Annotated in this window: 208 protein-coding genes, 5 tRNA genes, 4 rRNA genes and 9 pseudogenes (2 of these 226 running past the window's edge); 73 read left to right on the plus strand and 153 right to left on the minus strand. The window is 39.7% G+C overall.

Going from position 1 to position 230,686, the window contains the following annotated elements; all coding sequences use genetic code 11:
• From tatC to EL215_RS00920, 12 genes and pseudogenes are all read right to left on the minus strand, one after another.
• A protein-coding gene (gene tatC / locus EL215_RS00865) for a twin-arginine translocase subunit TatC (RefSeq protein ID WP_049358029.1) crosses the window boundary here: on the minus strand, window positions 1-133 show its 5' end (the start). Its footprint begins 662 nt before the window's first position; 133 of the gene's 795 nt are visible here — the first part of the coding sequence; it begins with the start codon at window positions 131-133; its stop codon lies off the left edge, out of view.
• A 9-nt stretch (window positions 134-142) separates the two neighbouring features.
• Window positions 143-748 carry a Sec-independent protein translocase protein TatB gene (gene tatB, locus EL215_RS00870; RefSeq protein WP_126469580.1) on the minus strand — a complete coding sequence of 202 codons (606 nt, stop codon included), beginning with the start codon at window positions 746-748 and terminating at the stop codon, window positions 143-145.
• 2 nt (window positions 749-750) lie between these two features.
• Complete coding sequence (gene tatA / locus EL215_RS00875; protein ID WP_126469582.1) at window positions 751-990, minus strand: twin-arginine translocase TatA/TatE family subunit; 240 nt, start codon at window positions 988-990, stop codon at window positions 751-753.
• 127 nt (window positions 991-1,117) lie between these two features.
• On the minus strand, window positions 1,118-3,145 hold the full coding sequence (locus EL215_RS00880) for a BCCT family transporter (protein WP_164757044.1): 2,028 nt from the start codon (window positions 3,143-3,145) through the stop codon (window positions 1,118-1,120).
• Window positions 3,146-3,420: 275 nt separating this feature from the next.
• A complete protein-coding gene (mnmA, locus tag EL215_RS00885; RefSeq protein WP_126469584.1) occupies window positions 3,421-4,569 on the minus strand; it encodes a tRNA 2-thiouridine(34) synthase MnmA in 1,149 nt (382 codons plus the stop codon).
• 120 nt (window positions 4,570-4,689) lie between these two features.
• Window positions 4,690-4,950: a (Na+)-NQR maturation NqrM gene (gene nqrM / locus EL215_RS00890; protein WP_126469586.1), complete on the minus strand. Its 261-nt coding sequence runs from the start codon at window positions 4,948-4,950 to the stop codon at window positions 4,690-4,692.
• 2 nt (window positions 4,951-4,952) lie between these two features.
• The gene (locus EL215_RS00895; protein ID WP_126469588.1) at window positions 4,953-5,993 is read right to left on the minus strand and encodes an FAD:protein FMN transferase; all 1,041 of its coding nucleotides are present in this window, start codon (window positions 5,991-5,993) and stop codon (window positions 4,953-4,955) included.
• A 132-nt stretch (window positions 5,994-6,125) separates the two neighbouring features.
• On the minus strand, window positions 6,126-7,361 hold the full coding sequence (gene nqrF / locus EL215_RS00900; RefSeq protein ID WP_126469590.1) for an NADH:ubiquinone reductase (Na(+)-transporting) subunit F: 1,236 nt from the start codon (window positions 7,359-7,361) through the stop codon (window positions 6,126-6,128).
• A gap of 10 nt (window positions 7,362-7,371) precedes the next feature.
• Window positions 7,372-7,968, minus strand: a complete 597-nt coding sequence (gene nqrE, locus EL215_RS00905) for an NADH:ubiquinone reductase (Na(+)-transporting) subunit E (protein ID WP_049367352.1) — start codon at window positions 7,966-7,968, stop codon at window positions 7,372-7,374.
• Window positions 7,969-7,971: 3 nt separating this feature from the next.
• Complete coding sequence (locus EL215_RS00910) at window positions 7,972-8,601, minus strand: NADH:ubiquinone reductase (Na(+)-transporting) subunit D (protein WP_005695375.1); 630 nt, start codon at window positions 8,599-8,601, stop codon at window positions 7,972-7,974.
• A complete protein-coding gene (locus tag EL215_RS00915; protein WP_126469592.1) occupies window positions 8,601-9,392 on the minus strand; it encodes a Na(+)-translocating NADH-quinone reductase subunit C in 792 nt (263 codons plus the stop codon). Before EL215_RS00915 ends, EL215_RS00910 begins: the two co-directional genes overlap by 1 nt.
• Window positions 9,385-9,906 (minus strand): annotated as a pseudogene (locus EL215_RS00920) (RnfABCDGE type electron transport complex subunit D); the annotation flags it as partial. The pseudogene EL215_RS00920 and the gene EL215_RS00915, both read right to left, overlap by 8 nt.
• Before the next feature lie 30 nt (window positions 9,907-9,936).
• Between EL215_RS00920 and EL215_RS10345 the strand changes: the two are divergent.
• Window positions 9,937-10,263, plus strand: a pseudogene (locus EL215_RS10345) (transposase); the annotation flags it as partial.
• Window positions 10,264-10,489: 226 nt separating this feature from the next.
• On the opposite strand, the gene nadN reads toward EL215_RS10345, so the two are convergent.
• Both nadN and EL215_RS00930 read right to left on the minus strand, forming a co-directional pair.
• Window positions 10,490-12,301, minus strand: coding sequence for an NAD nucleotidase (gene nadN / locus EL215_RS00925; protein WP_049357781.1), 1,812 nt, complete (start codon window positions 12,299-12,301; stop codon window positions 10,490-10,492).
• Between the two features lie 24 nt (window positions 12,302-12,325).
• Window positions 12,326-13,105, minus strand: coding sequence for a hypothetical protein (locus tag EL215_RS00930; RefSeq protein WP_032827502.1), 780 nt, complete (start codon window positions 13,103-13,105; stop codon window positions 12,326-12,328).
• Window positions 13,106-13,415: 310 nt separating this feature from the next.
• On the opposite strand from EL215_RS00930, the gene rpsP reads away from it, so the two are divergent.
• From rpsP to rplS, 4 genes and pseudogenes are all read left to right on the plus strand, one after another.
• Window positions 13,416-13,661, plus strand: coding sequence for a 30S ribosomal protein S16 (gene rpsP, locus EL215_RS00935; protein ID WP_126469596.1), 246 nt, complete (start codon window positions 13,416-13,418; stop codon window positions 13,659-13,661).
• A gap of 43 nt (window positions 13,662-13,704) precedes the next feature.
• Window positions 13,705-14,232 (plus strand): ribosome maturation factor RimM, encoded by a 528-nt coding sequence (gene rimM, locus EL215_RS00940; protein WP_126469574.1) that lies wholly within the window; start codon window positions 13,705-13,707, stop codon window positions 14,230-14,232.
• A 37-nt stretch (window positions 14,233-14,269) separates the two neighbouring features.
• A pseudogene (gene trmD / locus EL215_RS00945) lies at window positions 14,270-15,010 on the plus strand (tRNA (guanosine(37)-N1)-methyltransferase TrmD).
• Window positions 15,011-15,046: 36 nt separating this feature from the next.
• Complete coding sequence (gene rplS, locus EL215_RS00950; protein WP_049358025.1) at window positions 15,047-15,397, plus strand: 50S ribosomal protein L19; 351 nt, start codon at window positions 15,047-15,049, stop codon at window positions 15,395-15,397.
• A 45-nt stretch (window positions 15,398-15,442) separates the two neighbouring features.
• On the opposite strand, the gene mnmA (EL215_RS00955) is transcribed toward rplS, so the two are convergent.
• The 10 genes from mnmA (EL215_RS00955) to EL215_RS01000 form a co-directional block, all read right to left on the minus strand.
• Window positions 15,443-16,597, minus strand: a complete 1,155-nt coding sequence (mnmA, locus tag EL215_RS00955; protein WP_005695381.1) for a tRNA 2-thiouridine(34) synthase MnmA — start codon at window positions 16,595-16,597, stop codon at window positions 15,443-15,445.
• 100 nt (window positions 16,598-16,697) lie between these two features.
• The gene (nqrM, locus tag EL215_RS00960; protein WP_049362637.1) at window positions 16,698-16,958 is read right to left on the minus strand and encodes a (Na+)-NQR maturation NqrM; all 261 of its coding nucleotides are present in this window, start codon (window positions 16,956-16,958) and stop codon (window positions 16,698-16,700) included.
• Window positions 16,959-16,960: 2 nt separating this feature from the next.
• Window positions 16,961-18,001 carry an FAD:protein FMN transferase gene (locus EL215_RS00965; RefSeq protein ID WP_005695379.1) on the minus strand — a complete coding sequence of 347 codons (1,041 nt, stop codon included), beginning with the start codon at window positions 17,999-18,001 and terminating at the stop codon, window positions 16,961-16,963.
• Between the two features lie 144 nt (window positions 18,002-18,145).
• Window positions 18,146-19,381, minus strand: a complete 1,236-nt coding sequence (gene nqrF, locus EL215_RS00970) for an NADH:ubiquinone reductase (Na(+)-transporting) subunit F (protein WP_126469590.1) — start codon at window positions 19,379-19,381, stop codon at window positions 18,146-18,148.
• A 10-nt stretch (window positions 19,382-19,391) separates the two neighbouring features.
• Window positions 19,392-19,988 carry an NADH:ubiquinone reductase (Na(+)-transporting) subunit E gene (gene nqrE / locus EL215_RS00975; protein ID WP_049358021.1) on the minus strand — a complete coding sequence of 199 codons (597 nt, stop codon included), beginning with the start codon at window positions 19,986-19,988 and terminating at the stop codon, window positions 19,392-19,394.
• A 3-nt stretch (window positions 19,989-19,991) separates the two neighbouring features.
• Entirely contained in the window at window positions 19,992-20,621 is a 630-nt protein-coding gene (locus EL215_RS00980; protein WP_005695375.1) for an NADH:ubiquinone reductase (Na(+)-transporting) subunit D, read from the minus strand.
• Window positions 20,621-21,412: a Na(+)-translocating NADH-quinone reductase subunit C gene (locus EL215_RS00985; RefSeq protein WP_005695373.1), complete on the minus strand. Its 792-nt coding sequence runs from the start codon at window positions 21,410-21,412 to the stop codon at window positions 20,621-20,623. The genes EL215_RS00980 and EL215_RS00985 overlap by 1 nt, the downstream gene beginning before the upstream one ends.
• Complete coding sequence (locus EL215_RS00990; RefSeq protein WP_049358020.1) at window positions 21,405-22,640, minus strand: NADH:ubiquinone reductase (Na(+)-transporting) subunit B; 1,236 nt, start codon at window positions 22,638-22,640, stop codon at window positions 21,405-21,407. Before EL215_RS00990 ends, EL215_RS00985 begins: the two co-directional genes overlap by 8 nt.
• Window positions 22,641-22,642: 2 nt before the next feature.
• Window positions 22,643-23,986 (minus strand): Na(+)-translocating NADH-quinone reductase subunit A, encoded by a 1,344-nt coding sequence (locus tag EL215_RS00995; protein ID WP_126469598.1) that lies wholly within the window; start codon window positions 23,984-23,986, stop codon window positions 22,643-22,645.
• A 352-nt stretch (window positions 23,987-24,338) separates the two neighbouring features.
• Window positions 24,339-24,650 (minus strand): BolA family protein, encoded by a 312-nt coding sequence (locus EL215_RS01000; protein WP_049358018.1) that lies wholly within the window; start codon window positions 24,648-24,650, stop codon window positions 24,339-24,341.
• Between the two features lie 84 nt (window positions 24,651-24,734).
• On the opposite strand from EL215_RS01000, the gene EL215_RS01005 reads away from it, so the two are divergent.
• The 7 genes from EL215_RS01005 (at window position 24,735) to holA (ending at window position 31,837) form a co-directional block, all read left to right on the plus strand.
• Entirely contained in the window at window positions 24,735-25,334 is a 600-nt protein-coding gene (locus EL215_RS01005) for a YajG family lipoprotein (protein ID WP_126469600.1), read from the plus strand.
• 310 nt (window positions 25,335-25,644) lie between these two features.
• Window positions 25,645-26,592, plus strand: a complete 948-nt coding sequence (corA, locus tag EL215_RS01010) for a magnesium/cobalt transporter CorA (RefSeq protein ID WP_126469602.1) — start codon at window positions 25,645-25,647, stop codon at window positions 26,590-26,592.
• Window positions 26,592-27,137, plus strand: a complete 546-nt coding sequence (locus EL215_RS01015; protein ID WP_126469604.1) for a YggT family protein — start codon at window positions 26,592-26,594, stop codon at window positions 27,135-27,137. Before corA ends, EL215_RS01015 begins: the two co-directional genes overlap by 1 nt.
• Before the next feature lie 77 nt (window positions 27,138-27,214).
• Window positions 27,215-27,502, plus strand: a complete 288-nt coding sequence (gene yggU, locus EL215_RS01020; RefSeq protein ID WP_014064163.1) for a DUF167 family protein YggU — start codon at window positions 27,215-27,217, stop codon at window positions 27,500-27,502.
• Window positions 27,503-27,620: 118 nt separating this feature from the next.
• Window positions 27,621-30,209 (plus strand): leucine--tRNA ligase, encoded by a 2,589-nt coding sequence (gene leuS, locus EL215_RS01025; protein WP_126469606.1) that lies wholly within the window; start codon window positions 27,621-27,623, stop codon window positions 30,207-30,209.
• 87 nt (window positions 30,210-30,296) lie between these two features.
• Window positions 30,297-30,800 (plus strand): LPS-assembly lipoprotein LptE, encoded by a 504-nt coding sequence (lptE, locus tag EL215_RS01030; protein ID WP_126469608.1) that lies wholly within the window; start codon window positions 30,297-30,299, stop codon window positions 30,798-30,800.
• Window positions 30,800-31,837, plus strand: coding sequence for a DNA polymerase III subunit delta (gene holA / locus EL215_RS01035; protein ID WP_126469610.1), 1,038 nt, complete (start codon window positions 30,800-30,802; stop codon window positions 31,835-31,837). The genes lptE and holA overlap by 1 nt, the downstream gene beginning before the upstream one ends.
• Window positions 31,838-31,867: 30 nt before the next feature.
• Here holA and EL215_RS01040 read toward each other — a convergent pair whose 3' ends face one another.
• The 4 genes from EL215_RS01040 to secM all read right to left on the minus strand — a co-directional run bounded on the left by EL215_RS01040 (window position 31,868) and on the right by secM (window position 37,149).
• Window positions 31,868-33,547 (minus strand): sulfatase-like hydrolase/transferase, encoded by a 1,680-nt coding sequence (locus tag EL215_RS01040; RefSeq protein ID WP_126469612.1) that lies wholly within the window; start codon window positions 33,545-33,547, stop codon window positions 31,868-31,870.
• Window positions 33,548-33,569: 22 nt separating this feature from the next.
• Complete coding sequence (mutT, locus tag EL215_RS01045; RefSeq protein WP_049367341.1) at window positions 33,570-33,974, minus strand: 8-oxo-dGTP diphosphatase MutT; 405 nt, start codon at window positions 33,972-33,974, stop codon at window positions 33,570-33,572.
• 87 nt (window positions 33,975-34,061) lie between these two features.
• Window positions 34,062-36,758, minus strand: coding sequence for a preprotein translocase subunit SecA (gene secA / locus EL215_RS01050; protein ID WP_126469614.1), 2,697 nt, complete (start codon window positions 36,756-36,758; stop codon window positions 34,062-34,064).
• A 73-nt stretch (window positions 36,759-36,831) separates the two neighbouring features.
• Window positions 36,832-37,149: a secA translation cis-regulator SecM gene (secM, locus tag EL215_RS01055; protein ID WP_126469616.1), complete on the minus strand. Its 318-nt coding sequence runs from the start codon at window positions 37,147-37,149 to the stop codon at window positions 36,832-36,834.
• 72 nt (window positions 37,150-37,221) lie between these two features.
• On the opposite strand from secM, the gene EL215_RS01060 reads away from it, so the two are divergent.
• Window positions 37,222-37,542, plus strand: a complete 321-nt coding sequence (locus tag EL215_RS01060; protein ID WP_126469618.1) for a DciA family protein — start codon at window positions 37,222-37,224, stop codon at window positions 37,540-37,542.
• A 1-nt stretch (window position 37,543) separates the two neighbouring features.
• On the opposite strand, the gene EL215_RS01065 is transcribed toward EL215_RS01060, so the two are convergent.
• The 13 genes from EL215_RS01065 to EL215_RS01125 all read right to left on the minus strand — a co-directional run bounded on the left by EL215_RS01065 (window position 37,544) and on the right by EL215_RS01125 (window position 50,257).
• The gene (locus tag EL215_RS01065; protein WP_126469619.1) at window positions 37,544-38,398 is read right to left on the minus strand and encodes a Dam family site-specific DNA-(adenine-N6)-methyltransferase; all 855 of its coding nucleotides are present in this window, start codon (window positions 38,396-38,398) and stop codon (window positions 37,544-37,546) included.
• A 14-nt stretch (window positions 38,399-38,412) separates the two neighbouring features.
• The gene (gene aroB, locus EL215_RS01070) at window positions 38,413-39,501 is read right to left on the minus strand and encodes a 3-dehydroquinate synthase (protein WP_126469620.1); all 1,089 of its coding nucleotides are present in this window, start codon (window positions 39,499-39,501) and stop codon (window positions 38,413-38,415) included.
• A 9-nt stretch (window positions 39,502-39,510) separates the two neighbouring features.
• Window positions 39,511-40,053 carry a shikimate kinase AroK gene (gene aroK, locus EL215_RS01075; protein WP_126469622.1) on the minus strand — a complete coding sequence of 181 codons (543 nt, stop codon included), beginning with the start codon at window positions 40,051-40,053 and terminating at the stop codon, window positions 39,511-39,513.
• 368 nt (window positions 40,054-40,421) lie between these two features.
• On the minus strand, window positions 40,422-42,089 hold the full coding sequence (locus tag EL215_RS01080) for an anaerobic C4-dicarboxylate transporter (protein WP_126469624.1): 1,668 nt from the start codon (window positions 42,087-42,089) through the stop codon (window positions 40,422-40,424).
• A 274-nt stretch (window positions 42,090-42,363) separates the two neighbouring features.
• Entirely contained in the window at window positions 42,364-42,594 is a 231-nt protein-coding gene (acpP, locus tag EL215_RS01085; protein ID WP_005544465.1) for an acyl carrier protein, read from the minus strand.
• Between the two features lie 217 nt (window positions 42,595-42,811).
• The gene (gene fabG, locus EL215_RS01090; protein ID WP_005695317.1) at window positions 42,812-43,540 is read right to left on the minus strand and encodes a 3-oxoacyl-ACP reductase FabG; all 729 of its coding nucleotides are present in this window, start codon (window positions 43,538-43,540) and stop codon (window positions 42,812-42,814) included.
• A 13-nt stretch (window positions 43,541-43,553) separates the two neighbouring features.
• Complete coding sequence (gene fabD, locus EL215_RS01095) at window positions 43,554-44,492, minus strand: ACP S-malonyltransferase (protein WP_126469626.1); 939 nt, start codon at window positions 44,490-44,492, stop codon at window positions 43,554-43,556.
• Window positions 44,493-44,584: 92 nt separating this feature from the next.
• Window positions 44,585-45,535, minus strand: a complete 951-nt coding sequence (locus EL215_RS01100) for a beta-ketoacyl-ACP synthase III (protein ID WP_126469628.1) — start codon at window positions 45,533-45,535, stop codon at window positions 44,585-44,587.
• Between the two features lie 18 nt (window positions 45,536-45,553).
• Window positions 45,554-46,573, minus strand: coding sequence for a phosphate acyltransferase PlsX (plsX, locus tag EL215_RS01105; protein WP_126469630.1), 1,020 nt, complete (start codon window positions 46,571-46,573; stop codon window positions 45,554-45,556).
• A gap of 21 nt (window positions 46,574-46,594) precedes the next feature.
• Window positions 46,595-46,765 carry a 50S ribosomal protein L32 gene (rpmF, locus tag EL215_RS01110; protein WP_005544470.1) on the minus strand — a complete coding sequence of 57 codons (171 nt, stop codon included), beginning with the start codon at window positions 46,763-46,765 and terminating at the stop codon, window positions 46,595-46,597.
• Between the two features lie 22 nt (window positions 46,766-46,787).
• Window positions 46,788-47,312 (minus strand): 23S rRNA accumulation protein YceD, encoded by a 525-nt coding sequence (yceD, locus tag EL215_RS01115; RefSeq protein WP_126469632.1) that lies wholly within the window; start codon window positions 47,310-47,312, stop codon window positions 46,788-46,790.
• Between the two features lie 133 nt (window positions 47,313-47,445).
• Window positions 47,446-49,290, minus strand: a complete 1,845-nt coding sequence (locus EL215_RS01120) for an ABC transporter ATP-binding protein (protein ID WP_126469634.1) — start codon at window positions 49,288-49,290, stop codon at window positions 47,446-47,448.
• Window positions 49,291-49,366: 76 nt separating this feature from the next.
• A complete protein-coding gene (locus tag EL215_RS01125; protein ID WP_126469636.1) occupies window positions 49,367-50,257 on the minus strand; it encodes a cupin domain-containing protein in 891 nt (296 codons plus the stop codon).
• Window positions 50,258-50,360: 103 nt separating this feature from the next.
• Between EL215_RS01125 and EL215_RS01130 the strand changes: the two genes are divergently transcribed.
• Window positions 50,361-50,705: a carboxymuconolactone decarboxylase family protein gene (locus tag EL215_RS01130; protein WP_049357996.1), complete on the plus strand. Its 345-nt coding sequence runs from the start codon at window positions 50,361-50,363 to the stop codon at window positions 50,703-50,705.
• Between the two features lie 72 nt (window positions 50,706-50,777).
• Here EL215_RS01130 and EL215_RS01135 read toward each other — a convergent pair whose 3' ends face one another.
• Window positions 50,778-51,833: a glycosyltransferase family 9 protein gene (locus EL215_RS01135; RefSeq protein ID WP_126469638.1), complete on the minus strand. Its 1,056-nt coding sequence runs from the start codon at window positions 51,831-51,833 to the stop codon at window positions 50,778-50,780.
• Window positions 51,834-51,910: 77 nt separating this feature from the next.
• Between EL215_RS01135 and EL215_RS01140 the strand changes: the two genes are divergently transcribed.
• On the plus strand, window positions 51,911-52,636 hold the full coding sequence (locus tag EL215_RS01140) for a 3-deoxy-D-manno-octulosonic acid kinase (protein WP_126469640.1): 726 nt from the start codon (window positions 51,911-51,913) through the stop codon (window positions 52,634-52,636).
• 53 nt (window positions 52,637-52,689) lie between these two features.
• Here the strand turns inward: EL215_RS01140 and EL215_RS01145 are convergent.
• The 9 genes from EL215_RS01145 to glyQ form a co-directional block, all read right to left on the minus strand.
• A tRNA-Ile gene (locus EL215_RS01145) sits at window positions 52,690-52,766 on the minus strand.
• A gap of 86 nt (window positions 52,767-52,852) precedes the next feature.
• Complete coding sequence (gene glyS / locus EL215_RS01150) at window positions 52,853-54,919, minus strand: glycine--tRNA ligase subunit beta (protein WP_126469642.1); 2,067 nt, start codon at window positions 54,917-54,919, stop codon at window positions 52,853-52,855.
• 46 nt (window positions 54,920-54,965) lie between these two features.
• Window positions 54,966-55,436 (minus strand): OsmC family protein, encoded by a 471-nt coding sequence (locus EL215_RS01155; protein WP_126469643.1) that lies wholly within the window; start codon window positions 55,434-55,436, stop codon window positions 54,966-54,968.
• Window positions 55,437-55,677: 241 nt separating this feature from the next.
• Window positions 55,678-56,043: an endonuclease domain-containing protein gene (locus EL215_RS01160; RefSeq protein WP_126469645.1), complete on the minus strand. Its 366-nt coding sequence runs from the start codon at window positions 56,041-56,043 to the stop codon at window positions 55,678-55,680.
• Window positions 56,044-56,048: 5 nt separating this feature from the next.
• The gene (locus tag EL215_RS01165) at window positions 56,049-57,314 is read right to left on the minus strand and encodes a histidine-type phosphatase (RefSeq protein WP_126469647.1); all 1,266 of its coding nucleotides are present in this window, start codon (window positions 57,312-57,314) and stop codon (window positions 56,049-56,051) included.
• A 9-nt stretch (window positions 57,315-57,323) separates the two neighbouring features.
• Window positions 57,324-57,770: a hypothetical protein gene (locus tag EL215_RS01170; protein ID WP_049357989.1), complete on the minus strand. Its 447-nt coding sequence runs from the start codon at window positions 57,768-57,770 to the stop codon at window positions 57,324-57,326.
• Window positions 57,771-57,774: 4 nt separating this feature from the next.
• The gene (locus EL215_RS01175) at window positions 57,775-58,032 is read right to left on the minus strand and encodes a hypothetical protein (RefSeq protein ID WP_126469649.1); all 258 of its coding nucleotides are present in this window, start codon (window positions 58,030-58,032) and stop codon (window positions 57,775-57,777) included.
• Window positions 58,032-58,682 carry an FABP family protein gene (locus EL215_RS01180; protein ID WP_049357987.1) on the minus strand — a complete coding sequence of 217 codons (651 nt, stop codon included), beginning with the start codon at window positions 58,680-58,682 and terminating at the stop codon, window positions 58,032-58,034. The genes EL215_RS01175 and EL215_RS01180 overlap by 1 nt, the downstream gene beginning before the upstream one ends.
• Before the next feature lie 53 nt (window positions 58,683-58,735).
• Window positions 58,736-59,644: a glycine--tRNA ligase subunit alpha gene (gene glyQ, locus EL215_RS01185; protein ID WP_005695296.1), complete on the minus strand. Its 909-nt coding sequence runs from the start codon at window positions 59,642-59,644 to the stop codon at window positions 58,736-58,738.
• Window positions 59,645-59,871: 227 nt separating this feature from the next.
• Here glyQ and EL215_RS01190 point away from each other — a divergent pair, with 227 nt between their 5' ends.
• From EL215_RS01190 to EL215_RS01205, 4 genes are all read left to right on the plus strand, one after another.
• Window positions 59,872-61,794 (plus strand): TonB-dependent receptor plug domain-containing protein, encoded by a 1,923-nt coding sequence (locus EL215_RS01190; protein WP_126469651.1) that lies wholly within the window; start codon window positions 59,872-59,874, stop codon window positions 61,792-61,794.
• A gap of 74 nt (window positions 61,795-61,868) precedes the next feature.
• Complete coding sequence (locus EL215_RS01195; protein WP_126469653.1) at window positions 61,869-62,654, plus strand: substrate-binding domain-containing protein; 786 nt, start codon at window positions 61,869-61,871, stop codon at window positions 62,652-62,654.
• 229 nt (window positions 62,655-62,883) lie between these two features.
• Window positions 62,884-63,861 carry a FecCD family ABC transporter permease gene (locus tag EL215_RS01200; protein ID WP_126469655.1) on the plus strand — a complete coding sequence of 326 codons (978 nt, stop codon included), beginning with the start codon at window positions 62,884-62,886 and terminating at the stop codon, window positions 63,859-63,861.
• A complete protein-coding gene (locus tag EL215_RS01205; RefSeq protein WP_126469657.1) occupies window positions 63,854-64,585 on the plus strand; it encodes an ABC transporter ATP-binding protein in 732 nt (243 codons plus the stop codon). Before EL215_RS01200 ends, EL215_RS01205 begins: the two co-directional genes overlap by 8 nt.
• Before the next feature lie 47 nt (window positions 64,586-64,632).
• Here EL215_RS01205 and ndk read toward each other — a convergent pair whose 3' ends face one another.
• The 16 genes from ndk to glnA form a co-directional block, all read right to left on the minus strand.
• A complete protein-coding gene (gene ndk / locus EL215_RS01210) occupies window positions 64,633-65,052 on the minus strand; it encodes a nucleoside-diphosphate kinase (RefSeq protein ID WP_126469660.1) in 420 nt (139 codons plus the stop codon).
• Between the two features lie 10 nt (window positions 65,053-65,062).
• The gene (gene pepB / locus EL215_RS01215; RefSeq protein ID WP_126469662.1) at window positions 65,063-66,364 is read right to left on the minus strand and encodes an aminopeptidase PepB; all 1,302 of its coding nucleotides are present in this window, start codon (window positions 66,362-66,364) and stop codon (window positions 65,063-65,065) included.
• 18 nt (window positions 66,365-66,382) lie between these two features.
• Window positions 66,383-67,393 carry a dTDP-glucose 4,6-dehydratase gene (rfbB, locus tag EL215_RS01220; RefSeq protein ID WP_126469664.1) on the minus strand — a complete coding sequence of 337 codons (1,011 nt, stop codon included), beginning with the start codon at window positions 67,391-67,393 and terminating at the stop codon, window positions 66,383-66,385.
• 99 nt (window positions 67,394-67,492) lie between these two features.
• Window positions 67,493-68,116, minus strand: a complete 624-nt coding sequence (locus tag EL215_RS10350) for an acyltransferase family protein (RefSeq protein WP_331852639.1) — start codon at window positions 68,114-68,116, stop codon at window positions 67,493-67,495.
• A 457-nt stretch (window positions 68,117-68,573) separates the two neighbouring features.
• Entirely contained in the window at window positions 68,574-69,578 is a 1,005-nt protein-coding gene (locus EL215_RS01230) for an acyltransferase (protein ID WP_126469666.1), read from the minus strand.
• Between the two features lie 45 nt (window positions 69,579-69,623).
• On the minus strand, window positions 69,624-70,499 hold the full coding sequence (locus tag EL215_RS01235) for a beta-1,6-N-acetylglucosaminyltransferase (protein WP_126469668.1): 876 nt from the start codon (window positions 70,497-70,499) through the stop codon (window positions 69,624-69,626).
• Window positions 70,500-70,518: 19 nt separating this feature from the next.
• Window positions 70,519-71,799, minus strand: coding sequence for a sugar transferase (locus tag EL215_RS01240; RefSeq protein ID WP_126469670.1), 1,281 nt, complete (start codon window positions 71,797-71,799; stop codon window positions 70,519-70,521).
• A 51-nt stretch (window positions 71,800-71,850) separates the two neighbouring features.
• Complete coding sequence (glf, locus tag EL215_RS01245) at window positions 71,851-72,951, minus strand: UDP-galactopyranose mutase (protein ID WP_126469672.1); 1,101 nt, start codon at window positions 72,949-72,951, stop codon at window positions 71,851-71,853.
• 18 nt (window positions 72,952-72,969) lie between these two features.
• Window positions 72,970-74,436 carry a flippase gene (locus EL215_RS01250; RefSeq protein ID WP_126469674.1) on the minus strand — a complete coding sequence of 489 codons (1,467 nt, stop codon included), beginning with the start codon at window positions 74,434-74,436 and terminating at the stop codon, window positions 72,970-72,972.
• Between the two features lie 8 nt (window positions 74,437-74,444).
• Window positions 74,445-75,503 (minus strand): sugar transferase, encoded by a 1,059-nt coding sequence (locus EL215_RS01255; RefSeq protein WP_126469676.1) that lies wholly within the window; start codon window positions 75,501-75,503, stop codon window positions 74,445-74,447.
• A gap of 22 nt (window positions 75,504-75,525) precedes the next feature.
• Window positions 75,526-76,569 carry a glycosyltransferase family 2 protein gene (locus EL215_RS01260; protein ID WP_126469678.1) on the minus strand — a complete coding sequence of 348 codons (1,044 nt, stop codon included), beginning with the start codon at window positions 76,567-76,569 and terminating at the stop codon, window positions 75,526-75,528.
• Window positions 76,570-76,573: 4 nt separating this feature from the next.
• Entirely contained in the window at window positions 76,574-77,641 is a 1,068-nt protein-coding gene (locus tag EL215_RS01265; protein WP_126469680.1) for a glycosyltransferase, read from the minus strand.
• Window positions 77,642-77,655: 14 nt separating this feature from the next.
• Window positions 77,656-78,459, minus strand: coding sequence for a DUF4422 domain-containing protein (locus EL215_RS01270; protein WP_126469682.1), 804 nt, complete (start codon window positions 78,457-78,459; stop codon window positions 77,656-77,658).
• Window positions 78,460-78,472: 13 nt separating this feature from the next.
• Complete coding sequence (locus EL215_RS01275; RefSeq protein WP_126469684.1) at window positions 78,473-79,666, minus strand: hypothetical protein; 1,194 nt, start codon at window positions 79,664-79,666, stop codon at window positions 78,473-78,475.
• Window positions 79,667-79,685: 19 nt separating this feature from the next.
• Window positions 79,686-80,807: an LPS O-antigen chain length determinant protein WzzB gene (locus tag EL215_RS01280; protein ID WP_126469686.1), complete on the minus strand. Its 1,122-nt coding sequence runs from the start codon at window positions 80,805-80,807 to the stop codon at window positions 79,686-79,688.
• Between the two features lie 202 nt (window positions 80,808-81,009).
• Entirely contained in the window at window positions 81,010-82,428 is a 1,419-nt protein-coding gene (glnA, locus tag EL215_RS01285) for a type I glutamate--ammonia ligase (RefSeq protein WP_126469688.1), read from the minus strand.
• A 249-nt stretch (window positions 82,429-82,677) separates the two neighbouring features.
• Here glnA and typA point away from each other — a divergent pair, with 249 nt between their 5' ends.
• Window positions 82,678-84,528 (plus strand): translational GTPase TypA, encoded by a 1,851-nt coding sequence (typA, locus tag EL215_RS01290; protein WP_126469690.1) that lies wholly within the window; start codon window positions 82,678-82,680, stop codon window positions 84,526-84,528.
• Between the two features lie 86 nt (window positions 84,529-84,614).
• Here the strand turns inward: typA and rdgC are convergent, their stop codons facing one another.
• Window positions 84,615-85,526 carry a recombination-associated protein RdgC gene (rdgC, locus tag EL215_RS01295; RefSeq protein ID WP_126469692.1) on the minus strand — a complete coding sequence of 304 codons (912 nt, stop codon included), beginning with the start codon at window positions 85,524-85,526 and terminating at the stop codon, window positions 84,615-84,617.
• 68 nt (window positions 85,527-85,594) lie between these two features.
• Between rdgC and proC the strand changes: the two genes are divergently transcribed.
• From proC to xerD, 3 genes are read left to right on the plus strand one after another with little or no spacing between them, the layout of a single operon-like run.
• Window positions 85,595-86,410 (plus strand): pyrroline-5-carboxylate reductase, encoded by an 816-nt coding sequence (proC, locus tag EL215_RS01300; protein WP_126471971.1) that lies wholly within the window; start codon window positions 85,595-85,597, stop codon window positions 86,408-86,410.
• Complete coding sequence (locus EL215_RS01305) at window positions 86,410-87,570, plus strand: 3-phenylpropionate MFS transporter (RefSeq protein ID WP_126469694.1); 1,161 nt, start codon at window positions 86,410-86,412, stop codon at window positions 87,568-87,570. Before proC ends, EL215_RS01305 begins: the two co-directional genes overlap by 1 nt.
• 2 nt (window positions 87,571-87,572) lie before the next feature.
• Window positions 87,573-88,466 (plus strand): site-specific tyrosine recombinase XerD, encoded by an 894-nt coding sequence (gene xerD / locus EL215_RS01310; protein WP_126469696.1) that lies wholly within the window; start codon window positions 87,573-87,575, stop codon window positions 88,464-88,466.
• Between the two features lie 58 nt (window positions 88,467-88,524).
• On the opposite strand, the gene EL215_RS01315 is transcribed toward xerD, so the two are convergent.
• The 9 genes from EL215_RS01315 to epmB all read right to left on the minus strand — a co-directional run bounded on the left by EL215_RS01315 (window position 88,525) and on the right by epmB (window position 98,813).
• On the minus strand, window positions 88,525-89,655 hold the full coding sequence (locus EL215_RS01315; protein WP_126469698.1) for a glycerate kinase: 1,131 nt from the start codon (window positions 89,653-89,655) through the stop codon (window positions 88,525-88,527).
• A 14-nt stretch (window positions 89,656-89,669) separates the two neighbouring features.
• The gene (locus tag EL215_RS01320) at window positions 89,670-90,926 is read right to left on the minus strand and encodes a GntP family permease (RefSeq protein WP_126469700.1); all 1,257 of its coding nucleotides are present in this window, start codon (window positions 90,924-90,926) and stop codon (window positions 89,670-89,672) included.
• Between the two features lie 114 nt (window positions 90,927-91,040).
• A complete protein-coding gene (locus EL215_RS01325; protein WP_126469702.1) occupies window positions 91,041-91,397 on the minus strand; it encodes a diacylglycerol kinase in 357 nt (118 codons plus the stop codon).
• Window positions 91,398-91,417: 20 nt separating this feature from the next.
• Complete coding sequence (gene relA / locus EL215_RS01330; RefSeq protein ID WP_126469704.1) at window positions 91,418-93,667, minus strand: GTP diphosphokinase; 2,250 nt, start codon at window positions 93,665-93,667, stop codon at window positions 91,418-91,420.
• A gap of 102 nt (window positions 93,668-93,769) precedes the next feature.
• Window positions 93,770-95,080, minus strand: a complete 1,311-nt coding sequence (gene rlmD, locus EL215_RS01335; protein ID WP_126469706.1) for a 23S rRNA (uracil(1939)-C(5))-methyltransferase RlmD — start codon at window positions 95,078-95,080, stop codon at window positions 93,770-93,772.
• Between the two features lie 36 nt (window positions 95,081-95,116).
• Window positions 95,117-95,821 carry a DNA repair protein RecO gene (recO, locus tag EL215_RS01340; RefSeq protein ID WP_126469708.1) on the minus strand — a complete coding sequence of 235 codons (705 nt, stop codon included), beginning with the start codon at window positions 95,819-95,821 and terminating at the stop codon, window positions 95,117-95,119.
• A 32-nt stretch (window positions 95,822-95,853) separates the two neighbouring features.
• On the minus strand, window positions 95,854-96,234 hold the full coding sequence (locus EL215_RS01345; RefSeq protein ID WP_049357942.1) for an MliC family protein: 381 nt from the start codon (window positions 96,232-96,234) through the stop codon (window positions 95,854-95,856).
• Between the two features lie 103 nt (window positions 96,235-96,337).
• A complete protein-coding gene (oapA, locus tag EL215_RS01350; RefSeq protein WP_126469710.1) occupies window positions 96,338-97,723 on the minus strand; it encodes an opacity-associated protein OapA in 1,386 nt (461 codons plus the stop codon).
• Between the two features lie 73 nt (window positions 97,724-97,796).
• Window positions 97,797-98,813 (minus strand): EF-P beta-lysylation protein EpmB, encoded by a 1,017-nt coding sequence (epmB, locus tag EL215_RS01355; protein ID WP_126471973.1) that lies wholly within the window; start codon window positions 98,811-98,813, stop codon window positions 97,797-97,799.
• Between the two features lie 36 nt (window positions 98,814-98,849).
• Between epmB and efp the strand changes: the two genes are divergently transcribed.
• Window positions 98,850-99,416, plus strand: a complete 567-nt coding sequence (gene efp / locus EL215_RS01360) for an elongation factor P (protein WP_049357938.1) — start codon at window positions 98,850-98,852, stop codon at window positions 99,414-99,416.
• 121 nt (window positions 99,417-99,537) lie between these two features.
• On the opposite strand, the gene EL215_RS01365 is transcribed toward efp, so the two are convergent.
• The 8 genes from EL215_RS01365 to rdgB all read right to left on the minus strand — a co-directional run bounded on the left by EL215_RS01365 (window position 99,538) and on the right by rdgB (window position 106,211).
• The gene (locus tag EL215_RS01365; protein WP_126469712.1) at window positions 99,538-100,041 is read right to left on the minus strand and encodes a surface-adhesin E family protein; all 504 of its coding nucleotides are present in this window, start codon (window positions 100,039-100,041) and stop codon (window positions 99,538-99,540) included.
• A gap of 54 nt (window positions 100,042-100,095) precedes the next feature.
• Window positions 100,096-100,836 (minus strand): pyruvate formate lyase 1-activating protein, encoded by a 741-nt coding sequence (pflA, locus tag EL215_RS01370; RefSeq protein ID WP_126469714.1) that lies wholly within the window; start codon window positions 100,834-100,836, stop codon window positions 100,096-100,098.
• A gap of 116 nt (window positions 100,837-100,952) precedes the next feature.
• Entirely contained in the window at window positions 100,953-101,243 is a 291-nt protein-coding gene (locus EL215_RS01375) for a putative quinol monooxygenase (RefSeq protein ID WP_005636456.1), read from the minus strand.
• 82 nt (window positions 101,244-101,325) lie between these two features.
• On the minus strand, window positions 101,326-103,638 hold the full coding sequence (gene pflB / locus EL215_RS01380) for a formate C-acetyltransferase (RefSeq protein ID WP_164757046.1): 2,313 nt from the start codon (window positions 103,636-103,638) through the stop codon (window positions 101,326-101,328).
• A 53-nt stretch (window positions 103,639-103,691) separates the two neighbouring features.
• Window positions 103,692-104,546 (minus strand): formate transporter FocA, encoded by an 855-nt coding sequence (gene focA, locus EL215_RS01385; RefSeq protein ID WP_049357930.1) that lies wholly within the window; start codon window positions 104,544-104,546, stop codon window positions 103,692-103,694.
• 214 nt (window positions 104,547-104,760) lie between these two features.
• On the minus strand, window positions 104,761-105,111 hold the full coding sequence (locus EL215_RS01390; RefSeq protein ID WP_126469718.1) for a helix-hairpin-helix domain-containing protein: 351 nt from the start codon (window positions 105,109-105,111) through the stop codon (window positions 104,761-104,763).
• Between the two features lie 144 nt (window positions 105,112-105,255).
• A complete protein-coding gene (locus EL215_RS01395; protein ID WP_049357927.1) occupies window positions 105,256-105,573 on the minus strand; it encodes a heavy metal-binding domain-containing protein in 318 nt (105 codons plus the stop codon).
• 38 nt (window positions 105,574-105,611) lie between these two features.
• Window positions 105,612-106,211 (minus strand): RdgB/HAM1 family non-canonical purine NTP pyrophosphatase, encoded by a 600-nt coding sequence (gene rdgB, locus EL215_RS01400; RefSeq protein WP_049357925.1) that lies wholly within the window; start codon window positions 106,209-106,211, stop codon window positions 105,612-105,614.
• Window positions 106,212-106,342: 131 nt separating this feature from the next.
• Between rdgB and EL215_RS01405 the strand changes: the two genes are divergently transcribed.
• Window positions 106,343-106,714 carry a CopM family metallochaperone gene (locus EL215_RS01405; RefSeq protein ID WP_049357924.1) on the plus strand — a complete coding sequence of 124 codons (372 nt, stop codon included), beginning with the start codon at window positions 106,343-106,345 and terminating at the stop codon, window positions 106,712-106,714.
• A 48-nt stretch (window positions 106,715-106,762) separates the two neighbouring features.
• On the opposite strand, the gene ispH is transcribed toward EL215_RS01405, so the two are convergent.
• From ispH to glmU, 3 genes are all read right to left on the minus strand, one after another.
• The gene (gene ispH / locus EL215_RS01410; protein ID WP_049372702.1) at window positions 106,763-107,707 is read right to left on the minus strand and encodes a 4-hydroxy-3-methylbut-2-enyl diphosphate reductase; all 945 of its coding nucleotides are present in this window, start codon (window positions 107,705-107,707) and stop codon (window positions 106,763-106,765) included.
• The gene (gene lspA, locus EL215_RS01415; RefSeq protein WP_126469720.1) at window positions 107,704-108,195 is read right to left on the minus strand and encodes a signal peptidase II; all 492 of its coding nucleotides are present in this window, start codon (window positions 108,193-108,195) and stop codon (window positions 107,704-107,706) included. Before lspA ends, ispH begins: the two co-directional genes overlap by 4 nt.
• A gap of 116 nt (window positions 108,196-108,311) precedes the next feature.
• Window positions 108,312-109,682, minus strand: a complete 1,371-nt coding sequence (glmU, locus tag EL215_RS01420) for a bifunctional UDP-N-acetylglucosamine diphosphorylase/glucosamine-1-phosphate N-acetyltransferase GlmU (protein WP_126469722.1) — start codon at window positions 109,680-109,682, stop codon at window positions 108,312-108,314.
• Window positions 109,683-109,809: 127 nt separating this feature from the next.
• On the opposite strand from glmU, the gene EL215_RS01425 reads away from it, so the two are divergent.
• From EL215_RS01425 to EL215_RS01500, 16 genes are all read left to right on the plus strand, one after another.
• Window positions 109,810-110,559, plus strand: coding sequence for a DeoR/GlpR family DNA-binding transcription regulator (locus EL215_RS01425; protein WP_065242721.1), 750 nt, complete (start codon window positions 109,810-109,812; stop codon window positions 110,557-110,559).
• Between the two features lie 224 nt (window positions 110,560-110,783).
• Window positions 110,784-112,553, plus strand: a complete 1,770-nt coding sequence (gene fucI, locus EL215_RS01430) for an L-fucose isomerase (protein WP_126469724.1) — start codon at window positions 110,784-110,786, stop codon at window positions 112,551-112,553.
• A 109-nt stretch (window positions 112,554-112,662) separates the two neighbouring features.
• Complete coding sequence (fucK, locus tag EL215_RS01435; RefSeq protein WP_126469726.1) at window positions 112,663-114,087, plus strand: L-fuculokinase; 1,425 nt, start codon at window positions 112,663-112,665, stop codon at window positions 114,085-114,087.
• 57 nt (window positions 114,088-114,144) lie between these two features.
• The gene (gene fucU / locus EL215_RS01440; protein WP_049357914.1) at window positions 114,145-114,579 is read left to right on the plus strand and encodes an L-fucose mutarotase; all 435 of its coding nucleotides are present in this window, start codon (window positions 114,145-114,147) and stop codon (window positions 114,577-114,579) included.
• A gap of 20 nt (window positions 114,580-114,599) precedes the next feature.
• Window positions 114,600-115,247, plus strand: coding sequence for an L-fuculose-phosphate aldolase (gene fucA / locus EL215_RS01445; protein ID WP_049357912.1), 648 nt, complete (start codon window positions 114,600-114,602; stop codon window positions 115,245-115,247).
• 42 nt (window positions 115,248-115,289) lie between these two features.
• Entirely contained in the window at window positions 115,290-116,579 is a 1,290-nt protein-coding gene (fucP, locus tag EL215_RS01450; RefSeq protein WP_126469728.1) for an L-fucose:H+ symporter permease, read from the plus strand.
• Window positions 116,580-116,660: 81 nt separating this feature from the next.
• Window positions 116,661-117,815 (plus strand): lactaldehyde reductase, encoded by a 1,155-nt coding sequence (fucO, locus tag EL215_RS01455; RefSeq protein ID WP_126469730.1) that lies wholly within the window; start codon window positions 116,661-116,663, stop codon window positions 117,813-117,815.
• 193 nt (window positions 117,816-118,008) lie between these two features.
• Window positions 118,009-119,646: a glutamine hydrolyzing CTP synthase gene (gene pyrG, locus EL215_RS01460; protein ID WP_126469732.1), complete on the plus strand. Its 1,638-nt coding sequence runs from the start codon at window positions 118,009-118,011 to the stop codon at window positions 119,644-119,646.
• A gap of 91 nt (window positions 119,647-119,737) precedes the next feature.
• Window positions 119,738-120,091 carry a helix-turn-helix domain-containing protein gene (locus EL215_RS01465; protein ID WP_126469735.1) on the plus strand — a complete coding sequence of 118 codons (354 nt, stop codon included), beginning with the start codon at window positions 119,738-119,740 and terminating at the stop codon, window positions 120,089-120,091.
• Window positions 120,079-120,897 carry an IS3 family transposase gene (locus EL215_RS01470; RefSeq protein ID WP_232013322.1) on the plus strand — a complete coding sequence of 273 codons (819 nt, stop codon included), beginning with the start codon at window positions 120,079-120,081 and terminating at the stop codon, window positions 120,895-120,897. The genes EL215_RS01465 and EL215_RS01470 overlap by 13 nt, the downstream gene beginning before the upstream one ends.
• 186 nt (window positions 120,898-121,083) lie before the next feature.
• A complete protein-coding gene (gene eno / locus EL215_RS01475) occupies window positions 121,084-122,385 on the plus strand; it encodes a phosphopyruvate hydratase (RefSeq protein ID WP_126469739.1) in 1,302 nt (433 codons plus the stop codon).
• An 83-nt stretch (window positions 122,386-122,468) separates the two neighbouring features.
• A complete protein-coding gene (locus EL215_RS01480) occupies window positions 122,469-122,888 on the plus strand; it encodes a DUF2251 domain-containing protein (RefSeq protein ID WP_049357900.1) in 420 nt (139 codons plus the stop codon).
• An 8-nt stretch (window positions 122,889-122,896) separates the two neighbouring features.
• Entirely contained in the window at window positions 122,897-123,604 is a 708-nt protein-coding gene (locus EL215_RS01485; RefSeq protein ID WP_126469741.1) for an HAD-IA family hydrolase, read from the plus strand.
• 7 nt (window positions 123,605-123,611) lie between these two features.
• A complete protein-coding gene (locus tag EL215_RS01490) occupies window positions 123,612-124,238 on the plus strand; it encodes a hypothetical protein (RefSeq protein ID WP_049357897.1) in 627 nt (208 codons plus the stop codon).
• 2 nt (window positions 124,239-124,240) lie between these two features.
• Window positions 124,241-125,422 carry a glutathionylspermidine synthase family protein gene (locus tag EL215_RS01495; RefSeq protein WP_126469743.1) on the plus strand — a complete coding sequence of 394 codons (1,182 nt, stop codon included), beginning with the start codon at window positions 124,241-124,243 and terminating at the stop codon, window positions 125,420-125,422.
• A 48-nt stretch (window positions 125,423-125,470) separates the two neighbouring features.
• Window positions 125,471-126,616 (plus strand): iron-containing alcohol dehydrogenase, encoded by a 1,146-nt coding sequence (locus EL215_RS01500; protein ID WP_126469745.1) that lies wholly within the window; start codon window positions 125,471-125,473, stop codon window positions 126,614-126,616.
• 155 nt (window positions 126,617-126,771) lie between these two features.
• On the opposite strand, the gene rplA is transcribed toward EL215_RS01500, so the two are convergent.
• The 8 genes from rplA to lysM all read right to left on the minus strand — a co-directional run bounded on the left by rplA (window position 126,772) and on the right by lysM (window position 133,086).
• Window positions 126,772-127,461, minus strand: coding sequence for a 50S ribosomal protein L1 (gene rplA, locus EL215_RS01505; protein WP_005695230.1), 690 nt, complete (start codon window positions 127,459-127,461; stop codon window positions 126,772-126,774).
• 4 nt (window positions 127,462-127,465) lie between these two features.
• The gene (gene rplK, locus EL215_RS01510; RefSeq protein WP_014064251.1) at window positions 127,466-127,894 is read right to left on the minus strand and encodes a 50S ribosomal protein L11; all 429 of its coding nucleotides are present in this window, start codon (window positions 127,892-127,894) and stop codon (window positions 127,466-127,468) included.
• Window positions 127,895-128,065: 171 nt separating this feature from the next.
• Window positions 128,066-128,623, minus strand: coding sequence for a transcription termination/antitermination protein NusG (gene nusG / locus EL215_RS01515; protein ID WP_049367260.1), 558 nt, complete (start codon window positions 128,621-128,623; stop codon window positions 128,066-128,068).
• Between the two features lies 1 nt (window position 128,624).
• Window positions 128,625-129,041, minus strand: coding sequence for a preprotein translocase subunit SecE (gene secE / locus EL215_RS01520; RefSeq protein WP_049357890.1), 417 nt, complete (start codon window positions 129,039-129,041; stop codon window positions 128,625-128,627).
• 121 nt (window positions 129,042-129,162) lie between these two features.
• Window positions 129,163-130,401 (minus strand): ATP-dependent protease ATP-binding subunit ClpX, encoded by a 1,239-nt coding sequence (gene clpX, locus EL215_RS01525; RefSeq protein ID WP_126469747.1) that lies wholly within the window; start codon window positions 130,399-130,401, stop codon window positions 129,163-129,165.
• Between the two features lie 9 nt (window positions 130,402-130,410).
• Window positions 130,411-130,992, minus strand: coding sequence for an ATP-dependent Clp endopeptidase proteolytic subunit ClpP (gene clpP, locus EL215_RS01530; RefSeq protein ID WP_049357886.1), 582 nt, complete (start codon window positions 130,990-130,992; stop codon window positions 130,411-130,413).
• A 144-nt stretch (window positions 130,993-131,136) separates the two neighbouring features.
• Window positions 131,137-132,435: a trigger factor gene (gene tig, locus EL215_RS01535; protein ID WP_126469749.1), complete on the minus strand. Its 1,299-nt coding sequence runs from the start codon at window positions 132,433-132,435 to the stop codon at window positions 131,137-131,139.
• A gap of 210 nt (window positions 132,436-132,645) precedes the next feature.
• Window positions 132,646-133,086, minus strand: coding sequence for a peptidoglycan-binding protein LysM (gene lysM / locus EL215_RS01540; protein WP_126469751.1), 441 nt, complete (start codon window positions 133,084-133,086; stop codon window positions 132,646-132,648).
• Between the two features lie 177 nt (window positions 133,087-133,263).
• Between lysM and EL215_RS01545 the strand changes: the two genes are divergently transcribed.
• Window positions 133,264-134,100 (plus strand): KPN_02809 family neutral zinc metallopeptidase, encoded by an 837-nt coding sequence (locus tag EL215_RS01545; RefSeq protein WP_126469753.1) that lies wholly within the window; start codon window positions 133,264-133,266, stop codon window positions 134,098-134,100.
• Window positions 134,101-134,199: 99 nt separating this feature from the next.
• Here EL215_RS01545 and EL215_RS01550 read toward each other — a convergent pair whose 3' ends face one another.
• From EL215_RS01550 to EL215_RS01565, 4 genes and pseudogenes are all read right to left on the minus strand, one after another.
• The gene (locus EL215_RS01550; RefSeq protein WP_049357880.1) at window positions 134,200-134,745 is read right to left on the minus strand and encodes a carboxymuconolactone decarboxylase family protein; all 546 of its coding nucleotides are present in this window, start codon (window positions 134,743-134,745) and stop codon (window positions 134,200-134,202) included.
• Between the two features lie 121 nt (window positions 134,746-134,866).
• Window positions 134,867-135,235 (minus strand): annotated as a pseudogene (locus EL215_RS01555) (hypothetical protein); the annotation flags it as partial.
• A gap of 102 nt (window positions 135,236-135,337) precedes the next feature.
• A pseudogene (locus tag EL215_RS01560) lies at window positions 135,338-135,691 on the minus strand (PTS system mannose/fructose/sorbose family transporter subunit IID); the annotation flags it as partial.
• Window positions 135,651-135,863: pseudogene (locus tag EL215_RS01565) on the minus strand (PTS sugar transporter subunit IIA); the annotation flags it as partial. The pseudogenes EL215_RS01560 and EL215_RS01565, both read right to left, overlap by 41 nt.
• Before the next feature lie 280 nt (window positions 135,864-136,143).
• Between EL215_RS01565 and EL215_RS01570 the strand changes: the two are divergent.
• The 4 genes from EL215_RS01570 to EL215_RS01585 all read left to right on the plus strand — a co-directional run bounded on the left by EL215_RS01570 (window position 136,144) and on the right by EL215_RS01585 (window position 140,187).
• Window positions 136,144-136,620 (plus strand): DMT family transporter, encoded by a 477-nt coding sequence (locus EL215_RS01570; RefSeq protein ID WP_126469757.1) that lies wholly within the window; start codon window positions 136,144-136,146, stop codon window positions 136,618-136,620.
• 48 nt (window positions 136,621-136,668) lie between these two features.
• Window positions 136,669-139,404, plus strand: a complete 2,736-nt coding sequence (locus tag EL215_RS01575) for a YdbH family protein (RefSeq protein WP_126469759.1) — start codon at window positions 136,669-136,671, stop codon at window positions 139,402-139,404.
• Complete coding sequence (locus tag EL215_RS01580) at window positions 139,401-139,607, plus strand: YnbE family lipoprotein (protein WP_049357875.1); 207 nt, start codon at window positions 139,401-139,403, stop codon at window positions 139,605-139,607. Before EL215_RS01575 ends, EL215_RS01580 begins: the two co-directional genes overlap by 4 nt.
• A gap of 211 nt (window positions 139,608-139,818) precedes the next feature.
• Window positions 139,819-140,187, plus strand: coding sequence for a rhodanese-like domain-containing protein (locus EL215_RS01585; protein WP_014064271.1), 369 nt, complete (start codon window positions 139,819-139,821; stop codon window positions 140,185-140,187).
• Window positions 140,188-140,346: 159 nt separating this feature from the next.
• Here EL215_RS01585 and EL215_RS01590 read toward each other — a convergent pair whose 3' ends face one another.
• The 4 genes and pseudogenes from EL215_RS01590 to EL215_RS01605 all read right to left on the minus strand — a co-directional run bounded on the left by EL215_RS01590 (window position 140,347) and on the right by EL215_RS01605 (window position 141,999).
• Window positions 140,347-140,682 (minus strand): thioredoxin family protein, encoded by a 336-nt coding sequence (locus tag EL215_RS01590; protein WP_049357864.1) that lies wholly within the window; start codon window positions 140,680-140,682, stop codon window positions 140,347-140,349.
• A 121-nt stretch (window positions 140,683-140,803) separates the two neighbouring features.
• Window positions 140,804-140,956, minus strand: a complete 153-nt coding sequence (locus tag EL215_RS01595; RefSeq protein ID WP_197721747.1) for a hypothetical protein — start codon at window positions 140,954-140,956, stop codon at window positions 140,804-140,806.
• Window positions 140,956-141,385 (minus strand): annotated as a pseudogene (locus tag EL215_RS01600) (NAD(P)H-dependent oxidoreductase). The gene EL215_RS01595 and the pseudogene EL215_RS01600 overlap by 1 nt, the downstream one beginning before the upstream one ends.
• Before the next feature lie 161 nt (window positions 141,386-141,546).
• Window positions 141,547-141,999: a nuclear transport factor 2 family protein gene (locus EL215_RS01605; RefSeq protein WP_049357859.1), complete on the minus strand. Its 453-nt coding sequence runs from the start codon at window positions 141,997-141,999 to the stop codon at window positions 141,547-141,549.
• 200 nt (window positions 142,000-142,199) lie between these two features.
• Here EL215_RS01605 and EL215_RS01610 point away from each other — a divergent pair, with 200 nt between their 5' ends.
• Together EL215_RS01610 and EL215_RS01615 are read left to right on the plus strand one after the other, a co-directional pair.
• The gene (locus tag EL215_RS01610) at window positions 142,200-142,649 is read left to right on the plus strand and encodes a CopY/TcrY family copper transport repressor (RefSeq protein WP_049357858.1); all 450 of its coding nucleotides are present in this window, start codon (window positions 142,200-142,202) and stop codon (window positions 142,647-142,649) included.
• 19 nt (window positions 142,650-142,668) lie between these two features.
• Entirely contained in the window at window positions 142,669-144,795 is a 2,127-nt protein-coding gene (locus EL215_RS01615; RefSeq protein ID WP_126469761.1) for a heavy metal translocating P-type ATPase, read from the plus strand.
• Between the two features lie 292 nt (window positions 144,796-145,087).
• On the opposite strand, the pseudogene EL215_RS01620 reads toward EL215_RS01615, so the two are convergent.
• Window positions 145,088-145,452 (minus strand): annotated as a pseudogene (locus EL215_RS01620) (helix-turn-helix domain-containing protein); the annotation flags it as partial.
• Here EL215_RS01620 and EL215_RS01625 point away from each other — a divergent pair.
• Window positions 145,444-145,662 (plus strand): annotated as a pseudogene (locus EL215_RS01625) (LysR substrate-binding domain-containing protein); the annotation flags it as partial. The pseudogenes EL215_RS01620 and EL215_RS01625 overlap by 9 nt on opposite strands.
• A 94-nt stretch (window positions 145,663-145,756) precedes the next feature.
• Here EL215_RS01625 and EL215_RS01630 read toward each other — a convergent pair.
• The 3 genes from EL215_RS01630 to EL215_RS01640 all read right to left on the minus strand — a co-directional run bounded on the left by EL215_RS01630 (window position 145,757) and on the right by EL215_RS01640 (window position 147,638).
• Window positions 145,757-146,740 carry a carboxylesterase family protein gene (locus EL215_RS01630; RefSeq protein ID WP_232013311.1) on the minus strand — a complete coding sequence of 328 codons (984 nt, stop codon included), beginning with the start codon at window positions 146,738-146,740 and terminating at the stop codon, window positions 145,757-145,759.
• A 29-nt stretch (window positions 146,741-146,769) separates the two neighbouring features.
• A complete protein-coding gene (locus tag EL215_RS01635; protein ID WP_049357852.1) occupies window positions 146,770-147,216 on the minus strand; it encodes a tetratricopeptide repeat protein in 447 nt (148 codons plus the stop codon).
• 224 nt (window positions 147,217-147,440) lie between these two features.
• Window positions 147,441-147,638, minus strand: a complete 198-nt coding sequence (locus EL215_RS01640) for a LysR family transcriptional regulator (protein WP_080969794.1) — start codon at window positions 147,636-147,638, stop codon at window positions 147,441-147,443.
• A gap of 32 nt (window positions 147,639-147,670) precedes the next feature.
• Between EL215_RS01640 and EL215_RS01645 the strand changes: the two genes are divergently transcribed.
• On the plus strand, window positions 147,671-148,372 hold the full coding sequence (locus EL215_RS01645) for a glutathione S-transferase family protein (protein WP_049357851.1): 702 nt from the start codon (window positions 147,671-147,673) through the stop codon (window positions 148,370-148,372).
• A gap of 72 nt (window positions 148,373-148,444) precedes the next feature.
• Here the strand turns inward: EL215_RS01645 and EL215_RS01650 are convergent, their stop codons facing one another.
• Together EL215_RS01650 and EL215_RS01655 are read right to left on the minus strand one after the other, a co-directional pair.
• Window positions 148,445-149,239 (minus strand): formate/nitrite transporter family protein, encoded by a 795-nt coding sequence (locus EL215_RS01650; protein ID WP_126469765.1) that lies wholly within the window; start codon window positions 149,237-149,239, stop codon window positions 148,445-148,447.
• A 220-nt stretch (window positions 149,240-149,459) separates the two neighbouring features.
• Entirely contained in the window at window positions 149,460-150,050 is a 591-nt protein-coding gene (locus EL215_RS01655; RefSeq protein WP_126469767.1) for a hypothetical protein, read from the minus strand.
• Between the two features lie 869 nt (window positions 150,051-150,919).
• Here EL215_RS01655 and EL215_RS01665 point away from each other — a divergent pair.
• Both EL215_RS01665 and EL215_RS01670 read left to right on the plus strand, forming a co-directional pair.
• On the plus strand, window positions 150,920-151,375 hold the full coding sequence (locus EL215_RS01665) for a DUF411 domain-containing protein (protein WP_005612095.1): 456 nt from the start codon (window positions 150,920-150,922) through the stop codon (window positions 151,373-151,375).
• A gap of 12 nt (window positions 151,376-151,387) precedes the next feature.
• Entirely contained in the window at window positions 151,388-152,935 is a 1,548-nt protein-coding gene (locus EL215_RS01670) for a multicopper oxidase family protein (protein ID WP_003783725.1), read from the plus strand.
• A gap of 93 nt (window positions 152,936-153,028) precedes the next feature.
• Here EL215_RS01670 and EL215_RS01675 read toward each other — a convergent pair whose 3' ends face one another.
• A complete protein-coding gene (locus tag EL215_RS01675; RefSeq protein WP_049357843.1) occupies window positions 153,029-153,496 on the minus strand; it encodes a single-stranded DNA-binding protein in 468 nt (155 codons plus the stop codon).
• Window positions 153,497-153,656: 160 nt separating this feature from the next.
• Between EL215_RS01675 and uvrA the strand changes: the two genes are divergently transcribed.
• On the plus strand, window positions 153,657-156,488 hold the full coding sequence (gene uvrA / locus EL215_RS01680) for an excinuclease ABC subunit UvrA (protein ID WP_126469769.1): 2,832 nt from the start codon (window positions 153,657-153,659) through the stop codon (window positions 156,486-156,488).
• A gap of 56 nt (window positions 156,489-156,544) precedes the next feature.
• Here uvrA and EL215_RS01685 read toward each other — a convergent pair whose 3' ends face one another.
• The 3 genes from EL215_RS01685 to rarD form a co-directional block, all read right to left on the minus strand.
• Entirely contained in the window at window positions 156,545-158,071 is a 1,527-nt protein-coding gene (locus tag EL215_RS01685; protein WP_126469771.1) for a DHA2 family efflux MFS transporter permease subunit, read from the minus strand.
• Between the two features lie 8 nt (window positions 158,072-158,079).
• Window positions 158,080-159,249 (minus strand): EmrA/EmrK family multidrug efflux transporter periplasmic adaptor subunit, encoded by a 1,170-nt coding sequence (locus tag EL215_RS01690; protein ID WP_126469773.1) that lies wholly within the window; start codon window positions 159,247-159,249, stop codon window positions 158,080-158,082.
• Window positions 159,250-159,383: 134 nt separating this feature from the next.
• Window positions 159,384-160,268, minus strand: a complete 885-nt coding sequence (gene rarD, locus EL215_RS01695) for an EamA family transporter RarD (RefSeq protein ID WP_164757088.1) — start codon at window positions 160,266-160,268, stop codon at window positions 159,384-159,386.
• Between the two features lie 123 nt (window positions 160,269-160,391).
• Here rarD and EL215_RS01700 point away from each other — a divergent pair, with 123 nt between their 5' ends.
• Window positions 160,392-160,850, plus strand: coding sequence for an Lrp/AsnC family transcriptional regulator (locus tag EL215_RS01700; protein WP_126469775.1), 459 nt, complete (start codon window positions 160,392-160,394; stop codon window positions 160,848-160,850).
• Between the two features lie 59 nt (window positions 160,851-160,909).
• Here EL215_RS01700 and nhaA read toward each other — a convergent pair whose 3' ends face one another.
• A complete protein-coding gene (nhaA, locus tag EL215_RS01705; protein ID WP_049357834.1) occupies window positions 160,910-162,094 on the minus strand; it encodes a Na+/H+ antiporter NhaA in 1,185 nt (394 codons plus the stop codon).
• Window positions 162,095-162,305: 211 nt separating this feature from the next.
• Between nhaA and brnQ the strand changes: the two genes are divergently transcribed.
• Window positions 162,306-163,607 (plus strand): branched-chain amino acid transport system II carrier protein, encoded by a 1,302-nt coding sequence (gene brnQ, locus EL215_RS01710; protein ID WP_126469777.1) that lies wholly within the window; start codon window positions 162,306-162,308, stop codon window positions 163,605-163,607.
• Window positions 163,608-163,672: 65 nt separating this feature from the next.
• Here brnQ and rlmB read toward each other — a convergent pair whose 3' ends face one another.
• The 3 genes from rlmB to rpsT form a co-directional block, all read right to left on the minus strand.
• On the minus strand, window positions 163,673-164,413 hold the full coding sequence (rlmB, locus tag EL215_RS01715) for a 23S rRNA (guanosine(2251)-2'-O)-methyltransferase RlmB (protein ID WP_126469779.1): 741 nt from the start codon (window positions 164,411-164,413) through the stop codon (window positions 163,673-163,675).
• Window positions 164,414-164,429: 16 nt separating this feature from the next.
• On the minus strand, window positions 164,430-166,775 hold the full coding sequence (gene rnr / locus EL215_RS01720; protein WP_126469781.1) for a ribonuclease R: 2,346 nt from the start codon (window positions 166,773-166,775) through the stop codon (window positions 164,430-164,432).
• A gap of 163 nt (window positions 166,776-166,938) precedes the next feature.
• Complete coding sequence (gene rpsT, locus EL215_RS01725; protein WP_005695217.1) at window positions 166,939-167,202, minus strand: 30S ribosomal protein S20; 264 nt, start codon at window positions 167,200-167,202, stop codon at window positions 166,939-166,941.
• 266 nt (window positions 167,203-167,468) lie between these two features.
• Between rpsT and murJ the strand changes: the two genes are divergently transcribed.
• From murJ to ileS, 3 genes are read left to right on the plus strand one after another with little or no spacing between them, the layout of a single operon-like run.
• Complete coding sequence (gene murJ, locus EL215_RS01735) at window positions 167,469-169,043, plus strand: murein biosynthesis integral membrane protein MurJ (RefSeq protein ID WP_126469783.1); 1,575 nt, start codon at window positions 167,469-167,471, stop codon at window positions 169,041-169,043.
• Between the two features lie 50 nt (window positions 169,044-169,093).
• Complete coding sequence (gene ribF, locus EL215_RS01740; RefSeq protein WP_126469785.1) at window positions 169,094-170,020, plus strand: bifunctional riboflavin kinase/FAD synthetase; 927 nt, start codon at window positions 169,094-169,096, stop codon at window positions 170,018-170,020.
• A gap of 32 nt (window positions 170,021-170,052) precedes the next feature.
• Complete coding sequence (gene ileS / locus EL215_RS01745; protein ID WP_126469787.1) at window positions 170,053-172,878, plus strand: isoleucine--tRNA ligase; 2,826 nt, start codon at window positions 170,053-170,055, stop codon at window positions 172,876-172,878.
• 118 nt (window positions 172,879-172,996) lie between these two features.
• Here the strand turns inward: ileS and purB are convergent, their stop codons facing one another.
• Together purB and hflD are read right to left on the minus strand one after the other, a co-directional pair.
• Window positions 172,997-174,364, minus strand: coding sequence for an adenylosuccinate lyase (purB, locus tag EL215_RS01750; protein ID WP_126469789.1), 1,368 nt, complete (start codon window positions 174,362-174,364; stop codon window positions 172,997-172,999).
• A 16-nt stretch (window positions 174,365-174,380) separates the two neighbouring features.
• Entirely contained in the window at window positions 174,381-175,004 is a 624-nt protein-coding gene (gene hflD / locus EL215_RS01755) for a high frequency lysogenization protein HflD (RefSeq protein ID WP_111315812.1), read from the minus strand.
• A gap of 140 nt (window positions 175,005-175,144) precedes the next feature.
• On the opposite strand from hflD, the gene trpS reads away from it, so the two are divergent.
• The 5 genes from trpS (at window position 175,145) to deoD (ending at window position 179,513) form a co-directional block, all read left to right on the plus strand.
• A complete protein-coding gene (gene trpS / locus EL215_RS01760; protein WP_126469791.1) occupies window positions 175,145-176,149 on the plus strand; it encodes a tryptophan--tRNA ligase in 1,005 nt (334 codons plus the stop codon).
• 55 nt (window positions 176,150-176,204) lie between these two features.
• Window positions 176,205-176,495, plus strand: a complete 291-nt coding sequence (locus EL215_RS01765; RefSeq protein WP_049357819.1) for a YfcZ/YiiS family protein — start codon at window positions 176,205-176,207, stop codon at window positions 176,493-176,495.
• A 32-nt stretch (window positions 176,496-176,527) separates the two neighbouring features.
• Window positions 176,528-177,316: a 4Fe-4S cluster-binding domain-containing protein gene (locus EL215_RS01770; protein WP_126469793.1), complete on the plus strand. Its 789-nt coding sequence runs from the start codon at window positions 176,528-176,530 to the stop codon at window positions 177,314-177,316.
• A 105-nt stretch (window positions 177,317-177,421) separates the two neighbouring features.
• A complete protein-coding gene (locus tag EL215_RS01775; protein WP_126469795.1) occupies window positions 177,422-178,669 on the plus strand; it encodes a NupC/NupG family nucleoside CNT transporter in 1,248 nt (415 codons plus the stop codon).
• A 127-nt stretch (window positions 178,670-178,796) separates the two neighbouring features.
• The gene (gene deoD, locus EL215_RS01780) at window positions 178,797-179,513 is read left to right on the plus strand and encodes a purine-nucleoside phosphorylase (protein WP_126469797.1); all 717 of its coding nucleotides are present in this window, start codon (window positions 178,797-178,799) and stop codon (window positions 179,511-179,513) included.
• A gap of 70 nt (window positions 179,514-179,583) precedes the next feature.
• Here the strand turns inward: deoD and greB are convergent, their stop codons facing one another.
• A complete protein-coding gene (gene greB, locus EL215_RS01785; RefSeq protein WP_126469799.1) occupies window positions 179,584-180,060 on the minus strand; it encodes a transcription elongation factor GreB in 477 nt (158 codons plus the stop codon).
• Window positions 180,061-180,165: 105 nt separating this feature from the next.
• Here greB and EL215_RS01790 point away from each other — a divergent pair, with 105 nt between their 5' ends.
• Both EL215_RS01790 and EL215_RS01795 read left to right on the plus strand, forming a co-directional pair.
• Window positions 180,166-182,478, plus strand: a complete 2,313-nt coding sequence (locus tag EL215_RS01790) for a Tex family protein (protein WP_126469801.1) — start codon at window positions 180,166-180,168, stop codon at window positions 182,476-182,478.
• 102 nt (window positions 182,479-182,580) lie between these two features.
• Window positions 182,581-182,961: a hypothetical protein gene (locus EL215_RS01795; protein WP_049357812.1), complete on the plus strand. Its 381-nt coding sequence runs from the start codon at window positions 182,581-182,583 to the stop codon at window positions 182,959-182,961.
• Window positions 182,962-183,098: 137 nt separating this feature from the next.
• On the opposite strand, the gene EL215_RS01800 is transcribed toward EL215_RS01795, so the two are convergent.
• The 4 genes from EL215_RS01800 to glpA form a co-directional block, all read right to left on the minus strand.
• A complete protein-coding gene (locus EL215_RS01800) occupies window positions 183,099-184,190 on the minus strand; it encodes an ElyC/SanA/YdcF family protein (RefSeq protein ID WP_126469803.1) in 1,092 nt (363 codons plus the stop codon).
• Window positions 184,191-184,260: 70 nt separating this feature from the next.
• Window positions 184,261-185,538, minus strand: a complete 1,278-nt coding sequence (gene glpC / locus EL215_RS01805) for an anaerobic glycerol-3-phosphate dehydrogenase subunit GlpC (RefSeq protein ID WP_049357807.1) — start codon at window positions 185,536-185,538, stop codon at window positions 184,261-184,263.
• Window positions 185,539-185,547: 9 nt separating this feature from the next.
• Window positions 185,548-186,837, minus strand: coding sequence for a glycerol-3-phosphate dehydrogenase subunit GlpB (gene glpB / locus EL215_RS01810; protein ID WP_126469805.1), 1,290 nt, complete (start codon window positions 186,835-186,837; stop codon window positions 185,548-185,550).
• Window positions 186,827-188,518 (minus strand): anaerobic glycerol-3-phosphate dehydrogenase subunit A, encoded by a 1,692-nt coding sequence (gene glpA / locus EL215_RS01815; RefSeq protein WP_126469807.1) that lies wholly within the window; start codon window positions 188,516-188,518, stop codon window positions 186,827-186,829. The genes glpB and glpA overlap by 11 nt, the downstream gene beginning before the upstream one ends.
• 297 nt (window positions 188,519-188,815) lie before the next feature.
• Here glpA and glpT point away from each other — a divergent pair, with 297 nt between their 5' ends.
• The 4 genes from glpT (at window position 188,816) to EL215_RS01835 (ending at window position 192,687) form a co-directional block, all read left to right on the plus strand.
• Complete coding sequence (gene glpT / locus EL215_RS01820) at window positions 188,816-190,255, plus strand: glycerol-3-phosphate transporter (protein WP_126469809.1); 1,440 nt, start codon at window positions 188,816-188,818, stop codon at window positions 190,253-190,255.
• Window positions 190,256-190,349: 94 nt separating this feature from the next.
• Window positions 190,350-191,435 carry a glycerophosphodiester phosphodiesterase gene (gene glpQ / locus EL215_RS01825; protein ID WP_126469811.1) on the plus strand — a complete coding sequence of 362 codons (1,086 nt, stop codon included), beginning with the start codon at window positions 190,350-190,352 and terminating at the stop codon, window positions 191,433-191,435.
• Between the two features lie 92 nt (window positions 191,436-191,527).
• On the plus strand, window positions 191,528-191,881 hold the full coding sequence (locus tag EL215_RS01830; RefSeq protein WP_126469813.1) for a helix-turn-helix domain-containing protein: 354 nt from the start codon (window positions 191,528-191,530) through the stop codon (window positions 191,879-191,881).
• Window positions 191,869-192,687: an IS3 family transposase gene (locus EL215_RS01835; RefSeq protein WP_232013324.1), complete on the plus strand. Its 819-nt coding sequence runs from the start codon at window positions 191,869-191,871 to the stop codon at window positions 192,685-192,687. The genes EL215_RS01830 and EL215_RS01835 overlap by 13 nt, the downstream gene beginning before the upstream one ends.
• Before the next feature lie 71 nt (window positions 192,688-192,758).
• On the opposite strand, the gene EL215_RS01840 is transcribed toward EL215_RS01835, so the two are convergent.
• From EL215_RS01840 to purL, 3 genes are all read right to left on the minus strand, one after another.
• The gene (locus tag EL215_RS01840; RefSeq protein WP_126469818.1) at window positions 192,759-193,718 is read right to left on the minus strand and encodes a cold shock domain-containing protein; all 960 of its coding nucleotides are present in this window, start codon (window positions 193,716-193,718) and stop codon (window positions 192,759-192,761) included.
• 238 nt (window positions 193,719-193,956) lie between these two features.
• Window positions 193,957-194,586 (minus strand): YkgB family protein, encoded by a 630-nt coding sequence (locus EL215_RS01845; protein WP_126469820.1) that lies wholly within the window; start codon window positions 194,584-194,586, stop codon window positions 193,957-193,959.
• A 187-nt stretch (window positions 194,587-194,773) separates the two neighbouring features.
• Complete coding sequence (gene purL, locus EL215_RS01850; protein WP_126469822.1) at window positions 194,774-198,667, minus strand: phosphoribosylformylglycinamidine synthase; 3,894 nt, start codon at window positions 198,665-198,667, stop codon at window positions 194,774-194,776.
• Window positions 198,668-198,843: 176 nt separating this feature from the next.
• On the opposite strand from purL, the gene EL215_RS01855 reads away from it, so the two are divergent.
• A complete protein-coding gene (locus EL215_RS01855) occupies window positions 198,844-199,641 on the plus strand; it encodes an SAM-dependent methyltransferase (RefSeq protein WP_126469824.1) in 798 nt (265 codons plus the stop codon).
• A gap of 47 nt (window positions 199,642-199,688) precedes the next feature.
• Here the strand turns inward: EL215_RS01855 and EL215_RS01860 are convergent, their stop codons facing one another.
• The 8 genes from EL215_RS01860 to EL215_RS01895 all read right to left on the minus strand — a co-directional run bounded on the left by EL215_RS01860 (window position 199,689) and on the right by EL215_RS01895 (window position 208,372).
• Window positions 199,689-200,363: a phosphoglycolate phosphatase gene (locus EL215_RS01860; RefSeq protein WP_126469826.1), complete on the minus strand. Its 675-nt coding sequence runs from the start codon at window positions 200,361-200,363 to the stop codon at window positions 199,689-199,691.
• Window positions 200,364-200,375: 12 nt separating this feature from the next.
• Window positions 200,376-201,047: a ribulose-phosphate 3-epimerase gene (rpe, locus tag EL215_RS01865; protein ID WP_049357791.1), complete on the minus strand. Its 672-nt coding sequence runs from the start codon at window positions 201,045-201,047 to the stop codon at window positions 200,376-200,378.
• Between the two features lie 163 nt (window positions 201,048-201,210).
• Complete coding sequence (locus tag EL215_RS01870; protein WP_126469828.1) at window positions 201,211-202,875, minus strand: bifunctional metallophosphatase/5'-nucleotidase; 1,665 nt, start codon at window positions 202,873-202,875, stop codon at window positions 201,211-201,213.
• 131 nt (window positions 202,876-203,006) lie between these two features.
• The gene (locus EL215_RS01875) at window positions 203,007-203,336 is read right to left on the minus strand and encodes a DMT family transporter (protein WP_014064309.1); all 330 of its coding nucleotides are present in this window, start codon (window positions 203,334-203,336) and stop codon (window positions 203,007-203,009) included.
• Window positions 203,337-203,373: 37 nt separating this feature from the next.
• A complete protein-coding gene (locus EL215_RS01880; RefSeq protein ID WP_126469830.1) occupies window positions 203,374-204,519 on the minus strand; it encodes an anaerobic sulfatase maturase in 1,146 nt (381 codons plus the stop codon).
• 21 nt (window positions 204,520-204,540) lie between these two features.
• Window positions 204,541-205,128: a Crp/Fnr family transcriptional regulator gene (locus tag EL215_RS01885; RefSeq protein WP_126469832.1), complete on the minus strand. Its 588-nt coding sequence runs from the start codon at window positions 205,126-205,128 to the stop codon at window positions 204,541-204,543.
• 38 nt (window positions 205,129-205,166) lie between these two features.
• Complete coding sequence (locus EL215_RS01890; RefSeq protein WP_126469834.1) at window positions 205,167-206,612, minus strand: sulfatase family protein; 1,446 nt, start codon at window positions 206,610-206,612, stop codon at window positions 205,167-205,169.
• A gap of 71 nt (window positions 206,613-206,683) precedes the next feature.
• Window positions 206,684-208,372: a solute:sodium symporter family transporter gene (locus tag EL215_RS01895; RefSeq protein WP_126469836.1), complete on the minus strand. Its 1,689-nt coding sequence runs from the start codon at window positions 208,370-208,372 to the stop codon at window positions 206,684-206,686.
• A 213-nt stretch (window positions 208,373-208,585) separates the two neighbouring features.
• On the opposite strand from EL215_RS01895, the gene EL215_RS01900 reads away from it, so the two are divergent.
• The gene (locus EL215_RS01900; protein ID WP_126469837.1) at window positions 208,586-209,380 is read left to right on the plus strand and encodes a sulfite exporter TauE/SafE family protein; all 795 of its coding nucleotides are present in this window, start codon (window positions 208,586-208,588) and stop codon (window positions 209,378-209,380) included.
• A gap of 49 nt (window positions 209,381-209,429) precedes the next feature.
• Here the strand turns inward: EL215_RS01900 and EL215_RS01905 are convergent, their stop codons facing one another.
• The 13 genes from EL215_RS01905 to EL215_RS01965 all read right to left on the minus strand — a co-directional run bounded on the left by EL215_RS01905 (window position 209,430) and on the right by EL215_RS01965 (window position 225,365).
• Entirely contained in the window at window positions 209,430-214,931 is a 5,502-nt protein-coding gene (locus EL215_RS01905) for an Ig-like domain-containing protein (RefSeq protein WP_126469839.1), read from the minus strand.
• 21 nt (window positions 214,932-214,952) lie between these two features.
• The gene (locus EL215_RS01910; RefSeq protein WP_126469841.1) at window positions 214,953-215,843 is read right to left on the minus strand and encodes an OmpA family protein; all 891 of its coding nucleotides are present in this window, start codon (window positions 215,841-215,843) and stop codon (window positions 214,953-214,955) included.
• A 288-nt stretch (window positions 215,844-216,131) separates the two neighbouring features.
• Window positions 216,132-216,920: a nucleoside triphosphate pyrophosphohydrolase gene (mazG, locus tag EL215_RS01915; protein WP_126469843.1), complete on the minus strand. Its 789-nt coding sequence runs from the start codon at window positions 216,918-216,920 to the stop codon at window positions 216,132-216,134.
• A 99-nt stretch (window positions 216,921-217,019) separates the two neighbouring features.
• Window positions 217,020-217,095: transfer RNA gene (locus tag EL215_RS01920), tRNA-Trp, on the minus strand.
• Between the two features lie 15 nt (window positions 217,096-217,110).
• A tRNA-Asp gene (locus EL215_RS01925) sits at window positions 217,111-217,187 on the minus strand.
• 14 nt (window positions 217,188-217,201) lie between these two features.
• Window positions 217,202-217,317, minus strand: a 5S ribosomal RNA gene (rrf, locus tag EL215_RS01930).
• A 51-nt stretch (window positions 217,318-217,368) separates the two neighbouring features.
• Window positions 217,369-217,484: ribosomal RNA gene (gene rrf / locus EL215_RS01935) — 5S ribosomal RNA — on the minus strand.
• A gap of 144 nt (window positions 217,485-217,628) precedes the next feature.
• Window positions 217,629-220,525: ribosomal RNA gene (locus EL215_RS01940) — 23S ribosomal RNA — on the minus strand.
• Window positions 220,526-220,705: 180 nt separating this feature from the next.
• Window positions 220,706-220,781, minus strand: a tRNA-Glu gene (locus EL215_RS01945).
• Between the two features lie 112 nt (window positions 220,782-220,893).
• Window positions 220,894-222,433, minus strand: a 16S ribosomal RNA gene (locus tag EL215_RS01950).
• The 16S, 23S and 5S rRNA genes sit together here with 3 tRNA genes alongside, the layout of an rRNA operon.
• 340 nt (window positions 222,434-222,773) lie before the next feature.
• A complete protein-coding gene (gene hemG / locus EL215_RS01955; protein ID WP_126469845.1) occupies window positions 222,774-223,280 on the minus strand; it encodes a menaquinone-dependent protoporphyrinogen IX dehydrogenase in 507 nt (168 codons plus the stop codon).
• Window positions 223,280-224,743, minus strand: coding sequence for a TrkH family potassium uptake protein (locus EL215_RS01960; protein WP_126469847.1), 1,464 nt, complete (start codon window positions 224,741-224,743; stop codon window positions 223,280-223,282). The genes hemG and EL215_RS01960 overlap by 1 nt, the downstream gene beginning before the upstream one ends.
• Before the next feature lie 10 nt (window positions 224,744-224,753).
• Window positions 224,754-225,365, minus strand: coding sequence for a YigZ family protein (locus EL215_RS01965; protein WP_049356230.1), 612 nt, complete (start codon window positions 225,363-225,365; stop codon window positions 224,754-224,756).
• Window positions 225,366-225,481: 116 nt separating this feature from the next.
• Here EL215_RS01965 and tusA point away from each other — a divergent pair, with 116 nt between their 5' ends.
• Window positions 225,482-225,721: a sulfurtransferase TusA gene (tusA, locus tag EL215_RS01970; RefSeq protein WP_049356232.1), complete on the plus strand. Its 240-nt coding sequence runs from the start codon at window positions 225,482-225,484 to the stop codon at window positions 225,719-225,721.
• 28 nt (window positions 225,722-225,749) lie between these two features.
• On the opposite strand, the gene EL215_RS01975 is transcribed toward tusA, so the two are convergent.
• Genes EL215_RS01975 through selA form a run of 3 tightly spaced genes read right to left on the minus strand, consistent with a single transcriptional unit; the run spans window position 225,750 to window position 229,898 of the window.
• Entirely contained in the window at window positions 225,750-226,652 is a 903-nt protein-coding gene (locus tag EL215_RS01975; RefSeq protein ID WP_126469849.1) for an RsiV family protein, read from the minus strand.
• 7 nt (window positions 226,653-226,659) lie between these two features.
• Window positions 226,660-228,519, minus strand: a complete 1,860-nt coding sequence (gene selB / locus EL215_RS01980; protein ID WP_126469851.1) for a selenocysteine-specific translation elongation factor — start codon at window positions 228,517-228,519, stop codon at window positions 226,660-226,662.
• On the minus strand, window positions 228,516-229,898 hold the full coding sequence (selA, locus tag EL215_RS01985) for an L-seryl-tRNA(Sec) selenium transferase (RefSeq protein ID WP_126469853.1): 1,383 nt from the start codon (window positions 229,896-229,898) through the stop codon (window positions 228,516-228,518). The genes selB and selA overlap by 4 nt, the downstream gene beginning before the upstream one ends.
• Before the next feature lie 72 nt (window positions 229,899-229,970).
• Here selA and EL215_RS01990 point away from each other — a divergent pair.
• A tRNA-Sec gene (locus EL215_RS01990) sits at window positions 229,971-230,065 on the plus strand.
• Between the two features lie 148 nt (window positions 230,066-230,213).
• Here the strand turns inward: EL215_RS01990 and tuf are convergent.
• A protein-coding gene (tuf, locus tag EL215_RS01995) for an elongation factor Tu (RefSeq protein ID WP_005635637.1) crosses the window boundary here: on the minus strand, window positions 230,214-230,686 show its final stretch. Its footprint extends 712 nt past the window's final position; 473 of the gene's 1,185 nt are visible here — the last part of the coding sequence; its start codon lies off the right edge, out of view; its stop codon occupies window positions 230,214-230,216.

Consider the following 230,686-nt stretch of genomic DNA (forward strand, 5'->3'; position numbering starts at 1 on the left):
GATAAATATCATTAGAAAAATAAACCAACGCCACAAAAACCACTAAAATACAAATTACACAACGTAATAAGCGATTTCTGAGTTCAACAAGATGGGTAATTAACGGTTGGGAATCGTCCGTCGTATTGCTCATAATTATTCTCTAGGACTTAACTTCAGATTTAGGTGCTGGTTGCAGCTCCACATCATCCGGCGAATAGTAATCAGATAAACGCTCGGTTAATTCAGCTTGTTCATGGGCTTCAAGTGCGGTCAAATCTACTTCTGTTTTTTCAGGTTCTGAAACTTCAACAAGTTCATTCTCTACATACTCTGTCGATGTTGTTTCAGCCTGTTTTTCTGTTGTTTCTTGTGAATTCACCACGAGTTTTTCAGCAGAATCAGCCGAATTTTCAGCCGCACTTTTAATTTCTTTAATTTGCTCTTCTACCGTTGTGCCCGCAGCAGCCGCTTTTTCTTCTAGCTCTGCACGCATTTTTTGAGCTTGCTCTTTTAGCTCTTCAACGGTTTTACTTAAGTCTGGAGAAAGCTGCTTGAGATTAAGCTGCTCAGCTTTCTTAATACTATCCTGCAACTCTTGCAATTTAAGTTCTTGTTTTAATTCATTTTGAACATTAGCAGCTAGCCCTCGAATTGTTTTCACCCATCCCATTACCGTACGAATAGCGACAGGTAAACGCTGAGGACCAAGTACAACTAAGCCGATAAACATCAATAAAATAAGTTCGGAAAAACCAATATCAAACACAGCTATGCCTGTTCTTTCTCTTTCACTGTTTCAGTTTTTTCAGTTTTTTCAGTTGTTGCTGTACCATTTTTAATTTGAGTAAAGTCAGCATCTTTTTTAGGTTCATCGTCAGACATCGCCTTTTTAAAGCCTTTTACTGCTGCACCGAGATCAGATCCCGCATTACGTAATTTTTTCGTCCCAAATACTAATAAAATCACAATTAATAAAATAATCATTTGTGCTGGGGATAAACCAAACATAGAAAAACTCCATTAGAACTAAATTGAAAATTTGCTCTGAATATACTCTTTTTATGAACTTGTCTCAAGAGGTAATTTTAAAAGTGCAGCCAAAAATAAAATCATTTTTGACCACACTTTAATCTTATTATTCCGCTAACTCTGTTTGTTCGTGAGCCATCAATTCTTGACCAACATTATCTAATAAACTTAGATATCGATCATAATGTTTCAACATATCGGCAATCAATTCATCTTGATTCATATATTGCACATCGTATCCCACTCGTCCATCAAAGAAATAGGTATACGGTTCATAGGTCATACTATGCTGAATATGTGGTAAGTTATCATCATTAATTAGCTGTTTAGAGACATCTCTACCAACAGATTTCACACCATACATAAAATCACGCATGGATTCTTTTTGAATAACCAATTCCACGGCTGGCTCATCCTGTTCAAATAATGTGTGAATTTGTACGCTCAACTCATATTTACTAATCAATTCTTGGCGTAACTCACGCATAGCTGGTAAAACCGTATGTTTGAGGAAACGTAATGTATCCTTTTCTTGAGTTTGATTCATCATCTGCTCCAAACGATCTTGCCAGTTATCTCCTGTCCAGAAAATACTGGTTGGGTTGACCTTAGTATCAAAATATTTTTTATCCGCATTCAAGCCTTTCCATAAACTAAAGCACATAATCAACATCAACATCGCAAAAGGTAATGCCACTAACAACGTCATTGTCTGTAGATTTCCTAAGCCACCTGATTGCATTAAAACAATGGCGACAACTGACATTAATACACCCCACATCACCGCTTGCCAACGAGGTGATGTAAGACTTTTATCGCGAGATGCAATATTATTTAGCACATAAATACCGGAGTCTGCCGAAGTAATAAAGAATAAAGAAATTACCACTAAACTCACTAAACCAGTTAAACCAGAAAGCGGTAAATAATCCAAAAACTTAAAGAGTAACGTTTCTGGTGAGGAAATCATTTGTCCCAATGCACCAGCCGCCTCACCATCATTTAGCCAAATAGCGGTGTTTCCAAATACAGTAAACCACAATATGCCAAACATACTAGGAACGACTAATACACCGAAAATAAATTCTCGAATTGTCCGTCCTCTGGAAATTCTAGCAATAAATAGGCCTACAAATGGCGCCCAAGAACACCACCATGCCCAATAGAGAATTGTCCAACCACTAAACCAATCAGTATGTTCCTGTTCATAAACGTAAGTTTTGAAGCTTAATTGTACTAAATTGCCAAAATAAGTGCCGATATTGTCGCTAAAAGCCGATAGCAAGTATAATGTCGGACCAGCCACCAACACAAAAATTAATAAGCTGAAAGCTAATGTTAAATTTAGTTCACTTAAGATTTTTACCCCTTTTCCTACGCCAGAAATAGCAGAAAATGTAGCCAGGCTTATCACGACAGCAATAATGACAATTTGCAAACTAAAACTATTTTCACCAACCCAACCTAATTGATGTAAACCGGCTCCTAGTTGAGAAGCTCCAAAGCCGAGTGTGGTGATAATTCCGAATAAGGTTGCAATCAATGCCATAATATCGATAAGATCACCCAATCGCCCGTTAATACGTTCTTTTAATAACGGATAAAAACAAGAGCGTAATGCCAGTGGCAATTTATAGCGAAACCCAAAGTAGGCTAACGCTAAGGCTATGGTTCCATACACGGCCCAAGCATGAATCCCCCAGTGAAATAGGGTATGTAATAATGCTTCTTGTTGCTTATGCTCTGCTGCACCAGATGTAATATCAGATAAATAATGCGTCAATGGCTCTGCAACACCAAAAAACATCAATCCAACACCCATGCCTGCAGCAAATAACATCGCTAACCAAGATAGAAAACCAAATTCGGGTTCCTCTTCATCATTTCCCAGTTTAATATTGCCTAGGCTACTCACCGATAAAATGACTAAAAAACACAAAAATACTGAAAATACTAATACATAAAACCAACTAAAATTGGCAAAAATACCTGATTTAACAACATTTAATAACGTTTGTGTTTGTTCAGGTAAAATTAAAATCATTGAGACTAGTAATACAACAAAAAATAACGTTACGCCAATCACTAAAGGATTGAATGACGTCTGTTTTTCCATAAATTTAGATAAAGACAAACTTTCCCCTTAGACGTTAAGTGATCTCTAATAAAATTAAACAAAACAGGGCTTAAGCCCCAAATGGTGCAATGGAACCATCACAAATGACAGCACGGAGAAGTGCGATTTTAAAGGAAACACTCAGAAGGACTTAAGGAATTGTTCCCATATACAGGTGTTATAATATCAAAATATCATCATTTTTTCAAATTGACGAAAATTGAAATACGATAAAAGAAAAAGTGCGGTCAGAAAAACCGTTAAATTTCTGACCGTACTTTGTTAAATGTTGATTAAATTCGTTCTTCGATAATGCCTCCACCCAAGTACACTTCATCTAGGTAAAATACCGCTGATTGACCTGGTGTGACCGCGGCTTGCGGTTCATCAAAAATCACTCGAATGCAATCGTCATCAATTGGCTCAACCAAACAAGCTATGTCCGTTTGGCGATAACGAGTTTTCACTGTGCAACGAAACGCCTCACGTACAGGTTCGCGATTTATCCAATGTAACTGAGCAATTAAGCCTTTGGAGAACAAACGTGGATGATCATGGCCTTGTGCCACAATCAATTCATTGTTTTCGACATCTTTATCCACTACATACCAGGCTTCATCACCAGCATTTTTTAATCCACCGATCCCTAACCCTTTACGCTGCCCGAGAGTGTGATACATCAAACCTTCATGGCGACCAATAATCTCGCCATCTACGGTACGGATGTCACCCGGTTGAGCGGGCAAATAACGTGCTAAGAAATCCTTAAACTTACGCTCACCAATAAAACAGATACCAGTAGAGTCTTTTTTCTTCGCAGTAATTAAACCTAAATCTTCAGCAATAGCACGTACGATTGGCTTTTCAATTTCACCAACAGGGAAAAGGCTTTGGCCTACCTGATTTTTACTCAACGTGTAAAGGAAATAACTTTGGTCTTTGTTGCTATCTAAACCGCGCAATAACTCTGCTTGATTATCTTCACCACGACGACGCACGTAATGGCCGGTAGCAATATAGTTAGCGCCTAAATCTTCCGCTGCATATTCCAAGAAAGCTTTAAATTTAATTTCTTTGTTACAAAGAATGTCTGGATTTGGCGTACGGCCGGCTTTATATTCTGTTAAGAAATGTTCAAACACGTTATCCCAATATTCCGCCGCAAAATTGATTTTATGTAGCTTAATGCCTAGCTTGTCGCATACTGCCTGCGCATCAGCAAGATCCGCTGCGGCTGTACAATAATCGGTATCGTCATCTTCTTCCCAGTTTTTCATAAACAGACCTTCCACTTGGTAGCCTTGTTGTTGAAGAATAAATGCGGAAACGGAGGAATCTACCCCACCAGACATACCGCAAATGACTTTTTTAGTGGCATTTTGGGCAAGTTGTTCTGCACTCAATGGTGCGAAATGTTGATTATAAGTATTTGAAGTTAACATAAGTCTCCCGTAACTTCGGTTAAGGCGAAGCACATTGGTGATAATGATTGAAACATAGCGGAATGACTTCCGCCCCATAAATTAAGGTTATTGCACAAAGTGCGGTTGATTTTACGTGAATTATTTCACCTCATAAAATTGCGAATTATCGTCTTTCTTCGCAAATTTTTGTTTGTATTCAGCTTTGGCATTTTCATCGCCAGCATCTAATTTTTCTTGCAAAGTGTCACAAGGTTTATCGCAATCACAGGCTTTGGCAATACCGAGTGAGGAAAGACCTCCACAGCTACCTTTTAAAGCTTGCTTTTTAAAGATAAAGCCAACAGACATCAATACGATAATTGCCACAAAAGCTAATAGGGTAAAAAATAACGTTTGCATGATTATTCCTTATTTGCGAGTAATTTTTGGAAGGCTGACGACATTTTTGTTTCAAAGCCTTTTTCTGTTTTCATAATTAAATACACTGGAATATTTTCTTTCTCGGCCACTTCAAGTGCCTTATTTTCACCGAGTACAAATAAACCTGTAGATAAGCCATCAGCAGTCATCGAACTTGGTGCAAGCACGGTAATTGAGGCTAAATGATGCTGAATTGGATAACCTGTTTTCGGATCGATTTCATGAGCAAAGCGTTGACCGTTTTCCTCAAAATAAATACGGTAATCTCCTGAGGTCGCCATCGCCATATTATTTAACCCAATCACTTCTTGGACTGCTCTTTCACCCGTATTATTAGGTTTTTCAATAGCGATTTGCCAGGCTTTATTCTCAGGATTTTTACCTTTAGTGCGAATTTCTCCGCCAATTTCCACCATATAATTTTGCACGTGGCGTTGCTCTAATACATCTGCCACTTGATCCACGCCAAAGCCCTTAGCAATAGATGACAAATCAATATAAACCTGCGGTACTGCTTTACTTAATGTTGGGGTTTTACCGCTCATATCAAGGTGAATTTTATCAATTCCTACCCAACTTTGACGTTCAGCAAGTTGCTCTGGGGTTGGTTTACGTTCTGGACGTTTTTCTGGGCCAAATCCCCATAAATTCACTACAGGCCCTACAGTCACATCCAACGAACCTTCAGTAACCTGATTTAAACGGATCGCTTCTTGTAATACTTTGGCAAAATCAGCGGAAATCTCAATCGGCGTATTCACTTGTGTATTTTGATTAAAGCGACTTAGTTCGGGATCGTTAATGTAAGTAGACATTTTCTGATTCACGTCTTTTAAAACCACTTCAATCTGTTCATGTGTTTTTTGTGCGTTTTCGCTAACAGAATTATCCTCAATATAGCGGATATGGTAAGTCGTCCCCATGGTTTTACCGCTAAGTGAAATAATTTCGGGATCTTTCTTACATGCACTTAATGAACAAGCTAAGACAACCGCAATCAATCCGATTAATACCTTTTTCATCTATTCCTTCCTAAATATATGAATTACAGGCAAACCGATCCTAACATCAGCTTGCCTGTAATCCATCTTAAATATTGACCGCACTTCATCACAAAGTGCGGTCAGTTTTGATGATGTTTTGATTAACTAAAATCAACCACCGAAGTCATCTAGTAAGATGTTTTCATCTTCAACACCGAGGTCTTTCAACATTTTGATTACCGCAGCGTTCATCACCGGAGGTCCACACATGTAGTATTCACAATCTTCTGGTGCTTCATGATTTTTCAAGTAGTTTTCATAAAGTACGTTGTGAATAAAGCCGGTGTAACCTGTCCAGTTATCTTCTGGCAATGCATCGGAAAGTGCTACATGCCATACGAAGTTTGGATTTTCGGCTTGTAATTGGTCAAAGTCTTCTTGATAGAAGATTTCGCGTTTAGAACGTGCACCATACCAGAATGACATTTTACGTTTAGAGTGTAAACGTTTTAATTGGTCAAAGATATGAGAACGCATTGGTGCCATACCCGCACCACCACCGATGAAGACCATTTCATTATCGGTTTCTTTCGCAAAGAATTCACCGAATGGACCAGAAATTGTCACTTTATCACCTGGTTTTAATGACCAAATGTAAGAAGACATTTGACCTGGAGGTGCATCAGGTTGACGTGGTGGAGGCGTTGCAATACGCACGTTAAGCATAATGATGCCTTTTTCTTCTGGGTATGAAGCCATAGAATAAGCACGGATAATATGCTCATCCACTTTAGACACATAACGCCATAAATCGTATTTATCCCAGTCTTCGTGGTATTCTTCTGGAATATCGAAATCTTTATAGTAAACCGTATGTGGATTAGCTTCGATTTGGATATAACCACCCGCACGGAAAGGAACTTCTTCACCTTCAGGAATCGCTAATTTAAGCTCTTTAATAAAGGTTGCTTTGTTATCATTAGAAATAACCGTACATTCCCATTTTTTCACACCGAAGATTTCTTCTGGCAATTCAACATCCATACTGCCTTTTACATTGACTTGGCAAGCTAAACGATAACCTTCTTTCGCTTCACGTTTGCTGATATGAGAAAGTTCGGTTGGTAAAATTTCACCACCACCGCTTTTTACTTTGACGACACATTGGCCACAAGAACCGCCGCCACCACACGCAGAAGAAACGAAGATACCTTTACTTGCTAAAGCACCAAGTAATTTGCCACCAGCTGGTAAAGTGATCGCTTTTTCAGGATCGTCATTAATAGAAATGGTGATATCACCAGAATCCACTAATTTTGATTTAGCGAATAAAATAATCGCAACGAGCACTAAAAGGATAACCGTAAATGCCGCAACACCTAATAATAAAATTGAAGATTCGCTCATTTATGCCTCCTTATAACTGAATACCAGAGAATGACATAAAGCCAAGCGCCATCAAGCCTGCAGTGATAAAGGTAATCCCTAATCCTTTTAAGCCTGCCGGTACATCGGCATATTTCATTTTCTCAGTTAAACCTGCAAGCGCAACGATTGCTAACATCCAACCTAACCCTGCACCCACACCATAAACTGCAGATTCTGCAAAAGTGTATTCACGTTGTACAGCAAAAGATACACCACCGAAGATCGCACAGTTTACAGCGATAAGTGGAAGGAAAATACCTAATGCGTTATAAAGTGCTGGGAAGAATTTATCTAAAGTCATTTCAAGTAATTGAACAAGACCCGCGATAATCCCGATAAAGGTAATAAAGTTTAAAAACTCAAGGCTTACACCTTCTACCAATGCGCCATCTTTTAATACATGTTCGTATACAAATTGGTTAGCCGGTACCGCAATACCAAGTACGACAACTACTGCAACGCCAAGGCCAAAAGCCGTAGAAACTTTCTTAGAAACAGCAAGGAAAGTACACATCCCTAAGAAGAAAGAGAGCGCCATGTTTTCAATGAAGATCGCCTTCACGAATAGGCTAATATAATGTTCCATTGATTATTTCTCCTGCTGCTCAGGTTTCCACGTTCTTAAACCCCAAATAACGAAGCCGATAATAAAGAACGCACTTGGTGCAAGAAGGAATAAACCGTTTGGTTGATACCAACCACCGTCTTGAATAGTTTGGAATACAGGGAAACCAAATAAACGACCAGAACCGATTAGTTCACGTAATGTGGCAACAATTAATAAGATCGCACCATAACCTAAACCGTTACCGATACCATCAACAAAGCTTTCTAGCGGAGGTGATTTCATCGCGAACGCCTCTGCACGGCCCATTACGATACAGTTTGTAATGATAAGACCGACGAATACAGAGAGCTGTTTAGATAAACCATAAGCATAAGCTTTTAATACTTGGTCAACCAAGATTACTAAAGACGCGATAATCGCCAGTTGCACAATAATACGGATACTATTTGGAATATAGTTACGAATCAATGAAATGAACAAGCTGGAAAAACCGGTTACCAAACTTACCGCAATCGCCATAACGATCGCTGTTTGTAATTGGGTTGTTACCGCTAATGCAGAACAGATACCCAAAATTTGCAAGGCAATCGGGTTATTTTTAACAATAGGATCGAATAAAAGACCTTTTAAATTTACTTTTGCATCAGCCATTATTTGATTTCTCCTGCTTTAAATTTCGCTAAGAATGGACCAAAGCCATTTTGGCTGAACCAATAATCAAATGAACCTTGAACACCGTTACTGGTTAAAGTTGCACCTGATAAACCATCTACACCGTGCTCTTTATCTGCAGCAGAGCTACCTTTGTAGATTTTGAATTTTTGGTTACCTTGTTCATCGAATAATTTTTTATCCACGAATTGAGCTTGCCAACGAGGATTCGCAATTTCACCACCAAGACCGGCTGTTTCACCTTGATCATAGTAAGTAATACCTTTGATGGTATTCACATCTGGTGCAACAGAAACAAAACCATACATGGTTGACCATAAACCACGGCCATACATTGGTAATACAACTTGGGTTACATTGCCTTGTTCATCTTTTACAAGATAAACACGCGCTTGGTTTGCACGAACCTTAATTCCTGCTTTATCAGCCTCAGCTGGGATAGCTTGGCTTTTAGCTGGATCTTTAACGGCATCTTTAGGTTCAAATTTATTAATTTCTTCTGCTGAAGCTTGAACGTAATCACCACTTTGCAAATCCACTAAACGTGGTTCAATAAATTTGCTGTAAGTGTCTTTAATTACTGATGCATTATCTTCTTTCATTAAGCCAGCAACAGTTAAAATGTTACGTTGAACGTCGAGTGCTTTTTGTTCATCTTGTTTGGATTTTAATGCTACTGCAGCACCAGAAACCACAATAGAACACACTAAACTTAGCAACACAACAACGGTAACTGTACCGCTAACGCTATCTTTATTAAATTTAGCCATTTGTTCTTGCTCTCCGACGTTTGATATTTGCTTGAACCACGATGTAGTCGAAAATTGGTGCAAATAAGTTTGCAAATAAAATCGCTAACATCATCCCTTCTGGATAAGCTGGGTTCACTGTACGAATTAATACAGCCATCACGCCAATTAACGCACCGTACCACCATTTACCCGTGTTGGTAAATGAAGCTGATACAGGATCTGTAGCCATGAAGATCATACCAAGTGCAAAACCACCTAATACAAAGTGCCAATGCCAAGGCATTGAGAACATTTGGTTAGAATCAGAACCGATTAAGTTGAATAAGGTTGCTGTACCAATCATACCAATCATGACACCAGCCATAATGCGCCAAGAAGCAATACGGGTGAATACAATTAATGCACCACCGATTAATAACGCAAGCGTTGAAACCTCACCCATTGAACCAGGAATATTACCGATGAATGCATCCATCCAAGTAATAGGTTGACCGGTTACAGTGTGTTGTAATGCTGCTTGACCACCTTGATTCCTCGACATAACGCTTTCAGCCCCCCCAAAAAAGCCGTCGGGCTTGATGCTGGCTATTTTACCGTCCCTATCACAGAAAGCTTGGCTCGCCGAGAGGTTATTAGTGTATTTGATTATCGTCGCCCGACAAAAATAAAAAGCCGAAAGGCTGATTACCTGACACACTTATCAAGCTACGATAGAAAACGCCAATGCAGTTAAGTCATCGGAGCAAGGGAAAAACTCTACAAACGTCTAGCAAAAATGGTTGAGCATAACTTTACGGAAGCAGAACAACACCATAGACATAGTTATGCCCATTACAGAGGTTCGTCGAAAGTACACATGCAAGCACAAAATATCAAGAAAATGCCCTTGTGCTAGGGCTTTTTACGCTTTTTATAATTCAGACTTTATTAATATGAGGTAATGGTAAAAACTCTACGAAACTGACTGCTTGAATGGCAATCTAAAGTGAAATGTAATAGAAAGAGATAAAACGACAAAAAATAAACCCACCTTTACCAGATGGTCTATAAAGTGGGTTTGCCTGAGGTATAAAATCGAGTGTTAAATACGCGCTATTTTCAATATATTTTAGCTTTTATTTTTTAGGTAACGCATCACTAGAAGCATTAAATTTCACATTTGATGAAGTGTAAGCCTCAAAGTGCGGATGTTTTTTCATAAATTTAATGAAACTTTCCGCATCAGGCAAGTAAGTATCAACGCCTTCATATTTCGGATCGTTAAATAATTTACCAAAAGTTTTGTAACCATCTTTACCGCTAGCTACATAAGCATTAGTACCAACGAGATAACGTTTATTATCATCAATTGGTTCCCATTGTTGGGTTTGTTTATTCAATACTTCCACGCTGACTAAACGTTTACCTTCCGCATTTGGTATTTCATTCGCTTCGTAACGAATGCCCGCGCCATAAGGGAATGCCCCTGTAGAACCATCAACTAAAGCAAATTGCATCGCATCTTCAAGCACTTGTTTCACTAACGAACCTTCCATTTTATAGGTATATAACGTATTCCCGAAAGGTAAGAAAGTATAAGCATCATTAAAGGTTACATTGCCTGGTAAAATATCCGCACGAACACCGCCTGCATTTTGAATGGTTAAATCCACTGTTTTGAGTTCGTTATACATTGTTTCTGCAATAAAACGCGTTGCAATAGAACCTTCTGGATTTGAGCCTGCTTTATTTGGGATACGATTTGCTGAACCACCCGGCATTGCAGAACCGGTGATGACGCCAACAATTTCTTGTGCTAAACGATCTTTTTCACTTTTATATTTTGAAATAAGCATGTCTGTTTTTGCATCATGATCATCAAGTGAAATACTCTTCATTGATTTTAAAGTATCAAGCGCTTTTTTACGTTCATCGCCTGTTAATTCAGTCCATTTACCTTCCGCATTTTTCACTTGAAGTTTATGAGAACTCATTAACACATGAGGAATTTTACGAGTAATAGACGCAATACCTTCAGGGCTGAATTTAACACCTAAGTCACCCACCACAGCAGAATAAGCCCAACCTTCCATTACAAATACAGGTTCACCATTCGGATTTTTAAATTCAAGTGGATATTCATAGATTACTGGCAATTTTAAACCACGTAATTCATCATTTCCGTATAAATAATGTGAATCGCCAGTAACGATCACATCAATATCATTTACTTTTTGAGCGATTTCGATATTTTTTTCACTTCCTGCATGTGAAAGTAAGATGATTTTATTAATACCTTGTTGTTTTAGCGCATTTGCCATAATTTGCGCAGTAGCAATTTCATCATAGAACTTCACATCTTTACCTGGTGAAGAGGAATTAACCGTTTTATTCACGGTATCTAAACCGATAATAGCAATTTTTTCTCCATCCACAGTGAAAATATCGTAAGGTTTCCATTTGTTATATAAAATTGAATTTTTATCAGGAATAACATTGGCTGAAAGTACTGGGATTTTTAATGGCTCGAGTAGTTTTAATAAACCTTCATTACCCGCATCAAATTCATGGTTACCCAAAGTAAAATAATGGAAATTACCAGCATTCATGACAGCCGCATCAGCAGAACCACCAAAAAGGGTGAAATACAGCGTACCGGTAATCGCATCACCTGCATGTAGCACTAATGGATTTTTATACTTTTTACGTAACTCATAAAGTTTCCCATTCACAGCAGAAAAACCACCAATATCAACCTTTGTTTGTTGACCATTTAAATTAATTCTCGCTTCGTGCGGTTCCAAGTAAGAATGGTGGTCGTTAATATGTAAGATACTTAACTCCACAGCTTTATGTGCTTGCGGCGCTTCTTTAGCAAAGGCTGCACCTGAGCAAAGCATTGCTAACGCACTAACTGCAAAGGTAACTGATTTTTTAGATAAAAACATAATGGCTCCTTGTGAGTAAACGGATTAATTTAAGCCTTCAAGCATTGCTTGGAAAGTCTTATAACGAATAGCATAGTTATTGTGTTGAAGATTTTCACGTGCTTGATCCAAATACGAAAAATCATCAACCTCCACCCCTTTAAATTGGCGAGCAAACATCATATTGGCTAGAGCGAGGCGGGGCTTAATTTCAGAAGAAGGGGTTATCAAACTCACTCGATTCTCAGTAATAGAAAAAGTTGTTTGATTAGGAAAATCTTGACGCATCTGTTCAATAATTTTTTGAAATATGCCTTTAGCATCCAAAGACAATAATATAATTTGATCTGGTTTGGCTCCCCGTTCTATTAAAGCCTGAACAAATTGCTCCGAATTATCTGTTTGACGAATATAAATTTTTGCCTGCTCATTCGCTAAAAAAGACACCAGTAAGTTTTTCTTCATTTCCTGAATTAAATTAGCATCGCCAGTATTTATCGGTTCAAAGTATAAATAATCAAGAAATTTAGGGGTGAGATTTTTATCTGTTTTAAAAATGCGAGTGAGGATTTTTTCGCTTATTTGGATCTGATTATCAAGAAATTGGGGAGGTAAAGAAAAAAGTGCGGTGAGTTTTTTCTGTAAAATAGAAATTTGTTGCTTTTCTTGTTTAGCTAAAGCGATTGAAAATTGTTGCTTTAAAGCCTCAGCGGACTCAGTAGATATTGATTGGTGAGAAGACGAAGGAGGACTCGCTATCACAGATTGTTGAATGCCAATACATGACGCTAATCCAAGTAACACAGAATGAAAACTGATTTTCATAATAAACCTCATTTAACTGATATTTTATCAATATAAAATACCGCTTAACGCGTAAACTTGACCTAAAACTATTTGAGAGTTTCTTAGATTATACGTAAAACAAAATTGCATGTGAATGATAATGTTTACTTTTTCAAGAGAATATAACGTACTTATTAGAATGCTCATCCAAAACTTGCAATTTTGCTCAAAAAGTATAAAACTCGCAGGCTTTTTGTCTATATATACAGAGAAAAAAGTAAGCTATATTCTTAAATCGCTTTCGAGTTTAGGAATATTCTTTTAGTCATTAAACATTTAGAGGAAGGTTATGGTAACCATTCGTTTATCTCGTGGCGGAGCTAAAAAATGCCCATTTTATCAAATCGTAGTAACTGACAGCCGTTCACCACGTGACGGTCGTTTCATTGAGCGTGTAGGTTTCTTCAATCCAATCGCACAAGGTAACGCAGAGCGTCTTCGTGTTGATCTTGAGCGTGTAAACCACTGGGTTGCTCAAGGTGCTTCACTTTCAGACCGTGTTGCAACTTTGGTAAAAGAAGCTCAAAAAGCATAATCTCGCTTTTTGATTTAGTTCTTAAACTAAGATAGGTGAAAATATGGAACAACAACGTATTGAAGTTGTGGGCAAATTAGGCTCAACCTACGGTATTCGTGGGTGGTTACGTATTTATTCATCAACAGAACAAGCTGAAAGTATTTTTGATTATCAACCTTGGTTTTTAAAAATCAAAGGTGAATGGCAGCCTGCAGAATTAGAAAATTGGCGTCATCATAATCACGAAATCATCGTTAAATTAAAAGGCGTTGATGACCGTGAAGCCGCACAAATTTTAGCAAATGTTGAAATTGGTGTGGATTTATCTATATTCCCAGAACTGGAAGAAGGGGATTATTACTGGCACGATTTAATTGGTTGTTCAGTCGTAAACTTAGAAGGTTATACAATGGGAACGGTAACAGAGATGATGGAAACCGGTTCTAATGATGTGTTAGTGGTGAAAGCCAATACCAAAGATGCTTTTGGAAAACAAGAGCGGTTAATTCCGTTCTTGTATGAACAAGTAGTTAAAAGAGTCGATCTCACCACGAAAACAATTGAAGTGGATTGGGACGCTGGTTTCTAATCTCAAGTATGCACAAACGTAATGTAGTAGGCTTTTTATGTGGATAGGGGTGATTTCATTATTCCCCGAAATGTTTAAAGCGATTACGGAATTTGGGGTTACAGGTAGAGCTGTAAAACATAATCTTCTGCAAGTGGAATGTTGGAATCCAAGAGATTTTACATTCGACAAGCATAAAACTGTGGATGACCGTCCTTATGGTGGTGGCCCGGGAATGCTGATGATGGTGCAACCTTTACGGGATGCGATTCATGCTGCGAAAGCAGCGGCAGGAGAAGGCGCAAAGGTGATTTACCTTTCGCCACAAGGACGTAAACTCGATCAAGGTGGCGTAACCGAGCTTGCTCAAAATCAGAAATTGATTTTGGTATGTGGACGTTACGAAGGTATTGATGAACGGTTGATTCAAACTGAAATTGATGAAGAATGGTCAATTGGTGATTACGTTCTAACAGGTGGGGAATTGCCGGCAATGACATTAATTGATGCTGTTGCGCGTTTTATTCCCGGTGTATTAGGCAAACAAGCCTCCGCAGAAGAAGATTCTTTTGCAGACGGTTTATTAGATTGCCCGCATTACACCAGACCGGAAGTGTTAGAAGGATTAACTGTGCCATCCGTGCTGATGTCGGGACATCACGAAGAAATTCGGAAATAGCGATTAAAACAATCGCTACAAAGAACGTGGCTCCGACGCCCTGAGCTCTTAGAAGGCCTAGCTCTGACTGACGAACAACGTAAACTGTTAAAAGAGGCGCAAGCCGAGCATAACAGTTAGTTTCAGTTACATCTAGGATCAATAAAGGATCAAACAATGTCTAACATTATCAAACAACTTGAACAAGAACAATTAAAACAAAACGTACCTAGCTTCCGCCCAGGTGATACTTTAGAAGTTAAAGTATGGGTAGTTGAAGGTAGCAAACGTCGTTTGCAAGCATTCGAAGGCGTGGTTATTGCAATTCGTAACCGTGGCTTGCACTCAGCATTTACTTTACGTAAAGTATCTAACGGTGTAGGTGTTGAGCGTGTATTCCAAACTCACTCACCAGTTGTAGATTCAATCACTGTTAAACGTAAAGGTGCAGTACGTAAAGCTAAACTTTACTACTTACGTGAACGTTCAGGTAAATCTGCTCGTATTAAAGAGCGTTTGGGCGAATAATTTCGCAAAGAAAAAGGCTTGGGATCCCAAGCCTTTTTTGTTAGGTTATTTAATCCGTTCTTCGATAATCCCACCGCCCAAACAAATTTCACCAAGGTAAAATACGGCAGATTGTCCTGGTGTGACGGCTGATTGAGGTTCATCGAAAATCACTCGAATAGTTTCATCATCAATCGGTTCAATCACACAAGGAATATCTTGTTGGCGATAACGTGTTTTAACCGTGCAACGTACTAATTCACGAATTGGCTCGCGATCAACCCAATGTAATTGGCTAGCAATCAAACCTTTTGAAAATAAACGAGGATGGTCATGCCCCTGAGCGACAATAAGCTCATTATTTTCAACATCCTTATCTACCACATACCAAGCCTCATCACCCGCATTTTTTAAACCACCAATGCCTAACCCTTTACGCTGTCCCAACGTGTGATACATCAAACCATCATGGCGACCAATAATTTCACCATCAACAGTACGAATATCACCAGGTTGAGCCGGTAAGTAACGAGCTAAGAAATCCTTAAATTTACGCTCACCAATAAAACAAATACCGGTAGAGTCTTTTTTCTTCGCCGTAATTAAGCCAAGCTCTTCAGCAATAGCGCGAACAATGGGCTTCTCAATTTCACCAACGGGGAATAAACTTTGTCCCACTTGTTTATGGCTTAAGGTATAAAGAAAATAACTTTGATCTTTATTAGCATCTAAACCACGTAATAATTTTGCATTTTCATCATCACCAGCCCTACGTACATAATGCCCTGTTGCAATGTAATGAGCACCAAGATCTTCAGCTGCATATTCTAAAAATGCTTTAAATTTAATTTCTTTATTACACAAAATATCTGGGTTCGGCGTGCGCCCTGCTTTATATTCAGTTAAAAAATGCTCAAATACATTATCCCAATATTCTGCAGCAAAATTAATTTTATGTAGTTTAATCCCCAACTTATCACATACAGCCTGAGCATCTGCAAGATCAGCTGCTGCAGTGCAGTAATCCGTATCATCATCTTCTTCCCAGTTTTTCATAAACAGGCCTTCCACCTGATAGCCTTGCTGTTGAAGAATAAAAGCTGACACAGAAGAATCCACTCCGCCAGACATACCACAAATGACTTTTTTTGTCGCATTTCTCGCAAGCTGTTCTTGCGTCAATTGAGGAAAGTATTGATTATAAGTATTTGAAATTAACATAGTTCTCCCGTAACTTCGGTTAAGACGAAGCACATTGGTCATTGAATGAGAAAACGGCAAAATAATTTTGCACATAAAGTGCGGTCATTTTTGATGCAAGTTATTTCACTTCATAAAATTGCGAATCATCGTCTTTCTTCGCAAATTTTTGCTCATATTCGGCTTTTGCTTGTTTATCGCCCGCATCTAATTTTGATTGAAGCGTGTCGCAAGGTTTATCACAATCACAAGCTTTGGCAATACCAAGGGTAGATAAACCACCGCAGCTGCCTTTTAAACTTTGTTTTTTGATAATAAATCCGATAGACATCAACAATATAATTGCGACGAAAGCGATTAAAGTAAAAAATAAAGTTTGCATAACTATTCTTTTGTTTCTGTTAATTTTTTGAAAGCAGAGGATGATTTTGTCACAAAACCATTATCTGTTTTAATGATTAAATAAACGGCAAGATTATTTTTCTCAGCCACTTCTAACGCCTTGTCTTCACCAAGCACAAATAACCCTGTTGATAAGCCATCTGCAGTCATTGAAGTTGGTGCAAGTACCGTAATTGAGGCTAAATGATGCTGAATTGGATAACCTGTTTTCGGATCAATTTCATGAGCAAAGCGTTTACCATTTTCTTCAAAGTAAATTCGATAATCGCCAGAACTTGCCATTCCCATATTGTCTAATCCAATGACAGCTTCAACCGCTCTTTCACCTGTTGTAGTTGGTTTTTCAATTGCGATCTGCCAAGGTTTGCCTTCAATATTTTTTCCTTTCGCACGAATTTCTCCGCCGATTTCAACCATGTAATTCTGAGCATTTAATTGTTCTAACTTTTCAGCGACCAGATCAACGCCAAAGCCTTTAGCAATCGAGGACAAATCGACATAAACTTGAGGAAGTGCTTTGCTTAATGTCGGTTTGGCAGCACTCATATCGAGGGCAATTTTATCAATACCAACCCAAGCTTGGCGTTCAGCTAATTGTTCTGGTGTAGGTTGTTTTTCTGGACGTTTTTCCGGGCCAAATCCCCATAAATTAACGACAGGGCCAACAGTTACATCCAATGCACCTTCAGTCACTTTATTTAAACGAATCGCTTCGGCCAATACTTTGGCAAAATCTGCTGAAATCTCAATCGGTGTATTCACTTGGGTATTTTGATTGAAACGACTCAATTCCGAATCTTTTTTGTAAGTGGACATTTTAGCGTTCACATCTTTTAAGATAGCTTCAATTTCTTCATGCGTCTTTTCAGATGTTGCTTTCATTGAGCCTTCATCAAGGTATTTAACATGATAAGTTGTTCCCATTGTTTTACCACTTAATGAGATAACTTTTGTTTCTTTTTCACAGGCTGCAAGACTTAATGCCATTGCCACCGCCACGATACCGCTTATTAATTTTTTCATCTGGATTTCCTAAATCTGTGAACTACTAGCAAACTAAACAAAATTTACCTGTAATCATAGAAAATTTTCTAAAAACACCTTAAATATTGACCGCACTTCATCACAAAGTGCGGTCAGTTTTGATGATGTTTTGATTAACTAAAATCAACCACCGAAGTCATCTAGTAAGATGTTTTCATCTTCAACACCGAGGTCTTTCAACATTTTGATTACCGCAGCGTTCATCACCGGAGGTCCACACATGTAGTATTCACAATCTTCTGGTGCTTCATGATTTTTCAAGTAGTTTTCATAAAGTACGTTGTGAATAAAGCCGGTGTAACCTGTCCAGTTATCTTCTGGCAATGCATCGGAAAGTGCTACATGCCATACGAAGTTTGGATTTTCGGCTTGTAATTGGTCAAAGTCTTCTTGATAGAAGATTTCGCGTTTAGAACGTGCACCATACCAGAATGACATTTTACGTTTAGAGTGTAAACGTTTTAATTGGTCAAAGATATGAGAACGCATTGGTGCCATACCCGCACCACCACCGATGAAGACCATTTCATTATCGGTTTCTTTCGCAAAGAATTCACCGAATGGACCAGAAATTGTCACTTTATCACCTGGTTTTAATGACCAAATGTAAGAAGACATTTGACCTGGAGGTGCATCAGGTTGACGTGGTGGAGGCGTTGCAATACGCACGTTAAGCATAATGATGCCTTTTTCTTCTGGGTATGAAGCCATAGAATAAGCACGGATAATATGCTCATCCACTTTAGACACATAACGCCATAAATCGTATTTATCCCAGTCTTCGTGGTATTCTTCTGGAATATCGAAATCTTTATAGTAAACCGTATGTGGATTAGCTTCGATTTGGATATAACCACCCGCACGGAAAGGAACTTCTTCACCTTCAGGAATCGCTAATTTAAGCTCTTTAATAAAGGTTGCTTTGTTATCATTAGAAATAACCGTACATTCCCATTTTTTCACACCGAAGATTTCTTCTGGCAATTCAACATCCATACTGCCTTTTACATTGACTTGGCAAGCTAAACGATAACCTTCTTTCGCTTCACGTTTGCTGATATGAGAAAGTTCGGTTGGTAAAATTTCACCACCACCGCTTTTTACTTTGACGACACATTGGCCACAAGAACCGCCGCCACCACACGCAGAAGAAACGAAGATACCTTTACTTGCTAAAGCACCAAGTAATTTACCACCAGCTGGTAAAGTAATCGCTTTTTCAGGATCGTCATTAATAGAAATGGTGATATCACCAGAATCTACTAATTTTGATTTAGCGAATAAAATAATCGCAACGAGCACTAAAAGGATAACCGTAAATGCCGCAACACCTAATAATAAAATTGAAGATTCGCTCATTTATGCCTCCTTATAACTGAATACCAGAGAATGACATAAAGCCAAGCGCCATCAAGCCTGCAGTGATAAAGGTAATCCCTAATCCTTTTAAGCCTGCCGGTACATCGGCATATTTCATTTTCTCAGTTAAGCCTGCAAGCGCAACGATTGCTAACATCCAACCTACACCCGCACCGATACCATAAACTGCCGCTTCAGCGAAGTTGTATTCACGTTGCACGGCAAAAGATACACCACCGAAGATCGCACAGTTTACGGCGATAAGTGGAAGGAAGATACCTAATGCGTTATAAAGTGCAGGGAAGAATTTATCTAAAGTCATTTCAAGTAATTGAACAAGACCTGCGATAATCCCGATAAAGGTAATGAAGTTTAAGAACTCAAGGCTCACACCTTCTACCAATGCGCCATCTTTTAATACGTGTTCGTATACAAATTGGTTAGCCGGTACCGCAATACCAAGTACGACAACTACTGCAACGCCAAGGCCAAAAGCCGTGGAAACTTTCTTAGAAACCGCAAGGAAAGTACACATTCCTAAAAAGAAAGAGAGCGCCATGTTTTCAATGAAGATCGCCTTCACGAATAGGCTAATATAATGTTCCATTGATTATTTCTCCTGTTGCTCAGGTTTCCACGTTCTTAAACCCCAAATAACGAAGCCGATAATAAAGAACGCACTTGGTGCAAGAAGGAATAAACCGTTTGGTTGATACCAACCACCGTCTTGAATTGTTTGGAATACAGGGAAACCAAATAAACGACCAGAACCGATTAGTTCACGTAATGTGGCAACAATTAATAAGATCGCACCATAACCTAAACCGTTACCGATACCATCAACAAAGCTTTCTAGCGGAGGTGATTTCATCGCGAATGCCTCTGCACGACCCATTACGATACAGTTTGTAATGATAAGACCGACGAATACAGAGAGCTGTTTAGATAAACCATAAGCATAAGCTTTTAATACTTGGTCAACCAAGATTACTAAAGACGCGATAATCGCCAGTTGCACAATAATACGGATACTATTTGGAATATAGTTACGAATCAATGAAATGAACAAACTGGAAAAACCGGTTACCAAACTTACCGCAATCGCCATAACGATCGCTGTTTGTAATTGGGTTGTTACCGCTAATGCAGAACAGATACCCAAAATTTGCAAGGCAATCGGGTTATTTTTAACAATAGGATCGAATAAAAGACCTTTTAAATTTACTTTTGCATCAGCCATTATTTGATTTCTCCTGCTTTAAATTTCGCTAAGAATGGACCAAAGCCATTTTGGCTGAACCAATAATCAAATGAACCTTGAACACCGTTACTGGTTAAAGTTGCACCTGATAAACCATCTACACCGTGCTCTTTATCTGCAGCAGAGCTACCTTTGTAGATTTTGAATTTTTGGTTACCTTGTTCATCGAATAATTTTTTATCCACGAATTGAGCTTGCCAACGAGGATTCGCAATTTCACCACCAAGACCGGCTGTTTCACCTTGATCATAGTAAGTAATACCTTTGATGGTATTCGCATCTGGTGCAACAGAAACAAAACCATACATGGTTGACCATAAACCACGGCCATACATTGGTAATACAACTTGGGTTACATTGCCTTGTTCATCTTTTACAAGATAAACACGCGCTTGGTTTGCACGAACCTTAATTCCTGCTTTATCAGCCTCAGCTGGGATAGCTTGGCTTTTAGCTGGATCTTTAACGGCATCTTTAGGTTCAAATTTATTAATTTCTTCTGCTGAAGCTTGAACGTAATCACCACTTTGCAAATCCACTAAACGTGGTTCAATAAATTTGCTGTAAGTGTCTTTAATTACTGATGCATTATCTTCTTTCATTAAGCCAGCAACAGTTAAAATGTTACGTTGAACGTCGAGTGCTTTTTGTTCATCTTGTTTGGATTTTAATGCTACTGCAGCACCAGAAACCACAATAGAACACACTAAACTTAGCAACACAACAACGGTAACTGTACCGCTAACGCTATCTTTATTAAATTTAGCCATTTGTTCTTGCTCTCCGACGTTTGATATTTGCTTGAACCACGATGTAGTCGAAAATTGGTGCAAATAAGTTTGCAAATAAAATCGCTAACATCATCCCTTCTGGATAAGCTGGGTTCACTGTACGAATTAATACAGCCATCACGCCAATTAACGCACCGTACCACCATTTACCTGTGTTAGTAAATGAAGCTGATACAGGATCTGTAGCCATGAAGATCATACCAAGTGCAAAACCACCTAATACAAAGTGCCAATGCCAAGGCATTGAGAACATTTGGTTAGAATCAGAACCGATTAAGTTGAATAAGGTTGCTGTACCAATCATACCAATCATGACACCAGCCATAATGCGCCAAGAAGCAATACGGGTGAATACAATTAATGCACCACCGATTAATAACGCAAGCGTTGAAACCTCACCCATTGAACCAGGAATATTACCGATGAATGCATCCATCCAAGTAATTGGTTGACCGGTCACGGTGTGTTGTAATGCCGCTTGACCACCTTGAGACCATTGTGAAAGTGCGGTTGCACCAGAGAAACCATCTGCCGCAGTCCATACTAAGTCACCCGAAATTTGAGCTGGGTAAGCGAAGAATAAGAATGCACGACCAGCAAGCGCAGGGTTCATAAAGTTACGACCTACACCACCGAAGATTTCTTTCGCTACCACGATACCAAAACTGATACCAAGTGCCGCTTGCCATAATGGCAATGTTGGTGGAACGATTAACGCAAATAAAATGGTTGAAACGAACATCCCTTCATTTACTTCATGACCACGCACCACTGAGAATAATAATTCCCAAATTGTACAGACGGTGAATACTACTAAGTAAATTGGTAAGAAGAAGATAGCCCCTAACGCCATTTTTGAACCCCAAGTTGCATTATTGGTTAAATCTAAACCTAATGAACTTGCAAGTGCATAATGCCAATCGTTAGCAATTAATTGATCTAAATTGCCTAATTGATTTAAGGCAGGGATCGCTTGGTTACCCACATTGTACATCCCGTAGAAAATCGCAGGGAACAACGCAAGGAAAACCGTAATCATCATACGTTTTGAGTCTAACGCATCACGAACGTGTGTGTTTTTGTGCGTTACCGTACCCGGTGTATAAAGCAAGGTATAAATCGATTCAAAGATCGGATAAAGCTTGCTGTATTTACCGCCTGGTAAAAACGCGGGTTCCATTTTTTCAAAAAGATTTTTTAAACCCATTTTTAACCTTCCTTCTCAATCTTATCTAATACTTGACGCAAGATTGAACCGTATTCATATTTACCCGGGCAAACGAAAGAACATAACGCTAAGTCTTCTTCATCTAATTCAAGACAACCTAACGCTTGCGCACCATCGGTATCGCCCACGATTAAATCACGTAATAATAATGTCGGTAAAATATCCAACGGCATCACGCGCTCATAGCTACCGATTGGTACCATTGCACGCTCACCACCATTTTCTGCGGTAGTGAAGTTGAATAGTTTTTTACCAAAGTGACCCAATACGGTACGGGTAATCGAGTATTTGTTCGATTGTGGTGTGATCCAACCTAAGAACTCTTTCTCATTACCTTCTGCTATCACAGAAACTTGTAATGCATAACGACCTAAATAATCGTGAGCATCTTTTGCAGTTTGACCACAAAGCACAGAACCAGAAATCACACGGTTATTACCGTCTTTCAATTCACCTGTCGTTAATTGAGAAAGGTTAGCACCGATTACTGTACGAACTAAACGAGGCTCTTTCACTTGCGGACCCGCAAGAGAAACAACACGTTCTACATAAAGTTCGCCCGTAGTGAATAATTTACCTACAGCAATCACATCTTGGTAATTGATGTGCCATACGCTTTTATGAACACCAACCGGATCGATAAAGTGAATATGTGTACCCACTAAACCAGCAGGATGAACACCACCAAAATCATGTACTTTTAGATTAGCTAAATCCACGGTTGGAATATTACTATCACCCGCTTTACATAGATTTAATGGTTTATTTGGAAATAGACGACTTAATACGGTTAAACCATCAATAAAATCTTGATGATGAGCACTCAACACTACTTCTGGATTGACCGCCAAAGGATTAGTATCCATGGCATTAATAAATAAGGAGGATGGTTCTGCATCCACTGCTGGTACTTTGCTAAATGGACGAGTACGCAATGCTGTCCATAAACCAGAGTCAATAAGATTTTGTTTAACTTGCTCGGAAGAAAGCGTATTGAGTTGATCTGCGTTATATTTGGCAAAAGTAACAGACTCATTACCTTGCACATCAATAACCACAGATTGTAATACACGTTTTTCGCCACGATTAATGGCAGTGATAGTACCACTGGCTGGGGCTGTAAAAACCACACCTGGTTTTTTCTTGTCTTCAAAAAGTACTTGGCCTTTTTTCACGACATCGCCTTCACGTACCTTCATAGAAGGACGCATACCTACATACTCTTCACCAAGAATCGCAACTTGATTCACAGCGTTACCGCTGTGGATTACTTGTGCTGGCTTTCCCGCAATAGGAAGATCCAAGCCTTTTTTGATTGTAATCATACTGTTTGCACTACTTTTCTAGGTTAAAAACACGACTGCAATCAAAGCCTACGCCTTAAAAGCAATCTCACGATTGAGCGTGACAAAAATACTTTTAAAACAAAGCATTATCAACTGCCACATAAATAAAAACTCAAATCTGTTTTAATATCTCGACAAGTTAAACAACTATTAACTTGCCCAAAATTAAAATTTAAAAGCACACTATTCTAGCGGAAAATAAGGGGTTATTCCACTTTAACCCGCACTTTTTGTAAAATATTTGTGAACTGATTTTCACAATACTCTTTAATTAGGTGGTAATGTTACAGTTAACCAAAAGACCATTCTACATTACCCGATAGTAATTTCCCTATTGACCAATCCCAAGACAATTTGGTGATTTTGGAAATGCTTCACCTTGTTTTTCCCATTCACTTTTTGTATAAAGATGAAGCGCTAATGCGTGAATGCCATTTTTTAAATCATCGGCAAAAAGTTGGTACAGTTTTTGGTGACGTTGCACCTTGCGCATACCTTCAAAAGCATCGCTGACAATTACTAATTTAAAATGAGAATCAGCTCCGCGACCGGAACTGTGCATATGGCTTTCATTTTCCACGGTGGCAAAGTGCGGTTGCAATTCGGCCTGAATTCTCTCTAATAATTCTTGCTGTTTTGACATAAATAAACTCCCTAACTTTTTGCTATACATTCAGCGTTAAGTTTGTAAGAATAACACAAATTAACCTAATTCAATGAGGAAATTATGAAAGTAACAAACAAAATCAAAGCATTATCAACAATGACGTTGGCCGCTGCGACATTATTTTTAGCAGGTTGCCAAGCGCAATCTAATACCTTAACGTTTACCCCTCAATCACCGACTGCATCAATGAATATCAACCAATCAGCAGTGGTAACAGTCAATACTCGCGATTCTCGTCCACAACAAGAAATTGCAACTTATACTAAATCAGGTGAACTGATTAAATTAAACGCCTCACCAAGCGTGACTCAACTTTTCCAACAAGTGATGCAACAAAATTTAGTTAGCAAAGGTTTCCGTATCGGACAAGCAAATAATGCGAATGCGGGTGTAACCGTTGAAGTGAAAGAATTCAACACTCAAGTTGAGCAAGGCAATTTACGTTACACCTTGAACAGTAAAATTCAAGCGGTTGTTTATGTACAAGGTCCACGCGGACAATACAACAAAACCTTTAATGCGACCCGTTCACAATCTGGTGCATTTAATGCGAGCAATGATGAAATTCAAAAAGTGTTAGGCGAAACATTCAAAGATATTGTTAATAATATTTATCAAGATCAAGAGGTTACTAACGCAATTAATCAATATACCAATTAATTAAAAGTATCGTGTCCTTTTCAATAATACTTGACGAAAGCGCCTTTCAAGCGTAACATTCGCCCGATTTTTTAACGAGAAGGACACACACTTTGGACAGTCATGGTCGATACCGAATATCGCTCTAGACTCTCGCCTCTTATCAGCGAGAGTTCGCTGGTAATCAACTTACCTTTCTTCGGCATCTTTTATCGAACGAAACCTATTTTTAAAACATGAAAATTTGACCGCACTTTTCCCTAGTGTTAATTTCGTTTGATCTTTTTTTGTTCACAGTTAGATCTTCATAATCCCCAAAGGAGTATGACCAATGATTAACGCTTTTGCCATTAACGATTCCCGCTTGCTTCGTATTGATGACGAGCCGGCCGACCTCAGTTCTGCCATTTGGTTAGATTTGCTTGAGCCATCAGGGGAAGAGCGTGAAATGTTGCAAGAAGGCCTAGGCCAAAGTCTCGCCTCATTCCTTGAATTGGAAGATATCGAAGCATCGGCTCGTTTCTTTGAAGACGAAGATGGTTTACACTTGCACTCATTCTTCTATTGTGAAGACGAAGACAATTACGCCGACCTCGCAAGCGTAGCGTTTACTATTCGTGATGGGCGCTTATTTACCCTACGTGATCGTGAATTACCGGCATTCCGTTTATATCGTATGCGTTCCCGTAGCCAGCGTTTATTAGAATGTAATGCATATGAAGTTTTGCTCGACTTATTTGAAACTAAAATTGAGCAATTAGCGGATGTTATTGAAAACGTCTATGCAGATTTAGAAAAATTAAGTCGTGTGATTTTAAACGGCACACAAGATGAAGCTTTCGATGAAGCCTTAAATACGCTAACAGAACAAGAAGATACCAGTTCTAAAGTGCGTTTGTGTTTGATGGATACACAACGCGCATTGGGTTTTTTGGTGCGTAAAACTCGCTTGCCTCCAAATCAATTGGAACAAGCACGTGAAATCTTACGAGATATCGAATCCTTGCAACCGCACAATGAGTCTTTATTCCAAAAAGTAAACTTTTTAATGCAGGCGGCGATGGGTTATATTAATATCGAGCAGAATAAAATCATGAAATTCTTCTCGGTAGTGTCGGTCATGTTCCTACCGGCAACCCTTGTGGCATCCACTTACGGGATGAACTTTGACTTTATGCCGGAGCTACATTTTAAATATGGCTATCCAATGGCTATCGGCTTAATGATTGGTGCGGCAATTACGCCTTATATCTATTTTAAACGGAAAGGTTGGTTATAATGGAGATTTCCCAAACTGCGTTATTTTTAGGATCGATTATCGATCTGTACTGTTTAGTGTTAATTTTACGCACATGGCTGCCTTTAGCGAACGTGGATTATTACAATCCCATTTCTCAATTTACGCTGAAATTAACCCAGCCGGTTATTGCGCCATTGCGTAAAGTTTTTCCTGTGGTAAGAAAAGTGGAAACCGCTGCACTGGTTTTAGTCTTCTTGCTTTGCGGATTAAAATCAGTTCTATTTGGCGGATTAAATCTCAACTACTTCCTACTATTGGGCATATTAGGGCTAATTAAAAATATCGGTATAGCCATTTTCTATGTGTTAATCGCAGGTGCAATTTTAAGTTGGTTTAATCGTGGCAATAACCCTGCATTCTATGCGTTATATCAGCTGACTGAGCCAGTATTAAAACCAATTAAACGCATTTTACCCACAGTAGGCATGATTGATTTTTCACCGATGGTTATCGCCATTGTTCTGTTATTTTTGAATAATCTCTTTTACGACTACTTCCAGGGTTTATGGGTAATCGCCGCTTAAAGTGCGGTCAAAAATAACATTATTTTTCGGGCTGGATTTTCCAGCCCTCATTATAAATGTGGTGAGTAAATTTAGTTATGTCTGCAATCGAACAAACGCCTGAAGGGCTACGTCTTAAAATCATTTTGCAACCCAAAGCTAGCAAAGATCAAATCGTGGGATTACATGATGACGAACTCAAAATAACGATCACCGCGCCACCTGTTGATGGTCAAGCAAATGCTCATTTGCTGAAATTTTTGAGTAAAGCATTCAAAGTACCTAAGAGCTCAATAGTTCTTGAAAAAGGTGAATTAAACCGACATAAACAAGTTTGGATTCCTTCGCCCAAATTAATTCCATCTGAAATTCAAAATCTCTTATAAAATCAGCAAAAAAATCACCGCACTTTCTACCAATTTTCCCTGTTTTACGCTATCCTATATCACATTTTACAAAGCAAAATATGCCGCAAAGTGCGGTCAAAATTTAAGGTGATTTTCTATGCAACAACATTACCGTCCTGATTTGATTGAACCCGCAGTTCAACAATATTGGGCTGAAAATAAAGTCTTCAAAGCAATCAAAGATACGTCTAAAGAAAAATATTACTGCCTTTCAATGTTCCCTTACCCATCTGGTCGTTTACACATGGGCCACGTGCGTAACTACACGATCGGTGATGTGGTTTCTCGTTATCAACGTATGAATGGCAAAAATGTGTTACAGCCAATTGGTTGGGATGCATTTGGTTTACCGGCCGAAGGTGCCGCAATTAAAAATAAAACTGCACCCGCTAAATGGACTTACGAAAATATCGAATACATGAAAAACCAGCTCAAAATGTTGGGCTTTGGTTATGACTGGGATCGCGAAATTGCGACCTGCCGTCCAGAATACTACAAATGGGAACAATGGTTCTTCACTGAGCTTTACAAAAAAGGCTTAGTGTACAAAAAAAACTCAACCGTAAACTGGTGTCCGAACGATGTAACTGTGTTGGCGAATGAACAAGTGCACGACGGTTGTTGTTGGCGTTGTGATACTCCAGTAGAACAAAAAGAGATCCCACAATGGTTTATTAAAATCACTGATTATGCAGAACAATTATTAGGTGGATTAGACCAACTACCACAATGGCCAGATATGGTTAAAACCATGCAACGCAACTGGATCGGTCGTTCTGAAGGGGTAGAAATTACTTTTGATGTAGCAGATACCGCAGAAAAAGTTGCGGTTTATACGACCCGTCCAGATACCTTCTATGGTGTAAGTTATTTAGGTATTGCGGCAGCGCATCCATTAGCCGAATTAGCGGCAGAAAAAAATCCTCAATTAGCCGAATTCATCCGTGAAGCGAAAAATGCCAAAGTGGCCGAAGCAGACCTTGCCACTATGGAGAAAAAAGGGATGGCAACCGGCTTATTCGCTATTCATCCATTAACCGGTGAAAAATTACCGATTTGGGTCGCTAACTTCGTGTTAATGCATTATGGGACTGGCGCAGTAATGGCGGTTCCAGCTCACGACCAACGCGACTTTGAATTTGCTCAAAAATACAATTTGCCAATTAAACAGGTAATCGCACCGCTTGCAGATGAAGAAATTGATTTAACCAAACAAGCTTTCGTTGAACATGGCAAGTTAGTGAATTCTGCTGAGTTTGACGGTTTGGATTTTGATGGTGCATTTAACGGTATTGCGGACAAATTAGAAAAATTAGGCGTAGGTAAACGCCAAGTAAATTACCGTTTACGTGACTGGGGCGTTTCCCGTCAACGTTATTGGGGCGCACCAATTCCAATGCTGACCTTGCCAAACGGTGAAACCGTACCGGCGCCAATCGAAGATTTACCGATTATCCTACCAGAAGACGTGGTCATGGACGGCGTGAAAAGCCCAATTAAAGCGGATCCAAACTGGGCGAAAACCACCTTCAATGGTGAACCTGCGTTAAAAGAAACGGATACTTTTGACACCTTTATGGAATCGTCTTGGTACTACGCACGCTACACTTCACCAAGCTATGCTGAAGGCATGTTGGATAAAGATGAAGCTAATTACTGGTTACCGGTGGATCAATATATCGGCGGTATTGAGCACGCAACCATGCACTTGCTCTACTTCCGCTTCTTCCACAAGTTATTGCGTGATGCAGGTTTCGTAACGAGTGATGAGCCAGCACAAAAATTATTATGCCAAGGCATGGTATTAGCCGATGCATTCTACTACACCAGCCCGACTAACGAGCGTATTTGGGTAAGCCCTACGCAAGTGACTCTTGAGCGTGATGAAAAAGGTCGTATCATCAAAGCAACCGATCCGGAAGGCCGTGAGTTGGTGCATACCGGTATGACCAAAATGTCGAAATCGAAAAACAACGGTATCGACCCACAAGAAATGGTGGAAAAATACGGTGCAGATACCGTGCGTCTCTTCATGATGTTCGCGTCTCCTGCAGAAATGACGCTTGAATGGCAAGAATCTGGCGTAGAAGGGGCAAAACGTTTCTTAGGTCGTGTATGGAATTTAGTGTATGAATACAGCCAAAATCCAGCAAAAACTGCTTTAGATGTGAGCGCACTTTCTGCAGATCAAAAAGCACTTCGCCGTGATGTGCATAAAACGATCGCGAAAGTGAGTGATGATATTGGTCGCCGTCAAACATTCAATACCGCTATCGCAGCAGTGATGGAGTTAATGAATAAATTAACTCGTGCACCATTAGAAAGCGAACAAGATCGCGCTGTTATGGCAGAAGCATTAAGCGCAGTCGTGCGTATGCTTTACCCAATCACACCACATATCTGCTTTGAGTTATGGAAAGCTTTAGGCAACGAAAGCAACATCGACCATGCAGAATGGGTGAAAGCTGATGAAGCGGCGATGGTAGAAGATGAAAAACTTATCGTGGTGCAAGTCAACGGTAAAGTACGTGGTAAAGTGACTGTTGCAGCTGATGCGGATGAAGAAACCGTGAAAACTGTTGCATTTGCAGATGAAAATGTGAAGAAATTTACTGACAATACACAAATCGTGAAAGTGATTTATGTACCAGGTAAATTGTTAAATATGGTGGTTAAACCACAATAATCCATAAAATAACCGCATTTTATTCCAAGCGTTGCATAAACGGCTCTTAAACAAAATAAAGTGCGGTGAATTTTACAGGTAATTTTTATGATGAAATCAATCAAAGCAATCTGCTTAGTTGGGGCAACTGCCTTTTTAACTGCTTGTGGTTGGCACTTCGATAATGGTGCTGCGGTTCCTGCGGAATTAAAAACAATGGCCCTTGAAAGTAGCGACCCATACAGTGAAATGTCTATGGCAATGCGTAAGCAACTGCTTAGCAACAACGTAAACCTTGTTCCTGCAAAACAAGGTGTGCCAGTGTTGCGTTTAAATAAACAGACCTCAAGTGATAAGGTCGCCTCTGTCTTTAAACAGGGTCTTGAAGCAGAAAAAGTGCTAACCCTTGATGTCGAAGCAAGTTTACGCCTGGCTAACGGAGAAACCTATCCAATCTCTGCAAAAATCAACCGCACTTTCTTTGATAACTCACGTGCTGCATTAGCAAAATCAGCTGAGCGCGATGTAATTTGGAATGATATGCGTGAACAAGCGGCTCGCCAATTAATTAATAAAATGGCCGCCTTGCAACACCAAGTTCAAGGAAAATAATGAACCGCATTTTTCCTGAGCAACTGGCCTCTAACCTGAACAGCCATTTAGCGAAAGTCTATTTTTTGGTTGGGACAGATCCCCTGTTGCTCAGTGAAAGTGAAGATCTCATTCATCAAGCAGCCCTTCTTCAAGGTTTTGATGAAAAAAATCAAATCACCATAGACTCTAATACTGACTGGTCTGCATTAATTGAGACCAGCCAATCTATGGGGCTCTTCTTTAATAAGCAAATTTTCATTCTCAATTTACCCGAAAATTTGACCGCACTTTTGCAAAAAAACCTTCAGCACTTTATCAGTGGATTAAACGAGGATAGCTTGCTTGTTCTCGCCTTGTCTAAATTGTCTAAAGCAGCCGAAAAACAAGAGTGGTTTATTCAGGCAAATCAACTTGATCCGCAAGCTGTTATTGTTAACTGCCAAACACCAAACTCAGAACAGCTTTCTCGTTGGGTGAAGCATCGTACAAAAAACATGGGATTATCAGCTGATGAGGAAGCCATTCAACTATTTTGTTACAGCTATGAAAATAATCTACTGGCATTAAAACAAGCATTACAGCTTTTAGATTTGCTTTATCCTGATCACAAACTCACGTATAACCGCGTTAAATCCGTCGTAGAGCAATCTTCTGTCTTTACCCCTTTCCAATGGATTGATGCTTTGTTGTCAGGCAAGGCAAATCGCTCAAAGCGAATTTTGCGAGGTTTACAAGCTGAAGATGTGCAGCCAGTTATTTTATTGCGTACTTTACAGCGTGAACTGCTCACGTTGTTAGAATTAACAAAACCACAGCTACGTAATCCCTCTCTTAACACGAGTTTGCCAACACAGACACTCAAAGCGGATTTTGACCGTCTCAAAATTTGGCAGAATCGTCGTCATCTTTATATGGCAGCGATACAACGACTCACCTATCAAAAGCTCTTTGAAATATTGCAAGAATTGGCAGATATTGAGCGCACAACCAAGCAAGAATACGGTCAAGACGTGTGGGTAAAATTGGCAGACTTATCGGTTAAATTTTGCTTATAAAAAAATCTCGGCGTTAACCGAGATTTTTTATTATTGCGCAATTTTTAAATCTTGATACAGATAATTTCGATAGCTATTCACTAAATCCATATCCTCTGCATCTTCGAGCTTACCTTGGCTTAGCTGACGCATAGCGATATTCGCTCGCATAAAGTCATCTTTCGGTGATAAATCTGCCACATCAAGTAATACGCCACCAACAAAGGCTAAATCTAAGAAATCTTGCTGTTGAACAAAGTCAGTTTTACGATTAGTTCTAACCACAAATTGAGTCACATAATCTGGATTTACAAAATTACCTTTTTTCGGTGGAAGCTGATTATCAAAAGCGACTTGGTGATCACCAAAATAACCGAATACATAAGGTGTTTCACGCGATTTTAAATAATCATTTAAACCTTCAATTGCCTCATTAAGGCTATCAATACGATCAATATAATCGTTCAAGCAAGAAATCGCTTTTCCTCCTAAACGCTTACTCGCCAAATTAAAATGGTTTGGCATATTCGTGTTGTAAGGGCCGTGCTCTTTCATCGTGAGCACATAAACAAACATTGGCTGTTGTACATTTTCCAATGATGGATGCTGTTTCTGCAAAATCAGTTTGGTGTAATACATCATCTCTTCACTGCTAATATGCCAGAGATTTTTGCTGATTGATGCGGGATAGCCTAAATCTTGTGGTTGCAGCATCAAATCAAAACCAAAGTGGTCATAGGCAGGTTTTGCGTTGTAGTTACCTTTCGTAAAAGGCGATAACGCCACGCAAAAATAGCCTTGCTCACGGAGATTTTTAATAAACCCTGTCTGTAAGTGTGGGACAACGGAATAAAACACCCCACTTGCTAAAGCACCAAAATCGGTTGAAGGCACCCCTGCAAGGAAAGCAAATTCAGATTTCCACGTTGCACCGCCCACCGTATGTACACGCAATGGACTCACAAATGCGGTATCTTCCTGCTTATTAAACATTGAAAATGGTGGGATGGTTTCTGCATCAAAATCAAATTGATGAGGATTCAAGGTTGATTCTTGTAGACACACCACTATGTCTGTTTTTTCTGCGTCTGGCTTTTCTGCACTTTCAGTTTTACTCTCAGCCTTTTCACTTAAAAGTGCGGTCATTTTTTCTTTAAATTTTTGGCTATTACCTTCAAATTCTGGCACTTTAAAGAATACGCCACGACAAGACATAGGCAGGTTTAAGAAAACATCTCGACCATCATCTGGCAATGAGTCTAACCATACTTTTGTTGCATCTGGATCTTTAGAATAATGCCACATTAAACCAAAGCTCGTTGCAGCGAGTATTGCTGCAAATACGCGAAATCCAGTAGAGGCAGTTTCCACATCTGACCAACCAAAGATAGCATAACCCAATAGGCCTAATAGCCCTAATACACCGAAAATCGCCCCTTTATAATGCAATAAGGTTTCCCAATTCCGCCAGTCTGTCACGAGCCAAAAATCTGAAATGAGTAAAGGTTGTTTGTAGTAATGAATTTTCATTCGATGGAATAACATCAACACCACAAAAAGTACGGACGCAAAATTCAATCCGCGTTGCCATTGACCAGTTATCGCAAACATTGCGCTAAACAATAAGACGAATAATGCAATCGCAAAAAAATATGTCCAGCGATAGTGCGAATTGACGATAAAAATCACCGTCGCAATAAAAAATAAACTCAGAAAAATACTTGAAATCATAATAAATAAAGTTGATTAAATGTTATTTGACACTTTCAGCCACTAAACGCTGAATCAGCTTTAAATTGGCTGGTGGGAATTGCCCTGCATCAAGCTCCCCTTGTTCAAGCCAGAAGCCTTCCTGGCCTTCGCGTCCAAAAGGCTCGCCGATCCATTCTGTGACCAAGTAAAAACTAAAATCTAAAATTTTGGTTGGATATTCAAATTGAAAACGTTCGTACAGTTCAGCATTTAAAATATGAATGCCAATCTCTTCTTCCAATTCTCTTTTTAAGGCTTCTTCAGGGGTTTCACCTGCATCAACTTTACCACCTGGAAATTCTAATGCCTGTGCAAAATCTTGCCCTTCTAAACGCTGGGTCAAATATAGCTGCCCAAATTCATTACGAATAATCCCTGCCGCAACTTGAATGATAGGCTTACTCATCATTTTTCCTTATCTCAAAAGTAGAAAGAGCGGTTATTTTTAGCGGTGTTTTAAAACACGCAAAAATTTAACCGCTCTTTTCCTTAACTAAGCATATCGGGCTTTATTGCCGTGACAATGCTTGTATTTTTTACCTGACCCACAAGGACAAGGTTCATTACGTCCAATATGGCGATCTGAATAATCCTCGCTTTGAGCTTGCTCTGTGTTTTCACCTACAGGATGATGCGTTTGAGCTTCACGCTCAGCCATTGCTTGACGTGCACGTTCTGCTTCTTCCATCTCTTCCTGCGTACGTACTTTCACACGAGTGAGTGTCGTAATCACATGATGTTTTAAAGAATCTAACATTTCAGTAAACATACGGAAAGATTCTTTTTTGTACTCTTGTTTTGGATCTTTTTGCGCATAACCACGTAAATGAATACCTTGACGTAAATAATCCATTGCAGCCAAGTGCTCTTTCCAGAGTTCATCAAGGGTTTGTAACATCACGCCTTTTTCGAAATGACGAATGGTTTCTTCACCCGCAAGCGCTTCTTTCGCTTTGTATTCATCTTCCGCTTCTTGAATAATGCGTTCACGCAAGTTTTCTTCGTGAAGATTATTATTTTCTTCTAACCAATGTTCAATTGGTAACTCAAGGCCAAACTCTTGCGCTAAACGCTCTTCTAAGCCTTTAATATCCCATTGTTCTTCCAAAGATTGCGGTGGAATATACTGGTCAATCACATCGTTAAATACATCGCTGCGGATTGCTTTAATAGTCTCTGAAATATCATCATTATCGAGCAAGTAATTACGTTGTTCGTAAATCGCATGACGTTGGTCGTTCGCTACATCATCATATTCAAGCAAGTTTTTACGACCATCAAAATGGAACGCTTCTACTTTCGCTTGCGCTGATGCGATCACTTTAGCAAGAAGCTTGGACTCCATCGCTTCGCCTGGTTGAGAGAAGGCTTTACGCATCATATTTAATTTACCTTCATTTAGATAAATGCGCATTAAGCCATCTTCTAAAGAAAGGTAGAAACGTGAAGAACCAGGGTCACCTTGACGACCTGAACGACCACGCAACTGGTTATCAATACGACGGGATTCATGACGTTCTGTCCCAATAATATGTAAACCACCGGCTTGCATCACGATCTCGTGATTTTTCTCCCACTCAGCTTTAAGTGCCTCGATTTGCTCTGGGGTTGGATTATCCAATTTTGCAGCTTTTGCTTTCCAGTTACCACCCAGGATAATATCGGTACCACGACCTGCCATATTGGTTGCAATAGTTACTGCACCTGGTGCCCCGGCTTCAGCAACAATTTCCGCTTCTTGTGCGTGGAATTTTGCATTCAATACGTTGTGTTTGATGCCCGCTTTATCTAAAGCTTGAGAAAGCATTTCAGATTTTTCAACTGATACCGTACCGACAAGAACAGGTTGATTGCGAGCGACGCAGTCTTTGATATCTTCAATAATTGCATTGAATTTGTATTCTTCATTCTCAAACATAACGTCCGTACGATCATCACGAATCATTGGACGATTGGTTGGGATAACGACAGTTTCCAAACCATAAATTTGTTGGAATTCAAAGGCTTCGGTATCTGCTGTACCAGTCATACCCGCTAATTTGTCATAAAGACGGAAGTAGTTTTGGTAAGAAATAGAGGCAACAGTTTGGTTTTCGCTCTTAATCTCTACCCCTTCTTTCGCTTCGATCGCTTGGTGTAAACCATCAGACCAACGACGACCCGCCATAGTTCGACCAGTGTGTTCATCGACGATCACGATCTCACCATCTTTCACGATATAGTCTACATCGCGCTCAAATAAGGTGTTTGCACGTAATGCCGCCATAACGTGGTGTAACAACACAATACGCGCTGGTGAATAAAGGGAATCACCTTCTGGCATTAAACCTTGTGCGATTAACCACTCTTCTACTTTTTCTTGACCGCGTTCAGTTAAATACGCTTGTTTAGTTTTAAGATCTAAGGTGTAATCGCCTTCACCGGTATATTCTTCCGTATCTTCTTTTTCTTGCTTAATTAAATTCGGAATTAATTTATTTACCGCAATATAAAGCTCAGAACTGTCTTCCGCTTGACCTGAAATAATCAACGGCGTACGTGCTTCGTCGATTAAGATCGAGTCCACCTCATCCACTAAGGCATAGCCTAAATGACGTTGGAAACGCTCTTCTTTAGAATGCGCTAAGTTATCACGAAGGTAATCGAAACCTAATTCGCTGTTTGTCGCGTATGTAATATCAGCCGCATAAGCTTCACGTTTTGCTTCAGGCGGTAAACCAGGGATATTCACCCCAACAGTCATACCTAAGAATTCAAATAACGGACGGTTGGTATCCGCGTCACGACGTGCCAAGTAATCATTCACTGTCACAACATGTACGCCTTTACCTTCCAATGCCATTAAATAACAAGGCAAGGTTGCGGTTAAGGTTTTACCTTCACCGGTACGCATCTCTGCGATACAACGATTTGTTAGCACCATACCACCAATTAATTGCACATCGAAATGGCGCATGCCGAGTACACGTTTACCCGCTTCACGCACGGTAGCAAACGCTTCTGGTAAAAGTTGTTGTAAAGTTTCACCGTTAGCTAAACGGCTACGGAACTCGTCAGTTTTCGCTCTTAATTCATCATCACTTAATGCTTCAAAAGCCGGTTCCATTTTGTTGATTTTCGCAACTTGTTTTCTTAATCTGCGTAAAATACGTTCGTTACGGCTGCCAAAAATTTTTGTTAAAAAACTCATAATTTCTCTTTCAAATAAAAAATAAAAAGGATCATCCGATAAAAAAATCGGTTCGTTCAAAGATAAAAGAAAATTAAATGATGGCTGGGCCGGCACGAATAGGGGCAAAAACAGGGAATTCTGCCGCAATAAAGTGCGGTTGAATTTTTTCGTGTTTTTGATTGGAATGGGTTTTGTGATTTGTTGGCTGAGGTTGAACCTGCAATGCTTGACGAATTTCACGCACCGCAATCAACATATGTTGTTCAGATGATGTTTGATAATTTTCGCCACTCATATTTGATGAAGGTGGCACCTCCAATCCCTGAGCAGCAGGTAAAGCAAAAATCGCAATCATGCTTAACAGCAACTGCGACCAGAAATTTGTTTTACCTTTGTTTGATTTCATCATCTTATTGTCTCTGACAAAATTTGTGTGTATTGTATCGGAAATTCAACGTAAAGTCATTATTGGGGTATTTTTGTGGAAAACAAGCATGAGCGTTATCAAAAGGCCATGAATATTATTGATGTGCTAGAGGGATCACAATTTGTCAAAATCATGCAGAAAGGCTTAATGTTGAATGAACTGAACCAAAATATCAGTCGCCTTTTCCCACAAGAATTCAAAGGACTTTTTCGGTTAGGCTCCATCACAGATGGGAAACTCTTTATCGAAGTCAAAAGTGCGGTCGTTCGACAAGGAATTTTATTTCGCCAACGAGAATTACTCACTGCAATTCAACCAACTTATCCCGAAGTAAAAGGATTTGAGATTAAAATCAACCCAGAATTAACCTGCTAAACTAACCTTTAAAAATAGCGATTAATTCTTTTACCTTAACTCGTTTCTCTGAAGATTGGCTAATTGAGCGCTGTACTTTAACGCGTTTAAATTTTGCCTCTTTGTAAATCTCACGTGTGAATTTTGTATCGTGGTTAGAAATCACGACGGAAATTTGCTTTTCTTTTTGCGCTTTTTTTGCACATTCTGCTAAATTCTTTTGATGCTCAAGACCAAAAGCATTCCCCGCATATCCAGTAAAATTAGTATCTTGCGGAAGCGGTGCATAAGGCGGATCACAGTAGATCACGCTATGCTTATCCGCTAATTCAAACGTTTGTTGAAAATCGGCACATAAAAAGACCGCACTTTGTGCCTTATGAGCAAAATAGCGTAATTCATCTTCTGGGAAATAATGGGTTTTATAAGCCCCAAAGGGTACATTGAACTCATTTTTACTGTTATAACGGCACAATCCATTAAACCCAAAGCGGTTCAAATAAAGGAACAACACCGAACGTACAAAAGGATCGGTGGATTGATTAAAAGCTTCACGCTGAGCGTAATAATAGTCGGCGGTATTGGCATTTTCTGCAAAGAAAACTGGCTTACAAGCCTCAATATAGGCATCCACATTGTCTTTGACGATATTAAACAAGTTAATCAAATCAGGATTAATATCTGCCAAAATATAACGTTCAAAATGGGAATTCAAAAAAACAGAACCCGCGCCAACAAAGGGCTCAATCAAACACTGTTTTCTTTTTGGAAAGACTCGGTTGAGATCGTCCGTTAAACGAAATTTACCGCCCGCCCATTTCAAAAACGGACGGTGTTTAATTCGAGGTTTCGTTTTGTTATTTTTCGGACGCAACATGAGAGCAATGACAGTTAGTCATGTTGTGTGCAACGCTCAATCGCGTTTAGCACAAGAGATTTGTCAGTATCAGTTGCCACGTAGGCTTGACCAAGAGCTTTTAGCAACACAAGACGTAATTTACCTGCCAGCACTTTTTTATCTCGCATCATGTGCGGTAAATAATCGTCTGGTTGCATAGTATCAGGCGAAACGGTCGGCAAATTAGCGCGTGCTAAAAGCTTTTCTAAACGAGCAACATCTTCAAAAGAAAGATCGCCTAATTGTTCAGATAATACCGCAGCCATCATAGCTCCTACTGCAACAGCTTCACCATGTAACCAGTTTCCGTAGCCTAAATGTGTTTCGATCGCATGCCCAAAAGTATGCCCGAGATTTAGTAATGCACGATCACCTTTTTCGGTTTCATCACGCGCAACAACATCCGCTTTAATTTGGCAACAACGTGCAATGCAATATTGAAGTGACTGTTGATTTAACGCGACTAATTCATCAATATGTGCTTCAAGCCATTCAAAAAAGGCATAATCTAAAATCGCCCCATATTTAATGACTTCCGCAAGTCCCGCATTCACTTCACGTTTTGGCAAGGTATTGAGTGTAAGGGTGTCAATGATCACCGTAGAAGGTTGATAAAACGCCCCAATCATATTTTTACCCAACTCATGATTAACGGCTGTTTTGCCACCAACAGAAGAATCCACTTGGGCTAATAATGTGGTAGGAATTTGAATAAAACGCACGCCACGTTGATAACTTGCTGCAGCAAAACCAGCTACATCACCAATCACACCACCACCTAATGCAATGATGGTGGTATCTCGCCCATGATTATGCTTTAAAAGTGCGGTAAAAATGAGATTTAAAGAATCGAGCGTTTTATATTTTTCACCATCAGGCAATAATACCGATTCAACCTGACAGCCGATTTTTTCTAAGGTTTGTGTAACGGTTTCAAGATAATATTGTGCGACGGTTGGATTAGTCGCGATCATCACTTTATCCCCTTTCTTCAGCGGATAACAGGTTTCATCTTTTAATAAACCTTCGCCAATATAAATGGGATAACGACGTTCTTTTAATTCAACATTTACGCACAACATTTTTAATCCTTAGAGTGAACCGTTTAATCCGTTTAGATTATCAATTAAATCAACAATTTGATTAACCATTACTTTGGCATTTTGCTCATCTGTTGGCAAAGTAATATCCGCAATTTCTTCGTATAACGGATTACGCACTTTCGCTAAATCTTCAAGCACTTGGCGTGGGTCATTAGCCCCTTGTAATAATGGGCGCTTTTTATCACGTTGCGTACGTTGATATTGCTTATCTACCGTGGTTTCTAAATAAATGACAATACCACGAGCAGAAAGATAATTTCGACTCTCTTTTGACATCACTGCACCACCACCAGTAGAAAGCACAATACCCTGCAATTGAGTTAATTCATTAATTATACGCTCTTCACGCTTACGAAAGCCTTCTTCGCCCTCTAAATCAAAAATCCAGCTAATATCTGCCCCTGCACGGTCTTCAATTACAGAATCTGAATCAATAAAATCCATATTTAATTGTTGCGCAAGTTGACGTCCAATCGTACTTTTACCCGCACCCATGGGACCTATTAAAAAAATATTACGTTTTTCAGCCATTGTTATTCTTCTAACTTAAATAATGTTCAAATTAATCTTTCCTAATAAAAACTGACTACCACTCAAAAAGCAATTACAGTCCGAAAGATCACCCAAAAAATAATAAAGATTATCGCAATAAACTCCCCCATGTTTCAACCTTTAGCAGGAATTTATTTTAAGGAGAGTAATAGTGCGGTTAATTTTTGAGACATTTTTAACTTTTACTTAGTTTAAGTATTTTTATTATTAACGCCAATTGTTCAATATCTGATGCTCATCAATAATACGTCGATGCAATGCAAAGAGAAAACATTATAAAAGCGCACTTCTATTCACAAACAAAAAAGGCTATTCAAAGAATAGCCTTTCATTTTATCAGCAGTTAATTAGAGATAACCAAACAAGCTTGTGAAAATGTAACCAAAGATACATGAAGTGATTACACCGATTAAGCCCGGTAAAATAAAGCTATGGTTAATTACAAATTTACCAATGTGGGTTGTACCTGAACGGTCAAATTGGATTGCCGCAAGATCGCTTGGGTAAGTTGGTAAAATGTAGTAACCGTAACAAGCTGAAGCAAAGGCTAAAATAACAGCTGGATCAACACCGATACCTAAAGCGAGTGGAACGAATGCAACCAATGCTGCCGCTTGTGAATTGACGAATTTAGAAATTAATAACAACATCACGGCGTAAGTCCAAGGATGCGCTTTTACCACATCACCAAGTGCTGCTTTCATCATTGGTGTATGAACGGTAAACATGGTTTCCGCCATCCAAGAAATCCCGAATACAGCGACTAACGCAATCATACCTGAACGGAAAATTTCATTTTTACTGATTTTGCCTGCATCAGTTTTTGTAAAGATAACAATTAATGCACCCGCTAATAACATGAAGATTTGAATAACGTGAACCATACTTAAATTCACTTTTTTCTTCGCGGTATCTTTTAATACAATTGCAGCATTATCGATAGTTTCAGTTTTATCTCCCGCTGTAATCACAACACTGTTATCTTGAGCAGTAATTGTTTGAGCGACTTCACCTTTATCATTATAAATCGCTACGTTGTTATAGGCTGTTTTGGCTTTTGCTTTGCTGTCTTTAACATCAAGTACTAATGTACCGTCTTTTGCTAACGCAACGATTTTACCGTCTTTAACATTAAAGGTTTTCACAGCTTTATCAGCAGAAACAATTTCAACCACTTGAGCTGGTGCTGATTTTTCAAAGGCTGGGCGTAAATCTTTAAAGTAACCTAATAGTGCTACCACTAAAATCGCACCAAAGAAGATCCACATCGCATTCCAACTAGATTGTGGCAATTTTTTGTCTAACAATGATGTGCTATCACCATAAACATATTTTTTGAATTCGGGATCTTTTAATTTCTCTTGGAATTCTGGATCTTTATCTAAATCTTTACCACGGAACCAGCTGAAAATACCGATAGCTAATACACCACAAAGCGTTGAAGGCACAGTAATTTTTAATAAATCTAAATAACCATCAAAACCTGCTAATGGGGTTTTAGCATTTACTAAGAATGTGGTTAAAGTCACGACTGCTACAGAAACTGGTGATGCGATGATACCCATTTGAGAGGCAATTGAACTTGCCGCCATTGGACGTTCAGGACGAATATCATTTTTGATCGCAATATCATAGATGATTGGTAACATAGTATAAACCACGTGGCCTGTACCACATAAAATGGTCAAAAAACAGGTGACAAACGGAGCCAAAATACTGACATATTTCGGGTTACGACGAAGCATTTTCTCCGCAATTTGCAACATGACATCCAAACCACCACTGGCTTGTAATGTTGCCGATGTCACCACCACCGCAAGGATAGTTAACATAACATCGATAGCTGGCTTACCTGGTTCAATACCAAAGCCGAAAACAAGAACTATTAAGCCTACCCCACCGAGCATGCCCAGTGCGATACCTCCTTTTTTTGCCCCGTAAAATAAACAAATAAGAACAATCACCAGCTGGATAGCAAATTGGCTACCCTCACCTAAGTTCATTAAAAAATCCATAAGATACTCCGAATCATTTTATGATTAATTAGAAAAATTTAGGTTGAATACTAGCATTAAAGTTAACTCATAATAAGTATTTTTAAGATAAATCTTGTTTTAAATCAAAAAACAAAGACGCTAAAAAATAGAAGTGAATTGACATCAGATTAAATAAAGAAAAATATGGTCAGAAATTTAAAAGATTTAAATATATGTTGTTTATTTGAGAATGATTAGAAAAGAAATTTAAAGAAAAAAATTAGGCGACCTAAAAGATCGCCCAACTTAAAAATTACTGATTGTTTTGCACGTAATCAATCGCAGATTGAACAGTTGTGATTTTTTCAGCTTCTTCATCAGGAATTTCGATATCGAATTCTTCTTCTAAAGCCATAACTAGTTCAACTGTATCTAAAGAGTCCGCACCTAAATCTTCAACAAAAGAAGCTTCTGGTTTTACGTCTTCTTCTTTAACACCTAATTGTTCAACGATGATTTTCTTCACGCGTTCTTCAATACTCATTTGTTTTTCCTATTGTTGTTTTAACTCATTTAAGAGTGGTTAGTGTATGCATTTTTGATAAAGTTGCAACTATTTCTTAAACGGTCACCCCGCAAAAAACAGGCAATGTAAAAACACATACAGAGAAAAAGTTACATTGCAGTTGGGATTTTATCATTAACCAAACGGCTTTGCTATATTTTATAGGCAAAATCCCTAATATATCTCCCCTAAAGGGTTAGCTCATATATAAGCCGCCATTCACATGCAATGTAGTACCCGTAATATAAGCTGCATCGTCAGAAGCTAAAAATGCCACTGCTTTTGCGATATCTTTTGGCTCACCTAAACGGCCAGCAGGAACATTACCAAGAATACCGGCTTTTTGTTCTTCTGTAAGCACTTCGGTCATATCCGTTGCAATAAAGCCGGGAGCGACAACGTTTACAGTAATGCCACGTGATGCTACTTCTTTCGCTAAGCCTTTAGAGAAACCAATCAAACCTGCTTTTGCGGCACAATAGTTAGATTGACCTGGATTACCCATTGAGCCTACAACTGAGCCAATAGTAATGATACGACCGAAACGTTTTTTCATCATGGAGCGTAACATTGCTTTAGAAAGATGAAACACAGAGGTTAAGTTGGTTTGCATAATATCGAACCATTCTTCATCTTTCATACGCATTAATAAGTTATCACGTGTGATACCTGCGTTATTCACGAGAATATCAATATCACCGAATTGTTCTTTAATTTGTTCTAATACGGCATCAATACTTTCTTTGTCTGCCACATTTAATACTAAACCTTTACCTTTATCACCAAGATAAGCTGAAATTGTATCTGCACCTTTTTCAGAGGTTGCGGTACCAATTACAAAAGCACCTTTTGATGCTAATTCTTCTGCAATTGCGCGACCAATACCACGTGTTGCACCTGTCACTAATGCGATTTTATTTTGCATTCTTAATCCCCTTTTATGCTAATAATGCTTCAACAGCATCCAATGATGTCACATCGTTTACTGATGTTGCTTGTAATTCTGCCACGATACGTTTTGTTAAACCGTTTAATACTTTACCAGGACCAATTTCAACTAAAACCTCTACGCCATCTTGCGCCATTTTCTCAACAGTTTCAGTCCAACGAACAGGACTATATAATTGACGAATAAGTGCGGTACGAATTTCTGCACTTTCTGTTTCCGCTTTGACATCCACGTTGTTTAATACTGGTGTTGCTGGCGCATTAAGCGTAATGCTTTCAAGTGTTACGGCTAATTGTTCTGCTGCTGGTTTCATTAATGCGCAATGTGAAGGAACACTTACCGCTAATGGTAAAGCTCGTTTTGCGCCCGCTTCTTTACATAATGCAGCCGCACGTTCTACCGCTTCTTTCGCTCCCGCAATGACTACTTGGCCTGGTGAGTTAAAGTTTACTGCAGAAACCACTTCGCCTTGCTCGGCTTGTTTACATGCATTGATAATCGCATCATTGTCTAAACCAATAATCGCATACATTACACCTGTACCTTCTGGTACGGCCTGTTGCATTAATTTACCCCGTAATTCCACTAATTTAATGGCATCTTTAAAATCAATTACACCTGCACAAACTAATGCTGAATATTCACCTAAACTGTGACCAGCCATCACACTTGGTTGTAATTGTGGGTATTTTTCTTGCCATACACGGAAGATCGCAACGGATGCCGCTAATAATGCCGGCTGAGTTTGCCAAGTTTTATTTAATTCTTCTGCTGGACCTTGTTGAACCAAGTTCCATAAATCATAGCCAAGCGCTTCAGATGCTTGTTTAAAAGTCTCAGTGACTACCGGATATTCATTAGCAAGATCAGCTAACATGCCAACAGCTTGAGAACCTTGTCCTGGAAAAACCATTGCGAATTTTTTCATGTTTTCTTCCTATTTCTTCATTGTTTAAATGTTGAAAGTGCGGTCAAATTTAACCGCACTTTTAAAATTCTGTTGGGATTCTAACAAATTAATTAGAATCGCACCAATGCTGAACCCCAAGTCCAACCACCGCCAAAAGCTTCGAGTAAAAGCAATTGACCACGTTGAATTCGGCCATCTCGGACTGCTTCATCTAAAGCCGTTGGCACAGTTGCCGCACTGGTATTGGCTGTACGATCAAGCGTTACCACGACTTGCGACATATCCATCTCTAATTTTTTCGCTGTCGCCGTGATAATACGTAAATTCGCTTGATGTGGCACAAGCCAGTCGATATCTGTTTTTTGGAGATTATTGGCAGAAAGGGTTTCTTCCACGACATTGGAAAGCTCGCGCACCGCTAATTTAAAGGTTTCATTACCTTGCATTTCAATATAACCAGATTTCTCCACGCCACGCTCAGCTTGTGGAAGTAGTAATGCCGCATTGTTATCTGGCGATGCATGTAAATGCGTTGAAATAATGCCTTCTTGCTCTGATGCTTCTAAAATCACCGCACCTGCACCATCACCAAATAGCACGACAGTGCTACGATCGGTTTCATCTAATTTACGCGAGTTAAGATCTGCACCAATCACAAGGGCTTTTTTCACGCTACCTGAACGAATAAATTTATCCGCTACGCCTAAAGCATAAACAAAACCGGTACAAGCCGCCGCTAAATCAAAAGAAATCGCATCTTCGATGCCTAATAAGCCTTGAACTTGGCAAGCTGAACTTGGATAAGCGTGAGAACCACTGGTTGTCGCAACGATGATCAACTCGATTTCTTGAGGAGCAAGATTAGCCATTTCAAGTGCTTTTTTGGCTGCTTCACATCCCATTGTTGCAACAGTTTCATCTGCTGCAGCAATACGACGTTCACGAATACCTGAACGTGTCACGATCCATTCATCTGAAGTATCAACCATTTTTTCCAAATCCGCATTGGTACGAATATGGCTCGGCAAATAACTACCGGTGGATAAAATTCTACTATTCATAATATCAAAACTTATTAATTAATAACGTTGTAAACCCGCCAAGATTTTTTGTGGAATTTGCAAACGAGCTTGTAAAGCTGCATCCGCAATTGCACGAGCAAATGCATCCACATTTGCGCTGCCATGGCTTTTCACCACAACAGCCGTTAATCCGAGTAAAGACGCCCCATTATATTCATCTGGGTTAATGCGTTTCAAGCGGTGATAAGCATCCTTAAAGAAAAAACGCAGAATAAATTTGGCAAATGATTTAAAAATAGGCTGTTTTTCTTTTCCTTTCAGAAGAGACAACAGATTCTTAGCTGCCCCTTCAAGGGTTTTTAATGCAATATTTCCCGAAAACCCATCACTCACGATCACATCAGCCACACCATTTAATAAAAGGTTACCTTCAATAAAGCCGGTATAATTAAGTGCGGTCGATTTTTCTAATAAATTCGCGGCTTCACGAATGGATTGATGTCCTTTAATTTCTTCCACACCAATATTGAGTAAGGCAATACGTGGATAAACTAAGTTCAATCGGTTTTCGGCAAAGATCGAGCCCATGACGGCAAATTCATAAAGATTTTGAGCAGAACATTCTACGTTTGCGCCTAAATCTAACATCACGGTTTTATCACCCGTCATTGACGGTAATAAGGATACCAACGCAGGCCGTTGAATCCCCTCTAAAGGCTGTAAGAGAATCTTTGACAATCCCATCAATGCCCCCGTATTTCCTGCACTCACGCAACCTTGCGCCTCACCTTTCTGAACCATTTCAATCGCTAAACGCATCGACGTGCCTTTGCTATGACGCAATGCATGAGAAATACCTTGATCGTTATCAATAGTCTTAGTGCAATGATGAATTTGAATACGTTCTAAAAGAGAAGAAGGTGCATTTTCCAGCAAGGGGGAAATTTGTTGGCTATCGCCAAACAATACTAAAGAGAGCATTGGATCTGCTTCCAACGCTGAAAGAGATGCGGGGATAGTAATACGGGGACCAATGTCCCCGCCCATCACATCTAACGCTAAGGTTAGACGGTTCAAGTGAATACCTTATAAGTAAAATTACTTATTGATCACTTTGCGACCACGATAGTAACCATCAGCAGTTACGTGGTGGCGTAAGTGAGTTTCACCGCTTGCTTTATCCACTGATACTGCAGCAGTAGTTAATGCATCGTGTGAACGACGCATATCACGACGTGAACGAGATTTTTTGTTTTGTTGAACAGCCATTGGCTATACTCCTAAATTTAATTTACTTTTGCTTTAAATTAGCTAATACAGCGAACGGGTTCGGTTTTTTTGCCAACTCTTCAGGCAATTCGCCAAAAACCTGTTCGTGCGCGGACACTTCACAGTGTTCAGATAAATGCATTGGGACAAGCGGTAGAGCTAAAATAAGTTCGTCTTCCACTGCACCAAGTAAATCTATTTCACCAAACTCATTAAATTCGATTGGCTCATAAATTTCCGGCAAGTCATCAGCCTGATCCCAATTAGCCACTGGACTATACATAAAATGACATTCCAATGTTTGTTTGAATGGTTCACCACAACGTTGGCAGTCTAATTCGACATCAACTTGTACTTGCCCTTTCATTACCACTAATTTTTGTGGATCAATATAAAACGATAATGTTACCTGTGCATCGCTGAGCACTTTCCCCGTAGATTCAGCTAAACGCACTAACTGACTAGCGGTATAATAACCATCATAATCAATTCTTTGTTGAGCGTCTTTAACCGGATCAACGGTTAGGGGTAGTTTTACCTTTTGCATAGGGTGCGAATATTACCTGTTGTCAATAAAATAGTCAAAGGAAATTCGCACTAATTATGAGAAAAGTTCAATCTCTATCTAAACTCTCTCAAGATTTACACCTTTACAAAGTGCGGTCATTTTTTCCTGTGTTTTACTCGGCATGCTCACTCAAGAAGCCGCCACTTTGATGTTTCCAAAGGCGAGCATAAAGACCATTTTGTTCGAGCAACTCTGCATGCGTACCTTGCTCGACAATTTGTCCTTTATCTAACACGATCAAACGATCCATTGCAGCAATGGTCGATAAACGGTGAGCAATGGCAATAACTGTTTTATTTTCCATCATCTTGTCTAAACTTTCTTGGATCGCCACTTCTACTTCAGAGTCTAGCGCACTGGTCGCTTCATCCAACAGTAAAATTGGCGCATCTTTTAACATGACACGCGCAATAGCTATACGTTGACGTTGACCTCCAGATAGTTTCACCCCACGTTCACCAACATGAGCATCATAGCCTTTTCTACCTTGTGCATCGCTGAGATAAGGGATGAAGTCTACCGCTTCCGCACGTTTAGCTGCATTTATCATTTCTTCGTCCGTCGCAGTTGGACGACCATAAATAATATTATCGCGAACAGAGCGGTGTAAAAGCGAGGTATCTTGTGTTACAAGACCAATCTGACTACGAAGGCTTTCTTGGCTTACATCTAAAACATTTTGACCATCAATGGTAATTGAACCTTCTTGCGCTTCGTAGAAACGTAGAAGCAAATTCACAATGGTTGATTTGCCCGCACCGGAACGACCAATTAAGCCTACTTTTTCACCCGGTTTGATGGTGAGATTAAAATGGTTAAGTAACGATTTATTTGAATCATAGGCAAACGAAACATTGTTAAATTTGATTTCACCTTGTTTTACTTCTAATGCAACACAATTTGGCTTATCAACAATGGTATGCGGTTTGGTTAGCGTTGCCATACCATCATTCACTGTCCCGATATTTTCAAATAAACGTGCTGATTCCCACATAATCCAACGAGAAAGGCCATTTACACGTAACGCCATCGCAGTTGCAGTCGCCACCGCCCCGACACCAACTTGACCGTTTTGCCACAACACCACACCTAAAATTGCGGTGCTTAACGTTAAGAAAATATTGGTTGCGTAAGTTAAGGTATCTAATGAACTCGCCAAACGCATCTGTGCATGCACGGTGACCATAAATTCTTCCATGGAACGTTTTGCATAATTCGCTTCTCTCGCATCATGTGAAAATAGTTTCACTGTTGCAATATTTGAATAAGCATCCGTAATACGTCCTGTCATTAAAGATCGCGCATCAGCTTGTCGTTGTGCGGTTTTCGCTAAACGAGGAATAAGCAAACGTAAAATAGTCACAAATGCCACAATCCATAAGAAAAACGGCACTAAAAACCAGGTATCTAAAGCCGCAAGCACCAAACCTGAAGTAATAAAATATACGGCAACATACACCAACATATCCGCAATGGTCATCACCGTATCACGCACTGCAAGGGCGGTTTGCATCACTTTTGCCGATACACGACCTGCAAATTCATCTTGGTAGAAACTTAAGCTTTGGCCTAACATCAAACGGTGGAAATTCCAACGCAAACGCATTGGAAACACCCCTTGTAACGTTTGTAAGCGTACATTCACACCAACAAATGACCATACAATACTGAAAATAAGTAAAGCTGTCATACCTGCGAGCAAATGCCCTTTTTCTTGCCAAAGCGTGGTTGGCGTATAAGCCCCCAGCCAATCCACCAACAACCCCATAAATTGGAAAAGCAAGGCTTCCATTACCCCAGTACCGACCGTCAATACCGCGAGCAAAAAGATCCAGCCCTTCATACCATCAATGCTTGACCAAATAAAACGGAACAAGCCTTTTTCAGGCGTTGTTGGATTGCTTTCCGGATAAGGATTTAAACGGTTTTCAAACCATGAAAATATTTTATTAAACATAACAATACCTTAAAAAATTAAAGGCGACAGCGCCGCCTAAAGTGCGGTCATTATAACGCAAGTTTTAAACGATGGGCTAGATTTTGCGAAATTGGCTCGGTGAAAGCCCATAAATTGCTTTAAACGCCTTACTAAAATGCGCTTCTGATTGATACCCTATTTCAAGAGCAATCGCTAAAATGGTCTTTTGCGTATTTTTCAACAAAACGGCCGCCATTTCTAACCGCACTTGTGTGAGAAATTTTCCTGGGGGCATCCCTAATTGCTGTTGAAAGATCCGCATAAAGGTCGCACGAGACATGGATGCCAGCTCTGCTAATTGCTCAATATGCCAATCTAATTGAGGTGAAAACAGGATTTTTTCAAGGACTTGATTCAGTCTTTTATCCTGCAATGCGGCTAATAAGCCTTGATTGAGCAAACCTATTTGCTGAGCATGACGCAAAATATAAATAAACAACACATTTGATAGCGCATCTATCACGGATTTTGTGCCTTGCTCCGGTTTCTCGGCTTCTTGTAAAAAAAGCGAAACCAAAGGCTGCACTGGTGTATTTTGTAGCGAAAGATGCAAATAATCTGGTAACGAATCAATTAATAATGACGGTTTTTGGTAATAAAATGCCCCACAAAACATCTTCAGATCGGGCGTACCTGCTCCTATTTGATGAACATTAAAAAGGGCATTTGATTGCGCTCTCTGTAGGCTATTCTCTCTTTTTTGTTGAGAGCTACCCAAAAAGTGCGGTCGATTTTGAGGGAGAAAAAAGAGATCACCTTTTTTTAAATGAAACTGTTTTCCCGCAAAGGTTACCCAGCACTCACCTTGCTCGATTAAATGAAATAAACCTTGATATTCCGCCGTATCTGGCTGATGTTCAACTTGCCAATCCCCTTGAAACAAGCAGCGAATATTGATTTCCCCGCGCACTTGCGCCAGCTGTGTTAATTTATCTAAATAATCCATTGTGAGATTTTCCGTCTAAAAGTTAAGACAATTTGACAAGTATCATACGCTAATCTGCTTATAATTCCTCTCGAAATTTGTACTAAATTTAAGGAGAAAAACTATGTTTGCAGATTGGAAAAATGATGTAGCACACGTTAAAAAATCATTCGGTGCATTAGGTAAAAAATACCCTAAAATGTTACAAGCTTACGGCGCATTAGGTGCAGCTGCAGCAGAAGGTAACGTATTAGATGCCAAAACCCGTGAATTAATTGCATTAGCCGTTGCCGTAACAACACGTTGTGAAAGCTGCATTGGTGTGCACGCTGATGAAGCGGTGAAAGCAGGTGCAACTGAAGAAGAAGTGGCAGCAGCATTAGCGATGTCTATCGCATTAAATGCAGGTGCAGCTTACACTTACTCTCTTCGTGCATTAGAAGCTTACAACGTACAAAAAGGCGAATAATTCGCAAGGAACTTTATGATTCTTTTAGCCCTCATTTGAGGGCTTTTTTTTATCTCTAAAATTGACCGCACTTTAAAATAAATTCAAAGCTCTCATCTGAGCCACCACTTGCTCTACCTGAATTTCAGCCATTAAATTTTTACCTTTTAATTTGGTCACCCAAGGCAATTCGCTTGAAGGTTTTCCTTGTTCTTTTTGCACATTTTCTTCATATACCGACACCACATTATCCAGATTATGATAAGGCGCAGTGCGCAATGGATTGTGGTAAGCATACAATCCAATCACTGGCGTACCTTGAGTAGTGGCGATATGAGCAGGACCAGAATCAGGCGAGATCACTAAATTTGCTTGATGAATTAATGCGGCAAGTTGTTTTAAACTGGTTTTTCCTGAAGCATCAACTGGTTGAAAATCACAAAGTGCGGTAATTTTTTTCACCATTTCTAATTCGCGTTTTGCCGGTGAGCTGCAAAAAATTACATTCACATTATGTTGATGAGCAATATTTGCCACTTCCGCATAACGCTCCACCAACCAATCTTTCTCGGCTTTACTAGAGCAAGGAGAAATAATCAGATTTTTACGCGTTGGATCAATGAACTGTTTAGCATATTCTCGATCTGAATCAGAAATTGCCAATTGCCAAGAAAGCATTTCCGCCGGTGGTACACCAAGATAATCCGCAAAAGCCATAAAACCATCTAATACGTGAGGCGTTTCAGGATCTTGAACTCGACGATTCACAAATAACCACTGCCCTTCTCGAGAACGTTTTTTGCCAAACCCAATTTTATATTTCGCTTGAATACCAAGAGATATGATAGATGCACGAAATGCTGTCTGCATATTCAAAAGCGCATCAAATTGATTATTTTTCAAAAACATCCATAAATTCCACACGCCTTTCCAACCGCTCTTTTTATCATAAGAAACAAGTTCCACGCCTTCAATACCAGAAAGCAGACCCATTTCTGTTTTACCCACAATCCACGTTAATTTCGTTTGCGGCCAATGACGTTGAATATGCTGCACCACAGCAAGTGCATGGCAAACATCACCCACCGCAGACAAACGTAAAATACAAAGTGATTTAGGGGAAGAGGTAAAAAGGGGAGAATGGGACATTTGAATTCCTCGCGCATTTAATTTCCGTCTATTTTAAAGTAGAATGAGGGTATTTTCTATTATTCGGTTCAACTAAAATGCTTGAATTCCAACAAGATAATCAATTCTTTCTTTTTAATCTCACGGAAAAACCAACTGAGCCCGCTTCATTTTTTGAATCGGCTTTTTGGGAAAAACAACAACGTATTACCGGTTCAGCCAAAGGACGCGGCACAACCTACTTTCTGAATACAAAAGTTCTGTTTGGTATAAACACTGCTCTTCGTCATTATTATCGCGGTGGTTTATGGGGAAAATTCAACAAAGATCGCTATCGTTTTCAATCATTGACTGAAACTCGCAGCGTGGCGGAATTTCAGCTTTTAAATCAACTTTATCAAGCAGGTATTGCTGTACCCAAACCGATCGCTGCACGAGTTAAAAAAGGCAAATTAGGGATTTGCTACCAAGCAGATATCTTGATTGAAAAAATCGAAAATGCCCAAGATCTGACCGCACTTTTACAAACACAGCAACTGCCGAATGACATCTGGCAAGCCATTGGTAAATTAATTCGTCAGTTACATGATTTACAAATTTGTCATACCGATCTCAACGCCCATAATATTCTCGTTCAACAACTCGAAAATGAACAAAAGTGTTGGCTTATTGATTTCGATAAGTGCGGTCAAAAATCAGGCGATTTTTGGAAACAAGGCAACCTAGAAAGATTACACCGCTCTTTTGTCAAAGAAGTCGGCAGAATGAATATTCAATTCAATAAAGAAAATTGGGCTGAATTATTGAAAGGATATAACGCCTAAAAACGCAGTAGAAAAAGGCAATAAAAAAGACCGCCTAATGCGATCTCTGAGAATGGTCCCCCCTACCGGACTTGAACCAGTGACCAAGCGATTATGAGTCGCCTGCTCTAACCGACTGAGCTAAGGGGGGAAAGTGCGGTGATTATAGAGAAATAATCACTTGAAGTCTATAAAAGAAGGGATGATTGATGAAAAATCGACCATCCCTTTTTATCATTATTGAAGCACTGAAATATCAGCTACTTGTAAGAATAACCCTTGCAACGTATTTAAAATCGCTAAGCGGTTTTGGCGTAATACTGGATCTTCAGCATTTACCATCACGTTATCAAAGAAACTGTCTACCGGTGCGCGTAAGTTCGCTAATTTATCTAACACAGAGGTGTAATCACCTTGTGCGATAAGCGGTTGAACTTCAGTGCGTAATGCAAGTACGGCTTCAGCAAGGGCTTTTTCTGCTGGCTCTACGCAAGCGGTCAAATTGATCTCGCCAATTGCAGCATCTGCTTTGGCTAAGATGTTGCTTACACGTTTATTTGCTGCTGCTAACGCTTCCGCTGAATCTAAAGTACGGAAGTGTGAAACCGCACGCACGCGCGCATCAAAATCAGCAGGGCGAGTTGGACGACGTGCCAATACTGCTTGAATCACATCCACTGCAATGCCGTCATCTTGATACCATGCACGGAAACGACCGAGCATGAAGTCCACCACATCAGCAACCACGTTTTGGTTCGTGAGTTTATCACCGAAAAGTGCGGCTGATTTTTTCACTAAATCTTCTAAATCTAGTGGTAAATTTTTCTCTACGATAATACGTAATGCACCTAATGCCGCACGACGTAATGCAAATGGGTCTGCGCTCCCTTTTGGTGCTTGGCCGATGCCGAAGATCCCCGTTAAAGTGTCAAATTTATCGGCTAAAGCGACCGCACTTGCCACGAGTGATTTTGGTAATTCATCACCGGCAAAGCGAGGCATATATTGTTCATTTAATGCCACTGCGACTTCTTCATCTTCACCATCATGACGAGCATAGTGCATGCCCATTACACCTTGCGTATCGGTGAATTCGAATACCATGTTAGTCATTAAGTCACATTTCGACAATAAGCCTGCACGTTTTGCCTTTGCTTCGTCTGCACCGATTTGTTTTGCAATTTCGCCTGCCAGTTGCTCAATGCGGTCAGTTTTGTCTTTCAATGTACCCAGTTGCTGTTGGAACAACACGGTTTCTAAACGCGGTAAACGATCAACCAGTTTTTGTTTTAAGTCGGTTTTGAAGAAGAATTCTGCGTCGGTTAAACGAGGACGCACGACTTTTTCGTTCCCTTCGATAATCGCGGTTGGATCTTCTGGGTTGATGTTCGATACGAAAATAAAGTGCGGTAATAATTTGCCGTCTTTATCATAAATCGGGAAATATTTTTGGTCGCCTTTCATGGTGTAAACCAAAGCTTCCGCGGGCACGGCTAAGAAACGTTCTTCAAATTTTGCCGCTAAAACATTTGGATATTCCACCAACGAAGTCACTTCTTCAAGCAGGCTTTCTTCAATATCAGCCACGCCGCCAAGTGCGGTCGCTTTTGCTTGCGATTTTGCAAGGATTTCTGCTTTACGCTCGTTGAAATCTGCTACTACAGAACCTTTTTCACGCAATAATTGCGGATATTGGTCTGCATGTTGAATTTCAAATTCTTTTTCACCTAAGAAACGGTGACCGCGAATAGTGCGAGCACTTGCCACACCTAAAATTTCGCCTTCAATTAACTCATCACCTAACAACATAGTCACGGTGTGAACCGGACGGATAAATTGCACGGTTTTATCTGCCCAACGCATTGGTTTTGGAATTGGCAATTTCGCCAACGCATTTGCCACAATGTCATTAAGCAAGTTTTTGGTCGGTTGACCTTCAATTTTTGCACGATGAACGAGCCATTCACCTTTATCAGTTGCAATGCGTTCTGCTTGTTCAACAGTAATACCACAACCACGCGCCCAGCCTTCTGCCGCTTTAGTTGGCTTACCTTCCGCATCAAAAGCTGCAGACACTGCCGGTCCGCGCTTTTCGATTTCTTTGCTTGGTTGTTGTGTCGCTAAGTTCAACACTTTCACCGCCAAACGACGCGGCGCCGCAAACCATTCGATTTTATCGAAGGCTAAACCTGCTTGGTTTAATTCCGCCTCAACGTTATCCGCAAAAGAGGTCGCTAATGTTTTGAGAGCTTTTGGTGGCAGCTCTTCTGTGCCGATTTCTACTAGGAAGTTTTGGGTTGTCATTTTGTTTTCTCTGGTAAGGTGCACCTTGGCACCATTTTATTTTAATTTAATCTTTTTCAATAATAGCTTCACATTTCACTGGAAAATTAAGTGAATTTGCAATAAAACACGCGTGATGCGCATTTTCATGTAATGCCAATGCCTTAACAGCATCCGACTCACTTGAAATTCTTACACGAGGTTTTAATGTTGCTGAAATAAAACGTCCTGCATGCTCTGAACTGCCTTCATCCATAATTGCTATTGCTTCATCACGGTATTCTTGCACAATAATGTTATTAACGGCACAAAAATGTAAATACCATAATTTATGACAGGCAGAAATGGAGGCTAATAACATATCTTCTGGGTTCCAACGTGTTTTATCACCACGAAAAGCAGGATCAGCAGAACCTAAAATATTAGGTTTATTCAATGCCGAAGCAATAAAATCTCGCTCATACGCAGTATAAGAGGATGTGCCTCGCCCTAAATTCCCCACCCACTCTACGGTAGTTTGATAAGTATGTTGCTTCATTATATTTTCTTCGTTGTCACTTCTGCCAAATCTCCCCTACCCCCTCTTTGCTAAAGAGGGGATTGGATCTTTGCAGAGTTAAATATCTATGTTTTACTTTAACATTTTTTTGAAAGCAGATAATTTAATCTCTATTGAAATTAAAATGTAAATGAGCCAGTTACTATCAATTTACTCAAGAATCCCCCTCTTTAGCAAAGAGGGGTAGGGGAGATTTGGCGAAGCTACTTAACGCTCATACTCAATCAGTCCTTACATTCTCTAAAAACAAATAAATCTGCTCTACTACACTTTCAATTTCACGCATGACTTCATCATTGCTAAATCGCATCACCGTGAAACCAAGTGAATTTAATTCTGCATCTCGCAATGCGTCTTTTTCCTGATAATCAGGTTCATAGTGCTGACTACCATCTAATTCGATAATCAGCTTTGCTTTCGCACAATAAAAATCAACGATATAACTTAAAAGTGGCTTTTGTCGATTAAATCGAAAACTTAATAATTGATCTCGATTGATGCGTTGCCATAGCTTTCTTTCCGCATCCGTTTGATCCACTCGCAATTTTTGCGAATTCTCTTTTAAGTATTTTTCATAGGGTTGCATGAACGCTATTTCTTACCGTTCTCAATCCCTTCACTCAACACCTTTTGAAACTGCTCATAATCACAAAAACCATGTTCATCTTTTTCACAGCCCTTGAGGGTTAATGCCGTTTGGTTTGGTGGTGTCGCTAAACTTAGTGGCGTGACGTTAATCAGCTGATCGGTGGTTTGATACACATAATCCAACTTAAATTTGAGCTTACCACTGGGTTTGTGTTTCCACACTTCAAATAGTAACTTGCCACCGATTGGGATATTTTCCAATGAATCATCTAATTCATAAGGTTCAACACCTAGTGCTGCAAGCAGAGCAACAATATTAGAATCATGTCCAACCAATAAGTTAATTTTGTTTTCACTATTTAGCTGTTGCTGAATAAATGCCAATAGCGGGTATGATGCATTTTGTGCTAACGCTTCATTATTTTTAAATAACGTGCGGTAATATTCGTTTTTAATTTCGTTAATTGCACGCCATTTTTCTTGGCTATCCACACGGCCGTTTGCGATTTCTGAATCAGGCTTGCCCACATAATGCGCGAGTAATAATGCACTGACAATTTTCTTTCCGGTGCTGATAGAACCAGTAATCTTGACTGACTTGCCGTCTTTAATACTGTATTCACCGACTTTTCCACCTAAATCACACTCGCCTTTTTGTAAGCAATTTGGTGAGTTTTTGTAATCAATGATTTCACTCAATAGTGCATAATTTGGCGCTAATTTTTGCTGTAAAGCGGTTAAATCAACGTTATTTTTTGCAGATTCAATCAAGGCTTTGCTTGGATTATGCGCTTGCGTTTTAAAAATCGGATCTTTTTCTAAACCAATTTTACCGTGATGTTGCAGTTGAACATTACAGCCCGCAAATGCACCAGAAACAATCGCTTGCCCTGTTGCAATGGTGCGTTGTACACCATTTGCATAAGCGAAAATACCTTCACCCGATGCACAACGTTCCGTTGTTAATAACCCTTTATCTGCAAGCCATTGACCTAAATACTGTCCGAAATAGGTTTCTAGCACCGTCCCTTTTGCAGTGAGATAGCCAGATGGTACATTCCATTTTGCCCATTCATAAGGGGAATATTTCGCCATTTCTTGCGGATCTTTTTCCACTGGTGAACGCAATCCGTGTCGGCTGAAAATCAATACTTTCTCTAATTCATAATCAGAACTTGAGGAAGTTTGACCATTTTCTGTTGCAAACGCACTACTTGCTAAAGCTGAGCCAAGCAAAAGTGCGGTGAATTTTAGGGTTATTTTTTTCATATTCGAGACTTAATCATTTAATGTTGAAATTGAGCTATAAAAATTCAAGGCATATTTGGTGCCGTAAACTAACACCATAAATACTGCAACAATATTGACTACCGCAAAAAAGATTAGTTGTTTACTGTTGCTCTCCACCCAGAGCATTTTAAATAATGCGAGCGTACCAATATTTTCATCAAGTTCACTCTCTCCGCTTAATGCTCTTAAGGTTTTCAGAATCTTGTGTACAAAAGCGACAGTATTGATTGCTATTACACTGAGTGCAATGAATCCTGAAGCCAAACTTAAAAACAGCACTAGCACATTACTCCACGCCCAATGTGTCCAATTCAGCTCAGAATACATAAATAACGCGAGTGATAAAAACAACACAGCGGGTGTTAAATTTCGCAAAAACATTAAATAGTCATCACCAATTCTAAATAAAAATTGCAAAAAACTGACTTTCTTCATTACTTTAAAAAATCTCTTTTAATTTGGCTTCATCTAAAATAACACGATCATCATCTAACAATAATGCCGGAAAGCCTGCATAGCCTTGTGCTTTTGCATCATCAAATGCGGCGTGACGATCACGCAAACGCAACCATTGTTTCAAGTTTGGAATGGAAGATAATACTTCCACCGCCTCATAATTCACGCCTAAGCGTTTTAACTCTGCGACAAATGGCGCTGTATCTGGGCAATCTGCCGCATAATAAAGAATGGGTTTCATTATTCACCTTCTTGTTCTGCTGCCGCAGTTGGGTTCAATTTCGGTTCGCCAATTTTAGTTAAGCGGTTACGATCGCGATGTTCAAATGGCGCATCATAATTCGGGATAATCAGGATGGTGGTTTGATCGTATGACCAAGTGCCATCATCATGGAATTTCACCGTCATTTCAAAACTTTCCGTGGTAAATGAACGCTCCAAGAACGGATTCGAAATAATACCGTTTGTTAGTGAACCGCGTACTGCTTTTACCGTAAACTCTTTCGCATCAGCCGGTGCATTACCGACAGCAATAAACGTTTGGCCGCGTGGAATGCTACCAGTTAATAAAATATTGCCTGTTTCAGGTTCCCATAACCAATAGCCCACTTGATCGTGGAAGGTTTCCACTTCGTCTGGCTCAACAATATGAGTGTGATAACGTAATCCATAATAGAGTTGCGGACCATTGGGTTGACCATCAGTTGGATGAGCTTCGTAACGTTCGATATAAGGATCTTTTTCTGGTCCTTCTGCTTTCGGGTTGATATCCACACCACGCTTACCTTCCCAAACACCCGCTAATCTAGCCAATGGGCCTAAATTCGCAAGCGTATTAGGATCAATTTCTGGTTCCGTGTAGATATCGTCTGGGTATTGAAAATCTTTCATCATTTTCTCCTTATATCGTTGGGTTAATGCTTAAAGTGCGGTCGTTTTTTGCCTTATTTTTTACAACCAGGGAAACCTAGGGCTTCACGGCTCGCATAGTACGCTTCCGCCACGCCTTTAGTTAATGCACGAATGCGTAAAATATAGCGTTGACGTTCTGTTACCGAAATTGCTTTACGTGCATCTAATAAGTTAAAGCTGTGTGCTGCTTTCAAAATGCGCTCATAAGCCGGTAATGGTAACGGACGTTCTAATTCTAATAAACTTTTCGCTTCTTTTTCGTATTGATCAAAGCAGTAGAATAAGAAATCGGTATCCGCATATTCAAAGTTGTACGTGGATTGTTCAACTTCGTTTTGATGGAACACATCACCGTAAGTGGTTTTGCCAAGCGGGCCGTCAGACCAAACTAAGTCATACACAGAATCTACGCCTTGAATGTACATGGCTAAACGCTCTAAACCGTAGGTCACTTCACCTGTTACGGGTTTACATTCTAAGCCACCCACTTGTTGGAAATAGGTAAATTGAGTGACTTCCATACCGTTTAACCACACTTCCCAGCCTAAACCCCAAGCACCTAAGGTTGGGTTTTCCCAGTTATCTTCTACGAAACGAATGTCGTTTTGTGTTGGATCAAAACCGAGCATTTCAAGGGAACCTAAATAGAGTTCTTGAATATTATCTGGAGACGGTTTAATCACCACTTGGAATTGGTAGTAATGTTGTAAGCGGTTTGGGTTTTCGCCATAACGACCATCTGTCGGACGACGTGAAGGTTGCACATAAGCAAATGCCATCGGCTCAGGGCCTAATGCGCGTAATGCAGTCATTGGGTGAGAGGTTCCTGCGCCCACTTCCATATCAAAAGGTTGCACAACGGTACAACCTTGATTTGCCCAATATTCTTGCAAGGCTAAAATCATGCCTTGGAATGTTTTTACGTTGAATTTTGTACTCATAATTTTTTTAATAACAATGTGATGAAAAATACAGGCATTATACTTGAAACTATAAGGCGGATAAAGGCGAAAAAGTGCGGTCAGAAAAATCCTTAAATTTTTTATTTCTCTTAAATTTCATTCATTTTCATGATGAGTTATTTTCATCATGATAGGTTTGCTTGCCAAGCCTCAAATGTGTAAACTGCTGGCGCTTTTATACAGACTTTTATCCTAAGGATTCTACAATGAAAAAAAATATGATTACTTCAGCGATTTTATTAGCAATTCCAGCATTAGCGGCGGCTGAAGACGTGACAAAATTAGATGTGATTAACGTCTATTCTGCATCAGCCACGCCAACTAGCCTTCATCAAACCGCCTCATCTGTTACTGTTTTAACTGAAAAAGATTTTGCACAACGTGGTGCGACTTATGTCAGTGACGTATTGAAAACGGTACCGAGTTTAGCCGTAAGTACTTCAGGCGGTCGTGGCACATTAACTAATGTATTCTTACGTGGTGCGGATGCAAACCACACTGCAGTGATTATTGATGGCGTGAAAGTGAACCCAGTTTCTGGTTATGGCTTTGATTTCGGTGGCTTAGCATTAAGCAATATTGACCGCATCGAAGTATTGCGCGGGGAGCAATCAGCTCTTTGGGGAAGTGATGCGATGGGTGGTGTGATTTATATCACCACGAAAAAAGGCTTAGAAAAAGGCAAAACCTTCAACGTTGATTACGATTTTGGCACAGGCTCGAATCGAACAGTGGATGGTTCATTAACCCTTTCAGGCACAAACAACAATTTCTATTATGCTTTACATGGCGACAGTCACCACACCAAAGGCATTTCAGCACTCAGCAAAAACCGCTTTAACTACACTGCGCAAGATGGCACAGCGGTAAGTACTGGTGGTTCAAGCGAACGCGATAAATTCCACCGTGATAACGCCTCTCTTCGTTTTGGCTATGACGATAACCAAAAAGGTTTTGATTTCTTAACCTCTCACAGCAGCCAAACTGCAAACTTTGATAACAGCGCAACGGATGAAAAAGGCCACTACACTCGCACACGTGAAACCTTATTCAAATTAAGTGGCTTCTTAGGTAATGATGATGAATTACTTAAACACAAGGTTGGTGTAAGCCATATCAAAACTGACAGCGATACCGTTGGCTACACATCGGCTTATGATGCGAAAAAACTCAACGCAAACTATCAATTAGACGTCAATTTCGATCGTGAAGGCACTCTCACGCAAGGTTTAAGCTTCTTAACTGACTATCAAAAAACAGATTTCAACTCATCTTATTTCAACAATGCTGGCAATAAAAAACTTGTTGAGAAAAGCTTAGCGGCAGAATATCGCTTATTGCACGATGCAGATCATAGTTTAAATATTAGTGGTCGTTACACTGATAGCTCTGAATACGAAAATTCATGGACTGGCCGTATCGCAGGCGCTTACCGTTTACACAATAACGTGAAAGCACACGCAAGTTTCGGTTCAGCGATTCAAAACCCGACGATCACTGAATACTACGGTTACAACGCGCGCTATATCGGCAACCCGAATTTACAACCAGAGAAAAGTTTAGGTGGCGATGTTGGTTTCTTATTTGAAACCAATGATGGTCGTCACAGCTTTGATGTGACTTATTTCGCTCGCAACGTGAAAAACGCGATTAGCAGCGAAGTAATCAACTTTACCACTTATGCAAGCCGTGCAGTAAACCTTGAAGGTAAAAGCAAAGTGAAAGGTGTTGAAGTGGCTTACAACGGTAAAATCACCGATGCATTAACCGCTTATGCAAACTACACCTATACTCAAACCCGAGACAGCAAAGGCGCTGAATTAGCACGTCGTCCAAAACATTTAGCGAACGCAGGCTTAGCATACCAAATCACTGAAAAATTGGGTACAGATGTAAATGTATCTTACACAGGCAAACGCATGGACACCTACTATTCACCAACTTACAGCACGCATAAAGTGAAATTGCCATCTTACACCTTGGCAAACTTAGGCGTGAACTATAAAGTGGCCGATAGCTTGACGATTTACGCAAACCTTAACAACGTATTCAATAAAAAATACGAAAACGTACTGGGCTATGGCCAAGAAGGACGTAATGTTTACGTTGGGTTGAAAGGATCGTTCTAATTATTACCCACTAACAAGGGCGTGCTTAGCACGCCTTTTTTACATTATTGATGGCGTAGCGTATCATTATCTATATGCAAAAAACTCGCTTAATTTTAACCGCACTTTTCCTTCCGTTTACCGCTCAGGCTTCGGAACAATTTGTCTCGCTTACGCTTTGCAGTGACCGACTGCTTATCGAACTGGCTGAGCCTTCGCAAATTGCTGCTCAATCGCCTTATTCGAAAAAACCGTTGATGATGTTAGACAAAATCAATACCGATAAACCTGTGCTAGAACCGCAATTAACGGAATTATTGCCCTATTTGGATAAAACGATTCTGATTAACGAAACCTTTTATCCACAATTAGTCGCAGAGCTGAAAAAACTCAATGTGAAGATTATTCCCATTAACGACAGCCCACAAACGCCAGATGAATTATTTACGTTGATTCTAGACTTAGGCAAACAACTGGGTAATGAGCAAAAAGCGGCTGATTTAGTAACAAAACTCAAATCGCAAAACTTTCACTTAAATCGACCGCTTACTGATACACTGATTTTGTCAGAAACTGGTGTGGTAGAAAGTTATTATCCGCAATATCCCGTGCTGTTAAGTTTACTCGGATTAACCCCGTTAAAAACGCCACTTACCGCACAAAATTTCTCGTTAGAAAAAGTGATTTTAAGCCAACCGAATGTGCTCATTTCACTGACTGACAAACGAGGTTACAATGCACAAGCCGAATTGCTACAACACCCTATGTTGCAAGATTTTTTCAAAAACCAACCGCTTGTCAGCATCCCTATGAAATATACTTATTGCTTCGATCATGGCGTGTGGCAAGGGGCAGAGAAGATTTATCAACAATTAAAATAATGTAGCTGACAAATCTCCCCTAATCCCTCTTTGCTAAATGGGGGGAATTCCATTATTAAATTAACTCTAGATGACATATTTATATATCTTTATGTATAAATGATTAGAATAAACCATCAGAATTATAAGTCCCTACACTATAATCACCCTCTTTAGCAAAGAGGGGTTAGGGGAGATTTGACAAAATCAAATTAACAAATGATATTTGGATTACATAGGAAATTGATCATTGACCAAAACACTAAAATTAAATACCGCACTTTTCTTCACGTTGCTGTTGATTAGCGGCTTTGCGATTTATCATCAACTAGGCGACTTTGCCCATCTCAAAAATGCGGATGGCATTCTCACTGACATGCGCTCGATGGTACTGTGGGATATTCGTTTTCCACGCATTGGTTTAGCTTTATTGACAGGCGCTAGCCTAGCAATAGCGGGCAATGCGATGCAAGGCATTTTCCAAAATCCATTGGCGAGCCCGGGCTTACTCGGCAGTAGCGCTGGCGCAACAGCAGCTAGTGTATTTATCCTTTATTATTTTGCCGTACCATTTTCATTACTCTTAGCTGGAGGTGTAATTGGTGCGCTTTTAAGCTTTTTCATCGTGTATTTGATCGCTAAAAACTACGGCACCACGATGATGATTCTAAGCGGTTTAGCAGTCAATATGTTGCTTGGGTCAGCAATCGCATTATTGCTCTCCAACGCGGAAAGCCCATGGGCATTAGCTGAACTTTATCGTTGGTTACAAGGCTCGTTGATGTGGGCAAAATTAGATACCCTGCTTATTTCACTCCCGATTGTTCTGGCAGGGGTTTTCTGCTTATACCACACTCGTCGATACTTAGATTTACTCACCTTTGGTGAAGAAACTGCGAGCACCATGGGGGTTGATCCAAAACGTAGCTTTTTCATCAGCACCTTTGGTGTGGCTTTATTAGTGGGGGCAACCATTCCACAAACCGGCACCATCGGTTTTATCGGCTTAATCGCGCCACACTTTGCCCGTATCTTACTGAAAGCTCGCCCATCACAGCTTTACCTCACCAGTGCATTAATCGGGGCATTATTGCTGTTACTGGCCGATTTAGCCATTTTATATATCCCGTTGTTCTCACATATTTACATCGGGACATTGACCGCACTTATCGGTGCCCCTTGCTTGATTTGGATGTTATTAACGCAACAGAGAAAAATCTATGATTAGAATTGAAAAACTCACCCAATCCTATTGCTTAAATGACATCAACTGCACGCTTCCATCAGGTAAATTGATTGGCATTATGGGCGCCAATGGTGCGGGAAAATCTACCTTATTGAAAACCATTGCGGGTATCTTACCCCTCAAACAAGGGGAGGTTTGGTTCGATAATCAACCATTAAGCAAAATGAATGCTCCCGAAAAAAGCCAATACATTGCTTATCTTGCACAAAATACGCAAATTCATTGGGATTTATCCGTTTATGATGTGATTGCATTAGGTTTAGCTGCGACCTTACCAAAAGAAAAAGAGCGGTCAAAAATTCAAGCGTTTTCAGAAAAATTTGCGGTAACGCATTTACTCGATAAGCCATTTCAACAACTTTCAGGTGGCGAGAAAGCACGTGTACAACTCGCTCGTTGCTGTATTAAAGAATCCCCTGTTTTATTGGTTGATGAGCCGATTGCGCCACTCGACCCTTATTATCAAATTGATATGATGGAACAGCTTCAATCACTCACACCGCAACATACGTGTGTTGTTGCCATTCATCACCTTTCATTGGCTTATCAATTTTGTGATGAAATTGTTCTATTAGATAAAGGAAAACTGTTAGCTGTAGGTGAAACGCAAGCCGTGTTAAATGCGGAGAATTTAGCGAAAGCCTTTCACATTCGAGCTGAAATTAATCCAATAAAAAAGACTATCTCAAAAATTGAAAAGCAATAAAAATAAAAGCACTTAGCGATTCACTAAGTGCTTTTTATAGAAATGAATTATGGCTGGATTTCTGAATCTACGAAGAAATAAGCAATTTCTCGTTTTGCGCTTTCAACGCTATCAGAACCATGAACAGAGTTTTCTCGCTGGCTTAACGCGAAGTCTTTGCGGATAGTGCCTTCTGCCGCCTCAGCCGGATTCGTTGCCCCGATTAAAGTGCGGTAATCTTTTACGGCATTTTCTTTTTCCAATACAGAAACCACTATCGGGCCAGAGAGCATATACTCCACCAACGGTTCAAAAAATGGTTTACCTTGGTGTTCCGCATAGAAACCTTCCGCTTGTTCTTTGGTTAACTGCACCATTTTAAGCGCAACGACACGGAATCCCTGTGCTTCAAAACGCCCTAAAATAGCACCAATTAAATGACGCTTTACTGCATCAGGTTTAATAATTGAAAAAGTACGTTCTACCATAAAATCCTACTTAACTTGCTTTAGTTACTAATAAATTTGCTAAAGTTTTCACACCAATTCCGGTTGCGCCAACCGCCCATAAATCACTACCTGATTTACGATAAGTGGCCGAACAATCAATATGTAACCAACGTTGTTGATAATTTTTCACAAAATACGATAAAAATGCCGTTGCAGTACTTGCGCCCGCGACAACCGGCGCTGTACCTGTATTTGCAATATCCGCAAAAGAAGAGGTAATTTGGCTACGATGAAATTCTTCGAAAGGTAAACGCCAGAACGGTTCATTTTCTTCTTTGGCAGCTTGAAATAGGCTATTTACCAACGCATCATCCATAGAAAGCACGCTGTGGTAATCATTACCGACTGCCACTTTCGCTGCACCGGTTAAGGTTGCACAATCGACAATAAATTGTGGATTTTGACTATCGGCTTCAATTAAGCCATCCGCCAATACTAAACGGCCTTCCGCATCAGTATTTAGAATTTCAGCGGTTACACCATTTTTATACGTGATGATATCACCCAATTTAAACGCATTACCGCTCACCAAGTTTTCCGCACAGCATAGATAGAGTTTTACTCGTTGATTTAAACCGTGCGCAATCGCAAATCCTAATGCCCCCGTTAATAACCCAGCGCCACCCATATCGGTACGCATGGTGCTCATGCCATCACTTGGCTTGATGCTATAACCACCACTATCAAAAGTAATACCTTTACCAACCAAGCACGCTAATACAGGCGCATTTGGGTCATTAGTCGGATTAAAATCTAATTGCAACATAGCGGGCGGATTAATAGAACCACGGCCCACAGTAAAGATCCCGTGGTAACCTTGCTCTTTTAACGCTTCCCCAGAAATGATCTGAAAACTGACCGCACTTTTATCGGCATAATTTTCGGCTTGTTTAGAAATAAACTCAGCCGCGCGTTCGGCTAATTTAACTGGCGTGAGTGTTTCGGCTGGTTCATTAATAATTCCACGCACAAAATCGCCGCATTCAATACGCGCTAATAATTCATCTTGTGGCTCATCATCTAAATGAGGAAATTCAATCGAATAATCCTGCTTCGCCGAGTAAAAACCTTGATAAAATGCCCAGCAATTTTCTAACTCCCATGCATCCCCCACAAGTTCAACATCTTTAATGCCTTGTCCACGTAACTTACGTGCAGCTTTTTGAACTAAAACAAGGTTAGATTTTTCATCATCTTTAAGATGAATAACGGCTTGATCTTGATTAAAACTTAAAATGGCATTTTTGCCCCAACTCTCCGAAGCGGGAGCCGTTGATAATGTAATTTGCATGTGGTTTTTCTCCTTTATTTATCTATTATTCTCTAGGTGCCATTTTACCGTCTGACGAAGTCCTTGTTCAAAGGTTATTTGTGGTTGCCAACCTAATTCTGCATGAATTTTAGAACAATCCAATGAATATCGCACATCGTGACCAGGTCGGTCTTTTACAAAAGTAATTAAATCTTCGTAATACTTAATATGATTAGGCTTATTTGGCGCAAGTTCTTCGAGTAATTGGCAAATTGTTTTAACCACTTCAAGGTTTGTTTTTTCACAATTTCCACCGATATTATAGTTTTCTCCGACTCGACCTTTTGTTAAAACTAAATATAAAGCTTGAACATGATCTTCCACAAATAACCAATCACGAATTTGCTGCCCATCACCATAAATTGGCAAAGACTTTCCCTCTATCGCATTTGAAATCATTAAAGGAATGAGTTTTTCAGCATGTTGATAAGCTCCATAGTTATTGGAACTGTTTGTGATAATCACCGGCAAACCATAAGTACGATGCCAAGCCTGTACCAAATGATCACTTGCTGCTTTTGAGGCAGAATAAGGACTACTCGGATGATAAGGAGAATATTCAGTAAAGGCGGGAGCAGAAAGGGATAAATCCCCATACACTTCATCTGTAGAAATATGGTGGAAACGGAATGCCGCTTTTTTCTCATCACTTAAACCATTCCAATAGGCACGAGCTGTTTCTAATAAGGTGTAAGTACCAACTATATTAGTCTCAATAAACGCTGCAGATCCATCAATAGAACGGTCAACGTGGCTTTCTGCCGCTAAGTGCATGACTGCATCGGGCTGGTGTTGTTCAAAGACACGAGCAAGTGCTTTTGCATCACAAATATCCACTTGTTCAAAGGCATAGCGTGGGTTATTTTCCACGGATTCGAGAGATTCTAAATTCCCTGCATAGGTTAATTTATCTACGTTAACTACGCTGTCTTGAGTGTTTTCAATAATATGGCGAACTACCGCAGAACCAATAAAGCCTGCACCGCCTGTGATTACGATTTTTTGCATATTAATAGAGGATCAGTTTGAAACAGAGGTAAGTATAAATGATATTGATAGAATAAAAACAATCAACTAAAACATTATAATAAAAAGAAAAAATAGTATTTAATCTAATAATGAGAGGGGATTATCCCCTCCACAGATTCTAGACTTAATTAAGAACACAATAGAAAAACATGCAAAATATGTAAGAAAAGCACCAAAGAATGTCCAATAAACATTATCTGCCTCTATACCTAAAATAGGTAATTCTACCTTATACATCATAAACACATGTATTAGATATATACCAAAGCTACAAGAAGAAAGTGCTTTTACTATACGTATAATTTCTCCATTTTCTACATAAACAGAAATTTCTTTAATAAGAATAAAAATAGAAACTGCTAAGAACACAGAATGAAATTGCGTATAACTAAATAATATTCTATCTAAATTATTATTTATAGTCGAATAATAAACTGTACCACAATATCTTATAATGGCACCTAAGATGCCTAATATATAAAAAGTAATTCTAACTCGTTTAGATAAATGTATTTCAGATAGCAAGAAGCCAATTAAGAGAAACATCACATATCCATTCATAGGAAAGGATATATCCCAATTATATTGAATCCCTATAATTTGAAATAACATAGGAAGACAAGAGTGCGTGATAAAAATAGCAATGATTATATAGAGTAAAATACTCTTATTATCTTTCAAGTGCGAAAGAACCGGAATCAACGTATATAAAGCAAAGAGAGGTATAAAGAACTAATATGCCCAACCTTCTGGAATCCTTGTTATAAAAACAGGACTAATCCAGTCTTTCATGCCAGTTATATTAAATTGTCCTAAAAGATAAAAATAAATAGACAACAATAAGCTAAAAAATATGAAAGGAAAGAATGTTTTAGCGACTCTCTTTTTGAAGAATTCAACTGTACTATATTTTTCTCTATAGTGCCGCACCTGTAAGCATAAAGAAAACAGGAACTGCCCAATAAAAGAGAACCTCAAACGCTAAAGCTTGTTTCCATGTAGATGTATGAATATCATAATTATGCACAATACCATTATGATCTAACATTATTACTGCAAAACAAACTAGTATATTAAGAATATCTAGATATAATATTCTTATTTTTTGTTTTGCATTATATTCTCTTAATCTTAAAAATTACACTAATAATAAAAATAATTAATCAGGAATAAGTTTTTTTATATATGGAATATGCTTAATAAGCCAAGTTAACAATAAACATACAGAAAAGACACAAACAGCACCTACAGTAATAAAATAAACATTATCTGTAGGAATAAATTTGGTATCATAAATTGCTTTGATAACAAACCAATGCGTTAGATAAATACCAAATGTATATTTAGATATAATGCCACATATTTTAAATAGAGAAGTAAATTTATCAAATTTATCTGCTTCTTTAAGAAATAATAGAATAGCAGCACTTATTGCAACATTAGGTATATTAAGGTATCCCATGAAATCTTGAACTAAATGACCAGCTCTTATGGATAATAAATAAGTTCCTAAAACTAACATAAACCATCCTATAACACCTAATGTGTAAATGATTAAACGATATACTTTAGGTATTTCATTATGTGAAATATAATATCCTAGTAATGGGTATATAATCCATCCAGTAATAGGAAAAGTTAGATTTCCAATTTGGTCAGTACTGGATATGTTAAATAAAAAGGGAAGTAGAACAACAAAAATAAAGATGAACAAGATTGTGTATAAAAGAATGGCCTTTTCAGTAATATAACTAAAAATAGGAATTGATAGGTAAATCATAAATAATGGAATGAAAAACCAATAATATTCAACGACACGCGTTGAAAAAATATTGTAGATAAATTGAGAAATAGTGCCAAATTCATGATTATATATTACCATCCCATAAACTACACCTAGTGTAGACCATATTAAGAATGGTAAAAATGTTTTTCTAATTCGTTTAATAAAGTATTCTTTTGTTGTATATCTTGAACGATAATCTAGTAAATTTACCCCAGAAATCATAAAAAAGATAGGAACAGCAAAATTTAACATATGTCCTGTTAAGTTAGCAACAAACCAGGCAGGACTATCTGAAAAAGTCCAAAATAATGTATTTGAGTGCATTAAAATAACACCAAAACAAGATATAACACTTAAAACTGATAAATATCTTTTCATTCTTACTTACTCGGGTAAAACATCTAATTTTTTAACAGTTCTTTATTACTCGGGTAAAACATCTAATTTTTTTAATAGTTCTTTAGAGATAGAAAGATCAATTTTTCTCATAAATTGAGCATCTCCATTTTTAATTTTATCTAAATCTGATTCATCTAGAATTGCAGGGTATGCATTATATTTTACATTCCAGTTTATATAACGGTGAAAGTTATTATTAATTCTATTTTTAAATGAGGAATTTTCTAACAATGTTTGCATCCATGTTTCATCTGGGCAAAAACTTGTTGAGAATATTTTCTTATATATTAGATTATTATCGAAAGTATGGATTAAATATTCTGCAGCATCTCTAGGTAAATCACACCATACTGCCCCATGATAAATTTCATCTTTTATATTTGACTTTTCTAATTTATTAATTTTTAATAAAAACTGACTCCAATATAGACATCTATGCAATATTTTTCCTAAGATTGTTCTTCTTTTGATTATTGATTTATCATAATTAAAATAAAATTTTGTCCAGTTCTCTACTTTTTCACCAGATTTTATAATGCCTTTAGCTGGTTCAGACTGCAAATAAACTTCATTATTTTCGTCATAAAAGTCATAAATATCTTTTGGTGATCTTATAATCCAGTCTTCACCTGAAATGATATGCATATATTTAATATTATTATTTTTTAATGCTTCTTTTATTAAGAAATAGGTAGTTTCGCCAATACTCCAGCCCCCCCATTGAACATCTATTTTTGAATAAAATTTCACCGATAGTTTTTCAAAAGCTTCTTTATGTAAATTACTAATATGACATTTTTTATCTATATGTATATACACTTCAAAGCAAGTTCTTAATATTTTTACTAATGAAATAACTTGATCAAGATTTTTATGAGCTAAAATCAATACTGCTTGCATAATAATTCCTTAAGAGAGCTTAGCATGCCCCATCTCTCTTAATAACCGTTTGGAAAGTCTTAACTAAAATAATAATATCATTCCATAAAGACCAATTTTTCATATACCAAACATCCATTTCAACACGCTCATTAAAATGTACATCACTACGACCACTAACTTGCCACAGTCCAGTAATGCCTGGCTTAACTGCCAATACTAAAGGAGCCCTTTTTCCAATATCATTTTTTTCAATGACCATATAGGGTCGAGGTCCAATCAGGCTCATCTCTCCACGCAAAACATTTATTAATTGAGGAAGCTCATCAAGTGATGTTTTTCTTAAAAAAGCCCCGACTCTAGTAATTCTAGGATCATTCATATACTTGTGATAAAGATCATAATATGCTTTTTCCTCAGGGTGCTTTTCCAACCATGCAGGCATAAAAGATTGATCTGAATACATTGACCTAAATTTATAGCAAAAGAATTCTTTACCATTTAGTCCTAAACGTCTTTGCTTAAATAAAATATCACCTTTAGGGTCTTCAAGCTTCAACCAAAAAGCAATTATCAGAAGCACTGGCCCCCATAAAAAGAATGAAAACACCACCAGTAGATAATCAAGCATTAACTTGATAAACTTGTTTATCTTGCTTAATAGTTTATTTTCCAAAATAAATACATTTGTACGCGAACTAAACACATTATAAATATGAGATTGCGAGAAGTCATACCCATTAAGCACTGGTGTAAATATAATTTCTCTGCTATTTTTTATATTTTCCTCAATAATCCTATCAAGTTTATCTTTCGTCAAATTCATACTATCGATGAAAAGTGTCGAGTGTTTAGAATCCGATGACTTTACATAACCTAAGTAATAATTATCAAACAATACAGACTCAAAATCATGATTATTTGAGATCACTTTTGCCGTTTTCTTCCAAAAGCCTAATAGAAATAAAACCTTCTTAGCAAATATCTTCAGTAATGGTATAGTAATCACACTTAACGAGAATATTAGAATCAGCGTACTTCTAGAGTAATATTCTGCATTCTGCCCTAAAACCAACCCTGCTAATACAATAACAAAAGATAAGAAGCTAGAACGCACAACTATTCTAGCCTCGTGCCAAAAGTCAAAACGTTTCGTATAAACGCCAAAATAAAATAAAATAAAAATAAGGGTAATATAAACACTTCCAAATGAGAGATAACTATATCCAATAACTGGCAAATCAAAGAAGATATTTAATATCTGTCTTAGTGTCACAGCTAGCGCGATTGCTAAAAATATAGCCACCACATCAAATAGCATTAAAGTGATCGTTGATATGAACTTATTCAAAGCTAACCCTCTATACTTATTCTATTTGAAATGACTATTTATACATTCTAAGGCTTCAGCAATAATATTATGCATATCAAAATATTTATACTGGGCCAATCTACCACCAAAAATCACATTTGGTGTGTTATCGGCTAATGTTTTATATTGAGCATATAACTCATTATTACGTTGGTCATTAATTGGGTAATAAGGCTCATCACCCTCTTCATACTCTTTTGAATGTTCACGAGTAATTACTGTTTTAGGCTGAGTGCCATATTCAAAATGTTTATGTTCAATAATACGAGTATAAGGTACTTCCGCTTCAGTATAATTAACTACTGCGTTACCTTGATAATTAGGCATATCTAATACCTCATTATCAAAACGTAAACTACGATATTCTAATTTCCCAAATTGATAACCAAAATATTCATCAATCATACCAGTAAAGACTATTTTTTCTGCAAGATTTTCATAATACTCACGTTCAGCAAAGAAATCAACATTAAGCTTCACTTCAATGCCATCAAGCATTCTTTCAAAAATACCTGTATAACCACCGATTGGAATGCCTTGGTAAGTATCATAGAAATAGTTATTATCATAAGTATAGCGAACAGGTAAACGTTTAATAATAAAAGCAGGAAGTTCGGTACATTTTCGACCCCATTGTTTTTCTGTATAGCCTTTAATTAACTTTTCATAAATATCACGCCCAACTAAAGAAATTGCTTGTTCTTCAAGGTTTTGAGGTTCTGTAATATTTTCTTTTGCAATCTGTTCTTTAATTTTCGCTTCAGCTTCTTGTGGTGTAATCACACCCCACATTTTATTGAATGTTAGCATATTAAATGGCAAGCTATATAATTCATCTTTATAGCGAGCGACAGGAGAATTAGTAAAACGGTTAAATTCAGCAAATTGTTGGATATAGTTCCATACCGTTTTATTACTTGTATGGAAAATATGTGCACCATATTTATGAACGTTAATCCCTTCCACATTTTGGGTATAACAGTTTCCACCAATATGATCACGTTTTTCAATCACTAAACATTTTTTTCCACGCTTAGTCGCTTCATGAGCAAAAATTGAGCCGAATAATCCAGCACCAACAATCAGATAGTCATATGACATTTTTGTTCTCCAATGTAGTTATCTTTTATAAGCAATAAATTTTGTGTATATCGTATGATAGACATACATAGTAAATTTTTCTTTTAATAGAAGTAGAATAATGAAATAAGCTAGGAAGAAGACCGAGCTTGAGCATAAAAAGATAATTAAAGTAGAGGTATTTACAATAACATCTTTCACAAATAAAGCACAAGCTATCGCAATGAGTAAGGCGATAATAATCTTATGCAACTGTAACCCAGAAAATAGGACTTTTATATATTGACGTAAAATTATTATCTGTACAATGAGTACTGAAAGCTCCGCAGCAATTACAGATAATGCTGTACCAACTGCTGCTAATTTAGGAACCAAAAGAAAATTTGCAATAACATCTACCGTCGCAGCACATAAAACAGAAAAAAGCAATTGTTTATCTTTTTTTAATGGTAAAAGTATCTGAATACCTAAAATATTTGTAATCGCACTCAGTATTAACGCCCAAACAACAATTTGTAACGGAATAATAGATGCCACATAATTTTCACCAGCAAGAATTAAAATGGTTTCTTTAGCGAATAAAGTAAAAAAGATAACAACAGATGCTGCAATAACAATGATAAAATTAGTTGACTTTGCTAAAGCCTCATGAAATTCTGTTTCCATATGGTTTTCAACGTAATAGGATAAGCGAGGCAATAACACAACACCTAATGAAGTTATTAAAGTAAACAAAATACCTTTTACTCTTACTGCTGCATTATAATACCCTACCTGTTCTGGCGCACTAAGCAAGCCTAGCAATCCTTCATCTAAACTGGTATAGATCGCAATAGCCATTGAAGTTAAAAATAATACAAACATCGGCTTTAAATGTTTCTTAAACTCATACTCAGGATACAATGTATAATTTATTAGTTTTCTTGAGTTGATTAAATTAAGAACACCTGAACCAACAATAGCAAAAATAGAGATAAAAGCAAAAATAATATAGTCACTTTTTTCTTTGACAAAGAGAAAAACTAAAAATAATGATGCAATCTTGAAAATAATTGTTCTTATCGTAATATATTGATACTTTTCTAACCCTTTATAAAGCCATTCTATTCCAATAATCGTAAAGAGAATAAATAATGAAGTTACCCAGAATAACTCTTTCTCCATAGCAAATTTGGGTACAACTAATATTGCAATAGCCAATGCAATATAAACAATAATCATTGAGATAATATTAATAAATAATAACTCATGCATTGTTTTAGATAAACGCTCTTTATCATCTCTCACTTGTGCTATAGCTCTTATTCCATAAGTCGCTACACCAAAAGATGCAAAAAGAGTAAAATAGCTTACAATAGAGAGAGCAAAAGCTACTTTTCCTGTGCCTTCGGGTAATAAAACTCTTGATACATAAGGGAATGTAATTAGAGGAAAAAGAAAGTTAGACACCGTGAGTATAAAATTCATTATAAAATTAAATTTTATACTTTTGATATTATCCGTCATAATAATATTTAACTCACTCTTATCACTAATTCAGCTTTTTCTAAAGCCAAGCGAGTATAATGACCTTTTTGTAGTAATTGAGATATTTCTTGAACATTTAATAGCATATTTTTATACTCATCTTCAGAAATAGTAGATAATTTATCTTTCAACTCATTTAGAGAGGAAACACAAATACCCACATTATGTTCTCTTACAAAGTCTGCTTCAGCAGCTTTATCCCAAATAACCACGGGAATTCCAGAGGCTAGATAAAGAGAAAGTTTATGTGGGTTGTTATATTGCAAATATTCTCCAAAGTCACCACTACAAGTATCTATACTATTTCCATCCCAAACTAAACCAAACCCTGAGTTGAGCTGATTTGGAATCTCTGAAGCGGGGAATGAGCCATGATATTGAATATCTTCATATTGTTCTAATGAATGAGAAAAATTAGGTCCATATAAATGAACGATAATACCTAACTTACCAAGTTGGGCAATATAGGCCGATTTATTAATATCTAGATTTCCTGCAATTGAAATTGCTCGTTCAAATATAACATTCTGGTTTGTCGCTTCTTTATCCATTAAATAATCAAAAATTTTAAGGATAACTAGTTTATTTTCTGAAGTTCCTTTTTTTGTAAAGAAAGCTTTCATCTTATCATTATGTATAATAATTGAATCAGCAATAGATAGCATAAAATTAAATTCTTTTTTATAATAGTTATTATACAGACTCTTTCTTAGCTCCTCTACATCATGAACTAAAGATATAAATATTACTTGTTTATCTTTCTTAAGTTTATTAAGGACCCAATTACGAATCAGTTGCTTGTGGTGATAAGGGTTTTGAATAAGTACTAATGAATTAGGAGTAATAGAAAAATAGATCTTGAGCCAATCAATAAAAAAAAGTGTTTGTCTTCTAATTTTTCCCCATAATGAGTCTATGCTTGTTGCTGTTCTAATTACTTTAGCTTCATAATCTAAATTTTTCGCTATATCACATACGTCTTGTACAGCTTTACTACCTGCGTGGTTATGTTCATTACTTAACTCAACAATTTGATATTTTTTCATTTGATTATTAACCTTATATTATCTAGCCTTTTAACTTTGTAAATAAAATAGGCAATCTAGATTTTACTAATTTTACAAAATTACCTAATAACACAAGTAGATAACTCATTCTATATTTTAATAAAAAATATATTGGTTTCTGTTTTCTACTTACAAGCCGAGCATTATTCTCCATCAATCTAAATTGTTCTTGACTATACACAGAATTGATGATCCAATCTCTTTGTGCTTTAAATGTTAAATTTGCATTAGGTGAGGAATTTCTCTCAATGGCAGAAAGTGTATAGCGAATAAATCGATTTACTAATAATTTTAGTGCGTCTTCATTAAGCTGCCCCTTTGTTTTTAAAAGAGAACTGAATGAAGAAAGCGTTTTCATATGAATTGGAAAATAATCTGGTACAAACTTAGCCGTTAAGCTACCATTATTTCTTTTCATATAGAAATATAAAGGCTTATTAAGAATATAGAAATTAGATATAACTTTAAAAACCTCAACATTAAATTCAAAATCTTCTTTTAATGCTTGATGATGATTTCTAAAATTATATTTATCTAAAATTTCCTTTCTATAAAATTTATTATTCATATAACCAAACAGGAAAGTCTTTTCTAAATCTACTAACACAGGGTTAAAATCTGTTTTTATTAATCCTTCAAATTTGCTAATAATGTTTTTTTTGTATGATAATTTACCATCAATTTCATATCTTTCTTGCATTCCTATTGTAATTATATCAGGATTATGCCTTGATATAATTTGAGTTACTTTCGATAATAATTCAATATCAAATAAATCATCTGGATCAGGAAACCAAATATAATCTCCAGTTGCATATTCAATACCTTTATTCCTATTATTAGCCAATCCAATGTTTTCGTTATTTAATAAAACACGGATTCTTGGGTCATTAAATTTAAGTAATTTTTCTTTTGTATTATCTGTTGAACAATCTTCTATAAAGATATACTCTATATTTTCATTAGTTTGAGTGGTCAATAAACTATATAATTCATCTAAATAATGAGAAACATTATAACAAGCAAAAATAAGACTAATTTTCATTGTGCTAACCTAATAAAATTTTTTGAACAAAATGAGAAACATTAATAATATTATATCCATTTTTATTTAAAGCATTAGTATCACTTATCCGTTGATTATCTTTATTATTTATAATTGATATAATTCTATTACTCCAATGAGTCACATTATCAATAGGCAAGAATTCTGTTGAAGAAACTAATTTTGCCTCTTTTGATACATTATCTGATAATAATGTTGGTAAACCTGCTGCTTGTGCTTCAACAGAAACAATCGGCAATCCTTCAAATAAAGAAGGCAGTATAAGTATATCTGAAGCAATCATAAGTTGATTGACATCATCACGAATGCCCATAAAAGAGATATTTTTGATATTTCTCTCTGAAATATATTTCTCAATATCTTTTTTTAATTCTCCATCGCCGATATAAGCCATCATCACATTCGGTATTTTTTTATTTAATGCATGCATAATTTCTAAAGCAAAAAAAGGATTTTTCTGATGATTCATTCTCGCAACATATAGAATAACCGGATTTTCATCCCATCTTAGCTTCTGTCTAATACTCGTATATTTTTCTTTGGAGTACGTATATTTATCAAGATCAATTCCATTTTTAATAACTTGATATTTTTCATTCTCGCCATACATAAATATACCAGCTTTTTCAGAGCAAGCTAATTTTATATTACTTAGTTTGTTGAGAAGCCATCTTAATGAATAATGCAATCTCTTTTTCGTTGTATCAGCATTATGAGAATGAGTAGCAATTTTTTTTCTCAATAAGAATGCAGGAAGCATATTTAATACATATCCTGCATTCATTATATTAAAATAAATTGTATCGTAATTCCCTTTCTTAATTACTTTATACATTTCCCATAGACTACGAAAAAGACCTTTATTTTTAGGAGGAATGTAATGAATTTTACAACCATTTTTCAGATAAAAATCACTCAAAGCCATATTGGGAAAATCACAAACAAAATCAAATTGGATTTGATCTTTATCTAGGTGTTGATAAATATTATAGATATAGACTTCCAAACCACCTAAATTGTCTGTCATACCATATACAAGAATACGTTTCATTATTTTTCCAGTAATTAAAAGCTTGCTTCGTATTTTTTACCAAGAAATTTTGCTTGTAAGAAAGCTAAAATCTTTTTACCCCAATTAATTTTCTCTCCATATACAAAAGGGAGTTCTTTTATCTTAATTGGCGTATTCTTATTATATTGCACAAGCCAAACATTAAAGAGTAATTCACTTACGCGTCCATAGAAGCGAGCATGGAATGCTGAATATTTAGCTGCTGGTAAACGTTTCTCTAATTCAAATAAGATCGGGAATAACCAGCTACAATAGCTATCTGTTAATTCTTTAGACATAATGAACATATTAAACATATATCCACTACGTTGCTTCATTACTTTATCAAAACTTTCTAAATATTCACCGCACTTTTCTCTAATAATCTCACGTGTTATATCTAAATGCTCTGCATGTAAGGTGTTAGCATAGTGAGAATAAAGCGTTTCAATATAATAATTACGTTTGCTTGGCACAATAACATCATAATCAGCTAACAAATCAGAAGCTTCCTTATGAGTTAGATATAGATCTTCAAGCGGTTGATTTTTTCTCTCAAAACGCCCTTTTGTAGTAAAAAACCTTCTATAGTGAATAAGCCCAAGATAATCATTAGGTAAGTTTTTCCATGCCCAATAAAGTCCTGTCAGCTCACAAAAGTAAGGATTTTTGATAGAGATATTTTCTCCTTCGTTATCACCTTGATAACCAATATCTGCCTTTCCTTCTTTACCAACATGAACAGGTAAATACACATCATCTAAAGGCATAAAATACTCTTTATGAGTAGCTATGATTATTTTTATATTTTTCAAAATGACACCTATTGTATTATGAATAACTATCTTTCTTTATATATGCAGTATGATAAAAAGATAAAATTAACAACCAATAAACATTTATAGAAACATCTAATAAGCGGTCTTCAATCATACTATTAATTGTTAAAATAGCTATAATTGAAATAAATTTATAATCGTTTAATTTAAGTCTTTTATATGTAAGGATTATATAACTAGCAATAGAAAGAATAGTGAATAAGACTCCGTACCTTAACATAAACTGTAAATAAGAAGAATCTACATAATTGTATAATTCTTCTGAGATTTCTTTTGTACTTCCGCCAAAACCAATAAATTCTATGGTTTGTCCTAGTAATGGAATATGGTATTCCTGGAAAGCATTATAGCCTAGTTGTAATCTACCGCTTAGTACATTATTGATCTCTAAAGAAAGTGTATTTTCTGTATTAAAATTATATGAAAGATAAAAAATCACTAAGAATCCAACTAAGTAAGATAAGGATATTACTTTCGACATAAACTTATTACGATAGATTCTTCTAAAAAAGATAATACTTATATAATAAAATACTAGAAATAGCATTATACTATAACCAGACATCCTAGCATCGGCTAGTTCTAATGCAAGAAAAATTGAAATACACGATAATAATATTAAAATTAGATGATTAAATGCCTTTCTTTCATTCATTAAATATGCATAAGCAATTACTATACTCTGTAAATATGCTGCAAAAACTGTTGGATAAATTGTTCCAAATGAATTTCTTATTTTTATTTCTCCATCTCTAATTCTAGAATATTGGAGATTAGGAATAATATCTAGTAATGTAGATAAATAGGTGAATATAAGTAACAATATAATAGTTATGAAAAATGTAACTATGATATATCTAAAGTTAACATTTTTAGCACCTAATATGAGCGCAATTAATGTAATAAGCTGTCTATCTCCTGTATTTAGGCTAATTAGACACATAAGAGAGAAGACAAATAAATAAGATAGCAATTCTTTAAGAGAAAATAAATCAACTAAAATTAGCTTTATAGCGAGAAATAGAACAACACCTGAAAATAGAACTATTTTTATTAATGGATAAATTTCTAGGCTAGAAAACATCGAGTGATTTAGAAATGTATTAATAAGGTATAATATAAAACTTACCAAATAGAAAAAATTAGCATAATAGCTATTATTTTTTATACTTCCTAAATCACCCATATATTAAATAACTCTTAATTTATTTTTTCAAAAAACTTTTTACTAATACCACTAAACAACCTAGCACACTTCCTAAAAATGCACCTGCAATAAGTAAAATTAAGCGTTTCGGCCAATCACGTTTAACAGGATAATCCGGTGAACTCAAATAATAATATCCGCTGACAGCACCTTCTCGCTCTACTTTTTTCTCCAATAGGTTCAATAGGTTAGACTGTTTTTCTATATTGTAATAATTCTGCGAATAGACTAAAGGTGCATTTTTCAAAGTATCAACTTGAGCTTGCAAGTACTTTTCTCCCAACATAAATAAATATGAGCCATCACTGAGTTTTGAATCACTAAACGGTACCTTTGCATCACCTAACAATACTTCTGGTACACTTACATTACCACTTAAAGATTTTGAATAATCTTTAATCCCAGCTGATTTTGCGATATCTAATGCCGTTGTAAGGTTTTCTAACTGAATTTGACGCACAGTTTCTGTATCTCGTTCAATCTTGTTTTTCTGAACATCTAATCCACTAAGCACCAAATTAATATTCGCTAGAAAGTCTTTTTTATTTTCAGCAAGCACCCATTGGTTTACAAATTGGATATAGTCCAATAATACATTCTGCGCATCTTTTGGAGTCTCAGCAGCAAAACTAACATTCACACCAATTGAATTTGGATCTTTTTTAGGATCTGGTATGGTAACGATCAGATTTTTATCGACCAAATTAGATAACAGTCTTTGTTTAGCTTCTTCGGAATTAGCATTTTTGGCTGCATAAGTGTTAAACCAGGCAGATTGAGAAAAGAATGCCTCTTTCAAGCTACGTGAAAATAAAGCCGTTTTAAAGTCATTAAATACCTGTTCTGAAACTTTATCTTGAGAAAAATCTTTGATATCTAGAATAGATGCATATTCACTACGAAATGATAAATAATCGCCTAAATTGGCCACCTTGGGAGCAATTACTACTGATTTAGATGTCCATTGCTCTTTAGCCGTAAAAGCATAGCCTGCCGCAATGGCGGTACAAACGAAAGCAGATAAAATAATCCATAGCTTTTTCTTCCACAGATTTTTAACTAATTCAACCAAATCAATCTGATCCGACTCGTTTAGTTTTTGATAACGACTATCACTCATTATTAATCCTTTCAGGTCAATTGAACATACTATAAGTTTATCGCATTCTACCTGACTTCCCCTACTCTAACAAGGGAATTAAAATAATCTTAATGAAAAATAACTAATCGTAATAAAAAAATAAGTTATTGATATAAATAAAAAAGGCATCACTTGGCAGGTGATACCTTTTATGCATTAAAATCAATTGATTACATTTTAACTAAGCATAATACATCTCAAACTCAACCGGATGTGGTGTCATATTTAGACGCTCTACGTCTTTACGTTTAACACTAATAAATGCTTCGATAAAGTCTTTAGCAAAAACACCACCTTGCGTTAAGAATTCATAGTCTTTTTCTAATGAATTCAATGCTTCTTCTAGTGAGCTTGCTACCGCTGGAATATCTTTTAATTCTTCTGGAGGAAGATCATAAAGATTTTTATCCATTGCATCGCCTGGGTGGATTTTGTTTACTACACCGTCAAGGCCTGCCATCAATAGCGCAGCGAATGCAAGATATGGGTTTGCCAAAGGATCTGGGAAACGTGCTTCAATACGAATTGCTTTCGGGTTGGTTACTGCTGGGATACGGATTGAAGCAGAACGGTTGCTTGCAGAGTAAGCTAATAATACTGGTGCTTCAAAGCCTGGTACTAAACGTTTGTATGAGTTAGTACTTGGGTTAGTAAAAGCATTTAATGCTTTAGCATGCTTAATGATACCGCCAATGTAATAAAGTGCAGTTTCAGAAAGGCCTGCATATTTATCACCTTGGAAAATATTTTTACCGTCTTTGCTTAATGACATATTACAGTGCATGCCTGAACCATTGTCACCCGTGATTGGTTTTGGCATAAAGCAAGCGGTTTTACCATGTTCTAATGCAACGTTTTGCACCACATATTTATAGATTTGCGTTTCATCCGCTTTCAAGGTTAAGCTATTGAATTTCGTTGCAATTTCATTTTGACCTGCAGTCGCCACTTCATGGTGGTGAGCTTCTACTACTAAGCCCATTTCTTCTAAAATCAAACACATTTCAGAGCGAATATCATGTGCCGTATCAATTGGAGCAACCGCACAGTAACCGCCTTTTTTCAATGGACGATAGGCGTTGTTACCACCTTCGTATTTTTTGTTGGTGTTCCAAGCAGCTTCAATGTCATCAACGGCAAAGGAGGCGCGGTTCATTGATACATCAAAACGGACATCATCAAATAAGAAGAACTCGGGTTCAGGACCAAAGAATGCTTGATCCGCAATACCGATTGAACGCATATAGTTTTCGGCACGAATGGCAATTGAACGCGGGTCACGATCATAGCTTTGCATGGTCGTTGGTTCATAAATACTACAACGAATAGAGAGGGTTGGGATCTGTGCAAATGGATCGACTACCGCAGTTTCAGCGATTGGCATTAAAAGCATATCGGCTTTGTTAATGGTTTTCCAACCTTCAACCGAAGAGCCATCGAACATTTTGCCATCTTCAAACATATCTTCATCGACAAGGCTAACCGGGATAGAAACGCCGTGTTCTTTACCTTTGATGTCGGTGAAACGAAGTAGCACGAACTTAATATCGTTCTCTTCGATCAGTTTGAATACGTTGGCAATTGCATTTGCATTTGGCATAAGGAGTCCTCTATTTTGCTATGTATATAATCTTTATAAAAATTAAAAGAGCATTATAACGCAACCGCTTGCTTTTTTCATAAGATTTATTTTATGCCCTAGCATAGCAGAGTAACGAAATATCGTGTATAATTTTTGCCCTTTCGAGATTCTCGTAGGGTGAGTTTTACTCGCCAATTTAAACTACTTGGACTATTCGGTGGCATAAAAATTCCACCCTACAAAACTTAAACATTAAGAACGTAATAAATGAAAAACGACATTGATATTAATAAATTGCGCAATATCGCAATTATCGCTCACGTTGACCATGGTAAAACCACCCTCGTTGACAAACTCCTTCAACAATCCGGTACATTTGAATCCACTCGTGGTGATGTTGATGAACGCGTAATGGACTCAAACGATCTTGAAAAAGAACGTGGCATTACCATTCTTGCAAAAAATACGGCAATTAACTGGAATGATTATCGTATTAACATCGTAGATACCCCAGGACACGCTGACTTCGGTGGTGAAGTTGAACGTGTACTTTCTATGGTAGATTCTGTACTTTTAGTCGTGGATGCCTTTGATGGCCCAATGCCGCAAACACGTTTCGTAACTCAAAAAGCCTTTGCTCACGGTTTAAAACCAATTGTTGTTATCAACAAAGTTGACCGTCCAGGCGCTCGTCCTGATTGGGTTGTGGATCAAGTATTCGATTTATTCGTTAACCTTGGTGCAACCGATGAACAATTAGACTTCCCGATTATCTATGCATCTGCATTAAATGGTGTCGCAGGTCTTGAACATGAAGATTTAGCGGAAGATATGACCCCATTATTTGAAGCGATCGTTCAACACGTTGAACCGCCAAAAGTGGAACTTGATGCGCCATTCCAAATGCAAATCTCACAATTAGACTATAACAGCTATGTGGGTGTTATCGGTATCGGTCGTATCAAACGTGGTGCTATCAAACCAAATCAACCTGTGACTATCATTGATGGTGAAGGTAAAACTCGCCAAGGTCGTGTGGGTCAAGTATTAGGTCACCTTGGTTTACAACGTTATGAAGAAGATATCGCTTATGCGGGTGACATCATTGCAATTACCGGTTTAGGTGAATTAAATATTTCTGACACCCTTTGTGATATCAATGCGGTTGAAGCCTTACCTTCATTAACCGTTGATGAACCAACTGTAACCATGTTCTTCTGTGTAAACACCTCTCCGTTTGCGGGTCAAGAAGGTAAATATGTGACTTCTCGTCAAATTCTTGAACGTTTAAATAAAGAGTTAGTTCACAACGTGGCATTACGCGTAGAAGAAACACCAAACCCAGATGAATTCCGTGTTTCTGGTCGTGGTGAATTACACCTTTCTGTATTAATTGAAAATATGCGTCGTGAAGGTTATGAACTTGCGGTTTCTCGTCCTAAAGTAATTTATCGTGAAATCAACGGTAAAAAACAAGAGCCTTATGAGCAAGTGACTATCGACGTAGAAGAGCAACACCAAGGTTCTGTCATGGAAGCATTAGGTATCCGTAAAGGTGAAGTTCGCGATATGATGCCAGATGGCAAAGGTCGTGTACGTTTAGAATACATCATCCCAAGCCGTGGTTTAATCGGTTTCCGTGGTGAATTCATGACGATGACGTCAGGTACAGGTTTACTTTACTCCAGTTTCGATCACTACGATGACATCAAACCAGGTGAAATCGGTCAACGTAAAAACGGTGTACTAATTTCTAACGCAACCGGTAAAGCATTAGCTTATGCGCTATTTGGTTTACAAGAGCGTGGTAAATTAATGATTGAAGCTAACGTAGAAGTTTACGAAGGTCAAATCATCGGTATTCACAGCCGTACAAATGACTTAACCGTAAACTGTTTACAAGGTAAAAAACTCACCAATATGCGTGCTTCAGGTAAAGATGATGCCATCGTATTAACTACACCGGTAAAATTTACACTTGAACAAGCCATCGAGTTTATCGATGATGACGAGTTAGTGGAAGTGACACCAGAATCGATCCGTATCCGTAAAAAACTCTTAACGGAAAACGATCGTAAACGTGCAAATCGTACGACAACCAGTACGAGTACTCACTAATTAAAAACGTGCGGAAATTTGACCGCACTTTTCAACAAACAAAAGGCGAACATCATGTTCGCCTTTTGTTTTATGATTAAATTAAACTAACCTAATCTGATTTTCTCACCACCGAATTCATCGAGTAAATTTTCTGTCAGCTTAGATAAAATACCCGTCATTAATACAAAATCAGCATCAAAGCGTTGCGCATAATCTTCTTTTAAAATATCCGCATTTTTCTCACGCACGGCATCAGCAAATTTTAAGCGTTTGAGCGTGCAATCTTCATTAAATACAAAAGTCAGTGTGTCTTCCCATTCCAATGCGAGCTTACTCACCACTTTTTTGCCATCTTGTAAAAGCGCGAGAATCTCTTCATTTTCTAAAGGCTGTTTTTTGCAACGGATCACGCTGTCTTCTTGGCTTCCACGAAGTTCAGCCTCTTCTAATGCCACCAACCAATGCGGGATTTTTTCCTGCACAATCCAATCCGTTAAAATGATTGAAGGTTCATTGGCAAAAGCCAAGGGTACAACGGGTAATGAACCAAGGGATTTACGCAATAATGCTAAGGCATCTTCTGCACGTTTACTGGATGCCGCATCAACATGAACAAGATTATTTTCGGTATCAATCCACACGGCAGTTTGCTGATTTTTAGTGAATGCACGTGGTAATAAATTCATCACCACATCATCTTTTAACGTTTGTTTTTCCGTTTTTTTCAATTTACGGTTTTCTTTTTGCTCAAGGTTTTCAATGCGTTCATCTAATTCACGTTTCACCACATTCGCCGGCAACATTTTTTCTTCTTTTTTCGCAACCAATAAAATGTGTTTACCGACTGAAAAATGTAATAATTCGCTGTCTTTCAAGGGACTCGCCCAACCGAATTTACTTTGATCTTGTGAGCCACAAGGATGAAATTCACAATCTGACAACTGACGTTGCAATTCATTAAGATCCCAATCTAAGGGCTTAGTCAGTCTATATGACATTAAATTTTTAAACCACATCGTAACACTTCCTTCATAATAGGGTAGAATACGCGACATTGTAGCCCATAAACTCACGGGAAAAAATGATGCAACAGAAATTAATTGCCTTCATCGGCGGTGGCAATATGGCACAAGCCATTGTGTTAGGCCTATTAAAACAAGGTTATCCAGCCGATAAAATTATCGTTAATGATCCTAATGAAGAGAAACGTGCTTTTTTTGCTCAATATGGCATTTCCGTTTCGACAGACAACGAGCAATCCATCACACAATCTCAAGTAGTCTTATTTGCCGTTAAACCGCAAGTCCTCGCTGATGTTTGCAAGCCATTAAGTGCGGTTGATTTTTCTAACAAATTAATCATTTCTATTGCTGCGGGGATTTCGACCATCCGATTAGCCGAATTCATCCCAACAGCAAAATCCATTGTTCGTGTCATGCCAAACACGCCTGCATTAGTAGGTGAAGGCATGGCAGGCTTATTTGCCGATAAAAACACGCCTGAAACTGACCGCACTTTTGCGGAAGATTTACTTTCTGCGGTCGGACAAACCACTTGGGTGACGGATGAAGATCAAATGCATGCGGTCACCGCGGCATCTGGCAGCAGCCCTGCTTACTTCTTCCAATTTTTAGAGGCTATGCAACAAGGCTTAATAGAAATGGGTTTAGATGAAAAGCAATCTCGTGAGTTGGTACAACAAGCCATGTTAGGCTCGGCGAAGCTGGTGATTGAAAATCCACAAACGGCCCTTTCGACTTTACGAGAAAATGTCACCTCAAAAGGCGGTACTACGGCAGCTGCGTTAAATGTATTTAATCAACATCAATTTAACGACATCATTAAACAAGCGATGCAAGCCTGCATGGCACGCTCACAAGAAATGGAAAAATTATTCTAATGCAAGTTCGTCCTTTTACCTGGCTCACCCTGAGCTTTTTTGGTTACTATTGTGCCTACGGTGTATTTCTTCCCCTTTTCCCAGCGTGGTTGAAAACGCAATCTTATAGTGAAGAAAGCATCGGTTTATTGCTGGCCTGTGGTTATATTTTCCGTTTTAGTGGCAGTATTTTATTTTCTGGCTTGATAAAACGCGTTTCTCTTTTAGTGAATGGCTTACGTTACTTAGCTGTTGCCAGCGCTATCACCATGGCGTTAATCGGGCTCATGTCGCATAATTTCTGGTTATTATTTATTGGACTTGCCTTGTATTCCATGGTGAATGCGGCTGGCATGCCGATTGGTGATAGCCTCGCCAGCACGTGGCAACAACAAATTCATTTAGATTACGGCAAAGTACGCTTAATTGGCTCCTTTGCATTTGTTGTTGGTGTGATGGTGTTTGGGTATTTAGCCGGGATGATTGGTGAGCAATACATCACATGGATGATTACGGGCATACTTATTTTCTATAGCATTGTGCAATTACTTCATCCCAATCCAATGCCACAAGATGAGCCACAAAGTGCGGTCGAAAATTCTGTTGGATTTTTAGGCTTACTCAAAAATAAAACCACCCTTCGTTTATTTATTGCTATTGCACTGATTCAAGGATCGCATGCTGCTTATTACTCATATAGCACTATCTTCTGGACAAGCCACGGTCATTCTGTTTCCGATGCGGGCTTATTTTGGGGAATCAGCGTATTAGTAGAAATTGTCGTCTTTTTCTTCTCCACCCGATTATTCAAAAATTGGAGCATTACTGCCCTTTTCTATCTCACAGGCATCGCTGCTATCGTACGTTGGCTTGCTTTCGGTTATGCCGACACCTTTGTTGAAATCGTTTTATTGCAATGTTTTCACAGCCTCACTTATGTGGCTGGGCATTACGCGACTGTGCGTTATATCACGACTCAACCACAAAACCATATTGCGAAATTACAAGGTTTATACAATGCCTTAGCAGGATGTGCCGCCATTGCCATTTTCACTGCACTTTCTGGCGTACTTTATCCAATTTCGCCAGTTTATGCTTTCAGCTTAATGGCTGCTTTTGCATTCATGGGTTTATTTATCACTCCGCGTGGCGTGAAAGCCTTTTTGGTACATAGAGTGTAAACATGAATAATCTCACGCTAGTCGATTTGTTCTTGAATGAATATTGGATTGAAAAAGGATTGTCTGAAAACACCGTGCAGTCTTATCGTCTCGATTTGACCGCACTGTGTGATTGGTTGGATAAACAAAATTTATCTCTCGAAACCCTCGAACCATTAGATCTGCAACAATTTCTAGGCAGTCGTTTAGAGCAAGGTTACAAAGCCACCAGCACTGCGCGAATGCTGAGCGCGATGCGGAAATTATTCCAATATTTATATCGTGAAAAGTATCGTACGGATGACCCGAGTGCTGTACTGAGCTCGCCTAAACTACCAAGCCGTTTGCCTAAGTATTTAACCGAGCAACAAGTCACGGATTTATTAAATACGCCTGATGTAGAAATTCCGCTTGAGTTACGCGATAAAGCCATGTTGGAATTACTTTACGCCACAGGATTACGTGTTACGGAATTGGTCACGCTCACTATTGAGAATATGAACCTGCAACAAGGTGTCGTGCGTGTGATTGGCAAAGGTAACAAGGAACGCATTGTACCAATGGGAGAAGAAGCCGCATTTTGGGTGCGACAATTCGTGCTTTACGGTCGTCCTATTTTGCTTAATCGACAAAGTTCTGATGTGGTCTTTCCAAGTCAACGGGCTCAGCAAATGACTCGCCAAACCTTTTGGCATCGTATAAAACATTATGCGGTGTTAGCGGGAATCGATACAGATGCCCTTTCACCACATGTTCTCCGTCATGCCTTTGCGACACATTTAGTGAATCACGGTGCAGATCTCCGTGTTGTGCAAATGCTCCTCGGACACAGCGATCTCTCCACCACGCAAATCTATACTCACGTAGCTAAAGAACGCTTGAAACATCTCCATGAACGATTTCATCCGAGGGGATAAGATCAAAAAGTGCGGTCATAATTCATTACGTTTTATGACCGCACTTTGTATGAAAACATTATTTTAATGACAACAATCTTGCCACATTTTGAGCCGTCGAAATCAAATTCTGCTCGCCTTGCTTGAGAATTGTCGGTAAATCACCCAGATTACGGATAATTGGGAATACCGCATCAATGCCATGTTCATACACCACTTCATAATCCTCACGTAAACAACCTACGATTGCGATGACTGGCTTATTAAATTGTTTCACCGTGCGCGCCACACCGATTGGGGTCTTGCCTAAAATACTTTGTGCATCCATACGGCCTTCACCAGTAATGACTAAATCGGCCTCTTTAACTTGCTCAGCGAGTTTCAAATTATCTAAGACAATCTGCACACCAGCTTTGAGCTGCACATTGGGTAAAAGTAATAAACCTCCGCCCATACCACCTGCCGCCCCTGCGCCTGGTTTTTCTTGAATTTGTTTACCACAATCCCGCTCGGCAATTTTAGCAAAATGGGCTAATGCAGCATCGAGTTCTTTCACCATCTCAGGCGTCGCACCTTTTTGTGGACCAAAAATTGCAGAAGCGCCTCGTTCACCACAAAGTGGATTATTTACATCACAAGCCACTTCGATTTTCACGTATTGCAATCGAGGATCTAAATCAGTCATTTGAATTTCAGCAATTTTAGATAATTCTGCGCCACCAAAGCCAATGGATTGACCATTTTTATCCAATAAACGTAAGCCTAATGCTTGCAGCATACCCGCGCCACTGTCATTTGTGGCACTCCCACCAATGCCTAAAATGATATGTTTTACGCCAAGATCAAGGGCTTGCTTAATTAGCTCACCCGTACCAAAACTGGTGGTTTGACAAGGATTGCGTTTATCCATTGGAACAAGATGTAGCCCTGATGCAGCCGCCATTTCAATAATCGCCGTTTTACCATCGCCCGATAAACCGAAAAAGCTTTTTACTTGATTGCCTAACGGTGCAGTGACTTCTGTTTCAATCAGGCGACCTTGAGTAGCATCCACTAAGGATTGCACGGTTCCCTCACCACCATCTGCCATCGGTAATTTCACATATTCGGCATTCGGGAAAATTCGTTTAAAGCCTGTTTCAATTGCATTTGCCACTTCGAGCGCTGTTAAACTTTCTTTAAATGAATCCGGCGCAATCACAATTTTCATATGCTCTCCTGACATCAATAAAACACACCGAAAATGAGCGTAGAAACGGCGGTCATAAGCAAACCGATCGCACTTTCATAAGGAATCAGTTTTAAGCGTTCTTTCATATTCATATTCACACTGCCGCCAGTCGCATGGAAGAAAGAACCGTGTGGCATATTGTCGAATACGATAGCCCCTGCGTGGATCATGGCGGCCGCTGCAAGGCTGCTTACACCCAGTTCTAATAATGTTGAGCTAAATACATTGGATGCGACCGCTGTGCCTGCCGTCGTTGATGCTGTCGCAAGAGACATCAATACACCAGAAATCGGTGCGAGAATATAAGCAGGTAAGCCAGAATCCTTTAAGCCTTCGATTAAGACATCTTTCATACCCGAGTTACCAATAATGCCGGCTAAAGCACCGGTACCGAGCAACATAATCGCCACCGGTGCCATTTTGCCTAAACCACTAATTGCATAGCTATTCGCATAGCGAAGTTTTCCCATACATAACGCACCAATTAAACCACCTAGAGGTAATGCAATGAGAGGATCGACTTTAATGTCCGCCAATGGACGCAGCGCCAGTAATAAGATGGCCACTAATGGTGCAGCAAGTGCGGTCAAAAATGAGGGTAAATGTTGAGAATCAACGGCAACGCTCTCTTGTTCGGATACAAAAGAGCCTTTATTTTTTAAACGTTTCGCTAAGAAATAGGTTAAGGCTAGCCCAAAGATCCCAGGAATAATCCCCGCTACCATTACCGACGTTAAAGGCAGATGAAAGGTATCTGCGGCAGCAATCGCATTGGGATTCGGCGACATCAAGTTTCCTGCTTTACCCCCACCAATCATCGCCAATAAAACGGCTGATTTTGATAAATTGGTGCGACGAGCTAACGCCAGTGCAATCGGGGAAACCGTAATAACGGCCACATCAATAAACACGCCAACAGCGGTTAAAATTAATGTGGCTAAGGCTAAAGCCAATAACGCTCTTGCTTCACCGAGTTTGTGTGTAATAGTTTCAGCAATCGTGCTGGCCGCCCCCGATTCAATGAGCACACCTGCCAGTACCCCCGCCGCTAAAATTCGCATAACAGCTGTCGTAATACCCTGGGCTCCACCGATCATTAAGTTCACCGTTTCGGATAAATCAGCGCCTCCAACTAGCCCCCCTATCAAGGCTCCCGTCAACATGCCATAGACTGGCGAGACTTTTTTCAAAATGAGAAAAATAGCCACAATAAGCGCAACTAATGCACCAAAAGACGAAACTGTTGTCATAAATACCTACTTATATCCAATACCGCTGAAGTATATAAATGTTTGTGTATATTATACAAAAACGGCTTATGTAAAACACATAAGCCAACATTTTTACTTAAAATTGACCGCACTTTAGAAAAATAAAATACTTCCCCAAACAACGGCAACGATGCAAAGTGCAATAAATACCGCTGCTGAGCCCTGGTCTTTAGCTCTCCCTGAAAGCTCATGGCGTTCTTCACCGATACGATCCACCACCGCTTCAACTGCACTATTTAACAGCTCTACTGCCATCACGAGTAAAACCGATGAAATCATTAGTGCGATTTCAATTTTAGTGTCACCGAGCCCAAATGCGAGCGGAATCAGAATGCACGCAAGAAAACATTCGTGGCGAAATGCGGTTTCATTTTTGAATGCACTTTTTAAGCCTTGTAAGGAATATCTTGTGGAGTTAATTAAATGGGTTAATCCCGTGGTTTTATACATAAAAGTTCCTATGTTGCAATCTATAAACGTTTTGCTTCGATAACGTCATCTAACTTCTCTAATCTAGCCAGTATTTTACTTAAACTTTCGACATTTTTCAGTTCAATTTCCATATCCATCGTTGCTACTTGTTTTTTTGTATCGGCACGACTTGAAACACCTAGCACACTGACTTTTTCATTCGCCAATACAGTGGTAATATCACGTAATAAACCATTGCGATCACTCGCTATAATACGAATATTAATATGAAAACCTGCTGCATAATTATCCCCCCAAATAGCATCCACTACACGTTCAGGATGAACGACTTGTAATTCAAGGAATTGTTCACAATCGCTACGATGAATAGAGATACCTCGCCCCACAGTAATGTAGCCTGCAATTGCATCGCCTGGAATAGGTTGACAACAACGCGCCATGTGATGCATCAAATTGCCTACACCTTCAACAATTACATAACTTTTATTCTGTTGTTGTTCTGCTTTCTGTTGTGCCTTTTGTTGTGCGGTATTCGCGCTTTTGCTCGCAACATGACGAAGAATCTCTTGATCAGCCTCTTCTGCCGTCACTTTAATCAGCCGACTTTGTAAGAAGTTCATCAACTGATTTAAACGAATATCTCCACTACCTATACCCGCATATAAATCTTCTAGATTTTTTAAGTTATAACGTGGTAAAGCAAGCTGTTCTACTTGTTTTAAGCTGATATTCAAACGAGCAAGTTCATTATCTAACAGCTCTTTACCCGCTGGAACATTTTTATCGCGATCTTGTTTTTTGAACCAGGCTTGAATTTTCGCACGTGCTTTTGACGTATGGGTAAAACCTAAGTTTGGATTCACCCAATCTCGGCTTGGATTTGGATTTTTCTGTGTGATGATATCCACTTGCTCACCCATCTGTAGGTGATAAGTGAATGGTACGATACGTCCCCCAACTTTTGCGCCAATACAACGGTGTCCAATTTCACTGTGGATCGCATAAGCAAAATCAAGCGGTGTTGAACCCGTTGGTAAATCCACGACTTCACCTTTCGGTGTAAACACATAGACTCGGTCATCAAACACTTGGCTACGCAATTCGGCCATCACTTCGCCAGAATCTGTAATATCATCTTGCCATGCAAGTAATTTACGCAACCAAGTGATTTTTTCTTCATAAGCAGAAAGACTACCTGTCGTTCCCTCTTTGTATTTCCAGTGTGCTGCAACCCCAAGTTCCGCATCATCATGCATTTGTTGAGTACGAATTTGCACTTCAATCGGCTTGCCGCCTTTACCTAATACGACGGTATGAATAGATTGATAGCCATTCGGTTTTGGATTGGCGACATAGTCATCAAATTCTTTTGGTAAATGTTTAAAATGAGTGTGCACGATACCAAGCGCGGTATAACAATCCTGCAATTTTTGCACGATAATTCTGACCGCTCTTACATCATATAAACCACTGAATTCCAAATGTTTCTTTTGCATTTTTCGCCAAATACTATAAATATGTTTTGGACGACCGTAAACCTCAACCTGCTCGATATTTTCTTTTAAATAACCGGTTAATTCTGTTACAAAATCAGCAATATATTGCTCACGGTCTAAACGACGCTCGTGCAATAATTGAGCAATATTTCGATATTGTTCTGGATGTAAATAACGGAAGCAGTAATCTTCAAGCTCCCATTTTAATTGACCGATACCTAAACGATTTGCCAACGGGGCATAAATATTGGAACATTCTTTCGCTGCTAGCACTTTTTCTTCTTCGTAAACATGATTTTCTGCATTACGAAGAAAGGTAATACGTTCAGCAAGTTTGATTATCACGCAACGGAAATCATCTACCATCGCAAGGAGCATTCGGCGCATATTATCTACTTGAGAGGCATTAGCAGAATGACTGGCGTTGAGCTGACGAATATTATCCATCTCTTCTACGCCTTTGAGTAGTTTAGTGATTTTTGGACCGAAATCTTCTTGAATTTGTTCCCAATCGACGAGTTGGTTGGCCACTAATGGAAATAGCATCGCAGTGAGCAAACTTTCACTGTCCATATTCATTTCATGCAGGATTTCCACCATTTCCACGCCGGATTGCAACGTAAGAATTGCATTTTTCATTTGAGCTGCGTGTTCAGCCATCTTAGCTTGAGCATAATACCAGGCATTAATTAGGGATTTTTCAGTTGAAGTTAGAAGTTTAAGGCTCGAACACCATTGTTCGATCACAAAATCTTGCGGATTTGATAAGTGAGAACCACGAACTGCAACCATAATACCCCCTTGTTGATGAATATGGCTCGGCGACATCCTGTCAACCGAGTTGTCTTTTTTAAGACAACAAAAAAGCCTGATTATTCTATCAGAATTTATAGCTTATTTAAGAAATAATGTCACCGACTCCAAATGGCTGGTATATGGGAACATATCAATCATGGACGTTTTGATGATACGATACCCGAAAGAGCGAAGTATTTCTGCATCTCGTACTAAAGTTGCGGGGTTGCAAGACACATAGAGAATTTTTTCTGCACCAAGCTCACATAACGCATTTAGTGCAAAAGCCGCACCGCTACGAGGCGGGTCGAGAAGAATTTTATTGAAATGTTGTTTTGCCCAAGGCTGTTCTGAAAAAGCTTGGTCTAAATCGGCTTGATAAAATTCAACATTCTCAATGTGGTTAAACTGTGCATTCGTTTGGGCTTTTTGCACCATATCAAAAACACCTTCAATTCCAACCGCACTTTTCACGCGTTTAGCTAAAGGCAACGTGAAATTGCCCATACCACAGAACAAATCTAAAACATGCTCATCCTGATTCAAATCAAGCCAATCTAAAGCAGTCTCAACCATTTGCTGATTTAAGTGAGTATTTACTTGAATAAAATCGCGGATATCAAAAGATAATCGAATATCGTCTAACGCATAATAAGGCATTTCACCATACACAAGTTGGATACCTTGATCATCTTGTAAAAACAAATTCACAGCATTGACGCGTGCAAACTCGAGCAACAAAGTGCGGTCAGTTTCGGCTAAATTTCCTTTATAGCGTAACAACATAGCTACGCCATTCTCAGCAGAAACCAATTCAATATGTCCTAATTGTTTCGGGGCTGAATATTGCACCCAAAGTGCGGTCAATTTTGGGATAAGATCATTAATTGCTTGCTCTGCGACTAAGCATTGCTGAATACTGACTAACTGATTGGAATTTTTCTGACGAAACCCCATTTCAATAGTTTTGTTTTTCACATTCCACAGTAAACTTAATCGTACTCGACGACGATAAGCCCATTGTTCGCCACAAATCATGGGCATTAATTGAATAGGCTCTGCTTGCAATTTACTTAAACGAGAAAAAAGGGCTTTCTCTTTGGCTTTACGCTGCATTTCTACCGGAATATGCTGGCCTTGGCATCCACCACAACCCCCATAATAACGACATTGTGGCTCAACACGCTGATTACTCTCTTGTAGCCATTTCTGTACAGTCGCTAATCCATATTGACGTTTTTCATCGGTCACTACCGCTTCCACTTTTTCCATTGGCAAGGCATTTTCAATAAACCAGGTTTTACCTTGAATTTTGGCGACACCTAGCCCTTGATAATCTAAATCCTGAATTTCAGCGACGATTTTTTGTGTGGTTTTCTGTTTTTTTTGTGGAGCGTAAAGTAAAGCCATGATGGTGTTTTAATCTATTTGTATCAAAGAAAGGGATTATTTTAAATAAAGTACATTTTGCGTAAATAATTCTCGGCTTTTCAGCGGTTTGTCACCTAAATAAGGTTTAAGTGCGATGCGAGTAAAACGTTTTGCCGCTTGTAAAACTGCCTCATCGGTGAATTCTAAACGGTCAAAGGCGAGTAGATCTCGACCATAAAAAGTCAAGTTATCTTTCACCAATGAAGCGATAAAACCCTTTTCCGCACGGTATTGGTAAGTCATCGATTCATCCACTGGCAAACCTGAGCCAGCACAATGCAAAAAATCAATACCATAACCTAAGATTTTAAGTAAATGAAATTCAAATAAGCGTAATGTAGGTTCGATCTGTGATTCAATCGCTAAACCTGTTAAGCATTGTAAGTAATGCCGAAAAAGCTGTGGATTGGCTGTTTCTGGCTCGATCACTCGCGTAATCAGCTCATTTACATAAAACCCACTGTATAGAGCCGTCTGTTGTAAAGGTAATGTAATCGCAGCCGGCTCAGCTTTGGTGAGTGTTTTTAATGCGCCTTTCCCCGACCAACGTAGAAGCAATGGCGTAAAAGGCTGTAAAACAGATTTCCATGCAGAACGTTTCGCTCGTGCACCTTTTGCAATAACCGTCAAACGTCCTGTTTCCTCCGTAAATAAATCCACCAAAAGACTGGTTTCACTATAAGGACGACGATGTAGCACAAAGCCACGTTGGAAATCCATAAAGAATGACTTACCTGATTTTAATTCATTTGCTATTTAACACAGCGTTCCGCAAGTACTTCGCCTACGCTAGTTTGTAATTGGCTGAAGTCATCACGTTCCTGCCAGTACCAACGAATATTCGCATAATTTCTACCTCGTTCCGAAATCACGCGCATTAGCTTTTCAGTTACACCATTAAAGGTTACTGTTACTTGACTTAATATTTTTTTACTCTTTTTTTTCTGTCTAATATGCATCACGCTCACTTCTTTATTTCCTTCACACAGATAAACTGTTACTAATCCCTTTTGAGATTTCTTATCAAGCGTTTGGACTTTCATTTTTTGTAAAGTTGGTTGATTTAAGACCATGTTTTGGGTACAAGCTGATAACCCAACTACGGTCAAAATTAAAATTAATTTTCTTAACATAAATATTATTTCCATAAAAATTTTTATCATTGCTCACTTCATAAAATGAACAGAGATAAATAATCTTATCTAGAAAAATGGGCGATTGCTCGCCCATTAAAAATTATTTTTTATATTGATATGAACCATCAGATTGACGAATAAACTTACTTCCATTCGATAAACGAAGTTGATTCACACGTCCTTGACTGTTCAATAAAACCTGTACTCTATCACCAGGTTTGAAACTGCTTAAGACATTACCTGCCCCTGGTGCTTTAGTCATCGCATTCACATCAGCAATATTCAATTTATTATCACGGAATACTTGCATCAGTGAAACCCCTTGCGGCACAGTTAATGTTTTTGTTGCACCTGTTGAAGCAGTTTGAGCTACTGGTTCTGCAGCTTTCACTGCCTTGTTGGTTGCGGATTTCGCTTCCACAATTTGAACTTTAGTTTCTTTAGTCGCAACAGGTTTAGCTTCTTGAATTTTAACTTGCTCTTTTCTTACCGTTTGAGTCGGTTGAGCGCTCGCTTTGTCAGCTGATTTAAACTGTTTTTTCTCTTGAACAACTTGTGTCTGTTCACGACGTGGTTCTGCTTTATGCTCAACCGTTGCCGTATGTTTTTCTACAGCTGGTTGTGCAGTTTTCACTAGATCTTTAGCTGCTGTTGGAGCAACAGTTGGTTGGGCTGGAGCTTGTATTGCAGGTTGTTGAGCAACAGTTTGTTGTGCAGGCTCTGCAGTTTGTGATTTAGCGGCATCTGCTTTATCAGCTACATATTCCATTGCTGGAGGTGTATCTGATTTAGCATCATTTGCGGCTTGTTCCGTTGTTGCAGGAGCCGTAGTATTATTGTTATCTAATACTGTAGTTTCAACTGGTTGAGACTGATCCAATGATTGGAATTGAACTGGTATTTCATTACCATTTTGTTGTTCGAAAGACTCCACCGTATCTGAATTTGGTTTTAGAGTGAAGAAAATGATCAGTAATACCACTAAACCCAAAATCGCAATAAATAAACGACGATGTTTTTCTGGTAACATTTGTAGAACCTTCCATTTTTCAGGTGATTTCAAGCTTGCTGCAGCAGCGGCTGCTGGTGCAACTGTTTCAGCTTGAGTTGTCACTTCTTCCACAATCTCTTCTACAGGAGCATTTTCAAAAATCACTTTTTCTTCCGCTACGTTTTCTACTTGAATATTTTCAATAGACTCTTGAGTTCCGAAAGCACTTGATGGCGCTGACTGTTCAGCATTTTCACTTTGAAATGCTTGAGCTGGTGAAAAAGGTTGGCTTGCTGCCGCACCAAAAGTTGGTTCGCGACGAACATGAAATTGCGTATCTGGTTGTTCTTTTTTACCAAAAAGGCCTTTGGCTTTATCAAAAATTGAGTCACTTGATTGAACCCGTTTTCTTGGTGTAATAGCGTCAGAATGATTAAGTCCTAAATCTAATTCATTTTGAGATGAATTGTCATTAGATTGATTTTGCTTATCCACGATGTTACCTCGATTTGCTAAACTAAAGATCACACAAAAGTGCGGTGAAAAACTAAGCCCATTTTATCGGATATTAAGATGTGTATAAAGTTTTATTTGGTTCCCCTCCGATTTCTCTTGCTAATTTGGGCACTAAATAACCTGAGGTGAGTGTCTGTAATTCTTTGTAGATTTGTAACGCTTTCTCATCTGAAATATAGAAATGGCTCGCACCCTGCACTTTATCCAACAAATGCAAGTAATAAGGCAGAATTCCCGCTTGAAACAACTTATCGCTCAATGCTTTTAATGTATGTGGGTTGTCATTCACCTCCTTTAAAAGGACTGATTGATTGAGTAATGTGGCCTTGGCGTCTACCAGTTTTTGCATAGCCAAAGCGAGTTCTTCATCAATTTCATTTGGGTGATTGATATGAGTTACAAATACTGTTTGTAATGGACTTTTTAGCAATAAATCACAAAATTCATCCGTAATGCGCTCCGGAATTACGACAGGTAAACGAGAGTGAATACGCAAACGTTGTAAGTGCGGTATCTTTTCAAGGTGTTCTAATAGCCATGCCCATTCACTATCCTTTGCCATCATCGGATCACCGCCTGAGAAAATGACTTCTTCAATTTCAGGATGTGCAGCAATATAGTCTATTGCTTGCTGCCAACTCGTTTTATTGCCTGGATTTTGGTCATAAGGAAAATGACGACGGAAGCAATAACGGCAATTGACTGCACAACCTCCTTTTGCCATGAACAGCAAGCGATTTTGGTATTTATGCAGAATATTAGGCACCGCATTTTTTTGCTGCTCATCTAAAGGATCTTGGCTAAACCCCTCCGCTTCAATAAATTCTTGTTGATCTGTCATCACTTGTAAAAAAAGTGGATCTTTAGGATTCCTTTTTTCCATTTTTTCAACAAAAGGTAAAGGCACTCGCATAGCAAAAAGTTTACGAGCGGCGATGTCCTCGGCAAAATCTTCAATAGGCAAATTTAAGGTTTTTAGCAAGATTTTCGGATCAGAAATCGCATTTTTTAGGGTTTCTAACCAATTTTGTTCTTCTCTAATCGCAATATTTCGGGTTAAAATACGCACTTTCAAACAATCTCTATTTTTTAGGATATTTTTAATATGGCTACATATACTACCAGTGATTTCAAACCAGGTCTAAAATTTATGCAAGACGGTGAGCCTTGTGTGATCGTTGAGAACGAATTCGTTAAACCGGGTAAAGGCCAAGCTTTTACTCGTACTCGTATTCGTAAATTAATTTCAGGCAAAGTATTAGATGTAAACTTCAAATCTGGTACTTCGGTTGAAGCTGCTGATGTTATGGATCTTAACCTCACTTATTCATACAAAGATGATGCATTCTGGTATTTCATGCACCCAGAAACATTCGAACAATACTCTGCTGATGCAAAAGCAGTAGGTGATTCAGAAAAATGGTTGTTAGATCAAGCAGATTGTATCGTGACTTTATGGAATGGTGCACCAATCAGCATCACACCACCAAACTTCGTAGAATTAGAAATCATCGATACTGATCCGGGCCTTAAAGGTGATACAGCCGGTACAGGCGGTAAACCAGCAACATTAAGCACTGGCGCTGTAGTGAAAGTACCTCTTTTCGTTCAAATCGGCGAAGTGATTAAAGTCGATACTCGTTCAGGCGAATACGTTTCTCGTGTGAAATAATCTTTTATAATGAGATAAAAAGAGCGGTCAATATTTGATGAATATTGGCCGTTTTTTATTGCTTGCTCATTAGTTTTATAGATATAAAAAATGCGGTTATTTCTAACCGCACTTTGATTGATTATTTTGCTTTTGAGCCTTCTAACTCTAAAGAAGGTTTTCTATCTGAGTTCACACAAATGATTTGTGCGGCAGCATAGAGCGTTGTATTCGGCTTTAAACTAATGGTGTATTTCTCTTGTTTTTTCGGTGCTGCACGTAAACCTTCGCCCCAGAAATCATCATAAAAATCGGTACGAACTTGGGTTAAATGGTAGTTCTTACAGTTTAAGATTTTATATTGGCGAACAGAACGTGCATAACGTCTAGTTTCGTTTGGATACACATATAAACCTTTATCCAAATTTACGACTGCATCAAAATGCACTTGGTTTAAATCTTGGTTATCGACCCAAATAGAATCAGCATCAATATAGTAATTTTTATCTTTTACCAATCGAACATAACCCACTCTATCTTTTGAAGGAGGGCTTAGTTTCACCTCTTCTTGAGAAAGTGGCGGTTGGACAGCTGAACAGCCTGCTAAAAGGGCTACACCTAAAAACGTTAATGCTAATTTTTTCATTTTTCTCTCCTTAAAGCTTACTGAAGCTTGCTGTTTACCATTTCATACTATCGCTTAATATTTTACGGTGTGTCCGTATCCCTCTAAGATATTTTTAATATGCTCAAGCGACTCTTTTGTCGGTGGCAATACATCTTCGAGTTCATAGTCAAACCCAAGGGTTTTCCATTTGTGGGCACCTAATCGATGATAAGGTAGAAGTTCGACTTTTTCAATATTGGTCATACCTTCAATAAACTGTCCGAGCAGATGAACATCATGATCGTTATCTGTATAGCCTGGAACTACTACATAACGAATCCAGGTACGCTGATTACGTTTTTGCAAATATTTCGCAAATTCCAGCGTCCGTTTATTCGGTACGCCGATCAAATTCTGGTGTACTTTGTCGTTCAGTTCTTTTAAATCAAGCAAAACGAGATCGGTTACATCGAGTAGTTCATCAATAATATGGTCATAATGACGTACAAACCCATTAGTATCTAAACAAGTATTAATTCCTTCTGCTTTACAAGCTCGGAACCAGTCACGCACAAACTCTGCTTGAAGAATTGCCTCACCACCTGATGCTGTCACACCACCACCAGTTGCATTCATAAAAGGGCGATAGCTCACGACTTCTTTCATGAGTTCTTCCACACTGATTTCGCGCCCACCATCAAGATCCCAAGTATCACGGTTATGGCAATATTTGCAACGCATTAAACAGCCTTGCATAAATAAAATAAAACGAATACCGGGACCATCCACGGTTCCACAGGATTCAAAGGAGTGAATTCTTCCTAGCATAGACATACATAAATTTCCAAAAAATTAATCTAGCTAAATTTTACCAAAAATATCATCTATAAAAAATGAGCCTGACTTAAAATCAGGCTCATAATTAAAATATATTTATCAAAGTGCGGTCATTATTCGCTAACTTTTTGAAAGGTTTGCACCACTGGCGCTTGTTCACAATACTCAACCAATACAGGTACAATTGAAGTAAAGTGTGGTGTTGCAAAATGTTGTTCTAAATCAGCCTTGCTTTTCCATTGCTCAATAAAAACATAATGATTAGCTTGTTCGCTATTTTGTTGTAATTCATAAGATACGCATCCTGTTTCTTGACGAGTATGCTTAATTAATTCTTGGCATTGAGTTAGAAAATCATTAATTTTGTCCGCTTTTACTGAAAATTGGGCAATAACTGTTAGCATAATTTGCTCTCCTATATATAAAAATAAACCACTCACAAAACTAGTCTATGAGTGGTTTGTATTAAAACATAATTCTATTTATTTAGAAAGACTCAGTAAATGTACGAGTGACGACGTCTTGTTGTTGCTCTTTAGTTAAAGAGTTGAAACGTACTGCGTAACCAGATACACGGATAGTTAATTGTGGATATTTATCCGGATTTTCCATTGCGTCTAACAACATTTCACGGTTTAACACATTCACATTTAAGTGTTGCCCACCTTCAACTGTTGCTTCGTGGTGGAAGTAACCATCCATTAAGCCGGCAAGATTGCGGCGTTGTGCTTCGGCATCTTTACCTAACGCATTTGGTACGATTGAGAAGGTATAAGAAATACCATCTTTCGCGTAAGCAAATGGAAGTTTAGCCACAGAAGTTAATGATGCTACCGCACCTTTTTGGTCACGACCGTGCATTGGGTTAGCACCTGGTCCGAATGGTGCACCAGCACGACGACCATCTGGGGTGTTACCCGTTTTCTTACCATAAACCACGTTAGAAGTAATGGTTAATACAGATTGTGTAGGCACTGCATTGCGGTAAGTTTTAAGTTTTTGAATTTTCTTCATGAAACGTTCAACTAAGTCACAAGCGATGTCATCAACACGGTTGTCGTTGTTACCATATTGTGGATATTCACCTTCGATTTCAAAGTCGATTGCTACGTTGCTTGCTACAACATTGCCATCTTTATCTTTGATATCACCACGAACCGGTTTAACTTTCGCATATTTGATTGCTGAAAGTGAGTCAGCCGCAACAGAAAGACCAGCAATACCACAAGCCATGGTACGGTATACATCACGATCATGTAATGCCATTAATACTGCTTCGTATGAATATTTATCGTGCATATAGTGGATTACGTTTAATGCAGTCACATATTGTTTTGCCAACCAATCCATAAAGCTGTCCATACGGGTCATTACTGTGTCAAAATCTAACACTTCATCAGTAATTGGTGCAGTTTTCGGACCGACTTGCATACCTAATTTTTCATCGATACCGCCGTTGATTGCGTATAACAATGTTTTCGCTAAGTTTGCACGTGCACCGAAGAATTGCATTTGTTTACCCACAACCATTGGTGATACACAACATGCGATTGCGTAGTCATCGTTGTTGAAGTCTGGACGCATTAAATCATCATTTTCGTATTGAACTGATGAGGTATCAATCGATACTTTCGCACAGAAACGTTTGAAGTTTTCAGGTAATTGTTCAGACCAAAGGATAGTCAAGTTTGGCTCTGGAGAAGTACCCATGTTGTAAAGAGTATGTAAAATACGGAATGTATTTTTGGTTACTAATGTACGGCCATCTAACCCCATACCCGCGATGGTTTCAGTTGCCCACATTGGGTCACCAGAGAATAATTGATCGTATTCAGGCGTACGTAAGAAACGAACCATACGAAGTTTCATGACTAAGTGGTCAACTAGTTCTTGCGCTTCAGTCTCAGTAATTTTACCCGCTTTTAAATCACGTTCGATATAGATATCGATAAAGGTTGCAGTACGACCGAATGACATCGCTGCACCGTTTTGTGATTTGATTGCAGCAAGATAAGCAAAGTACATCCATTGAATGGCTTCTTTAGCATTAGTTGCAGGGTTAGAAATATCATAACCGTAGCTTGCCGCCATTTGTTTCATTTGGCCTAATGCACGGTGTTGTTCTGCGATTTCCTCACGTAAACGAATAGTTGCTTCAAGATTTACGCCATCTTCTAAGTCTTTTTGTAAAGAAGAGAACTGTGCGTATTTATCTTTCATTAAGAAGTCAACACCATAAAGTGCTACACGACGGTAGTCACCGATAATACGGCCACGACCGTAAGCATCAGGAAGACCGGTTAGTACACCTGATTTACGGCAGCGTAAAATGTCTGGCGTATAAACATCAAATACGCCTTGGTTGTGAGTTTTACGATATTCAGTAAAGATTTTTTTCACTTCAGGATCTAATTCACGACCGTAAATTTTGCATGATCCTTCCACCATTTTAATGCCACCAAATGGCATAATGGCACGTTTTAATGGCGCATCTGTTTGAAGACCAACTATTTTTTCTAAATCTTTATTGATATAGCCTGGCGCGTGAGAAATAATTGTTGAAGGCGTATGTTCGTCAAAGTCTAATGGCGCGTGAGTGCGGTTTTCAACTTTGATCCCTTCCATTACGGTTTCCCAAAGTTTTGTTGTCGCTTCGGTTGGACCAGCTAAGAAAGAATCATCACCTTCATACGGGGTGTAGTTTTTCTGAATAAAATCACGCACGTTGACGTTTTCTTGCCAGTCACCGGCAACGAACCCTGTCCACGCCACTTTTTGTGCTTCATTAAGTTCTGACATAGTCATTTCCTTTTTTAATTGATAAAAAATAAGTCTGTTAGTTCGTTAGTACATTAGTGAGCTTTAGTTAAATAACGTTGGAATAAGCCGATACAAACTGCGCCGCCCACAATGTTGCCCAACGTTACGGGAATTAAATTCTTCACAATGAAATGATAAAGATCTAAGTCTGCATATTTCATTGGATCCACACCAATTTGTTGCCAAAATTCTGGTGTACTAAAATGAGCTGTGATAATGCCTAGTGGAATCATAAACATATTTGCCACACAGTGTTCAAAACCTGATGCGACAAATAAACCAATCGGCATGATCATAATAAATGCTTTGTCTGTAACAGTTTTACCGGAATAAGACATCCATACCGCTACACACACCATAATGTTACATAAAATACCAAGGTTAAATGCTTCAAACCAAGTATGATGAATCTTATGTTGAGCGGTTGCCAAAATGGTTAAACCCCATTGACCATTTGCTGCCATGGTTTGTCCTCCAAACCAAATCACCGCAGCAATAAATAAACCGCCTATGAAGTTGCCCAAATATACTACAATCCAATTTCGAATCATTTGGGTTGTGGTTATTTTTCCGCCTACACGGGCAACTAAGGTTAAAGTAGAAGAGGTGAATAATTCTGAACCTAAAATCACCACCATAATTACGCCCAAGGAGAAGACTAATCCACCAACTAACTTGGTTAATCCCCAAGGCGCTCCTGCGCTTGCTGTTTGTGTCGTCGTATAGAATACAAAGGCTAAAGCAATACAAGCCCCAGCACTAATACCAGACAGAAATGATAAAAATGGGCGTTTTTGCGCTTTATACGCAGCAACGCTTTCAGCATAATCCGTTGCTTCAACTGGTGTGAGAGCAACAGAAGATTGATTTAAATTTTCTGATGCCATATCTAACTCCAAATAGTTGGTTTATTATTTCTTATACTACAACATAGGTATTCCTATACCCATTTGGTATTCTACTCTCTTATAAAACCATTGCAAGAAATCCCCAACTTATTCTAAAAAAATTTGATATTTTGCAAGTTTTGGTAAATTTTATCTTCAAATACAAAAAAAGCGAGATATCACTATCCCGCTTTTTATGTATAAATAACGCAAATTAAAACGCGATACGATCGCGGTTTTTCTCTAAGGTTGCTTTACCAATGCCTTGTACTTCAAGCAATTGTTCTGCCATAGTGAAATTACCGTGCTTTTCACGATACTGTACAATGGCTTCCGCCTTTTTCGCACCAATACCAATTAGCGCTTTTTGAATTTCTGATGCGCTGGCGGTATTGATATTTAATTTATCACTCACTGCTTGTTGTGTCGTTTGTGATGCAGTTTGTTGCTGAACTTGCGCTTGAGGTTGAGCCTGTTCAGCCACTTGTTCTTCTGCAAACACTTGCGAGCTCAACATTGTGGTTGCAACAAATAATGAACTAAATAAATGTTTTATCAATTTCATAAAAATGCCCTTTATTAATAAAAAGTACCGTTGATTTATATCAACAGCGACATTTTTAAGAAACACCAAAAACACGCAAGAAATTGACCGCACTTTTGCGATCCTGATCGCAAAAATTACATTTAAGTAAATGAAAAAACGACCTTAGCGCACCACCACTGCCGTGCCACTTGCAATCACCATAAACATGCTTTTCGTGCCTACCGTTGTGTAGTTAACTTCCACGCCAACAATGGCATTAGCACCTAAGGCGTATGCTTTTTCTTCCAGTTCTTTCAACGCATCTTGACGCGCGCGACTAATACGACGCTCATAAACACTAGAACGCCCACCAATCACATCTGTGATGCCAGCAAAAAAATCACGCATGAAGTTTGCACCCGCAATCACCTCACCGAAGACGACTTGTTTGTATTCTACGATTTGTTTCCCTTCAACACTAGGGGTTGTTGTCACAATCATTTTGTATCCTTAAATTCTCGTTAAAAATTAACCGCACTTTAGACGCTTAATTTTGATTTTAAAATGGCTAACGCCTTAGCACGATGAGAAATTTTCTTTTTCTCTACGGTTTCTAATTCTGCAAAAGTACAACCTTTTTCAGGGCTAAAAAAGAGCGAATCGTAACCAAAGCCGTTTTCACCTCGTTCTTCATAAATGATATTCCCTTCACATTCACCTTGAGCAATGATCGGAGAAGGATCACTTGGGTATTGTAATAACACAATCGTACTCACAAATTTTGCTTGGCGACGTTCAGTTGGTACATCAGCTAATTCTGCCAGTAATTTTTCACGATTTTTCGCATCGGCTTCCTCACCATCTACACCCGCATAGCGTGCAGAATACAATCCTGGCGCACCATTTAACACATCCACCACAAGACCGGAATCATCTGCAATAGCCGGTAAACCTGATTTTTCAGATGCATAACGCGCTTTCAGGATCGCATTTTCGACAAACGTTAAGCCAGTTTCCTCTGGGCTTTCGATGCCTAAATCCGTTTGAGCAATCACTTCAAAACCGAAATCGGCTAATACGTCTGCCATTTCTTTTACTTTGCCTTTATTGCCCGTGGCAAGCACAATTTTTTGCTTCATGATTCTGTTCCTCATATCAAATATTGTCTTATTCTAGCACCTCACCAAAAATTTTCGGAATAAATATTGACTTTAACCTTAGGTCAAGGTTTATGATTCGTGCTCATTCAGTTATCACATAGGAGAAAAACATGAAAAAACTTATGACTTTTATCACACTTAGCGCTGCTGCAGTTTCAATTTATGCCCAAGCTAATGAACAACCGCATCAAGCACACATGAATATGCCAATGTCGACAGATTCTGCAATGCAACAAGAATTAATGCAAGGTATGAGTCAAATGCATCAAGACATGATGGCAGCTGCGCAATATAAAGATCCTGATGTTGCTTTTGCAGCAGGTATGTTGCCACACCATATTGGCGCAGTAAAAATGGCGGAAGTTGAATTAAAATACGGAAAAGATCCTGAGATGCGTAAGCTTGCTGAGAATATTATTAACGCTCAACAGGCAGAAATTGAACAAATGCAAAAATGGCTTAAAGTGCACAATAAAAAATAAAATAACACAAAAAAAGTGCGGTAAATTAACCGCACTTTTTTAATAGAATTAGTTTACTTCTTTTATTCGTAGCTCTTTTGGCACTTCAAAGAACATATTCTCTTCTAAGCCTTGAAGCTCTTCGATACTATCCGCACCAAATTCTTTTAATCGAGCAATCACGGATTGCACCAACTCTTCTGGTGCTGAGGCGCCCGCTGTTACGCCAATTGTTTCAACGCCTTCAAACCAATCTGCTGCCACATCATTTGGATCATCAATCAATTTTGATTTCACACCCATACGCGATGCCAACTCAGCTAAACGATTAGAATTCGATGAGTTTTTAGAGCCTACAACGACCACTAAATCACATTGTTTCGCTAATTCACGCACTGCTTCTTGGCGATTGGTTGTAGCATAGCAAATATCGTTTTTATGTGGGCCTTGAATAGCTGGATATTTGTCTTTCAATGCACTGATAGTTTCCGCCGTATCATCAAGAGAAAGCGTAGTTTGTGTCATAAAGGTTAAATCATCATTTTCTTGAACCGGCAAACGAGCAATATCTTCCACGCTTTCAATTAAGAAAATACCACCTTCCTCGTTGTTGTACTGTCCCATTGTGCCTTCCACTTCGGGATGGCCTTTGTGTCCGATCAAAATCGCTTTCGTCCCTTTACGGCTCGCACGAGCCACTTGCATATGTACTTTGGTTACCAATGGACAAGTTGCATCAAATACTTTTAACTGACGATCTTTCGCTTCCTGACGAACAGCTTGTGATACGCCGTGGGCGGAAAAAATCACAATGGCACCATCTGGCACTTCGCTCAGTTCTTCTACAAAAATAGCCCCACGCTCACGCAAACCATTCACCACAAAACGGTTATGCACCACTTCATGACGTACATAAATTGGTGCACCATGAATTTCAAGTGCTAATTCAACAATGCTAATGGCTCGATCGACACCCGCGCAAAATCCGCGAGGGTTAGCTAAAATTATCTTCATTTTTGACTGCTCTTTTTATCACCTTTAAAGGCATCTAATGCTAATAAACCCGCACCAATACAAATCGCAATATCTGCCACATTGAATACCGGATAATGATAAATATCCCAATAAAAATCTAAGAAATCCACCACAAAACCGTTATACGCACGGTCCACCATATTGGCTAATGCGCCACCGATAATCAGTGCATAAGCTGAATTTTGTAATCTTTGCTCTGCCGAATTATTTTTCATAAAGTAAGCCAGCATTAAAGAAATCCCAATCGCAAGCACGATAAAGAAATATTTCTGCCAGCCATCATGCTCAGCTAAAAAGCTAAATGCCGCACCGTAATTACGTACGTAGGTTAAATTAAAAATGGGTAATAGGTTCACGCTTTCATATAAATCAAAGCGTTGCACTACAATATATTTGGTCAGTAAATCAAGGATAAAAGCGACCGCACTTATCCAAAGGAATGAAAGTCCTGTTTTATTTTTTGTCATAGGAAATTATCTGTCTTTATAAATGGACGATGATTTTAGCAACTCGAACAACCTTTATAAAGTAAAAGGCATCAAATCATAAAAGGCGAACACATTGGTTCGCCTTGCAATGTTAATTACTTTTTCTTCACCGGTCTTTGCCAACCTTGAATATGACGTTGTGGCACACGAGTAATCACCAGCTCATCTTTCTCAATATTTTGAGTGATCGTTGAACCAGCCCCAATGGTTGCGCCATCTGCGACGGTAACAGGCGCGACTAATTGTGTATCCGATCCAACAAATACATTGTTACCAATGATTGTTTTAAATTTATTTGCACCGTCATAGTTACAAGTAATGACACCTGCACCAATGTTACAGTTCTCTCCGATTTCGGTATCACCTACATAAGTGAGATGATTTACTTTAGAACCTTTACCTACTGTAGATTTTTTAATTTCCACGAAGTTGCCCACATGGGTTTCAGCCGCTAATTCAGCACCTGGACGTAAACGAGAGAATGGACCAATCGCCGCTTTTGCACCAATTGTGGCATCTTCTAAAACAGAATAAGGCTTGATCTCAACATCGTCACCAATAGTCACATTTTTCAATACACAGCCAGCGCCAATTTTTACTCGATCACCTAAACGTACATTGCCTTCCACAATCACGTTCACATCAATTTCAACATCTTTACCGTGTTCTAATGTACCACGTAAATCAAAACGCTCTGGGTCAATTAACATCACGCCTGCAAGTAAAAGTTTTTCTGCTTGTTTACGTTGATAAAAACGCTCTAATGCAGCAAGTTGTAAACGGTTATTGGCACCTTCTACTTCCATAAATTCAGAGGCTTGAACGGCAGTAACCTGACAACCATCCTGGTTGGCTAAACCAATCACATCCGTTAAATAAAACTCGCCTTGTGCATTGTTATTTTTCACACGAGAAAGCCAGTTTTTGAAATGCGCACCATCAGCCACTAACACGCCAGTATTTACTTCTTGGATTTTTAATTGCTCTGCGTTGGCATCTTTTTGTTCTACGATCGCCACCACATTGCCATTTTCACGAATAATACGACCATAACCCGTTGGGTTATCTAAATTCACCGTGAGCAATGCAATCCCATTTTCCGGTTTCGCTGCAATGAGTTTTTCCAATGTTTCTTTGGTCACCAATGGTGCATCACCATATAAAATCACAATATTTTCATCATCTTTGAAGAATGGTGCAGCTTGTTGAACCGCATGGGCAGTACCTAATTGTTCTGCTTGAACGACCCAGTTCACACTTTCATTTGCCAAACGCTCACGCATTAATTCGCCACCGTGACCGTAAATCAAATGCACGTTTTCCGCACCTAATTGATTTGCCGTATCAATCACATGTTTTACCATTGGTTTTCCTGCCACTTTATGTAAGACTTTTGGTAAATCAGAATACATACGAGTGCCTTTACCGGCCGCTAAAATCACAACACTTAATGCTTTATTTGTCATAAATTCTTCTCTTCTTGATAAAAAATTTTTGGGCGTATTCTATCGTAGAAAGGGTTGAATGATAAGTTGTTTATCTTTTTAAGAAAATCCTATAATAGAAAAAACTTTTCAACCCATAGAGGTACGCATGCGTAATCGAGACGAAATCATCTTACAACTACTAAATCACCAAGGGAAAGTTAGTGTGCAAGAACTTGCCCAGCAATGCGAAATGTCAGTAGAGACCATTCGTAGAGATCTTAATCGATTAGAAAAAAAAGGTTTACTCTATCGCATTCATGGTGGCGCTGTTAGCGGAAAAACGAATGATATAGGATCTTTTTTTCAAATACGACAACATATCAATGCTGCAGCCAAAAGACATATTGCCCAAAATGCCCTTGAATTACTTTATGAAAATGCTGTGATTGGCCTTGATGCAAGCTCCACCAGTTGGTACTTTGCATATCTCATGCCTGATATCCCCTGCACGGTTGTGACAAACTCAATTTTTAACATCAATGCTCTCGTAAATAAGCCCAATATCAAAACAATAGTGACTGGTGGAGTTTACTCTCCAAAATATGAAGCTTTCTATGGGCCTTTATCCGAATATTTATTACAGCGCTTACATATCAATTTTTCTATTCTTTCCTGCTCAGGCATTGATAACGAAGGTAATATTTGGGAATCAAACGAACTCAATGCCTCACTAAAACGAAAAATGATGGAAGCATCAGAAAAATGCTATTTACTTGCAGATCAGTCAAAATTTGAGAAAAAAAGCCTCATACAATTAAGCGAGCTAAATAAAATGGATACCATTTTTACGGATTCCCCCCTTTCGCCACTCTTACAACAATATTGTGATAAAACAGATACAATGACTGTTTTATAGATAAATATGCCCGAATTGACTGTTTTTAGGATAAAAATAAGAAAATCGGGCATCTACTTTATAAAAAAATAATTCTTTTGTGTGATCTCTTTCACAAATCTGAAATCTACTTTGCATTTCGTCTATCTTATTACATTCTTTTTATCAAAAATAATACTAAGTTAAGTTGATATCAGCTTATTCACCTTTCATCATAAATGTTAAACGTAAGGAGGATTTTTATAATGACATCTTTCGCTCAATCAAATCGTGTAAAAATTGGTATTCGTCCAACTATTGATGGGCGTCGTATGGGAGTTCGAGAATCATTAGAAGAACAAACCATGCAAATGGCCAAATCTGTTGCTGAGTTATTGCAAACTCACATTCGTCACACCGATGGTTCCTTCGTGGAATGTGTGATTGCTGACACCTGTATCGGTGGTGTTGCTGAAGCAGCCGCTTGCGCAGAAAAATTTAAACTCAATAATGTTGGTTTAACAATTACGGTTACCCCTTGTTGGTGCTACGGTTCCGAAACTATCGACATGGATCCGCACATGCCGAAAGCTATTTGGGGTTTTAACGGCACTGAACGTCCAGGAGCAGTTTATCTTGCTGCCGCTCTTGCTGGCCATTCTCAACTAGGGTTACCGGCTTTCTCTATTTATGGCACCGAAGTACAAGAAGCAGATGACACTAGTATTCCTGCCGATGTTAAAGAAAAACTATTACGCTTCGCACGTGCTGGTCTTGCCGTTGCAACTATTCGCGGCAAATCCTACTTATCTATCGGTTCCGTTTCCATGGGTATCGCCGGTTCTATCGTCAACCAACAATTCTTCCAAGAATACCTCGGCATGCGTAACGAATATGTGGACATGACCGAAATCAAACGCCGCTTGGATCGCAAAATTTACGATCAGGAAGAAGTGGATTTAGCGCTTTCTTGGGTGAAACAATATTGCAAAGATGGGATTGACGTAAACAGCCCCGAAAATCAACGCTCACCGGAAGAACGCGCTGAACTTTGGGAAAATGTGGTGAAAATGACCATCATTGCCCGTGATTTAATGGTGGGTAATCCGAAATTAGCTAAATTAAACTTTGGTGAAGAAGCACTTGGTCATAACGCCATTGCTGCCGGTTTCCAAGGTCAACGCCATTGGACCGATCATTTACCGAACGGCGACTTTATGGAAGCCATCCTAAACTCCACCTACGATTGGAATGGCGTACGTCCTCCATACATTCTTGCAACAGAAAACGATAGTTTAAACGCAGTCTGTATGTTACTTGGTAATCAACTCACCGGTCAGGCTCAAATCTTTGCCGACGTACGGACTTACTGGAGCCCAGATTCCGTAGAACGCGTTACCGGTTTCCGTCCGGAACAAGGCTTCTTGCATTTAATTAACTCAGGATCTGCTGCCCTTGACGGTACAGGTCAACATCAAGACGCCAATGGCAATCCGATCATCAAACCTGCATGGGAAGTCACGGAAGAAGACGGCAAACGTTGTTTGGAACATACCCGTTGGTGTCCTGCGGTACACGAATACTTCCGTGGGGGCGGTTTATCTTCTCAATTCTTAACCAAAGGTGGCATGCCGTTCACCATGCACCGCATTAACCTCATCAAAGGCTTAGGCCCTGTGCTACAAATTGCCGAAGGTTGGTCTATTGATTTACCGAAAGAAGTCAATGATGCCCTTGACCATCGTACAAACGAAACCTGGCCGACGACTTGGTTTACGCCTCGTTTAACTGGTAAAGGGGCATTTACTGATGTTTATTCTGTAATGGCGAACTGGGGAGCTAACCACTGTGTAGCCACTTACGGACACATCGGTGCTGATCTCATCACGCTAGCTTCAATGTTGCGTATTCCTGTTTGCATGCACAACGTTGAAGATGCCAATGTGTTCCGCCCAAGCTCTTGGAACGGTTTTGGTCAAGACAAAGAAGGTCAAGACTACCGCGCCTGCCAAAACTTTGGACCACTTTATAAATAACCTATGACTGGCGCAAGCTTCCCTAACTTGCGCCATCATCCCATAAAAATTCAAATACAAGTGCGGCTGAAAAACAAATGAATTTTAAACCGCACTTAGGAGAGCTTTTATGTCTATCGTACTGATTTTTGATTGCGGTGCGACTAATTTACGCACCATTGCCATGAATGATAAAGGCAAAATCATGGCATCCCATCACCTTGCTAATAATACCCAACAGGGTAGCGAATCACCCGATTATCATATTTGGGATTTTGAAGAAATTTGGCAAAAACTCACCATGTGTGCGGATAATACGATCGCTCAATTAAAGCAACAACAGGTTGATTTAAAAGAAATCGTAGGCATTTCCGTCACGACTTTTGGTGTGGATGGCGCACCATTTGATAAAAACGGACAACAACTTTACCCGATTATTTCGTGGAAATGCCCGCGCACAGTGCCAGTGATGGAAAACCTCCCTCAGTTGCTAGACATAAAAGCCCTTTATCAACGCAACGGCATTGGTCAATACAGTTTCAACACTTTATTTAAACTACTTTGGTTGAAAGAAAATAAACCGGATATTTTCCAAAAAATGGATAAATTCGTGTTCATTTCCTCCATGCTAACCCAGCGATTAACTGGCAAATTTACCACCGACCGCACTATGGCAGGCACATCCATGATAACCAATCTCGCAACAGGCAATTGGGACGAGGATATCTTAAAACTGCTTGGTTTAAGCCAAAAACACTTTCCACCATTGCATAACGCAGGTGAAAAAGTGGGGGAGTTAACTAGTGCGCTTGCCGACCATTGGGGTTTAAATCGTATTCCAGTTATATCCTGTGGTCACGACACCCAATTTGCCGTATTTGGCTCCGGTGCGGGATTGAATCAACCGGTACTCAGTTCAGGCACGTGGGAAATCTTAATGGCCCGTACAGAACACGCCAAACCGCAATTCGATTTTGTGCCGCAAGGCTTAACCACCGAATTTGACGCACAACCGAATTGTTTTAACCCCGCCGTACAATGGGTCGGCTCAGGCATTATGGAATGGCTCGGTAAATTGTTGTTCGCCGATGTATATGGCACCGACCAATATTACCCGACCATGATCGCCGAAGGTATCGCTGCCGGTGAAAAAGGCTCGCAAAGTGCGGTCAATTTTCAGGGTGTATTTAGCCAACTCGGACAAGGCAATATCAGTGGACTTTCCATGTTCTCCACTCGTGGTGAAATCTACCGTGCCGCACTTTATTACATGGCAAACCAACTCAAGCAGGGCTTGGACGTATTACAACAAGTCAGCCACTTCAAAGCGGAAAGCTTGCTTTGCGTCGGTGGCGGCTCGAAAAATCCACTTTGGAACCAAATCCGTGCTGATGTTTTAGGTTTACCGATTGATGTCGTGGATGTCGCAGAAAGCACTGTGCTCGGCGCTGCAATGTTTACCTTTGCAGGCGTTGGGATATACGAAACTCCGGAACAAGCACAGAAAGCAATGCAACTAAATAGAACGCGTGTTAATCCAGCTAGAAAGAATTAATCCCTCCTCTTTCTAAGAGGCAATAAAACTTGAAAAGAATAAATAGGAGAAATCAATATGTTAAAAGGTATCCACCCGGCAATCTCCCCTGAGTTACTCAAAATTCTTGCCGAAATGGGACATGGCGATGAAATTGTACTGTCCGATGCCCATTTTCCCGCACACTCATTACATTCAAACGTAATTCGTGCAGATGGCATCACCGTATCTACATTACTCAAAGGCATTGCACCATTATTTGAGTTTGATGCTTATGTCGATGCGCCGTTAATTATGATGCAAGTGGTGCCTGGTGATACTCTCGATCCACAAGTAGAAGAAAATTATCTAGCGGCGATTAAAAATGCGATTGGTTTTACACCTAATTTAGAGCGTATTGAACGCTTTGCCTTTTACGAACGTGCCAAACAAGCTTATGCCGTCGTAATCAGTGGCGAAACAGCTAAATACGGCAACATTATCATCAAAAAAGGGGTTACCCCCGTTCTATAACAGCTTAGAGGTACTAAAAAATGAACAGACAAGAACTTTCACAAAAAATTATTGATACTTGCCTTGAAATGACTCGACTAGGGTTAAACCAAGGTACAGCGGGAAATGTCAGTGTACGTTACAAAGACGGCATGCTGATCACCCCGACAGGAATGCCATATCATTTAATGAAACCGGAAAACATTGTGTATGTAGACGGCAAAGGTAAACACGAAGAAAACAAACTGCCGTCTAGTGAATGGCAATTCCATTTAGCCGTCTATCAAGCACGTCCTGAAGCCAATGCGGTGGTGCATAACCATTCTATAAACTGCGCAGGGCTTTCTATTTTGGAAAAACCGATTCCGGCCATTCATTACATGGTCGCGGTTGGTGGCACCGATCATATCCCTTGTGTGCCTTATGCAACGTTCGGTACTCACGAATTAGCGTCCTATGTAGGCGAAGGCATTAAAGAAAGCAAAGCGATTTTACTTTCTCATCACGGTTTGATCGCTTGTGGTGAAAACCTAGACAAAGCCTTATGGTTAGCACAAGAAGTCGAAGTATTAGCATCTTGGTATTTGAAATTGTTATCAACGGGCTTAGAAATTCCATTATTAAGCAAAGAACAAATGAACGTGGTTTTAGGAAAATTCCACACTTATGGGCTGCGCATTGAAGAATAGTCCGCAAATAGATTCATCACTTATTTAAACAAGGAAAAGATTATGAGCGCTAAAGTTTTAGAAAAAAAATATCTTGTGCCCTTCATTCTTATTACAAGCTTATTTGCATTGTGGGGCTTTGCGAATGATATTACAAATCCTATGGTTGCCGTATTCCAAACAGTCATGGAAATTCCGGCATCTGAAGCAGCTTTAGTACAATTTGCTTTTTATGGTGGTTATGGAACCATGGCAATTCCGGCTGCATTATTTGCCAGTCGCTATAGTTATAAAGCAGGTATCCTTCTAGGTTTAGCGCTCTATGCGGTCGGTGCATTCTTATTCTGGCCAGCTGCTAAATATGAAGTGTTCAATTTCTTCTTAATTTCTCTTTATATTTTGACTTTTGGCTTGGCATTTCTTGAAACAACAGCAAATCCTTACATTTTAGCCATGGGTGATCCGCAAACGGCTACCCGTCGCTTAAACTTTGCCCAATCCTTTAACCCGCTCGGCTCTATTACCGGGATGTTCGTCGCATCTCAATTAGTCTTAACCAATTTGGAATCCGATAAACGGGATGCTACTGGAAACTTGATTTACCATACTTTATCCGAAACAGAAAAAATGGGCATTCGCACCCACGACTTAGCCGAAATCCGTGACCCTTACGTTGCACTTGGTTTTGTCGTTGTTGCAGTGTTAGTCATCATCGCCTTATATAAAATGCCTTCAGTGAAGGTAGAGGAGAGTGATACCCGCCTTTCTTTTAAAGAGGCCGTAGCTCGCTTAATTAAGAAGCCGAAATATCGCGAAGGTGTGATTGCTCAAGTATTCTACGTTGGCGTACAAATTATGTGCTGGACTTTCATCGTACAATATGCCGAACGTTTAGGCTTCACCAAAGCGGAAGGGCAAAACTTCAACATCATCGCTATGGGGATTTTTATTACCAGCCGTTTCATCAGCACAAGCTTAATGAAATATCTTAAAGCTGAATTCATGCTCATGTTGTTCGCTATCGGCGGTTTCTTCAGCATCCTCGGTGTGATTTTCATTGATGGTGTGTGGGGCTTGTACTGTTTAATTTTAACTTCAGGCTTTATGTCACTCATGTTCCCAACCATTTACGGCATTGCACTCTACGGCTTAAAAGAAGAATCTACCTTAGGTGCCGCCGGTTTAGTGATGGCTATTGTGGGCGGTGCATTAATGCCTCCATTGCAAGGTATGATCATCGACCAAGGTCAAGTAATGGGATTACCGGCTGTCAACTTCTCATTTATCCTACCGTTAATCTGCTTCGTCATTATCGCAATTTACGGCTTCAGAAGTTGGAAAGTTCTAAAATAATGTAAAACATGACCGCACTTACTTAAAAGTGCGGTCGTTTTTTTAAGTATTTTTATCATTTTAAGTAAAGGAGTATATTTTATGGCTAATCGAATGATTCTTAATGAAACCAGCTATCACGGTGCTGGCGCCATTCAACATATTGTAGATGAGGTCATAAGTCGTAGCTTTAAAAAAGCTTTAGTGATCACAGACAAAGATTTGATTAAATTTAATGTAGTAGAAAAAGTCACCGCACTTTTGGATAAGGCGGGGCTTGCTTACGAGATTTTTGACGAAGTGAAAGCCAACCCAAGCGTCGATGTCATCAAAAAAGGTGTGGCAAAATTCAAACAAAGTGATGCCGATTACCTAATTGCCATCGGAGGAGGTTCTCCTACAGACACGTCAAAAGCTATCGGCATTATTATCAATAACCCTGAATTTGAAGATGTTCTATCTCTTGAAGGTGTTGCGCCGACCAAGAACAAATGTGTACCCATTATTGCTGTTCCGACTACAGCAGGCACTGCCGCTGAAGTCACTATCAACTATGTGATTACCGATGAAGCGAATAAACGCAAATTTGTTTGCGTAGATGTACACGACATACCAGTAGTCGCTGTAGTCGATCCTGACATGATGTCCAGCATGCCTAAAGGTTTGACCGCTGCCACTGGCATGGATGCACTAACCCATGCTATTGAAGGTTACACCACCAAAGCAGCTTGGGCACTTACCGATGCTTTGCATTTGGAAGCGATTCGTTTAATTGCCAAACATTTACGTGGTGCGGTAGAAAACACCAAAGAAGGACGTGAAGGTATGGCGCTTGGTCAATATGTTGCCGGCATGGGATTTTCGAACGTAGGCTTAGGTATCGTACACAGCATGGCGCACCCGCTTTCTGCCTATTATGACACCCCGCATGGTATCGCCAATGCTGTTTTATTGCCTTATGTTATGGAATTCAATGCGCCTGAAACGGGTGAAAAATTCCGTGAAATCGCCCGAGCAATGGGTGTAAAAGGCGTAGATGACATGAGCCAAGATGAATATCGCAAAGCGGCAATTAATGCTGTAAGACAGCTGTCTAAAGATGTCGGAATTCCAGAGAAATTACACACGATAGGTGTTCAAGAGAAAGATCTCGTTTCTCTTTCTCAAGATGCACTTAAAGATGTTTGTACTGGAGGCAATCCACGTAATTGTACAGCAGAGGATATTTTAGAAATCTATAGATTGGCATTTAAATAATTCATCTATGAAAATTAACCCTGATCGATTATTCAATCGTTGAGTTAATTCAACAAATAAGGTAGACTATCCTCCCGTCTTGATAGCTAATCATCTTTTATTTTTGACCGCACTTTTCAGCATTCTGCACAAATTTGCATAAAAGATGATTGGCTATAATCATTTTTATCCCAACATATTTAGGTCTCTCACTATGGCTACAAATTATATTTTCGTCACAGGCGGTGTGGTTTCATCGTTAGGTAAAGGTATTGCTGCAGCATCATTGGCAGCAATTTTAGAAGCACGTGGCTTAAACGTGACTATTATGAAATTAGACCCTTACATCAACGTGGACCCGGGTACAATGAGCCCAACCCAACACGGTGAAGTGTTCGTGACACAAGACGGGGCGGAAACCGATTTAGACTTAGGTCACTACGAGCGTTTTATTCGTACCAAAATGACAAAACGTAATAACTTCACCACAGGTAAAATTTATTCTGAAGTATTACGCAAAGAGCGTCGTGGTGATTATTTAGGTGCGACAATTCAAGTGATTCCACACATCACCAATGAAATTAAAGATCGCGTGATTGCTGGCGCACAAGGCCATGATGTGGTAATTGTGGAAGTAGGCGGAACAGTGGGTGATATTGAATCGCTTCCATTCTTAGAAGCACTTCGTCAACTTGCCGTACAAGTAGGTCGTGAGAATACTCTCTTTATGCACTTAACATTAGTGCCATACATCCCGACTGCGGGCGAAGTGAAAACTAAACCAACTCAACATTCTGTAAAAGAATTACTTTCAATTGGTATTCAACCGGACGTGTTGATTTGCCGTTCAGATCGCATGATCCCACCAAATGAGCGTGCCAAAATCGCCTTATTCTGTAACGTACCAGAACGTGCGGTAATTTCGTTAAAAGATGTGAACTCCATCTATCAAATCCCTGCTTTATTAAAATCGCAAGGGTTAGATGATTTTGTTTGTAAACGTTTTCACTTAGACTGTCCTGAAGCTGATCTTTCAGAGTGGGAACAAGTGCTTTATAAACAAGCTAATCCAGTGGGGGAAGTGACCATTGGAATGGTGGGTAAATATACTGAGTTACCAGATGCCTATAAATCTGTAAATGAAGCGTTGAAGCATGCTGGTTTAACGAATCGTTTAAGCGTTAACATTAAATATATTGATTCCCAAGATGTTGAAACCAAAGGCACTGATGTATTAAAAGGTGTCGATGGTATTTTAGTACCGGGCGGCTTTGGCTATCGTGGTGTAGAAGGTAAAATTCGTACTGCCCAATATGCACGTGAAAACAATATTCCTTACTTAGGTATTTGTTTAGGTATGCAGATTGCGTTGATTGAATATGCACGTAATGTAGCGGGTTTAACGAAAGCAAATTCGTCTGAATTTGATAAAGATTGTGAACAACCTGTGATTGCATTAATCACGGAATGGCAAGATGCGGATGGTAATACTGAAGTACGTACTGATGAATCTGATCTTGGCGGAACAATGCGTTTAGGCGCACAACAATGTCATTTGGTGTCAGGCAGCTGCGCTCGTGAGCTTTATGGCAAAGAAACCATTGAAGAGCGTCATCGTCATCGCTATGAAGTGAACAATACCTTGCTTCCACAAATTGAAAAAGCAGGGTTGAAAGTAACGGGCTTATCTGCAGATAAAAAATTGGTAGAAATTATCGAAGTGCCAAATCATCCTTGGTTTGTCGCTTGCCAATTCCATCCAGAATTTACTTCTACGCCTCGTGATGGTCATCCGTTGTTTGCAGGCTTTGTAAAAGCAGCCTATGAAAATCACAAACAATCTGTGAAGTAATGGATTAAATTAGAGTAAAAAGAGCGGTGAGAATGATCTGCACCCCAAAAGTTGGACTCAACAAACCAACAATTGAGGTGCAGATTTTTTTATGGGTAAACACTACACAATCGAATTTAAATTACAGGTTCTTCAACCTATTTTGAATGGGAAAATGAGTATTAGAGAAACTGCGCGTTTTTACAATATTCCTTCCAACTCCCTAGTCGGGACATGGTTGAAACGATTTGAAAAAAGTGGCATAAAAGGACTTATTCCCCGTAAACCATCAGGACGACCGCCGATGAAACCCAAATATGCAAAAATGCCACCGCCACCCAAAACTGAAGAAGACCGTTTACGCCTGAGAATTTTACAGCTTGAAGCGGAGGTAGCCTACCTAAAGGAGTTGAGAAGGCTCAGACTTCAGGACGAAGCCGAGCAACGGAAATTATCCAAAGGTTAAGAACACGCTATCCGTTAAAATGGCTTTTAGGCTTTGCACAATTAGCGCGTAGTACGTTTTTTGCTAAACTTCAGATTAAACTGGATAAGGATGAGTTGTTGAAAAAGACCATTAAACGCATCAAAGCCAACCATCCTGATTATGGCTACCGACGTGTTCATGCCTGCTTGCCAGGCGTGAATCATAAAAAAGTTCAACGTTTAATGCAGACACTTGGGCTTCAAGTGCGGTCAAGAAAAAGCAAGAAATTTACGACCTATCGAGGCACGATAGGGGTGATTGCACCGAATCATCTTGAACGCGATTTTAGTGCAACGGCCCCGAACCAAAAATGGGTGACCGATATCACCGAGTTTAAGGCGAAAGATGGGAGCAAAGTCTATTTATCCCCAATTTTAGACTTATTTAACAATGAGATAGTTTCATATAATCTCAGCTATTCCCCAAACTGGGCGCAAGTAGAGGACATGTTAATGCAAGCCGTCAAAGGATTAAATAAAGCTTGTGGTGTCATTTTACATTCAGACCAGGGATGGCAATATCAAATGGTGGCTTATCGTCGAATCTTGGCTGAACATGGCATCATTCAAAGTATGTCGAGAAAAGGGAATTGCTTGGACAACGCCGCAATGGAAAGTTTCTTTGGACGATTAAAAACAGAATGTTTTTATGGTCGGGAATTTAACAGTAGAGAGGAGATAGTTGATGCCGTCAGGGATTATTTGGATTACTATAATCACCGACGGATTCAACTAAAATTAAAAGGACTGAGTCCGGTACAATATCGAAAACAATCCTTTAAATAACAGTCTAACTTTTTGGGGTCAGATCAGAAACGACGAATTTTTTCACCGCTCTTTTATTTTGTAAAAATAGATAAAGATCAAAGCATACGCATTTTTTACAAGACAAAATATCAAAATAGCTTTATCATATCGCCTGTTTTAGGCTCGCCTAACCCGTTTTAATTAACTTAATTGAGGAAAATAAAAATGGCAAAAATCGTTAAAGTGATTGGTCGCGAAATCATTGACTCACGCGGTAATCCAACTGTTGAAGCTGAAGTTCATCTTGAAGGTGGTTTTGTTGGTTTAGCTGCAGCTCCATCTGGTGCATCAACTGGTTCTCGCGAAGCATTAGAATTACGTGATGGTGACAAATCTCGTTTCTTAGGTAAAGGCGTATTAAAAGCTGTAGCAGCAGTAAATGGCCCAATTGCTGAAGCAATTCTTGGTAAAGATGCGTCTAACCAAGCTGAAATCGACCAAATCATGATCGATTTAGACGGAACCGAAAACAAATCTAACTTTGGTGCAAACGCAATCTTAGCAGTATCTTTAGCAAACGCAAAAGCCGCTGCAGCGTCTAAAGGTTTACCACTTTACGCTTACATTGCAGAACTTAACGGCACGCCAGGCGTTTACTCTATGCCATTACCAATGATGAATATCATCAACGGTGGTGAACATGCAGACAACAACGTGGATATCCAAGAATTCATGATTCAACCAGTGGGTGCGAAAACCTTACGTGAAGCACTTCGTATCGGTGCTGAAGTATTCCACAACCTTGCGAAAGTATTAAAATCTAAAGGCATGAGCACTGCTGTAGGTGACGAAGGTGGTTTCGCACCAAACTTAGCATCTAACGCAGACGCTTTAGCATGTATCAAAGAAGCTGTAGAAAAAGCAGGTTACGTATTAGGTAAAGACGTCACTTTAGCAATGGACTGTGCATCTTCTGAGTTCTACAACAAAGAAACGGGCAAATACGAAATGAAAGGCGAAGGCCGTTCATTCACTTCTCAAGAGTTCACACATTATCTTGAAGAATTAACCAAACAATACCCAATTGTGTCTATTGAAGACGGTCAAGACGAATCTGACTGGGAAGGTTTTGCATACCAAACTAAAGTGTTAGGCGACCGCGTTCAATTAGTGGGCGACGACTTATTCGTCACTAACACCAAAATCTTAAAAGAAGGTATCGAAAAAGGTATCGCAAACTCTATCTTAATCAAATTCAACCAAATCGGTTCTTTAACTGAAACTTTAGCAGCAATCAAAATGGCTAAAGATGCAGGTTACACAGCGGTTATCTCTCACCGCTCAGGTGAAACTGAAGATGCGACTATCGCTGATTTAGCAGTTGGTACAGCAGCAGGTCAAATCAAAACTGGTTCTATGAGCCGTTCTGACCGTATTGCTAAATACAACCAATTAATCCGTATCGAAGAAGCATTAGGTGACAAAGCACCATTCTTAGGTTTAAAAGCGGTTAAAGGTCAAGCATAATTTTTGCTTAATTTAATGTAAAATAGCACCGCACTTTATATAAAAGTGCGGTGTTTTTCTATCTAATATTTAAAGGAAAGAAAATGTTACACTTAACCCTCGAAGATCAACTTTTTCTCGGTCAACCAAAACAAGTCGGCACACACTCGACTGTACATGATCACCTGGCGGTTATGTTTGAAGATGACGGTGAAACCGGCTATTTTTATGCGTTAGATATGCGTCAAAATGCGCATCCTGTTGTCGATTGCTTACATGTTTATAACGTCGATAACACACGCAATCACCACGAAGCACGTAAATTAGAAATCTGCTGGGATGAAAGCGGTTATTTAGCCTTATTGCTCATTAACGGCTATCCACATGCCGTATTTGATTTTGCTCATTTGATCGGCTATAACACTAACAAACATCCTCAACCTGACTTAATGAGCATGTGGACACACGAAGAAATCACCAATGAACGTGCGACCGCATGGCTTGGTGTCAATACCATTAAATAGGATTAACTATGCGATTTTACCGCGGTCTTCAGTCTTTCAAGATCATGAGTTTTGATCTTGATGACACCCTTTACGATAATAGTGATGTCATTCGTTTAGCCGAAGAACGCTTTCTTCAATGTGTGCAAGAATACGCGCAACTGAGTGAACTTACCTCAGAATATTGGCGAGAATGGAAATGGCAACTGGCGAAGAAAGATCCCTTGATTGCTGAAGATGTGATTGCCTGGCGTGTCGAAACGTTACGCAACTTACTGACGCATCATGGTAAAAGTGCGGTTGAAATTGACCGCACTTTGGCCATCGCTATGGAAGAATTTATTGAATGGCGACACAAAATTGATGTACCCACAGAAAGTATTGAAGTGCTGAATCAACTGAAAGATCGCTATCCGCTTAGCGTGATTACTAACGGTAATGTGATTGCAACACGTATTGGGCTTGAGCACTTTCAGCTGAGTTTACGTGGTGGAGAGCAAGGCAGGGCGAAACCTCATCAAGATTTGTTCCACCAAACCGCCGATTATTTTGGCGTAAAACCGAGTGAAATTTTACATATTGGTGATAATTTAACCACAGATGTTCAAGGCGCTATTCAAGCTGGCTGCCAAGCTGTATGGATTAATTTATCGGGCAAAAATCTCAATTCATTTACTGAAGCAAGTGTTTTGCCTACATTAGAAATCAATCATTTAACTGAATTATTAACACTTTAACCCTATGATGAAAAAGAAAAATCAAGTTCTCGTCAGTCTTTCTATTGTGGCTTTATTGGGTGGCTGCTCAGAAGAGCAAGTTCAACGTGATGTTTATAACAGCCTTGGGGATTGTTTAGCCGATTGGCAAAAAATTGAATTATGCGAAGCTGACCAATCTAGTGAAAATAATAGCAGCACAACTGCACATGCTGGATCTGGCTCCTCTCTCTCGGGCAATTTAAATACACGTCCAAGCAATAATAGCGAATGGTCAGAAGACAATCAAACCGTCAAACAAACCTTAAATCCAGATGGCGCAACTCATGCTGGTAACTCAAGCGCTTCTGAGGGAACAAGCCACACGAGTTCTGCAACAGGAGAAGGACACGGTAGTATGGGCAGTGCGATTGCAGGCGCCGCAATGGGTTATATGATCGCGCGTACGATGGGCTCATTTTTAGGTCCAAGCTACAATCCAAGTAACCGTGCCGTTTCAACACCAACAGGTCAAGTTATCCAACCGCAAACTAATCGTTCTGTCGGTAAGCCTGTATTAGTTAAAGGCAATGCAGGTAGCACTTACAGCAAACCGGTTTCACGCGGTGGCTTTAAAAGCTCAAATTCAAGTAGTAGCCGTAGCTCAGGCGGTTAAATATGAAACGAATCACAGGTTTTCCTACTCGCCCCAATATGGTGCAACAATTATTAGATGTGGGCTTTGATTACTACAATCTGCCTTCTTCTGATGGCTCCCATTATTGGTCGGATAATGTGGCGTATGAATTTACCTTAGCTGAAATCGATCGCATTGAAGATGCCACCAACGAATTACATGCAATGTGTATGGACTTTGTTGCCGATGAAGTGAAACAAGGTGATTATACCCATTATCGCTTCACCGATTTACAGAAAAATCTCATCGAACAAACATGGGCTAAAAACGTACCGCACTTATATGGTCGTTTTGATTTTGGTTATGACGGTGAAAACCTCAAAATGTTTGAATACAATGCCGACACCCCGACTTCCCTGCTTGAAGCTGCCGTGGTGCAATGGCAATGGTTAGAGCAAATTGAAGGCTTAGCGCATCGTGACCAATTTAATTGGATTCACGAAGAATTGCTCAATCGCTTTCAGTTTATTCAACAGCAAACAGGGCTAAACGATTTCCATTTTAGTGCTATGCAAGAAGCGGGTCGTGAAGATTGGGGCAATATCGATTACCTAGCTGATGTGGCTTACAACGCAGGTTGGCATATTCATCAGCTTGCTATTGAAGATGTGGGTTACGATAAAGACAGTCAGCAATTCCTCGATCTGAATAATCAACCTATTGATTGTTTATTTAAGCTCTATCCGCTTGAATGGATGACTACGACAGAATATGCACCACACATGCTTAATTCATCCACCACCTTTATTGAACCAGCGTGGAAATTACTATTAAGTAATAAAGTGCTATTAGCGAAATTGTGGCAAAAACATCCAAACCACCCTTTATTACTACCCGCTTACTTTAGTAAACATGATATTACCGATCGTCAATCAATATGGGTGAAAAAACCGACGTTAGGTCGTGAGGGTGCCAATGTTTCTTACTATGAAAAACGTAATGGTCTAGAATTTGCCGCCAAAGGCAGCGAACATTCATCCTTTTATGATCAGGCAGGCTACATCTATCAACAAAAATTTGAACTACCGAATTTTGATGGTATGTACCCTATGATTGGTTCTTGGGTAGTGGGTGATGTGGCTTGTGGCATCGGATTGAGAGAAGATTTTACCCCAGTTACCGGCAATGATAGCCACTTCATTCCACATTACTTTTTGGAATAAAAACAACGCAAAAACTGACCGCACTTAACAGATAATAAGGAGATAAATATGTATCCATTTAGTTTTCAAAACCCTACTCGTATTGAATTTGGCCTCGATAAAGAAAAAGAGATGGGTAAATATATGCACGAATACGGTGCAAAAAAGGCTTTAATTATCTATGGTAGTGAGCGTGTCAAACAATCCGGTTTATTTGAAGATGTGGCGAAAAGTTTGCGTGAGCATGGCATTGAATACATTGAATGTGGCGGGGTAAAAAGTAACCCGACAATCAACAAAGTCCGTGGAGCCGTTGCAATGGCAAAAGCCTTTGGTGCAGATAGCGTGTTGAGTATCGGTGGTGGCTCTTGCCTTGATAGTGCGAAAGCGATCGCGGCTGGTGCGTGCTATGAGGGTGATACTTGGGACTTTTTTAAAGGTACACCGGTGCAAAAAGCGTTGATGATTTTTGATGTAATCACCCTTGCGGCAACAGGCAGTGAAATGAACTGGGGAGCCGTCATTACCAATGAAGAAACACAGCAAAAATATTCAATTCACAGCAATCATTTATTCCCAAAAGTATCTGTCATTAACCCGAAATTGCAAGCGACCGTCAGTCGTGATTATTTAGTGTATTCTGCCGCAGATATTATTGCTCATTCTATTGAAGCCTATTTCACAGCTGAATATCGTCCTGAAATTATTGATTTCTTAGTAGAAAGCAATATTAAAACTGTTATTCGTACGACTGAAATCTTGCTCAATGATCCACAAGATCTCAATGCTCGTGGTGAATTTGCCTGGGCTGCTACACTTGCGTTGAATGGTTTAACGCATTTAGGTATCTCACCTTACGGTTTCCCAAATCATATGATTGAACATTCCATGAGTGCGATTTCAGATGTGCCACATGGCGCTGGCCTTTCCGTGATTATGCCTGCGTGGATGCAATGGTATCAACCTCAAAGGCCTGCTCAATTCAAACGCTTTGCTAAAGAAATATTTGGCTTAGATAAGGCTGAAGATGGTATTCAAGCCTTAAAAGCTTGGTTTGATAAAATCGGCACACCAACTCGTCTTGAACAACTCAGCATTGATGATAAAACCTTATCTGAAATTGTTGGAAATGCGGTTCAAACTGCGATTAAGGCGAAAATGGATAAGATTTACACCAAAGAAGCTATTGAAGCAATTTTCGCTTTAGCGAAGTAATCTCTCCTCAAAGAGCGGTCAAATTCCATTGTTTTGTAAATTTGACCGCTCTTTTTATATTCTTAATATTTCACTTTATTGAAAAGAACACAAAAAAATAACCGCACTTCAGTTACCCAAAGTGCGGTTAATTTGAATTAAGTTTTAACGCTTAATTATAGTGAAGCTTGATCAACAGCCACACCAGCACCCATAGTTGTAGAGATGCTTACTTTCTTGATAAAGATACCTTTTGCAGTAGTTGGTTTTGCTTTGTTTAAAGCAGCCAATAATGCTTGAAGGTTTTCTTTTAATTGAACTTCAGAGAAGTTTGCTTTACCAATTGTTGTGTGGATGATACCGTTTTTATCATTACGATAACGGATCTGACCAGATTTAGCATTTTTAACTGCTTCAGCAACGTTTGGTGTTACGGTACCAACTTTAGGGTTTGGCATTAAACCACGTGGGCCTAATACTTGACCTAATTGACCAACAACACGCATTGCATCAGGAGAAGCGATAACAACGTCAAAGTTCATTTCGCCTTTTTTGATTTGCTCTGCTAAATCTTCCATACCGACTAAATCAGCACCAGCTTCTTTAGCTGCATCTGCGTTAGCACCTTGGGTGAACACAGCTACGCGTACTTCACGACCAGTACCGTGTGGTAATACTGTTGCACCACGAACGTTTTGGTCTGATTTACGAGGATCGATACCTAAGTTTACTGCAACGTCAACACTTTCAACGAATTTAGCCGTTGCGAATTGTTTTAATAACGCGATTGCTTCGTTGATTTCGTATGCTTTAGTAGAATCTACGCCAGCTTTGATTGCTTTCATTTTTTTAGTCAATTTAGCCATCGTATTATTCCTCCACCACTAAGCCCATTGAGCGAGCAGTACCAGCAATTGATTTCATTTTAGTTTCAATAGTCGCGCCAGTCATATCTGCTGCTTTAGTTTCAGCGATTTGACGAACTTGATCTAAAGTTACTTTACCCACTTTATCTTTGTTCGGTTTACCTGAACCAGATTTGATACCTGCAGCTTTTTTCAATAATACTGCTGCTGGTGGAGTTTTAGTAATGAAAGTGAATGAACGGTCTGCATATACAGTGATAACAACTGGAATTGGTAAACCTTTTTCTAAGCTCTCAGTACGAGCGTTGAATGCTTTACAGAATTCCATGATGTTCACACCTTGTTGACCTAATGCTGGACCAACTGGTGGTGATGGGTTTGCCATACCAGCTGCAACTTGCAACTTAACGTATGCTTGGACTTTTTTTGCCATTTTTTAGTTTCCTCTAAATGGGTGATAACGCCGAAATCGGCTCCCCTGTTAATGAAAGGCTGTATTTTAATTAATCAGCCTCGAAATTTCAAGCAGAAAAACTACTCGAAAAACAACCGCACTTTATTTTTTAAGTGCGGCCATTAAATTTCTTATTTTGGAAAAGGGAAATTAACGTGTTTTTTCCACTTGACCAAATTCAAGCTCAACTGGTGTTGCACGACCGAAGATAGATACAGACACTTTTAAGCGACCTTTTTCGTAATCCACTTCTTCAACCGTACCATTAAAGTCAGCAAATGGACCTTCTGTCACACGTACTTCTTCACCTGGTTGATATTCTTTACGATGACGTGGTTTTTCAGCACTTTGCTCTAAACGATTTAAAATTAAATCTGCTTCACGTTTAGAAATTGGCGCTGGCTTATCTGGTGTACCTCCGATAAAGCCCATCACACGTGGTACGCTTTTCACTAAGTGCCATGTATCATCATTCATTGCCATTTCAACTAATACATAGCCAGGGAAGAATTTACGTTCGCTTTTACGACGTTTACCTGCTACGTTTTCAACGACTTCTTCAGTCGGCACTAATACTTCACCAAACTGATCTTCCATTTGTTGTTGTTTGATATATTCACGCAATGTGATTGCAACACGACTCTCAAAGCCTGAGAATGCTTGCAATACATACCAACGTTTTTTGGATATGTTTTCAGTTTCGCTCATTTTAGAATCTCAAATCAGTTAAGAAGTTAATCAATGCAATGATAATTGAATCAATTGCCCAGAAGAATAAAGAGGTAAGCACGGTTACCCCAATTACGATTAAAGTTGTTTGACGTGTTTCTGCACGAGTTGGCCATACCACTTTACGACCTTCAACTTTTGCTTCGCTAAAGAATGTACGAGCTTTTGTACCTTGATTAGTAATTGCAGCTAAACCAAAGGCAATTAATAAAGCGACAACTACGCCAACTACACGTACAGGTAAAGAGAAGGCGTCTTTAAAATAAACGTTACCAATCGCTGCAGCAGTAAAAAATGCCACAGAAAGAATCCAAAGAAGCGTATTTAAGCCTTTTGATTTTCCTTCTACGACTTGTTCTTGGTCGTGTTTCTTTTTCTCAACAATTTCAGTTGCCATAAGTGAATCCGTATAAAATAAGGGATAAATAATTTTTAGATTAATTTCAGAACGTGCGATTGTAGCATTTTCTTTCGAGATTGCCTATGAAAAATGTCAGAAAAAACAACCGCACTTTCTATTAGTTTTTATATTCGAGCTTTGGTGGTTTGTTATCAACGATGGTTTCTTCATCCACAATCACTTTTTGCAAGTTTTCGATTGAAGGTAAATCATACATCGTATCTAACAATACAGCCTCAACGATTGATCGTAAACCACGCGCACCAGTTTTACGTTCAAGGGCTTTTTTCGCCATCGCTTTTAATGCTTCTGGCGTGAATTCAAGTTCCACATCTTCTAAGCCAAATAATGCTTGATATTGTTTGGTCAGTGCATTTTTCGGTTGAGTAAGGATCTGGATTAACGCTTCTTCATCTAATTCGCTTAATGGCGCAATCATTGGAAGACGACCAATAAATTCTGGAATCAAGCCGAATTTCATTAAATCATCGGGCTCAACTTGACGGAATAATTCAGAAAGATTTTCTTTCTCTTCTTCCTTCTCTACTTTCGCATCAAAACCAATTCCGGTATCAGTTTGTGTACGCTTACCGATAATTTTATCTAAGCCAGCAAATGCCCCACCACAAATAAAGAGGATTTTTGAGGTATCCACTTTCAACATTTCTTGTTGAGGGTGTTTACGTCCACCTTGTGGCGGTACAGATGCGATAGTGCCTTCAATTAATTTCAATAAGGCTTGTTGCACACCTTCACCAGACACATCGCGAGTAATAGACGCACCTTCTGATTTACGGCTGATTTTATCAATTTCATCAATATAGATAATGCCCTGCTCTGCTTTTTCCGTATCGTAATCGCAGTTTTGCAATAATTTTTGCAGAACATTTTCCACGTCTTCGCCAACATAACCGGCTTCAGTTAACGTCGTCGCATCGGCCATAGCAAAAGGCACATTCAAACGACGCGCCAAGGTTTGTGCTAATAAGGTTTTACCGCTACCTGTTGGACCGATTAACAAGATGTTACTTTTACCTAATTCCACATCATTGCTTTGGTGGTTCGTGCGTAAGCGTTTATAGTGATTGTAAACCGCCACTGACAAGACTTTTTTCGCATAATCTTGCCCAATCACATAATCATCTAAGTGCGCACGAATTTCGTGCGGTGTCGGTAATTTTTCTTCAACGGCCAGTTCGCTAGGTGTGTCAATTTCTCCACTGTCTTCCAACATACTGTGGCAAAGCTCGATACATTCGTTACAGATATAACCCTCTGTACCTGCAATTAATTTACCTACTTCACTTTTTTCTCTTCCACAGAAAGAACAGTGAAGATCGTTATCATTTGTTGTCATGTTAAATCCTTAACGTTTACTCAACACATCGTCCACTAAGCCATATGCTTTTGCTTCTTCTGCTGACATAAAGTTGTCACGATCAGTGTCTTTTTCGATACGCTCGATGTTTTGACCGGTATGGAAAGCAAGACGCTCGTTTAAAGTATGCTTAATTTTAAGAATCTCTTGTGCGTGAATCTGAATATCAGATGCTTGCCCACGGAATCCTCCTAATGGTTGGTGAATCATTACTCGCGCATTGGGTAATGCAGCGCGTTTTCCAGCTGTCCCACCTGCAAGTAAAAAAGCCCCCATTGAACAAGCTTGGCCAATACAAAGAGTTCGTACATCCGGTTTAATAAATTGCATGGTATCGTAGATTGCCATGCCAGCAGTCACTGAACCACCCGGTGAGTTAATATAAATACTGACATCTTTTTTTGGATCTTCTGATTCTAAGAAAAGTAGCTGTGCCACAATTAAATTCGCCATGCGATCTTCTACTTCACCACTTAAGAAGATTACGCGCTCTTTTAATAGGCGGGAATAAATATCATACGAACGTTCACCACGAGAGGTTTGTTCGACAACCATAGGAATTACACTCATTTTTGCCCCTAAATATGTGCTAAAAAATTGGGCAATATTCTACCCGAAAATCAGTAAAAACAAAATGCGGTCGCTTTTCATTTAAAAAAACGACCGCACTTTTCGATGATATACCTGTGAATTTAATTCACGTTCTATCAATTATTATGCTTGTGGATTCATGATCTCATCAAATGAAGACGCTTTTTCAGTCACTTGAGCTTTAGCAAGAACGGCATCAACGGCTTGTTCTTCTAATACTACATTGCGAATGTTGTTCATTAACTCTTCATTTTTGCTGTAATATTCAACTACTTCAGCGGGTTGTTCGTAAGCAGAAGCGATATCCGCGATCATTGCTTTCGCACGTTCTTCATCCGCTTTCAATTCGTTTGATTTGATCACTTCAGAGAATAATAAACCGACTTGAACACGACGTTTTGCATCAGCTTCAAATAATTCACGTGGTAATTGTGCAGCTTGTTGTGCATTGCCACCGAAACGTTGTGCTGCTTGGTTACGTAATACATTGATTTCTTCTTCTACTGCAGAAGCTGGAACATCAATTGGGTTTTGTTCGATTAAACCGTTGATAACTTGTTGTTTAACACGAGAAACTAATGCGTTTTTCAATTCACGTTCCATATTTTTACGGATTTCTGCACGTAAATCTGCCACAGTTTTGGTGTTTGGACCAAATTTGGAGACGAACTCATCTGTTAATTCAGGTAATTCCATTTCTTCTACTTTTTTCAAGGTGATCGCAAATTTTGCATCTTTACCTTTTAAGTTTTCAGAATGGTATTCCGCTGGGAAAGTCACATTGATATCGAATTGTTCGCCTGCTTTGTGACCTACGATGCCCTCTTCAAAACCAGGAATCATGCGGCCTTGACCCATGAATAGAACGAAATCAGTTGCTTTACCGCCTTCGAATTCTTCGCCATCTACTGAACCAACGAAGTCAATGGTTACACGTGAATCTGCTTTAGCTGCCGCTTTGCTTTCAACCCAAGTCGCTTGTTGTTTACGTAATACATCGATCATTTTATCGATATCAGCTTCAGTGATTTCAACAGTTGGTTTCTCAACTTTGATGTTTTCTAAGCCTTTTAATTCAACTTCTGGGTACACTTCGAAAGTTGCAGTGAATGATAAATCTTTACCAGGTTCGAACGTCTCGATAGCGAAAGTTGGACGACCTGCGATGTTGATTTTCTCAGCGATTACTGCATCAAAGAAATGACGTGGTAATAAATCGTTTAATACATCTTGACGGATTGATGCGCCAAAACGTTGTTCAATGATGTGAGCTGGCACATGACCTTTACGGAAACCATCAACACGTACATTTTTTGCTGCACGTTTGAATTCTTCACGAGTTGCTTTTTCTACAGCTTCAGCTGGAACGGTGATCGCCACACGACGCTCTAAACCTTGAGTTGTTTCAATATTTAATGACATTTGTAACCTCAATTAATGTTGCACTCGGTAAAAACCACACCGAACACGTTATTGTTTGTAAAAATAAAAAACCGTCAAATTATAGCGAAAGAAAATCAAACAGTCGATAGAAACCGGAAAAATCACGAAAAAACCAACCAAGCCTGTATAATTTATCAACAAACTTTATTCAAAAAAAGTACGACCAAAAATAATCGCACTTTTATTAAATTATAAACCTTTCGGTAAACGAATTTTTTGACCAGGGAAAATCTTATCCGCGTCTTTAATCACTTCTTTGTTCGCTTCAACGATAGCGGTATATTTCGCGCCATTTCCGTAAGCTTTCTCAGCGATTTTCCACAAGGTATCACCTTTTTGGATTACATAGAATGTTTCATCACTGCCTAAGGCTTCACCGTTATTGATGCTTGCATCACTTGTTACTGAGTGGATACCTTGAATGTTACCCGCCATTAATACTGCTTTTTCTAATGCTGCTGCGGTTGATGCCACACCTTGGATATTTGCGACACCATTTTCAACAGTAACAGACAAATTGTCCACACCAGGATTGTCTTCTGCAATGTGTTCAGTCACTGCTTGCGATGCTTCTTCTTCCTTAGCGAAAATTTTCTTACCAATATCACTGACGAAATCAAATAAACCCATTTTAATGTTCCTTTTGTATGTTTGTTTAAGGGATTATTACGATACTGAAATTCCCTTAAGAAGTCTATAAATCAGAGTGTAAAGCTATGTAAATATTTCAAGAAAACAGATCTAAAATTAGCCGCACTTTGATAAAATACACCGATTTTGAATTTACTCACTCAGCAAGGACAAATTATGCGTTGGCAAGGTCGTAAAGAAAGCTCAAATATTGAAGATAGACGTGGCTCTGGTGGCGGTAACTTCGGTGGCGGAAGAGGGACTGGTGTTTTCGGTATTATTATCTTATTAGTTGGTGCTTATTATGGCGTCGATCTTTCAAGCTTAGTTGGCACTCCTGATTTCTCAGGTCAGAGCTCTCAACGATTAGAAACCCAAGAAGAACAGCAGCTTGCGAGTCTTTCTAAAGTTGTATTAGCGGATACCGAAACCGTTTGGGGACAATATTTTAGACAAATGGGCAAAACCTATAGCGAGCCAACCATGGTGCTTTACAATGGTGTAACGCCAACGGCTTGTGGTACTGGTCAATCTGCAATGGGCCCATTCTACTGCCCAAGCGATCGCAAAGTTTATCTTGATTTATCCTTCTATAATGAAATGAAAAATAAACTGGGTGCAGCAGGTGATTCTGCCTTTGCTTATGTAATTGCACACGAAGTCGGTCACCACGTACAAAATATGCTTGGCATTCTGCCGCAAGTGAATCGCGCACAACAAAGCAGCGATCGTAAAACAGCAAATCAACTTTCTGTTCAATTAGAACTTCAAGCTGACTGTTTCGCCGGTGTTTGGGCAAGCCAAGCGGTGAAGAGTGGTTTATTTGAACGTGGCGATGAAGAGAAAGCGTTTAATGCAGCAGAAGCTGTGGGCGATGATCGTTTACAAAAACGCAGCCAAGGTTATGTGGTACCGGATAGCTTCACTCATGGTACATCGGCACAACGTCTAGAATGGTTCAGAAAAGGCTTGCTAAGCGCTAACCCTTCTACGTGTAATACCTTTAACCAATAAGATCTTTAAGGCTGGTTCACATCAACCTTTTTATTTCTGTTTATTTCAGCATAAAAAAAGTGCAGATCATTTTGAGCCACACTTTTATTATTGCCTTGATTATGCAAATGCCTGTAATTCAGGGTTGATTGGGGTTTCAGCGATGTTGTTCACATAGTTACATAATGTGGCGAGGCTGACACCTAAAATCACATCAATGGCATTTTCTTGAGTATAACCTGCATCAAAGAACGCTTTAAGCTGCGCTTCCGTTAATTTTGCTTTTTGCAAAATAACAGCAAGGGTGAAACGCGCTAAAGTGTCCAGTTTTTTATCACTTTCAATACGAGCTGTCGCACGAATTTGGTTTACAAGATCTTCTTCAAGTTTTAACACTTTTAAAGCGATCTTCGTGTGGCCTGCTACACAGAAACCACAGCCATTGACTACGGCAGCGGTAATTTGCACCACTTCGCGTTCTGTTGCGGTTAAGCTGTTACGACCATTAATACCGCCTACTGTGCGATAAGTTTCAAGTGCAGTAGGGGCATTCGCAAGAACACCAATTAAATTTGGAATAAACCCATTGGCATTTTGTACGGCTTTTAAGGCTTCTTGTGCCGCTTCCGGCGCTGATTCAATGGTGTGAATTTTAAATTGAGACATAAACTACTCCTGAGGGATAAATCATAAATTTCCACTTGATAATACCTTTCTAACTTAAATAAGAAAAAGAAGAAAAGCTTATTTCATATAGCCAAAAGTTATGATTATTTTGGCGTCGCTATGCTAAATGTGTTTTGACGACAGACAGTAATCTCTCCAACTCTTTTTTGCCTTTTTCAGAAAGGACTTTGTTGTCGCGCAACATTTGGGTGGCGCGTGCTTCAATAAAGCGGAGGTAATCGCTGTTTTGGATTTCTTGGAATTGCTTCTCGGCTAACTCCATTTCGGTGAAGTCTTTATTGGTTTGAGCAATCAGCACTTTTTGTCCGATTAATACAATTAATGCGGCAATTAAAGCGATGACGGCGCCATAGCCATTAGTGGGGTAATAAAGAATGCCCGCGAGAACAAAAAGTGCGGTCACTAAATTGGATGAATTTTGAATATAGCCTTTAGCCAGTGGTGGCTTAATGAGATCTTTCAGATTCATAGAATTTATATGTCATGCTAAAAATTTGCCTTCCCTCCAGCGAAAGAGGGAAGGCAATATCATAATATATTACGCTAACACACCAAAATGATAGCCTAAAATACCCACGCCGGCTAATGGTCCCATTAAACCGACTTTCACCCCGCTGATTGCGGAGTCATCAATATCGTTGCCATTCGCGTGCTCTTGTTCCATTGCGGCGGTAACACCGATGATAGATGATGCCACCTAAGGCTGAGTATTAAAGAATTCTAAGTGGCGTTTTAATGCCGCTGCTTGATCTTCTTTTTTGCTGTAAAGACGTTTAATGGCTGGGATCATCGATACGCAGAACCCCATGGCTTGCATACGTTCAAAGTTGAAGGAACCTAGCAAGAAAGTTGAACGCCAGTAAGTGCTACGAATATCGCCTTTTGTTACCACCAAATAAATCGACCAGAAAGAGCACCGGTTCATTTTCAGGCAACGTGGCAATAATCGCATTGTATTTCTCGATTAAATGCTCACCGCCTTCACCCGGTAAGAAAGTCACGACATGGCAGTTTTTATCTTCGCCATACACCATCGCGGCGGAATTGACGATTTCTTCAGAAAACTTACCGTGCGTTGCAACGATAATGTGGGTCATGGATATTCCTCCCATTGAGTTGATAAAATCAGTCTATTTTGCTTTCAATACGCATTAAGCAAACGATTACTCTAAATGGAGCATAGTGTATGGATTTGCAAATTAGCGTCAAATGGTGATCAAGATCAAATAAATAGGGAAGATAACTTACAACTTTTGAGGTGTTTATAAATTAAGCGCAAAGTGCGGTTGATTTTGAAATAATTTTTGCTGAATGGAAAGCATTTCGCTCCACATAAGAAACGGTTAAAATAAGCTAAATTTTATCTTTGGAGTTTTAATGTTTTTTGTTTATCTCATTATCGCTTTAGCAGCAGGTGTCGCACTCGCCACGCAATCAGCCATTAATACGCAATTGGCGAAAGCCATGAGTGGCGAAGCGGTGATTGCTACCTTTATTTCTTTTGCGGTGGGAACGATCGTTCTCTTTTTTATTGCTTGGGTGAAAACCGATTTATGGGGCAACTTATCCACGATTCCATCACAACCTTGGTGGAAATTAATTGGTGGGATACTCGGCGCTATCGTCGTCTTCACAACAGTTCTACTTGCACCGAAATTAGGCATCACCGCGATGTTATTTTTTATCATCGTCGGACAATTAATTACGGCAACAACTATCGATCATTTCGGTCTTATCGGTATGCCGATCCGAGAAGTAAGTATCACAAAATTCATCGGATTAATTATTGTCGCCTTTGGATTGATGTTTTATTTCTTTGGGGATAAGTTGGTTGAGCTATTTGGGGCGAGATAGGGTAAAATACGCCTCTATTTATTGATTCATCACGTAATTGGGGAATCTATGCGAAAGCGTTGTCTGTGGGCGTTGATTATTTTGTTGCTGTTGATCGTAGTAAGCGTTGGCTTAGTATGCGTTTTTGCGACCCCGAAACGAATAGAACAACTTGCAAATCATTTTTTAGCACCGCATTATCACATTGAATTAGCCGATGACTGGCAATGGAAAACGACAGGTTTAACACTGCCAGAGTTAAAAGTGAAAACAGATCAATGTACCCTCGTAAACCTCAATGATGCGCAACTTACTTGGTGGAATACGCATAGTCTTGATGTTGAAAAGGCAAGCTTGAATTATGATTGCTTAACGCATTTACCCAGTGATAATGCCGAAAAAACACCGCCAAATTTGACCGCACTTTGGGCGGCATTGCCGATTGCGCACGTTCACGTTAAACACTTTCAATTAACGAATACCGACGCATTGACACAAGAGGCTTTAAAACCTTTCTTATCGGCTGATTGGGCGTTAGATGCAAACTATAACGGCAACCAATTAGCACTTGAAGCTCAAGCCAATAATGACGGGCTTGAACTGCATCATCAATCGACTGTCACGCCACAAGATGGCATTTTCCAATGGGCGGTCAATACCGACATCAAACAAGCAGACGATAAAACCTACGATCTTCATTTCTCTGCGAATTTTGATCCTGATCTTTCTCAACTGCCTCAACAAGGCAATGTCTTACTTAACTGGAATAACCCAGAGCTAGCCATCACAAAAGGCGAGGCAAAAGTGTCGTGGCAAGGGGCGGATGGTCAGTTAAATGCCCAAGATTTAACAACGAATTCACCCTTGTTGGATGTGCCTTTTGTGTTCACCAAAGATAGCTTGGATATTTCATGGGGGAAATTTTATTGGACCTTTGATAGCTATCAACCAGTCAAAGGCTTCCTTGGGTTATCTATTCACCGTGCTGCTGAAGGCTTATTACCATTAAGCATTGATATGAACGTGATCGTGCAAACTTTTGGCGAGTTTGGCAAAGGGGAGATTGTGATTTCAGGCAAAAATGGTGAAATCGGCGGTGGCGATGACAATAACGAATTGGATTTTGAGCTGAAAACACGCGGGGATTTACGTTATAACGCTACTGTGGCACAAACCAATTTAACCTATCATCTCGGTGGGCTCTTCACACATCCAGTGGTATATTTTTACCCGGGTTCCGTCTTTAAAATGGATACCGTTCAGCCAGATACCAATTTGCACGTTCGTTTACCGTTAGATGACATGATTATCGGTCGTTATGGTTTGGAAGGTCGTTTGCTCGCAACATTAAAGGGCACGACACCACAGTTTGAAAATCTCGATTTAAAATTAGACGGAAACGCCCATGAGTTTATTGCCGGTATTAAAACCGTGTTTGATTTGCGAGATAAAGAACATAAGTTGCAGTCTGTGGAAAAACAAGCGACAAACCGTTGGGATTGGACAATCAATGGCAGTGCAAACTGGAAATCCTTAAATACGCCAGTCAAAATGGAAGGAAAAGGCTTTTGGGAAGCGGATCATATTGAATTAAATCAACTTTCTGCTCACTCCAAAGAAGTCAAAATGAAAGAGGTAAAAATGGCACCACTTTCATTGGAGCTTAAAGATCGACTCCGCTGGGATTATGAAGAAGAGCATATTCGAGGTTTGTTGCAAGCGAAAACAGATTGGATTGAACTTGCTTATGGCGGTCGTTTTGTTTCGCCTGTTTTCGGTTTAGGTATTGATGGTAAGAGTATCAGTAACTTCAATTTCGCAGGTGATTTAAAGGCGGGCTCGCTTGGGCCTTTAGATGTCTTGGGTGTATATCAAAATACTGCACTTTCAGGCAAAATCAGCTGGAAAGAACAATCGGCAAAAGTATTCCAATCACTTTTCCCTCAACAATGGAATTGGATAATTCATGAGGGCAGCATTAAAGGGCAGAGTGAATTCGCAATCAATGGCAATGGCGTGAAGATGAAGGGGGAGCTGAATCTTAAAAATGGCAAAATCACGATGCCAGATGGCGAGATTTATGGCTTGAACATTCGCTTCCCGATGAATTATGAAAACTCGGCATTGCAAGTGGCTTCGGGTAAACCGATCCATATTTCGACTCAAAATATTCGCTATGGTGCGCTTTCCGTCGCAAATGGAGAATTGGATTTGTTTGGGCGTTATCCGAACACCATGAAAAATCCGCTTACTTTGAGAAATGTGAAACTTTCCTTATTTGATGGCGTATTGACGGTGCCTCAGCTCAGTTTTCCACAAAGTAAAATGGCGACACTTTCTTTTACTAATATTGATTTAGCCCAAGTATTAGCTTTAGCACAATATAATCAAGTAAGCTTAACCGGACGCGCCAATGCGACCATGCCATTTTGGCTTGGTCACAAGGAATGTTTGATTTGTAATGGCACATTGGAACAAGTGGGGAATGTGTCCATCAAATTAACTGATGAAATGGTAAAAGGGCTGAAAAAAGGCGGTTGGACAGAAAATATTTTGGTGGATTTATTAAAAGAAATGGAACTGCAAAATTCCCATGCAGCGGTGACGCTCGATCCGAAAGGGCAAATGACATTGCGTGCGAGTATTAGTGGATTTAATCCAACCAAGCGAACCAATAATCCAATAACGTTAAATTATACGCACCAAGAAAATATGTTTGAATTGTGGAATATGATTGACTATGGCTCGCAATTTGAACAAAATCTGCAATATAAACTTTATAAGCAATTAGACAAAGACAAATGATAAAACACCTTAAATTTCAACCGCACTTTTTTATTTTAGCAGCCATGTTTACGCTCATGGCCTGTACGCCGACCATTCAATTGGACACACCAAAGGAAGGCATCACCATTAATATGAATGTGGTGGTGGACCACAATATTAAAGTGGAAATGGATGAAAAATCTCAGAAAGCGGTGGGTGAAGTAGAGCCTACGAAGAAATAATTTAATCAATTAAAAAGGCCATCTGAATGTTAGATTTCAGATGGCTTTTTTCTTTTAAAGTGCGGTTAAATTTCACGAAAATTTTACTTAAAATTTACTTCATTCACAGTTTATTATCTTTATATTTAGGCGTATGATGACTATTAGTTTTACATAACCCCTAAATTTATTTAGGTAAATATATTATTTCTATTTAATAGGAGATTGAATAATGAAAAAATTATTCACAGCAGTACTTTCTGCGGCAGCGATTGCCGTACCTTTTTTTGCTTCTGCGAATACTGCACCACAAACAGAACAAAGCGCAGTACAACCAGAAAAAGCAAAAGGCGTTTGGATTGATGTACGTTCAGCCGAGGAGTTTAACGCAGGTCATTTACAAGATGCGGTGAATATTCCTCACGATAAAATCATTGAAGGTGTTAAAGCGATTGGTTCAGATAAAGATGCACCGATCAACCTTTACTGTCGTAGTGGTCGCCGTGCTGAAGCCGCACTCACTGAGTTGAAAAATGCAGGCTATACCAATGTAACCAACCATGGCGGTTATGAAGATTTGGTTAAAAAAGGTTTGAAATAAACATCCCATTATTTAAAGCAAAATCCCCTAGAGTAGAACAGTAGGGGATTTTTACTATAAAGAGCGGTCAAATTTTTAAGTGTTTTGCAAATCATCTTAAAAACTTGACCACTTGCATCATTATCAAGACCGCATCCGTCTGAAACATTGATAGACCGGTTACTGATGTTCGCTTTCTGCTACTTTTGTCCATTTTGCCAATGTCTGCTTCATCTGTGCCTGAGGGATGAAGCGGGCCATCCGTTCTACTTCCTTGCCTTGATAAAACAGCAGCCATGCAGGTGCGGTCAGCACGTGGAAACGTCCGGCCATTTCGGGTATTTCAGCAATATCGGCTTTTACGGCATACACATTTCCTTCCTCCGCCAAAGCTGAGTCAAGCTGGGCGGCCACGACCGTACAAACACCGCAGATTGGGGCTTTGATGTACAGTGATACTAAAGGGTGTGTGGCGATGGCCTGTTCGATGTCTTTCAGAGTGTGTAGTTGTTGCATGTCATGTACTCCTTTGAGCGATTAAGCACGTTTCTAGTTGTCCAGAAAAGGGGCTTTCAACGAAATGAAAACAAGAAAGCAGTTTGAGCCGTTTAGATTTTCTCTGCTACTCTCGCTACACTTACACGCCCATTTTCCACGCGGAGATGCGCTTCAAATTATCCACCGTGTCGTGATTGACGATGGCGGCAAACGTGCCGTCCAGTTTGGCAATTTCGGCTTTGTCTTCATCGCTGAGGGCAAAGCCCACCGCTTCAAGTTGATGTTTTATCATTAACCGAACACTTTTTTCAAGTGTACTTGATAGTCTGCTAAGTATTGTTCTACTTGTGGATTTTTAATTACATCGTTACTTTTGCCATGCAGCAAACCACCTGTGCCAAATCCTTCGGTCGGGCTGACACGATGGCGGCCGTCATTTTGATAAAGTTTTCCGTGTCCGGCGATAAATACTTCATCTTATGTATTTTTTCACTGTCCAAGGTTCATGCATCCACCAACTGGGCATTTGCCAAATCACAGCATCCATCCACAAGAATTTTTCGATTTCTGCCTCAACATCATAGCCAGCATCAATCACAGTTTCTTTTATATTGTGTCCAAGTGCGGTCAAAACTTCTTTTGCTTTTTTGTGAAGCGTGTTGTTTAACTCACCATGCGAATGGCCGAATTCTTTACCACCGTTTAATAATAAAATGTTCATTTTTACTCCTAGAATAAATAATTTATAAAAAAGGATGTGATGTTTACGGATATTGTCTTCTGTTTACTCTCATGAAAGTGCAGTCATTTTAGCCTGCGTTTTTATTGATATAAATTAGGGATAGATTGATTATGTAATGAATTAAATTCAGCAATCTATCACTAGGCAATTTTGCCAAGTTCACGACTATCACTAATCATGAAGTTGGCAATGCGGCGTTGAATCAACCATTTGCCCTCTTCTTTAACATAAGTGTCGTTGTAGCGTACATAATGGTTATGCACTATTTCCTTGCCATCTTTTTCTTCGGTCAACACCACATGGCAATAGTTGATGCCTTCGGCGCGGTTATCACTTAGCAAGTGAATGGTCAGTTGTCCGTTTAAATGGTAAACACGTTTAAAATTGGCAAGGAAGTCGGTGAATACGTCCACGATTTCCGCACGGTTTTTCAAATCGGCAAATAGTTCGCCGCCAATGTAGGTGGTGACATGCCCGTCTTCAGTAAATAAGGGGCCTTGTGCTGCCACGTCTTTTATATCTGCTAAATTGGAGAACGTATCGACCAATTCTTTAATAGCTTGTTTTTCAATTAAAGTTTCGATTGGAGTCATTTTTTAGTTTCCTTGTGTTTATTGGTTAGATTCTGCCTATACCTAAACTTTCCCAGATGGAAAATTCGGGGCGTTCAATCAGTTTGGCGATTAAATGGGCAATTACATTTATTTAAAAGACTTGATATAATTCGTTTACAACAGTAAACTTATTTTGAACATATTTGTTCACATCTGTAGATAACTAGGGGAAAAGGAGAATGAGCACAATAGAATTTAATACTTATATCACAGATGCAGAATGGGAAGTCATGCGTGTAGTTTGGGCAAATGATCGAGTAACTAGTAAAAAAGTCATTTCCGTATTGCAAGAAAAAATGGACTGGACACAATCCACTATCAAAACGATCTTAGGTCGATTAGTTGGAAAAGGCGTACTAAATACAGAGCATGAAGGTAGAAAGTTTATTTACACTGCCAATATTGAAGAGACAGAAGCCGTAAGGGATTATTCAGAAAATATTTTTAACCGTATTTGCAATAAGAAAGTCGGAAATGTAATAGGAAGCATCATTGAAGATCATGTTTTAAGCTTCGATGATATAGATCGACTAGAAAAAATATTAGAGATGAAAAAATCTTTCGCAGTAGAAAAAGTGGATTGCAATTGTCCAGAAGGACAATGCGAATGTCATTTACATCATCATTAAGTATAAGGAGTAATTTAAAATGAATAATGACAACAGATATTCGTCCCATAATCACCATGATTATGACGACATGGATAAGTTAAATCACGAGCATGGAATCACAGATGAACATGGATGCCATAAGGATCAACATCACGACCATCATGCTGGGCATGATCACAGCGGGCACAGTGGACATGATCACAGCGGGCACAGTGGGCATGACCACCATCATCACGGAAGCTTTAAGGAACTTTTCTTAAAGTCATTGCCACTAGGAATCATTATTATGTTCTTTTCCCCTTTGCATGGATTTAAACTACCATTCCAGTTTACTTTTCCATATTCTGATATTGTAGTAGCTATTTTATCTACTATATTAATTATTTATGGTGGACGTCCATTCTATCAAGGTGCAGTTGACGAATTTAAACAAAAAAAACCTGGAATGATGGCACTCATTTCTTTAGGTTTAAGTGTTTCATATTTATACAGTATTTATGCTGTGATCATTACCTACGTAACGGGTGAACACTTGATGGACTTTTTCTTTGAATTTGCTTCATTACTATTAATCATGCTATTAGGTCACTGGATTGAGATGAAAGCTATTGGAGAAGCAGGAGACGCACAAGCAGAATTGGCTAAGTTAGTGCCGAAAGATGCTCACGTTGTATTAGAAGACGATTCAATTGAAACACGACCAGTTGCTGACTTAAAGGTAGGTGATTTAATTCGTGTTCAAGCCGGAGAAAATGTGCCAGCAGACGGGATTATCGAGCGTGGCGAATCACGTTTAAATGAAGCTCTTCTAACTGGGGAGTCAAAAGCAGTAAAAAAAGGCCCTGGCGATGAAGTAATCGGGGGCTCAACAAATGGAGAAGGGGTTCTTTATATTAAAGTGCTTGAGACAGGTGATCAATCCTTTATCTCTCAAGTACAGACTTTAATTAGCCAAGCTCAAAGTCAGCCTTCCAGGGCAGAAAGTATTGCGCAAAAGGTTGCAGGCTGGCTCTTCTATATTGCTGTTATTGTCGCGCTAATTGCTTTTGTAGTGTGGATGGTTATAGAAGATGTACCAACGGCAGTTATATTTACTGTTACTACATTAGTTATTGCTTGTCCGCACGCATTGGGTCTGGCTATTCCATTGGTAACCGCCCGTAGCACAAGCTTAGGAGCTAGCCGTGGCTTACTAGTAAAAGACCGCCAAGCCTTAGAAATAGCTCAAGATGCAGATGTGATGATTTTAGATAAAACAGGTACTTTAACAACTGGTGAATTTAAAGTATTAGATGTAAAACTTCTTAATGACAAATATACAAAAGAGGAAACCATTGCCTTATTGGCAGGTATTGAAGGAGGATCTAGCCACCCAATTGCTCAATCAATTATAAGATTCGCCGAGCAGCAAGGTATACGTCCAGCATCTTTTGATTCGATTGATGTGATTTCCGGTGCTGGAGTAGAGGGTAAAGCAGGTGGGCACCGTTACCAATTAATCAGTCAAAAAGCCTATGGACGTAATCTTGATATGGATATTCCAAAAGGAGCAACTCTTAGTGTCTTAGTAGAAAACGATGATGCCATTGGTGCTGTAGCTTTAGGGGACGAATTAAAACCAACGAGTAAAGAGTTAATTAAAGCTCTTAAAAAGAACAATATTCAACCAATTATGGCAACAGGTGATAATGAAAAAGCGGCTCAAGGCGCGGCAGAAGATTTAGGGATTGAATATAGATCAAATCAATCTCCACAAGACAAATATGAGTTAGTTAAAACACTTAAAGATGAAGGAAAGAAAGTTATCATGGTAGGTGATGGTGTAAATGATGCTCCTTCTCTTGCCTTAGCAGATGTTGGTATAGCTGTAGGTGCTGGAACTCAAGTTGCATTGGATTCAGCTGATGTCATCTTGACTCAATCTGATCCAGGAGATATTGAATCATTTATTGAATTAGCACACAAAACAACTCGTAAAATGAAACAAAATCTCTTTTGGGGAGCCGGTTATAACTTTATAGCTATCCCTCTAGCTGCAGGAATTTTGGCTCCTATTGGTATCACATTAAGCCCTGCATTAGGAGCAGTCCTAATGTCTGTGTCAACAGTCATCGTCGCCATTAATGCTATGTTATTAAGGTTAGATCCAAAAAATAACGGTTAACAGATCGAATGATTGAAACTCCTTAAAGTATCAAGATACAATAGTTTTACAGGAGAAAAAGAGATGTAAGTACTGGCTCTTTGTAAAATCGTGTTGGTAGAAGTAGACGATTTTTCTACCAACACTATTTTTAATTTATTATAGAACTGATTTCTTTTAAAATCCTAAAAGCCACCTATTTCGACAGTTTTATAGCTTGTTATTCTATTTTCTTGACAATAATACCACCGTCTCCACATGTGTCGTATCCTGAAATAGCTTTAAAATATTTTTCTGTATCACTAAAGCAAGAACAAATTAAATGTACCGCATATTTATCTTTCAATTCTTCCACTAACTTTACAACTACTTGAGGCGACACTTCCTTTCCAATTCCTTGTATTTTTTTAATATTTCTAATTCAACTTCTTTTCTTTTTAGTTCTAATTTTAATTGATCGATTTCTGAAAGTTCAGCCATTCCTTTTTCGTAAGAATATTGTTTTCCTATCTGTTGGTGGAAACGATGAGTTTCTCCATTTTTATACCATCTAAACCATGTTTCTACTTGAGTTTCATTTTTTATGTTTAACTCCTGCATTATTTGTTTTGTACTATATCCCTGTAATTTCATTTCTACGGCTTTATTCTTTATATCGACAGAATAGGCCACAATCATCTGCGCCTGCAAGCCGTTTCAGACGGCCTCGGCATCACTTGGCTACCACATATTATCGCCGCAGATGCACTCCATTCTGGGCACCTGGTCGAGCTGTTGCCTGAGTATGCTATAACTTACGAACCGCTTTACCTCTATTACCCCAGCCGCCGCGGGCATTCCAATGTGTTTAAGTTGATTGTGGATGCGTTAAAAGTAAAAGCCGTCTAAAATTTCAGGTGGCCTTTTTCATAACAAAGAGCGGTCAGTTTTTTAGGTATTTTTGTAAATCATCTTCAAAATCTGACCGCTTGTATTTTTAAGATTATTTTCCTTTCTTCTGATTCATCAACCAATCACGGGCAGGTTCGAGTAAATAGGCGTAATCAAATGAGTACATATGCTCTGCACCTTTGTGGGTTGAGTTTTCCGGAATTACGGTATTTGGTGTGAAACGGATGAAGTTAATACGTTTGCCTTGGGCAAGCATTTGTTGGACTTTTGCGTCTTGTTCGGTCTGCGGTAATTTGGCAGAGAACTCAGTTTCGGCGTAGCTGACTTTATCTTGTTTCAGCATTTTTCCAACTTGAGCCATGCCTGCGGAGGCTTTTGGATCGGCAGCCGAAACGGTATAAATAAACTTCGCTTTCTCCAATGGTTTTAAAACATTGATATCCCATTGACTGCCGACAAACATAGACGCCGCAAAGAAGTTAGGCTCGATACTATTTAGGTAGAATGAAATCATACCGCCCATGGATTGACCCGTGGTATAAACACGATTGGCATCAATCGCTTTTTCGGCGATCAGATTTTTGACAAGGCGTAAGGTCATGGGGACTTCTTCAGTTGTTTCCCATTTATCGTTGACTGCCGTTTCGGTGTAAGACGGTACAAGGACAAAGGCTGGGTGTTTTGCCTGTGCTTCATCGGTTGCCCAGATAATGCCGCCGTAGCCTTGCATTAGTGGGGCTTTCACGCCTTTTCCTGCTGTGCTGGCATCTGCGATAAACATGACTAACGGATATTTGCGACCCGGCTCAAGATTTTTCGGGGTGTACAGGTTGTACTGCATTTCTTTGCCTGTTTTGGGATCTTTAAACGTTAATACTTCAAAACGTGGTGCAATTTGTTCACGCAAGGCAAGCAAGCGACTATCGTAGGATTTATCCGCGCCGCCGTATTGTTTGTCCCAAGCGGAATTTTGCGTGTTTTGAGCCGTCATTGCTGTTTCAGTCGCGTTTTGGGTGGCATTGCAAGCGGCAAGCAACAAACTTGCGGCGATAATTGTTGCGGTTTTCTTCATCATGGAAACTCCTTAAATTTTGTGAGAAATCGTCAATGTGTTTTGATGCCTAAACGGTTTAAAGCATCAATGGCAGGTTGGGAAATATGATCACCACGTTTAGCGGACTCTTGATACCAATGCACGGCTTTGGTCATGTCTTTTGTCGTGCCGATGCCGTTTTCGTAGCAATGGCCGAGCCAGTATTGCCCGGTGATGTCGCCCGCTTCGGCCGCTTGCATGAAGTAGGCAAAAGCGGTTTTCGCATTCTTGGCGATACCTTCGCCGTTCAGATACATCAAGCCCAGATAACGCGGCGCTTTCATATGCCCCGCCTGTTGTGCCTGCTCAAAGTAAGGCTTGGCATGTTGATAATCCTGTTTTTGATACAAGGCGATGCCTTCGTCCAACAGGGCTTTCGCCTGCTCATTATGTTGCGGAACGGTAGAACAGGCGGCGAGAAGGGCTGTAGCGACGAGCGCGGATAGTTTGGATTTCATAAATCACTCTCTAACATGTATAGCAAATTGAAATAATAGTACAAAGTTTCGTTTTAGACATCAAAGTGCGGTCAAATTTCAAGGCTTTTTATTTATCCCTTCACCAAAACAACGCATTAAGCAATCCAATACAATGCGTACTTTTGCTGATTGGGTGCGATGCGCGGTGGTGGCGTAAAGGGTGCGGGTGGGAAGTTTGTGCAAATAGTCTGGGGAAGCACAAATCAAGGTTTGCCATTGTGCCAATGGGCGCGAGATGCTGTCAGCGTGAGGCTGCGTGTGGTGCGGTTAAGCAATTTGACACCGTAATAATTTTCCAGCTTGCGAATGGCTTGACTGATTGCGCTGGCAGTCATGCCCAAATTCCCCTCATCCAGTATTTGTCGTGAATTTCCCGGCTGTTTGGAGTATAGTAGAACCATATTTGAATAACAAATAATGAAAGGAGAACAAAATGCTTAAATTATTTACTTTACCCGGTGAAGGTAAAATTCGCAGTTCATCACCTTTCGCTTGGAAAACTGAAGCGATGCTGCGTTTATCCGGCTTAGATTTCGAAAAAGAATATGTTGCCGATCTCAGCAAAATGCCTAAAGGCAAAGTTCCGGTATTGCAAGATGGCGAGAAGTTGATCCCTGATAGCTCTCTCATTCAGCGTTATCTAACCGAAACCTACGGCATTGATTTAGATAAACATTTAACGCCTGAACAAAAAGCGATTGCTGAAGCCTTTCGCCGTATGACAGAAGAACATTTATATTGGATGGTCGTATATAACCGTTTCGTCGATCCTCTCAGCAAACCATTTATGATGAAGGCAATGTTTGATGGCATGCCGACCGAACAAGCCGAAGCGATTTTTGCTGTGTTACAGGAAAACGCGAAAAAAGAAATGTACGGACATGGTATCGGAAGACACACGCAATCCGATATTTACGCCTTCGGAAAAGGAGATTTAGACGCCATTAGCAACTACTTAGGCACAAAATCCTACTTTTTCGGCGAAGAATTAACCTCCGTTGATGTGTCCATCGTGCCTGTTGTTGCAAACCTGATTCTTACCCCCATCGACACTGAAATTGCGCTATATGCAAGAACCAAAGCAAATTTGGCTGCCTATATTGAACGATTTGATCAGGCAGTATTTGGAGAATAAAGCAAGAAATCAAAGGCCGTCTGAAAATTCAGACGGCTTTTTTATGTGAAAGTGCGGGCAGATTTTCGTTTACTAAATACAATAATCTTCTTTTAATAAGTGACGATAGGCATAAAGATAAGATGCCCCGACAAATGCCGCACCACCCGTGACATTGCCTAAAAAGACAGGAATCATATTGAAGAAGAATTGGCTCCAAGTCACATTAGCACCAGCAAAAATCCCGGCAGGAATAATAAACATATTGGCGACAAAGTGTTGTAATCCGATAAGCACAAAAATCATCACTGGGAACCACATGGCGAGAATACGACCGGAGGTTTGTTTGGCGCCAAAATAGAACCAAATACCCATGCAGACCATCCAGTTACAAGCTATGGCAGAAACAAAGGCGCGACCAAAATCCATTTGCACTTTAGCCTCGGCAATCGCGATGGTTTTAGCGGCTGCAGCACCTTCTGATAAACCGACATAATGCCCTAAGAAATAGGCCATAAACAGTGCACCGAGCAGGTTGCCCAAACTCACGACAATCCAGTTACGAAATAATTTTTTAAGGCTTACTCTTTTTGTTAAACGGCCTAATGCCATCATCATCATGTTTCCCGTGGCCAATTCACCACCACCGATTAATATACAAATCAAACAAATAGGAAACACAGCCGCACCAAGTAATGTCGCCAGCCCTCCCCACTCAGGAGGAATACCGCTCACGACTTTTAAATAGGCCATATAACCAAAACTCACATAGCCGCCACCTAAAAAACTTAAAATAGACAGTGTTTTTAGATGTCCTTGCGACTTAGCATAACTTTTATCAATGACATCTTGTAAGATTTCGTGGGGATAAAGATCGCGATGCTGCATAGTTGTACCTCTAGTAAAAATAAGACGGTAAAAATGTAGCAAACCACATAGCAAAACCGAAAGAATTGTTAAATATATGTACTGATTTTTAGTTATAACGAAATTGAATAATAATCCGAACCTAAAATTAGGTGTCTAGGTTCTTTTTTGAGGGGCAAAGAGCGGTCGGTGGTGGAACAATGTCGCCCAAGTTAGAAACGGTATAAGGAAACATCGTCTATTACATTTTTCTATAAATCAAAATCCGTGTAAATTCAGTCGGGTAGTCCAATCTGAATGTCGTACCGGGTGAATGGTAGAGACGAAACTCAACGGTAACGTTAGGGTATTTATCGATAGAAAATTCATAGGAAGTGAAAAAATATGTGGTTTCATCAAAAACTCTTCTCAATGTTTCTGATTTCTCCTCACTTTTTTTAAGATTCAGATGAAAGTATTTTGTCAATTCATCTTTGTCAAATAGGATATTTATTGAACCTTTGCTTTCACCCCAATAGAGATTAAGTTTCGTATTCTGTTTTAACTCTTTAGGTACAACCAAATGAACCTTTGATTTTTCCAAAGTGTAGCTTGTATAACCGTTTTTCATGTTTGTATGAGTAAGAACCTTGATATTCCTACGTTTATATTGCAATGAATCAGGATCAACAGATTGTTTTTTCTCCATAATTTCAGATGCAATATCAATCATTTCTGCTAAATAGGCTTTTTCCAATTGGATTTCTGTTTGTGTCATGGAAAATATATTTTGCGAATAGAACAATAAAAAAATAACAGATAATTTCGAAAGAATTTGTTTAAAATTTTCCATATATTCTTACTCCTGAAAATGTTCAAAGGAAATAAAGCAAAGATACATCGTGTTCTTTTTTCTGGTTCTAGTTATGTTGCTTATCTAAGATATGTTCTCCTTGATATTTATACTATTTTCCAGTATTCAAATAAAGATATATTAGATTCGGATGCTGTGCAATAAATTGAGTATTTATTGTGTTTTAGTGCTTGAGCGAGATAAGGCGCACGAATAATTGATGTCAAAATGAGAGATAAAAAAGAGACCTTTCAATGAAAGGTCTCTCTTCATAAAACAATGTTATATGAATAATTTGTAAAAAATCTCCAAAATTATGCAGGATTTGGGTGTTTGCAAATTAAAATAACTTATTTTGCCTTCAATTTTTAACCAGTCAAATTTACCATTTTTGCGCCGTAAAGCCCCGTTTTTCAGGTTGGGGATATAGCTTTTTTGACTTTTTCTCTTGCCCACTCTTCGTATTGGGAAGTTTGATTTTTAACTGGTTTTAAATTCATTTTGCTATGATATTCTGTTTAAGGTTTTTATTATTATACCTAATGAATGTTTAAATTGGGGTGTTCACGCAAAAACACATTGACTGCTTTAAATCCGTATGTGGTACTGTGGTGATGGTTATTTTATTTTCTGATATTTCAAAAGCTTGCGGCTCTCTTGTCCAGACAAGTGATTTGGGATGGAATGTGTGCATTATTACTCCTGAGTAATGAGACTGTATTATAGTAAAGATTTCATACATATTGAAAAACAAGCGGTAGGATTTTGAGAAAAATTTGCAAATTATTTTTTCAAATCCCTTGAGCTTAACCCTAGGTTAAGCTTTAACATGATGTCCATTCAATCTCAATAAAAAATAAGGACATCTTATGAAATTACATAAATTCACCCGCTCATTGTTGCTTTTAAGTTTAGGCATAACCGCTTTTGCTCAAGCACAAACACTTTCTATGGAAGTGTGGAAAAGCCCGACTTGTGGCTGTTGTAATGAATGGATCAGCTATATGCAGAAAAACGGTTTTGAGGTTAAAGTCAACGAAACAGGCAATTATGATGCTCATAAGCGCTTTAACATTAAATATGAACATGCTTCTTGCCACACAGCCGTGATTGATGGCTATGTGATTGAAGGACATGTACCTGCTGAGGATATCAAACGTTTACTCGCAGAAAAACCCGATGCAATAGGCTTGTCTGCACCGGGAATGCCAATTGGTTCACCAGGTATGGACGGTGAAGCATACGGCGGACGCAAAGATCCTTATGATGTTGTTTTGATTAAGAAAAACGGTGAAAGTGAAGTGTTTAAATCCTATAACCAATAGGGGGGGGAAAGAATGAAACGTCGAGATTTTTTACGTTATGGAATTGGAATTAGCTTAGCCAGTAGCTCGCTTTATAGCCTTGCGAATATGATGAACCACGCACAACATGGCAATATGGCGATGATGCATTCAGTACCTACTGGCCTAATGCCAACTGAGGCAATGCCTTCAGGTTTATCACTTAATGGGATATTACCAAAACTTGCTAATCAATCGACTCAAGCTGGACTGTTCAAAGCCACTTTAAAAGCAGAGCCAATTAAAATTCGCCTCGCAGACAATAAAGAAACGGAATTTTGGGCTTATAACGGACAACTACCAGGGCCACAAATTGAAGTATTTGAAGGCGATGCCGTAGAAATTGAATTTATCAATCACCTACCACAACCCTCAACAGTACATTGGCACGGCTTAGATGTACCAAATGAAGCGGATGGTAACCCGATGGATATGGTTGAACCGCAAGGGAAAAAAGTCTATCGCTTTACGCTACCTCAAGGCAGTGCTGGGACATATTGGTACCACCCTCATCCACATGACCATGTTTCCGAACAAGTCTATAAAGGCTTAGCAGGCACTTTCGTTGTTAAAGCGAAAAATGATCCGCTTGCACACCTTCCTGAACAACATTGGGTGATTTCCGATCTGCGTTTAAATGCCGATGGCACCATTCCAGCAAACACGATGTTAGATTGGATGAACGGTCGTGAGGGTGAATTTGTGTTAATCAACGGTCAATATCAGCCCCAGATTCAAGTGAAAACGAATGAACGAATCCGTCTTTGGAATGCCACTAGCGCTCGTTATTTTCGTTTAAACATTCCAGGGGTGAAATGGATTGTGGTGGGTACCGAAGGTGGTTTACTTGAAAAACCTCGCTCGCCTGTTGATGAACTGCTACTTACACCAGCCGAACGCGTTGAAGTGATTATGGTGGGTGAAACGCAAGGAACAGTCAATTTACAAAGCGGTTATTATGATCGCCGTAAGATGATGGTGCAAGAACAGCCTAAAGATCTCACTTTAGCCACAATTCAGGTGAAATCAGAACCTGTTCAGTTACCTGAAAGCTTAAGGTCCTTCCCTAACTGGGATGAGCCAAAGCAGGTTCGCCAAATTCGCTTTAGTGAAAAAATGATGAACCATACGAATATGCCAATGATGAATCACGGTACACATCACGCTACTACAACACCAACGGACAACCCTATTCCACCAATGATGAATGGTATGTTCTTAATCAACGGTCAAACCTTTGATATGAACCGTATTGATTTTGTTGCCAAATTGAATGAAGTGGAACAGTGGGAAATTTTCAATGAAAGCCATATGGATCATCCGTTCCATTTGCACGGCACTCAATTTGAAGTGATTCAACATACATTAAACGGCAAAACCTTCAAGCCAGAAGGCAGGGCGTTAAAAGATGTAGTCAATTTGCGCCCTTATGAAAAAGTGATTATTCGCTTTAAGCAAGGACACACTGGGTTGAAAATGTACCATTGCCATATTTTGGAACATGAAAATCTCGGTATGATGGGGATGTTTAAAGTGGAATAGTGGTATCTAACCATAAAAAACAGAGGGATTTTCGTGAAAATTTGTAAATCGCGAAAATCCCACTGCGTATTGATAATCTTGTACCAATACAATTCAGAATGGAATGTTATCATCAAATGCGTCCATTGGTGGCTCAGCTTGTGGCGCTGGCGCAGATTGTGCTGGACGAGATTGATAGCTTGGTTGTGGTGCTGATTGTGCAGGAGTATAACCGCCCATCTCTTGATTACGACCACCTAACATTTGTAAGTTATCACCCTGGATTTCAGTGGTGTAACGATCTTGGCCGTTGTTATCTTGCCATTTACGGGTTTTTAAACGACCTTCAACATAAACTTGTGAACCTTTGCGTAAGTATTGACCCGCAATTTCCGCTAAACGACGATATAACACGATGCGGTGCCATTCGGTCACTTCACGACGTTCACCTGTGTTTTTATCTGTCCAGCTTTCACTTGTTGCCACGCTGATATTTGCTACCGCTTCGCCATTTGGCATCGTGCGGATTTCAGGATCATTACCTAAATTACCCACGATGATTACTTTATTAATACCTGCCATAGAATCCTCTATTTTTGAAATTAAGGTGAAAAATTCTTACTATTTTGCCTTAAAAGCCAAAAAAGATCCATAAAAATTAACTGGATATTTGCACAGATGTTGAAATGTGCGATAATAATCGCAAATTTTGAATTTATTTTTTTAAGGCAATTGCTTTTTTATGGATACTATCGACATTCGTGGGGCAAGAACCCACAACCTCAAAAACATCAATTTAACTATTCCGCGCGATAAATTAATTGTGATTACAGGCTTGTCCGGTTCGGGCAAATCTTCTTTAGCATTTGATACGCTTTATGCGGAAGGGCAGCGCCGTTATGTGGAATCGCTCTCTGCTTACGCGCGTCAATTCCTTTCTTTGATGGAAAAACCTGATGTGGATTCGATTGAGGGCTTGTCGCTGGCGATTTCTATTGAGCAAAAATCTACTTCTCATAACCCGCGTTCAACCGTGGGTACGATCACCGAAATTTACGATTATCTGCGTTTGCTGTTTGCTCGCGTAGGGGAGCCGCGTTGTCCTAATCATGATGTGCCATTAACGGCACAAACCATCAGTCAAATGGTGGATAAAGTTTTAAGTCTGCCAGAAGAAAGCAAAATGATGTTGCTTGCGCCCGTGGTGAAAAACCGTAAAGGTGAGCATGTTAAGTTGTTAGATAGTTTAGCGGCACAAGGTTATATTCGTGCAAGAATTGATGGTGAAATCTGTGATTTATCTGATCCGCCAACGCTCGCTTTACAAAAAAAACATACTATTGAAGTGGTGATAGATCGTTTTAAAGTGCGGTCAGATTTAGCTACACGTTTGGCGGAATCCTTTGAAACGGCTTTGGAGCTTTCAGGTGGTACAGCAGTTGTGGCAGATATGGATAATCCTAAGGCTGAAGAATTGGTTTTCTCGGCGAATTTTGCTTGTCCGCATTGTGGTTATTCTGTACCGGAATTAGAGCCTCGCTTATTCTCATTTAATAACCCGGCAGGGGCGTGTCCAACTTGTGATGGTTTAGGGGTTCAGCAATTCTTTGATGAAAGTCGAGTCGTACAAAACAAAAGCATTTCTCTCGCAAGCGGTGCGGTGAAAGGTTGGGATCGTCGTAATTTCTATTACTATCAAATGCTTACCTCGCTGGCAAAACACTACAAATTTGATATTGAAACACCATACGAAGATTTGCCACAAAAAATTAAAGATATTGTGATGCACGGTTCAGGCAAGGAAGAAATTGAATTCCAATATATGAACGACCGTGGTGATGTGGTGATTCGCAAACATCCTTTTGAAGGGATTTTGAATAATATGGCGCGCCGTTATAAAGAAACGGAATCCATGTCTGTGCGCGAAGAGTTGGCGAAAAACATCAGCAACCGCCCTTGTGCAGATTGTGGTGGCTCGCGTCTTCGTCCTGAAGCTCGTAACGTGTATATCGGTAGCATTAACTTGCCTCAAATTTCAGAGAAAAGCATTGGTGAAAGCCTTGACTTTTTCCAAGGGCTTACTTTAACCGGTCAAAAAGCACAAATTGCGGAAAAAATCCTGAAAGAGATCAGAGAGCGATTAGAATTCTTAGTGAATGTGGGCTTGAATTATCTTTCCCTCTCTCGTTCTGCAGAAACCCTTTCGGGTGGTGAAGCGCAACGTATCCGTCTTGCGAGCCAGATTGGTGCGGGCTTAGTGGGTGTCATGTATGTGTTGGATGAACCTTCTATCGGTTTGCATCAACGCGATAATGAACGTTTGTTAAATACGCTCATTCACTTGCGTAATTTGGGTAACACCGTAATTGTGGTGGAACATGATGAAGATGCCATTCGAGAAGCCGATCATATTATTGATATTGGCCCTGGAGCAGGTGTGCATGGTGGCCAAGTAATCGCACAAGGCACAGCCAAAGAAATTATGGCAAACCCAAATTCGATTACGGGTAAGTTCTTATCGGGCAAAGAAAAAATTGAAATTCCGAAAAAACGAACCGCACTTGATAAAAGCAAACTTTTAAAATTAAAAGGTGCAACAGGGAATAATCTGAAAGGTGTGAATTTAGAGATCCCCGTGGGCTTATTTACTTGTATTACGGGGGTATCAGGTTCAGGTAAATCAACGCTAATTAATGATACGTTATTCCCATTGGCTCAAAACGCCTTAAATCGTGCGGAAAAAACGGATTTTGCGCCTTATAAATCCATTGAAGGCTTGGAATATTTTGACAAAGTGATCGATATTAACCAAAGCCCGATCGGTCGTACACCACGTTCTAACCCAGCGACGTACACGGGATTATTTACCCCAATTCGTGAATTATTTGCGGGCGTGCCAGAAGCTCGTGCGCGTGGTTATAACCCAGGACGTTTTAGCTTTAACGTACGCGGTGGTCGTTGTGAAGCATGCCAAGGTGATGGCGTGCTAAAAGTAGAAATGCACTTCTTGCCGGATGTGTATGTACCTTGTGATCAATGTAAAGGTAAACGCTATAATCGTGAAACCTTGGAGATCCGTTATAAAGGCAAAACTATTCACCAAGTATTAGATATGACGGTAGAAGAAGCCCGTGAATTTTTTGATGCCATCCCAATGATTGCGCGTAAACTGCAAACCCTAATGGATGTAGGCTTATCTTACATTCGTTTAGGTCAGTCTTCTACCACGCTTTCAGGTGGTGAGGCACAACGCGTTAAATTAGCGACAGAGCTTTCAAAACGCGATACCGGTAAAACCCTTTATATTTTAGATGAGCCGACAACTGGTCTGCATTTTGCTGATATTAAACAACTTCTCGACGTGTTACATCGCTTGCGCGATCAAGGCAATACTATCGTGGTGATCGAACACAACTTAGATGTGATCAAAACTGCAGACTGGATTGTGGATCTTGGTCCAGAAGGCGGTAGCGGCGGTGGTCAAATCATTGCAACAGGCACACCAGAAGAAGTCGCCAAAGTCAAAGGTTCACATACCGCGAGATTCTTAAAAGATATCTTGGCAAAAAGCTAGAAAAATCAACCGCACTTTTGAACATTATCAAAGTGCGGTTATTTTTTGGGATATTTTTAATGTTTGCTGCTAAAAGGTGGTTTGGCAAACCAAATTACAACAACCAAGGAAATAAATGTTATCGCAGAAACTAAGAAGATCTCGTTAGCACCAATAATAAAGCCTTGAGCGGTAATTTGTCTGGCAAGATATGATGCCGTTTGTTCTTCGCTTAAACCAAAGCTCCCCATCGTTTGGAAGAATTGTTGGGAAATCGGGTTGTATGGATTAATGACTTCCGTGAGTTGCGTGTGATGCACGGCTTCGCGGTTATACCACATAAATGTCGTGAGAGATGTGCCTATTGAGCCGGCAAGGGTTCGGAGAAAATTAAATAAGCTCGACGCTGAAGCCATTTTTTCGGGCGGTAAACCTGAAAGCGTAATGGTTGTCAGTGGCATAAAGAAACAGGCGACCGCTAACCCTTGCACAAATTGCGGTAATGCCACATCCATAAAGGTCATTTCTGGCTCAAAGGTCACGGCTCGCCAATAAAAGGTGAGCGCATAAACCATAAAACTGACGGTAATTAAAATCCGCATATCAATTTTATTGCCGAATTTCCCGATAATCGGTGCAAGTAGAATCGGCAATAATCCCACTGGTGCAGCCGCAAGTCCCGCCCATGTTGCTGTATAGTTGTAAACCTGTTGGAGCAGAAGTGGAATGAGCACGACCGTCCCTGAATACACCAGAAAGGCAAGGCTGGTCGAAACACAACCTACGGTGAAATTTCGGGATTTGAATAAGGAGACATCGACAACGGGATTATCGTCCGTGAGTTCCCAAATGATGAGGGCGATTAAACCTACTGCAGCGATAATGGTGAGTACCACAATTTCAGTGGAGTTGAACCAATCTAGCTCGCGGCCTTGATCCAGCATCAATTGCAACGCACCTACACCGAGTGCTAACAAAATCAGCCCAATAGTATTAACTGGTTGATGAGAAATTCGGCTTTCTCGGCCTTCTAAAAGTTTCCAACTGATTAAGACAACAGCAAGCCCAATTGGGACGTTGATAAAGAAAATCCAACCCCAGTGAATATTATCACTGATCCAACCTCCTAAAATCGGACCACAAATCGGGGCAACAACGATCGTCATCGACCAAAAAGCCAATGCCATTCCGCGTTTTTCAGGGGGATAATTATTGAGTAATAAGCTTTGAGAAAGGGGAATGATGGGACCCGCTACTGCACCTTGAAGAACACGAAAAACGATCAACATCTCCAAGCTATTTGCAATACCACAAAGCCAAGAGGCTAGCACGAATAATAGCGTTGCGATTAAAAATAACCGCACTTCACCAAAACGTTTTGCCAGCCAGCCTGTAATCGGGATCGAAATCGCATTTGCCACACCGAACGAGGTGATTACCCAAGTTCCTTGGCTCGACGAGGCACCTAAATCACCCGCAATGGTTGGAATAGCGACATTGGCGATGGTTGAATCCAGCACAAGCATAAAAGTAGCAAGGGAGAGTACCAATGTCAGGATTGCCAACGCTCCGCCTTGTAGTGGCTTAAAATGAGATTGCGGCATAACGGAACCTAATAGCTATTGTCACGAATAATAGATTCGATCAAATTATTGACCGCACTTTCATCATATTGCAGCACATTCGTAGAATAAAGCGTTGTCGCTGGCGCTTGGTCACGCAAGGTTTCACCTTGGCTATCACTCACATTTACTTTTACAGTCGCAGAAAGCCCAATGCGTAGTGGGTTTTCAGCAAGCTGTTGCGGATCTAATTGAATTCGTACAGGAACACGTTGCACCACTTTGATCCAGTTGCCGGTCGCATTTTGAGTGGGCAATAATGAGAATGCGCTGCCCGTACCCATTTCAATTCCCACGACCTTTCCATTAAAGGTTTTATCTTTACCATAAAGGTCGAAATGAATTTCAACGGGTTGACCAATTCGCATATGAGTTAATTGTGTTTCTTTGAAGTTGGCGTCTAACCACATTTGATCGGTAGTGATCACTGCCATTAATGTGCTGCCAACAGAAACTGCTTGCCCTACTTGCGCATTGCGACGAGCTACATAACCTTTAATTGGGCTGCGGATTTTTGTGCGTTCTAAATTCAACCAAGCTTGCTTCAAATTACTGACCGCACTTTGAATTTGCGGTTGTTCACTTAAAGAGCCATCTAACAATAAGGCTTGATTTGCGCCAAGCTGATTTTGTGAGATAGTTAAGTTCGCTTTTGCCAGTTCAACTGCTTCTTTCGCATGTTGGAACGATTCTTTATCGATCGCCCCATCTTTGACTAATTGCACACGACGATTCAAGTTTCCTTGTGCTTGAGCAAGGGTAATTTCATTCGCTCGAACGGCCGATTTTAATTGTTTTACGGTGTAATTCAGTTGAGAAACTTGGCGAGCCGCATTGGCTAAATTGCTTTTAGCTTGCTCAAAACTTAATTTAGCGTTGGTATCATCCAGTTCTAATAACACGTCACCGGCTTGTACGGGATCCATATTATCGACATTAATTTTCGCAATATTCCCTGCCACCTGTGATGAGACCATCACCTGATTGCCGCTCACATAGGCATCTTCCGTTTCTTCAAAGCCTTTAATAAAGAAAAACCAATAAGCCGCGGAACCAATTGCAATTAGAAGAAGCAAAAGAATAAAAATGGAAAGCCCTTTTTTACGTTGTTGAGATTTATTATTTGAAGAGTTTTGTGTATCTGTTTGTTGATCGGACATAATGCGAGCCTTATCGGAAAAATGCTGAAGTAAAAAGGCTTCAGTCTATAAAATATGAATGTTTGTTCATTATGAACGTGAATTAGAATTATTTCAAGAATGACCTTACTTTAGCACACAAAGTGCGGTCAAATTTAGTGATGTTTTTTCATTAAGCCATTTATTCCAAGCAAAATCAAACTTATCCAAATAGGTACATAAGTGACGTAATCAGATGGGAAAACTTGCGTATTAAGCCAGAATATTGCAATTAAAAAAAGCAAGGTGGGTTCCAGATAACTGAGTACAGCAAATATACTGATGGGAATTTGTTGGCTCGATTTTAAATTGGCAGATAAGCCAATTGCACTGACTAAACCTAATGCAGGTAATAAATACCAATATCGACTTTCATTCATCACAAAAGAAAATTGCTGTTCTTGTATGATCAAATAAATAAGGCAGGGAACGGCAATAATACATGTATCTAGCGTAATGCCTTGTAAGGGAGGTATTCTTATTGCTTTACGGCTTAAATAATAATAGGGATAAATTAAACATACCCAAAGGCTAGTCCATGAAAAGGTTTGGTTGTGCCATAACTCATGTATCACACCCAACGCTGCAATACATAATGCAATAATTTGAATAATCGAAAGTGTTTCTTTCAGCCAGAGTCGACCAAGTAATGCCATGACTAATGGGTATAGAAAATATCCCATCGCAATATTCACTCCCTCGCCATTAACGGGAGCCCACATAAATAACCAAAATTGGCTACCTGCATCGAGTGTACCAAGCAAAAACAGCATCCAACGTTTTTTGTCTTTGCCTAAGGTTTCATTGACTAATTTTGATAATGAACGACAACCCACTGTAGGGAAGATAATTAAAAATAACCCGAAGACCATCATCACCATTCGCCAAGCAAACACATCTGTGCCGCTAAGTGGCTGTAGCCATAAACTGAATAAATACAGCAGGCCAAATAAAAATTGTGAGATAATTCCTAGAAAGATACCTTGAGCCATTTTTATCATTTTCTTACGTTGAATAACATCATTATAAAAGTCTGACATGGTAAATTTTCTCAATATAGAATAATTTACGATTATTTTTCTCAAGTTTTAGTGTTCTTTAGTATTTATTTTCAAGGATAAAAAATGGAACTAGATAAATTAGATCGAGATATTTTGAATATTCTCCAACAAGACGTAACCTTACCATTAAAAGAGCTCGCTGAAGAGGTTCACAGCTCGGTAGCAACTTGCCAGCGTCGAATTCAATTACTGACAGAGAAAGGTGTAATTACTAAACAAGTTGCGATCGTATCGCCAAAGGCAGTAGGTAGAGGTATTAGTGTTTTTGTGATGGTGGAAATGGATAACCAACATTCCTGCTTTCAAGAATTATTTGAGCGAAAAATGCGCCAAGAAACCGATGTGGTGAGCTGTTATGAGATTTCTGGTGATTATGATTTTATGTTGCTTATTCATGCTGAAAGCATGGAAAGTTACCATTCATTTACCCGCCGTGTCCTAACCGGTGAATATCATGTTCGAACTTATAAAAGCTTATTTGTGATGAACTTTACTAAAGCAGAGAGTGGGATCTTATTGTAAGTGTAAGAATTAAAGAAAATCCTTTGCTAAGCTTAGCAAAGGATTTTTAAGAAGCGCGATTATCTTGGTAATGCTGTTGTTTTTTTCAATGTGATATATCCCAAAATCGCAGAAACAGTAGAACCTAATAAGATGCCTAAGCGAGAAAGGGAATTAATGCTTTCTCCCGCATCCGCATTAAATGCAAGACTTGCTAAGAACATAGACATAGTAAAACCAATACCGCATAAAATAGCTACAGCAAAAATTTGTTTGAAGTTAATGCCTTGTGGAAGTTTTGCAATACCAAGTTTAACGGAAAGGTAACTGAAACCAAATACGCCAAGAGGCTTTCCTAGAAGTAATCCAAGAGAAATCGCAAGCAATAATGGTGATGTCAGCATGCTGAAATCAATACCATCAAAGCTTACCCCTGCATTGGCAAACGCAAATAATGGTAAGATAACAAAGGATGACCAAGGGGCAAGAATATGCTCAAAATCATGTAATGGCGTTTCACCATTTTTACCTTTCAATGGAATGCAAAATCCGATAATAACACCCGCAAGAGTCGCGTGTACGCCTGATTTTAATACGGAAGCCCATAAGATGGTTCCTACTACCATATAGGCGCAAAGAGCGGTCACTTTTAAGCGATTTAATGCGATAAGTACAACAATAGCAATCGCAGCAAAGATCAGTGCCTGTACACTCAATCCGTGTGAGAAAAATAGTGCAATGACGACAATCGCACCTAAGTCATCAATAATGGCTAAAGCAAGTAAAAAGATTTTTAATGGGAGCGGTACTTGTTTACTTAATAGTGCCATGATACCAAGTGCAAAGGCAATGTCTGTTGCCATTGGAATTGCCCAACCATCGGCTAAAGTGGGATCTTGTTGAGTAATCAAAACGTAAACTAATGCTGGAATAACCATGCCTCCCACGGCTGCAATAGCTGGGAAAATGGCTTGTTGATAGCTTGAAAGGGAACCCTCAAATAACTCTTTTTTGACTTCCATTCCGACTGAAACAAAGAATACAGCCATAAAACCATCATTAATCCAGTGGATTAAAGTTTTATCAATTGAAAAAGATCCGACTTTAATGCTAACAGGTAAATTTAAAAAGTCATTATAGGTTTGATTGAGTGGTGAATTGGCCAAAAGCATTGCGACCACTGCTGATAAAAGTAATAAAATTCCGCCAGCTGATTCCAATTTGAAAAAACGCTGAATTTGTTGAGTCAAACTCAGTTTATGCATTTATTCTCTCCTAAAAAATAATAAAAAACGAATAAAGTTTGGATACTATCATAAATTTACTGATTTTTGGGAAATGCTATCCGTAAATATTCGTTAATCGAGCTCTTTATTTAGCTAAAACGATGATTTTTTGCATATTTTTGCTTCCACATTTGGAGTTAATCGTCATTTAGAGTAGAATTCAAAATCCATTTATTCGTCAAGACTGCTTATGTTTTCAAAAAAAGATATTATCGTATTAGGTATGATGATTTTTGCCTTATTTTTAGGCGCAGGAAATATTATTTTTCCTCCGATGGAAGGTTACACCGCAGGTAACCATTGGGCAACAGCCTCCATGGGGTTTATAATAACTGGTGTGTTAATGCCATTTATCACCTTAGTTGTGGTATCGGTATTAGGACGTGGTGAAGAGCTAACAAAGGATTTACCCAAGTGGGCAGGCGTATCCTTTTTAACCATTCTTTATTTAGTGATAGGCTCCACCTTTGCCATGCCTCGAATTACCAATGTGGCTTATGAAATGGCATGGTTACCATTAGGGCTTGCGGAAGATAGCACGAATGCCCGCCTCATTTTCTCTGTCATTTTTAATATTATTGCGATGGGATTCATGATTCGTCCAAGCACAATTATTTCAACTGTGGGTGAAGTGATGACACCGGCATTGTTGGTCTTATTACTTGTTGTTGGGATCACCGTTTTTGTTTCACCGCTTTCTGATATTGTTGCACCATCTCAGGCGTATGCTGAGAATTCAGCATTAACCACAGGGTTAATTAGTGGTTATCAAACGATGGATGTACTGGCAGCGATTGCTTTTGGTGGCATTGTTGCACGGGGGTTATCTGCAAAAAATGTAACGAATCCGCAAAAGATTGTTCAATATACCATTTCAGCGGGTTTCGTATCTGTTATTTTATTAGGTTGCTTGTATTTTGCCTTATTTTACTTAGGAGCGACTTCTGATGCCGTGGCACAAGGCGCAACAAATGGCGGACAAATCTTCTCTCGTTATGTGAACAGTTTATTCGGCACAGCGGGAACCTGGATCATGGCGGGTATTATTACTTTAGCAAGTCTAACCACATTAGTGGGCGTAACCAGTGCGTGTGGTGATTACTTCTCCAAGTTTTCGACGCGTTTTTCTTATCCATTTTGGATTATTTTCTTCACAACGATGACAATAATTATTTCACAATATGGCTTAACAAAATTACTCCGAGTGACGATTCCTGCCTTATTGTTGATTTACCCAATGGCGATCATGTTAATGATTTTACAGCTTGTGCGTAATAAATTGCCTTCTATTAGATTGAGCTATTACACCACTATTTTTGTGACGGTTTGTTTTAGTTTAATTGATAGTTTGAAAAACTTGGATATGTTGCCAGAAGGCTTACATCAAATCATGACTCATTTCCCGCTCTATTCACAAGAGCTTGCCTGGCTTGTACCCGCATTATGTACTTTAGTGCTTTCCATGATATTCGGGAAAACGATTTCAAAATAATAAAAATGCCGACAATGATTTGTCGGCATTTTTTATATCAAGTGCGGTCGTTTTTTCACGCATTTTTAGGCGGCAAGACGTTGTCTCACAATTTCAAATAAACATACGCCAGTCGCAACGGAAACATTCAGGGATGAAACTGAGCCCGCCATTGGAATACTAATGAATTGATCACAATGCTCACGAGTAAGACGGCGCATGCCTTCACCTTCCGCCCCCATCACTAAGGCTAGAGAACCAGTGAGTTTACTTTGGTAAATGGTTTCTGTTGCTTCGCCGGCCGTCCCTACTACCCAAATATTATGAGTTTGTTGTAGATCTCGCAAAGTACGAGCTAAATTGGTTACGCGAATTAATGGCACAGTCTCCGCAGCACCGCAAGCCACTTTACGTGCGATAGAAGTGAGTTGAGCCGATTTATCTTTTGGCACGATGACTGCACTCACACCAGCTGCATCCGCAGTACGTAAACAGGCCCCTAGGTTATGGGGATCCGTCACGCCATCAAGCACCAATAAAAGTGGATTTTGTTTACGAGTAAGAAGTTCATCCAGATCATGTTCATTCAGCTCTTTCGCTTCTTGCACACGCGCAATCACACCTTGATGTACTTCACCATTGGATTTTTTATCTAATGTTTGACGATTTACAAATTGCACCGCAATGCCTAAAGCATATAGCTCATTGAGTAAGGGGTGTAGGCGTTTATCTTCACGGCCTTTCAGCACAAATACTTCAATTAAACGCTCAGGGCTATTTGCTAAAATGCTGTTTACAGCATGGATACCATAGATATTTTCTGACATAGGGTTCTCTTATTTATTATTTCTTCCGTTTTCTCGTCGGCTTCTTAGAAACGTCTTTATTTTTAACCGCTCTTTTACGTTTTTTTGACGCTTTAGGTGGCAGTTCCTTAAAGACTTTTTTTGACTTTTGTTTCGCCGTTTTTCCCACACGACGTGGTTTTCTGGCACTTTCGACTAAACTGAAATCTACCATTTTTTGTTCTAAATGAACGGCGACCACGCGAATTTTTACTTTATCGCCAAGGCGGTAGATCATACCACTATTTTCACCGATTAAACGTTGTTTTGCCGCATCAAATTGATAGTAGTCGTTATCTAAAGTGGAAATATGGACTAAGCCGTCAATGAATAAATCATCTAAACGTACGAATAAGCCAAAGCCCGTTACAGATGAGATCACTCCGCTAAATTCAGCACCTACGTGATCTTGCATATATTCACATTTCAGCCAATCTGCTACTTCACGAGTGGCATCATCGGCACGGCGTTCTGTCATCGAGCAGTGATCACCTAATAAATCCATTTCATCAAAAGAATAATGATAGCCACCAGTATCTGTGGTTTTACGTTTAGCACCTTTTTCTTTCGCTAATAAATACTTAATTCCACGGTGAAGAGTTAAATCTGGATAACGACGAATTGGGGAAGTGAAGTGTGCATATTCTTCTAACGCCAAACCAAAGTGACCGATATTATCCGCATGATAAACCGCTTGACTTAATGAACGAAGCAACATGGTTTGGATAAGCTCGTGATCCGGGCGATCTTTCACTTGCTCTAACAATTTTGCATAATCTTTTGTGGTCGGTTTCATGCCGCCTTCAAGACTTAAACCGCATTCACTTAAGAATGCACGGAAAGACGTCAGTTTTTCTTCGCTTGGTGTGGCATGAATACGATAGAGTGCTGGCTCTTTATGTTTTTCCATAAAGTTTGCTGCTGCAATATTTGCAAGAATCATGCATTCTTCAATGATTTTGTGCGCATCATTTCGAACAACAGGTTCAATGCGATCAATTCGTCCCATGGCATTGAAAATAAATTTGGTTTCGATGGTTTCAAAATCGATGGCACCACGTTGTTTGCGTGCATTGAGTAATGCTTGATAGAGATGATGCAATTCTTCTAAATGTGGTACTAGCCCTTGATAACGGATGCGAAGTTCATCATCACCGTCTAAAATTGCCGCGACTTTCGTATAGGTTAAACGTGCATGAGAGTTCATTACCGCTTCATAAAAACGATAGTCCGTGAGTTTACCTTTTGCAGAAATGTGCATTTCACACACCATACATAAGCGATCAACTTGTGGATTCAGTGAACATAATCCGTTCGATAAAATCTCCGGCAACATTGGCACAACACGATTAGGGAAGTAAACGGAGTTACCTCGGTTATAAGCTTCAGTATCTAATGCAGAACGTAAACGCACATAATAGCTGACATCGGCAATCGCCACCCAAAGTTTCCAGCCTTTACCGCTTTTTTCGCAATATACGGCATCATCAAAATCGCGTGCATCTTCGCCATCAATGGTCACCAGTGGCAGATTGCGTAAATCCACACGACCTTTTTTGGCTTCTTCAGGCACTTCTTCCGTGAATTTTTTAACGTATTTTTCGACCGCACTTGGGAATTGGTGAGGAATGTCATGATTACGAAGGGCGATCTCCACTTCCATTCCTTTTGCCATATTGTCACCCAGAATTTCGGTGATGATGCCAACAGGTTGAGTAAAGGAGGCAGAACGTTCCTGCAATTCAACTACGACAACTTGCCCCATTCGTGCACCATTGCGGTGTTCATTAGGGACTAAAATATCTCGTCCGATACGACTGTCATCAGGCACCACATAGCTAAAGCCATTTTCTAAGAAGAAACGGCCGACAATTTGTTTTTTACGACTTTCAAGTACGCGAACAATACGGACTTCGCGACGACCACGGCGATCTAAGCCTGCAGGTTGCGCTAACACAAAATCACCGTGCATTACACGTTGCATTTGGTGATTAGGAATAAAGAGATCCTCTTTTTTGCCTTCGACTTGTAAAAAGCCATAGCCTTCGCGATGGCCAATAACTATGCCTTTGAATAAATCTAATTTTTCAGGCAAGGCATAGCGTTTACGTTTAGTGAAAACTAACTGTCCATCATTCTCCATGGCACGCAAGCGACGACGCATGGCTTCTTGTTGTTCGTCACTTTTAATTGAAAGTGCGGTCAAAATTTCTTCCCGACTCATCGGGGCATTATTTTCACGAATAATTTGCAGAATGTAGTCTCTGCTTGGGATCGGATTACCATATTTGGCTAATTCTTTTTGATAATTCGGATCCGCTTTTTTAAAAGATTTTTTGGTCATTTATTATAGTTTATTTTATGATTAATTTTTTAAGTTGTGGGGTAGTTTACAGGTTAAAGGGGGGAATGCAAGCTCGTTATAGGGCGTTTGTGGCAGGACGGTTTACGGCAAACAAAAACCGCACTAAAGTGCGGTTTATTTTTAAGCTGTTTTAATGCTTTAATTACGCTAATTTTTTGATTTGAGCAGCTAATTTAGCTTTGTGGTTTGCTGCTTTGTTAGCGTGGATTAAGCCTTTAGAAGCCATACGGTCAACAACTTTTTGCATTTCAACGAATGCTGCTTCAGCTGCTGCTTTTTCACCTGCTGCTACTTGAGCATATACTTTTTTGATGTAAGTACGCATCATAGAGCGTTGGCTTGCGTTGTGTTGGCGGCGTTTTTCAGATTGAACCGCGCGTTTTTTTGCTGACTTGATATTAGCCAAGGTCAAACTCCTAAAATTTCTGATAGATGATTATGACAAAATAAGGGCGTAGAATATGCCGATTTTTTATACTTTTGTCAATGAATAATTTGTGTTGATTTCGGTGAGACACAACCGAAAGTAAGCATCGTTATTTAAAAAAAGCGCTTTCTATTGGCTCACACAAACGATGTGGGCAGGATTTTATCAGTTTTTTTCGTTGGAATATAGCGTAAAAACAAAAATTCTATACAATTAAGGCAAATTTTTTTGAAGAGCCCCCTATTTTGAGTAAACGACTTTTAAAATCCGGTATTATCGTGAGTGGGATGACATTAGTCTCCCGTGTGTTAGGTCTAGTCCGCGATGTGGTAATAGCACATTTGATCGGTGCAGGCGCGGCGGCAGACGTGTTTTTATTCGCTAACCGTATCCCAAACTTTTTACGTCGTTTATTTGCGGAAGGGGCATTTTCTCAGGCTTTTGTCCCTGTGTTAGCCGAATATCAAAAATCGGGCGATCTTTCTAAAACCCGTGAATTTATTGGGAAAGTGTCGGGTACGCTAGGCGGTTTAGTCAGTATTGTCACCTTGCTTGCTATGGTGGGATCACCTGTTGTGGCGGCGATCTTTGGGATGGGCTGGTTTACCGATTGGCTAAATAACGGACCCGATGCACACAAATTTGAACAAGCGTCTTTACTCTTAAAAATTACTTTTCCTTATTTATGGTTTGTCACCTTTGTGGCACTTTCCGGCGCGATTTTAAATACTATAGGCAAGTTTGGTGTGATGTCGTTTTCGCCTGTTTTACTCAATATCGCGATGATTGCGACCGCACTTTTCCTCGCACCAAGATTAGACAATCCCGATCTTGCCCTTGCTATCGGGATCTTCTTAGGTGGTTTATTACAATTTTTATTCCAAATTCCTTTTTTGAAGAAAGCAGGCTTGCTCGTCAAGCCAAAATGGGCATGGCATGATGAAGGGGTAGCCAAAATCCGTCGATTGATGATTCCTGCCTTGTTCGGGGTTTCTGTGAGTCAAATCAACTTATTGCTTGATACGGTCATTGCTAGTTTCTTAATGACGGGATCTATTAGTTGGCTTTATTATTCTGATCGTCTATTAGAGTTTCCACTTGGGCTATTTGGTATCGCAATTTCCACGGTGATTTTACCGACACTTGCTCGCCATCATGTGAATCGAGAAGATAATTCTTCCCAAAGTGCGGTTGATTTTCGCAACACAATGGACTGGGGCGTACGAATGATTTTATTACTTGGTGTGCCTGCCGCGATTGGTATTGCCGTGTTAGCCCAACCGATGTTACTCGTATTGTTTATGCGTGGCAGTTTTACCTTAACAGATGTGTATGCAGCCTCTTATTCTTTATGGGCATTCAATGCGGGTTTACTTAGCTTTATGCTGATTAAGATCTTGGCTAATGGCTATTACGCACGGCAAGACACTAAAACGCCCGTGAAAATCGGGATTATCGCCATGGTGAGCAATATGGGCTTTAATGTGTTGGCGATTCCATTTAGTTATGTGGGTTTAGCGATTGCTTCTGCCATGTCAGCAACCTTAAATGCTTATTTGCTTTATCGTGGTTTAGCTAAAGAGGATGTATACCATTTTTCACGTAAAAGTGCGGTCTTTTTTCTGAAAGTTTTAGGTGCAGCCTTAGCCATGGGCGGTTTGGTTTGGTATAACAGCCCGTCGATTCAAGAATGGGCAGCCATGACATTTTTAATGCGTATCTATTGGTTGGTTTGGTTAATTGGACTGGCTGCGGTCGTTTATTTAGGCGTATTGGCGCTCTTGGGTGTTCGTAAACACCATTTACTGACAAAACATTAAGTTACCGCTATAATGCACCGATTATTTTTCGTTTTTTGGAATAAGATGTAATGCAATTAATTCGTGGGCTTCATAATTCACCGCCATATTTGTCAGGGTGCGCATTAACCATTGGCAATTTTGATGGGGTGCATTTGGGGCATCAGGCGATTTTGCGTCATCTTCGTCAGAAAGCGAATGCGCTGAATTTACCCATGGCGGTGATGCTTTTCGAACCACAACCGCGAGAATATTTTATGGGTGACAAAGCCCCTGCGCGCTTAATGCGTTTAAGAGATAAATTGCATTATTTGGCTCAGGCGGGTGTGGATGTGGTGATCGTCGCGAAATTTGACCGCTCTTTTGCTGATCTACCCGCAGAACAATTTATTGAAGATTGGCTTGTACGCAAATTAAATGTGAAGTTTCTCAGTATCGGTGATGATTTCAAATTTGGTGCGAAACGTTTAGGCAATTTTGCGATGTTGCAACAAGCCGGAAAGCAGTTTGGTTTTGAAGTAGAAGACAGGCGCACCTTCTGTTTAGATGAGTTACGTATCAGTAGCACCGCTATTCGTGAAGCGTTGGCTAAAGATGATTTACAGCATGCGGAAAATTTACTCGGTAAGCCTTATCGTATTTTTGGACGAGTGATACATGGCAATAAATTAGGGCGAACCATTGGTTTTCCTACCGCGAATGTTCGCTTACATCGCCAAGTGAATCCAGTAAAAGGGGTTTATGCGGTGAAAGTGCGGTTAAAATCGGGCGAGATTTTTAACAGCGTTGCAAACATGGGAAAACGCCCAACTATTAACGGTACGATACAATTATTAGAAGTCCATTTATTTGATTTTTCTCAGAATATTTATGGGCAAATGGTCGAAGTGGAATTCTGCCAGAAGATTCGAGATGAGATAAAGTTTCCGTCTTTTGAAGCGTTGAAAGTTCAAATTGAACAAGACGTAAAAACAGCAAAAGCATTTTTTGCAAAATAGAATTATATTGAAATATAAAATTGGAAAATAACATGACAGTTGATTACAAAAACACGTTAAATTTACCTGAAACAGGTTTCCCTATGCGTGGCGATTTAGCCAAACGCGAACCTGTAATGTTAAAAAATTGGTATGACAAACAGTTGTATCAAAAAATCCGCCAAGCGACGAAAGGTAAAAAATCCTTTATTTTGCACGATGGCCCTCCGTATGCGAACGGCAATATTCATATCGGTCACGCCGTTAATAAAATTCTGAAAGATATTATTGTTAAATCTAAAACTGCATTAGGTTTTGACTCGCCTTATATCCCAGGTTGGGACTGTCATGGCTTACCAATTGAATTAAAAGTAGAAGGCTTAGTGGGCAAACCAAATGAGAAAATTTCTGCGGCTGAATTCCGGGCGAAATGCCGTGAATATGCAGCGGAACAAGTGGAAGGACAGAAAAAAGACTTTATCCGTTTAGGCGTGTTGGGCGATTGGGATAACCCTTATTTGACCATGAACTTTGATACCGAAGCACACATCATCCGTACACTCGGCAAAGTGATTGCTAACGGCCATTTATACAAAGGATCTAAACCGGTGCACTGGTGTTTGGATTGCGGTTCTTCTTTGGCTGAAGCGGAAGTGGAATACGAAGACAAAGTTTCTCCGTCCATTTATGTGCGTTTCCCGGCGGTAAGTGCGGTAGAAATTGAAGAGAAATTTAACGCTGTAGGCAAAGGTCATGGCAAATTATCTGCAGTTATTTGGACAACAACGCCTTGGACGATGCCATCTAACCGTGCGATTGCAGTAAATGCAGAATTAGAATACAACCTAGTCCAACTTGGTGATGAGCGTGTGATCTTAGCCGCTGAATTAGTGGAATCCGTGGCGAAAGCCGTGGGTGTAGAGCAAGTTGAAATTTTAGGGGCAGTAAAAGGTCAAGCGCTTGAGTTAGTACGCTTTAACCATCCGTTCTATGATTTCACTGTGCCGGTGATTTTAGGCGATCACGTGACTACCGATGGCGGTACAGGTTTAGTACATACCGCACCTGATCACGGTTTAGACGACTTTGTCGTGGGTAAACAATATGACTTACCGATGGCTGGCCTTGTGTCTAATGACGGTAAATTTATTTCAACCACTGAATTCTTCGCCGGTAAAGGCGTATTTGAAGCGAATCCATTGGTTGTTGAAAAATTGCAAGAAGTGGGCAACTTATTAAAAGTGGAGAAAATCAAACACAGCTACCCACACTGCTGGCGCCATAAAACCCCGATTATTTTCCGTGCGACTCCGCAATGGTTTATCGGCATGGAAACACGGGGTTTACGCCAACAAGCATTAGGCGAAATCAAACAAGTTCGCTGGATTCCAGATTGGGGTCAAGCACGTATCGAGAAAATGGTTGAAAACCGCCCTGACTGGTGTATTTCCCGTCAACGTACTTGGGGCGTGCCGATGACCTTATTCGTGCACAAAGAAACCGAAGAACTTCATCCGCGTACTTTAGAGTTACTTGAAGAAGTGGCGAAACGTGTAGAGAAAGCCGGTATTCAAGCATGGTGGGATTTAGACGAAAAAGAATTATTAGGTGCGGACGCAGAAACCTATCGCAAAGTGCCTGATACGCTTGACGTATGGTTTGACTCAGGATCAACCTATTCTTCTGTTGTCGCAAATCGTCCGGAATTTAACGGTCACGATATCGACATGTATTTAGAAGGTTCTGACCAACACCGCGGTTGGTTTATGTCTTCTCTAATGCTTTCTACGGCAACAGACAGCAAAGCACCATACAAACAAGTATTAACTCACGGCTTCACCGTGGATGGTCAAGGCCGTAAGATGTCAAAATCCATCGGTAACATCGTGACGCCACAAGAAGTGATGGATAAATTCGGTGGTGACATTTTACGTTTATGGGTGGCTTCTACTGACTATACCGGTGAAATGACCGTTTCCGATGAAATTTTAAAACGTGCTGCGGATAGCTATCGTCGTATTCGTAACACCGCTCGTTTCTTATTAGCAAACTTAAATGGTTTTGATCCGCAACGTGATGCCGTTAAACCGGAAGACATGATTAGCTTGGATCGTTGGGCGGTAGCTTGTGCGTTAGATGCACAAAAAGAAATTAAAGACGCGTACGATAACTATCAATTTCACACAGTAGTACAACGTTTAATGCGTTTCTGTTCTGTGGAAATGGGCTCGTTCTACCTTGATATTATCAAAGACCGCCAATATACCACCAAAGCAGACAGCCTTGCGCGTCGTAGCTGCCAAACAGCGTTATGGCACATTGCAGAAGCATTGGTTCGTTGGATGGCACCAATCCTGTCATTCACGGCAGATGAAATTTGGGGCTACTTGCCACAAACGGCAACTGCACGTGCAGAATTCGTCTTTACTGAAGAATTCTACGAAGGCTTATTTGGCTTAGGCAAGAATGAAAAGCTAGACGATGCTTACTGGCAACAACTTATTAAAGTTCGTTCTGAAGTAAATCGTGTATTAGAAATCGCCCGTAACGACAAAGTGATCGGTGGTGGTTTAGAAGCAGAAGTAACGGTTTATGCTAACGATGAATATCGTGCATTGTTAGAACAATTAGGCAATGAATTACGTTTCGTGTTAATTACCTCAAAAGCAGAAGTGAAAGCATTAACAGACAAACCTGCGGATGTGGCTGCGAGTGAGTTAGAGGGAATTGCGGTAAGCGTAGCACGTTCTAACGGTGAAAAATGCCCACGTTGTTGGCATTATTCTGACAAAATCGGCGTGAATCCTGAATATCCTACAATTTGTCCACGTTGTGTGGAAAACGTAGCGGGTAACGGCGAAGTACGTCAGTTCGCATAAGCTTAATCTCATAAAGAAAAAGTGCGGTGAAATTGATCTGCACCCCAAAAGTTGGACTAAACAACCAACAATTGAGGTGCAGATTTTTTATGGGTATTATAAAACGCTCTTTTATTTCTTAAAGTTTTTCTACTAACTCAATGGCTGCACCGATGTAGGTGGCAGGGGTGAGTTGTTGTAAACGTGCTTTTTCATCAGCTGGAATATCCAGTTTTTCGATGAATTCACGCATCGCTTTTTCATCAACGCGCTTACCACGAGTGAGCTCTTTTAATTTTTCGTATGGTTTTTCAATACCATAGCGGCGCATCACCGTTTGAATTGGCTCAGCTAAAACTTCCCAGTTTTGGTTGAGTTCATCACGGAGATGTTGTTCGTTCACTTCTAATTTGCTGATACCTTTACGTGTTGCAGCATACGCAATTAAACAATAACCTAAACCCACACCTAAGTTACGTAATACAGTAGAGTCGGTTAAGTCACGCTGCCAGCGAGAAATGGGTAATTTTTGACCAAGGTGAGTCATCACAGCATTGGCTAAACCTAAGTTACCTTCTGAGTTTTCGAAGTCGATAGGATTCACTTTATGCGGCATGGTGGATGAACCAATTTCACCCGCGATAGTGCGTTGTTTAAAGTGATTTAATGCAATATAGCCCCATAAATCACGGTCGAAGTCGATGATGATGGTATTAAAACGTACCACGGCATCAAAGTATTCAGCAATGTAATCGTGAGGTTCAATTTGCGTGGTGTATGGGTTCCAATCTAAACCTAATGAGGTGACAAACTCTTCGCTAAATTTGTGCCAGTTGATATTTGGATAGGCAGATAAATGTGCATTGTAGTTACCCACAGCACCATTAATTTTCCCCAAGATTTCATTTTGTTGGAGTTGTTTGAATTGGCGTTTTAAGCGGTAAACTACGTTTGCCATTTCTTTACCCACAGTACTTGGTGAGGCAGGTTGGCCGTGTGTACGAGAAAGTAATGGAATGGTTTTGTATTCGTTCGCTAAACGGGTGATTTCATCAATCAGTTTTTGCCATTCAGGTAAGAGCACTTCTTCACGTGCTGTTTTTAACATTAAAGCGTGAGAAAGGTTGTTAATGTCTTCAGAGGTACAAGCAAAGTGAATAAATTCAGAGACTTTCGCTAATTCTGGTAAAGCTTCACTTTTTTCTTTTAAGAAATATTCAACCGCTTTGACGTCATGATTCGTGGTGCGCTCAATTTCTTTGATACGTTCAGCATCTTGAAGACTGAATTCTTCCACAATTTTATTAAGGTAATCGTTTGCTTCTTTAGACAAAGAAGAAACTTCTTGGATTTCAGCGGTCGCCGCCAATTTTTGTAACCAACGTACTTCCACGGTGACACGGAATTTGAGCAAGCCAAATTCACTGAAAATACCACGTAATGCGGTGGCTTTATCTTGATAACGACCGTCAATCGGGGAAAGAGCGGTTAATGCGGAAAGTTGCATAAGAGTTCTCCAAGGATTAATTTAAAGTTGAGTAGAGTTGTCGTGCCGCTTGCACTAATTTTTTACGATGAAATAACAGTTGCCATTTGCTGCCGCCGACTTGACGCCACAAAACGGCAGAACGAATGCCGGCAAGCAAACACGCACGAATTTTGTCTTGTACATTTTGTTGCTGTAAATGATATGCCGAACCAATAATATGAATGCGTTTGCCTAAAGGACTAATTGTATCGACATAAATGTTTGCCATGATTGAAAACATCTCATCATCAAATTGATTGTCGTGATAAGAAAGTTGTTCTGGTAAACGGGCAATTCGGCGGCCAAGTTCTTGTTTGATTTCAGGTTGCTTGTTTAATTTACTCTCTAACGCTAACAGGCTGCCCCAATAATTCAACAAATTTTTGTCGTTTAATTGAGTGAGTTGCTCGATAAGTGTGTTTAATCCCACTTTAAGATGTTGAACATCACCGCCAAATACGGCTAATGTATCTTCAGGTTGAGTAATGAGAAGAGAATGAATGGTGGTTTGAAATGCATCTTGGTTATCAACTTCGCCTTTTTGTGCTAATTGACTGATTAATAAGACAGATTGACAAACACCGGCAAGTGCCAGAGCCATATCATTATAATTTTTCATTGGGATTATAGATTGTAAGCTGCAGAAATTTTGGGCGTAATATAGCATTTTTACACATTGTTTTGAACTGAATCATTAAAAAACGCCTTATCTTTTGTTATCATAGCGCCAATTCAATTTACAGAATGAAAGGATAACCAATGACAAAACCAATTGTATTCAGTGGCGTGCAGCCTTCCGGCGAATTAACTATCGGGAATTATTTAGGCGCACTTCGCAACTGGGTGAAAATGCAAGAAGATTATGAGTGTATTTTCTGCGTGGTGGATTTACACGCCATCACTGTACGTCAAGATTCTGCAGCACTTCGCAAAGCCACGCTTGATGTACTTGCCCTTTACTTGGCTTGTGGCATTGATCCGAATAAAAGCACGATCTTCGTACAATCTCATGTACCAGAGCATACTCAACTAAGCTGGGTGTTGAACTGTTATACCTATTTCGGCGAGATGAGCCGTATGACTCAATTCAAAGATAAATCAGCACGTTATGCCGAAAATATTAACGTGGGTTTATTTGATTATCCAGTTTTAATGGCGGCAGATATCTTACTTTACCAAGCGAAAAGCGTACCGGTAGGGGATGACCAAAAACAACATTTAGAAATCACCCGTGATATTGCGGCTCGTTTTAATGCCCTTTACGGTGATATTTTCACGATCCCTGAAATCTTCTTAGGCAAAGCAGGCGCGCGTATTATGTCTTTGCAAGATCCTGATAAAAAAATGTCAAAATCAGATGATAACCGTAATAACGTGGTGACCTTGCTTGAAGATCCAAAATCGGTAGCGAAAAAAATCAAACGTGCGGTAACAGATTCTGATGAGCCACCTGTTGTACGTTATGATGTGCAAAATAAAGCGGGTGTGTCTAACTTATTAGATATTCTTTCTGCAGTAACCGATAAATCCGTGGCAGAGCTTGAAAAAGAATTTGAAGGCAAAATGTACGGCCACTTAAAAACAGCGGTGGCTGACGAAGTGTCAAACTTACTTGCCGGTTTACAAGAACGTTTCTATCAATATCGTAACGATGAAGCACTTTTAGACGAAATTTTACGTCAAGGTGCGGAAAAAGCCCGTGCAAGAGCAAAAGCAACCCTTGACAAAGTGTACGAAGCCGTAGGCTTTGTTGCAGCAAAATAATTTTAAACTTAATAAGCCGTGTTATGTCACGGCTTTTTTAGATAAGGAGAAAAATATGGCCATTCAAACTGAAAAACCAATTGAATGTGTAGGTTGTAATACTTTTGATATGAAATCATTGTTTGATAATAGCGATTGTAGTTTACCTATCGAACAGTTTTACGCCACTCGTCAAGATGCAGAAGGTGCATTGGAATATTTCACGTTAAAAGCACGTGATATCGAAAGTGAACCTTGTCAAATTCAGTCTGAAATTCAACAGGTTGAAGAAGGATATGTGCTTAAAGCGGTGTTCACATTCTGCTGTCAAGCAGAATTAGTGATTTTCCAAATGAAACTTGTGTAAGTGATAACTTACTCTATAAAACCGCGCTATTTGTGACCGCACTTTCGAATATTTATGTTCCCCTGCATCGTATTATTCCTTTCTCTAATGTGGAAGGGCAGGGGAATCGTACCAGTATTTTCTTACAAGGCTGTAAGCTAAACTGCCTTTATTGCCATAATCCAGAAACGATTCCTCGTTATGCGGAAGGGGCTAATCAAGTCAGTTTGCAATATTTGTATGAACAAGTTATGGAGGCTGTGCCTTTTATTCGTGGTGTGACGGTTTCTGGTGGCGAGCCTACCATTCATCATAAAAAGCTCATTCCATTGTTTCAAAAACTACGTAAGGAAGGGCTAACTTGCTATTTAGATAGCAGTGGTTTCTTTGAATTTGAGGCAATTCGTCCTTTAATTGATGTGACTGATAAATTTCTTTTTGATCTGAAGGGAGAAGGGCTTGGTTTACAAAGTTTATGCTTTGATAGACAAAATCGTCAAGGCATTGTCCCTCAAACTATCATCCCCATTCATCAACATATCAAGCAAGAAAATTTAGATCGCAATTTAAAGAACTTAGCACAACTTTTGCCATTAAATAAAGTGGAAGAAGTGCGGTTAGTTTATGTGGCGAATTTTTTTGATTCAGAACAGTTGGTGGAAAAAGTCGCTTCCTTATTGAAAAATTATCAGGATGTTTTGTTCAAAATTATTCGAATGCACACAAAAGGTGCACGAGACGCTGAAGGGCTCACTCCTTATGTCCCAACTGTTGAGCAGACCCAAGAACTTGAAAACTATGCGAAATCTTGTGGTCTGACCAAAATTGTGACCATTTTATAAGCAAACATATCGAAAAGTAGCAAAAATATTCCGACTTTTTACTGAAAAACAAGTAGAATAGGACAATTTTATTCACTTACTTATAGAACCAATCTAGAGGGAAAAATGGGCATTTTAAGTAGCATTTTAGGCATTGTCGTATTACTGATCATTGCCGTCTTATTTTCAAATAATCGTAAGGCGATTAATTTACGTACTGTATTAGGGGCTTTGGCGATCCAAATCGGATTTGCGGCCCTTATTTTGTATGTGCCGTTTGGTCGAGATGTATTACAAGCGACGGCAAATGGTGTATCAAATGTTATCGCCTATGGTAATGAAGGGATTAACTTCGTCTTTGGTGGCTTAGCGGATCCTTCAAATGCCGGCTTTATCTTTGCAGTGAAAGTGTTACCAATCATCGTCTTTTTCTCTGGTTTAATTTCTGTGCTTTATTACTTAGGCATTATGCAAGTTGTCATCAAAGTGATTGGTGGTGCATTACAAGCCGCATTAGGTACATCAAAAGCAGAATCTATGTCTGCTGCAGCGAACATCTTCGTAGGTCAAACAGAGGCACCGCTAGTGGTTCGTCCCTACATTAAAAACATGACCCAATCTGAATTATTCGCCATTATGGCGGGTGGTACAGCTTCTATCGCGGGTTCAGTGATGGCGGGTTATGCAGAAATGGGCGTACCCTTGACTTACTTAATTGCCGCCTCTTTCATGGCTGCTCCAGCAGGTTTATTATTTGCGAAAATTTTATTCCCACAAACTGAACAATTTATCGATAAACAACCTGATACAGACGATAGCGAAAAACCGACTAACGTGCTTGAAGCAATGGCGGGCGGTGCCAGTGCAGGTATGCAATTAGCATTAAACGTGGGGGCAATGTTAATCGCATTCGTTGGTTTAATTGCTTTAATTAACGGCATTCTAGGTGGTGTTGGCGGCTGGTTTGGTTATGGCGACTTAACCTTACAATCAATCTTAGGTTGGATATTCAAACCATTAGCATACCTAATTGGGGTATCTTGGGATGAATCCGCAATCGCAGGCCAAATGATTGGGATGAAATTAGCGGTAAATGAATTTGTAGGTTACCTAGAATTTGCCAAATACTTACAACCCGATACAACTGTTGTGCTAAGTGAAAAAACCAAAGCAATCATTACATTTGCTCTATGTGGTTTTGCTAACTTCAGCTCTATCGCAATCTTAATCGGCGGTATCGGTGGTATGGCGCCAAACCGTCGTGGTGATGTTGCACGCTTAGGTTTAAAAGCAGTTATTGCAGGTACATTAGCTAACTTAATGAGTGCTACTATCGCTGGTTTATTCATCGAATTAAGCGGCGTAGCATTATAATTAAAATGTGGTGAATTTAACCACGCTTTATCTCTCAACACCACGAATCATTCGTGGTGTTGTACTTTAAAACAAGCGAAAACGTTTGCTTGAATGACTTTTTATTTATCTACAAGAGGAAAAAACAATGACTCCACATATTAACGCTCCTGAAGGCGCATTTGCTGATGTTGTATTAATGCCTGGCGATCCGCTTCGTGCAAAATATATTGCTGAAACATTCTTAGAAGATGCGAAAGAAGTGACTAACGTTCGCAATATGTTGGGTTATACCGGTACTTATAAAGGTCGTCGTATCTCTATTATGGGTCACGGTATGGGTATCCCATCTTGCTCAATTTATGCGAAAGAATTAATTACTGAATATGGCGTGAAAAAAATCATCCGTGTTGGTTCTTGTGGTGCCGTACGTATGGACGTTAAATTACGTGATGTCGTGATCGGTCTTGGTGCATGTACAGATTCAAAAGTAAACCGCATTCGTTTCAAAGATCATGATTTTGCGGCAATCGCTGATTTTGATATGGCACAAGCAGCGGTTCAAGCAGCGAAAGAAAAAGGTAAGCAAGTTCGCGTAGGGAATCTCTTCTCTGCAGACTTATTCTACACCCCAGATTTCGAAATGTTTGATGTGATGGAAAAATACGGTATCTTAGGCGTAGAAATGGAAGCAGCAGGTATCTATGGCGTAGCCGCAGAATATGGTGCAAAAGCACTTTGTATCTGTACCGTTTCAGACCATATTCGTACACACGAACAAACTACAGCAGAAGAACGTCAATTAACCTTCAATGATATGATTGAAATTGCGTTAGAGTCAGTATTAATTGGTGATAACGCATAATCTTTCCGATTAATAGAATAAAAAAGTGCGGTCAAGTTTGATCTGACCGCTCTTTTGTTTTCTATACTTGCTATTTTTCATACCAAATTCGGTTTACATAGAGCATCACTTTACCAGAGGGTGTTTCCACATGAATTTCATCATCAACGCCTTTTCCGATTAAAGCGCGTGCGACAGGAGAATCAATGGAGATCCAGTTTTTAGCGGGATCGAATTCATCGCAGCCGACAAGGCGATATTGCTTCACTTCACCTTCTTCATCTTCTAGCTCAACCCATGCACCGAAAAATACTTTGCCTTCTTGTTTCGGGTGGTAATCCACGATTTGTAGCACTTCTAAGCGTTTGGAAAGGAAACGCACACGGCGATCAATTTCACGTAAACGACGTTTACCGTAAATATATTCTGCATTCTCGCTACGGTCACCAAGCGCGGCAGCATCTGAAACGGCTTGGGTAACTTTCGGGCGTTCTTCTTTCCACAAAAACTTAAGTTCTTGGTCAAGCGCAAGCCAGCCTTGACGGGTAATGTAATTTGATTTTGCCATAATGAAAATAAAAGAAATTTTTTGAATTATATTTGAGCCTGTTGTCTAAAACCAGTATTCTATTCTCGTTTTTATCGAATCCTTTCATAACAAAGAAGTATGACAATGTTAAATCAACAAATTAGCCAAATTATTGCGGCAGAATTAACCGTTCAACCCCAACAAATCCTCGCAGCCATTCAATTATTAGATGATGGTAACACCATTCCATTTATTGCCCGTTACCGTAAAGAAGCCACAGGTGGCTTGGATGACACCCAACTTCGTCATTTTGAAACCCGTTTAATTTATTTACGTGAATTAGAAGATCGTCGTCAAACCATTTTGAAATCTATTGAAGAGCAAGGGAAATTGACTGATGAATTGCGTGACAAAATCCATGCGACACAAAGCAAAACCGAATTAGAAGATTTGTATTTGCCGTACAAACCAAAACGTCGCACCAAAGGTCAAATTGCGATTGAAGCCGGTCTTGAGCCATTGGCTGATTTACTTTGGAATGAGCCGAAAAATGATCCTGAAACGGCAGCCGCGGAATTTGTGAACGCAGATAAAGGTGTAACAGATACTAAGGTAGCCCTTGATGGCGCACGCTATATTTTAATGGAGCGTTTTGCTGAAGATGCGGGTTTATTAGCGAAAGTCCGTGATTATTTAGCAAAAAATGCGGTTATTGTATCTAAAGTGATCGAAGGCAAAGAAACGGAAGGCGCAAAATTCCAAGATTATTTCGACCACCAAGAATTATTGAAAAATGTGCCTTCTCACCGTGCATTAGCGATGTTCCGTGGCCGTAATGAGGGCATTTTACAATTAAGCTTAAATGCTGATCCTGATGCGGAAGAGGGAAGCCGCCAAAGCTATTGTGAAGAGATTATTCGTGATTATTTAGATGTACGTTTCACTGGCCAGCCAGCGGATAAATGGCGTGAGCAAGTGATTGCGTGGACATGGAAAATCAAAGTGTCGTTACATTTAGAAACCGAATTAATGGCAAGTTTACGTGAAAAAGCGGAAGAAGAGGCTATTGATGTTTTCGCTCGAAATCTGACCGCACTTTTAATGGCGGCACCGGCTGGCGCAAAATGCACCATGGGCTTGGACCCAGGCTTACGTACGGGGGTTAAAGTCGCAGTGGTGGATAACACGGGTAAATTATTAGATACCACCACCATTTATCCACATACGGGGCGTGAAGCTGAAGCGCAAGTGGCGATTTTCAGCTTAATCCGCAAACATAACGTGGAATTAATTGCCATTGGTAACGGTACGGCTTCTCGTGAAACAGAACGTTTTGCGAAAGAAGTGATTAAAGAAATCAAAGAAAATAAACCACAAACCGTTGTAGTAAGCGAAGCGGGCGCATCGGTTTATTCTGCTTCTGAATTTGCCGCAAATGAATTCCCGAATTTAGATGTATCTTTACGGGGTGCGGTCTCTATTGCACGTCGTTTACAAGATCCATTGGCAGAATTAGTGAAAATCGAACCGAAAGCCATTGGTGTAGGCCAATATCAGCACGATGTAAACCAAACCCAACTTGCGCGTAAACTCGATGCAGTGGTGGAAGACTGTGTAAACGCGGTAGGGGTAGATTTGAATACAGCATCCGCACCATTGCTTGCTCGCGTGGCAGGGATGACAAAAACCTTAGCACAAAACATTGTGGAATATCGTGATGAAAATGGCCGTTTTGAAAGCCGTAGCGAATTAAAAAAAGTGCCACGTTTAGGGCCAAAAGCCTTTGAGCAATGTGCGGGCTTTATGCGTATTGCTGAAGGGAAAAATCCACTTGATGCTTCAGGTGTTCACCCGGAAGCTTATCCTGTGGTCGAAAAAATCTTGCAAGCGACAGCACAATCTATTCAAGATTTAATGGGTAATGCGGGTGTGGTACGCCAACTTGATGCGAAACAATTTATTGATGAGCAATTTGGTTTACCGACCGTCCAAGATATTTTCAAAGAGTTGGAAAAACCAGGACGCGATCCGCGTGGTGAATTCAAGACCGCTGTATTCGCAGAAGGCGTGGAAGAAATCACCGATTTAAAACCGGGTATGATTTTAGAAGGTACCGTCACCAATGTGACTAATTTCGGCGCATTTGTGGATATCGGCGTTCACCAAGACGGTTTAGTACACATTTCATCATTAAGCGATAAATTCATAGAAGATCCACACCAAGTGGTGAAAACCGGCGATATCGTGAAAGTGAAAGTATTGGAAGTGGATGTGCCGCGTAAACGTATTGCGTTGACGATGCGACTAGATGAAAGTGCGGTCAAAAATGACGGCAAATCTGACCGCACTTTAAGTGCCAAACCAAAAAGTAATTCACCTCGCCAAGATCGCAATCCAAGAGGAAATAGTACGATGGGTAATGCCTTTGCCGATGCGTTGAAAAATTGGAAAAAATAATTTCGTCATTTAGATGAACATTGTGGCCAAATAAGCGTACAATAAAGGGGATCTGGTCAATCATCCAATCCCCTTTTTTATTTCAACGAAAGGAATATGCTTATGGAAAAAGGTATTCTTGGGCCGCATGAAGGCAAGGAACTGGAATTAATGTTAAGGGGCGAAAAGCAAGTGGCATTATTCAATGAGCTTGGTATTCCTGACGCCTTTCTCCCTTATCTTGAGCAAGGAATGCTTCATTCAAAAACAGTGCAACGTCATGTAAATGATGTTTGCTTAACTGATTTTATTGTCTATTTACCTCAATCTCTTGCACTCGCTGAACAAATGGAAGTGTTACTTCCTGCAAGCACTGTGAATGGTTTTGATCCAAAAGTGGAACGTGAAATCGGCCGAATTCTTGGCTACCGAGAAAAAGACATCGAATATTATATTCAGCATTTTCAAGATAATTTAGAGAAGTATCGACAGCAATATAGTTAATTGATCAAAATGAAACTAAAACATGTTCAATACTTAGAATATTAAAATAATATTTTGCGATAATTGCCGTTAGCGCCAACAAAAGTGCGGTTCTAAATAGAAAATAGTTTGACCGCATTTTTGTTCTTTGAGAGAGATTAATCTTGTAATAATCCGCTATTAAACATCGACAATCCCATTGTTTTTAAGCTATCGCGATAAATACCCAGCAAATCTTTCTCCGTAATTTTTTGTAACTCATCTAACGGTTTATCTAACGCGGCGACTGTTTCAATCACAAGACCTTGCGGACCGGATTCTTGCGTCGCAATTTCAAATAATGCTTGTCCACGACGAACATGACTACCCGAGCTAATCAATACGGCATGTTTGATTTTATGTTTCGCTAAAGAGTAACGAGAGAAAAGTGCATTTTCGACGGTTGAACGCGCATAGTTATCCGAATAAATACGACTTGCATCAACGCCTTTCTCAATTAACCATTGTTTCATCAAATCCCCTTCGGTTTTATTGTTTTGTGGCACCCCGCCTGTCACAATAATTAACGCATCTGGATTTTGATTCGCAATTTCTAAGGTTTTCTCTAAACGTTGCACTAAAATGTCATGCATGCTGCCGTCTGGATTTAAGGCGTATCCCAATGTAATAATCGCCGATTGTGCCGGTAATTTAGTTTCAAGTTTGTCAGTAATTGGCTGATTAACCGCTTTATCAATCACTGCAAAGACTTTTTCTAATTTGCTCGCACTTTCTGGGGAAAGTTGTTTTAAGCGTTCTAAATGTTTTGTCGCTTCCGCTTGGTTGCCTTTAAAACGATTCCATGCAGCCAAGTAAGTATGTGCTTTCACATCATCTGGCGCCACATCAAGCACTTTTTGGTAAAGCTCAATGGCTTTATCGGTATTGCCGTTATAAATATTGGCATTCGCTGCACCAAACAAAAAATCCACACGATAAGGCTCAAGCTTATACGCTTCTAATAAAAGATCCGCAATACGCTCCATATTGGAAGGAAGTTTCGCGGTAAAACCCGCATTTGAAACACGAGCCGGTGAGTTTTGGATTTTCACTGCTTGTTCAAGCAATTCATCCACAACCTGTCTTTGAGTAAGAAGTTGTTGATAATTTAATTGAGGCTCAAGCACTTTCACTTCTGCCATGCTAGCAAAGCTGTTTACTGCTAGAGATGAAAGCACCGCAAGTAAGGAAACTTTGAAGATTTTTTGCATAATTAATTCCCCATATTGGATTGAATAACCAAAAGAGCGGTCACTTTTTTATCAGTTTCCGCTCTTTTCACTAAGCTTGATTCATCGACATACACAATAAGGTCAATGGATGGATACAAGTCACATTAGATGACATATCGATCTGCCATTTACAAGTTTGGCATTCAGAGATCACGTAATCAAATCCGCCTGCATTGATGTTATCGAATAAGTTTTTACCGATAGATTGGGAAACCTCGTAGTTTTCTTCTTTAAAACCGTATGTTCCCGCGATACCACAACATTGTGATGGCAACATCACCACTTCTAAGCCTGGAATTTGTTTTAACACTTCCAAGGTGTATGGTGCCCAACCTGCTTTATCCACGTGACATGCGGTATGATAAGCCACACGCAATTTCAATGGTTTAAGCGGTAAGGTTTTGCCTTCTTTAAAGAGTTGATATAAGAATGGTGTCACCATGTGAATATGCGGACGAACTTTCGCATTATCGATACCTAAAATATGATGATATTCATCACGTAAATTTAAGGTACAACTTGATGCTTCGCTGATCACATCCAAGCCATTTTCATCCACCATTTTGCTAATGTAATCAGTGTTAAATTGCGCTATTTTCTTCGCACGTTCTGGGAATTGGTTCACGCTTAATGGCAAGCCACAGCATTTTTCTTTTTCCAATAACACCACGCCAATATTCATAGCATTGAACACTTGAATAAATTCTTTACCCAATTGTGGATTATTGTAGTTCACATAACAACCGTGATAATAGGCCACTTTGCGTTCAAATTTTTGTTGGCTTTCCACCATTTTTTTCATATACCAGCTGCGGAACGTACCAAAGGAATATTTTGGTAACGTACGATGGCGGCTAATTTTCAATGCTTTTTCCAACACAAATTTTGTCGCTTTCAAACCAGTGATGGTATTAACAATCGGTGCTAGCGGTGTATTAAGTGAACCCATAATATCGGTGTTACTTAAAATCGCATCACGTAATTTTTGCACGGTTGGCTTGTGTTGTTGAGCAAGGTATTTGTTTCTTGCACGAACGATAATGTCACCAATTTTTACATCAGATGGACAGGCAATTTCACAACGTTTACAGTTAGTGCAGTATTTCAATGCTTCATCATAAAGCTCAGCTGATTTTAGGCGTAAACGCTCACCATCCGGGCCTGATTGTTTTGGACCTGGATAGTTTGGATTTTGACGCGAAACCGGACATACTGCTGTACACGCCGTACATTTAATGCAGCTCTCGAAGCTTTCATCAAAGGCATCATGATGTTGTGGTGCATTAAGGGATTGTTTTGCATTTTCAATTAATTGTTGAATGTTCATAACGCCTCCTTAATGTATGTTGTGAAGAATTTCATCCGCAACAGCAAGCGCTGTTACCACTGCCACGCCTGAACCACAACCGAGTTCTAGCGCATTGAAACCACCAATCACATTACCCACCGCATATAAATTCGTTAAAAATTGACCGCTCTTTTTCACTTGGCATTGCGCGTTAATCGCCACACCTGCAGATTGGTACGGTTGTGGATTTGAGAAACGGTGATCTGTCCAAGTAAAACGATCGGTATCGTTAAAGCCTTCCACACCGATAATGTCAGAATGGAATACGGGCTCGTAGATTTTATCGAATTCAGAAACTAAACCTTTACTGAAGAAACTGCCAGAAGCTAAGACGAAATGCTCTGCCGTGATTTCTTCATCTTCGTGCAAACGCGTTTGAATAGCGCGAACTTTGTTACCATCAAAATGCGCTTTTAATGCACTATCACCATTCATCATGAGTCCGCCTAATTTCTCAAAACGATGGCGTAATTGAATACGTTGGCGCATACCTAATAAAGACGGCGGTAAGGTTGGTAATTCAAATAATGGCAAGCCAGTTGCTTTGCGAAGTGACTCCATAAACTCTTGATTTTCTAAACCGAAACAAGCTGGTAGGAAAATTGCTTCAGTGCCTTTGGCTGCTTCTTTCATTTCAGCCACCAGATCATCAAATTTCAGTTTATATTCTAAAACTTGTGCAATATTTACACTGCGGAATTCGCGCGAATTTGCACGTAACTGATCCAATTCAGGAATATTTAAAAAGCCTGTTTTCACTTCACAATGAGCAAATTGTGGATTGAGTGTAAGGTTATCCGCCAATAATTCTGGTTGGAAATCGTGATAGCCTTCAATGCCTAAAACCGCAATTTTTTTATACGGGAATGGTGTTTCGCCTTGTACAGTTGGCACACTATTTGGTGAAAGCCATGCACCACGTAAGCTACCTAAACCCGTTACGCGAAGATGATTTTCTGCACTTGAGCCAATTAAATCTAAATTTAACGATTCCGCTAATTTTTCGAAATCTTGTGCTTTCGCTAATACACGTTCAGCCCCCATGATGCTATAGGGGTGTTGTGGTAATTGAGCGGAAAGTGCGGTCAAATTTTCAGAAATATTTTCAACAAACGCACCATTTGGTAAACGGCTTAATAAATCTAATGAGCCGGATGCAAAATCAATCGCCGCTTGGCCGTTATTAATAATGACACAACGTTTGCCTTGTTCTTGTAGGGCGATGCCGCAAGTTAAACCTGCAAGGCCACCACCAATAATCACTACATCAAAATTCATTGTTATCCGTCCCTTGCTGTTTGTCAGTTTCAAGCGGTTGAACATCATTTAAGCCCAACACACTGCCATACATCCATGAAGTAAATTCGGCTTCACGAATCGCTTCACCCCATGCAATAGGCTCAATACCACGCCAACGTTCCTCCATGAAAGAGGTTAATTGTGTGGTAGATTGGCGAGGCGTTGCCACTTCAAAACGATTCATTAAGCCAGCAGCACGGCATGCGCAAAGCTCAGCTTGGCAAGTCCCCATCCCCACACGAGTACGGCGACGTAGATCCACTAAGTTATTCACATTTAATTCATCAACGGCATAACGTACTTCACCCGCAGTAACGGCTTCACATTCACACACCATTGAACGATCAAGACGTTCTTTATCTAATAAGCGAGTGGCACGAGAACCATGACGATACACCGCTGAATAACGAATCGTACTTGGAAGTGAAATGACTTTCTGATTAGTTTCTGCACGGCTTTCGGTTGAACCTGGTAATGGGCGCTCAGCGGTTGTACAACGTGCTGTTTTATTGAGTTTTTTACAAACAAGATCCGTTGCCCATTCTGCCATTAAGCGATAAGTCATTAATTTACCACCCGTGATGGTGATAAAGCCGTCTAAGCCGTCACGTTCTGCGTGGTCAAGTAACACAATACCACGACTTACGTTACGACCAGATGGGTCATCATCTGTCGCCACCAACGGACGCACGCCTGCATAAGCACGTAATACGCGAGTATGACGCAAGCTCGGCGCAAGTTTTTCCCCTTCACGGAAAAGAATATCCACTTCTTCTGGAGTCACTTCCATGTTATCAATTTGATCGTAAGGAATACGGCTAGAGGTTGTACCGATAACACAAATGGTATCACCTGGAACGAGAATGTCCGCATCCGCTGGTTTACGACAACGGTTAATCACCATTTTGTTGATACGGTGTCCCATGACAAGTAATGCGCCTTTGGCTGGAAACATTTTGATTTTAAGATCCGCATATTCTGCGATGCCTTGTCCCCAAATACCACCTGCATTGACGACTAATGGCGCAAAGAATTTGCGATTTACACGATTTTTGTGATCGTAAACATCTACCCCGATCACTTTGCCCCCCTCGCGAATTAAATTTTTCACTTCGCAATAGGTAAACATTTTTGCACCATTCTCAATGGCATCCATCACGTTAGAAGCTGTTAAACGGAAAGGATCAATTGAACCATCTGGCACAACAACAGCACCCACTAAATCGGGGTTCACTGATGGTTCCATAATCTGGGCAAGTTTAGGATCAATGGCGACAGCCTCAATACCAGATTTGGTACAACTTTCGATGAAAGTTTTTTGATAATCGAGAGAATCCTCAGGTAAGGTGATAAATAAACCTTCCGTTTCATCCACACAGTGACGAGCGATATTGCGCAGAATTTTATTTTCTTTAATACATTCTTCTGCTGATTCCTGATCGTTTACCGCATAACGCGCCCCACTATGTAACAAACCGTGGTTACGACCTGTTGCGCCTGTCGCAATATCACGACGCTCTAATAAAATACAGTTAATTCCACGCAATGCGCAGTCACGAGCAATACCTGCCCCCGTCGCACCACCACCAATGATAATCACATCCGTCGAGATAGGTGAAAAATCGCCCACATCGCGATACATATTAGGTGATAATCCCATTGTTTCCCTCCAGCCCAAAATGAATAAAAAAGGAAAATAAACAAACAGACATTAAGTCTAAGGTTATTGTATGAAAGTGTAGTAAAATTAACAATGCTTTGAGCGAAAAAGAAAACTATTTTGTGAACAAGATCACATTATTTTCGAATTCGCTCATTTTTTTTGAAAATAAAATTTGTGAAATACATCACATTTTTAAATTATTTTTCTTTTCAATTTTTATTTTTCTTTTATCATTCACCCTTCCCTGATATAAAGATCGGGAACTTATAATTAAGACAAACTGGAGAAAAAATAATGTTTGGACCATTTAAACCCGCACCGCATATTGCGGAACTTCCAGCGGAGAAAATTGATTCCACGTATAAACGCTTACGTTGGCAAGTGTTTGCAGGGATCTTCTTTGGTTATGCCGCTTACTATTTTGTGCGTGCAAACTTTGACTTAGCACAACCTGGTTTAATTCAAGCCGGCTTGTACTCAAAAGCGGAACTCGGTGTTATCGGCTCAGCAGCTGGTCTTGCCTACGGCTTATCAAAATTCGTCATGGCAGGTATGTCTGACCGTTCTAACCCTCGCGTATTCTTACCATTTGGTTTATTGCTTTCTGGTCTTTGTATGACCATGATGGGTTTATTCCCATGGGCAACCTCAGGCATTGCCATCATGTGGGTAATGATCTTCTTAAATGGTTGGTTCCAAGGTATGGGTTGGCCTCCATGTGGTCGTACCATGGTACACTGGTGGTCTAAATCAGAACGCGGTACTATCGTATCTATCTGGAATACAGCGCATAACATCGGTGGCATGATGCCAGGTGCAATGGTGCTATTAGCGAGTGCTATCTTCTTCAGTACTCATGGCATCGAGGCTCAGGCAAAAGACATTTGGCAACAATCGCTCTACTATCCGGGTATTGCTGCAATGATCTGTGCTATTCCCGTTTATTTTGTCATGCGTGATACACCACAATCTTGTGGTTTACCATCAATCGAGAAATGGCGTAATGACTATCCTGATGACTATAACGAAAAAACTTACGAAAACGATTTAAGTACAAAAGAAATCTTTGTCACTTATGTATTAAAAAACAAATTGTTATGGTACATCGCACTGGCTAACGTATTTGTATATTTAATTCGCTATGGCGTATTAAAATGGTCTCCGGTTTACTTAAGTGAAATAAAACATTTCAACATCAAAGGTACTGCATGGGCATATACCATTTATGAATTAGCCGCTGTACCAGGTACATTACTTTGTGGTTGGGTATCTGATAAAGTCTTCAAAGGTAAACGTGGTTTAACCGGTTTTATCTTCATGATCTTAACGACTTTAGCAGTAGTAGCATACTGGATGAACCCAGCTACACCAGAAGCAGAACTTGCAAACTATGCAGCTTGGTATGAAAACCCATATCAATTAACTGACTTCATCTTAATGACCTTAATCGGTTTCTTAATCTACGGCCCTGTAATGTTAATCGGCTTACACGCGCTTGAGCTTGCACCGAAAAAAGCAGCAGGTACAGCAGCAGGTTTCACCGGTTTATTCGGTTACTTAGGTGGTACTGTCTCAGCATCAGCTGTTATCGGTTGGGCAGCACAACACTATGGCTGGGACGGCGGTTTCTACGTCATGATCGGTGGTGGTGTCTTAGCGGTGTTATTACTCTTCATCGTAATGGTTGAAGAAGGCAAACACAAAGCGAAATTAGGCGATACCTACGGTAAATAATCTATAAATTAAAGGCGACAGGCGAAGGCTTGTCGCCTTTTTTATTACAAAAAAACAACTGAATTTTTAACCGCACTTTCAAGGAGAAATGCTTATGAAACTCAAAACTTTAGCGCTTTCTTTATTAGCTGCAGGCGTACTTGCAGGATGTAGCGCACACTCTTCTGTGGACACGATGAAATCAGACAAAATTATCATTGCTCACCGTGGTGCAAGTGGTTACTTACCAGAGCATACGCTTGAATCTAAAGCGCTTGCATTTGCACAGCATGCAGACTACTTAGAACAAGACTTAGCGATGACAAAAGATGGTCGTTTAGTGGTTATCCATGATCACTTCTTAGACGGCTTAACCGACGTGGCGAAAAAATTCCCAAATCGTCATCGTAAAGATGGTCGTTACTACGTAATCGACTTCACCTTAAAAGAAATTCAAAGTTTAAATATGACTGAAAACTTTGAAACTAAAGATGGTAAACAAGTTGCAGTATATCCAGGTCGTTTCCCACTTTGGAAATCACACTTCAAAATCCATACTTTTGAAGATGAGTTAGAATTCATCCAAGGTTTAGAAAAATCTACCGGTAAAAAAGTGGGTATTTACCCTGAAATCAAAGCACCTTGGTTCCACCACCAAAATGGCAAAGACATTGCAGTTGAAACCCTTAAAGTGTTGAAAAAATACGGTTACGACAAGAAATCTGACATGGTTTACTTACAAACCTTCGACTTCAATGAGTTAAAACGTATTAAAAACGAATTGCTACCAAAAATGGGCATGGATTTAAAACTTGTTCAATTAGTGGCATACACCGACTGGCATGAAACTGAAGAAAAAGATGTGAAAGGCAAATGGGTGAACTACGATTACGATTGGATGTTCAAACCAGGCGCAATGGCAGAAGTGGTGAAATATGCTGACGGCGTTGGCCCGGGCTGGTACATGCTAGTAGATAAAGAAAAATCTAAACCAGGCAATATCGTGTATACCCCATTAGTGAAAGAACTCGCACAATACAAAGTCGAATTACACCCATACACTGTACGTAAAGATGCGTTACCTGAATTCTTCACTGATGTAAATCAAATGTACGATGCATTATTGAATAAATCTGGTGCAACTGGTGTATTCACCGACTTCCCAGATACTGGCGTTGAATTTTTGAAAAAACAAAAATAATACGTAAGTAAAAGTAATAAAAGAGCGGTCAAAATGATCTGCACCCCAAAAGTTGGACTCAACAAACCAACAATTGAGGTGCAGATTTTTTTATGGGTAAACACTACACAATCGAATTTAAATTACAGGTTCTTCAACCTATTTTGAATGGGAAAATGAGTATTAGAGAAACTGCGCGTTTTTACAATATTCCTTCCAACGCCTTAGTCGGAACATGGTTGAAACGGTTTGAAAAAAGTGGCATAAAAGGACTTATTCCCCGTAAACCATCAGGACGACCGCCGATGAAACCCAAATATGCAAAAATGCCACCGCCACCCAAAACTGAAGAAGACCGTTTACGCCTGAGAATTTTACAGCTTGAAGCGGAGGTAGCCTACCTAAAGGAGTTGAGAAGGCTCAGACTTCAGGACGAAGCCGAGCAACGGAAATTATCCAAAGGTTAAGAACACGCTATCCGTTAAAATGGCTTTTAGGCTTTGCACAATTAGCGCGTAGTACGTTTTTTGCTAAACTTCAGATTAAACCGGATAAGGATGAGTTATTGAAAAAGACCATTAAACGCATCAAAGCCAATCATCCTGATTATGGCTACCGACGTGTTCATGCCTGCTTGCCAGGCGTGAATCATAAAAAAGTTCAACGTTTAATGCAGACACTTGGGCTTCAAGTGCGGTCAAGAAAAAGCAAGAAATTTACGACCTATCGAGGCACGATAGGGGTGATTGCTCCTAATCATCTTGAACGCGATTTTAGTGCAACGGCCCCGAACCAAAAATGGGTGACCGATATCACCGAGTTTAAGGCGAAAGATGGGAGCAAAGTCTATTTATCCCCAATTTTAGACTTATTTAACAATGAGATAGTTTCATATAATCTCAGCTATTCCCCAAACTGGGCGCAAGTAGAGGACATGTTAATCCAAGCCGTCAAAGGATTAAATAAAGCTTGTGGTGTCATTTTACATTCAGACCAGGGATGGCAATATCAAATGGTGGCTTATCGTCGAATCTTGGCTGAACATGGCATCATTCAAAGTATGTCGAGAAAAGGGAATTGCTTAGATAACGCCGCAATGGAAAGTTTATTTGGACGATTAAAAACAGAATGTTTTTACAAGAGGGAATTTAAAACAAAAGAAGAGATAGTTGAAGCCGTCAGGGATTATTTGGATTACTATAACCACCGACGGATTCAACTAAAATTAAAAGGACTGAGTCCGGTACAATATCGAAAACAATCCTTTAAATAACAGTCTAACTTTTTGGGGTCAGATCAAAATTCATTGTGATTTTTGGCCGCTCTTTTTATTAATTGATAAACTTAACTTCCTAACTCTAATAATCTAGTCATTAAATTATCATATTTTAAATTACTTAATCTTTCTTCTAAAACATCAATTAAATCATTCAATGATATTTCTTTAACCAAGATATTATCACTATCTTTGATTATTCTAGTTTTATTTTTAGTAATGATCCACACTTGCTTATTGTTAGTTGTGTTGAGACTAATCTCTTTAGTATCTATAGTTATTTGAGTCTTATTTAACCTAGCAATATAATTTTCTATCTGATCTTTTTTGTAATCCTGATAATACTCGGACAATGTACAATCATAAAGAACTTCAAGAGCCTTAATTTTAAAGAACCCATCTGCATTTCCTGCTTGCTTAGCTCTTGGATATTGATATGTATCAGTCAACCCTAGTAGTTTTAATATTGTAAAACAATAATCTTCAAAGACATATGGATCTGAAATCAGATTAGCATTATCCCTTACTGTCTTTATGATGTTATGTATTGTTTCCATTAAAGTAATATTCGTTTTTCCTCCAACTAGTGAATTATCTTTTCTTATATTTATTGCAGATAGAAAGCCATCCTTACCAACTCTAATCTCAAAAAAAACAATATCGTCCTTATTTAGAGATGAAAAAGATAATCCATCAATAAGATTAGCTCTTTGGAAATATATATCTCTCTTTCCATCTACACTAAGAATAAATCCACTTTCTTTTTCTACATTAATTATTTTTATTCGGCTCTGCTGAATACCAATAGGAATCGTACTTTCTATGCTATTAGCATAACATTGTTCATCAGATATGTTGGGAATAAAACTAACGTCCATTCCTTCTGATAGTTGTTCAAAGCTGATACTACTTAAATTAGACTCTATAAAATAAAAATCTTTTTCAGAAACCCCCTCTACTTTATGAATAAATCCAGAACGTTTATTCGCCAATAATTTCTTAATTTTCCCTTGAATTCTTTTTGACATAAATAGTCCTTATTAATATAAAGATGGATAAAAATTATTCTCCAATAATATAATCCAAAATCATCCTAATACAATACCCAACATACCTAAAACCCACATTTAAGCAACTATCCTTGATGCTCACATTTTGGATAGCATGAATTATTCTCTACACTGGAATATACGATACATGATTCATCAATTTTTAATAACAAAAAAGGCTTGCCATTTATCCCAGCAAGCCTTTTAAATAAACTAATTAAGCAAATCGCTTTTTATTCTCTAAATAGCGTTTCGCACATTCAGCTGCAGCAACTAAGCCGCCTGCCATCATAATAATATCTTTAATCACGAGTCGGCCTGCACCTGAGAGATATGGGAAGCCATAATTAGGTGTTGGGAAGTCCCCGCCTAAATTAGGCACCCAGGTTTCTGGCGTAAATATCAGGAACGACAGCGTGACTATCGACATACCAAAGGTGAGCAAGCCTCCAAATAAACCGAGTGTTGGAGACCAAATTCCCGCTAATACTAAAATACCAATGGTCACGATCATCGCACCAATAATATAAGATGCAGTATAGGTGCCATTAGCTTTATGCCATTCAATATTTTTTGCGACCATTTTGCCTTCAGGGTTTTTGTATAAGGTATATTCTTTTACTAAAACACCCTTATCATTTTCTACCATGTTCGCTCCATTTTTGTAAAGGAAGCTTAAGAAAGGACTATTTGACACAAAGTGTGCAATACCATCGGCCTCATATTGGCAAACTTTTAAACCTCCAATCCAAACCATCACCACACAAATCGCAATGCGGATAAAGTTAATAAATTGACGTTGCAATGGCGCAACAATATTAGCTAGCAATGTAACTAAACTACTCATTAAGAACTCCTCATATAGTTCAATAGATATAACGGGCATAATGCCCAAGAATTTTTATATAAACATTAACAATATTACTCTCTAATATTGTTGGCATTTTTTATTACTAAAATTTATGCAATAAAAAAGAGATACCAATTGCTTAGTATCTCTTATTTTTAATTAATTTTCCGTGATCAATTTCACATTATTTGAAATTCACTCTCGCATTTCTAAAAATTCGCATCCAAGCACCATCTTCAGACCAATCTTCTGGGTACCATGAATTGCTCACCGCACGGAATACACGTTCTGGGTGTGGCATCATCACGGCGATACGACCATCGACGTTAGAAATGGCAGTAATACCTAATGCTGAGCCATTCGGGTTAGCCGGATAGGTTTCAGTCACGTTTAAATGACTGTCGATATATTGTGCCACAATCAAGTTTTGCGCTTGAAGTGCGGTCAAATTCTCAGGTGTTTTAAATTCTACGCGTCCTTCACCATGAGAAACCGCAATCGGCATATGGGAACCTGCCATGCCTTTAAACCACAATGAGTTGGTGTCGTTGATTTTCACCATCGCAGCACGCGCTTCAAAACGTTCTGATTTATTACGCACGAAACGTGGCCAGTTTTCCGCACCTGGGATGATTTCTGCCAGGGTGGAGATAAATTGACAGCCGTTACATACGCCTAATGAAAGGGTGTTTTCATTGGCGAAGAATTGGCTGAATTGATCGCGTAATTGTGGGTTAAATAAAATGGATTTCGCCCAGCCGCCACCTGCGCCTAATACGTCACCGTAAGAGAAGCCACCACAGGCCACCATCGCGTTGAAATCGTTTAAGTTATAACGGCCTGTCATTAAATCGCTCATGTGAACATCAATCGCCGCAAAGCCAGCGCGGTCAAACGCTGCCGCCATTTCAACATGGCTGTTTACGCCTTGTTCACGCAATACGGCTACTTTCGGTTTCACGCCTTTGCTGATGTAAGGTGCAGCAATATCTTCATTTACATCATAAGTTAAGTGAGCAGATAAACCTTTATTGTCTGTGGCTTTTTTCGTTTCAAATTCTTGATCAGCACATTCTGGATTATCGCGTAAGCGTTGCATTTGGTTAGTGAGCTCTGCCCAAATACCGCGTAATTCAGAACGTTTTTCGCTTAATAGTTTTTTACTGCCTCGTGTGATTTCAAAACGATCTTCTGTACTAACAGAACCGAGTTCATGAGTTAAACCAAGCAAGTCATGGGCTTTTAATACCTCACGCACCGCGCTTAATTCACTTTCTGACACTTGGATTACCGCACCTAATTCTTCATTGAATAACACGGCTAAATCATTGTCGCCTAATGCAGAAATATCCACATCCACGCCACAGTTACCCGCAAATGCCATTTCTGCAATCGTGGTAATTAAACCACCGTCTGAACGATCGTGGTAAGCCAATAATTTACGCTCTGCCACCAATGCTTGCATTGCATCGAAGAAGTTTTTCAGTTTGGCTACGTTCACCACATCGGCTGGTTTGTCACCTAATTGTTTATACACTTGCGCAAGTGCGGTCGCGCCTAAGCGATTTTTTCTTTCGCCTAAATCAATTAACAATAGACGGCTTGCGCCTTTGTCTGTGCGTAATTGAGGTGTCACGGTTTTACGCACATCTTCCACGCGCGCAAAAGAGGAAATCACTAAAGAAAGCGGTGCGGTAACTGATTTTTTCTCGCCATTTTCTTCCCAAGTGGTTTTCATCGACATAGAGTCTTTACCCACTGGAATGGTAATGCCTAATGCTGGGCAAAGTTCTTCGCCGACTGCTTTCACCGCTTCATATAACCCGGCATCTTCACCACCATGACCCGCTGCAGACATCCAGTTCGCAGACAGTTTGATACGTTTAATATCGCCAATGTTGGTACCCGCAATGTTGGTAATGGATTCAGCCACCGCTAAACGTGCAGAAGCCCCGAAGTCTAATAATGCCACCGGTGCACGTTCGCCCATTGCCATGGCTTCACCGTGATAGCTGTCTAATGACGCGGTTGTGACGGCTACATCAGACACCGGAATTTGCCACGGGCCGACCATTTGATCACGCGCCACCATACCGGTTACCGTACGGTCGCCAATGGTGATTAAGAAAGTTTTTTCTGCCACCACCGGTAAGCGTAATACGCGATGGAAAGCTTCTTTTAATTGAATATTTTCCGTTGCAAGCGGTCGATTTTCGACAGTTTTTGATGAAACCTCACGCGTCATTTTTGGGGTTTTGCCTAATAACACATTCATTGGCAAATCAATTGGATTATTGTCGAAATGGCCGTCATGCAAGGTTAAATGTTTCTCTTCCGTTGCCTCACCAATGACCGCAAACGGTGCACGTTCACGTTCACAAAGTGCGGTAAATAATTCGAGTTTTTCTGGCGCAACCGCTAAGACATAACGTTCTTGCGATTCGTTACACCAAATTTCCAATGGTGACATGCCTTTTTCATCGCAAAGAATGGAGCGTAAATCAAATTTACCGCCACGTTCGCCATCGTGCACTAATTCAGGCATGGCGTTAGACAAACCGCCTGCGCCCACATCGTGAATAAAGAGAATTGGGTTTTCATCACCTAATTGCCAGCAGCGGTCAATCACCTCTTGGCAACGGCGTTCCATTTCTGGGTTTTCACGTTGAACAGAAGCAAAATCTAAATCTTCTTTTGATTTCCCGCTGTCCATGGAAGAAGCAGCACCACCGCCTAAGCCGATGTTCATGGCTGGGCCACCTAATACGATCAATTTCGCACCAACGGGGATTTCGCCTTTTTGAACGTGTTCACCACGAATATTACCAATACCGCCCGCTAACATAATCGGCTTGTGATAACCACGCACTTCTTCACCGTTAAAGCTGTTGACTTTCTCTTCATAGGTACGGAAATAACCCAATAACGCAGGACGACCAAATTCATTGTTAAATGCAGCGCCACCTAATGGGCCTTCAATCATAATATCTAAGGCAGAAGCAATACGGTTTGGTTTAGAAAGCGGATTTTCCCAAGGTTGCTCAAAGTTTGGAATAACAAGGTTTGATACGGAGAAACCGGTTAAACCTGCTTTTGGTTTTGCACCACGACCGGTTGCACCTTCATCACGAATCTCACCGCCTGAACCTGTTGCGGCACCTGGAAATGGCGAAATCGCCGTTGGATGGTTGTGAGTTTCCACTTTCATTAAGATATGTGCATCTTCGTTGTGGTAACGATATTGTCCATCTTGGTCTGCAAAGAAACGACCAACTTTTGAGCCTTCCATTACTGCAGCATTATCTTTATAGGCTGAAAGCACAAAATCAGGGGTTTTCTCAAAGGTATTTTTAATCATTTTAAACAGGGATTTATCCTGTTTTTTGCCGTCAATAATCCAATCCGCATTAAAGATTTTATGGCGGCAGTGTTCAGAGTTGGCTTGTGCGAACATATAAAGTTCAATATCGTGTGGATTGCGCCCTAATTGGGTGAAGTTTTCCACCAAATAATCAATTTCATCTTCTGCCAGTGCCAAACCTAATTCTACGTTGGCTGTCACCAAAGCTTCGCGTCCACCTTTTAAAATATCCACAGTTTTGAACGGTTTCGGATCTTGATGACGGAATAAGATCTCTGCATCTTCAGGACGACGCACCACGGTTTCCATCATTCGATCGTGTAAAAGTGCGGTCAATTTTTCAGTTATTTTTTCATCAAGCGGTTGGCTTAACTCAAAATAATACGCCAAACCACGCTCAATACGCTCCACTTCACTTAAACCACAGTTATGCGCAATGTCCGTTGCTTTAGAAGACCAAGAAGAAATCGTGCCGACACGAGGAATCACGATAAAGGTTTCTCCTTTGGCGTCGTGTTCAGCCAAGGTTGGGCCGTAATGTAACAATGCTTTTAACTTAGCTTCCTGCTCGCTAACAAGCGGTCGATTTAATTCCACAAAATGCAAATATTCCGCATAAACCGATATTACCGGTAATTGATTTTGTTGGAATTTTTGCATTAAGCCTTGGATACGAAATTCAGAAAGGGCGGGTGAGCCACGAAAAGTTTGAAACATACGGGTACCTTTGAGTTGTGTTAGAGGTAAAAATCGCGGGCTATTATAAAGGAAAATACACCAAAACGAAAACGTTTGCGTCAATCATTTTCAAATGATTTTCCGTGGGAGAAAGCATATAATCATCAAGCAATTTAAAAACAATCCAAAAACTAACCGCACTTTGGGGCGCCACTATGATCATCAATGACATTAATTTCAACGATCTCTATCAACAACATCTGAAAGCCTGTAATCACTATAATCTTCCACCGACAAAATGGGATAAAAAAGCCTCTAAAATGGCTGAGAACTTAGTGGGCAAACCAAGCCGTTATAACGAGATCTTACTTAAAGCCATGAATGTACAACCCAATGAAACGGTATTAGATATCGGCTGTGGCCCCGGCACTTTTGTAATTCCTTTAGCCCAACAATGCCAAGCTGTGTATGCCCTCGATTACAGCCAAGGCATGTTAGAGATGGTGCAACAATATAAAGAAAAGCATCAACTGAATAATATTACGCTTCTACATAAATCATGGTCAGATAACTGGGATGATGTGCCTCAAGCGGATGTAATTCTCGCCTCTCGCTCGACGCTTGTCGATGATTTGGATGACATGATTGAAAAGCTGCAAAGTAAGGCAAAAAAGCGGGTCTTTTTAACTTCGGTAACACAACGCCATTTTCTCGATGAAGGCGTATTTGAAGCAATTGGTCATGATGATGTGGGCTTTCCAACTTATATCTATTTAGTTAATTGTCTTCACCAAAAAGGCATTTACGCGAATGTGAGTTTTATTGAAACTGAATCAGGCCATTTCCAAGGTGACACCTTTGAAGATTTATTAAATTCTGTGGAGTTTTCTCTCGGCAATCTCACTGAAAAAGAAAAACAAGATTTGGCTCAATTCTATCAACAAAAACAAATAAACAATGAACCAATAAAACACGGACAACGCAAATGGGCGTTGATTTGGTGGGAGGTTTAAGAAAAAAATGCGGTCATTTTTGACCGCACTTTACACTTTAAGATGAATTAAAGAATCTCTAATAACTTCACAAAGTCATCAAACACCCAATCTGGATTTGATTCCGCAATTGGGATGTTGTAGTTGTATCCGTAAGTTAATCCCACAACCGGGCAACCTGCTGAATGTGCCGCGAGAATGTCATTTCGAGAGTCACCTACAAACAACACTTGGCGAGGTTCTACGCCAAATTTACCACATAAATAATACAATGGGCCTGGATGTGGTTTAATCGCGGGTAATGATTGCCCACCAAGCATTTCACTGAATAAATGATCGATACCAAATGCGGCTAATACCGGCTGAACATGGCGAGTTGGTTTGTTCGTTACCACGGCTAAGGTATAACCGCGAGCCTTTAAGGTTTCCAATGTTTCTTTTACATTTGGATATAAACGACTCACATTGCAAAGATTTTCAGCATAATGCACATTAAAGCGCTCTTTCACTTGCTCGATTTCAGCCTCAGAGAATGTTTTACCCGTTTGCTCTTCAGTCCATTTTAAAGCACGTGCAATTAATACAGGTGCGCCATTACCGATCCAAGTTAAAACCTGTGCTTCTGATGCAGGGGCAAAACCAAAATCCGCTAATGCTGAATTCACGGATAATGCTAAATCCGGCAAGCTATTCACAAGCGTACCATCTAAATCAAAACCGATAACTTTAAATTGAGTCTTCATTACTACTACCTTTTATTTTACTGACGCTAATTGCGTACGCATTTGATCAATGATTTGTTTATAATCTGGTTTACCAAAAATCGCTGAGCCTGCCACGAACATATCTGCACCCGCTGCGGCGATTTCTGCAATATTATCCACTTTTACCCCTCCATCAACTTCTAAACGGATATCTAAACCGCTTTCATCAATCAGACGACGAGCTTGTTGTAATTTTTTCAATGTTGAAGGTAAAAAGGATTGTCCACCAAATCCTGGGTTCACGGACATTAACAAGATCACATCCACTTTATCTAATACATAATCCAAATAACTTAATGGCGTCGCTGGATTAAACACTAAACCCGCTTTACAGCCGTGATCACGAATGAGCTGTAAAGAGCGGTCAATATGTTCACTGGCTTCAGGATGAAACGTAATGTAATCCGCACCTGCTTTGGCAAAATCAGGAATAATACGATCGACCGGTTTCACCATTAAATGCACGTCAATCGGTGCTTTAATGCCATAATCACGTAAAGCTTTACATACTGCAGGGCCAAAGGTTAAATTCGGCACATAGTGATTATCCATTACATCAAAATGAATCACATCCGCACCGGCATTCAACACGTTTTGCACATCATCACCAAGACGAGCAAGATCTGCAGAAAGGATAGAAGGGGCGATTAAATAAGGTTTCATTTGTCATCTCCTAAAGGATAAAAGTGCTTGTAGTTTACTACGTTGAGCTCAATTTTACCTTGATTATTTACAAGTTTTAGCTGAAAACAAAGAAAAAAATAACCGCACTTGATTCAATTGCCTCAAAGTGCGGTTGGTTTTTATCGAATTTTAAAAGGATAGATTAGTTTAATCCAATAATTTCCCAACGGTTGTGAGATTGACCATCGATTTTGCCTTTCTTCACGTTGGTGATGTAATCGATCATCATATTTTGGATCGTGCCTTTTTCACGACCCATAGCTACTTTAGATTCCCAAAGTACAGGAATTTGTTGTCCTTCCCAAATCCCACCTTTACCGTTTAATTGAGCGAAACGATATGAGTTCATGCCCACTTTTAATTTCATATCATCAGTTACCGGTTTACCGTCAGCAAGGGTTAAATCAACTATTTTGCTACCTTGTGGATTATGTAAGTCAATTTTGTAATTTACGCCACCGAAAATGTCGTAAGTCACATATTTTGATTTTTTACGTTCCGCATTATAACGATATTCGGTGTCACCTGGTTGGATGGTATCGAAGTAGTTAGCCGACCATTCCATATATTCTTTCAATTGTTTACCGGTCATTTCATAAACAGTGACATCACCACCCGCATAACGATAGTTAAAGATGATGTCTTTTTTCTTGATATCGCCTTTATTCATGCGTGCTTTTTGGTGGTCAAAAGAGAAAGTCACCACATCTGCACCACTGTAATGTTGTTCAACATCATTAATGAATGAAGACAATCCAGTATCTTTTGAGAATGCAGCAGATACACCGTGTTTGGTCTCTTGTGGCACCATTTCGTTTTCGGTTTGACCGATCACCACATTGTTTAATTCACGTAATTTCTCGTGATAAGGTTTATAGATTTCGGCAATTTTCTTATCTGCTTCAAGTTCTTTAACTGGAACAGTTTTAGATTCTTTCTTCACCAATTTCACTTCTTTTTTATCGTTAATATCAAAAGTAAGATCCACTTCAGATACCACAGTACCGTAACGGTGTGGTTCGGTGATTAGTGTATTTTTAATGGTTTCACTTGGCACATCTTTGTGCATGTGACCTGCAATCACCACATCAATGCCGTCTACCGCATTGATCACATCACGCATACCAGTGTCTGGAATCTTGTTTTCATTGTCGATACCCATGTGAGCGATCACGATGATTGCATCAACACCTTTCGCTTTTAACTTATCAACTTGTGTACGAGCTTCTTCAGTTGGTGAAGTAAATTTCATGTCTTTTAAGTTGCCCGTGTCTTCTTCAAATTTTGCTGACATTGGGGTACTTAAACCGATAATCCCTAGTTTTACGCCATCTTTTTCAATGATAGTTGTCGCATCAATATAACGTTTATCGTTTTTCTTATAATAGAAATTTGCCGTTAATTTTTTCGCTTTGATGTCTTTTAAGATTTCATCTAATGCTTTCATCCCAAAGTTAAACTCGTGGTTACCAAGTACGAAAACATCGTATTTCATTTCGTTTAATACTTTTGGAATTGGGTGATCTTTGTAATATTTTTTATCTTTTGCGAACACATCAACTTGGTTATCTTGGATCGCATCGCCCACATCCACTAATACCACATTTTTGTTGTTTTTACGCACATCTTTCACATAAGTTGCGATTTGCGCATAAGAACCAGATTTGTCTTCTACGTCTGCGCCATAGCTCCAAGGTACAACGCGACCATGAATATCAGAGGTACCCAATATTTTAATATTTACTTCTTGTGCCATTGCCGTGCTAATTGCTGAAAATGCAAATAATGAGCAAAGTAATTTTTTCATAGAATTTCCTTTAAAGTTGCACAAAGTGCGGTTAAAAATGCCGGAGAATTATAGCGATGAATTGATTGCCAACATAATTTTATTTTGAAAAAAATTAAATTTGTGAGCGCGATCACATTTCATTTGGAGGATTAATGTCCCGTTTGAGAAAACAAGTTAATCACTAAAACACCACTGATAATCAATGCCATACCAATCAGCCCAGCGGTATCAATTTTCTGACCAAAAGCGAAATACGCCACAATCGCCGTCAAAACAATGCCAACTCCCGACCAAATGGCGTAAACCAAGCCCACGGAAAGCGTACGAAACACAAGAGAGACAAAATAAAACGAAATGGCATATAAGGTTAATGAACCTATTGTAGGTAAAAGTTTGGTAAAGCCATCGCTGACTTTTAATAAATTCGTTGCCACAATTTCAAGGCAAATCGAAATAGCGAGTAATGTCCAAGGATTCATATCAATCAAAACGTAAAGTAGAAAGCGCTATTCTACCTTAAGCGGCTGATGGATGTAACCGAATTTGGCGAGCCATGGCTTGCATATAAGGCGCCGTTTGTTCAAAGAAATAACGGTAAGAGGCACATAAATAATTATGTGGATTAGGTTCATTTTCGAGAGAAACAAAACGATGTTTCGGGCAACCGCCATAACAGAGTTTACGAAACTCACAATGACGGCAAAGTGCAGTCAATTTTTGTGATTTTTCTAAACCGAATTGCTGTTGTTTACTGGAAAACACAATCTCTGTTAAAGGTTGCTGAGTTAAATTGCCGACCTTGTATTCGGGATACACAAAATGATCGCAAGTATACACATCGCCATTGGCTTCCGTGATAAGCGATTGCCCGCAAGTAAGTTGATGAACACAGGTTGTAGAAGGATAACCAAGCCATTGTCCAAGTAGATTATCAAACTGAGACACATAAATTTTTCCTACATCATGCTCATACCATTCATGAAAGACATCCACAAGAAATTGCCCATAACCTTCTGATGGCACTGAAAAATCAGTGACAAATTGTGTTTGTGCATGACGTTCGACAATAGGAATAAACTGTATATAAGTCGAACCAAGCTGTTTGAGTGCTAAATAAGTTTCTCTTCCTTTTTGCCAATTTTGATCATTAATGACTGTAAGGGTGTTAAATTCCACGCCATATTCTTGAAGCAGATTTAATGCCTTTACGACTTTTTCAAAAGTAGGATTGCCATTACCCGAAATACGATAACGATTATGCACGGCACTTAAACCGTCAATAGAAAGCCCAATGAGAAAATGATGCTGTTTGAAAAATGCAGCCCATTGCTGATTAAGTGCGATACCATTGGTTTGAAAGGCGTTTGTGATCTGTTTACCTTGAGCAAATTCCTGCTGATATTCAACGGCTTGTCGATAAAAATCTAAGCCTAAAAGAGTGGGTTCACCACCTTGCCAAGCAAATTCAACCACATTGCCTGCATGCGATTGAATATAGTTTTTGATGTAATGTTTTAAGGTGTCTTTCGACATAAAAGGCGCATGTTGCCCAAACTGTTCTGATTTTTCCAAATAGAAGCAATATTCACACTGAATGTTACAGTGAAAACTGCTTGGTTTCGCCATTAAGTGAAAATGAGCTTGTGGTGGAAAAACAGACATCAACCATCCTTTGTTATAACATTATTTATGACCTGATATTCGATCAAATGCCCCGTTTTGTTTGAGTTCTTTCGCAATACGAATAGCTGTTTCGGTTTCACAGCCAGCATATTCCGCAATTTCGCGATACGTCCAATTATAATCAGGAAAGTTTTGTTTGAGAAAATATAAACTATCCATCACACGATCTAAGGTGCGCAAATAGGCACTTTTTGCTAAACGCTCTTCGGCTTCGCGTAGTTCATCTGCCAAGATCTGCAGTAAACATTGACTCATCACCATATTATGCGTAAAAAATTCGCTCACTACATTGGGTTTGATGCGAGTAATCTCTGCATCAATTAAAACTTTCGCATTGCAATGATAGTGTTTATCCATCATGGAGAATAAGGTTCGGAAACCAAAATAATCCCCTTTGGAATATAACCGCACCAAGCTTTCCTTGCCATTTTCAAGGGTATGAAATAAGCCAATCAAACCTGCTTGCACATAATAAAACTCATGTGCCGCCTCACCTTGTTGATACAAGAAGGAACCTTTCGGCAAGTGATGTAACTCGGTGAGCTGACAATGTGATAACTCAGTAGGCTTGATTGAGCAATTTTCCATAAACGTCCTTCAAAGTGCGGTCAGTTTTTCTTTGTTTTTTATACTTCGTGAATAATTCGATATACCCAGTTTTCTAGCGGATCATTTAAGCGTTTCATTTCTTGACGCATTTCTTCTAGCATCTCTTTTTTAACTGCTTCATATTCTGGCTTATAGAACAAATTATGCATTTCAGCCGGATCATTTTTTACGTCATAAAGCTCACAAATATCCGAAGCATTAAACACCAATTTATAGTCTTTACGGTGCCACATGCGTTGTTCAAAGTAAACAAAATGTCCCGCTAACTGTGCCAATATCCCTTTTCGTTGATTATCTTGATGTTGACGAACGATCGGTAAAATACTTTCCCCTTCAAAGGCAGAAGGAATCGGCTGATTAGCCAAATCATAAACGGTAGAGGTTAAATCATGGAGATAGACAAGATTATCATCTTGTTGATTAACACGATTTGAATTCGGGTCTTTGATAATCATCGGAATGTTGTAGGTGGTATCAAACATGAACTCCCCTTTCTCAATCATTCGATGAGCGCCCATCGCATCCCCATGATCAGCGGTTGCCACAATAAAAGTGCGGTCATAAATGCCTTTGTTTTCTAAGAAAGCAAACAACTCGCCAATTGCATCATCAATCAAGGTGATATAACCCCAGAATTTTGTGATGACTTCTTTCCAATGATCTTCACTCGCTTCCCACATTCCCCACATTTTAGAGATAGTACGATAGTGTCCTGGTTTGCCTTCTAGTGGTTTGAAGAAACTTTCATCTAGTACCACATCTTCTTTTCGATACATGGAATAATAAGGTTCCGGCACGATACAAGGCGTATGCGGTCCCCAGAAATTAATCCATGTAAAGAACGGTTTATTTTCAGTGAGCGATTGGCTGATATAGTTTTTTGCCTCATCAATAATGAAATATGGGATGGTTTGTTCTTTTGTGCCTGAAAGTAACCCACAAAGCTCTTGCACCCGTAAATGTGGGTTATCACCAAAATAAGCACGACTCACTTCAGGGATCTCATAACCTTTTTCATCTAACCATTCTTTATAACGATTAGAATGTGTTGGCGGTTGGTTGAACACTAAATTTTTATACACACCGCTGCCTGGATAACCATAACCATCAAAGTTATGCCCTTTAATGCCGTAATCTTCTGGTACGGATTTTGTCCCAACGTGCCATTTTCCTACGACATAGGTGTTATAGCCATCTAGTTTACCGATATTTGGTGCCGCTTCACTCACTTCACCTGTACCGCCTTTTTCACCATTACGAATGATGCCATGTGTGGATGGCATTAAACCAGTAAAGAGTGATGTCCGTGCAGGTCCACAAACGGAAGCTGGTGTAAAAGCATTATTAAAACGCACCCCATCTTTAGCTAGACGATCGATATTCGGGGTTTTAACGATCTGGTGACCATAAGCACCCAGCATATCTTTACGCACTTGGTCGAGTAAAATATAGATAATGTTCATACATAATCCTTATCTATTTTAAGGGCGTACGTGATGTACGCCCTGCTTGTTAATTGGTTAGAAAGATGTAATTAATGTTCTGATTTTTCATTTTTTGGTCTAAAGACAATCAACACAATGAGTTGTAATACCGCATACACTTCCAACACTAACATTGGATTGCCATCTGATGAAGCAATACCCACTGGTGATAAGAAAGCATAAAGCGCAATTAAACCAAGAATCAATGAAACAGACGTCACTTTAATATATTTCCAATTGGTTAAGTCCACGTCGCCTTTATTGACGGTATTTTCCACATAAGGCTCACGTTTTAAGAATTGACCTAGAATCAACATGAAGACAACATCAAATACGAATAATCCGCCCATGACATACACGAAATTAATTTTCACATTGAACACCCAAACAATACTGAAATAAAGTACTACGTGTACAAGTAAAGCAATACGTGCCGCTAAACCTGAAACAGTTTTATTGAACAAACCCACAGCAAATAACGCCACGATTGGAATATTCACAAAACCAGCAAAGCGTTTAGTGATTAAGAAAATACCATCTGTACCGAACATCAAAAGTGGGCCAATAATCATGGTCACAATCGCCATAATAGTAGAGACTTTTTTCGCATAGACGATCAATTCTTGATCGGTACGTTGTTTTTTACTGATAGATGGTAGTAAGTCTTTACAATAAATGGTCGCTGCAGAGTTTAAGAATGAGTTAAAGGTACTTAAAATTGCGCCGAAAAGTGCCGCAATAAAGAAGCCTTGTAATGCAGTCGGCATCACTTTATTAACCAATAATGGATAAGATGTATCAATTGGATTTAAGCCTTCACCTAGAATATGGAAACTCAATAAACCCGGTAAATTAAGAATAATAGGTAATGTGAGCAGGAAAAGTGCTGCAATTAAAATCCCTTTTTGACCGGATGCTAAATCCTTCGCCCCCAAACAACGTTGTACGATAGCTTGGTTAGTTGTCCAATAGAAGAAGTGAACAACCATAATACCGGTAAAGATTGTTGGCCAAGGGGTAGAGTCTGTTGCACTACCGATTGCGTTCCATTTTTCAACGTGAGTGGTGGTAATTATATGAAACCCTTCTGAAATGCTGCCATTACCTAAATAAAGCAATGCAAATACAGGCACGAGCAATGCACCAATCACTAAGATTACGGCATTGATGGTGTCGGAAACGGCTACCGCTTTTAACCCACCAAAAATCGCATAAATCGCACCAACTACACCGATAGCAATCACAGTATAGACAATCGCTTGCGCATAATTTAATCCGAAGATAGTTTCTAGATTGAAAATTTTATTAAATGCAATCGCCCCAGTATAAAGTGCGGTCGGAATAACGATTAAAAGATAGAAGACTAAGAATAATCCAGACATAATCAAACGTGTTTGTCGATCAAAACGATTTTCAAAGAATTCAGGAATGGTGGTATAACCGTTACGCAAATATTTCGGCAACATATAAAGTGCCAAGAAACAAAGCGGAATCACCGTTGGCACTGTCCACGCAATAACAGAAAAGTTGTTTTGATAAGAAACAGCATTCACGCCAATCAATTGCTCTGTTGAAAGAGAGGTCAACACCATTGAGCAACCAATCACAATACCGCTTAATCCTCGTCCCGCTAAGAAATAACCTTTCGAGGTGGTTAAATCATCGTTTTTAGTACGTAGCCATGAAACATAAGCCACTAAAGCCGTTACGATGAGAAAACTCGAAACCGTTAATAGCATACGCTCCTCCTTGTAGAAGCCAATATTAAATTTCATTTATAGACTACTGCTCAGGTTGTAAAGAGCATATGATAATTGTCATAGTGATTGTGTGAGAGGGATCACAAAATCGAAATAAAGTCTGTTTTTATCGACAATTATGAGCAAGATCATAAATTATTTATCTTTCCATAAGAATAATAACGCCGTACTCCCACACAAAAGGAGTTTGAAATGAGCTTACAGTTAATTCTTATTTTGATTTTATGTGGTGTCATGACGAATATCATGTCAGCCATCTTTGGTATTGGTGGCGGTGTATTGATGGTGCCTATTCTCTATACCTTATTCCCACAATTTCCTTTGCAAATGATTGCTGCAACATCGTTGACGATTGTAATGGGATCATCCTTTATTAACTTGATTTATTTCTATAAACAAAAAGTATCAATTAATTACAAAGCGATGCTCATTTGGTCTGTTGGCATGATTATTGGTGTGCAGCTAGGATTCGAATTAAGTTTTTACGTGCCTGATATTGCCATCATCAGTGTATTTGTTATCACCCTTTCGCTATTAGCGATTCGTACTATTTTTAGTAAAGAAAATGCAATGAATCAGCAAACAACAGCTGATGAAACCATAAAAGGAATGGGCCTTTCGACTTTTGGGGGATTTATTGCCGGTATGACGGGTATTGGAGGAGGATCAATCATGGCACCTTTAATTGGTCAGCTAAAATCCGTTAAAGCCCATCAAATTGCCCCTTATACCAATGCAATGATGTTTATTGGTGGATTAGGCAGCCTTTATGGCTATCTTTCAAAAAGCTCACCTTATCACTTTGGTTGGCAAATCGGTTACGTTAATCTTTCGATCGTGATTATTGTTGTACTAAGTGCTTTTGTAACTGGATTTTTCTCAATCAAAATTCGAGGTAAATTATCACCGCACTTAGTCAAAAAACTATTAGGCATTATTTTATTGATGATCAGTGCTTATATGTTACTTACTTATTTTATTACATAAAAAAACACCCCTCATAGAGGGGTGTCTGATTATAACGATCTTAGATAAGTTAGATTACTTGAATACCTTGTTCAATATAAACTAATTCAGTCGTAATCGTACCTGTATTACCGCTAGTGTAAGAATACACATCATAGGTAACACCATCTACAGTCTCTGTGGCTCCTTTCGCCCATGTACCCACATTTGAACCTAGGATACCGTTAGAGGTATCTTTCAAGTTTTGTGCTGTATCGCCATAGTTATTGTTATTACCTAAATCGACAGTATCTAATGATGTACCGCGGATGTAGACCTTCGAAAGCGTATCGCCATCTTGTTGTAAGTCTGATAATCTAATGTTAATGTCTTGACGACCATCTGTTGTTAAATCAAAGATTTCAACATTTTTGAAGTTAGACATTTCATAGCTATGACCTACTTCTTTTAATACAGCGATATCATTACCTTCGCCACCATCAACTGTACCACCAGTTACACGACCACTGAAGTTAACAATATCATCACCTGTACCAAGATTAATTTTGCCGTCGCCAGAAAGGGTGGTGATATTTAATACGTCATCGCCTGCACCCATTTCAACTTTACCACCATTAATGCTGGTAAATGTTGCAGTATCATCACCCTCACCCATATCAACAGTGACTGTTTGAGCGTCAAGACCGTTATTAATACCGCCGGCTACGAGTACATCGTCGCCTTCACCCATATTAACGGTTGCACCATAACGTAAGTTACTGCCCACTTTAAACAAGTCGTTACCTTGGCCCATGGTTACTGTCGCATAGTCAAAGTGCCCTGCAACTACGAATGAGTCTGAGCCATTACCGAAGAGGAATGTTTGTGATTTTGTAACATAACCACCCACTTCTAGGCTATTGTCGCCGTTGCCAAAGTCGTACAGTCCGCTGCCTGAGCCATCAAGGTTGCTCTTCACATACATACTGTCATTACCTTCACCAAAGGAGACTTTCATCGTTGATTGGGTATTAACCGCACCATTAATCACTAAGCGGTCGTTACCATTACCAAAGTCAATATTATATTGGCCTCCAGTTGTAACTTCTGCTGTATCGAAGGTCAGTTTATCGTTACCTTCACCCATTTTTAACGAGCCACCTCGCCATGACTGTAAATTGCCACGTAATTGAATATGGTCATCACCTGCACCGGTATCCACATTCAATTCTCCGCCGCCAACCATGGACGCCATGTTACCATTTACACCCGCTTTACGAGCATATTCATCTAAACCAACCACGAGGTGATCATTATCATCCGTGAATTTCAAGCCATTTTCATTCGTTGCTTGACGGTTAATAATATCTGTGATTAATCCAACGTTAAATTTACGTCCTTGTGATGGATCTGGCCCCATTTCAGTATTCATATTACTAAATAGGTTACGAATATACATGGTTTTCGTTGAAGCAATATTACCTGCAGAATCAATCACTGTTACTTGCATACCGTCAGTTGAATAACGATTAAAGTTATCAGCAAGATTAACGGTGTAAGTGCCATCATTATTAATCTCTGCTGTTGTGGTTGATGTTGTACCCGCAGTATTCGGGTAACTAATCTTAACAACCGCACCCACTTCTGAACGATCTGTAATGCTGAACGTAATAGACGTTAAGTTACCGTCTTTATTGTTTGCCATCGCAGTTACTTCCATCGACTCAACTTGAGTATCTAAATAAATATCTTGACGAGTCGTGAGTTCTACTGCATTCGTTGCTTTATTTTGTACTTCTGCAGTATAGCGATATTGAGTACCAAAGGTTTCTGGCAATGCATCAGTGAAAGAGTATGTTTTACCATCCGCACTTACCGTAAATTTATTAGTGAGTACTTCTTTATTGAAGACGTCACCATCTTTTGTTACGGTTTCGCGGTAAATCACCATATTTTGTGCAGAAGTAATTTTATTATCCAACGTGAAAGTGACAGTTGGGGTCGCATCATTTGTTAAACCATCTGCAAGTGTTTTGATTGCTTGTAATTTGGTCGCATCACTTGCATCAATGGTTTTACCATTAGCACCGACTACACCTTCATATTTACCTAAGCCACCATTTCCTGATAATAGATTAGTTGCTTCAGTTCCTTCGGAACGAGTTTTTGCACCTTTATATTCATCAGTGAAATCATCCTTCACTTCCACCGTAATTCTCGTTGGTGGAACTTCAGCTTCCTCGGTCTTAGCTGTATCGATTCCTTCTTTCGAGCTATTACCTTGTGGATCTTTAACGATAGCTTTTACTTCATTGCTTTCACCCGCTGCAAGCGGAGTGAATGTCACTTTTACGCCATCCTTGATTTGAGCTTCAGTTAATACGATATCTTCAGTTTGTCCATCTGGATAAGTGACAGTTAACGTATCACCTGCGCTGTAGCCTGCATTTTCAGGGAGTGTAATAGTCGCTGTTGCTTTACCGTCGCTGTTTAAATCAGAAGCATTAATGATTTCATCATCATTATCCTCAATATGTACAACTGGTTTACCTGCATCATCAGTTTCACCATCGCCATCTGTATCGCCAGGTACGCGAGCATCAACAGTAAAGGTTTCTTTATTACCTTCTGTTGCATTACCATCACGTGATTGACTTACTGAGACGCTATAAGAACCATCTGTTGTTACATTTTCTTTAGGAATAGTAACTGCTACTTTACCTGCAGTTGCTTCTTCAGCAGTAACAGTATGCTCAATGGTTTTCGTTGTGTTATCTGGATTTGTGATGGTTAATGTAACTACATCCCCGGCTTTAGAATTGGTCTGTAATTTCACTTCCGTTTGGATACCATCATTTAATTCAGTCGCCGTCACTTTACCATCGTCCGCTTCAGCAATAGTAAGCTCAGGTTTACCACTTAGTTCATCACTATTTGGTTTTGCTTGTGCTGAAGCATCATCACCTGTATTGCCTGCATTATCTTTTGCTTTTGCTGTTACATCTGAACCATCTTGAACTTTATTTTTATCAATAGTTGCAACACCTGTGTCTTCATTGACAACAACATCTGGATTATCTGATTTCCATTTACCATCATCACCCTTCGTTAACGTTGCAGGATGTTCTTTACCATCTTCGTCTGTATAAGTAATTTCAACCGTTTTGGTATCTTTATCTGCTGGCGGTGTAATGGTCATTGAGCCATCATCATTCGCTGTCACTGTTGGTGCTGCTGGTGCAGTTTTGTCCACAGTAAATCCTGCTGGGGTACTTTCCGCACTGCTGTTACCCGCTGGATCGGTCACTTTCGCTGTTACTGTATAATCACCTTCACTCGGTACCTTATCTTTAGGAATAGTCACTTCCGCCGAGCCATGATCAATATCATCTTTAGTTACTGTATGCGTAACTTCCGACTTATTACCGTTTGGATCGGTTACTGTTAATGTAATTTTATCGCCCACTTCGGTATTTGCAGGGATAGTGACTTTTGTGGTAACACCATCTTCAAGCTCTTTCGCATTGATGTACTCGTCACCGTTACCATCTGTGATAGTGACGATTGGCGCGCCATCTTTGGTTTTTGGATCGGTGTTGTTGTCATTGTCGCCATTATTTGCTTCACCATTGTTATCAACATCACCTGGGATGCCTGTATCGACTGTGACTTTTTTCGGCTCGCTGGTTGCACTTGTATTACCTGCAGGATCAGTCACTTTAGCTGTAATGGTGTAATCACCATCTGTTGGCACGTTGTCTTTCGGAATCGTAATATCTACTGAACCATTTTTGATATCATCTTCTGTCACAGTATGTGGAATTTCAACTGTCTTACCGTTTGGATCGGTTACCGATACAGTGATGGTATCACCTGCTTTTGTTCCTGTTGGGATAGTTACATTCGTTTGAATACCATCTTCAAGCTCTTTCGCATTGATATAGTCGTCACCGTTACCATCTGTGATGGTTACGATTGGTGCGCCATCTTTGGTGTTGCTGTCAGTGTCGCCATTACTTGCTTCACCGTTGTTATCAACATCGCCTGGGATGCCTGTGTCCACTGTGACTTTTTTCGGTTCGCTGGTTGCACTTGTATTACCTGCAGGATCAGTCACTTTAGCTGTAATGGTGTAATCACCATCTGTTGGCACGTTGTCTTTCGGAATCGTAATATCTACTGAACCATTTTTGATATCATCTTCTGTCACGGTGTGTGGAACTTCAACTGTCTTACCGTTTGGATCGGTTACCGATACAGTGATGGTATCACCTGCTTTTGTTCCTGTTGGGATAGTTACATTCGTTTGAATACCATCTTCAAGTTCTTTCGCATTAATATAGTCGTCACCGTTACCATCTGTGATAGTTACGATTGGTGCGCCATCTTTGGTGTTGTTGTCAGTGTCACCATTACTTGCTTCACCGTTGTTATCAACATCGCCTGGGATGCCAGTATCTAATTCAAAAGATTCGGTATCACCTGAAACGGCTGGATTATTGCCTTGTTGAATGGATACACCGACTTTATAATTACCATCAGCCGGTAAGCTTTCTTTAGGGATAGTAAGGTCAATTTTACCATTAGTTACTTCGTCACCTGTCACAGTGTGGCTGATTTGTTCTGTAGTACCATCTGGTTTTGTGATAGTCACAGTTACAGTAGCGCCTTCAATTGTACCTTTTGGTAAAATAATCTGAGTTTGAACACCATCTTCCAATTCTTTACCATTGATATAACCATCTTGAGCTTCTGGAATAATAATACCTGGTTTGCCTTCTACTTGGTCAATACCTGAGATTGCGTTGCCTTCAGAACCTTTATTGCCTGAATTATCCGTTGCATTCGCAGTTACTTTAGTATTATCTTTTACTTTATCAGCAGGAATCGTGGTTTTACCTGTATTTTCATCAACAATTAAATTTGTATCTGTTGAGGTCCATTTACCATTATTACCTTTTTCCACTGTAGAGGTATGCTCAACACCATTTTCATCAGTATAGCGAATAGTTACCGTTTTGGTGTCTGCTTCACTCGGTGGCACAACATCTACGGAACCGCCTACGTTCGCAGTTACAGTTGGCGCTCCTGGAGGGGTTGTATCTTTACTACCACTACTGCTATCATGACCCGCAGCAATCGCAATACCCGCAATAGGAACAAGAGCTAATAACCACCAAGGATTAAACGCCCACATTGCAGACTTCAGCGCTTCTCCACCTAACGCTTGACCAACTGACACTTCCTGAGCTAATAAAGTTACAGCATCAGTTTGTACACCAGTTTCTGGTACATATGGATAAAGATTTCCATTTTCATGTGTACCGACAAGCAAATTTGAATTATCTTGATCATAGTAATCTTCGATAATTAAATCTGGTTGTTCAATATCAGAACCTTCAAACGCAATTTGTAAATCATTACCAACACGCTTTGTGGTAATATTTTCAGGCGCATAGCCCGTGTTTTGATCAATTAATTGATAATTAACATCATTTTGTGCTTGTACACGAACTGCTTGCTTAAGATTTGTATTTAAATTAATGCTTTGAACTGTTTCAGATGCATTATTAATTTTTAGAATGATATTCATTATTCTAATTTTCCCTATCTATTAGTTATTTACTGTATGTAATTTAATTTCTACACGACGGTTTGGTTGATTACAGACTTGTAATTCAGATGTGTTACCAGCATGTTGTGCTTCGCAATTCGTGACTTTTAAATTTTGAGCACCGTAACCGGCTGCATGGACAAGATTAGATTTTACACCGCCATGAACCAATAACTCTTTTACGGTTTTTGCACGTTGTTGAGAAAGTGTTTGGTTGTATTCAGCGCTACCTTGGGGATCAGTATAACCAGATACTTCAACCGAACGAATGTTTGCTGGATATTCCTGAATATCTTTTGCAATAGCGCGAATTTCATCACGACCATTAGGAAGAATACTGTTAGCACTATATTGATCGAATGGGAATAATGCTGAAGCATTTAATACATAGCTTTTCGGCCCACAAGTATTTGCATATTCAACACGAGAGAGCGTATTGGCTTGGAATCTAGCATTAGCCATCTCTTCTTTTGCTGTATTTTGATCAACCTCTGTCATGGCAACATTGCCCATCTCATCTACACTCACTCGGAAATAAATTAATTTACCGCCTTCCAAGGTATAGTATTTACCGCCAGTGTGTTTAAAAACATAAGCAGGATCTTGCATCTTTGTAAATGCGCCAATACGTTGAGGCTGTGCACATACCACTACCTCTGAAAAGCCATTACGTTGTAATGATGTTTGATATTCACCATTTACAGCAATATTGACTGCTGGAGTAGACTCGCCACTGTTATCACGATAAACAACAATACCGGCATCAGTACTACTAATGTTTTCATTTAGAGATTTATTATCAAAATTTTGCCATTTTTCATTTGTTGCTGTACTACAAGCAGCTAATACCGTCGTCAAACTTACAACAAGTAAAGTTTTCTTTAAGAGCATATTTACACCTATTCGAATACGAGTTATTCATTTTATAAATCACCACTCAACACTTCGATAAAAAGTATTTAGACAAGTGGCTTGGCAAATATATGTTTAAATAATAACCTTGTCAATAACCAAAATGAGAATAAAACAAAAATGATGAAAATATAATCAGTCATCGAAAAGCTGATTACATTGAGTGGATAAATAACCGAATTTAATTATGGTAATTAGCATAAAAGGAATAGTTATCCATTTTATAGAATAAAAAATGGCAGAGGAAAGCACCCTCTGCCATTGCAATTATTTTTCTTCTTTTTTTACTTCATCCCACAAAATATCCATTTCGATTAAAGAAAGATCTTTAATTGATGAACCTCGTTCTAATGCCTTTTCTTCAACTTTTCGAAAACGTTGTTCAAATTTATTATTCGCCTTACGCAAAGTTTCTTCCGCATTGCATTTGAGATGGCGAGACAAATTAACCGTTGCGAAAAATAAATCCCCGATCTCCTCTTCTATTTTTTCTTGATTACGAGAAGTTTGATTGATTTCATCCCTTACTTCTTGCAATTCTTCTTCAACTTTAGCTAATACAGGTTCAACATCATCCCAATCAAAACCAATCTTTGAACATTGTTTTTGCATTTTTTGTGCTCTTAACAATGCAGGAAAAGCATTCGGAATATCATCTAGAATAGAGTATTTTTCTTGAACTGATTTCTCTTGTGCTTTGATACTATTCCAACGAGCTAATGCCTCTTCTTCATTTCCAGCTGTGGCATCTCCAAACACATGAGGATGACGACGTACAATCTTTTTAGAAATATCATTAAGAACATCATCAAATGTGAAATAACCATCTTCAGAAGCAAGCTGGCTAAAAAATACAACCTGTAATAAAAGATCGCCAAGTTCTTCCCTTAAATTAACAATGTCTTTCTTTTGGATGGCATCAATGACTTCATAAGTTTCTTCGGTTAAACAAGGAATCATTGATTCATAATTTTGTTTAAGATCCCAAGGACAACCGCCATTAGGATTACGTAATTGGGCAATTAATTGAATAAAATCTTGAATGGAATAATGCATAAGAATATCTCTGAAATACTAAAAATGCGATTAGTATAAAACGAATAGCAAAATAGACAATATTCTTAAAAAAATTAAATATTATTTGATATGAAATGATGGCAGGGGCGGAGAGGCTCGAACTCCCAACACCCGGTTTTGGAGACCGGTGCTCTACCAATTGAACTACGCCCCTATTGGTATTAAGAATTGGCGGAATGGACGGGACTCGAACCCGCGACCCCCTGCGTGACAGGCAGGTATTCTAACCAGCTGAACTACCACTCCGCTAAATGAGGTATAATTGGCAGTGACCTACTCTCACATGGGGAAGCCCCACACTACCATCGGCGTAACAATGTTTCACTTCTGAGTTCGATATGGATTCAGGTGGGTCCATTGCACTGTTGCTGCCAAAATTTTTTATTTTGTTAATTTACTCTAAAAATAAACTAAGAAAATAAAAAGTACCTGGCGGTGTCCTACTCTCACATGGGGAAGCCCCACACTACCATCGGCGCATCGGCGTTTCACTTCTGAGTTCGGTATGGGGTCAGGTGGGACCACCGCTCTATCGCCGCCAGGATTATTCCTCTAATAACTTTTCTCTCTGTTCCGCTATCTCTAGCGCTCACAACCAAACAAGCTGATTTACCTAAAAACTTTCTTCTTCTCTTTCTTCTCTGAGTTTGTTTCGTCTTCTCAACACCCAAAACCCTTGAGCGTTGTATAGTTAAGCCTCTCGGGCAATTAGTATCTGTTAGCTCAACGGCTCGCACCGATTACACACCAGACCTATCTACGTCTTAGTCTTAAACAACCCTTACAGATTTATAATCTGGGAGAACTCATCTCTTGGCAAGTTTCGTGCTTAGATGCTTTCAGCACTTATCTCTTCCGCACTTAGCTACCCGGCAATGCGTCTGGCGACACAACCGGAACACCAGTGGTGCGTCCACTCCGGTCCTCTCGTACTAGGAGCAGCCCCAACCAATTCTCCAACGCCCACGGCAGATAGGGACCGAACTGTCTCACGACGTTCTAAACCCAGCTCGCGTACCACTTTAAATGGCGAACAGCCATACCCTTGGGACCTACTTCAGCCCCAGGATGTGATGAGCCGACATCGAGGTGCCAAACACCGCCGTCGATATGAACTCTTGGGCGGTATCAGCCTGTTATCCCCGGAGTACCTTTTATCCGTTGAGCGATGGCCCTTCCATTCAGAACCACCGGATCACTATGACCTACTTTCGTACCTGCTCGACTTGTCCGTCTCGCAGTTAAGCTTGCTTATACCATTGCACTAACCTGACGATGTCCGACCGTCATTAGCAAACCTTCGTGCTCCTCCGTTACTCTTTGGGAGGAGACCGCCCCAGTCAAACTACCCACCAGACACTGTCCGAGACCACGTTTCGTAATCTTCGTTAGAACATCAAACGTTAAAGGGTGGTATTTCAAGGACGACTCCATAATCACTGGCGTGACTACTTCTAAGTCTCCCACCTATCCTACACATCAAAATTCAATGTTCAGTGTCAAGCTATAGTAAAGGTTCACGGGGTCTTTCCGTCTAGCCGCGGGTACACCGCATCTTCACGGCGATTTCAATTTCACTGAGTCTCGGGTGGAGACAGCCTGGCCATCATTATGCCATTCGTGCAGGTCGGAACTTACCCGACAAGGAATTTCGCTACCTTAGGACCGTTATAGTTACGGCCGCCGTTTACTGGGGCTTCGATCAGGAGCTTCTCTTTCGATTACACCATCAATTAACCTTCCAGCACCGGGCAGGCATCACACCCTATACGTCCACTTTCGTGTTTGCAGAGTGCTGTGTTTTTAATAAACAGTTGCAGCCAGCTGGTATCTTCGACCGGTTCAACCTTCAGGGGCAAGCCCTTACAATCTACGCCGGCGCACCTTCTCCCGAAGTTACGGTGCTATTTTGCCTAGTTCCTTCACCCGAGTTCTCTCAAGCGCCTGAGTATTCTCTACCTGACCACCTGTGTCGGTTTTCAGTACGGTTTAGATAAACCTGAAGCTTAGTGGCTTTTCCTGGAAGTGTGGTATCGGTTACTTCAGCTCCGTAGAGCCTCGTCATCATCTCTCAGTGTTAAAGAAGTCCGGATTTGCCTAAACTTCACACCTACTAACTTAAACGCACATATCCAACAGTGCGATAACCTAACCTGCTCCGTCCCCACATCGCAGTTTATCCAAGTACGGGAATATTAACCCGTTTCCCATCGACTACGCTTTTCAGCCTCGCCTTAGGGGCCGACTCACCCTGCCCCGATTAACGTTGGACAGGAACCCTTGGTCTTCCGGCGAACGGGTTTTTCACCCGTTTTATCGTTACTTATGTCAGCATTCGCACTTCTGATACGTCCAGCAAACCTCTCGATTCACCTTCTTCCGCTTACAGAACGCTCCCCTACCCAACAGACTTTCGTCTGATGCCGCAGCTTCGGTGCTATATTTGAGCCCCGTTACATCTTCCGCGCAGGCCGACTCGACTAGTGAGCTATTACGCTTTCTTTAAATGATGGCTGCTTCTAAGCCAACATCCTAGCTGTCTAAGCCTTCCCACTTCGTTTCCCACTTAATATAGACTTTGGGACCTTAGCTGGCGGTCTGGGTTGTTTCCCTCTCCACGACGGACGTTAGCACCCGCCGTGTGTCTCCTGAGTATCACTCTTCGGTATTCGTAGTTTGCATCGGGTTGGTAATCCGGGATGGACCCCTAGCCGAAACAGTGCTCTACCCCCGAAGGTGTCCGCTCAAGGCTCTACCTAAATAGATTTCGGGGAGAACCAGCTATCTCCCGGTTTGATTGGCCTTTCACCCCCAGCCACAAGTCATCCGCTAATTTTTCAACATTAGTCGGTTCGGTCCTCCAGTTAGTGTTACCCAACCTTCAACCTGCCCATGGCTAGATCACCGGGTTTCGGGTCTATACCTTGCAACTATTCGCCCAGTTAAGACTCGGTTTCCCTTCGGCTCCCCTATTCGGTTAACCTCGCTACAAAATATAAGTCGCTGACCCATTATACAAAAGGTACGCAGTCACCCTTTCAGGCTCCCACTGCTTGTACGTACAAGGTTTCAGGTTCTATTTCACTCCCCTCACCGGGGTTCTTTTCGCCTTTCCTTCACAGTACTGGTTCACTATCGGTCAATCAGGAGTATTTAGCCTTGGAGGATGGTCCCCCCATCTTCAAACAGGATATCACGTGTCCCGCCCTACTTATCGTTAGCTTAGTACCATGACCTGGACTTCGAGTACGGGGCTATCACCCTGTATCGCCAAACTTCCCAGCTTGTTCCTCTGTCTCTGTCATTATCACTAACAGGCTCCTTCGCGTTCGCTCGCCGCTACTAACGAAATCTCGGTTGATTTCTTTTCCTCGGGGTACTTAGATGTTTCAGTTCTCCCGGTTTGCCTCACTTACCTATGTATTCAGTAAGTGATAGTAGATTCTTCATCTACTGGGTTTCCCCATTCGGACATCTTGGATTAAACGCCTCTTATCGACTCATCCAAGCTTTTCGCAGATTAGCACGTCCTTCATCGCCTCTGATTGCCAAGGCATCCACCTTGTACGCTTAGTCACTTAACTATACAACCTCAAAAATTCTTGATGTTGTGTTTTCAACTAAACACTTGATTGCTTTTGTTCAATCAAGATTTTATTCTTACTCAGACTTTTTCTTATCCTTTAAGGACTTGAAAGTCTCTTCAGTTTTTCAGCTTGTTTCCTGGTTGTTAAAGAACAGAAGATAATAAAGTTATCTTTATTTGGCGTCCCCACGGGGATTCGAACCCCGGTTACCGCCGTGAAAGGGCGATGTCCTAGGCCTCTAGACGATGGGGACAACAAATAAAGATACTCTATCTTACACTTTGCTTACGCACTTTTCTCTCTTCATTCATTTTCTACAATATATCAATCAATCTGTGTGGACACTTATTGTCTCTCGTTTTTGGTAAGGAGGTGATCCAACCGCAGGTTCCCCTACGGTTACCTTGTTACGACTTCACCCCAGTCATGAATCATACCGTGGTAAACGCCCTCCAAAAGGTTAAGCTATCTACTTCTGGTACAACCCACTCCCATGGTGTGACGGGCGGTGTGTACAAGGCCCGGGAACGTATTCACCGCAACATTCTGATTTGCGATTACTAGCGATTCCGACTTCATGGAGTCGAGTTGCAGACTCCAATCCGGACTTAGACGTACTTTGTGAGATTCGCTCCAGCTCGCACTCTCGCTTCCCTCTGTATACGCCATTGTAGCACGTGTGTAGCCCTACTCGTAAGGGCCATGATGACTTGACGTCATCCCCACCTTCCTCCGGTTTATCACCGGCAGTCTCCTTTGAGTTCCCGACCGAATCGCTGGCAACAAAGGATAAGGGTTGCGCTCGTTGCGGGACTTAACCCAACATTTCACAACACGAGCTGACGACAGCCATGCAGCACCTGTCTCAGAGTTCCCGAAGGCACCAATCCATCTCTGGAATGTTCTCTGGATGTCAAGAGTAGGTAAGGTTCTTCGCGTTGCATCGAATTAAACCACATGCTCCACCGCTTGTGCGGGCCCCCGTCAATTCATTTGAGTTTTAACCTTGCGGCCGTACTCCCCAGGCGGTCGATTTATCACGTTAGCTACGGGCGCCAAACTCAAAGTTCAACCCCCAAATCGACATCGTTTACAGCGTGGACTACCAGGGTATCTAATCCTGTTTGCTCCCCACGCTTTCGCACATGAGCGTCAGTACATTCCCAAGGGGCTGCCTTCGCCTTCGGTATTCCTCCACATCTCTACGCATTTCACCGCTACACGTGGAATTCTACCCCTCCCTAAAGTACTCTAGACTCCCAGTCTGAAATGCAATTCCCAGGTTAAGCCCGGGGCTTTCACACCTCACTTAAAAGTCCGCCTGCGTGCCCTTTACGCCCAGTTATTCCGATTAACGCTCGCACCCTCCGTATTACCGCGGCTGCTGGCACGGAGTTAGCCGGTGCTTCTTCTGTAGTTAACGTCAATTGGCTAGCCTATTAAACTAACCACCTTCCTCACTACCGAAAGAACTTTACAACCCGAAGGCCTTCTTCATTCACGCGGCATGGCTGCGTCAGGGTTGCCCCCATTGCGCAATATTCCCCACTGCTGCCTCCCGTAGGAGTCTGGGCCGTGTCTCAGTCCCAGTGTGGCTGGTCATCCTCTCAGACCAGCTAGAGATCGTCGGCTTGGTGAGCCTTTACCTCACCAACTACCTAATCCCACTTGGGCTCATCTTATGGCATGTGGCCCGAAGGTCCCACACTTTAATCTTTCGATATTACGCGGTATTAGCTACAGTTTCCCGTAGTTATCCCCCTCCATAAGCCAGATTCCCAAGCATTACTCACCCGTCCGCCACTCGTCATCAAAGAAGCAAGCTTCTTTATGTTACCGTTCGACTTGCATGTGTTAAGCCTGCCGCCAGCGTTCAATCTGAGCCATGATCAAACTCTTCAATTCAAGTTCAATCGCTCAATACTGCTGACATAAAATGTCACTACTTAATAAAGTATTATGAATTTCTAGTTAGCACCTATTAAGACTTCAAAATTAAAAAATATTTTTAAAACATGTCAATCAACAAGTGCCCACACAGATTGTCTGATATATTGTTAAAGAGCAAAAAATAACGACGCACCAGTTTTACTACGTTTCACAACAGTGCGTCGTTGTGTGCGGCGTATTATAGGCATTTCAGAATTCTTTGCAAGTGCTTTTTTGTAAAAAAATGTGATTTTTTCTTGATTGAAGATCTTTTATTCAAATCGTCTAAAAAACGCCACTATTATGGTGTTTTATTCTACGAATTCAGGCTTTCTGCAAATGCCTTTACTTTTCCCCAGTCAGTATATTCAATCTCTTTTGTCGTATCAGTTTCGCCGTCTGTAATTTTCATAATCAATTGGATCATGACACGATCAATCCATTTATAACGTGGATAGAGCAGTGCACCTGCAAATACAGCTACTTTTGCTGGTGTCCATTTTATACGCTGAAGGAACTTACGAACATAGACATTTCCCTCTGGCGTATCTTTCCCTTCTTTTCTCGCAGTCAAACCTACACCAAAAAAGACCGCACTTTTTGCATTCAATAATTCGTGATGACGCTCCACAAAACGATATACCTGTTTATTAAAGTGGCCATAACGAACGGATGCTCCAATAATCACACGATCAAAAAATTGAAAATCGAGTTCTTCCATCAATGGTGATATAGATACTTCCCCTTCAAGATGCTGAGCCATAAATTCAGCAATCTTTTTAGTTTGTCCATCATAGCTTGAATATAAAATTAATGTCTTCATTATGCCTTCCAAAATGCTGGCGTGAAAAGCGCCAATAATGTGAAAATCTCTAATCGCCCACAAACCATCGCAATAGTCAGTACCCATTTGGCACTATCGGGCATTGCTGTCATATTACTGTTTACTGAACCTAAAGCTGGTCCAAGGTTGTTAATACTTGCCAATACTGCATTAAATGCATCAAAAGGCTCAACGCCACATGCAATCACACTTAATAAACAAATGATGAATACTAATAAATAGGCAGAGAAAAAAGCCCAAATACTCCCAATCACTCGTTCATCGAGAACACTTTTGCCCCATTTAATAGGATACACTAAATTTGGGTGAACAAATCGTTTTAGCTCTCTTGCACCTTGAAGATATAGCACTAAAATCCGCGCAACACGCAAACCGCCACCCACTGAGCCTGCACAGCCCCCAATAAAAGAGGCAATAATTAATAACATCGGCACAAAAGAGGGCCACTCAGCGAAACTCGATGTGGTGTAGCCAGTTGTCGTCGAAATCGATACGGCTTGAAATACCACTTGCTCAAAATCTTGCCATGAGGAATCAAAATATTGATAGCTTATCATCACCAATGTACAAGTCACGATAAGCAAAATTTGAATACTCATAAAGAAGCGGAATTCTGGATCTTTTGTATAAATCTTCAAGAGATTTTCGCGTCCTAAAGTCGAAAATGCTCTGAAGTGCAATGCGAAGTTACAAGCAGAAATCCATAAGAAAATAACTGTGATAAAATTAATCATCGAGCTATTAAAATACCCTATACTCTCATCATGTGTAGAAAATCCGCCAATGGATACCGTCGAAAAACTATGTGTAATCGCATCAAATGGTGTCATACCCGCTAGCCAATAAGCCAAGGCGCAGGATATGGTTAAAAAGAAATAAATAAACCATAGCGCCTTTGCTGTTTCTGTTATCCTTGGTCGTATCTTCTGATCTTTCATTGGACCAGACATTTCTGCACGATACAACTGCATTCCGCCAATCCCCAATAGAGGAATGATTGCAATCGCCAGCACAATGATCCCCATACCACCTAACCATTGCAAAAATTGGCGGTAAAATAAAATAGCTTTTGGTAAATTATCTAACCCAGTCATGACTGTGGCACCCGTGGTTGTTAACCCAGAAAACGCCTCAAATACGGCAGAAGCCACCGTTAAATGAGGTGAATCAAATAACAACAATGGCAAGGTTGCTAGCCCACCTAAGACAAACCAAAACGCCACTACAATTAAAAAACCTTCTCGAGAGCGCAATTCTTGCTTATGATGATGACAAGGCCACCAAAACAACGTTCCCACAGTGAAGCTTAATACAAAAGCTTGCATAAATGCTTTACCGCCACCATCACCATAAATAAGCGCCACAAAGGCTGGAATCAGCATCGTGCCGGAAAAGCACATGATCAAAATGCCGATAATCCGAATAATGGATAAAATATGCACAATATCTCGCTTAATTCATTTCTTCTAATTTCAACGTTCCTGCCGAACGCTCAATTAATGCTTGTTCAAAAGGTTTAATTTGACCTTCACTAATGCCTAACTGTAATGCAATCTGCACTTGAAAATCTTGTTGATAAATTTCAATTTGATGTTGTTCACATAAAATTTGAATCCAATTTAATTGTGCATAATCACAATGCACTTGGAATAACTGGCGTTCTACTTTTCGTTCAGTTTCTAATAATTTTAAAGCTTGTTGCACACCATTTCCATAAGCACGAACTAAACCACCCGTGCCTAATAAAATGCCCCCATAATAACGAACAACAACGGCACTAATTTCACCAACTTGACTACCTTGCAAAGTGGATAGCATTGGCTTTCCTGCCGTTCCAGCTGGTTCTCCGTCATCGGAAAAACCTAATTGTTGTGAGTCAGTTGGTTTACCGGCCACCGCCGCCCAACAATGATGGCGAGCATTAGGATGCTGTGTTTTAATTGCAGCCCAAAAAGCTTTAGCTTGCTCAAGCCCTTCCGTATGTTGTAAATACGTAATAAAGCGACTTTTCTTAATTTCTTCTTCAAAAATGACCGCACTTTTGGGGATAAAATATTCAGCCATGAAATAATTACTTAAATGAATTTGTTGCTTAGTTTAGCATTAATAGCAGATTTATCGAAATTTCCCCATAATTATTGTATGATGTCGCTCAATTTCAATAAAACCGATGAATAATAATGACTGAAATGACTGTTGATAAAACCCTTGATACCGTTGGTTTACGTTGTCCTGAACCCGTGATGCTCGTGAGAAAAAATATTCGTCATATGAACGAAGGTGAAGTGCTGCTTATTTTGGCAGACGACCCAGCCACGACTCGCGATATTCCCAGTTTCTGCCAATTTATGGAACATACTCTTTTAGCGAGTGAAACCCAAAACACACCTTTCAAATACTGGGTGAAAAAAGGTCAATAAAAATGCGGCCATTATTAACCGCACTTTGTTATTCTGCCGTATTACTCGAAACGGGGTAATATTTTTTCTGAATAAATTCAGGCTTCAATAAAGCAGGAGCATTCCACCACTCAATCACAAGCTCCTGCGGTCCTTCTGCATAAGACGCAATTTCATACACGTTATACACAAAGTGAATCCCATCATGATCTAAATAGAAATTATCGGTCACTTCAAAAGTGTCTTTTGATGTAAATGCTTCCTCATCTTTTACCTCACCATATCGAGTATAACGTTCCCAAAGTATCTCTTTTAATTTAGCTTGCTGATTTGGTTTAAACACATCATCAAATGAAAGTCGTTTTTTTGTTTCTAAATCAATATTAAGATAATGATAACCACCAATGCCATGAGCGCCACCACCATAGCTGTAATAGTTTATTAAAAATACAGCAAGCTTACCTCTTTGGTGATTAAAAGCTAAATCTAAGGTTTCATCAACCCCAATTATAGGAGATTCCAACATCTCTTTTTTAGCTTCATCATATTCTTTCTGGTAATCCGCAATAAGCTGCTCACGACTTCTTGGTTTGCCATCTGCATTTTTTGAAATTTGTTCTAAAAGCAGTTTATCTAGCCACTCAATATTCGTTTTTAGTGTAGAAATACTATAATGAAGTTTACCTTCCTCTGGCACATATTCATCTTCTTTGGCCGATTTAGGGTATTTGATGGTTTCCTCTTTATCAAAAAGCACATCATCTTGAGCAATAATTGCCGGAATAACCTTTTCAGCCTTTTCTTTTTCAGCTTTTAATTGCGTATTTTCTGCCGTTAGTTGTGCAATTGTCCGTGTTTGTTGCTCAATCGTTGCTTTCGCTTCTTTATCTTCGCAACCTGTTACAGTAAAAAGTGAGGTTAAAATTAAGGCTGAAATCAGTGTCTTTTTCATGTATTACCTATAAATCAAATGTATCTTTATCACGTAGAATATGATCATTGCCTTTGCGGCGTAAAAAGCCGGTACGGTCAAAATATTCCATTAATTGCACTGTCAGTTTTCGGCCAAAGTTTAGCTTATCACGTAATTCATTTACGGCAACCTTACCTTCTTCGCCTGCCATTTGCTTAATTAAGCGAGCATAAGCATAAATGCTTTCAGTCAGGAAAAAACGATCTTTTACGATTGGCGTAAGATAGCCCAATTTACCCGCTTTATACATAAAATTACGCATCACACTTTCATCTTGCGCCAAGGCTGTTGCCATATCACGTACCCAAATGGCTTGACCATGTGCTTTCTCAAATTCAGCTAACACCGCTTGCCATAAGCTTTGCTCTTCAGCTGAAAATTGGATTTTGTGTGAAGGCAAATGTAACCAGCCACGAGTCTGCTGCAATTGGCCTTCATCAAGCATTTCTTCAATAAAATGGTAAATTAGATTTTCCGGTTGGTTTAAAGTCGCAATACGATATAAACGGGCTTTACTCAAACCTAGCTGATCATTATGTTGCTCATGATAGGTAGCAAGTGCGGTCAAAATTTGCTGCGTTTTTTCACGTTGATAATCGCGATTAAAACACCAATTTTGGAAACGGATATCACCATTCTCGGCTAATGCTTCAGCCAGCTGATTTTCGGTTAGTTGCTCACTCCACATTAAAGCTTGAGCTGAAATTGCCTCTTTTTGCAAGGTCAATCCAATGCGTTGAGTGGCGGTTTGAGCCTGATTAAGTTTAGCCAAGAACGCTAGACGAGCTTCTGTGCGCTTATAACGTTTTGGTGAATGAATTTCGAGTACCTTGGCACCACCAATTAATGCTTTCGCATCACCACTACGTAAAATTAATTTATCCCCGAAAGCTAAAAATAATGGTTGTTCTAAAATGACCTCAGCCAAAGTGCGGTCATTTTTCATTGCATTTTTGCTTTCAAGCAAGGTGAGCTTACCCGTCGTACGGCTTGCCGCATGATAAATGTGTACAGGCTGACTGTCTTTCAAATTCACTTCAGGTGTAATTTCAATGGTAATACGATCGGTTGGCTCAAGTGGTTCTGAGGCTAACAACCAATCGCCGCGCTGCATTGGAATACGATCTAAATCAACGTTTAAATTGAGCGCTAAGCGTTGACCAGCCAAACCTTTTTCGCTCGGTGTATTCTGAGCATGAATATTTTTTACGCGAACCTTTTGTCCCGTAGAAAGGAAGAGTTCATCATCGATGGTCACCGTTCCCGCAAATGCTGTCCCTGTTACCACTGTCCCCGCCCCTTTCACGCTAAAAACACGGTCGATGGCGTAACGGAACGGTTTATTTATTTCAGCTAATTCAGGTAAATTGGCTAAATAATCACGTAACGCATCAATACCTAAGCCTGTTTGTGCTGATGTAATAAAATAATGAGATTCAGCTAAGAATGGATAATCCGTCTGAATTTGTGTTTTTAGTGCCTCAATTTGCTCATCTGTTGCTCGATCAGCCTTGGTAATCACTACCATGATTTCAGTAAATTGAAGCTGACGTAAAATCGCTAAATGTTCTTTAGTTTGTGCGGCAATCCCTTCATCTGCTGCGACAATGAGCATCGCATAATGCACACCACCAAGGCCCGCCAACATATTGGCGAGAAACTTTTCATGGCCAGGCACATCAATAAACCCGAGTACTTTCTCTTTTAAAGGCAAATAGGCATACCCCAAATCAATAGTCATGCCACGTTTTTTTTCTTCCGGCAAATGGGCGGTATTCGTGCCTGTCAGCGCTTGCAAAAGGGCTGTTTTACCATGATCGACGTGTCCTGATGTTACTATGATCATAATTTTTCCACCGTATCTAATAGTGCCTTAAAGTCGGCCACACTACGTAAATCTAACCAAATTTTTCCTTTCTCAACACGACCGATTATCGGCTGTTCTAAAGCTTTGAATACTTTTAAAAGTGCGGTCAATTTTGTCTCTGTTTTTTCGGCAATCGTTACCGCGAGAGAAGGAATCGTCGCCATCGGTTGAGAACCACTCCCAATCTGAGCAAAGCTTTCTTCAATCTCAACCAGGTAATCTTTTAAGCGGTTTGCTAAACAGGCTTTAAGTTGTTCGGCTTTTTCTTTTAATACATCCATTGATTGGGTGAGCAAATGCAAAGTTGGCAATGTCTCAGTGAGTTTTTCAGGTTGGAGATAAAGGCGCAATGTTGCCTCAAGCCCGGCTAAAATCACTTTATCGCAACGTAATACGCGCTTTAGTGGATGAGCTTGTAACTGAGCAATCCACTCTTTTTTACCGACGATAATACCGGCTTGTGTGCCACCCAATAATTTATCACCCGAGAATGACACCAAGTTTACGCCCTGTGCGACTTTTTCTTGCACCGTTGGCTCATTCGGTAAATCATATTGGCTTAGATCAATCAATGCCCCACTACCAAGATCCGTCATCACTGGAATATCAAATTCTTGTCCTAGCTCAACCAACTCTTGTTCTGAAACCGAAGCAGTAAATCCACTAATATGATAGTTACTGCAATGTACTTTCATTAAGAACGCAGTGTTTTCATTGATTGCTTGACGATAATCTTTCAAATGTGTGCGGTTTGTTGTTCCCACTTCAACAAGTTTACAGCCTGCTTGAGCCATAATGTCCGGAATGCGAAATGCTCCGCCAATTTCAATTAATTCCCCGCGAGAAATAATGACTTCTTTATCTTTTGCAAAGGTTGCCAACATCAAGAGTACGGCTGCAGCATTATTGTTAACGATACAAGCTGCCTCTGCGCCTGTGAGTTGTGCCAATAACTCACTAATATAATTATCCCGATGACTGCGTTTGCCTTCTTCCAAATCATATTCCAGCGCAACGTTACCTTTCATCGCATGAAGTGCTGCTTGCTGTGCACTTTTAGCCCATAAGGCTCGCCCTAAATTTGTGTGTAATACCGTGCCCGTTAAATTATGGACTGATTTAATTTGCACATGATTTTGTTGAGACAAACGATGCTGTAAATGATGTAATGTACTTAGGTGATCAGCAAAAAAGTGCGGTAAATGTTGATGTTGTTTGATAAACTCACGCCCTTCAGACAATAATTGGCGCAATTCACGCACGACAGCTGAATGACCAAATTCAGTTAAAAGTATTTCACCCTCTGGTGTTTTTAAAAATTTATCTACCGAGGGAAGTTGTTGAAAAAGTGCGGTCATTTTTAATTCCTATTTCAAAATAGCGTTGAATTGCGAACTAATTTACGCTAAAGTAACCGTAATTTCAATAACGGAAGGTCGTCATCTCCGGTGAGGTGGCAGGACTTCAAATCCTGTTGGGGACGCCAGCGTTCCCGGGTGGGTTCAACTCCCATGACCTTCCGCCACTTTTTTCCTCCAACAAATATTTCTCTCTTCCTAACATTCATATTTTTAATTTGTGTTTCATTATAATTTTGCGGAATTCTAGGCAAACAAAAAGGCGTATCTTTCGATACACCTTCTTAATCTAACTTGTTACAGTTAATACATCAATTATTTGATGATTTTCGCAACAACACCAGCACCTACTGTACGGCCACCTTCACGGATTGCGAAACGTAAACCTTGGTCCATCGCGATTGGGTGGATTAAGCTTACTGTCATTTTGATGTTATCACCAGGCATTACCATTTCCACGCCTTCTGGTAATTCGATTGTACCAGTTACGTCAGTTGTACGGAAATAGAACTGTGGACGGTAACCTTTGAAGAATGGAGTGTGACGACCACCTTCATCTTTTGATAATACGTAAACTTCTGATTCGAAATCAGTGTGTGGAGTGATTGAACCTGGTTTCGCTAACACTTGACCACGTTCGATTTCTTCACGTTTAGTACCACGTAATAATGCACCGATGTTTTCACCTGCACGACCTTCGTCAAGTAATTTACGGAACATTTCAACACCAGTTACAGTTGTTTTCGCTGTTGGTTTGATACCTACGATTTCAACTTCATCACCAGTAC

The sequence above is a fragment of the Haemophilus parainfluenzae genome (assembly GCF_900638025.1).
GTDB lineage: Bacteria > Pseudomonadota > Gammaproteobacteria > Enterobacterales > Pasteurellaceae > Haemophilus_D > Haemophilus_D parainfluenzae_J.

Excerpts from the sequence above, each read along its gene's own strand:
- tatA (WP_126469582.1), bottom strand. The coding sequence starts at position 990 with ATGTTTGGTTTATCCCCAGCACAAATGATTATTTTATTAATTGTGATT.
- mnmA (WP_126469584.1), bottom strand. The coding sequence starts at position 4,569 with ATGTTAACTTCAAATACTTATAATCAACATTTCGCACCATTGAGTGCA.
- nqrM (WP_126469586.1), bottom strand. The coding sequence starts at position 4,950 with ATGCAAACGTTATTTTTTACCCTATTAGCTTTTGTGGCAATTATCGTA.
- EL215_RS00895 (WP_126469588.1), bottom strand. The coding sequence starts at position 5,993 with ATGAAAAAGGTATTAATCGGATTGATTGCGGTTGTCTTAGCTTGTTCA.
- nqrF (WP_126469590.1), bottom strand. The coding sequence starts at position 7,361 with ATGAGCGAATCTTCAATTTTATTATTAGGTGTTGCGGCATTTACGGTT.
- nqrE (WP_049367352.1), bottom strand. The coding sequence starts at position 7,968 with ATGGAACATTATATTAGCCTATTCGTGAAGGCGATCTTCATTGAAAAC.
- EL215_RS00910 (WP_005695375.1), bottom strand. The coding sequence starts at position 8,601 with ATGGCTGATGCAAAAGTAAATTTAAAAGGTCTTTTATTCGATCCTATT.
- EL215_RS00915 (WP_126469592.1), bottom strand. The coding sequence starts at position 9,392 with ATGGCTAAATTTAATAAAGATAGCGTTAGCGGTACAGTTACCGTTGTT.
- nadN (WP_049357781.1), bottom strand. The coding sequence starts at position 12,301 with ATGTTTTTATCTAAAAAATCAGTTACCTTTGCAGTTAGTGCGTTAGCA.
- EL215_RS00930 (WP_032827502.1), bottom strand. The coding sequence starts at position 13,105 with ATGAAAATCAGTTTTCATTCTGTGTTACTTGGATTAGCGTCATGTATT.
- rpsP (WP_126469596.1), top strand. The coding sequence starts at position 13,416 with ATGGTAACCATTCGTTTATCTCGTGGCGGAGCTAAAAAATGCCCATTT.
- rimM (WP_126469574.1), top strand. The coding sequence starts at position 13,705 with ATGGAACAACAACGTATTGAAGTTGTGGGCAAATTAGGCTCAACCTAC.
- rplS (WP_049358025.1), top strand. The coding sequence starts at position 15,047 with ATGTCTAACATTATCAAACAACTTGAACAAGAACAATTAAAACAAAAC.
- mnmA (WP_005695381.1), bottom strand. The coding sequence starts at position 16,597 with ATGTTAATTTCAAATACTTATAATCAATACTTTCCTCAATTGACGCAA.
- nqrM (WP_049362637.1), bottom strand. The coding sequence starts at position 16,958 with ATGCAAACTTTATTTTTTACTTTAATCGCTTTCGTCGCAATTATATTG.
- EL215_RS00965 (WP_005695379.1), bottom strand. The coding sequence starts at position 18,001 with ATGAAAAAATTAATAAGCGGTATCGTGGCGGTGGCAATGGCATTAAGT.
- nqrF (WP_126469590.1), bottom strand. The coding sequence starts at position 19,381 with ATGAGCGAATCTTCAATTTTATTATTAGGTGTTGCGGCATTTACGGTT.
- nqrE (WP_049358021.1), bottom strand. The coding sequence starts at position 19,988 with ATGGAACATTATATTAGCCTATTCGTGAAGGCGATCTTCATTGAAAAC.
- EL215_RS00980 (WP_005695375.1), bottom strand. The coding sequence starts at position 20,621 with ATGGCTGATGCAAAAGTAAATTTAAAAGGTCTTTTATTCGATCCTATT.
- EL215_RS00985 (WP_005695373.1), bottom strand. The coding sequence starts at position 21,412 with ATGGCTAAATTTAATAAAGATAGCGTTAGCGGTACAGTTACCGTTGTT.
- EL215_RS00990 (WP_049358020.1), bottom strand. The coding sequence starts at position 22,640 with ATGGGTTTAAAAAATCTTTTTGAAAAAATGGAACCCGCGTTTTTACCA.
- EL215_RS00995 (WP_126469598.1), bottom strand. The coding sequence starts at position 23,986 with ATGATTACAATCAAAAAAGGCTTGGATCTTCCTATTGCGGGAAAGCCA.
- EL215_RS01000 (WP_049358018.1), bottom strand. The coding sequence starts at position 24,650 with ATGTCAAAACAGCAAGAATTATTAGAGAGAATTCAGGCCGAATTGCAA.
- EL215_RS01005 (WP_126469600.1), top strand. The coding sequence starts at position 24,735 with ATGAAAGTAACAAACAAAATCAAAGCATTATCAACAATGACGTTGGCC.
- corA (WP_126469602.1), top strand. The coding sequence starts at position 25,645 with ATGATTAACGCTTTTGCCATTAACGATTCCCGCTTGCTTCGTATTGAT.
- EL215_RS01015 (WP_126469604.1), top strand. The coding sequence starts at position 26,592 with ATGGAGATTTCCCAAACTGCGTTATTTTTAGGATCGATTATCGATCTG.
- yggU (WP_014064163.1), top strand. The coding sequence starts at position 27,215 with ATGTCTGCAATCGAACAAACGCCTGAAGGGCTACGTCTTAAAATCATT.
- leuS (WP_126469606.1), top strand. The coding sequence starts at position 27,621 with ATGCAACAACATTACCGTCCTGATTTGATTGAACCCGCAGTTCAACAA.
- lptE (WP_126469608.1), top strand. The coding sequence starts at position 30,297 with ATGATGAAATCAATCAAAGCAATCTGCTTAGTTGGGGCAACTGCCTTT.
- holA (WP_126469610.1), top strand. The coding sequence starts at position 30,800 with ATGAACCGCATTTTTCCTGAGCAACTGGCCTCTAACCTGAACAGCCAT.
- EL215_RS01040 (WP_126469612.1), bottom strand. The coding sequence starts at position 33,547 with ATGATTTCAAGTATTTTTCTGAGTTTATTTTTTATTGCGACGGTGATT.
- mutT (WP_049367341.1), bottom strand. The coding sequence starts at position 33,974 with ATGAGTAAGCCTATCATTCAAGTTGCGGCAGGGATTATTCGTAATGAA.
- secA (WP_126469614.1), bottom strand. The coding sequence starts at position 36,758 with ATGAGTTTTTTAACAAAAATTTTTGGCAGCCGTAACGAACGTATTTTA.
- secM (WP_126469616.1), bottom strand. The coding sequence starts at position 37,149 with ATGATGAAATCAAACAAAGGTAAAACAAATTTCTGGTCGCAGTTGCTG.
- EL215_RS01065 (WP_126469619.1), bottom strand. The coding sequence starts at position 38,398 with ATGTTGCGTCCGAAAAATAACAAAACGAAACCTCGAATTAAACACCGT.
- aroB (WP_126469620.1), bottom strand. The coding sequence starts at position 39,501 with ATGTTGTGCGTAAATGTTGAATTAAAAGAACGTCGTTATCCCATTTAT.
- aroK (WP_126469622.1), bottom strand. The coding sequence starts at position 40,053 with ATGGCTGAAAAACGTAATATTTTTTTAATAGGTCCCATGGGTGCGGGT.
- EL215_RS01080 (WP_126469624.1), bottom strand. The coding sequence starts at position 42,089 with ATGGATTTTTTAATGAACTTAGGTGAGGGTAGCCAATTTGCTATCCAG.
- acpP (WP_005544465.1), bottom strand. The coding sequence starts at position 42,594 with ATGAGTATTGAAGAACGCGTGAAGAAAATCATCGTTGAACAATTAGGT.
- fabG (WP_005695317.1), bottom strand. The coding sequence starts at position 43,540 with ATGCAAAATAAAATCGCATTAGTGACAGGTGCAACACGTGGTATTGGT.
- fabD (WP_126469626.1), bottom strand. The coding sequence starts at position 44,492 with ATGAAAAAATTCGCAATGGTTTTTCCAGGACAAGGTTCTCAAGCTGTT.
- EL215_RS01100 (WP_126469628.1), bottom strand. The coding sequence starts at position 45,535 with ATGAATAGTAGAATTTTATCCACCGGTAGTTATTTGCCGAGCCATATT.
- rpmF (WP_005544470.1), bottom strand. The coding sequence starts at position 46,765 with ATGGCTGTTCAACAAAACAAAAAATCTCGTTCACGTCGTGATATGCGT.
- yceD (WP_126469632.1), bottom strand. The coding sequence starts at position 47,312 with ATGCAAAAGGTAAAACTACCCCTAACCGTTGATCCGGTTAAAGACGCT.
- EL215_RS01120 (WP_126469634.1), bottom strand. The coding sequence starts at position 49,290 with ATGTTTAATAAAATATTTTCATGGTTTGAAAACCGTTTAAATCCTTAT.
- EL215_RS01125 (WP_126469636.1), bottom strand. The coding sequence starts at position 50,257 with ATGGATTATTTAGATAAATTAACACAGCTGGCGCAAGTGCGCGGGGAA.
- EL215_RS01130 (WP_049357996.1), top strand. The coding sequence starts at position 50,361 with ATGTTTGCAGATTGGAAAAATGATGTAGCACACGTTAAAAAATCATTC.
- EL215_RS01135 (WP_126469638.1), bottom strand. The coding sequence starts at position 51,833 with ATGTCCCATTCTCCCCTTTTTACCTCTTCCCCTAAATCACTTTGTATT.
- EL215_RS01140 (WP_126469640.1), top strand. The coding sequence starts at position 51,911 with ATGCTTGAATTCCAACAAGATAATCAATTCTTTCTTTTTAATCTCACG.
- glyS (WP_126469642.1), bottom strand. The coding sequence starts at position 54,919 with ATGACAACCCAAAACTTCCTAGTAGAAATCGGCACAGAAGAGCTGCCA.
- EL215_RS01155 (WP_126469643.1), bottom strand. The coding sequence starts at position 55,436 with ATGAAGCAACATACTTATCAAACTACCGTAGAGTGGGTGGGGAATTTA.
- EL215_RS01160 (WP_126469645.1), bottom strand. The coding sequence starts at position 56,043 with ATGCAACCCTATGAAAAATACTTAAAAGAGAATTCGCAAAAATTGCGA.
- EL215_RS01165 (WP_126469647.1), bottom strand. The coding sequence starts at position 57,314 with ATGAAAAAAATAACCCTAAAATTCACCGCACTTTTGCTTGGCTCAGCT.
- EL215_RS01170 (WP_049357989.1), bottom strand. The coding sequence starts at position 57,770 with ATGAAGAAAGTCAGTTTTTTGCAATTTTTATTTAGAATTGGTGATGAC.
- EL215_RS01175 (WP_126469649.1), bottom strand. The coding sequence starts at position 58,032 with ATGAAACCCATTCTTTATTATGCGGCAGATTGCCCAGATACAGCGCCA.
- EL215_RS01180 (WP_049357987.1), bottom strand. The coding sequence starts at position 58,682 with ATGAAAGATTTTCAATACCCAGACGATATCTACACGGAACCAGAAATT.
- glyQ (WP_005695296.1), bottom strand. The coding sequence starts at position 59,644 with ATGAGTACAAAATTCAACGTAAAAACATTCCAAGGCATGATTTTAGCC.
- EL215_RS01190 (WP_126469651.1), top strand. The coding sequence starts at position 59,872 with ATGAAAAAAAATATGATTACTTCAGCGATTTTATTAGCAATTCCAGCA.
- EL215_RS01195 (WP_126469653.1), top strand. The coding sequence starts at position 61,869 with ATGCAAAAAACTCGCTTAATTTTAACCGCACTTTTCCTTCCGTTTACC.
- EL215_RS01205 (WP_126469657.1), top strand. The coding sequence starts at position 63,854 with ATGATTAGAATTGAAAAACTCACCCAATCCTATTGCTTAAATGACATC.
- ndk (WP_126469660.1), bottom strand. The coding sequence starts at position 65,052 with ATGGTAGAACGTACTTTTTCAATTATTAAACCTGATGCAGTAAAGCGT.
- pepB (WP_126469662.1), bottom strand. The coding sequence starts at position 66,364 with ATGCAAATTACATTATCAACGGCTCCCGCTTCGGAGAGTTGGGGCAAA.
- rfbB (WP_126469664.1), bottom strand. The coding sequence starts at position 67,393 with ATGCAAAAAATCGTAATCACAGGCGGTGCAGGCTTTATTGGTTCTGCG.
- EL215_RS01230 (WP_126469666.1), bottom strand. The coding sequence starts at position 69,578 with ATGAAAAGATATTTATCAGTTTTAAGTGTTATATCTTGTTTTGGTGTT.
- EL215_RS01235 (WP_126469668.1), bottom strand. The coding sequence starts at position 70,499 with ATGCAAGCAGTATTGATTTTAGCTCATAAAAATCTTGATCAAGTTATT.
- EL215_RS01240 (WP_126469670.1), bottom strand. The coding sequence starts at position 71,799 with ATGCTATTTGATGTGGTGGCTATATTTTTAGCAATCGCGCTAGCTGTG.
- glf (WP_126469672.1), bottom strand. The coding sequence starts at position 72,951 with ATGTCATATGACTATCTGATTGTTGGTGCTGGATTATTCGGCTCAATT.
- EL215_RS01250 (WP_126469674.1), bottom strand. The coding sequence starts at position 74,436 with ATGACGGATAATATCAAAAGTATAAAATTTAATTTTATAATGAATTTT.
- EL215_RS01255 (WP_126469676.1), bottom strand. The coding sequence starts at position 75,503 with ATGAAAAAATATCAAATTGTTGAGTTAAGTAATGAACATAACCACGCA.
- EL215_RS01260 (WP_126469678.1), bottom strand. The coding sequence starts at position 76,569 with ATGAAAATTAGTCTTATTTTTGCTTGTTATAATGTTTCTCATTATTTA.
- EL215_RS01265 (WP_126469680.1), bottom strand. The coding sequence starts at position 77,641 with ATGAAACGTATTCTTGTATATGGTATGACAGACAATTTAGGTGGTTTG.
- EL215_RS01275 (WP_126469684.1), bottom strand. The coding sequence starts at position 79,666 with ATGGGTGATTTAGGAAGTATAAAAAATAATAGCTATTATGCTAATTTT.
- EL215_RS01280 (WP_126469686.1), bottom strand. The coding sequence starts at position 80,807 with ATGAGTGATAGTCGTTATCAAAAACTAAACGAGTCGGATCAGATTGAT.
- glnA (WP_126469688.1), bottom strand. The coding sequence starts at position 82,428 with ATGCCAAATGCAAATGCAATTGCCAACGTATTCAAACTGATCGAAGAG.
- typA (WP_126469690.1), top strand. The coding sequence starts at position 82,678 with ATGAAAAACGACATTGATATTAATAAATTGCGCAATATCGCAATTATC.
- rdgC (WP_126469692.1), bottom strand. The coding sequence starts at position 85,526 with ATGTGGTTTAAAAATTTAATGTCATATAGACTGACTAAGCCCTTAGAT.
- proC (WP_126471971.1), top strand. The coding sequence starts at position 85,595 with ATGCAACAGAAATTAATTGCCTTCATCGGCGGTGGCAATATGGCACAA.
- EL215_RS01305 (WP_126469694.1), top strand. The coding sequence starts at position 86,410 with ATGCAAGTTCGTCCTTTTACCTGGCTCACCCTGAGCTTTTTTGGTTAC.
- xerD (WP_126469696.1), top strand. The coding sequence starts at position 87,573 with ATGAATAATCTCACGCTAGTCGATTTGTTCTTGAATGAATATTGGATT.
- EL215_RS01315 (WP_126469698.1), bottom strand. The coding sequence starts at position 89,655 with ATGAAAATTGTGATTGCGCCGGATTCATTTAAAGAAAGTTTAACAGCG.
- EL215_RS01320 (WP_126469700.1), bottom strand. The coding sequence starts at position 90,926 with ATGACAACAGTTTCGTCTTTTGGTGCATTAGTTGCGCTTATTGTGGCT.
- EL215_RS01325 (WP_126469702.1), bottom strand. The coding sequence starts at position 91,397 with ATGTATAAAACCACGGGATTAACCCATTTAATTAACTCCACAAGATAT.
- relA (WP_126469704.1), bottom strand. The coding sequence starts at position 93,667 with ATGGTTGCAGTTCGTGGTTCTCACTTATCAAATCCGCAAGATTTTGTG.
- rlmD (WP_126469706.1), bottom strand. The coding sequence starts at position 95,080 with ATGGCTTTACTTTACGCTCCACAAAAAAAACAGAAAACCACACAAAAA.
- recO (WP_126469708.1), bottom strand. The coding sequence starts at position 95,821 with ATGGATTTCCAACGTGGCTTTGTGCTACATCGTCGTCCTTATAGTGAA.
- EL215_RS01345 (WP_049357942.1), bottom strand. The coding sequence starts at position 96,234 with ATGTTAAGAAAATTAATTTTAATTTTGACCGTAGTTGGGTTATCAGCT.
- efp (WP_049357938.1), top strand. The coding sequence starts at position 98,850 with ATGGCTACATATACTACCAGTGATTTCAAACCAGGTCTAAAATTTATG.
- EL215_RS01365 (WP_126469712.1), bottom strand. The coding sequence starts at position 100,041 with ATGAAAAAATTAGCATTAACGTTTTTAGGTGTAGCCCTTTTAGCAGGC.
- pflA (WP_126469714.1), bottom strand. The coding sequence starts at position 100,836 with ATGTCTATGCTAGGAAGAATTCACTCCTTTGAATCCTGTGGAACCGTG.
- EL215_RS01375 (WP_005636456.1), bottom strand. The coding sequence starts at position 101,243 with ATGCTAACAGTTATTGCCCAATTTTCAGTAAAAGCGGACAAAATTAAT.
- pflB (WP_164757046.1), bottom strand. The coding sequence starts at position 103,638 with ATGTCAGAACTTAATGAAGCACAAAAAGTGGCGTGGACAGGGTTCGTT.
- focA (WP_049357930.1), bottom strand. The coding sequence starts at position 104,546 with ATGGCATCAGAAAATTTAAATCAATCTTCTGTTGCTCTCACACCAGTT.
- EL215_RS01390 (WP_126469718.1), bottom strand. The coding sequence starts at position 105,111 with ATGAAATTGATAAAACATTTATTTAGTTCATTATTTGTTGCAACCACA.
- EL215_RS01395 (WP_049357927.1), bottom strand. The coding sequence starts at position 105,573 with ATGATTGTGACAACAACCCCTAGTGTTGAAGGGAAACAAATCGTAGAA.
- rdgB (WP_049357925.1), bottom strand. The coding sequence starts at position 106,211 with ATGAAGCAAAAAATTGTGCTTGCCACGGGCAATAAAGGCAAAGTAAAA.
- EL215_RS01405 (WP_049357924.1), top strand. The coding sequence starts at position 106,343 with ATGAAAAAACTTATGACTTTTATCACACTTAGCGCTGCTGCAGTTTCA.
- ispH (WP_049372702.1), bottom strand. The coding sequence starts at position 107,707 with ATGAAGATAATTTTAGCTAACCCTCGCGGATTTTGCGCGGGTGTCGAT.
- lspA (WP_126469720.1), bottom strand. The coding sequence starts at position 108,195 with ATGACAAAAAATAAAACAGGACTTTCATTCCTTTGGATAAGTGCGGTC.
- glmU (WP_126469722.1), bottom strand. The coding sequence starts at position 109,682 with ATGACAAATAAAGCATTAAGTGTTGTGATTTTAGCGGCCGGTAAAGGC.
- EL215_RS01425 (WP_065242721.1), top strand. The coding sequence starts at position 109,810 with ATGCGTAATCGAGACGAAATCATCTTACAACTACTAAATCACCAAGGG.
- fucI (WP_126469724.1), top strand. The coding sequence starts at position 110,784 with ATGACATCTTTCGCTCAATCAAATCGTGTAAAAATTGGTATTCGTCCA.
- fucK (WP_126469726.1), top strand. The coding sequence starts at position 112,663 with ATGTCTATCGTACTGATTTTTGATTGCGGTGCGACTAATTTACGCACC.
- fucU (WP_049357914.1), top strand. The coding sequence starts at position 114,145 with ATGTTAAAAGGTATCCACCCGGCAATCTCCCCTGAGTTACTCAAAATT.
- fucA (WP_049357912.1), top strand. The coding sequence starts at position 114,600 with ATGAACAGACAAGAACTTTCACAAAAAATTATTGATACTTGCCTTGAA.
- fucP (WP_126469728.1), top strand. The coding sequence starts at position 115,290 with ATGAGCGCTAAAGTTTTAGAAAAAAAATATCTTGTGCCCTTCATTCTT.
- fucO (WP_126469730.1), top strand. The coding sequence starts at position 116,661 with ATGGCTAATCGAATGATTCTTAATGAAACCAGCTATCACGGTGCTGGC.
- pyrG (WP_126469732.1), top strand. The coding sequence starts at position 118,009 with ATGGCTACAAATTATATTTTCGTCACAGGCGGTGTGGTTTCATCGTTA.
- EL215_RS01465 (WP_126469735.1), top strand. The coding sequence starts at position 119,738 with ATGGGTAAACACTACACAATCGAATTTAAATTACAGGTTCTTCAACCT.
- eno (WP_126469739.1), top strand. The coding sequence starts at position 121,084 with ATGGCAAAAATCGTTAAAGTGATTGGTCGCGAAATCATTGACTCACGC.
- EL215_RS01480 (WP_049357900.1), top strand. The coding sequence starts at position 122,469 with ATGTTACACTTAACCCTCGAAGATCAACTTTTTCTCGGTCAACCAAAA.
- EL215_RS01485 (WP_126469741.1), top strand. The coding sequence starts at position 122,897 with ATGCGATTTTACCGCGGTCTTCAGTCTTTCAAGATCATGAGTTTTGAT.
- EL215_RS01490 (WP_049357897.1), top strand. The coding sequence starts at position 123,612 with ATGAAAAAGAAAAATCAAGTTCTCGTCAGTCTTTCTATTGTGGCTTTA.
- EL215_RS01495 (WP_126469743.1), top strand. The coding sequence starts at position 124,241 with ATGAAACGAATCACAGGTTTTCCTACTCGCCCCAATATGGTGCAACAA.
- EL215_RS01500 (WP_126469745.1), top strand. The coding sequence starts at position 125,471 with ATGTATCCATTTAGTTTTCAAAACCCTACTCGTATTGAATTTGGCCTC.
- rplA (WP_005695230.1), bottom strand. The coding sequence starts at position 127,461 with ATGGCTAAATTGACTAAAAAAATGAAAGCAATCAAAGCTGGCGTAGAT.
- rplK (WP_014064251.1), bottom strand. The coding sequence starts at position 127,894 with ATGGCAAAAAAAGTCCAAGCATACGTTAAGTTGCAAGTTGCAGCTGGT.
- nusG (WP_049367260.1), bottom strand. The coding sequence starts at position 128,623 with ATGAGCGAAACTGAAAACATATCCAAAAAACGTTGGTATGTATTGCAA.
- secE (WP_049357890.1), bottom strand. The coding sequence starts at position 129,041 with ATGGCAACTGAAATTGTTGAGAAAAAGAAACACGACCAAGAACAAGTC.
- clpX (WP_126469747.1), bottom strand. The coding sequence starts at position 130,401 with ATGACAACAAATGATAACGATCTTCACTGTTCTTTCTGTGGAAGAGAA.
- clpP (WP_049357886.1), bottom strand. The coding sequence starts at position 130,992 with ATGAGTGTAATTCCTATGGTTGTCGAACAAACCTCTCGTGGTGAACGT.
- tig (WP_126469749.1), bottom strand. The coding sequence starts at position 132,435 with ATGTCATTAAATATTGAAACAACTCAAGGTTTAGAGCGTCGTGTGGCG.
- lysM (WP_126469751.1), bottom strand. The coding sequence starts at position 133,086 with ATGGGTTTATTTGATTTCGTCAGTGATATTGGTAAGAAAATTTTCGCT.
- EL215_RS01545 (WP_126469753.1), top strand. The coding sequence starts at position 133,264 with ATGCGTTGGCAAGGTCGTAAAGAAAGCTCAAATATTGAAGATAGACGT.
- EL215_RS01550 (WP_049357880.1), bottom strand. The coding sequence starts at position 134,745 with ATGTCTCAATTTAAAATTCACACCATTGAATCAGCGCCGGAAGCGGCA.
- EL215_RS01570 (WP_126469757.1), top strand. The coding sequence starts at position 136,144 with ATGTTTTTTGTTTATCTCATTATCGCTTTAGCAGCAGGTGTCGCACTC.
- EL215_RS01575 (WP_126469759.1), top strand. The coding sequence starts at position 136,669 with ATGCGAAAGCGTTGTCTGTGGGCGTTGATTATTTTGTTGCTGTTGATC.
- EL215_RS01580 (WP_049357875.1), top strand. The coding sequence starts at position 139,401 with ATGATAAAACACCTTAAATTTCAACCGCACTTTTTTATTTTAGCAGCC.
- EL215_RS01585 (WP_014064271.1), top strand. The coding sequence starts at position 139,819 with ATGAAAAAATTATTCACAGCAGTACTTTCTGCGGCAGCGATTGCCGTA.
- EL215_RS01590 (WP_049357864.1), bottom strand. The coding sequence starts at position 140,682 with ATGCAACAACTACACACTCTGAAAGACATCGAACAGGCCATCGCCACA.
- EL215_RS01595 (WP_197721747.1), bottom strand. The coding sequence starts at position 140,956 with ATGATAAAACATCAACTTGAAGCGGTGGGCTTTGCCCTCAGCGATGAA.
- EL215_RS01605 (WP_049357859.1), bottom strand. The coding sequence starts at position 141,999 with ATGACTCCAATCGAAACTTTAATTGAAAAACAAGCTATTAAAGAATTG.
- EL215_RS01610 (WP_049357858.1), top strand. The coding sequence starts at position 142,200 with ATGAGCACAATAGAATTTAATACTTATATCACAGATGCAGAATGGGAA.
- EL215_RS01615 (WP_126469761.1), top strand. The coding sequence starts at position 142,669 with ATGAATAATGACAACAGATATTCGTCCCATAATCACCATGATTATGAC.
- EL215_RS01630 (WP_232013311.1), bottom strand. The coding sequence starts at position 146,740 with ATGATGAAGAAAACCGCAACAATTATCGCCGCAAGTTTGTTGCTTGCC.
- EL215_RS01635 (WP_049357852.1), bottom strand. The coding sequence starts at position 147,216 with ATGAAATCCAAACTATCCGCGCTCGTCGCTACAGCCCTTCTCGCCGCC.
- EL215_RS01640 (WP_080969794.1), bottom strand. The coding sequence starts at position 147,638 with ATGGTTCTACTATACTCCAAACAGCCGGGAAATTCACGACAAATACTG.
- EL215_RS01645 (WP_049357851.1), top strand. The coding sequence starts at position 147,671 with ATGCTTAAATTATTTACTTTACCCGGTGAAGGTAAAATTCGCAGTTCA.
- EL215_RS01650 (WP_126469765.1), bottom strand. The coding sequence starts at position 149,239 with ATGCAGCATCGCGATCTTTATCCCCACGAAATCTTACAAGATGTCATT.
- EL215_RS01655 (WP_126469767.1), bottom strand. The coding sequence starts at position 150,050 with ATGGAAAATTTTAAACAAATTCTTTCGAAATTATCTGTTATTTTTTTA.
- EL215_RS01665 (WP_005612095.1), top strand. The coding sequence starts at position 150,920 with ATGAAATTACATAAATTCACCCGCTCATTGTTGCTTTTAAGTTTAGGC.
- EL215_RS01670 (WP_003783725.1), top strand. The coding sequence starts at position 151,388 with ATGAAACGTCGAGATTTTTTACGTTATGGAATTGGAATTAGCTTAGCC.
- EL215_RS01675 (WP_049357843.1), bottom strand. The coding sequence starts at position 153,496 with ATGGCAGGTATTAATAAAGTAATCATCGTGGGTAATTTAGGTAATGAT.
- uvrA (WP_126469769.1), top strand. The coding sequence starts at position 153,657 with ATGGATACTATCGACATTCGTGGGGCAAGAACCCACAACCTCAAAAAC.
- EL215_RS01685 (WP_126469771.1), bottom strand. The coding sequence starts at position 158,071 with ATGCCGCAATCTCATTTTAAGCCACTACAAGGCGGAGCGTTGGCAATC.
- EL215_RS01690 (WP_126469773.1), bottom strand. The coding sequence starts at position 159,249 with ATGTCCGATCAACAAACAGATACACAAAACTCTTCAAATAATAAATCT.
- rarD (WP_164757088.1), bottom strand. The coding sequence starts at position 160,268 with ATGATAAAAATGGCTCAAGGTATCTTTCTAGGAATTATCTCACAATTT.
- EL215_RS01700 (WP_126469775.1), top strand. The coding sequence starts at position 160,392 with ATGGAACTAGATAAATTAGATCGAGATATTTTGAATATTCTCCAACAA.
- nhaA (WP_049357834.1), bottom strand. The coding sequence starts at position 162,094 with ATGCATAAACTGAGTTTGACTCAACAAATTCAGCGTTTTTTCAAATTG.
- brnQ (WP_126469777.1), top strand. The coding sequence starts at position 162,306 with ATGTTTTCAAAAAAAGATATTATCGTATTAGGTATGATGATTTTTGCC.
- rlmB (WP_126469779.1), bottom strand. The coding sequence starts at position 164,413 with ATGTCAGAAAATATCTATGGTATCCATGCTGTAAACAGCATTTTAGCA.
- rnr (WP_126469781.1), bottom strand. The coding sequence starts at position 166,775 with ATGACCAAAAAATCTTTTAAAAAAGCGGATCCGAATTATCAAAAAGAA.
- ribF (WP_126469785.1), top strand. The coding sequence starts at position 169,094 with ATGCAATTAATTCGTGGGCTTCATAATTCACCGCCATATTTGTCAGGG.
- ileS (WP_126469787.1), top strand. The coding sequence starts at position 170,053 with ATGACAGTTGATTACAAAAACACGTTAAATTTACCTGAAACAGGTTTC.
- purB (WP_126469789.1), bottom strand. The coding sequence starts at position 174,364 with ATGCAACTTTCCGCATTAACCGCTCTTTCCCCGATTGACGGTCGTTAT.
- hflD (WP_111315812.1), bottom strand. The coding sequence starts at position 175,004 with ATGAAAAATTATAATGATATGGCTCTGGCACTTGCCGGTGTTTGTCAA.
- trpS (WP_126469791.1), top strand. The coding sequence starts at position 175,145 with ATGACAAAACCAATTGTATTCAGTGGCGTGCAGCCTTCCGGCGAATTA.
- EL215_RS01765 (WP_049357819.1), top strand. The coding sequence starts at position 176,205 with ATGGCCATTCAAACTGAAAAACCAATTGAATGTGTAGGTTGTAATACT.
- EL215_RS01775 (WP_126469795.1), top strand. The coding sequence starts at position 177,422 with ATGGGCATTTTAAGTAGCATTTTAGGCATTGTCGTATTACTGATCATT.
- deoD (WP_126469797.1), top strand. The coding sequence starts at position 178,797 with ATGACTCCACATATTAACGCTCCTGAAGGCGCATTTGCTGATGTTGTA.
- greB (WP_126469799.1), bottom strand. The coding sequence starts at position 180,060 with ATGGCAAAATCAAATTACATTACCCGTCAAGGCTGGCTTGCGCTTGAC.
- EL215_RS01790 (WP_126469801.1), top strand. The coding sequence starts at position 180,166 with ATGTTAAATCAACAAATTAGCCAAATTATTGCGGCAGAATTAACCGTT.
- EL215_RS01795 (WP_049357812.1), top strand. The coding sequence starts at position 182,581 with ATGGAAAAAGGTATTCTTGGGCCGCATGAAGGCAAGGAACTGGAATTA.
- EL215_RS01800 (WP_126469803.1), bottom strand. The coding sequence starts at position 184,190 with ATGCAAAAAATCTTCAAAGTTTCCTTACTTGCGGTGCTTTCATCTCTA.
- glpC (WP_049357807.1), bottom strand. The coding sequence starts at position 185,538 with ATGAACATTCAACAATTAATTGAAAATGCAAAACAATCCCTTAATGCA.
- glpB (WP_126469805.1), bottom strand. The coding sequence starts at position 186,837 with ATGAATTTTGATGTAGTGATTATTGGTGGTGGCCTTGCAGGTTTAACT.
- glpA (WP_126469807.1), bottom strand. The coding sequence starts at position 188,518 with ATGGGATTATCACCTAATATGTATCGCGATGTGGGCGATTTTTCACCT.
- glpT (WP_126469809.1), top strand. The coding sequence starts at position 188,816 with ATGTTTGGACCATTTAAACCCGCACCGCATATTGCGGAACTTCCAGCG.
- glpQ (WP_126469811.1), top strand. The coding sequence starts at position 190,350 with ATGAAACTCAAAACTTTAGCGCTTTCTTTATTAGCTGCAGGCGTACTT.
- EL215_RS01830 (WP_126469813.1), top strand. The coding sequence starts at position 191,528 with ATGGGTAAACACTACACAATCGAATTTAAATTACAGGTTCTTCAACCT.
- EL215_RS01840 (WP_126469818.1), bottom strand. The coding sequence starts at position 193,718 with ATGTCAAAAAGAATTCAAGGGAAAATTAAGAAATTATTGGCGAATAAA.
- EL215_RS01845 (WP_126469820.1), bottom strand. The coding sequence starts at position 194,586 with ATGAGTAGTTTAGTTACATTGCTAGCTAATATTGTTGCGCCATTGCAA.
- purL (WP_126469822.1), bottom strand. The coding sequence starts at position 198,667 with ATGTTTCAAACTTTTCGTGGCTCACCCGCCCTTTCTGAATTTCGTATC.
- EL215_RS01855 (WP_126469824.1), top strand. The coding sequence starts at position 198,844 with ATGATCATCAATGACATTAATTTCAACGATCTCTATCAACAACATCTG.
- EL215_RS01860 (WP_126469826.1), bottom strand. The coding sequence starts at position 200,363 with ATGAAGACTCAATTTAAAGTTATCGGTTTTGATTTAGATGGTACGCTT.
- rpe (WP_049357791.1), bottom strand. The coding sequence starts at position 201,047 with ATGAAACCTTATTTAATCGCCCCTTCTATCCTTTCTGCAGATCTTGCT.
- EL215_RS01870 (WP_126469828.1), bottom strand. The coding sequence starts at position 202,875 with ATGAAAAAATTACTTTGCTCATTATTTGCATTTTCAGCAATTAGCACG.
- EL215_RS01875 (WP_014064309.1), bottom strand. The coding sequence starts at position 203,336 with ATGAATCCTTGGACATTACTCGCTATTTCGATTTGCCTTGAAATTGTG.
- EL215_RS01880 (WP_126469830.1), bottom strand. The coding sequence starts at position 204,519 with ATGTCTGTTTTTCCACCACAAGCTCATTTTCACTTAATGGCGAAACCA.
- EL215_RS01885 (WP_126469832.1), bottom strand. The coding sequence starts at position 205,128 with ATGGAAAATTGCTCAATCAAGCCTACTGAGTTATCACATTGTCAGCTC.
- EL215_RS01890 (WP_126469834.1), bottom strand. The coding sequence starts at position 206,612 with ATGAACATTATCTATATTTTACTCGACCAAGTGCGTAAAGATATGCTG.
- EL215_RS01895 (WP_126469836.1), bottom strand. The coding sequence starts at position 208,372 with ATGCTATTAACGGTTTCGAGTTTTCTCATCGTAACGGCTTTAGTGGCT.
- EL215_RS01900 (WP_126469837.1), top strand. The coding sequence starts at position 208,586 with ATGAGCTTACAGTTAATTCTTATTTTGATTTTATGTGGTGTCATGACG.
- EL215_RS01905 (WP_126469839.1), bottom strand. The coding sequence starts at position 214,931 with ATGAATATCATTCTAAAAATTAATAATGCATCTGAAACAGTTCAAAGC.
- EL215_RS01910 (WP_126469841.1), bottom strand. The coding sequence starts at position 215,843 with ATGCTCTTAAAGAAAACTTTACTTGTTGTAAGTTTGACGACGGTATTA.
- mazG (WP_126469843.1), bottom strand. The coding sequence starts at position 216,920 with ATGCATTATTCCATTCAAGATTTTATTCAATTAATTGCCCAATTACGT.
- hemG (WP_126469845.1), bottom strand. The coding sequence starts at position 223,280 with ATGAAGACATTAATTTTATATTCAAGCTATGATGGACAAACTAAAAAG.
- EL215_RS01965 (WP_049356230.1), bottom strand. The coding sequence starts at position 225,365 with ATGGCTGAATATTTTATCCCCAAAAGTGCGGTCATTTTTGAAGAAGAA.
- tusA (WP_049356232.1), top strand. The coding sequence starts at position 225,482 with ATGACTGAAATGACTGTTGATAAAACCCTTGATACCGTTGGTTTACGT.
- EL215_RS01975 (WP_126469849.1), bottom strand. The coding sequence starts at position 226,652 with ATGAAAAAGACACTGATTTCAGCCTTAATTTTAACCTCACTTTTTACT.
- selB (WP_126469851.1), bottom strand. The coding sequence starts at position 228,519 with ATGATCATAGTAACATCAGGACACGTCGATCATGGTAAAACAGCCCTT.
- selA (WP_126469853.1), bottom strand. The coding sequence starts at position 229,898 with ATGACCGCACTTTTTCAACAACTTCCCTCGGTAGATAAATTTTTAAAA.